Origin of the sequence: Streptomyces sp. NBC_01116, assembly GCF_041435495.1 — a bacterium.
Lineage (GTDB): Bacteria > Actinomycetota > Actinomycetes > Streptomycetales > Streptomycetaceae > Streptomyces.
Genome location: NZ_CP108644.1, coordinates 7,323,434 through 7,552,885, shown reverse-complemented (window position 1 = coordinate 7,552,885; position 229,452 = coordinate 7,323,434). Strand labels below are relative to the sequence as shown.

Genomic DNA, 229,452 nt, shown 5'->3' with positions numbered 1-229,452 from the left:
CTTGGCGCCGTCGGCGAAGACGCAGACGGGCTGCCAGGTGAAGATCGGGGCGAGCGGGTGGTCCGGGGCGACGCTGCCGTCCTGGAGGGCCCGCCAGCGCCGCGAGTCCCGGGAGAACTGGGAGGGCGTACGGGTGACGTGGAGGTTCTCGCTGTGGCCGAGGACGAGCCAGGCGGGCACGTCGCCGTGGAGCAGGATCGGGGCGACGGTGCCGTGTTCGGCGCGGAGTCTGTCGTAGAGGCCCGCCGGGTTGTTCTCCGCCTCGGGGCCGTAGAGCCGGCGCAGTCCGCCGGGGCCGACGTCGAGGTTGTGGGCCGGGCACTGGGGCGGGGGCACGGCGCCGGGTTCGTGGTGGAAGGGGGTTGTCACAGGGTCTCCAGGGATCAGGATTCCAGGGCTGGTGCACAGGCGGGCGGGACGGGGCCGGGGCGGCGAACGCGGACCGGTCCGGGGGCAGGCGCCGCGGGATGGCGCGCGCCCCCGGTCGTGGGATCCGGTCGTGGATCGGCTGGACCGGAGGTGTACCGGCGGAGGTTCGGTGTCAGGCGAGCGGGACGGCCAGGCTGTGCAGATAGCGCATCAGGGTCATCAGCACATCGCGGCTGGAGACCCGCAGCCGGGCGTCGCAGTCGACCATCGGGACCTCGTCCGGCAGGTCGAGGGCTCTGCGCAGGTTCTCGACCGGATGGTGCGGCGCGTCGGGGAAGGTGTTCACGGCCACCACGAACGGCACTCCGCGCTCCTCCAGCCGGCCGATGACGTCGAAGCTGACTTCGAGGCGTCTGGTGTCGATGAGGACGACCGCGCCGAGGGCGCCCTCGAAGAGGCCGTTCCAGAGGAACCAGAAGCGTTCCTGGCCCGGGGTGCCGAACAGGTAGAGGATCAGTTCCTCGCTGAGGCTGATCCGTCCGAAGTCCATGGCGACCGTGGTGGCGGTCTTCGTCTCCACCCCGGCGTTGTCGTCCACGCCGACACCGGCCTGGGTCATGGTCTCTTCGGTCGTCAGCGGCCGGATCTCGCTCACCGAGCCGACCATGGTCGTCTTGCCGACGCCGAACCCGCCGACGATCACGACCTTCACCGCGGCGGTGGCCGTGGTGGGGAGGACGTCCTCGCTGCGAGGTCCGGTGATCGTGTCAGAGCTTCTGAAGTCCATGCATCACCGCTTCGAGAAGGGACCTGTCGGGGAGCGTGGCGCGGACGATCGGCGCACGCGACTCGATGAGTTCGGTCGCGAGGAGATCGCTCAGGAGCGAGGTGACCACGCTGAACGGCAGGCTGAGGTAGGCCGAGATCTCGGCGACGGACAGCGGCGCCTGGCAGAGCCGCAGGATGGCCGCCTGCTCGGGCTGGAAGGTCGGCGAGGGCTCCGCCTGCGCGACGACCATCGTGACCAGGTCGAGCGCGGACCGTTCGCTGTCGTCGAGATCGCCGGTGATCACGTACAGCCGTTCCGGGTCGTGCAGGTCCGGATCGGCCTTGCGGCGTTCTCGTCGAGGACCACTCATCCGGACTGCCCGCCGTGGCGGGGCGGGCTGGTCAGGTGGGCTCCGATCCGCACGACCATGTCCCGCATCCGGGCCCCGACGAGTCCGGCGTCGACGGTCTCGCCGGCCAGGACCGCGAGATAGGCGCCGGTCCCGGCCGCCATCAGGTAGAAGAACCCGCCCGTCACCTCGATCACCACGAGCTTCATGAGGCCGTCGCTGTACGGGATCTCGGTGGCCACGGCGGCGGCCAGGCTCTGCAGTCCGGCGCAGGCCGCCGCGAGCCGGTCGGCGACGTCGGGGTCGCCGCCGTGCATCGCGATGCGCAGGCCGTCCGACGAGAGCACCACGATCTGGTGAATGCTCGGAACGTCCTCGGCCAGCTCCTTGAGCATCCAGTCCATGTTTCCCCGCTGCTGGATCACTTCAGGTCTCCCTTGTCCCACGCGTCATCGGAGTCTTCGCCGTGCTTTCGTTCCTGCGGTACGCCGTTGACGGCCTTGGTGAAGGCCTCCAGCCACAGGCCGGGGGGCTTCTCCTCGCCGCGTCCGTCGTCCGCGCCCTCGTCCGCGCCGGGCCGGAACCCGTTGGCGGGGGCGGGGGGCGGTGGGGGCTGCTGCGGGAGGTTGTGCGAGCCGAGCGGGGCGCGGCCCCGGCTGCGGCGCTGCGGCAGCCCGTTCTCGGTCCACTCGGTGACCACGGGAAGGTCGTCCTCCACGGCTGCCGCGGGAGAGGCCGGGTGCGACGTGGCCGCGGGGGCTCCGGAGGAGGCCGGTGCGGCGACGGACGGCACGGGGCCGGTGGCGGCGGGCTTGGACTTGCGCTTGCCGGGCGGCGGCACCACGTGCTGGAGCTGCGACATGTCCAGGGAGCTGGTGGGCCGCGAGGTGGCGCCGATGCCGTGGGCGATGCCCGGGGCGGGCCCGGTGGTGATCATGTCGCGCGGCACGATGAGGACGGCGCGGACGCCGCCGTACGCCGACTGACGCAGCGACACCTGGAGCTGGTACATCCGGGAGAGCCGGCCGACGACGGCCATGCCGAGGCGCGGGGACTCCCCGAGGTCGTTCATGTTGATGCCCGCCTGCGCCTGGGCGAGCATGTTCTCGGCGCGGGCGCGGGCCTCCTCGCTGAGGCTGACGCCGCCGTCCTCGATCTCGATGGCGATGCCGGTCTGCACCTCGACCGCGGTGACGTGCACCCGGGTCTGGGGCGGCGAGTAGCGGGTCGCGTTGTCGAGGAGTTCGGCGCAGACGTGGATGAGCGGTTCGACCGAGGTGCCGACGATGGCGACCTTGGCGATCGAGTGCAGATCGACGCGCTGGTACTCCAGGATGCGGGACATCGCGCCGCGCAGCACGCTGAACAGCGGTACGGGCTTGGGCCACTGGCGGCTGGGGCGGGCGCCGCCGAGCACGGCGATGGAGTCGGCGAGGCGGCCGATCAGCGCGGTGCCGTGGTCGATGCGCAGCAGGTCGTCGAAGACCTCGGGGTTGCGCCCGTAGTGGTTCTCCATCTCCCGCAGTTCGCTGGCCTGGCGGTTCACGATCGCCTGGACGCGGCGGGCGACGCTGACGAAGGCGCGCTGAGCGGAGTCACGCCGCGCCTCCTCGTTGTCGATGACTTCGAGGACCTGGTAGATCTGCTCGCGCAGCGCCTTGGGCAGATGGCGGTTGGCCACGTCCGCGTCGACGATGTCACGCATCACTTCTTCGGGTGAATTGCCCACGCGCAGCCGCCGGATCGCGGCGGGCATGACTTCCTTGGTGAGCCGGACCGTCTCGGCGTCGTGCGAGAGGATGCGGCGTTCCAGGTAGGCGATGCGCTGTTCGTACTCCGCGCGCTGGACGCGCAGGGCGCGTCCGCGGCGGTGCAGCGCCACGGTGAGTACGGCGACCACGAGTGTGGCGATCGCGCCGCACAGGGCGACTGGTATCCGCGCGGCCGGGGCGACCAGGGCCGAGCCGGCGGCAGTGGCGCCGAGGAGCAGGGCCACGGGCAGCAGGACTACGCGGACGACGGGAATTTCTCTGTCGGTCGGCGGTGGTTCAACACGGACCATCTAAAACCCTCTGGCGGTTGATTCCGGGATGTATGCGCACATGAGCGGAGACCTAGGAACAAGTGCTCGAATTCATCTCAACTCGACTTCACTGCGCGTGAGCTTAGCCAGATCAGAACAGTGCTTCGGCATATTCACCCAACCCTCTGCGGAAGCTCGCCGAGAGGAATACACTCACCAGTTTTTGCACGCTGCGCTGCGAGGCATGCGCAGGGAGTAAGGGTGGCTGAAAATCTCCTCCGTCGAGGCCCCTCGCACCGAAAGAACCGGAGAGATCAACGTCACTTGACGGTCCTACCAGGACAAATCACCCTCGTGCGGACGGACTTCACCCCACGGATCAGGACAACGGCACAGGTGATCGAACCGGATCGAAAGGTGCAGATTCCCGACCGACGGACGAGTGAAGCGCGAAGACGCCGCACTGACACGCCCGTGGGAACCCTCCCCCGGGGCCGCCGGATCAGCGTCGGGCCCCGCCGATCCGCCCTTCCAGCTGTACGAGCAACTCGCCGAGTCTGGCGCCTAGTTCGCCGCGCGCACCCTCGTCCAGACCGGCGAGCACCGCGCGTTCGTAGGCGAGCTGTTCGGGCAGGAGCCGGTCGACCAGGGCCCGGCCCTCGTCGGTGAGCCGGACATGGGCGACCCTCCGGTCGCGGGCGTCGCCCCGGCGCTCGACCAGCGCGCGGTCCTGGAGGGCGCGCAGCCGCTTGGTGACAGCGGCCCCGGAGGAGAAGGTCTCGCGGGCCAGCTCGCCGGGGGTCAGCTCCCGGTCCGTCCTGCGTACGGCGCCGAGGAGGTCGAATTCGGCGCGGGTCAGCCCGGCGGAGCGCAAGGGGGCGTCCTCCGCCTGCTGGAGCAGGGCGGCGCAGCGGTTGATCCGGCCGATGATCTCCATCGGCCCGGTGTCGAGCCCGGGGTTGACGGCCTGCCACTGCCGGACCACCGAGGCAACGATGTCGTCGGTCACTCCGCTCCGATCGAAGGGGCGTGGACCGCGGAAGGCGTATCGCCCCCGGTCCCCCGCCGTTGTGCTGTCGCGGCGAGCGTACGGTGTCCGGCCAGCTCGGCCGCGAGGAGGCGCTGCTCGGGCAGGGCGCGCTGCCACCATTCGCCCGCGGCGGTGTCGCCGGCCTCGCGCAGTTCGACGAGGCTCGCGGTGAGCGTCCGGCGCGCCCGGTCCCGCGCCGCGGGGTCGGCCCCGGGGTCGGCGCCGGTCCGTTCGGCGTCGGCACGGGCCCGGCCGGTGGCGTCGAGCGCCCGCTCCACCCGCCCCGCCGCCCGCCGGTTGGTGACGAGCGTCGCGGCCAGGAACCCGGCGACCGCGCCGAGGACGGTGTCCAGGACCCGGTCGCCGATCAGCTCCCCGGCCGGATGGGTGCCGCCGAACTCCAGGACCAGCAGGGCCATCGGGGTCACCGCGACGGAGCCGAGCCAGTAGTTGCGGGTGATGAGCGCCTCGGCGGCGAAGCTGAAGAGGAGGCAGCAGCAGACGAGGGCCAGCGGGCCGGTCCGGGACACCGGCAGGACGGCGGCGAAGACGAGCACGCCCAGGAGGTTGCCGAGGGTGCGCTGGAGGGCCCGGTTCCACGACAGGGTGATGTTGGCCTGGCAGAGGGAGGCGGCGGTGACGATCGCCCAGTAGGGGCGGCCGACACCGAGCGCGGCGCAGAGGTATCCGGCGAGCGCGCAGCCCGCCAGGGTACGGACGGCGACCGGCAGCAGCGGCGAGCCGGGGCCGAGTCGGCGCAGCAGGGTGCGGCGGGCCGCCCGGCGCCCCTCGGGGGCTCGCACGGCGGCGCGCTCCGCGTCGATCCCGTGGAGCTCGTCGGCGGTGCCGGGGGCCGGCGGCGGTCCCGGCACGGGGCCCCGGGCCCGGGTCAGGGCGGCCCAGGCGCGCAGCCGGTCCGGATCCGCGGCCCCGCCCCCAGGCCCCGGGGCCGCGAAGGCCGCTTCGGCGTGCACCACCAGGCGTTCCAGCGACCGGCGTACGGGGGTGGCGCGGCCGGAGGCGAGCAGGCACTGCCAGGCGGCGTGCACGGCGGCGGCCGCCGCGTTGCGGGTACGCGGGCCGGGGTCGGCGGCGCACTCGGCCGCGGCCTCCAGGGCACGGGCGACGGCCCGGCGTTCGGGGCCCTCGCGGCGGACCAGCGCGGGCGCGAGAACGACCAGCCAGGCGAACGCGCCCGCGCCGAGGGTCAGGGCGAGGTGGCCGGGGATCTGCTCCGGGCGCTGCGGGGCGAAGAGGGCGGCGGAGCTGACGAACGTGAAGATCACATGGCCGGGCGGTCCGATCCGGGTGGCGTCGCACAGGACCTTCTGGGCGGCGGCGAGCAGCGCCCCGACCGCGACGAGCACGGCGGTCGATCCGGTGAGCGACGCGGTGACCAGGGAGACGGCGAGCGAGGCCGTCATGCCGAGCACCACGCCCGCGACGGCGCCGGCCCGTCGGGCGTACGGCAGGCCGTGGCCGTAGAGCGCGCAGAGCGAACCGGCCATGACGTACATCGCGAGGTCCAGCCGGCCGATGGCCAGGAGCGTCAGCTGGGGTACGGCGGAGGCGACGACCACGCTGAGGGCGGGCTTGAACCAGGTGTCCGACGGCCGCGAGAGCCGGAGGGCCGAGGCCAGCGGGAGGCTCCGGACGGAGGGCCGCCCCGAGCGGATAGGTGCATCAGTCACTCATATACGTTAGCAGGTATTACACCTGTAAAATATTTGGACTCTGTTCGAGCGCCGACGACTCGGGCACACTGTCCCGCGGACAGCGCGACCCATATTCTTTGAATCTTCATGCACCCACTACGATGACGGGCGATGACCAGGGTGAGCACGCGGACCGACCGGCAGCGGTACCGCTCCCGCACGCCCCTCGCCCTGGGCTGGGTGTTCTTCCTGCTGGCCATGCTCTTCTGCTGCTCGGTCACCACCTCGGCCGCAGCCGTGCCGGTCGCGGCGGGCCCTGCCGGGGCGAGCGCCGTCCGGGCTTTCACCCCGACGCCCGACGCCGCCTTCGAACCGGTCGTCCTGGCCTCCCCCGCGGACCGCGGGCTCGGGACGTCGTGCCACGGCGGCTCGTCCCACACGGCGGCCGTCGTGCTTCCGGCGTCGTCCGCCCCCGTCGCCGTCCCCTCGCCCGTGACCTCCGTCCCCGCCACCCCGCTCACGGGCGCGGCGGCCATCCGGGGTCCCGCGCACGACGGTGTGCGTTCCGTCGATCAACTACGCCTTCAGGTCCAGCGGATCTAGGGCCGGGTCCGCTCTCCCGCCGCGCCCCGGCGCCGGTTAACCGGGAGCGGCTTCTCGCACGCCCCGCATCCTTTCCCCTTCATGCATCGCCTGTATGCATCGGTTGAACGACGAGGACTCCCCATGGCTTCCGCCAAGAACCCGAACAACCCGGCCTCAGCGCGTCGCGCCAAGCTCGAAGAGGCGCGCCGCAAGGAACGCGCCCGCGAGCGTCGCGTCCGCATCATCACCATCAGCGCGTCGGTGGCCGTGGTCGCCGCCCTGGTCGCCGGAGGCGGCTACCTGATGTCGCAGGCGAACGAGAAGGACGAGAAGGAGCAGCAGGCCAAGACCTCGCCGGTCACCGGCGAGCGCAGCTGGGACGAGCTGGGGCGGGAGCACGTGACGACCAAGGTCGACTACCCGATGAACCCGCCCGTCGGCGGCAACCACAACCAGGTCTGGATGAACTGCAACGCCGACGTCTACACCGATGAGATACCGAAGGAGAACGCCGTGCACTCGCTCGAGCACGGCGCGGTCTGGGTCACGTACAACGACAAGGCCTCGGACGCCGACGTCGAGGCGCTCACCAAGAAGGTCAAGTCGACCCCGTACTCCCTGATGAGCCCGGTCAAGGACCAGAAGGACCCGCTGGTGCTCAGCGCGTGGGGCAAGCAGGTGACGGTCAAGAGCGCCACGGACGACCGGGTCGCGCAGTTCTTCACCAAGTACATACAGGGCCCGCAGACCCCCGAGCCCGGGGCCGCCTGCACCGGCGGGCTGGACAAGTGACCGCCCTGGCGCCTTCCGGCTCCACCCGGCGGATGGTCCTCGCGGGGGCCGCCGTGCTGCTCGTGGCGCTGGGGCTGGTGGCGCTGATGATCGTGCGGCCCTCCGCGGCCTCCCCGTCCGGGGCCTCCTCCGCGGCGCGGTCCGCTCCGGCGGAGGACTCCGTGGACGCGGGCTTCGCCCGGGACATGGCGATCCACCACCAGCAGGCGGTGGAGATGTCGTTCATCGTGCGGGACCGCACCGACGACGAGGACGTGCGGCGTCTCGCGTACGACATCATCAACACCCAGGCCAACCAGCGCGGCATGATGCTGGGCTGGCTGGAGCTGTGGGGGCTGCCGAAGAGCGCGGCCGGACCGCCGATGGAGTGGATGGGGCACACCCTCACGCCGACCGACGACGGTTCGCTGATGCCGGGCATGGCCACCGACGCGGAGCTGGCGGCCCTCACGGCCGCGAAGGGCGAGCAGGCCGAGGTGCTGTACCTGCGGCTGATGACCGTGCACCACCGCGCCGGTGCGGACATGGCGCAGGCGGCCGCCGGTGCGGCGAAGACCGACGCCATCCGGGATCTGTCGGCGGGCATGGTCAGCGGTCAGCAGTCGGAGATCGGCCTGATGGCGGACATACTGGAGGACCGGGGCGCCAAGCCCTGAACCGGGCCCGATCGAAGGGGGCGGTTCCGGCCGGACGGCCTGGACCGCCCCCTTCCGTGACGCTGCACCGCCCCTTCCGCGACGGCTGCCTCTCCGCTTCCGCGATACCGCCCGTGCCCGCACCCCCGTCAGGAGCCTCGCATCACATAGGCTCGGCGACGATATGAAGAGCATCCTCACTCCGCTGGGGCCCAAGGCCGACAAGGACACCGTGCGACGGCACAATCTGAGCCTGGTACTGCGCGCCGTACGGGACGAGGGCGAGCGGGGCGAGGCGACCCGGGCCGGGGTGGCCGCCCGGGTCGGGCTGACCCGGGCCGCGGTGTCCTCGCTCGTCGAGCAGCTGATGGACAGCGGGTTCCTCACCGAGTCGGGCAAGACGTTCAGCGGACAGGCCGGCCGCCCCGGCACCGCGCTCAAGGTGGCCCGGACCGGGCCGGCCGGACTCGGTGTGGAGATCAACATCGATTACGTCTCGGTGTGCGTGGTGGACCTGGCGGGCACCGGCCGGGTCCGGCAGACCGAACACCTCGACAACCGGGGCGCACCCGCCGGTGAGGCCTTGGCCCGGGCGGCCCGGATCGCCGCGCGGACCCTGGAGTCGGCGTACGAGCAGGAGTTGCGCCCGGTGGGCGCGGCACTGGCGCTGCCGGGTCTCGTCTCCGGAGGGTCGGTGCGGCAGGCCCCCAACCTCGGCTGGAACGAGGTCCCGGCGCAGGAGCTGTTCGCCGAGGCGCTGGCCGCCCTGCGTCCGGGCCACCCGGTGCTGCCGGTCGCCTCGGAGAACGAGGCCAATCTCGCGGCGCTGGCCGAGCTGTGGTTCGGCGGCCTGGGGGATGTGCGGAGCTTCCTCTATCTGACCGGGGAGATCGGGGTCGGCGGCGCGCTCGTCCTGGGCGGCGAACTGCTGCGCGGTGCGCACGGTTTCGCCGGGGAGATCGGGCATGTCGTGGTGGACCCGGCGGGGCCGGAGTGCCGGTGCGGTTCACGGGGGTGCCTGGAGCAGTACGCGGGCCAGGCGGCGCTGCTGCGGGCGGCCGGGATCGAGGGCCTCGGCGGCGCCTCGGGGGTGCTGGAGCTGGAGCGGCGCGCGGGTGCCGGGGACCCGCGGGCGGTGGCCGCGGTCGGTGAGGCGGGCCGGATGCTGGGCCGGGTGCTGTCGGGGGCGGTGAACCTGATCGACCCGGACGCGGTGGTGCTCGGCGGGATCTACCGGGGGCTGATGCCGTGGCTGGCACCGCCCGCCGACGAGGAGCTGACCGGCCGGGTGGTGTCGGGGCTCTGGTCCCCGGGCAGCGGCCGTCTCCGGGCGTCGTCGGTGGCGGGCGACGCGGCGCGGGGCGCGGCGGCGCTCGTGGTGCAGGACGTGCTGGACGATCCGGTGGCGTACTCGGAGCCGTCCGGCGGCTGAGCCGGGGCCGGACGGCTCCGGCTCAGCCGGTCGGGTGGGGCCCGACGGGTCGCGGCCGGGCCCGGCTGGTCGGCCCGGTAGGTCAGCGCACGGCGAGGAGGTGGTCCATGGCGAGCTGGTCCAGCGCCTCGAAGGCCATCCCGCGGGCCGCGGCGGCGTCCACGTCGAAGTCCTCGTACGCGCCGCGGTCGGCGAGCAGGCCGGCCAGGCCGTCGCCGGCGGTGGGCCGCGCCAGTTCGTCCAGGCGGGACGCGCGCAGGGCCGCCCGCACCTCGGGGTCGGCGCGGAAGGCCGCGGCCCGCTCCTTGAGGATGAGGTAGTTGCGCATGCAGCCCGCGGCGGAGGCCCAGACACCGTCGTAGTCCTCGGTGCGCGGGGGCTTGAAGTCGAAGTGGCGGGGGCCCTCGTAACCGCTCTCCAGCAGGTCGACGAGCCAGAACGCCTGGCGCAGATCGCCCGCGCCGAAGCGGAGGTCCTGGTCGTACTTGATGCCGGACTGGCCGTTGAGGTCGATGTGGAAGAGCTTGTCCGCCCACATGGCCTGGGCGATGCCGTGCGGGAAGTTGAGCCCGGCCATCTGCTCGTGTCCGGTCTCCGGGTTGACGCCGACCAGTTCGGGGCGCTCCAGGCGCTCGATGAAGGCCAGGGCGTGGCCGATGGTGGGCAGCAGGATGTCGCCACGCGGCTCGTTCGGCTTGGGCTCGATGGCGAAGCGGAGGTCGTAGCCCTGCTCGACGACGTACGCGCCCAGCAGGTCGAAGGCCTCCTTCATCCGGTGGAGGGCGAGGCGGACGTCCTTCGCCCCGCCGGACTCGGCGCCCTCGCGTCCGCCCCACGCCACGAAGGTGCTCGCGCCCAGCTCGACGGCGAGGTCGATGTTGCGCAGGGTCTTGCGGAGCGCGTAGCGGCGTACGGCACGGTCGTTGGCGGTGAATCCGCCGTCCTTGAAGACGGGATGGGTGAAGAGGTTCGTCGTCACCATGGGCACGACGAGTCCGCTGTCGTCGACCGCCGTGCGGAAGCGCTTGACGATCCTCTCGCGCTCGGTCTCCGGCGCCCCGAACGGGATCAGGTCGTCGTCGTGGAAGGTCACGCCCCAGGCGCCCAGTTCCGCGAGCCGCCGCACCGACTCGACGGGGTCGATGGCCGCGCGGGTCGCGTCGCCGAAGGGGTCCCGGCCCTGCCAGCCCACGGTCCACAGGCCGAAGCTGAACTTGTCCTCGGGGGTGGGGGTGAAGCGTTCCGTCATCGTCGTCCGACCGCCTTCGCCTGCCGTCGGGACGCCCGGCCGCCGGCCCGGCACCCCTATTTGTTCAGTGTCATGACTAATCAAGCACACCGCACCCCGGGCACGGAACCCCCTTGCCGCGGGGAGCGCTCGCGGGCCCCTGTGCAGGGAGCCGGGCATCCCGTAATTTGTTCGTGTCGCAGCCGAATGATCAGCACCCGTGCACCAGCACCCGCAGCGCGAAAGAGGCCCCCATGCCGTCACCCGCCGTCGTCATCGGCGTGGACAGCTCGACCCAGTCCACCAAGGCCGCCTTCATCGACGCCGCGACCGGCGAGCAGCTCGCCGTGGGGCGCGCCCCGCACGTGGTCACCGGAGAGGCCGGGGCCCGGGAGAGCGATCCGGAGGTCTGGTGGCGGGCCCTGGGCGAAGCGGTGGCCGCCGGGCTGAAGGAGTCCGGCCTCCCCGCCCGGGCCGTCACCGGCATCGCCGTCGCCGGGCAGCAGCACGGACTCGTCGTCCTGGACGGGGCGGGCCGGCCGCTGCGCCCCGCGATGCTGTGGAACGACACCCGCTCCGCGCCGCAGGCCGCCGCCCTCACCGACGCGCTCGGCGGCCCCGGGGGCTGGACGGAGCGGACCGGGTCCGTGCCGGTCGCCTCGATCACCGCGTCCAAGTGGCAGTGGCTGCGCGAGAACGACTCGGCGAGCGCAGCGCGCACGGCGGCGGTCCGGCTCCCCCACGACTTCCTGACCGAACGCCTCGCGGGCGTCGCCGCCACCGACCCCGGGGACGCCTCGGGCAGCGGCTGGTACTCCACCGCGACCGGCGGATACGACCCCGACCTGCTGGAGCTGCTCGGCCTGGACCCGGCCCTGCTCCCGGAGGTCGCGCCGACCGGGGCGGCCCGGATCGGCTCGCTCACCGAGGCGGCGGCGAAGGCCCTCGGGCTGCCCGCGGGCATCGCGGTGGCGGCCGGCACCGGCGACAACATGAGCGCCGCCGTGGGCCTCGGGCTGGGCGGCGACGGGCTGCTGGACCACCCGGCCCTCAGCCTCGGCACCTCCGGCACGGTGTTCGCCGCCTCCCGCACCCGGCCCGTGTCCACCGCGCTGAACGGGTTCGCCGCCGCCGACGGCACGTACCTTCCCCTGGCCTGCACCCTCAACTGCACGCTCGCCGTGGACAAGGTGGCCGCCCTGCTCGGCCTGGACCGCGAGGACGCGGCGCCCGGCGGCGAGGCCGTCCTGCTCCCCTACCTCGACGGCGAACGGACCCCCGACCTGCCGACCGCCTCCGGGCTCCTGACCGGCCTGCGCCACGACACGACCCGGCAGCAACTGCTGGGCGCCGCCTACGAGGGCGCGGCCGTCACCGTCCTGCGGGCCATGGACGAGCTGCTGTCGGCCTGCGGTCTCGACCCGGACGCGCCCGAGGTCGCCGCCCGCCCGCTGCGCCTGATCGGCGGCGGGGCCCAGGGGCGGATGTGGGTGGAGACGGTCCGCCGGCTCTCCGGCCGCCCGCTCGTCATCCCGGGCACCGGGGAGCTGGTCGCCCTCGGCGCGGCGGCGCTCGCCGCGGCGGCGGCGGGCGGCGACGATCCGGTGGCGCTGGCGACGGCCTGGCAGCGGCCCGGTACGGACCGTCGACTGCCACCGGTCGAACGGGACATGGAGACCTGGGGGCGGGTCTCCTCGGTCCTGGAGCGCGCCTCCGGGCCCCTACTCGCCGGTCCCTGACGCCCGCTGGGACGCCAGCAGGTCCTCGATGAGGCCGACGGCGCGCGGGGTGCCGCCCTCGCTCCGGGCGGCGGTGCGCAACCGCGCGGATCGGCGCGCGGTTTCCGGGTCGGTGACCAGGTCGTTCAGGGCCGCCCGCAGGTTCTCGGCCGTGGCGTCCGGTGTGTCGATGCGGCGGGCGACGCCCAGCTCCACCAGCCGGTCCGCGTTCATGAACTGTTCGGCGGCCTGGGGCACGGCGATCATCGGGACGCCCGCGAGGAGCCCTTCGCCGCAGCCGCCCATGCCGGCGTGGGTGACGAAGGCGTCCGCCTGCTCCAGGACCGCCCGCTGCGGGACCCACGGGCGCACTTCGACGTTGGCCGGGATGTCGCCGAGCTCGCGCGGGTCGGTGTGCCTGCCGATCTGGAGCACGACGTGCCAGCCGGGCTGGTTCCCGTACGCCGCGAGGCACCGGCGGTAGAACTCCGGCCGGTGCGTGTACGCCGAGCCGAGGGAGATCAGCAGAACCTTCTCCGCGTCCTCGGGCCGGGTCCACCCGCCGGTGTCGGCGTGGGCGTCGAAGCAGGGCCCGACGAAGGTCACCGTCGCGCTGTCGACCCGGTCGGCGCTGGGCTGCATGGCCTCGGGGATCAGCGCGAGGGCCCGCGCGGGCGGACCGGAGAAGGCGTCCACGTCGAGGGTGGCCGCCCCGCAGCCGGCGAGCCAGCGCCCGAACCTCTCGCGGTACGCCGGGGCGCCGGGCAGCCCGCGCAGGTGCGCCGCGACCTCCTCCTCGTACCCCTCCCAGGCCACGAACGACGGGGACAGCTGCATGAGGGGCCGTCCCTGTGATTCGGCGAGGGCGCGTGCGGCGTAGGCGCCGATGTCGTACAGGTACAGATCCGCGGGGTCGTGGTCGTAGGCGGCGTGCAGTTGGGGCAGTGCCCGCATCGCCTCGTCGAGGAAGAGCTCCATCGCGGCGACGGGGTCGGCCGGCCAGTCGTTGTCGGCTACCGGCAACACCGAGGTACAGGGGATGAGTTCGGCGCCGGTGGCCTCGATCCGGTCGGCCACGAAAGGGTCGTTGGCGTAACTGACCCGGTGGCCGCGGGCCACCAGCTCACGGACGATGCCGAGGCCGGGCAGGACGTGGCTGACGATCGGGACGCCGATCATCGCGATGTGGGCGCGGCGCGGGGCCAAGGGTGATCACTCGTTTCGGGTAGAGGGTGCGGAGGGGTCGGGCGGAGTCTCAGCCCTTGAGTGCGGGCACTCGGGCAGCCCGCAGCGTCAACCGGGCACCCCGCCAGCGGCTCTTGAGCAGCCGGTCGTGGCTGACGAGGACGACGGTCCCGGCGAAACCGGCCAGTGCGGTCTCCAACTCCTCGGCGAGGGCGGGAGAGAGGTGGTTGGTCGGCTCGTCGAGCAGCAGGACGTCGGCGGGCCGGCTGACCAGCCGCGCCAGGGCGAGCCGCTGCCGCTGGCCGGTGGAGAGCCGCGCGACGGGCACCGAGAGGCGGGCCCGGTCGAACAGCCCGAGGGCCAGCAGCCGTTCGGCGTGCTCGTCGGCTGCTCCGGCGAGCCCTCGGGCGTAGGCGGTGAGCAGGGTCTCGTGCGCGGAGCCGGACGCCGGGTCCTGCGGGAGGAAGCCGATCCGGCCGCGCCTGACGACGTGCCCCCGGTCGGGGGCCAGGTCTCCGGCGAGGAGGCGCAACAGGGTGGTCTTGCCGGAGCCGTTGTCACCCGTGATCAGCAGGTGCTCGCCCGCGCGGACCGTGAGGCCGATCGGGTCGAGCCGGCCCGCGACGGAGACCTCCGCGGCGTCGAGCACGGTGCCGGACAGCTCTCCGGCACGGAGCACGGGCGAGAAGCTCAGCGGCTCCGGCGGGGCCGGGACCGGATCTGCCAGCAGGCGGTTCAGCCGTTCCTCGGCGTTGCGGACACGGCTGGCCAGGGACTGCTGGACCCGGGCCCCGGCCTGGTTGTAGGAGAGCTTGTCACCGTCCTTCATCGGGCGTCCCGGGGCGACCCGGCGGGCGGTGACAGCGGCCGAGGCGCGCGTCCGGTCGACCTCCTCGCGCCACCGGTCGTGGCGCTGGACCCAGCGCTGTCGTGCCGCCGCCTTCTCCGCGAGGTGGCCGGCGTAGCCGTTGCCGTACCGGACGACGCCGTGCCGGTCCCCGTCGACCTCCAAGAGGCTGGTGGCGACCTGTTCGAGGAAGCGCCGGTCGTGGGAGACGACCACGGTGGTGCCCCGGTGGTTGCGCAGGTGCTCCTCCAGCCAGGTCAGGGCGGACGCGTCCAGATGGTTGGTCGGCTCGTCGAGGAGCAGCACCTCGGGGGCGGCCGCCAGCACCGCGGCCAGGCGGAGCCGGGCACGCTCGCCGCCGGAGAGGGCACCCAGGGGCGAGGCGCGGTCCACCTGCCTCAGGCCGAGGCCGTGCAGGGCGCGCTCCAGCCGGGCGTCGGCGTCGTAGCCGCCGCGCAGCTCGAAGGCGGAGACGGCCTCGCCGTACGGGTCGAGCACCGAGGTGTCGCCGTCGGCCATCGCCGCCTCCAGACGGCGCATCCGTGCCTCGATCGCGCGAAGGTCGCCCAGCGCGCGGTCGATGACCTGCTGGGCCGTCATGCCGGCGGGCAGCGCCTCGTCCTGGGCGAGGTAGCCGACGGCACCGTCGGCCCGCAGGACGACGCGCCCCCGGTCGGGGCGGACCAGCCCGGCGAACAGCCGCAGCAGGGTGGTCTTGCCGGAGCCGTTCTCACCGACGATGCCGGTGCGCTCGCCCTGCGCGAGCGAGCAGCTCACCGAATCGAGAACGGTCCTGCCGTCGAAGGCCTTGCTGATGTCGAGCGCGGTGATCTGTGTAGGCATACGGGCGACTCCGAAGCTGTCGTGGACGAGGCGGTGGCGGCGGACCGCGAGGCCGGGGGAAAGCTTCGGAAGAGCATCGGCAACTCCACTAGTGCGACAACTGTTGCTTTAAGATGGTGCCATGACCCACACCGCCGGGCAACCGGATTACCGATGACCGAACCGGCGGGCGGCCCGCCGGAGCCCGCCCGCACCGCCGGCCCCGCCATGCCGCCGGGCCGCAGGCCGGGTGGCCGCACCGCACGCGTCCGCGCCCAGGTGCTCGACGCGGTGCGCGCCGAGCTGGGCGAGCACGGTTACGAGGGGCTCACGATGGAGGGCGTCGCGGCCCGCGCCGGCGTCCACCGGACCACGGTCTACCGGCGCTGGGAGGATGTCGGAGGGCTGCTGGCCGATGTCCTCGACGCGGCGGGCGAGGACGACTGGGCGCCCTCGGACACGGGCTCGCTGCGTGGCGATCTGACGGCTCTCAACGACGAGATCCAGGAGTCGCTGGTCGTGCGGCCGTCGATCCCCCAGGCACTCATGGCCGCCTCGTTCCGCTCCGCGCGGGCCGCCGAGGCCCAGCAGCGGCTGTGGGAGGACCGGTACGCGCGCTGCGAGATCATCGTCGGGCGCGCCGTCGACCGCGGTGAACTCCCTTCGCACACCGACGCGCGGCGCCTGCTGATCGCCTCCACCGCGCCGCTGTACCACCAGTTGGTGCTGCTGCGGACCGCTCCCGATCCGCGGCTGCCCGCCCAGGCCGCGACCACGACGGCCCTGGCCGCCGCCGCCGGCGCGTTCGTCCGCCCGGCGCCGGACGAGTGATCCCGGGCCCCGAGTGACCCGGTTGGGAATACGAACTGATTTTCCATAAGATCCGGCGATGATCACTAGAAAACGGCTGACGACCGGGGTGGGCATAGCGCTCGCCACCCTGGCCGCCGGGCTCGGCACCGCGATCCCCGCCGCCGCCGACGAAGCCCCCGCCGCCCCCTCCCCCAAGGTCGAGCTGGTGCTCGACGTCAGCGGTTCGATGCGGACCCGCGACATCGACGGCCAGTCCCGGATGGCCGCGGCCAAGCAGGCGTTCAACGACGTGCTGGACGCGGCGCCCGAGGAGGTGCACCTCGGCATCCGGACGCTCGGCGCGGACTACCCGGGCGAGGACCGCAAGGTCGGCTGCAAGGACACCCGGCAGCTCTACCCGGTAGGCCCGCTGGACCGCACCGAGGCCAAGGCCGCGGTCGCCACCCTCGCTCCGACCGGCTTCACCCCGATCGGCCCGGCCCTGCTCGGCGCGGCCGACGACCTGGAGGGCGGGGACGGTTCGCGCCGGATCGTGCTCATCACGGACGGCGAGGACACCTGCGGGCCGCTCGACCCGTGCGAGGTGGCCCGGGAGATCGCCGCCCGCGGCACCCACCTGGTCGTGGACACGCTGGGCCTGGTGCCCAACGCCAAGATCCGCCAGCAGCTCACCTGCATCGCCGAGGCCACCGGCGGCACGTACACCGCCGTCCAGCACAAGGAAGAACTCTCGGGCCGGGTCAAGCAGTTGGTGGACCGGGCCGCCGAGCCCGTCGTCACTCCGGTGGCGACCGAGGGGGCCGGTAGCTGTTCCGCCGCGCCCGAGCTGAAGCCGGGTCTCTACACCGACCGCGCGGAGATCGCCCAGCACCGCTGGTACCGCGTCGACGTGCTGCCCGGTCAGGAGCTGCGCGCCTCGGCGAGCGTGGCGGCCGACCGCGCCGTGGACGACGACTACGGCGTGCTGCTGCGCGCGGTGACCGTGCACGGACGGGAGATCGTCCGGGGTTCCGAGGCCGGGACCGGCCGCACCGACGTGATCTCGTCCGGGCTGCGCTATCCGAAGTCCGACGTGGCGGACGGCGACGCCGGCGACGGCAAGCCCGCCGCCGAGACCGTCTGCCTCCAGCTCGCCCACTCCTTCTCCGCGCCCGCCTCGGTGAAGCGGTCGCCCGGTCTGCCGGTCGAGCTGACCGTGGACCTGGTGGACGGCCCGGACGACGCCTCGGACGTCGCTGCCTTCGGGCTCGGCCGCGGCTGGTGGCTGCTCGGCGTGCTCGTCCTGACCGGACTGGTCGCGGGCCTGCTGACCGGCTGGATCTCGCGCTGGCGCGTCGCCGTATGGAGGACCAACTGATGGGCACGACACCTCGCCGCACCCACGGCGCCCGACGCGCCCTGACCGGAGCGCTGCTCGCCGGACTGACCCTGCTCACCTCGGCGGGCGCGGCCGTGGCCGACGACCCGTCGGCGAGCGCGAGCCCCGCCGACGACGGGGCGGGCCCCACCGAGGCCGGGACCACGTTCCGTACGGCCACCGCGCTGGAACAGGGGCAGACCGGCACCGCCCGGGCGTCGGCGGGTGACTACCTGTACTGGGTGTTCCCCGCCGACGCCGGCCGGCGGCCCACCGTCGAGGCCACCGTGAAGCTGCCTTCGAGCGCCCGGAGCTCCACGTCCACCTGGCAGATCGACGTGTACGACGGGCTGCGGCGCCGCCAGGCCTGCATGTACGGGCACCAGACCGGGAAGGCGGCGGCCGACGCCGCCTCCGTCGAGCTGTCCTGCGTGCTGCGGACCGTACGGTCCTGGTCCGAGCCGTGGGGCAACGACCCGTTGCCCGGCAGCTACTACATCCGCCTCACGGTGGTGGACCTGCCCGCCGCCGACCTCGGGCTGCCGGTCGGCGTCGAGGTGAAGGCGGTCTCGAAGGAACAGGGCGGCGCCCACGACGTGGACGGCGCGCTCTCCGAGCCGCTGGTGCCGGGCGTATCGGCCGCCTCGGCGGGCGACGCGGGTTCGGCGGGCGACACGGCTGCCGCGCCGCGGGGGCCGTCCGCCGGTGAGCCGGAGGACGGCTGGGCCTCGGGCTGGTGGACCGACCGCTGGCTGTGGACCGTGGGCGGCGGCGTGCTCGCCGCGCTGGCGGCCGTGTTCGGCTACGCGCTGACGCGGGGCCGGGGCCGGCCGGCCCACGTGCCGCCCGGCGCCTGAGGGGCGCGCCGCCCGCTCACCGAGTGGCGGCCGCCCCCGACCTCGAAGATCCTGGCCCCCGACAGGAACGGATCTTCGAGGTCGGGGAGGCAGGGCCGGTGTGGCAGTTCTTCGCGGACAACCCATGGGTGGCGGTGTTCGCCGTGATCACGCTCGGCGCGCTGCTCGGCATGGTGCGCTTCGGCCCGGTCCGGCTCGGCGCGGCCGGAGTCCTGTTCGTCGGCCTCCTCGTCGGGGCGCTCGACGAGGACATCGCCGCCGCCGTGCCGGCCGGGGTCTCGGCCCTGGGCCTGGCGCTGTACGTGTACACGGTCGGCCTGGAGTCGGGCCCCGCGTTCTTCCGTGAACTGCGCGGCCAGCTCCCGGTGATGGCCGGGGCCGTGGTGGCCCTGGCCCTCACCGCGGCGGTGGTCGGCTTCGTCGGACACGGCTGGTTCGGCATCGACGGGCCGTTCCTCGCGGGCGGGTACGCGGGCATCGGGACCACCACCCCGGGCCTCGCCGCCGCCCAGGACGCCTCCGAGGACCCGACGCAGCCCGCCGTGGGATACGCCATCGGCTACCCGCTCGCCGTCGTCATCACGATCATGTTCGTCTCGGCGATCGCGGCCCGCCGCCACTGGACCGCCCGCCGGGACCCCGACTCGGGCCTGCCGGCCACCCTCGTCACCCGTACGGTCCAGGTGGCCCGGGACCTGCGCTGGGCGGACGTGCCCGGCGTCGCCGCGCACCGGGTGCTGGCCAGCGCGTACCGCCCCGCCGACGGTGCGACCCGGGTCGCCCGGGAACTGGACCGCCTCTCCCCCGGCGACCAGGTCGTGCTGGTCGGCGGCGAGGCCGACGTACGGGCGGCGACGGACGCGCTCGGGTCCCTCGCCCCGCGCCATCTGCTGGACGACCGCGGTGCGGTGGACTACCGGCGGGTCCTGCTCACCAACCCGGACCTGGCCGGGCACACCGTCGGGGAGCTCGGGCTCGGCGAGAAGTACGGGGCGCTCGTCAGCCGGGTGCGGCGCGGCGACTTCGACATGCTCGCCCACGACGGCCTGCTGCTCCAGCTCGACGACCGGGTGCGGGTGGTCATGCCGCGCGAGCGGACGGGCGAGGTCACCACGTACCTGGGCGACACCGAGGCGAAGGTCAGCGAGGTCAGCGCGGTGAGCCTGGGCCTCGGTCTCACCCTGGGATTCCTCGTCGGCATCCCCTCCCTCACCCTGGGCTCCACCACCCTGGCCCTGGGCACCGGGGCCGGACCACTGGTGATGGGGATGGTCCTCGGCTGGCGCCGGCGCACCGGCCCGCTGGTGTGGACCCTGCCGACCCGCGCCAACCTCACCCTGCGCCAGATCGGGCTGCTGCTCTTCCTCGCCGTCGTGGGGCTCACCTCGGGCTACTCGTTCCGGGAGAACGCCTTCTCCCTCTTCGGGCTGAAGCTGGCGGCCGTGCTGGCGATCGGCGCGGTCGTCAGCTACGCCCTGATGGTGCTGGTCGCGAAGGCGCTGGGGCAGAGCCGGGAGCGGACCATGGGGCTGCTGTCGGGCTACGTCGGCAACCCGGCGATCGTGGCGTACGCCAACAGCCGGGCGAGCGACAGCCGGATCAACAACGGCTATTCGACGCTGTTCGCGCTCGCCATCCTGGTCAAGATCGTCTGCATCCAGCTGATCGTCGGCCTCTGACCCGCGCCATGCGGACCGGACCTACGCTGAGCTCTTCACCGGTCTCGGCGGAGGGAAGCGGAATGGGCGGGACGACGACGTACGTACGGTTCCAGAGCACCGAGCGGAGCCCCCGGGGCCACTTCCCCGGGATCTTCGCGCTGGCCAACGGTCTGGCCAGGGAAGGGCGGCTGACCGAGGAGCAGCGCCGGTTCTGGCGGTCGGCGAACGACTGGTACGACGCCGCCTACACCGACCCCTCGCGGGTCGACCCGACGGTGTACGACCCCGGGGTGAACCCTGGGGCGGTGGCCTGGTTCAAGGAGACGGCGACCCATCTGCTGGACCGGATTCCCGGCTATCTCGCCCTGCTGGCCGCGCACGGGGTGCCGTGCGAGCGGCTGGACTCCGCGGATCCCGGCAGGGTCGTGTACGAGGACGAGCACCAGGTCGTCGTGGTGCCCCGCTCTACGGGCACGCACCCGACGGCCACCCTCAACTCACCTGTTCCGCACGGGACCTGACGGATTCAGGCCACGCGTGCCGTCACTCTGGTGGAGCGCCGCCCCCATCCTGTTCGATGGGGATCGAACAGGCGCGCCGGCCGTGGCGCGCCCCAGGGAGCGGAGTTCCTCGATGTCCACGCAGACCGGCCCGGCACGCGACACCCAGCCTCGCGGCCACGCGTTCACGCCGGGGCCCAAGGGGCTGCCGCTCGTGGGGAATCTGCCGCAGTTCGGGAAGGACCCCCTCGCCTTCTTCGAACTCCTGCGCTCGCACGGGAACATGGTGCGCTGGAGGTTCGGACGCAACCGGTGCGTCTTCCTCTCCGATCCCTCCTGCATAGGCGAGTTGCTCACCGAGACCGAGCACACCTTCGACCAGCCGAAGCTCGGTATCGCGTTCCGTACGGTGCTGGGGAACGGGATGCTCGTGGCGCGGGGCCGGGACTGGCGGCGCAAGCGCTCGCTGGTGCAGCCCTCCGTGCGGCCCAAGCAGGTCACGTCGTACGCGACCACGATGGCGGACTGTGCGGTGGAGCTCGCGGACCGGTGGGCGGACGGCCAACGGATCGACGTCAAGCGGGAGATGTCCGCGCTGACCCAGAAGATCGCGGTCCGCACGATCTTCGGGGTGGACACCCCCGCGGACTCCGAGGCGATGGGGCGGGCGATGGACATCGCCCAGATGGAGATCGGCAAGGAGTTCGCCGGGCTGGGCGCACTGCTGCCGGACTGGGTGCCGACACCGGGCCGGGCGCGGATCAGGAAGGCCGCCGCCGTCATCGACGCCGAGGTGCGCCGGGTCGTCGCCCGGCACCGGGACGGCGAGAAGGAACGCCCCGATCTGCTCAGCCGGTTGCTCACCGCCGTGGACGACAGCGGGACGCACCTCAGCGACGAGGAGATCCGGGACGAGGCGGTCACGCTCTACATCGGCGGTCATGAGACGACGAGTACGACGCTGGTGTGGGCGTGGTACCTGCTGGCCCGCAACCCCCGCGTCCGCGACGCGCTCGCCGAGGAGCTGGACCGTGTGCTCGGCGACCGGGAGCCCGGCTTCGAGGACTACGCACGACTGCCCTACGCCCAGGCCGTGGTGAAGGAGACCCTGCGGCTGTTCCCGGCGATCTGGCTGATCACCGGTATCGCGAAGGAGGGGGCGACGATCGGCGGCCTGCCGGTCGAGGAGGGCACCCGGGTGTGGAGCAGCCAGTGGGCCACGCACCGCGACGCGCGCTGGTTCCCCGAGCCGGAGGATTTCCGGCCGGAACGCTGGGACGCCGAGGACGGCGACGAGATCCCGGAGTACGCGTGGTTCCCGTTCGGCGGCGGCCCCCGGGTCTGCATCGGCACGCGCTTCGCGATGGTGGAGTCCGTCCTCCTCCTCGCCGTGCTGGCCCGGCGTTTCACCGTGGACGTGGACCCCGGCGAGATCACGCCGCTGACGGGGCTGACGCTCCAGCCGGACCGGGACGTGCTGGCGACGGTCCGGGCGCGGTAGCGGGCGGGCGGACAGCGGTCGGCGCCCGGCCCCTCGCTGCGAGAGGCCGGGCGCCGGTCGGTGTCAGTCCCGCGGAAGCCACTTCTTCCAGACGTCCGGGTGGCGCTCGATCCAGCGCTCCGCCGCCTCCTGGGGGTCGAGCTTCTGCGAGGCGATCATCTCGGAGACCTCGTTCTGGTCCTTCTCCGACCAGTGGAACTTCTTGAGGAACGCGGCCGCCTCGCCGCCGCGCTCGGCGAAGTCGGCGTTGAGGAACTTCTGCAGCGGTGTCGTCGGGTACGCGCAGTCGATGTCCGCCGGGTCCTTGGCGGCGCACGCGTCGGTGTGCTCGGGGAGCTTCACCTCGACCATCGGCACCTCGTTGAACAGCCACTGCGGTTGGTACCAGTAGCTGAGGAAGGGCTTCTTCTCCTTGGCGAACTGCTGGATCTGGGTGATCTGGGCCGCCTCGGAGCCGGCGAAGACCACCTTGTAGTCCAGGTCCAGGTTCTTCACCAGGGCCACGTCATTGGTGACGTAGGAGGGCGAGCCGTCCATCAACTGGCCCTTGCCGCCGCTCTCGGCGGTCTTCAGCTCATCCGCGTACCTGTCGAGGTTCTTCCAGTCCGTGACGTCGGGGTGCTTGTCGGCCCAGTACTTCGGGACGTACCAGCCGATGTGGCCGGTGACCCCGAGGTCGCCGCCCGGGACGATGGTCTTCTTCTCGTCGACGTACAGCTTCTCCTGGTCCGGGTGGCCCCAGTCCTCCAGGATCGCGTCGACCCGGCCCTGGCTGAGGGCGTCCCAGGCGGGGACCTCGTCGGTCTGGACGAGGTCGACGCGGTAGCCGAGCTTCTCCTTGAGGAGCTGCTCCGCCACGGCGACGTTCGCCTGGGCGCCGACCCAGGACTGGACCGAGAGGGTGACCGTCCTGACCCCGGCGGGGGCCGCGAAGGGGGAGGCCTGCTTGGTCATGTCGGCGGCGCCGCAGCCGGCCGTGGCCAGCAGGGCCCCGGCCGAGGCGAGCGCCACGAGCAGGCGGGTGCGGGAGCGGTTCATCTCAGCTCTCCTGTCGCTGGCGGCGGGCGGTGGGCTGGGTGACCCGGTCGAGCATCAGGCCGAGGCAGACGATCGCCGCTCCGGCGACGAGGCCGGTGGCCAGGTCGCCCTGGGCGAGGCCGAGGACCACCTCGTAGCCGAGGGCGCCCGATCCGACGAGTCCGCCGATGATGACGACGGCGAGGACCAGGACGACCGCCTGGTTGACGGCGAGCAGCAGGGCGGGCCTGGCCAGCGGGATCTGGACCTGGCGCAGTTGCTGGCCCGGGGTCGCGCCGAGCGAGCGGGCGCACTCCATCGCCGCCGGGTCGACACCCCGCAGCCCCTGGGTGGTGATGCGGATGACGGCGGGCAGCGCGTAGATGACCGCGGCAGCGGCGGCGGGGGCGCGGCCGACGCCGAAGAGGGCGACGACGGGGATCAGGTAGACGAACTGCGGCATGGTCTGGAAGACGTCCAGGACCGGTCGCAGCAGCCTTTCCAGGCGCTCGCTGCGGGCCGCGCCGATGGCGACGCCGAAGCCGATGACGAGGGTGACGGCGACGGCGGCGAGCACCTGGCTGAGGGTGTCCATGGACGGTTCCCACACGCCGAGTACGCCGATCGCGGCCATGGCGAGGACGGCGGTGGCGGCGGTGCGCCAGGTGCCGATGGTCCAGGCGAGGGCGGCGACGATCAGCAGCACCGACCACCAGGGCAGGCCGGTGAGCCCGCTGCGCAGCGGGTTGAGGACGCCGCTGGTGAAGTGGGCGGCGAGGTCGGCGGTGCCGCCGACGACGGGCACGCCGGTGTAGAGGTGGTCGACCATCCAGTCCTTGGCGGTGTTGACCGGTCCGGCGATGGCCACGGTCACGTCCTCGGGCCAGACCCGGCCGTCGGTGGCCCGCCCGGCGACGGCGACGGCCGCGGTGAGCACGGCGGCCAGGGACCAGCCGCGCCAACCGCGCAGCAGGGCCGGGCCGGTGGGCTCGGCGCCGATGCGGCGGCCGGCCGCCTCCGTCGTACGGTCCAGCACGACGGCCAGCAGCACGATCGGGATGCCCGCGGCGAGCGCCGCGCCGACGTCCACGGAGGACAGCGCCTGGTAGACGCGGTCGCCGAGGCCGCCCGCGCCGATCACGGAGGCGATGACGGCCATCGACAGGGCCATCATGATGGTCTGGTTCAGGCCGAGGAGGAGTTCCTTGCGGGCCAGCGGGAGCCGGGCGCTCAGCAGCCGCTGCCGTCCGGTCGCGCCGAGCGAGGCGACGGCCTCCATGACGCCGGCGTCCGCGCCGCGCAGTCCGAGCGCGGTGAGCCGCGCCATCGGCGGGGCCGCGTAGACGACGGTGGCGAGGACGGCTCCGGGCACGCCGATGCCGAAGACCAGCACCACCGGGAGCAGATACGCGAAGGCGGGCAGCACCTGCATGGTGTCGAGCACCGGGCGCAGGAGGCGGAACACACGGTCGGACAGACCGGCCGCGAGGCCGAGGAGCAGCCCGAGCACGACGGAGGCGAGGACGGCGACGACCATCAGCGCGAGCGTCTGCATGGTCGGGACCCACATGCCGAGCAGCCCGCAGACCAGGAAGGAGACGGCCGCGGTGAGGGCGAGCCGGATTCCCGCGACGCGCCAGGCCACGGCGGCGGCGAACACGGTGACGCCGGCCCAGCCGAGGGCGAGGAAGACCAGGTAGACGCCGCGTACGGAGAGCACGACGGCGTTGCTGATGTGGCCGAGGAAGTAGAGGAACAGCGGGTGGCTGTCGCGGTTGGAGACGATCCAGTCCGTCACGTCGCCGAGCGGCGCGGAGAGGTCGGCGGTCAGCGCGTCGGGCCAGACGCCGCCTCCCCAGCGGCCGTGCACGAGGGGGACCACGACGACGGCGACGAGGGCGAGCAGCAGCAGCTTGGCCGCTGCCGGGCGGTCGCGGAGTACGGCCACCGGTCCCCGGCGCGCGCCCGCGGTTGCGGGGCGGGCCTGGGTGGCCTGGGCGGTGGCCATCAGAAGGTCACCTCGCGGGACCCGTCCGGCGCGTCGGGGGCGGCGGGGGTGTCCGGGGCGCCGGTCGCGGACACGGTCGCGTGGCCGGGTCCGGTCGTTCCCGCGACGACGTCGAGCAGGCACGCGTGGTCGACGACGCCGACGAGCCGGCCGGCGTCCATCACCCGGGCGGCGGGGTCGCCGGAGCGGGAGACCGCTTCGATGGCCTCGGAGACGGTGGCCTCGGGGCGTACGGCCGGGCCGCGCTCGCTCTCCCCGGCGAGCGCGGGCCGCATGGCCGTGGCGACGGTGAGGACCTGTTCGCGCGGCACGTCGCGGACGAACTCGCGCACGTAGTCGTCCGCGGGCGAGCCCACGATCTCCTCGGGGGTGCCGAGCTGGACGATGCCGCCGTCGCGCATCAGGGCGATCCGGGTGCCCAGGCGCAGAGCCTCGCCGAGGTCGTGGGTGATGAAGACCATGGTGCGGCCCTCCTCGCGGTGCAGCCGGACCACCTCGTCCTGCATCTCACGGCGGATCAGCGGGTCCAGCGCGCTGAACGGCTCGTCGAAGAGGAGGACGGACGGGTCGACGGCGAGCGCGCGGGCGAGCCCGACGCGCTGCTGCTGGCCGCCGGAGAGCTGCGACGGGCGGCGGTCCTCCAGACCGGCGAGGCCCACCTTCGCCACCAACTCCGCCGCCTTGGAACGGCGTTCGGCCTTGCTCAGGCCCTGGATCTCCAGGCCGTAGGCGACGTTGTCCAACACCGTGCGGTGCGGCAGCAGTCCGAAGTGCTGGAAGACCATCGCGGCGCGGTGGCGGCGCAGTTCGCGCAGCCGGGAGCGGTCCATCGCGAGGACGTCCTCGCCGTCGATGGCGACGGTGCCGCTGGTGGGCTCGATCAGCCGGGTCAGACAGCGGACGAGGGTCGACTTGCCGGAGCCCGACAGGCCCATGACGACGAAGACCTCGCCCTTGCGGACGTCGAAGGAGACATCGCGCACGGCGGCGGTGCAGCCGGTGGCGGCACGCAGTTCGGCGGGCGGGAGTGCGGCGTGCTCGCCGCCGGGGATCCGGTCGGCCTTGGGGCCGAAGACCTTCCAGAGGTTGCGTACGGAGAACACGGGGTTCTCGTCGGCGCCGGTGTTCCCGGTGGCCTTGAAAGTCTTGGTTCCGGTCATCGGACATCGCCTCCGGTGCTGGTGCTGGTGACCGGCGCGGTGTCACGCGCCCGGTCCGCGAGGAGTTCGGCGCACTTCTCGCCGACCATGAGGACGCCGATCATCGGGTTGACGGCGGGCATGGTCGGGAAGACGGAGGCGTCGGCGATCCGGATGCCTTCCAGGCCCCGGACGCGCAACTGGGGGTCCACGACGGCCGCCCGGTCGTCGGCCGCGCCCATCCGGCACGTACCGGCCGGGTGGTAGACGGTGTGGGCGGCCTTGCGGGCGTACTCGCTGATGTCCTCGTCCGAGGTGACCTCGGGCCCGGGGCAGACCTCGCGCTTCAGCCAGTGGGCCAGCGGTTCGGTGGCCGCGATCTCCCGGGCGAGCTTGATGCCGTCGACGAGGGTGCGGCCGTCGTGGTCGTCCTCGTCGGTGAAGTAGCGGAAGTCCAGGGCCGGCTTGACCTCGGGGTCGGCGCTCGTGAGGTAGAGGCGGCCCCGGCTGCGCGGCTTGGGGATGTTCGGGGTCATCGACACCCCGTGCTCGGGCTTCTCGTAGCCGAGCCGCTCCGGGTTGTCGGTGAAGGGGATCTGGTAGAAGTGGAACATCAGGTCCGGCCCCCGGGACCCGGGGTCGCGGCGGACGAAGAGTCCCGCGTCGGAGTCCATCGCGGAGTTCTCCGGGATGGGCCCGTCGGTCTCCCAGACGATGACGGACTCGGGGTGGTCGAGCAGGTTCTCGCCGACGCCCGGCAGGTCGTGGCGCACGTCGATGCCGAGTGCGGCCAGGTCCTCGCGCGGACCGATCCCGGAGTGCAGCAGCAGCCGGGGCGTGTCCACCGCGCCCGCGCAGACGATGACCTCGCGGGCGGCGTGCAGCAGGATCTCCTCGCCGTCCTTCGTCCGCACGTGTACGCCGGTGGCGCGGGTGCCCTCGAACTCCAGCCGGTACGCCCAGGTCTCCAGCATGATCCGCAGGTTGGGGCGGTCTCCGGCCTCGATGTGCGGGTGGAGGTAGGCCACCGAGGCCGAGGAGCGCTTGTTGTTCTCGGGGTGGTAGGCGAGGTCGAAGAAGCCGACGCCCTCGTGGAACGGCTTGCTGTTGAAGCTGTCCACGCGCGGGACCCCGGCCGCCTGCTGGGCGGCGTCGACGAAGTCGCGGGCGATGGCGTTGCGGTCCTTCTCGTCGACCGGGACGATGTTGTTGCGCAGCTTGGCGAAGTACGGGTCCATCGCGGCCGCGTCCCAGCCCTCGGCGCCCGCCTCGGCCCACTCGTCCCAGTCGCCGGGCAGCGGCTTGAAGCTGATCAGCGTGTTGTGCGAGGAGCAGCCGCCGAGGACCCGGGCCCGGCTGTGCCGGATGTGGGAGTTGCCGCGCGGCTGCTCGGTGGTGGGGTAGTCGTAGTCGAGGTCGCCGCCGAGCAGGCCGAGCCAGCGGCGCAGGGTGAGCACGTCGTCGCGGTCGATGTCGGTGGGACCGCCCTCGATGACCGTGACGGTGACGTCCGGGTCCTCGGTGAGCCGGGAGGCGATGACCGATCCGGCGGTGCCGCCGCCGACGATCACGTAGTCGGCCGCGGGGCCGTCGGGGACCGCGGTGCCGCGGGGGGTGGAAGGCATCGGTCGCTGCTCCTTCTGCAAGGTTCGTGCGTGTACGTGGTGCTGCGAACAGCCGGGCGGGGCCCCGGGTTCGAGGGTTCCCGGGGCCCCCGCGGGCGTCAGCCGGCGAACCAGCGCTGGGGGCGCGGGTTCAGGTTCTGGTAGATGTGCTTGGACTCGCGGTACTCGGCGAGCCCCGTCGGGCCGAGCTCGCGCCCCGTGCCGGACTTCCCGAAGCCGCCCCACTCGGCCTGCGGCAGGTAGGGGTGGTAGTCGTTGATCCAGACGGTGCCGTGGCGCAGCCGTCCGGCGACCCGGCGGGCCCGGCCCGCGTCCGTCGTCCAGACCGCGCCCGCGAGTCCGTAGTCGGTGTCGTTGGCCAGCGTGATGGCCTCTTCCTCGGTACGGAAGGTCTCGACGGTGAGAATCGGGCCGAAGGTCTCCTCGCGGACCACCCGCATCTCGCGGTGGCAGCCGTCGAGGACGGTCGGCCGGTAGAAGTAGCCGCCCTCGGGCCGTACGTCGCTGGGCTCCGGGCGTTCGCCGCCGGCCCGGACGATGGCGCCCTCCTCGCGGGCGGAGGCGACGTACATCTCGACCTTGGCGAGCTGCTGGGCGGAGACGAGGGGGCCGCACTCGACGCCGTCGAAGGTGCCCCGGCCGAGGCGGATGGCGTCGGCGCGGCGGGCCAGTTCGGTGACGAACCGCTCGCTGACGCTGTCCTGGATGATCAGGCGGGCACCGGCGGAGCACACCTGGCCGCTGTGGAAGAACGCGGCGTTCAGAGCCTGGTCCACGGCGGTGTCGAAGCCCTCGTCGGTGGCGCAGGCGTCGGCGAAGACCACGTTGGGGTTCTTGCCGCCCAGCTCCAGGGCGACCTTCTTCACGGTCGGCGCGGCGGCCCGGGCCACCTTCGTACCGCTGGCGAGGCCGCCGGTGAAGGAGACCAGGTCCACGTCCGGGTGCTCGGAGAGCCGCGCGCCCACCGGGTCGCCCGCGCCGGTGACGAGGTTGGCCGCGCCGTCGGGGAGTCCGGCCTCGGAGAGCAGCCGGATCAGGTGGACGGTGGAGAGCGGGGTGACCTCGCTGGGCTTGAGCACGAAGGTGTTGCCGGCGGCGAGGGCCGGGGCGATCTTCCAGCTGGCCTGGAGGAGGGGGTAGTTCCAGGGGGCGATCAGGGCGCAGACGCCGACGGGCTCGTGGACGACGACGCTGTGGACGTCGGGGTCGCCCGCGTCGACCACCCGGCCGCCGCTCTCGTTCATCACGAGGTCGGCGAAGTAGCGGAAGGCTCCTGTCACGTCGTCGACGTCGACCCGGCCCTCCTCGAGGGTCTTGCCGGTGTCGCGGCTCTCGGTGATCGCGATCTCCTCGCGGTCCCGCTGGAGCAGTTCGGCGACCCGGCGCAGCAGCCCGGCCCGCTCGGCGACCGGCTTGTGCGGCCAGGGGCCGTCGTCGAAGGCGCGCCGCGCCGCCGCGATCGCCGCATCGGCGTCCTCGGCCCCGCCCTCAGCGACGACGGCCAGGACCGTGGCGTCGGCGGGGTCGAGGACCTCGCGCGTCGCGCCTGATCCGGCGGCCCGCCAGGTGCCGTCGATGTGGATGGTGCTGAGCGCCGACATGTCGATTTTCGCCTTCCGTGCCTGAAATGCCCCCTCCGGTTCGGCCCGGGGCGGTGCGCGGTGGACCGGGGTACGGCCGCACCAGCGGCCTGGACCCCTCCCCGGTCCGGCAGAATGTATGCCGAGAATTTCACGCAGAGTGACGCGCCTCACGCGTGCAGGTCTCCCCGGACACTCCCGCAGGCTCCGTCCGGGCGGCCCGGTGCCGGTCAGGCGGGTGGCCGTGGGGCGGCCAGCAGGTGGGCCGCGCGCTCCCACACCTCCGGCCCCTCCCCCGCCACGGCGGCGGCGAACCGCTCCGGTCGGGCGAGCAGCCGCCGGTGGCCGGGGTGGAGCGCGGCAAGCGCCAGCAGCCATCCCGCCAGCGGGTGCGGATCCCCCGGGGCCTCGGACCAGCGCTCCCGGTACGCCTGCCCTGCCGCCGCGGCCTCCCCCCGGACCAGCAGCACATCGGCGCGGACCGGCCGTGGCCTCCGGGCGCGCGCCGCGGGCGACGGCGACCGACGCTGCGGCCACAGCGACGCCCGGCCCGACGCCTGGAACGGTGACGTCCGGCGCACGGTCCGTACGGAGGTAGAGCGCTCCCCGCACGTCCTGCCAGTGCGAGCGTTCCGAGGCCGGGACGAGCAGGGGCCGCCGTACGGGCGGCGGCGGAGTGCCCGTGCGCAGGGCCGCCGCCAGCCCGGCGCGCTCCTCGTCCGGGCACCGCAGATTGCGCAGCCGCCACTCGGCCCGGTGGCCGGCCGCCGCCGCGCGCGCCCGCGCCACGGCCCGCCCCTCCACCGGTTCGCGCAGCCAGCCGTCGACGGTGCGGGTGAGTCCGGCGACCAGCCGGCGGCCGGGCCCGGTGAGCCCGGCGCGGGTCGCCAGGGTCCGCAGGACCGTACGCGTCTGGAGGCGGCGGAGCGCGAACCGGAAGAGCGCGAGGTCCAGGGGATCGGCCGCCCGGTCCCCGATCCGGTCCCGCCAGAATCCGGCGACGCCGACGAAGGCGTACGCCCCGTGGAGCAGCCCCGGCAGATGGCGCGGGTCCGGGCGCCACGGGGCGTAGTGCGCCTCCTCGCGGTCGTCGTCGAGCATCGCGAAGAGGTGCAGCAGCGCGCCGAGTTTGCTGTGCTGGAACTCGTGGACCATCGTCTCCGCGAGCGCCGTACCGTCCGGGGGCCGGGCCACCACCATGGAACCGAACGCGTCGGCGGTGGAGGCGCTGAGCCCGGCGACGGGGCCGTTCGCCAGCCGTCCGGGCCAGGGCACGATGCGCCTGATCTCCTCGGGGCGCAAGGTGCCCGGCCCCGTGCCGGCGGGCGAGCCCGCACTACCGGAACGAGAGCCCGCGCTACCGGCACGCGGACCGGGGGCGGGGCCGAGCAGCGCGACCGCCTCGGCGAAGAGGCCCTGCCAGGCGCCGAGTTCGCCCGGGGTGAGACGACGGGGCGGGATCGGGCGGTCGAGGTCGCGGTACGGGTCGGTGTCGTCGAGGGCGACCTCGGGCCCGCCCGGCCGGACCGGCAGCCGGTGCGTCGGCCACCACAGACCGCTCGGCGGCGCGGTGAGGGGCCGCACGGTCAGCGCCGTCGCCCCGGTGCCGCGCCCGGTCGGAGCGAGGATCAACTCCCCCTCCCCCACGCGTGCGTGGACCGGGTGGAAGCCCAGCAGCGGGACGCCCGTCAGCCGGCGAGGCCGAGCGTCGGCAGGGCCACCGCGCCGTCCCTCGCGGGCACGACGAACTCCGCGGCCGTCCCGGCCCTCAGCGCGGCCACCAGGGCGATCGCGGCCAGGTGGCCGGCGTCCACCCAGATCGGCGAGCCGGGCGAGGCGCCGTGCAAGCGGCGCAGCGTGTGGGCGAGCCAGCTCCCCACCTGCGGACTGAGCAGCAACTCCTCCACGCAGCCGGGCCTTCGGGCCGCGGCCCGTTCGACGGTACGCCAGACGGTGCCCAGGTCCGCGGGGCCGAGGAGGGCGGGCCGCTCCTCCAGCCGGCCCAGCAACTCCTTCAACAGGACGAGGCGTCGGGCCCGTTCACCTTCCACGAGGAAGCCGACGGCCTCCGGCGACCCACCGCCCGCCGCGAGTTCGTCGAACCAGTGGCCGGGCATCCGCATCGGTCCGTGCACCCGCACTCCTCTGTCGTAGTCCCGACGCGGCCTGCGGGAGCCCTCTCCCCGTGATGGCCCCGCACAGCGCTCAGTCGGCGCGGGCGCTGGGAGGGCCACCGCCGGCCAGCGTGCTGATACGCGCTCTTCGGATCTCCTCCAGCAGACGCTGTCCGGGCGCGGGAGCGAGGGCGCGCACGGTGGCGACGCCCACTTCCGCGAGGTCCGCCACATCGGACTCCAGGTAGTCGGCCGGATCACCGGCCGATGCCGTCTGCCGCAAGGCCTTCTCCCCCTTGTCGGTCCGGCGGCACACCATGCCACCCGTCCCTTCCCATCATGACGAATGGGTCGCCTTCCGGAAACCCGTGCGATCACGCCGTACGATCACGGACCCGGCGGACCGGGCCGGTCCTCGGCCAGGAACTCCCCCAGCGCGCACTCCAGTTCGGCGGCCCTGCCGGGATCGTCGTCGAGCAGGGTGACAGCCCGGTAGAGGTCCCAGGGGCCCTGCGGACGCCTCCGCAGCGTCCGCAGGATGCCCAGGACGTCCGTACGGGGCACTGCGTGCCGCGGCATCCGGGCCACCAGCGCCGGGTCCAGCTCGGCCACCATCGTCTGGCGTTCGTCCCGGTCGCTCATCAGCGGATAGGCGAGGAGTGCTTCGACCACCCGGACCAGCCCGCCGCCCGTCCGGTCGGGTCCGGTGCGGCATCCGTTCGCCGCCGGCGGTGTCACCGGACGGCCGGGCAGGTGCTCCGTGTGTCCGGGGCGGTGCAGTTGGAGTGTGGGGAGCTGCGTGCGGCTCCCCTCGGCGCGCAGCCGGTCGAACCGGTTCCGGACGGCCGCGAAGAGCGCCTCCGGGTCGGGAGCCGGACCGCCGGGCAGGGCGGCCGGCTCGCGCAGGAGGACGTCCGAGAAGACGCCCAGGCCGCGTACCGGGTCGTTGGCGGCGCGCTGCCCCCGGTCGGCGGCCAGCAGCACGTTCTGCCGGTCGCGCCGTCAGTCCAGGAGCACCGGGAAGGCGGTCATGTCGTTCTGCGTCATCACCGGGAGCTTGGTGATCCCCTCGTCCGGGACGGCGAGGCGCAGTCCGGGGAACCGCGTGAACAGGGCGGGCAGCGCGATGCCCGCCTCGACGCGCGACAGGGCCGCGCCGGGGCAGATGTGCGGGCCGTGCCCGAAGGTCATGTGGCGGTTCCGCGTGGGCCGGGTGATGTCGAAGTCGTCGGCGTCGGGGCCGTGTTGCTCGATGTCGCGGCCGATGGTCCGGTAGGAGACGACGAGCCCCTCGCCCTTGCGGATCACGTCGTCGCCGACGGTGATGTCCTCGGTGGCGAACCGCATCAGCAGGTGGGTGGTGGGGGTGTCCCAGCGCAGCGTCTCCTCGACCACCGCGTCCCAGCCGACCTCTCCGGCGAGCACCATGCGCAGCTGGTCGGGGTGGGAGAGGAGAGCGCGAACGGCGTTGAGGACGAGGCCGATGGTGGTCTCGTGCCCGGCGGCGACCATGGCCTTGAGATTGCCCACCACCTCCTCCTCGGTGAGCGGCTCGCCGCCCTCCTCGGCCAGGATCAGCGCGCTGGTGAGGTCGTCCGTGGGCCGCGCGGTCTTCTCGCGTACGAGGTCGGTGTAGAAGACGTCCAACTCGGCCAGCAGCGCGAGGCGTTCGTCCTGCGGGGTCAGCATGGAGAAGAACGCCTTGTACTGCCTGGTCAGCATGGCGTGCTGGGACTCGTCCACCCCCATGAGCATGCCCACCACCCGCATCGGCAGCGGCTGCGCGAAGACCGCCTTCAGGTCGACGACCCCGTCGTCCCCCCGCGCGGTGTCGAGGGCGTCCAGCAGCTCCTGGGTGAACTTCTCGATCTCCGGGCGGATCGCCTCCAGGCGGCGGGGAGTGAGCGCCTGCGAGGTCTTGGTGCGCAGCCGCCGGTGTTCGGCCCCGTCGACGGTGAACATCGAGCGCCCGGCGTCGATCATGCCGATCAGCGGCCAGGCGTGGGTGACCGCGCCGCTCTGCCAGAGCCCCCAGGCGTCGATGTTCTTCACCAGCCTCGGGTCGACGAGGAGTTGGCGTGCCTCGGCGTGCCGGGTGACCGTCCAGGCCGGGACGCCGAGCAGGTCGATCCGGGCGAGGACCCCGGCGTCGCGCAGCCGCGCGGTCTCGCCGTCCAGGTCCTGGACCATGGGGTCGATGACGACGGTCCCGGTGCCCCGGTCGGCCTGCGCGGCGGCAGTGTGCGGGCAGTTCACAACGCGTCTCCTGTCGTGCGTACGGGAGTGAAGCGGACGGGCAGCGCGGTGCTCCCGCGCAGGAAGGCGGACGGACGGCGGACCAGTTCGTCGGCGGGGACGGCCAGTTCGAGGTCGGGCAGCCGGTCCAGCAGCACCTCGATGCCGGTACGGGCGATGACCTCGGCGATCTCCTGGGCGGGGAAGGGGCAGCGGTACTCACCGTGGCTGAACGCCAGGTGCGCGCTGTTGCCGCCCTGCCCGGAGCGGACGGCTGATGCGCCGACCTGCTGCCGGATGTGCGGGTCGGCGTTGGCCGCGCCGAGCCCGAGGAGCAGCATGTCGCCGCGGGCGATGTTCCGTCCGCCGAGCCGGGTGTCGCGCGCGGCCCAGCGGCCGGCCAGGATCTGGGTGGGTCCGTCCTCCCAGAGCACCTCGTTCATGGCCTCGGCGACACTGTGCCGGCCGCCGGACAGCGCGTCGGCGAACTGGTCCTCGGTGAGCATCAGCCGGGTGGAGTTGCTGATCCAGTCGGCGGTGGTCAGGTGGCCGGCGGCCGTGATGGCCATCAGGTCGAGCGCGTACTCCTCGTCCGTGAACGGTTCGGGATGGGCGAGCATCCGGGAAGTCACGTCGTCGTCTGGCCTGGCCCGCTTGGCCGCGACCAGGCGCCGCATGTGCTCACCGAAGCGCAGGTGCGCCTGCTGCGCGCCGGGGCCGCCGTCGGCGAGGTCCTTGAGCACCCGCGCGATGTCGGCTCCCTCGTCGTCGGGGAAGCCGACGAGCCGGGCGAGCACGAGGACGGGCAGCGGCTCGGCGAACTCGGCGACGAGGTCGGCGGTGCCCCGGGTGCAGACGGCGTCGATGAGCCGGTCGGCCAACTGCTCGCAGTGCCGCCGGATCTCGAAGGGGTCCGCCCCTTCGAGAGCCGGTACGACCATGGCGACGTGCCGGCGGTGCTCGGCTCCGGCGGTGAAGTAGATGGACGGCATGGGGGTGCCCACCATGGGCAGCAGCGGCCAGTCGGCGGGGACGTTTCCCCACTGGTTCCACAGGGAGACGTCCCGGGGGAACAGCTCCCCTTCGCTGGTGACCTGGTGGAGTTCCCGGTAGCCGATCACCAGCCAGGCGGGAAGGCCGCCGGGCAGCTCGACCGGGACGACGGGCCCGTGGTCGCGCCGCATGGACCGGTAGAGCTCCCGCGGTTCGGTGGGGAAGCCGGGTCCGCCGAGGGCGACGGCGCCCGTACCGGCGCCCACCGGGCAGCCTCCGCCCGGGCCGGCCGTGGACGCGGGCGTGGCGGACGAGGGGTTCGTCATCGTACGGACTCCAGGGGCGGCGGCTTCGCGCGTTGCGACCATACGATCAACGCGGCACCACTATAAGGAGATTGCGTGAAACGTCGAAGCTGTTCTCGCTCATTTTCGACCGGGTTCCGGACGTCTCGCCCTCACCTCCGCCCCTTCTCCTCCGATATCCGCCCACCGCGTGGTGACCGCCCCGGGCTCGCACCGCGATCCCGCCGCTCTACGATCGGGGCGTGTGCGCTGACGTCATAGTTGCCGAGGACGACGAGAAGCAGGCCGAGCTCGTACGCCGCTATCTGGAACGGGAAGGACACGCCGTACGGATCGTGGGCGACGGCCTCGCCGCGCTCGACGCCGTCCGGCACCAGGAACCCGACCTGCTCGTTCTCGATGTGATGATGCCCCGGGCCGACGGTCTGGACGTGGTGCGGGTGCTGCGGTCCGAGAACCGCGAGCTGCCGGTGCTGATGCTGACCGCCCGGTCGACCGAGGACGACCTCCTGCTCGGTCTGGACCTGGGCGCCGACGACTACATGACCAAGCCCTACAGCCCGCGCGAGCTGATGGCCCGTGTCCGTACCCTGTTGCGGCGTGCCCGGCGGACCGCGTCCCCGGAGCCGGTGGCCGAGGACCCGGTGCTCCGGGTCGGCACCCTCGTGGTCGACCCGGAGCGGCACCAGGTGTCCGTGGGCGGTGGGGCGGTGGAGTGCACCCCGGGCGAGTTCCGGATCCTGGCGGCCCTGGCGGCGGGACCCGACCGGGTGTTCAGCCGTCAAAGGCTGCTGGAGGAACTCCACGGGTTCGACCGCTACATCAGCGCCCGGACCGTCGACGTGCACGTCATGAACCTGCGCAAGAAGATCGAGCGGGCCCCGCGGCGGCCGGAGCGGCTGCTCACCGTGTTCGGCGTCGGCTACAAGCTCACCGACCCGGCGAAGGCCGCGGCCCGGCGTGCGTAGGGCGCGCGGCGGGACCGGCGGGACGGACGGCCCCGGGACGCACGGGGACGGCGGGGGCCCCGGCCGGAGCGGGCGGCGCGAGGGCCGGCGGGAGACACCGGGCCGGGCGCGGCTGCCGCTGCGCCGGAGCCTGCTGGGGCGGCTGCTCGCCGTTTCCGCGCTGGTGGCCGCGTGTTCGGTGGCGGCCACCGCCTGGATCGCCGTGCAGACGACCTCCGGCGCGATCAAGCAGGAGCAGGGGCAGAACCTCGCGGCGGACGCCAGGATCTACGACACGCTGCTGGACTACGCCGCCCGCAACCCGACCTGGGACGGGGTCGGTGCGACGGTGCGGGAGCTGGCCCGGGAGTCGGGCCGCCGGGTCGCCCTGACCACGCAGGGCAGGCAGCCGCTGGCGGACTCCGCCACGGCGGCGACCGCCCCGGCGCTCCCGCCGCAGGCGTCCGCCGTGGTCGACCCGTTGTCCGTGGACACCGTTCTGGCGGCGCGCGGGACCGATGGGCAGGGCACGGCGGCCGACCGCATCGACCCACGGGCGGTGGGGCCGTTCCGGCTGTCGGCGGCCGACGGCAAGGCGTTGCGGCGGACCGCCGACGACCAGGTGGAGTGCCTGAACCGGGCGGGCATCGCCTCGGACGTGGTGGTCGGCGCGAGTGGCCGCCCCCGGGTGCAGATCGTGGGAAACGACCCCGAACGCGCGCTGGGCACGCGCTGCGATCTCGCCGCCCTGGACGAGCCCACCCGTTCGGAACAGAAGGCGCTCGACGCGCTCACGGAGCTGGCCGACGCCTGTCTGAAGCGCCAGGGCCGCGAGGGCGTACGGCTGAACAGCGACCTGTCCTGGGGCGATCCGTCGTCCTCGGCCGTGCCGGGCGAGGCCGGACCGCTGGTGCCACGGGTACCGCTGCCGGCGCCGGTGCCGAGCGACGCCCCCGTGGAGGACGCCACGCCGTCCGTCGTCCCGCCCGAGCGCACGGGGGAGAACGACCGGGCCATCGCCTCCTGTGTGAGCGCGGCCCGGAGCGAACAGCTCAGCTCGTACGTGTCCTCTCCCGCCCTCCTCTTCATCGGCGACGAGGGCGGCGCGACGCTGCCCGGGTTCGACCTCTCCCCCGCGAACACCGCCAGGATCGCCGGGGCCGCGGCGCTCGTGCTGGCCCTCACCGTGGGCGCGTCGGTGTTCGCGGGAGCCCGGCTGGTGCGCCCGCTGCACGCGCTGACCGGCGCCGCGCAGCGCATGCGCGACGGGGAGCGGCCGGAGTCGGTGCCCGTCTCGGGGGACGACGAGGTCGGCCGGCTGGCCGCGGCGTTCAACGACATGTCCGCGCACCGGGCGCGCCTGGAGGAGCAGCGCAAGGCCATGGTGAGCGACGTCGCCCATGAGCTGCGCACCCCGCTGAGCAACATCCGGGGCTGGCTGGAGGCGGCCCAGGACGGACTGGCCGACCCCGACCCGGCGTTCGTCTCCTCGCTGCTGGAGGAGGCCGTGCTGCTCCAGCACATCATCGACGACCTCCAGGACCTGGCCGCCGCCGACGCCGGGGTGCTGCGACTGCATCCCGGACCCGTCGAGACCCGGGAGCTGCTGAGCCAGGTCGCCGCCGCCCACCAGGCACGGGCGGAGAACGCGGGCGTCACGCTCGCCGTCACGGCCACCGGCCCGGGGCCGGCCCTGCGCGCCGACCCGGTCAGGCTCCGGCAGGCGGTGGGCAACCTGGTGTCCAACGCCGTACGGCACACGCCGGAGGGCGGGCGGGTGACGCTGCGCGCGTACGCCTCCGAGGAGGGTGACGGGGCGGTGCTGGTCGAGGTGGCGGACACCGGATCGGGGATACCGCCCGAGGACCTTCCCCATGTCTTCGACCGGTTCTGGCGCGCGGAGAAGTCCCGCAGCCGCCGCACGGGCGGCAGCGGCCTCGGCCTCGCCATCGTCCGCAAGCTGGTCGAGGCCCACGGCGGCACGGTGGACGCGGCGAGCGTCGAGGGCGAGGGGTCGACGTTCGTCCTCCGGCTGCCCGGGACCACGCCACCCGGCCCCTGATGGGATGACCACAGCGCTCTGACAGCTTCTTCATATCTCCAGGCCAGCCTGGCGGCACGCCCCGTCCCCGGTGCGAACCCGCGTCCGGGGCCTCACGGGGCCGAGTATGGAATGGAGCCATCCGTATGACCGCTTTCTCCTCTCGCCGCACCCTGCGTGCCGCCGTCCTGGCCGCCGTCGCGGCCGGCGCGGTGCTGGTCCCGTCCGCCGCGGCCTTCGCCGACGCCTCCCCGAAGGCGTCGGAGCCCGCGGTGGTCGACCTGTCCTCGAAGCCCTCCGAGGCCGCGACGGAGACCCCGAAGGCCGCCGCTCCTGCGGTCGCCCCGCGCGGCGGCGTGGCGGCGGGCGAACGTCCGACGCCCGCGCCGAAGGAGGCCGGACCCGCGGAGGCCGCACCCGCGGTGACCCCGCGCGGCGGCGTGGCGTCGGGCGAGCGCCCGGCGCCCGCGCCGAAGGACGCCGGCCCGGCCGTCACCCCGCGCGGCGGTGTCGCCGCAGGTGAACGCCCCGCCGGCAACGGTGACAACAGCACCGCGGTGCTGGTCGGTTCGGTGGCCGGGACCGCGCTGCTCGCGGGGGTGGGCACGATCGTGCTGCGCCGCCGCTCGGCGGCCGGCCTCAACGGCTGACCCGCACCGCTCACCACCGCTGAACGTGGCGCCGCCCCCGCACCGGGGCGGCGCCACGCCCGCGCACCGGCCCGCACCACACAGCGCCGTCCCCGATCCGCCCCGCCCCGATCCCGGAGTTCTCTGTGCCGTCCCGTACGCCCCACCGCTTCCGGCGGACCGCCGCCCTGCTGACCGCCCTGGCGGCCTGCGTCGGACTGGCGGGTTGCTCGTCCGCCGAGCCCACCGCCTCGTCCTCCTCCGTATCAGGCACGCCTTCCGCCCCGGCGCAGGGCGAGACGGCATCCGGAACGACCGGCTCGACCGGATCGACCGAGCCGTCCAGGACGGACGAGCCGGATCGGCCGGCTCCCGCCCACGTCTCCATCCCCTCGATCGGCATACAGAGCAGTCTCATGGAACTGGGGCTCAACCCGGACGGCACGGTCGAGGTCCCGCCCGCAGAGAAGGGCATGACCGCGGGCTGGTACAGCGGCGGTTCCGCGCCCGGCACGCCGGGGCCCGCCGTGCTGATCGGCCACAACGACACCCGCTTCGGCCGCGCCGTCTTCCACGACCTCAAGGACATCCGCGAGGGCGCCGAGGTCCTCGTCCGCGACGGGGCGGGGAAGACCCTGCGCTACACGGTCACCGGCAAGGAGGCGGTCAGCAAGAAGGCGTTCCCCACCGACAAGGTCTACGGCCCGACGAAGGACAGCACACTGCGGCTCATCACCTGCGACGGCGAGTTCGACGCCGAGGGCCATACGGTCGACAACCTCATCGTGTACGGCGCCCTCGCCTGAGAGCCGGCGCACCCCGCCCGCGCGGCACCCGGATGGCAGCCGGCCGGACAGACTCGTGCCACCCGATGTCTACCCGTGGGTAACTCCCGCTGCTTGGATGGGGTCGACCGGTACGCCCCCCCCACTCGACCACAGGAGACCTCGTGCCGAACACCGCGTTCCGCCGCCTGACCGGCGTGGCCCTGTCCGCCGCCCTCGCCACCGCCACCCTCGCCGTGAACGCACCGCAGGCGGCGGCCGCCGAGACCCCGTCGCTGCGGGTGCTCTCGTACAACGCGTTCATCTTCAGCAAGACCCTGTACCCCAACTGGGGCCAGGACCACCGGGCTGCCGAGATCCCGAAGACGTCGTTCTTCCGGGGCAACGACGTCGTGGTGATCCAGGAGGCCTTCGACAACGGGGCCTCCGACGCGCTGCTGCGGAACTCCGCCTCCCAGTACCCGTACCAGACCCCGGTGGTCGGCCGCAGCAAGAGCGGCTGGGACGCGACGGGCGGCTCGTACGCGGCGGCGACGCCGGAGGACGGCGGCGTCACGATCCTGAGCAAGTGGCCGATCGTGCGCAAGGAGCAGTTCGTCTTCAAGGACGCCTGCGGCGGCGACTGGTTCTCGAACAAGGGCTTCGCCTACACGGTGCTGAACGTCAACGGCGCCCGGGTCCACGTCGTCGGCACCCACGCCCAGTCGACCGACCCCGGCTGCTCGGCGGGCCAGGCGGCACAGGTACGCAGCAAGCAGTTCCAGCAGATGGACGCGTTCCTCGACGCGAAGAACATCCCCGCCTCCGAACAGGTCGTCGTGGCGGGCGACTTCAACGTCGACGGGCACTCGGCGGAGTACGCCTCCTTCCTCTCCGACGCCGGCCTGAGCACACCGGAGTCCCGGACGGGCCACGCGTACTCCTTCGACACCCGCGACAACTCCATAGCCTCCGAGCGCTACCCCGACGACCCGCGCGAGGACCTGGACCACGTCCTGCACCGCACGGGCCACGCCAAGCCGGCGGGCTGGAAGAACGACGTGGTCAAGGAGCAGAGCGCCCCCTGGACGGTGTCCAGCTGGGGCAAGAACTACACGTACACGAACCTCTCCGACCACTACCCGGTGATCGGCTCCGGCCAGTAGCCGAACCATGATCCCGCCGTCCCCCTCCGCGCGTCGCCGGAGGGGGACGGCGCGTCGCCGGGCTCCTGACCACCCGCTGCTCGACCGTGCCGGAGCCGTCGGGGATGCTGATGCGGGAGTGAAGGAAACACACCGAAGGAGCACTGGTGAGTGATCAGCAGCCGTTCACGCTCATCCCGGGAGCCGCCGACTCACCGGTCCTCCTCCACGTCCCGCACGGCTCCCGCCGCATCCCGCGGAAGGTGCGCGAAGGGATCACGTTGGACGATGCCGCCCTGGAGCGCGAGCTCGACCACATCACCGACGCCCACACCGCCGAACTGGCGGCCGCGGCGACGGCGATCGCCCCGGCCGCCCCGTGGCGCCTCGTCAACGACCTCTCCCGGCTGGTCGTCGACCCGGAGCGCCTCCCGGACGAGCGGGAGGAGATGCTCGCCGTCGGCATGGGCGCCGTCTACACCCGCACGACCCACCGCGAACGGCTCCGGCCACCGGAGACCGACACGGCCCCTTTGCTGGACGCGTACTTCCACCCGTACGCCGACGCGATGACGAGAGCGGTCGAGGAGCGCATCGCCGCCGCCGGCCGGGCGGTGATCATCGACGTCCACTCGTACCCGACCGCGCCCCTCCCCTACGAACTGCACGGCACCGGCCCCCGCCCTCCCGTCTGTCTGGGCACCGATCCGTTCCACACCCCGCCGGAGCTTCTCGCGGCGGCCGAGGCGGCGTTCGGGAGCCGGGTCGGTCACGACGGTCTCGGACACGACACCCCGTTCGCGGGTACGTACGTCCCCCTCCGGCACTACGGCACGGACCGCCGGGTCACCGCGCTGATGATCGAGATCCGGCGCGACACGTACATGAGCGAACCGGGCGGTCCGGCGGGGCCGGGGCTCCACATGCTGGCCGGGGCGCTGGCCGAACTGGTGGCCGTGCTGAGCCGACCGGCTGCCTCCGGTCGGTGATCCGGGGAGCTGACGCACGCCGTCCGGCTTCCTCCGGTGGACGACTCGCCGACCATGGACGCGCTACTGCCGGAGCTCACCGTCACCGCGGAGCGCGGGCTGCACGCACCCGTGATCAGGAGCCCGGCGGACTGCGGGCTCCGGTGGGGCTGGTCGACCAGCCCGACCAGCAGCGCCGGGCCCCCGTCCCCAGCCCGACCAGCACAGCGGTTCAGGGTTCCCGCAGACGACCGGCACCCGTCTCAGCGCACCGCGCTCATCCCCTGCCACTCGGTCCACGAGACGTTCCACGCGCCGAAGCCGTTCCCGGGGGCGACCACGCCCTTGGTGTCCTTGCCGGTGATCTCGAACGGGTCGCCGGGCCGCACCTGACCGTAGAACCAGGACGCGTCGGCATCGCTCATTCCTATGCACCCGGAACTGCGGTTGGCCCTGCCGAGGTGGCGGGCGTTCCACGGGGCGGCGTGCGCGTACATGCCCGACCAGGTCAAGCGCATCGAGTGGTCGACCATTTTGTCGTAGGCGTCGGCGAGGCCCACGGTCTCGGAGTTCATGTTGATCGTGCCCTCCTTGGCCATGAGCACGGCGGTTCCTCGCCAGGATCGTTTGTCACCGCCGGGCGTGCCGCCGGAGACCGGGATCCGGCGGACCGTTTTCCCGTTCCGTACGAGGGAGAGCCGATGGCGGTCGAGGTCGACCTCGACGATCTGCCGGTCGCCGACGGTGAAGGACGTCGTGTAGTCGCGTACGAACCAGCCGCCGTCCGCGCCCGAGTCGGTGCCGTTCAACTCGGCGTCCAGCCTGACCTCGGTGCCCGGCTTCCAGTACGTCCGGGGCCGCCAGTCCACCCGGTCCCGGCCCGACCAGTCGCGCATCCAGCCCCAGGAGCCCTCGGTGTCGTCCGAGGTGGTGACCCTGAGGTGCTTCTCGACCTCGGCCCGGTTCCCGACCGGGTGGTCGAAGACCAGGGAGATCGGCTGGGCGACGCCGACGGTGGTGCCGGCGCCCGGTCTCCAGTCGACCTTGTTGACCTTGCCCGCCTTCGCCGTGGTGAATCCGGCCCGGGCGCTCCGGGCGGTTCCGCCGGCGCTCCGGGTCGCGGCCGTCACCTCGTACGCCGTACCGGGTACGGACTTGCGGTCGGAGACCCAGGACCGCCCGTCGGCGGCGACCTTTCCGGCGAGCCGGCGGCCCTCGGCGTCGGTCACGGTCACCGCCGTGAGGCTGCCGCCCGAGACCGTGACCCGTACGGGCTCACCGGCCCGGGCCTGCTTGCCCGCGGGCGTGACGGAGACCGTGGCGGGGCGGTCGCCGGGGCTCGCGGTCACCTCGGCGGCCGGGGCGCCGGGAGGGGCGCTCGACGAGCAGGCGGCGAGCGGTGCCAGCAGGGCGGCCGCGACCGCGGCCCGAACGCGGGCACGGATGCGTGCGGGTGTGCGTGACGAGCGGGACAACAGGACCTCCGGGAGAGCCGCGAGAGAGCCGGACGAGTCGGCGATGTTGCGACTGTAGAGCCGGAAAAGACGAGGTCAGACGCTGTGGAGCGATGTGACGGCGACTGGTGAGGAACGGTCATCGTCCGGTCACATTCGCCGGTCGGAGCGGTCACGAAGCGCTGTGAGCATCCTCTGTGTCCCCGCAAAACGTCCGGGGAGCCATCCCCCGCGAAAGGTCCGGGGAGCCGTCCCCGCGACCGGGTCCGGGGAGAAGGAGAGGCCAGACCGTGTCAGCGCTGCTCGTGCCGTCGTCGTCCAGCCCCGTGCCCCGAGCACGGAACCGGGCCGTGGCCCTGGGAACCATCACCCCGAAGACCTACCGCGGCTTTCTCGCGTCCCCCGAAGGCCGGGCCCTCGGCGCCGGCTTCCTCCAGTGCCCGTCCTGGGCAGGCGTCAAGGAGGGATGGGACTCCCGACTGATCGGCTGGGGGCCCGATCCGGAGGCGGGCAGGCTGACAGAGGTGGCCCTGGTGCTGCTGCGTCAGTTCCCCGGTACGCGCAAGTACTTCGCCTACCTGCCCGAAGGGCCCGTCGCCGACTGGAGCGACCCCGACGTCGACGACTGGCTCGATCCACTCCTGGGGCACCTGCGCCGCGCGGGTGCCTTCGCCGTGCGCATCGGCCCGTCGCCCGCCTACCGGCGCTGGGACGCCGCCCTGCTCAAGCCGCTCACCGGCCCGGGCCGACGCCTCGGCGACGTCCTGGCCAGCGAGGTCGACCCCCTCGGCTCCGCCGTCGCCGACCGGCTGCGGGCCAGGGATTGGCGCCGCTGCGGTGGCGACGGGCCCGCGCAGAGCGGGGACGCCCAGCCCCGCCACGTCTTCCGGGTGCCGCTCGCCGGACGCACCACGGACGACGTATGGGCCGGTCTCAACCAGGAGTGGCGACGCAACGTGCGCCGGGCCCGGAAGGAGGGCGTGGAGGTGGTGGTCGGCAGTGCGGCGGACCTCCCCGAGTTCTGCCGCCTGCTCGCGATGACCGAGCGACGCGACGGATTCCGCCTCGGCCGCTCGCTCGCCTACTACGAACGCCAGTACGCCGCGCTCAACACCGAGGAACCGGGGCGGATGAAGCTGTACCTGGCCCGTCACCGGGGCGAGGTCCTGGCGGCCCACACGCTGATCACCGTGGGCCGCCGCGCCTGGTACCAGACCGGCGCATCCGCCGACCACCGCCGCGAGGTCCGCCCCTCCAACGCCCTTCAATGGCGCATGCTGCTGGACGCCCATGCCCTCGGGGCGGACGTCTACGACATGCGCGGGGTAGCCTCCACTCTCGATCCGGAAGAACGTGGTTACGGATTGCTGCGGTGGAAGCTCGGCACCGGTGGGCAGGTCGTCGAGACGTTGGGGGAATGGGAGAGGCCATTGGGGGGCAGCGCCAACCTCGCGCTTCACCGTGCCTTCCAGGCGTACCTGAACCGCCGATGAAGATGAAGATGAAGATGAAGCAGACATCCCCGACGGCGCACACCGCCGCGGACCGTCCGGAAGGCGAGGGCGCGGTCTCCGCTCCGCGCGGCAGTGCTGTCATGGCCGCGGGATCCGTCGTCTCCCGCGCCACCGGTTTCGCCCGGTCCGCCGTGGTCGCGGCGGCTCTGGGCACCATCGGGCCGAGCGCCGACGGCTACGCGGTCGGCAACGCCCTGCCCACCATCGTCTACATGCTGTTGCTGGGCGGCGCGCTGAACGCCGTCTTCGTTCCCGAGCTGGTCCGGGCCGCGAAGGAACACCCCGATGCGGGCGCCGCGTACACCGACCGGCTCGTCACGGTCTGCGTCGTCGCCCTGCTGGTCATCACCGCGACCGCGGTGTGGGCCGCCCCCGCGATCGTCGACGTCTACACCGACTACACCGGCCGGCAGGCGGCCATGACCGTTGCGCTGGCCCGCTACTGCCTGCCCCAGATCTTCTTCCTGGGACTGTTCACGCTGCTCGGACAGATACTCAACGCACGGGGCCGGTTCGGCGCGATGATGTGGGCGCCGGCCCTGAACAACATCGTCGTCATGGCCGTCTTCGGGCTGTACCTGGCCCTGTCCCTGGGCGGCGGGGACACCCTCACACCGACCGGGACCGCCCTGCTCGGCTGGGGCACGACCGCGGGCATCGCCGTCCAGGCGCTCGCGCTCGTCCCGGCCCTGCGCGCTGCCCGCTTCCGCTGGCGGCCCCGCTTCGGCCCACGCGGCAGCGGACTGGGCCGCCCCCTGCGAGCGGCCGGCTGGCTGGTGCTGCTGGTCCTCGCGAACCAGGCCGCCTACTGGGTCACCACCCGGCTCGCCACGGACGCCGGCCTCGGCGGCGGACCCGGATTCGGTGCCTACAACAACGCCTACGCCCTGTGGGTCGTCCCGCACGGCATCATCACCGTGTCCGTGGTGACCGCGCTCCTGCCACGGATGAGTGCGGCGGCGGCCGACGGGAACACCACCGGCCTGCGGCACGACGTCTCCCACGCCCTGCGGGTCTGCGCGGCCGCCGTCGTACCCGCCGCCTGCGCGCTGCTCGCCCTCGCCGATCCGGTGACGTCCCTCGTCTTCGGGTACGGCAGGACCAGCGCCGCCGACACGGCCGCGATGGCCGGAATCCTGATGGCCTTCGCACCGGGACTGATCGCCCTGTCGGGCCAGTACGTCCTGTCCCGCGCCTTCTACGCCCTCTCCGACACCCGCACGCCCTTCCTGCTCAACCTGGTGATCGTCGTCCTCAACGCGGGCCTGTCCCTGGCCGCCGCGCAGCTCCTGCCGGCACGCTGGGCCGTCACGGGCATGGCAGCGGCCTACTCACTGGCCCTGTGCGCGGGCTGGGCACTTACCGGCAGGGTGCTGTGCCGCCGGCTCGACGTCGTACGCCCCCTGCGGCGGTCGTCCTCCGCGGCCGCCCACGCGCGCCTCCTGGTCGCCGCCGTCCCCGCCACCGCGCTCGGCCACCTCACGGCCCTCGGCGCGGCACGGGCGGGAGCCCTGGCCGCCGCCGTCGCCGGCGCGACCACCGTCGTGCTCACCTTCGCCCTGCTCGCTCGTCCGCTGCGGCTCGCCGAACTGAACGCGCTGCTCCTGCGTGTAGACAGGCGGCGGCCCCGGACCCGGACCTGACCACCATCACCACCGAGGGAGACCAACCGATGCCCCGCGTGCTCCTCGTCGAGGACGACCCCTTCGTACGCGAGGGGGTCCAGCTAGGTCTGCGCCGCCGCGGCCACGACGTACGAGCAGCCGAGACCGGCGAGGAGGGCCTCGCCGCCCTGGCCGAGTTCCGCCCCGACCTGCTGCTGCTGGACCTGATGCTGCCCGGAATGACCGGCGTCCAGGTCTGCCGGCACGTCCGCGAGCACAGCCAGCTGCCGATCATCATGCTCACCGCGCGCGGCGACGACTTCGACGTGGTCATCGGCCTGGAGGCCGGCGCCGACGACTACATCGTCAAGCCCGCCCGGCCCGAGGTGATCGACGCCCGGATCCGGGCCGTGCTGCGCCGCATGGACGACGGCTCCACGGGCCGCCCGGCCATCGAGGTCTACGGCGACCTCACCATCGACCGGGTCGGTCTGACCGTGTCCAAAGCGGGCCGGCTCCTGACGCTCGCTCCCTCGGAGCTCAGGTTGCTCCTGCACCTGTCCGCCGCCCCCGAGCAGGTGTTCAGCAGGCAGCAGCTCCTGGAGAACGTCTGGGAGCACACCTTCCACGCCGACGGCCGACTGGTCGACGCCTGTGTCGCCCGGCTGCGCGGCAAGATCGAGCACGAGGTCGGCAGTCCGCGTTACGTCCAGACTCTGCGGGGCTTCGGCTACCGCTTCGGTCCGCTGTGATCACCGCCCCCCGGTCCGACCGCCCGCACAGGGGCGGGAACGAGAGACAGGACGGCGGGAGCGAAGCACAGGACGGCGCGGGTCCGGCCACGAGCACCCGCGGGCGCTCACGGCCCAGGGCGTTCGGCCTGCGTACCCGACTGCTGGCCGCCTACCTGCTGGTCGCCGTGGTCAGCGCCGGCACGACGTCCGCGCTGACCTACCGCGAGGCCCGCAACGCGCTGCTGAAGACCGCCCAGGACACGGCGGTCTCGACGTTCCGCGACCAGGTCCAGCGGACGGGTTGGGGGCTGCCCGTCCAGGAGGAGGGGCTGGAGGAGGTCCTGCGCGACCTCGCCCGCACGGGCAAACCGCGCCCCTGGGTGGTGTTCGCCGAGTACGGCACCCTCCGCGCGTCCTCCGGCGAGAACCCGGTCTCCACCGTCATCACCCCCGAACTGCGGCGGGCCGCGTCGGCCGACCGGTACGGAAGCTTCGAGCGGGTCGTCAAGGACGGCGTCCCGTACCTGACCATCGGCATGCCCACGGTCTTCAGGACCGGCCCGGACAGCGTGCTGCCCACCGGACTCGTCCTGTACGCCGTCATGCGGATGACCGACGAGCAGGTCAACGTCGACGCCCTGCTCGTCGCCGCCCGGAACGGGGCCCTGCCCGGCCTCGCCGTCGCCCTCGTACCCGCCCTGATCGCCGCGCGCAGTGTGCTGCGTCCGGTGCGGGAGTTGCGCCGCGCGGCCAGGAGCATGGGCAGCGGCAGGCTCGACACCCGTATCCAGGTACGCGGCACCGACGAACTGGCGGACCTGGCGGACACGTTCAACGAGTCGGCGGGGCAACTGGAGCGGTCCGTAGGCGAACTGCGCGACGCCGAGGCACGGGCGCGTCGCTTCGCCTCCGACGTCTCGCACGAACTGCGCACCCCCCTGGCCGGGATGCTCGCCGTCACCGAGGTCCTCGACCAGGACGCGGACCGCCTGGACGCCGACACCGCCCAGGCGGTCCGGCTGGTCAGCGCGGAGACCGGAAAGCTCGCCGTGCTCGTCGAGGACCTGATGGAGATATCCCGCTTCGACGCCCGCGCGGCCGAGCTGAACTCCGACGAGATCGACGTCGCCGAGGCCGTCCGCAAGTCCCTCCAGACCCGGCACTGGTCGAACGACGACCGGGTCCGCGCCGAGCTCCCCACCGGCATCAGGGCACGCCTCGACCCGCGCCGCTACGACATCGTGGTCGCCAACCTCGTCGGCAACGCCCTGCGGCACGGGGACGCGCCCGTCACCGTGCGCCTGCGCACCGAGGCGAGCTCCTCCGGCACCCAGGTGCTCATCACCGAGGTCGCGGACAGCGGCCCCGGCATCCCCCCGGCCTCGCTCCCGCACATCTTCGACCGCTTCTACAAGGCCGACGCGGCCCGTAGCCGATCGCCGGGCAGCGGCCTGGGGCTGGCGATCACCCTGGAGAACGTGCGGCTGCACGGTGGGGCGATCCGCGCGGGGAACCTGCCCGGCGGCGGTGCCGTCTTCACCGTCGAGATACCGCTCCGGGTAGAGAAGGACGGCGGATGAGGCGTGCTGGGTGGCGCGGATTCGTGGTGGGCTCCCTCGTCGCGGTCGGCGCGCCCCTGGTCGGCGGCTGCGGGATCCAGGCGTCCGATGCCATCGAGGCGGGGGGACCCGCGACCGTGGACGCCTTCCTCAACCGTGACCACGACATGCTGCTCTTCTTCCACTCCCCCGACGGCGGGTTGAGTCCCGTGATCCGGCCGGTCAGGCCCTCGTCCGGGTTCGGCGACGCGTACGTCGAGCCGGGCTCCGGCGAACGGGACCCCACGGGGCCGGCGGGTCCCGCGCCCACGGAGAAGGTCGTCCTGGCGCTGCTCTCCGGCCCGGGAAGGACGGACCGGGCGGCCGGTCTGACCACCGCGCTTCCCGCTGTCCACGAGGGCGGAACCGTGGCGGTCCGGGTCGCGTCGGACGGCGGGATCGCGGTGCGGCTGCCCTTGGCCGTGCAGGGGCTGGACGCCACGGCGGTACGTCAGTTGACCTGCACGATCGCCTACAACGAGGCCACCGACGGCCGGGGAGTCGTGACGCTGACGGGACAGGACGGGGCGAAGACGTCCCGCACCTGCGGACTCGCCCCCGGCACAGCAGGCTGAGGACGGTTCCCCGGCCGGAAGCCGCCCCGCACCGCCCCGGGTACGACGACGGCCCGGACCCGTACCGTCCTGCTACGGGTCCGGGCCGCGCCCTCGCTCAGAAGAAGACCCCGCACCGCAGCAGCACGTTCGCGTACGGGCGGGCCTCCCCCGTCCGTACGACCAGGCGGGCCGCCGCCGTGAGCGCCTTGAGGTCGTCGTGCGGGACCACCTCCAGCCAGGGGAAGTGACCGTCCAGAAGCGCCGCGGCCTCCGGGTTGGCGTCACGGACCTCCTGGGCGGCCGTCGCGCCCTCCACGACCAGCTCGTCGAGCAGGCCGTCCAGCACCTCCGCGAACGACGGGGTCCCGGCGCGGAAGGCCAGGTCGATCACCCGGGGGCCGGGGGGGATCGGCATGCCGGCGTCACAGACCAGGACGGTGTCGCCGTGGCCGAGTTCGGCGATCGCGCCCGCCAGGTGGCGGTTGAGGATGCCCGACTTCTTCACAGCGCGTCGACCTCCTCCAGTGTCGGGAACGACTCCTGCGCCCCCCGTGCCGTGACCGCCGCCGCGCCCACCCTGACCGCGAAGGCCGCCGCCTCCCGCAGGTCGTCGCCCCGGCCCAGCCGCCAGGCCAGGGCAGCGGTGAACGCGTCCCCGGCGCCGGTCGTGTCGAGCGCCTCGACCTTCGGGCTGACCAGGTGGTCCAGGGATTCCGTACGGCTGTCCGCGACCAGGGCCCCGGCCGCGCCCAGGGTGATGACGACGGAGCGCGGGCCGAGCGCGAGCAGGGCCGGCGCCCAGTCGTGCGGGGACTCCCCCGCCCGGTCGCCGAGGATGTACCGCGCCTCGTGCTCGTTGACCACCAGCGGATCGCAGGCGGCGAGCACCTCCTCCGGGAGCGGGGCGGGCGGGGACGGGTTGAGGACGAGCCGGGTCTCCGGCCCCCGGCCGCGTACCGTCTCGGCCACCGTGTCCAGCGGGATCTCCAGCTGTACGGAGATCACCCGGGCGGCGGCCAGCAGCGGGGCCGCCGCCCGGACGTCCTCGGGGGTGAGACGTCCGTTGGCCCCCGGGGAGACCACGATGCTGTTGTCGCCCGAGGGATCGACGGTGATCAGGGCGACCCCGGTGGGGGCCCCGCCCACCAGGACGCCGTCCGTGTCCACGCCCGCCGCGCGCTGGGTCTCCAGCAGGAGGTGTCCGTGGTCGTCGTCGCCGACCCGGGCGAGCAGGGCCGTCCTGGCGCCGAGGCGGGCGGCGGCCAGCGACTGGTTGGCGCCCTTGCCGCCGAGGTGGACGGCGAGGTCGGAGCCGAGGACCGTCTCGCCGGGCGCGGGGCGGCGCTCGACGCCGATCACCAGGTCGGCGTTGGCGGACCCGACGACCAGCAGGTCGTACCGGTCGTCGGGGACGTTGTCGTGCATGTGCGTGCTTCCTGCTTTCGTCGGTCGAGGGTCGACAGGCCGGTTCACGGGCCGGGTTCAGCAGTCCGGCTCGTGTGCCTGGTTCAACAATCCGGCTCGCTTGCCTGGTTCAACAGGCCGACTCGTGTGCCTGGTTCAACAGGCCGGTTCACGTGCCGGATGGCGGTCAGGAGAAGTCGGCGACATTCTCCCGCGTGACCACCTTGACCGGCACCTTCACCGTGCTCTCGACCTTCTCGTCCTTCTCGTCCTTCGCGGCCTTCACGGCGTTCCGCACCGCGATCTTCCCCAGTTCGGAGGGCTGCTGGGCCACCGACGCGTAGAGCGTGCCGGCCTCGACCGCCTTCAGGCCGTCCGGGGTTCCGTCGAAGCCGACGACCGAGACGGACTTCCCGGCCTTGCTGCCGAGCGCCTTGGCCGCGCCGAGCGCCATCTCGTCGTTCTCGGCGAAGACGCCGGTGACGCCGGGGTGCGACTGGATGAGGTTGGTCATGACGTCCAGGCCCTTGGTGCGGTCGAAGTCCGCGGGCTGCTTGGCGACCACCTTGATGTCCGGGTACGCCTTGAGCCCCTCGGCGAAACCGGCCCCGCGCTCACGGCTGGCGGAGGTGCCCGCCGTGCCCTGGAGGATGACGATGCTGCCCTTGCCTCCGAGCTTGTCGGCCAGCGCGTCGGCGGCGAGCTTGCCGCCCGCCACGTTGTCCGAGGCGACGAGCGTCGCGGTCTCCGCCTTGTTGACACCGCGGTCGGCGGCGATCACGGGGATGTCCGCCTTGTTGGCGCTGCGGACGCCCGGGCCGACGGCATCCGAGTCCACCGGGTTGACGATGATCGAGGAGACGCCGGAACTGGTGAAGTTCTGGAGCTGGTTGGCCTGTTGGGAGGCGTCGTTCTGGGCGTCGGTGACGGTGAGGTCGATGCCCGCCTTCTCCGCCTCCGCCTGCGCCCCTTCCTTCATCTGCACGAAGAAGGGGTTGTTGAGCGTGGAGAGGGACATGCCGACCTTCGTCGTGCCGCCGGACGAGCCGGAGTTGAAGAAGGAGACCGCGCCGACGACGAGGGCGACGCAGAGTGCGGCGCCGGCCAGTTTGAGCGCTCCCCTGCGGCCGGCACCCGGTGCGCCGGGGGCGGTGCCCGCGGCGGAGGCCGCTCCCGAACCGGCCTTGCGGCGCAGCGTGTCCAGCAGGACGGCGAGTGCGATGACGACGCCGATGACGACCTGCTGCCAGAACGCCGACACGGAGAGGAGGTTGAGGCCGTTGCGGAGGACCGCGAGGATGAGCGCGCCGATCAGGGTGCCGGAGGCCTTGCCGACACCGCCGGCCAGGCTCGCCCCGCCGATGACGACCGCGGCGATGGCGTCGAGTTCGTACCCCTGCGCGGCCTGCGGCTGGGCGGAGACGAGGCGCGAGGCCAGGACGATGCCCGCGACGGCGGCGAAGAGGCCGGACAGCGCGTAGATGACGATCTTCTGGCGCTTGACGCGAAGCCCGGAGAGCCGGGCCGCTTCCTCGTTGCCGCCGATCGCGTACATCGAGCGGCCGATGAAGGTGCGGCCGAGGATCAGCGCGGTGACCAGGCCCATCGCGATCATCACGAGGACCGGTACGGGGAGCCACCCGCCGAGGGTGTCGCCGAGCACGGAGACGGAGTCGGGGAAGGCGATCGGGCTGCCCTGCGAGATGACGAGGGAGAGGCCGCGGGCGATCGAGAGCATCGCCAACGTCGCGATGAACGGCGGGAGTTTGCCGTACGAGACGAGGGCGCCGTTCACGAAGCCGCAGGCGATGCCCGTGAGAACCGCGAGCACGACGGCCAGGACGACCGGCACGCCGGCCGAGGTCGCCGACCAGGCGAGGACCGTCGCGGACAGGGCCGCCACCGATCCGACGGACAGGTCGATGCCCGCCGAGACGATGACGAAGGTGACGCCGAACGCGAGGATGGCGGTGACGGCCGCCTGGACGCCGACGTTCAGCAGGTTCTGGGTGGTCAGGAAGTCGCCGGAGAGCAGCGACATCGCCACCACCAGGACGACCAGGGCGCTGAGCGCGCCGTTGTCGAGCAGGACGCGGCGTATCACGGAGACTCCGCCGCCCGTTCCCGCGTCACTCTTGGCTGTCTCAGTGGCCACGGGGGCCCTCCTCTTCCTTCTTCGGTGCGGGGTGTTCGGTGGAAGTGTGGTCCTGCGTCGCGGCCGGGGTGCCGACGGCGAGGGCCATGACGGCGTCCTGGGTCGCCTCGTCGGCGGCGAGTTCCCCGGCGATCCGGCCCTGGGCCATGACGAGCACCCGGTCGCTCATGCTGAGGACCTCCGGCAGATCGCTGGAAATCATCAGGACGGCGTGCCCGGAGGCGGTCAGCTCGTTGATGAGCTGGTAGATCTCGACCTTGGCGCCGACGTCGATGCCCCGGGTGGGTTCGTCGAGGATGAGGACCCGGGTGTCGGCCAGCAGCCACTTGCCGATGACGACCTTCTGCTGGTTGCCGCCGGAGAGGGTGCGCACGTGCTGGCCGAGGCCGGACATGCGGACGCCGAGCTGCTGCGCGATGCGGGCGGCGGCGGTGCGCTGCCCCTTGAGGTCCACGAGCCCGGAGCGGGTCGCGGAACGCAGGGTGACCAGGCCCAGGTTCTCCTGCACGGAGGCGTCCAGGACCAGGCCCTGGCCCTTGCGGTCCTCCGGTACGAGTCCGATCCCGGCGCCCATCGCGGCGGGCACGTCGTGCCGGGCGAGGCGTTCGCCGCGTACGTCGACGGTGCCCGCGTCGTACGGGTCGGCCCCGAAGACGGCGCGCGCCACCTCCGTGCGCCCGGCGCCGACGAGTCCGGCGAGGCCGACGACCTCGCCGGCGTGCACGTCGAAGCTGATGTCGTGGAAGACGCCGTTACGGGTGAGCCCGCGCACCGACAGCAGCGCGTTGCCGGTGTCGGGCCGTTCGCGCGGGTACTGCTGCTCGATGCTGCGGCCCACCATGAGCTGGACGAGTTCGTCCTCCGGTGTCGACGCGGGGACCTGGTCGATGCTGCGGCCGTCGCGGAGGACGGTGACGCGGTCGCCGAGTGCGGCGATCTCCTCCAGGTGGTGGGTGATGAAGACGATCCCGACGCCGTCCTCGCGGAGCTGACGGACGATCGCGAAGAGCTTGTCGACCTCCTCGGAGGTGAGCACGGCGGTCGGCTCGTCCATGATCAGGACGCGCGCCTCCAGGCTGAGCGCCTTGGCGATCTCCACCATCTGGAGCCGGGCGATGCCCAGTTCACGGACCTTGGCGTCGGGTCGCACGTCGACGCCGACCCGGCGCAGCAGCTTCTCCGCGTCCTCGCGCATCCGGCGGTGGTCGACGAGCCCGTAGCGGCGCGGCTGGCGGCCCAGGAAGATGTTCTCGGCGACCGTGAGGTCGGGGACGAGGTTGAACTCCTGGTAGATGGTGGCGATCCCGAGCCGTTCCGCGTCCTGGGCGCCCTCGATGCGGACCTCACGCCCTTCGGCCAGGATGCGGCCGTGGTCGGGGCGGTAGGCGCCGGAGAGCATCTTGATGAGGGTGCTCTTGCCCGCGCCGTTCTCGCCGAGCAGGACGTGCACTTCGCCTCTGCGGAGGTCGAAGTCGACGTTGTCGAGCGCCACCACGCCGGGGAAGGTCTTGCGCAGACCCTCGATGCGCAGCAACTCGTCTGGTGCGGTCACCAGTTGCTTCTCCGGTGCGGTCACCGGTCGCTCCTCTGGTTCGATGCGGCCCCGCCGCACGAGCGGCGTACGACGAGACGGGCGGGCAGGGTGACGGACTGCGGGGTCCGTCCTTCGATCCGGTCGGCCAGCGCGCGCACGGCGGCCCGCGCCAGGTCGGCGGTCGGCTGGGCGATGGCGGTGATCGGCGGGTCCGTGTGGACGAACCACGGGATGTCGTCGAAGGCGGCGAGCGCGATGTCGTCGGGGACCCGCAGGCCCCGGGCCCGGATCGCGTCCAGCGCTCCGAGGGCCATCAGGTTGTCGGCGGCGAACACGACCTCGGGCGGCTCGGCCAGGGCGAGGAAGCGCTCGGTGACCCGGCGGCCGCTGGCCGCCTGGAAGTCGCCCTGGCCGATGTAGGCGTCGGGCAGGGCGAGCCCGAGCTCGCGCATCGCGTCCCGGAAGGCCTCCACCCGCTCGTTGCCGGTGGTGGTGGCGGCGGGCCCGGCGATGATGGCGAGCCGGCGGTGGCCGAGGCCGTGCAGATGCGCGACGAGATCCTTGACCGCGCCCGTACCGTCGGCCCGGACGACGGGGACGTCGATGCCGGGGATCCAGCGGTCGACGAAGACCATCGGGGTGCCGCTCAGGGCGACGTCCCGCATCAGCGGGGAGCCTCCGTCGGCGGGCGAGACGAGGAGCCCGTCGATCCTGCGGTCGACGAGCGTGCGGATGTGGTGGTCCTGGAGCTCGGGCCGCTCGTCGGCGTTGCCGATGATGACGCTGTAGCCGAGCGCGCGGGCCTCCTCCTCGACGAAGCGGGCCAGCTCGGTGAAGTACGGGTTGAGCACATCACTGATGACCAGGCCGAGCGTGCGGGTCTGCGCGGTGCGCAGCGAGCGGGCGACCGCGTTGGGCCGGTAGCCGAGCGCCTCGACGGCGGCGAGGACGCGGACACGCGCCTCTTCGCTGACGGACGGATGGCTGTTCAGCACGCGCGACACCGTGGCGACGGACACACCCGCCTCGGCCGCGACATCTTTGATGCCCGCCATGTCCGGACCACCTCCTTGTGGTTTCCGTACACCTCGAAACCTTGGGGCAGGCCGGCGACAGACCGGTCCACGACGCCGTGGAATCGATTACACGGAAGATTGGAATCGATTACATGGCCAAAAACAAGCCCCCCTCCCGCGTCCGAGACCGGATCGTGACGGGAGGGGGTGAGGTGGGATGCGGAAGGAAGGGCAGCGGCCAGAGTCCCCGCCGGGCAGCCTCTTCAGGTGCCCTCGCCCTGCCCGCTCGCACGATCGGCTCCTCCGCATACCTCCTCGCCTGGCCCTCAATGGCGTGCAGGTCCGCGAGCCTGCCGGGCGCGCGACCCGAAGTCTCCGCCGACCGCGAGCAGTGCACCCCGAGGTCGAAGGGGACTCGATCGAATCGCCGCGCGGCCCGAGTCGTCGTACGTGCAGGGGGTCACCGGCCTGGTACACGCGCCCGTATCGCGGGGCTGATGGCATCTCCGCAGAGGAGAAGGATCGTATCGGTACCCGAGGAGGCCGTGGTTGCCACCAGCACCTCCACCCCGGCCGCCGCGCTGCCCCGACCACGGACCTTCCGCAGTTCGAGAACCCCCGGGAGGGTGGCTCCGAAGGACGCTCGGGCCCCGGGCGCTCCATTCTTCGAGCAGGTGCGGGTCATGGATCGAGGACCACCGCTTCGAGCTCAGTCGCGAAGTCGAGTTCACCTGCTTCGCTCTGCCTACATCGTCGTCGGCGAGATCAAGCGGCTCTTCCACGGCTCCGCCCGGGCCGCCCATGCACCCCGGGCCGATCGAGGAGCTCCGGGACTCCGGCCAGGGCGAGGGCCGCGGTTGCGGCACCCAGCATTCGTGGCATCGCTCCCGGCATCTCGACGTCCTGTCGTCGTTGCGCACCAGGTACCCACCCCAGGAGACGCAAGCATCGGACCTCTGCGCGACTGGCGACTCATCCGGGCGGCGATCCGTGTCGCCGGCTCCGCCCGGTCGCGCGGCGGGTCGGGGATGCCGAGGGCCCGGGCCACGGTCGCCGTGCCGTCGATGTACCCGTCGCACCCGGCGCCGTCCAACGGCCGTGCCCCGTAGCGCTGATGGGCGCGCAGGAAGCTGTCCACCTCGGCGATGTGCACCCAGCACAGCAGGTGCGGGTCGGCCGCGTGGCAGGGCTCGCCGGAGGACGCGATCCCGCGCACCCCCTCGTATCCGCACGCCCGGATTGAACTCGCGCGCTGTCCGCCAATCAGGGCACTTCTGGCATATCCCCGTGTCTTATCTGACTTTTACGACGATTCGTGGCATCTCTTAGGCGATCGGGTGATCAGTATGACAATCATCTCGGCTTGAAGGAGCCTTCATGCGCATCCCCAGTTCCCTCCGCTCCCGCAGCGTCCGCACGGGCACCAAGGTGGCCGTCGCGGTCGCGGTCGCCGGCGCCACCCTGGCCGGAGCTCCCGCCGCCTATGCCCTCCCCGGCGACAGCGGTGACATCGACATCCGCTCGGTCAGCTGGCACTCGCGCGGTGACCGCGACGGGGTCGAGGTCTGCAAGTTCGTGCTGGCGGCGAGCAACTTCGAGTCGTTCCCCTCGGTCCCCTGGACGATCACCGAGCAGCCGCCGACCGTGCCGCCGGGCACCACCCTGCTGGACACCCTTCCGCTCATCAACGGCAGCGCGCGCAGTGAGACGTACCTGCTCCCGGAGGGTACGTACCAGCTGGTGTGGGTCGTCCCGGCAGGCCCGAAGCAGAAGAGCTTCAAAGTCGAGTGCCCCGACCGCGGGCACGGCGGCGGCAAGCCTCACAAGCCGCAGAGGCCCATCGGCTCGGTCCCCGCGGGCGGCGGCGGTGTCCCGGACATGGAGCCCATCAGCTCCGAGAGCGACTCGAACGTCGGAGCCGCCGCCGTGCTGGCCGCCGGGGCCGCGGGAGCCGCGGGCCTGATCATGATGCGCCGGTCCGCACGTCGCCGTGCCCGTGGCGAGGCGTAACGTCCGCTGCCGACGGCGACGACGAGGAGGACCGACGCGCGCATGCCGTCTCAGCATGACGCTGTGCGTGACGTTCTCTCTGGTGGCCGGCATCGTCTGGGTGTCCTCGGACTCCTCCGAGGACACCCAGACCGTCACCGCCGCCCACGGCGGCGACGCCGCGGGCGGCGGACGGGAGCCGTTCCGGCGGGCACCGCACAGACCGGAGAAGCACGTGCCCGCCTCGCACGCTCCACTCGTGCCCTCCCGCCCGCTGAAGGTCGCCATTCCCGCCATCTTCATCGAGGCGCCGGTCACCGGACTCGACCTCGACGCAGAGGGCCGGCTCGAAGCCCCGCCATTGAGCAAGCCCAAGCTGACAGGCTGGTACGAGAAGGGGCCGTCGCCCGGCGAGAACGGCACGGCCCTGCTCGTGGGCCACCGGGACACCAGGACCGGCCCTGCCATCTTCCTCAACCTCAACGCGCTGCGCCGGGGCGACAAGGTCAGCGTGGCGCGCGCAGACCGCAGAACCGCGGTATTCACGGTGGACGCGGTGAAGACCTACACGAAGGACAAGTTCCCCGACGACAAGGTGTACGGGGAGACCGGGCGGCCCGAACTCCGGTTGCTGACCTGCGGCGGGCGATTCGACGAGAAGGCCGGCTACTCAGCGAATGTCGTGGTCTTCGCCCACCTCACGTCACTGAAGAAGCCGGCCTGAGCTCCGCGCTCATGCGGCCGGTACCTCGGGGACCAGGTACCGGCCGCCCTCTCGACCGGAGCGGAGGCCGACGCGCTCGGGCCTCCGCCGCCCAGTCCGGGCCGATCGGGCATCGAGGCGGCGGTGCGACCGCCTCGCCGCTGAACGGCACCGAGGCGGTCGGCCGCAGACCCTGCGAATCAGCCGCCGTGACCTGCGCTCCGGTCGTCTGCGGAGCGGGATGACCGGCCCTGGTTGCCGTTCCCCTTCATCTGATGAGGGGAGAGCCGCTCGCCTTCCGCACCGAAGTCGTCGGCCGCGCGACCGTCTCCCCGCGGGATGGAGGGCGACGTCGTGGGGCGCACCGGCTGCTCTTCCGGACGCGGTGGCCGGCTCCTGCCCCTGCGGCTCCGCCAGATGACCGAGCCGATCAGCAGGGCCACCACGACGAGCCCCACGATGAACGGAACGGTTCCGCCCGCCCACTCCTTGGCAGCGATACTGATTCCGTCAGCGTGTTCATTCCCGAGCCACATCGGCATGGCAGCACCTGCTTCCTTCCTTGCGGGACGACCGGAGGCGGCCCCAGCCACCCGGTTCCCCAACCCGCCGGTCTCAGTCCTCCGCGCGTCGGTGAGAAAGGCCAACATGTGGCCTCGGAGGCCGGCTTCCTGTCGAAACACCCGCCGCGGAGGCTCGGGCGTGATTCCGGCCGTGCCCTTCTCTCCGTGCTTCCTCGTCAGCGAACGATGTCTTCCGGGTAAGTGTGCGGACCGCATCCTCGGTGAAGACGGCCTATGCCTCGTTTCCCGACGTGGTGAGCCGCGTACGGTTCAGGTCGCTCAGGTGGTCACCGAAGCCGCCTCGTGCGCGGGGTGTCGTGCGGGCCGACGTGGTGACGGGCGAGTCGGCGGTGCGCAGGATGCGCGCTCCGGTGCTCGTCAGCGCGTCGACCAGGAGGCGGTCCTCATGGAGCGGGGCCGCCGGGAAGCCGCCTGCCGCTGCGTAGGCCCGACTGCTGACACCGAGATTCGCACCATGCACATGCGGGTGCTGCCACGGGCGGCCTGCCGGGGGGCGGGACATCTCGTAGGCGCGGTGGTGGCGGGCGGCCAGGTCGGTCATGTGAGGTGGCCAGTGGTCCACGGTCACGGTGCCGACGACTGCGTCCCAGCCTTCGGCTGCGCGAGCCGCCTGATGAGCGAGCCAGTCCGGCCGCACGGTGCTGTCGGCGTCGGTGGACGCGATCCACACACCGCCTGGGGTGTCGCCGAGCGTGCTGAGCGCGGCGCGCACGCCTGCGGCTCGGGCCCGGCCGACGTTGCGGTAGCGGACCGGTACGACGAGAGCGCCCGCGGCGCGGGAGACAGCGGCGGTGGCATCCGTGCAGCAGTCGGCCACGACCACCGTGAGCACGCGCAACGACCCGATGGCGGCATGCCCGGCCGCCGCGCCCACCGAATCCAACGCGGCCGGCAGCAGGACTTCCTCGTCGCGGGCCGGGATCACCACGGCGATCGCTCCGATGCCGCGCGGTGCGGTCATACGAGGCCCTCGCGGGCGGCGGGAGAGGGTGCCGCGGTGCCGTCGAGGCTGTCGCGCTCGTACACCTGGAGCACGAAATCGTCCTCACGGTGGTCGGCCGTCAGGGTCAGCCCCGGAACCGAACCGACGGTCCGGGCGAGCGTGCTGCCGGTTCCGCGGTGGTCGGGCACCGGATGGTTCCAGTGCACCGTGACCAGGGTGCCGCCCGGCTCCAGGGCGTCGACGGCGAGGCCCAGGACGCTCTGGAGGGTGGGGGTGTCGAAGTAGTAGAGCAGCTCGGACAGGACGACGAGATCGAAGTGGCCAGGCGGCCATTGGCCGGGGACGGTCAGATGGCGCACGTCCACATGGGGAAGGGCGGACGTGCGCCGGCGTGCGGTGGCGACCGCGGACTCCACCCGGTCGCAGGCCACCACCCGGTCACACCGCTCGGCCAGGCGGACCGTCAGCTCGCCCACGGAACAGGCAGGTTCGAAGGCGCGGCGATAGCGGGGCAGGGGCAGGCTCGCCACGGTGAGGTCGTACTTGCGGCGCTCGTACCAGCGCTCGGCAAGGTGCCAGGGGTCAGGGGCGTCGCGGTACATGCCCTCGAAGTACGCGGCAGGGGTGCCCGCCGTCCCGGAGACGTCCGGTGTGTGCTGTGCGTCGTTCACCGGAACACCACCTCCCGGTCGCGCAGATGATGCGCCAGCTCCTCCGGAGGCAGGACCGCCGCGTCGTCCTTGCCCGGGCCGAGGGGCGCGATCTGGCTGACGAACTGCCTCACCGCGGCCCGCTTCCGGTCCAGGACCTCCGGAGACAGCCGGATAAGAGCCGCGCGCCGCCAGGGCACCCTGGGGTCGTCCGGCGCGGCCCAGTGCCACATCCACACCGGATAGAGCCAGCAGGCGACGCCCGCTGAAGCCGCCGCCCGCACGGCCGCCCGCCCGGCCGCCTCGTGATCGCCGTGCACATCGCCGGTCCACGGCGCGACGACCAGGTCCGCACCGGCCGCCAGGCCCGCGATCCGGGCCGCGACATCGTCCTCGTACGCCTCCACCCGCGTGTCGGGGACTTTCAGCCGTACGACGGTCGCGGCCGTGGCTCCGAGCTCGGCCAGCGCCGCCCGTGTCTCGGCCGTGCGCAGCTCGGCGAGGTCGCGCGCGGTCATCACATCGCTGCCCGGGTGGGAGCCCTCACCATCGGTGACGGCCACCACGGTCACTTCCGTACCGGAGGCCGAGAGCAGCGCGATCGCTCCGCCGAAACCGAGCACCTCGTCGTCCGGATGAGCAGCGACCACCACAACACGGCCGAACGGCCCCGGAGGAGTCTCCGGAAGGCCGGCCCAGCCCGGCCATGCCTGCCATGCCGCCTCCGGGGTGCCGGGCGCCTGGATGGGATCGGCGAAACGGTCGTGCGAGGTGTCTGTCATCGCTCGCCCTCCGGCCTGGCCAGGAACGCGCCGAGCCCGGCCAGATCGCGTTCGGCATGGTGCTGCCGGATGTACACGCTCAGGTCGGCCACGGTGCGGGCGTGCGCGGCGTCATGACACAGTGGCCCCGCTCCGGTCGCCCGGCCCACGTGATCCAGTACCTGCCGGCAGACCGACTCGACGAAGGCCCGCACCCGCATCGCCCGCAGCCGGGCCTCCCCCCGCTCGTCGAGGGGGTCCGCGTCGATCTCCCCGGCCGCCCGCTCCAGGAGCGCCCCGGCCGCGTACAGCTGGACGTCCACCGCCCCCAGATGGGCATCGGTGTGCGGCTCGGTCCTCCCTGCGGCTGCCTCGCGCAGCACCCGGGAAGCCGCCACCGCCCCGCCGTGCCAGCACGCGGCGACCCCGATCCCTCCGTGCCAGAATCCCGGCCTGCGCACATATGCCTCCGGCCCGCCGACCGCGGCTGCCGGGACGTCCGTGAACCGCACGTCCGGGGTGTCGCTGCCCGCCATGCCCACGGCCTGCCAGGTGCCTTCCACCGGCCGGCAGCCGGCTCCGTCCACTCGCGCGGCGAAGAGCCGCCGCGAATCGCCCTCCCGTGCGGTGACCAGGGCGTGGGTGCAGCTGTGCGCGCCGGAGCAGTACTGCTTCAGTCCGTTCAGTACCCAGCCCGCGCCCTTCTGGACGGCGGTGAGACCCTCGCCCGGAGGCTCGGCCGCCCACACACCCCACAGCTGGCCCGGTGACGGCGGTGATGCCTCCAGCTCCGCGAGGATGGCTGTCGCGTCGACATGTCCCTCGACCAGGCGCGCCGTACACAGACCGGACTCGGCGACGCCCCGCAGGGCCTCGAATCGCTCACGGGTGAGCCCGGAGCCAGGAAGGGGGAAACTCAGCTGCCCGTTCTCGATGCGACCGACCGTGTCGGCGAACTCCTCCGCCGTCGTTGCCGCTTCGGCGGTCAGAGCAGGGACTGCTGGCATGATTCGGACTCCTTCACGACTGACGAGCAGGTCCGGCGAGGCCGGTTCTCCCACGATGTCCCGACCCCCGGTCCGCGTAACGTGCCCCGCGGTGGCGGCCCCTCCCTGTGCCCCTCTCACCAGGAACGAAACACCTTCGGTCCCACAGCCACAGGATTGATCGTGGAACAGCGACGGTCGTAGAACCCGGCAACGCCGGTGTGTCCCATCTCTCTGTTCCACGCCGGGGTGAACGGGATACCCGGACCACGCGCACATGGAGGTACGCACAGCGACGCGGGCGGCACATGAGGAGAGACGGCCGCCTCAGTTCGTCAGCCGGAGCGCGAGGTTGAGAGCCGCTGCGTAGCCGACCCACAGGAGGTAGGGCGCCAGCGGCCAGGACGTCCGGCGATCCACCCGCACAGCCAGCAGCACCGTGGCGCCGAGGGCTGCCGGCAGCAGGCAGATGTCGACGAAGGCCAGGCCGTACTTCGGATTCCGGGCAAGGTGTCGTAAGTCGCGCGGAGGTCGGATGCATGTATTTCTGGAGGGGGGTACCCGGTCCACCACGACGAGAGGACGCCGAGATGCCTGACGCGATGCCACGCGTGCTGGGTGCCGCGACTGCGGCCTACAGCGTGGCGATCATGGTCCGCCCAGTCCTGCTGGCCAAACCGTGCGGCCTGACCGACGCCGATGGCACCGTGCCGGTGGGAACTGCTCTGCTCATTCGGGCGATGGGGGCACGCGATGCCGCCATCGGCACAGCCATGCTCCTCGCCCCCGACGCCCGTTCCCTGCGGACCGCGACTGCCTGCCGTGTCACTGCCGACCTGTCCGATGCGGCCCTGTTCGGCACAGCGCTCACCGGATGGTCCAGGCGCCTGAAGGTCGCGGGCGCCGCCGTCGCATGGGGGGCGCTGTGCGCCGCGGCCGCCGCGAGGCAGTGAGAACGCCTCGGCAACACGGGTGGCGTGCGGATTCCACCGCTCGGTGGCGTGCAGGGTTCAGTCGTCCGCGGGCCGGGGCGTCGCTCAGCGTTCGCCCCATGGTCTCGTACAGACGCGGCAGCCGTTGTCGGGCAGGTCGTCCCAGGCCAGCACGTTGGCCTGGCATAGAGAGCGAAGGGAGCGAGCACCTCCGGAGCGGGCCGACTCGGCCTGTTCTCCCTGGTCCGACCTGGGGAATCTCTCGGCTGTTGGTCACGTGGTTGGTCACGCCACAGCCTGAAAAGCAAAAGACCCCTGATCAACAGGGGTCTTAGCTGGTGTCCGAGGGGGGACTTGAACCCCCACGCCCGATAAAGGGCACTAGCACCTCAAGCTAGCGCGTCTGCCATTCCGCCACCCGGACAAGGTGTCTGTCGTTCGCGGTGTGTTCCCCGCGGCGACATGGAAAACAATACCAGGGGTTCGGCGCGCCCTTCACCCGCATATCCGGTGGTCAGTGCGGTGCGGCGTGCCGGTGGGAGCTCGGCCTCCCCGGTCCTCGGAGGTCCCGGGGCTACCTTCGCGTCCATGAGTGATCGCGGCTACCGCCGGCCCCGTCCGCTGTCCCCTCTGCGCGAGCATCTGCGCGACACGTTCTGGTTCGCCCCGACGACGGGGTTCGTCTGCGTGTTCGTGCTGTGGTTGATCGCCACCGAGCTGGACGACGCGATCGTCGCGCTGCTCCAGCGGGAGGAGGCGTACGACGAGCTGGGCGATCTGATGGCGTTCTCCCAGGACGCGAAGACGATCGTCACCACGATCAGCTCGGCGATGATGACCTTCATCGGGGTCGTGTTCAGCATCTCGCTGGTCGCGGTGCAGATGGCGAGTGGCCAGCTGACGCCCCGGGTGGTGCGGATCTTCGTCAGGAGCCGGATCAGCAAGCTCACGCTGACGGTGTTCCTGGCGACGTTCCTCTTCTCGCTGCTGGTGCTCTCCTCGTACGAGAGCGAGAGCGATCCGCGCCGGGTGGTCTCGGTCCCGTTGGTCCAGAGCCTGCTCATCCTGGGGATGCTCGGGCTGAGCCTACTGCTCTTCGTCGTCTACGTGAGCGCGACACTGCGGCTGATGCAGGTGGGTCCCGTCGTGGACAGGATCGCGCGGGACTCGTTCCGGGTGCTGGGCCGGATGCCGAGGGGACAGCGGAGCGAGGAGGAGCCGGGGCCGGAGACCGCGCGGGTGCTGCACGAGGGGCGGGCCGGGGTGCTGCGTGACGTGAACACGGCGCGGCTGGTCCGGGCCGCGCGGCGGCAGGACGTCGTGCTGCGGCTCATCCCCCGTATCGGGGACTTCGTGGTGCCGGGGATGCCGGTGCTCGCCGTCCACGGCGGGGCCGTGCCGCCGCCGCGCCGGCTGCGGTACGCGGTCTCCGTCTCGGTGGAGCGGACCCTGCACCAGGATCTGGCGTTCGGGCTGCGTCAGCTCGCGGACATCGCGCTGCGGGCCCTGTCGACGTCGGTGAACGATCCGACCACCGCCGTGCAGTGCCTGGACCGGATCGTGCAGTTCCTGGCGGCCGTGGCGCACCTGCCGCTCGGCGCCGTCCACCACCGGGACCGGGACGGGCGGGTACGCCTGGTGCAGGACGGTCCGGAGTGGGACGACCTGGTCGATCTCGGCTTCGAGGAGATCCGGTGGTGTGTCGCCGGCAGTCCCCAGGTGTCGCGCCGGCTCATGGCGGGGCTGGACGATCTCCTGCTGCTCGTCCCGGAGGACCGGAAGAAGTCGCTGGTCAGGCACCGCGCGCTGCTCGTCCAGACCGTGGAGCGCACGGTGGCGGTGGCCGCCGACCGGGAGTTCGGCCTGCTCCCGGACCGGCAGGGCATCGGGTAGGGGCCGGACCGCGGTGAGTGGTGCGCCCGGCCCGCCGGAGGGATTCCGGCGGGCCGGGCCTGACCCGTCAGTCGGCGCAGCGGCCCTCGCGCAGCGAGTGCAGGTGCTCGCTCGACTTGCGGGCGAAGGCGAGCGACTCGACCGGGTTGTCGTGCTCCGCCTGCCAGTGGTGGTAGGTCCGGCCGTGGTGGGTGCGCCTGGTGACCTTGGACAGGAACGTCCTGTAGTCGATGTCCCCGTCGCCCACGTCCGACATGCGGTAGCCGTCGCGGGTCGTCTCGTCGCGGACCCCGTCCTTGACGTGGAAGAGCGGATAGCGGTCCGGGTGCTTCAGGACGTACTTCAGCGGGTCGAGCGGGGCCCGGCTGCCGTCCACGCGCTTGCTGAAGCGGAACTGGGCGCAGTAGGCCCAGTAGATGTCCATCTCCAGGTAGACGAGGTCCGGGTCGGTCTCTTCGAGCAGCACGTCGTAGAGGCGCACGCGGGGCTTGTCGGTCGCGAAGGAGAACTCCTCGGCGTGGTTGTGCTGGTAGAACTTCATGCCGCGCCTGCGGGCGGCCGCCCCGTAGATGTTGAACTCCTCCGCGGCCCGCTTCCAGCCGTCGACGGTCGAGCCGTAGCGGAAGGGGCCGGAGGCCGTGCCGATGTGCTTGAGGCCGAGCGCCTGGGCGTCGTCGAGGACCTTCTCCAGGTTCTGGGCGAAGGTGTAGGCGCCGGGGTTGTTGTCGTCGTAGTAGCCGACGTGGCTGCCGATCGGGTTGAGTCCGTGGTCCCGGGCCAGGCGCTTGAGCTGGGCCAGGGTGATGGGACCGGCCGAGCCCTGGGTGTAGCCCGCGAGTTCGATCTCGTCGTAGCCGTACTTCTCCAGTTCGGCGAAGACCGGCGCGAAGCCCAGCGTGGAGATCTGGTCGCGGAGGCTGTAGAGCTGGATGCCGAGGCGGCCGGGCGGCAGGACGGGCTTGCCCTTGCCGTGACCGTGGCCGTGCCCGTGGTCATGGCCGTGTCCGTGGCCGTTGCCGTGTCCCTGGCCTCGGTCGCGGCTGTCGGCCTGGGCGCTCGCCGTGCCGATGATGGTGGCGGCGGTGGCTCCGGCGGCGACACCGAGGATGTTGCGGCGGCTCAGTCTGCGGGCGAGTTCGGTGTCCTTGGAGGTGCGGCTCATGTTCGGGTGTCTCCCTTGGTGGCCTGACGGGGTGAGTGGTGCGGTGCCGGTGCGTGACGGGGAATGTCAGTGCAGTCCGGCAAGCTGGAGGAGCAGGGACTTCACTTCGGTGGCCCTGACCCGGTCGGGGAACGCGTGGGGGGTGGAGCAGAGGATGAGCGGACCTTCGTCGTCGCTCTCGGGGAGGCGGCCGTGGCTGCCGCGAATAGGTGAGGGGTCCAGGGGGACGACCGCCATGCGGTAGCGCAGGCCGAGCTTCTTGCGGGCGACCGCCGAGACGGCCTTGACCCGGACGTAGGGGTCCTGGGGGTCCATGAAGAGCTCGACGGGGTCGTAGCCGGGTTTGCGGTGGATCTCGACGAGCTGGGCGAAGTCGGGGGCGCGGGCGTCGTCGAGCCAGTAGTAGTACGTGAACCACGCGTCCTTCTCCGCGACGGCGACCAGTTCGCCGGAGCGGGGGTGGTCCAGGTGGTGCGCCTTCTTGCCCTCGTCGTCGAGGAGCTGCTCGATGCCGGGCAGGTCCGCGAGGGCCGCGCGGGTCGCTTCGAGGTCCTCGGGGCGGCGTACGTAGATGTGGGCGAGCTGGTGGTCGGCGACGGCGAAGGCCCGGGAGGTCATCGGGTCCAGGTATTCCATGCCGTCCTGGGTGTGGACCTCCAGGAGTCCCGCCCGGCGCAGGGCCCGGTTGATGTCGACGGGGCGGTCGACGCGGGTGATGCCGTATTCGGAGAGCGCGACGACGGTGCGTCCCTCGGCGCGGGCGTCGTCCAGCAGCGGGGCCATGGCCCGGTCCAGGTCGGCGGCGGCCCGGTGCGAGCGGGGGTCGTCGGGGCCGTAGCGCTGGAGGTCGTAGTCGAGGTGCGGCAGGTAGCAGAGGGCGAGGTCGGGTGTGCGGGTGGCGATGACGTGCCGGGTGGCGTCGACGATCCACCGGGAGGAGACGAGGTCGGCGCCGGGGCCCCAGAAGTGGAAGAGCGGGAACGTGCCGAGCTTGTCGGTCAGTTCGTCGTGCAGGGCGGGGGGCCTGGTGTAGCAGTCGGGTTCCTTGCGGCCGTCGGCGTAGTAGACGGGGCGCGGGGTGACCGTCCAGTCGGTGTCGGCGCCCATGGCGTACCACCAGCAGATGTTGGCGACGGTGTAGCCGGGGTGGGCGCGGCGGGCCGCGTCCCAGAGTTTGTCGCCCTCGACGAGCCCGTTGTGCTGGCGCCAGAGCAGGACGTCGCCCAGCTCGCGGAAGTACCAGCCGTTGGCGACGATGCCGTGTTCGGCGGGCATGGTGCCGGTGAGGAAGGTCGACTGGGCGGCGCAGGTGACGGCCGGCAGGACGGTGGAGAGCGGTGCCTTCGCGCCCCGCTCCCCCAGGGCCCGGAGGTTCGGCATGTGGGCCAGGAGCTGCGGGGTGAGGCCGACGACGTCGAGGACCAGGAGGGGGATGGGGCCGCCGGTCCCGCGTGCGGTTTCCGTGCCGGGTTCGGGAGCGCTCATGGCAGTTCCTTGAGGCCGAGGTCGACCAGGAGGTCGCGGGCGAGGGTGAGTTCGGCGGCGATGCCGTCGGCGAGCTGGGTGCGGGTGCGGGGGCGCAGTTCGGCCGGCAGCGCCTGCCAGGTGTACGTCTCCACCTCCAGGTGCCGGGTCAGGGGCACGGGCCCGCCGACGAGCCGGACGAGCGTGTCGCGGAGCACGGGCAGCGTCGAGGTCAGCGGGGGCGCCGGGGGTGCGTGGAGCGGTACGTGGAAGTGGGCGCGCCAGGGGGTGGAGTCGGGGAGTGCCCGGCCGGTGACGGCTTCGTCCAGGTCGTCGGTGCCGCGCAGTCCGGCGGCGGTGCGCGTGCGGGTCTGGTGCAGGAACCGGGGTTCGGCGAACGCGGCGAGCGCGGTGCGGACCTCGGGCAGGTGGGGGTGGTCGGCGTGCAGGGCCGCGGAGAGCTGGGACTTGACGACGCGGATGCCGGCGGCGGCCAGGGCGTCGAGTGCGGTTGCGGGATCCTCGAAGGAGGTGGCGAGGTGGCAGGTGTCGACGCAGATCCCGATCCGGTCGTGGGCGACGTCGGTGAGCGGGGCGATGGCGTCGGCGGTGGTCTCGACCGTGCAGCCCGGTTCCGGTTCGAGGCCGACGCGGATGGACTTGCCGGTCAGTTCGGCCAGGGCGTCGAGGCGCTGGGCGAGTGTGGTGAGGGCGGCGCGTGCGGCGCGCGCCGCCCCGGGGTCGCCGTCGTAGGGGGTGCGCCAGGCGAGCGGCAGGGTGGAGATGGTGCCTTCGGTGGTGTCGTCCGGGAGGAGGGCGGCCAGGAGGCGGGCGAGGTCGGTGGTGTGGGCGAGGCGGTCGGGTTCGGTCCAGTCCGGCCGGTAGACCCGGTACTTGACCTCGTCGGCGCCGAATCCCTCGTAGGGGAAGCCGTTGAGGGTGACCACTTCGAGGCCGCGGCTGTCGAGTTCGGCGCGCAGTGCGCGGAGTTCGGCGGGGTCGTTGATCAGGGCGCGGGCCGCGTCCCGGGCGAGCCAGAGGCCGATGCCGAGCCGGTCCCGGCCGAGTCGGCGGCGGACGGGTTCGCAGTGGTCGCGGAGCTGGGCGCGGACGCCGTCCAGGGTTTCGGCGGGGTGGACGTTGGTGCAGTAGGCGAGGTGGACCGTCGAGCCGTCCGGGTGGCGGAAGCGCATGGCTGCCTCACTCCCCGCCGCGCAGGATGGAGTTGCCCTCGTGGAGTGGATCGGGGGCCGGGACGTCCAACTGGAGGCGGCCGCTCCGGCCGTAGAAGGCGACGGGGTTGCGCCACAGGACCTGGTCGACGTCGTCCTCGGTGAAGCCGGCCCTCAGCATCGCGTCGGCGACCTTGCGGGTCTTGAGGGGGTCGCTCCTCCCCCAGTCGGCGGCCGAGTTGACGATCATCTTCTCGGTGCCGTGGTTCCGGAGGATGGCGACCATCCGGTCCTCGTCCATCTTGGTGTCCGGGTAGATGGAGAATCCGGCCCAGCAGCCGCTGTCGGTGGCGGCCTGCACCGTGGTCTCGTTGAGGTGGTCGAGGAGGACGTGCTCCGGGGGGAGGTTCGATTCGCGGATGACGTCGATGGTGCGGTGCAGACCGGCGAGCTTGTCGCGGTGCGGGGTGTGGACGAGGGCGGGCAGCCCGTGGTCGGCGGCGAGCTGGAGCTGGGCGGCCAGGGCGTGGTCCTCGGCCGGGGTCATGGAGTCGTAGCCGATCTCGCCGACGGCGACGACCCCGTCCTTTTCGAGGTAGCGGGGCAGCGCGTCCAGGACGGGGGTGCAGCGGGGGTCGTTCGCCTCCTTGGGGTTGAGGGCGAGCGTGCAGTGGTGCGCGATGCCGTACTGCGAGGCGCGGAAGGGCTCCCAGCCGAGGAGCGCGTCGAAGTAGTCGAAGAAGCTGGCGGGCGAGGTGCGGGGCTGGCCGAGCCAGAAGGACGGTTCGACGAGCGCGCGGACGCCCGCGTCGTACATCGCCTGATAGTCGTCGGTGGTGCGGGAGGTCATGTGGATGTGGGGGTCGAAGATGCGCATCAGGACTCCTCCGTGGGGGCGGGGGCTGCGGGAACCGCGGTCGGCGGGGCCCGGTGGGCGCCTTCGTCGGCCGGGGCGGTGAGGTCGAGGACCGTGCGCAGGTCTTCGGGGATGATGCGACCGGCGGCGGTGCGCTCGGCGGCGAAGTCTCCGAGCATGCGGGCGAGTTCGGCGTCTCCCCGGGCCCGGTCGGCGAGCCGGGCGACGGCCGCGACGGGCACCTCGGTGAACAGGCACTTCAGTACGGCGTGCCGCCAGGCGTGCGTGTCCAGGTGGTCGCCACCGTAGGGGCCGACGGCCGCGGCGACCAGCCGGGTGTCGTTGGCGCGCAGGGCGTCCTCGACGAGCGGGAGCGCGGTGTCGCCCAGGTCGAGGCGGTGCAGGGTGAGCAGGACGGCGCGGCGTTCGGCGGCGGTGCCCTGTTCGTAGAGCCGGGTGACGGAGGGCAGGGTGGCCTGGGCCTCGACGAGCAGGAGCGAGCGTACGGAGTCGGCGTGCTCCAGTCCGCAGTGGCGGCCGGCGGCGGCGTAGCGCAGTTCCCACGGCGGGGAGGTGTACGGGCCGGTCGCCTCCCGGCCGGGTGCGTCGGGCGTGGCGGCGTCGTGGGCGGCCTCGGCCAGGGCTACGTCGAGCCAGGCGCGGGCGGCTCCGGCGAGTCCGGCGTCGAGTTCCTCGCGGGATTTCAGCACGGGGCGGCTCCCTGCGCTGCGGTACCGCGCCTCATGGCGTCGCGCAGGAAGTCGATCGAGGTGCGGGCCAGTTCGGGGCCCGCGTGGGAGTGGCGGGGCAGTTCGACGACGGTGAGGCCCCGGTAGTCCGAGGCGGCCAGGGCGGCGAGCACGGGTGGGAAGTCGATCTCCCCTTCGCCGAACGGGAGGTGTTCGTGGACTCCGCGCCTCATGTCCTCGATCTGGACGTGCCGGAGCCAGGGGGCGGACTGTCTGACGCACTCCAGGGGTGTCTCCTCCTCCAGGCACTGGCAGTGACCGATGTCGAGGGTGAGGCCGAGCGGGCCCGGGTCGCCGAGCAGGCCGCGCAGGTGGTGGAAGTCGGCGAGGGTGGCGAGGAGGTGGCCGGGTTCGGGCTCGATGGCGAGGGGGATGCCGGACCGGTCGGCGGCTTCGAGTACGGGCGCGATCGCCTCGGTGAGCCGTTTCCACGCGGTGTCCGGCGAGGTGCCGGGCGGGGTGGTGCCGCTGAAGCAGTGGACGGCGTGCGCGCCGAGCTCGGCGGCCACGTCGACGGCGCGGACCAGCAGCGCGGTGCGGGCGGCCCGGGCGTCGGGGTCCGGGTCGAGGAGGGAGGGGCCGTGTTTGCGGCGCGGGTCGAGGACGTAGCGGGCGCCGGTCTCCACGGTGACCCGGAGCCCGAGGGAGGTGAGCCGGCGCCGGACCTGGCGGGTGCGCTCGGAGAGGTCCGGGGCCATGGGGTCCAGGTGCATGTGGTCGAGGGTCAGGCCGACGCCCTCGTAGCCGAGGTCGGCGAGGAGGCCGAGGGCGTCGGCCAGGCGCAGGTCGGTGAGCCCGTTGGTGCCGTATCCGAGGTGGAGGGTCATGTGGGGCTCACCTTCCGGGAGAGGCTGCGGGCGAGAGGGACCAGGCCCATGACGGCGAGAGCGGTGACGGGCGCCCCGGCGCGGGCGGCGAGCGCGGCCTGGAGCGGGATCATGGCCCGGATGCCTCCGCCGACCGCGCGCTGGGTCAGGGGCGGGGACGGGTTGAGCGCGGCGTGCAGGAGGGGCGGCCCGGCGGTACGGAGGTAGGCGCCGGTGAGCGCGATGGTCAGGAGCCGGAGGGGGTAGGTGACCTTTCCGAGCGGGCTCGCGTCGAGACGTCGCGTGAATGCCTCGGCGCCGGTGATGCCCTCGGCGTCGGCCCTCGTCGCACCGGGCCGGTCGGGCGTCCGTCCCCGGGGCTCCCGGGGCTCCCTCAGCACCGCTGCCGCGAGTGCCGTCGTCGTGGCCAGCACCGCGAGCGGGGTGCCGGTGGAGCCGCCCTGTGCCTCGTGGCGCGACACGGCGGTGACGCCGTAGGTGTGGGCCCCGAGCGCCAGGGCGGCGGGCAGCGCGGGCAGGCAGGCGGCCGGTCCGCCGCGCGGCCCTGCCGGGGCCGCCCCTCCGGCAACGTTGTCGGGTCGCCTTCCCCCACGCGGCGTGCCGGACCCCGTCACCGGAACAGTGGCCGTGGCGGTGGCCGTCGCGCCCAGCAGCAGGTCCAGCGAGCGGGCCGCCGCCATGGCCGCCGAGCCCGCCTTCGTGTGCTTCAGGTGCAGGTCGTAGGCCCAGACCGTGGCGGCCAGGCCCGTGGCGACACACAGCGCGGGCCGGCCGGCGCGGGCCGCCAGGGCGAGGCCCGCCGCGGTCAGCACCCCGGCCGCGCCCAGGGCCGCCGCAGGGCTGATCCGGCCCGAGGGGATCGGGCGGTGCGGGCGGTCCACGGCGTCCTCGTCGCGGTCGGCCCAGTCGTTGAGGGCCATCCCGGCCTCGTACAGGCACAGCGACGCGCCCATCGCCAGGGCGGTGCCCCGGCCGGGCCCGCGGCCCACCGCCGCAGCGCCCGCCAGGGCGTCCCCGGGCACGGAGAACAGGGCGGAGACCCGCAGCAGTTCCGCCCAGGCCCGCAGCCGTTCCCGGGGCGCGGGCCGGCCGGATCCCGCGTCCGCCCGGCCCGGGGTGTCCGCGCTCCGCCGCCCGTTCCGGCCCGTGGGGGCCGGGCCCGCGGGGGTCGGTCCGGGCCTGTCCGGTGCGGGTGCAGTCCCACCCGCACCGGACAGACGATCATCGGTCACGGCGGTCGTCCCCGCGCCGTGTGCGACACCGTTCCGCCGCCCGGCCGGGAGTACCGACAGGGCGGAGACGAGAACGGCCGGGAGGGCGTTCCGAAGCCGCCTCATGCCTGGTCCCGCAGCCGCTCGGCGAAGGTGAGCAAGGTGGCGTACTGCTCGGCGAGTGCCGCCGAGGTGCCGCCGTCCGGGTCCTTGAAGTAGAAGCCGAGCTCCGGCAGGGGGCCGCTGATCCCCTTCTCGTGGGCGCGGGCGAGCAGCCGGGCCAGGTCCAGGACCAGCGGGGCCGCGAGGGCCGAGTCGCAGCCCTGCCAGATGGTCTGGAGGATCATGCGGGAGCCGAGGAAGCCGTCGAAGGCGATGTGGTCCCAGGCGGTCTTCCAGTCCCCCATCGCGGGCACGTCGTCGATGTGCACCTCGCCCTCGGGGGCGGTGCCGAAGGTGTCGGCGAGGACGCGTTCCTTGCCCGCGTTCTTGGCCGCCGCGGCCGCCGGATCGGCCAGCGCCGCTCCGTCGCCGCCGCCCAGCAGGTTCGACCCGGACCACGCCCGTACGGCGAGGGCGCGCTGGAGGAACATCGGGGCGAGCACGGAACGGAGCAGCGTCTGGCCGGTCTTGCCGTCGCGTCCGGCGTGGGGAAGTCCGCCGGCGGCGACGGTGTCGGTGAGCGCGGGGGTGCGCAGGCCGGTGGACGGGGTGAAGTTGGCGTAGGAGCAGCCGGCCCGCAGGGCGGCGGCCGCGTAGAGGGAGCTGGCGGGCAGCCGGGTGTCGCCGGGGCCCGGCGCGGGTTCGGTGGAGGCGACGTTGACGACGACGGTGCGGGCCAGGTCGTGGCGGTGGGAGAAGTCGGTGAGGTCGGCGGCGAACGCGGCGATGAGTTCGTGGTCGGTGCGGGTGTCGCCGGGGAGCGGTCCGCCGGGGCGGATCTCCGCGTCGGCTGCGTCGAGTTCGGCGCGTACGGCGGAGGGCAGTCCGTGCGGCAGTACGCCGCCGTCGGCCAGGGCCTCGGCCCGCTTGGCGAGCGGGCAGTCGAGGGTGTCGTGGCCGCCGAAGACCAGGCCGGCCAGGGCGGGCAGGCCGCTGTCGGCGAAGGGAGGCGTCTCGGTGACCATGCCCGTCGGTGGGTGCAGGCCCGCGGCGATGGCGGCGCAGCCCGCGGTGGCGGTGGTCGCCACGGAGCCGCGTGCTCCGATGAACCAGACGCCGGTGCGGCCCGCGGCTCCGGCGGGGCCGGTGGCCTCCGAGGGGCTCGGGGCGTTGCTGCGGCCTGGGGCGTCGGTTCGGCCTTCACGATCGGCGCGTGCGGTCACGGGCTGCCTCCCTGGGGGGATGTCGGGGGTGGAGGACGGCGGGCGGGGGAAGGTGTGCGCTTCCCCCGCCCGTCGTCGGCAGAGGCGGCCGCCCTACTTCGAGGGCAGCTCCTTCAGTTGGATGTCGCGGAAGGACACCTGGTCGTCGGCTCCGTGGTTCTGGAGGCCGATGTAGCCGTCCTTCAGACTGCGGGCGGGGTCGGTGTTGGTGAAGTCGTTGATCTTCGCTCCGTTGAGGAAGATCTGCAGACGTTCGCCCTGGACCTTGATCTCGTAGCTGTTCCACTGTCCCGGCGGCCGCAGGACGCGGTCACGGGCCTTGATGTTGGCGGATTTGAAGGTGTAGACGGCGCCGGTGGTGCGGTCGGCGGCGTCGGTGGCGTCGATCTGGATCTCATACCCGTTGTTGACCGCCGACCACGGGTCGTCGGACTCCGGGAAGCCGACGAAGATTCCGGAGTTGTCGTCGCCGGTCATCTTCCAGTCGAGCTTCAGCGAGTACGACTTCAGCTCCTTGGCCTGGTAGGTGAGCAGGCCCATGCCGCCCTCGGAGTGCAGGGCGCCGTCGCTGACGGAGAACTTCCCCGGGCCCGCCTGCTTCCAGCCCTCCAGCGTCTTGCCGTTGAAGATGGGCCGGTAGTCCTTGTCCGGCTTGCAGTCGGCCTTGACCTGGCCGGTGGCGTAGCGCAGGCCGCCCAGCACGTGGCCGCGGAAGGCCGGCTCGGCGTAGGACTCCTTGGTGTGGCCGAGGCCGGTGTAGAAGGAGCGGCCGCCCTCGTAGGTCTGGCACCAGGAGATCGGGTGATCGCCCTTCATGGTGCCGCCGGTGTAGGTGGTCTCGTCGAGTGTGGCGAGGACCTTGGCCTTGTCCCGGGGGTTGGTGCCGTAGTTGTACCACTCGTCGGTGCGCTGCCACTCCTCGTCCAGGTGGGCGGTGGCGGGGTGGTCGTGGTCCTCCACTCGGACGGTGGCGGGCTGGATCTGCGGGTGGGAGTCGAAGTAGGCGCCGACGAGGCCGCCGTAGAACTCCCAGTCGTACTCGGTGTCGGCGGCGGCGTGGATGCCGACGTAGCCGCCGCCGGTGGCGACGTAGTTCTCGAACGCCTTCTGCTGTTCGGCGTTGAGGACGTCACCGGTGGTGGAGAGGAACGCGACGGCGTCGTAGCGGGCCAGGTTGCTGGTGGTGAACTGGGCGGCGGACTCGGTGGAGTCGACCGTGATGTTGGTGTCCTTGCCGATCTCCTTCAGCGCCGCGATGCCCGTGGGGATCGAGTCGTGGCGGAAGCCGGCGGTCTTGGAGAAGACCAGGACGCGCTTGGCGGTCCTGTCGACCGGGGTGTTGGACAGTTCGAAGTCGTCGACGTCGTAGAGCGCTCCGTCGCCGCCCTTGAAGACGAGGAAGAGTTCGGTCTGCTTCTTGGGCACACCGCGCAGCGGGATGTCGATGTCCTGGAAGGTGTCCCAGCTGCCGGTCACGGGCACGGGTCCCGAGCCGAGGATCTTGCCGGTGGGCGATCCGGCGCGCACTTCGAGGAAGCCGCCGGAGCCGGCCGACGAGACGCGGGCGGTGAGCTTGGTGGTGGAGCCCAGGACGTACGTCTTGAACGAGATCCAGTCGTCGTTGTGGATGTCGCCGACGGTCTTGCCGCCGTGCGCGCTGGACTTGTTCGGGGTGGTGACGCCGGAGGAGGCGTCGAAGTGCTCGGCCTGGCGGTGCTTGGGCTGGAGCCGGGAGGTGTCCTTGCCGGTGAGCTTGGCCTGGCCGCCGCCGCCGTTGTCGGTGTAGGAGGCCGAGATGCCGCCGTAGATGTTGGCGTTGGGGTCGTGTCCGCCTTCCATGGCGGTCTTGATGGTGCCTTCACAGCCGTGTTCGGTGGTGATGTCGTGGCCGTGGCTGTCGTGGCCCAGGGTGAACTTGACCTCGACCTTGGTGCAGTCGATGGTCCCGTCCTCCGGGTCGCCGACGTTCACCTTGAACGGCACGGAGTCACCGAACTCGAAGAGCTGCCCGTCCTCGGGGAGCACCAGTTCCACGGTCGGGGCGGTGTTGCCGACGGTCACGTGGACGCTGGCGGAGCCGGTGCGGCCGGTGGGGTCCTCGGCGGTGAGGGTGGCGGTGTAGGTGCCGTTCTTCTTGTACGTGTACGTCGGGTTGGCGGCGGTGGACGTGCCGCCGTCCCCGAAGTCCCAGGCGTAGGTCAGCGGGTCGTCGTCGCCGTCGGCCGTGCCGGCCGAGGAGAACCTCACCTTCAGGGGTGCGGTGCCCGAGGTCTTGTGGGCCGCGGCCTCGGCGATGGGCGAGCGGCCTCCGGTGGCGTTCTCGATGCGGTAGAGCGCGGAGTTCTCGTCGCCGCCGAACCAGGCGAGGCCGTAGTCGAGGACGTACAGGGCGCCGTCCGGGCCGAAGGCCATGTCCATGATCTGCGTGCCGGACCACGGCACGTCGTTGATGGACTGGACCTTGCCGTCGGCGTCCTGCTCGATGCGCTTGATCCACTGGCGGCCGAACTCACCGGCGAAGAAGTCGCCGTCGTATGCCTCGGGGAACTTCACCGGGGAGTCCAGGTCCGCGTCGAAGCGGTAGACGGGCCCGCCCATCGGGGACTCGGAGCCGGAGCCGAACTCGGGCACGGAGCCGCCGTCGTACGGGATCCACGCGGCCTCGGCCGGCGGCAGGTCGACGAGCCCGGTGTTGTGCGGCGACTCGTTCTTCGGGGCGGCGCAGTCGAAGGCGGCGCCCGATGCCTTGGTGCCGAAGTCGTAGTCGATGTACGGCTCGTTGTCGCCGACGCAGAAGGGCCAGCCGAAGTTGGCGGCCTTCGTCACCTTGGCGAACTCGACCTTGCCTGACGGTCCGCGCTTGGGGTCGGCCGCTCCGGCGTCGGGGCCGTAGTCGCCGACGTACACGGTGCCGGTGGCCTGGTCGACGGAGAAGCGGAAGGGGTTGCGGAAGCCCATCGCGTAGATCTCGGGCCGCGTCCTGTCCGTCCCGGGCGCGAAGAGGTTCCCGTCCGGGACCGTGTACGAGCCGTCCTCGGCGACCTTGATGCGCAGGATCTTGCCGCGCAGGTCGTTGGTGCTGCCCGAGGTGCGGCGGGCGTCGAACGCCGGGTTGCGGTCGGGGCGTTCGTCGATCGGGGTGAAGCCGTCGGAGGCGAAGGGGTTGGTGTCGTCGCCGGTCGAGAGGTAGAGGTTGCCCTCGGCGTCGAAGTCGATGTCGCCGCCGACGTGGCAGCAGATGCCGCGCGAGGTGGGGACGTCCAGGACCTTCTTCTCGCTGGCGGTGTCGAGGGTGCCGTCCTCGTTGAGGACGAACCGGGAGAGCCGGTTGACGCCGTCGAACTTCGCGAAGTCGGCGGCGGTGCCGGTCTCCGGGGCGTCGCCCGCGGGGGTGTCCATCGGCGGTGCGTAGAAGAGGTAGATCGCCCGGTTCTCGGCGAAGTCGGGGTCGACGCCGACGCCCTGGAGGCCTTCCTCGTCGTGCGTGTACACGGGGAGGGTGCCGGAGACCCGGGTGTTGCCGGCGCTGTCGGTGATCCGCAGCTCGCCGCTGCGCGAGGTGTGCAACACGCTGCGGTCCGGGAGGACGGCGAGCGACATGGGCTCGCCGGTCTCCTCGGCGCCCTTGGCCAGGGTGACCTGCTGGAAGTCCTCCGCCACGGGCTCGTCGTGCCCGGGGTGGCCCGGGTGGGCGGTGGCTCCGGGGGCGGAGCCGAGGGTCAGGGTGGCGGCGGCGAGCAGGCCGCCGGTGAACAGCGCGAGCGTTTTACGGACGCGGGTCCGGGCCAGGAGCCGCTTTCTGGTTCTGTGCACGTAGGTCCTCCGGAGAGTGCCGGTTGTACGGGCGGGTGTAGCCGTGCCGTGCCGCGCGGGGACTGCCGCGCATGCGTCACCGGGGACGGGAGCGACCCCGGTGACGCGAGTCATGTCGTGTACACGAAATGGACGGTAGACCTGTTCGTCCTCGACGGAAAGCCCTTGTGCGACAGGTAGGTCGAACTTCTGCTTCCGCCAGGACAAAGGAGTCTCCGGGCAGCGCGAGGCAGCCCCGGGGGCGGGGAGCCGTGGACCGGATCATGCCCCCGGGGCTGGGACGTCCGCGCTACTCGCCGCCGCCGAAGGCCGCGTCGAAGGAGGCCGACGGCGGGTCGAAGTCGAACCTCTTGAGGCTGGCGAGCGCTTCCGGGGCGCCGGTCAGCCGGTCCATGCCGGCGTCCTCCCACTCGACCGAGACCGGGCCCTCGTAGCCGATGGACCGGAGCATCCGGAAGACGTCCTCCCAGGGCACGTCACCGTGACCGGCGGAGACGAAGTCCCAGCCGCGCCGGGGATCGCCCCACGGCAGGTGCGAGCCGAGGCGGCCGTTGCGGCCGTCGAGGCGCTTGCGGGCCTCCTTGCAGTCCACGTGGTAGATCCGGTCGCGGAAGTCGTAGAGGAAGCCCACCGGGTCCAGGTCCTGCCAGACGAAGTGGCTCGGGTCGAAGTTCAGCCCGAACGCGGGCCGGTGGTCCACCGCTTCGAGCGCGCGCTTGGTGGTCCAGTAGTCGTACGCGATCTCGCTCGGGTGCACCTCGTGGGCGAAGCGGACCCCCTCGGCGTCGAAGACGTCCAGGATCGGGTTCCAGCGCTCGGCGAAGTCCTCGTAACCCCGCTCGATCATGTGCGGCGGGACGGGCGGGAACATCGCGACGAGGTGCCAGATCGAGGAGCCGGTGAACCCGATGACCGTGTCCACCCCGAAGGCGGCGGCCGCCCGGGCGGTGTCCGCGATCTCGGCGGCGGCCCGCTGCCGTACGCCTTCGGGCTCGCCGTCGCCCCAGATGCGGCCGGGCAGGATGCCCTGGTGGCGTTCGTCGATCGGGTGGTCGCAGACGCCCTGGCCGACCAGGTGGTTGGAGATCGCGAAGCACTTCAGCCCGTACCTGTCGAGCAGCTGGTGCCTGCTGTCCAGGTATCCGGGGTCGGACAGCGCCTTGTCGACCTCGAAGTGGTCTCCCCAGCAGGCGAGTTCGAGACCGTCGTAGCCGAAGTCCCGGGCGTGCTTGCAGACCTCCTCCAGCGGGAGGTCGGCCCACTGGCCGGTGAACAGGGTGAAGGGGCGGGGCATGGGCGGCTACCTCCTGGGTTACGAGGACGGGACCGGGGTGTGCACGGAGTTCTTGGCGGCGCTCTCCTCCACGGCGGCGAGCACCCGCTGCACCTGGAGCCCGTCCGCGAACGACGGTACGGGTGCGGTGCCGTCGGCGATCGTGTGGACCACGTCGCGGGCCTGGTGGACGAAGGTGTGTTCGTAGCCGAGGCCGTGGCCCGGCGGCCACCAGGCCTCCAGGTAGGGGTGCTCGGGTTCGGTGACGAGGATGCGGCGGAAGCCCGCGGTGGCCGCGGGTTCGGTGTGGTCGTGGAAGGACAGCTCGTTGAGGCGTTCCAGGTCGAAGGCGAGGGAGCCCAGCTCCCCGTTGATCTCCAGGCGCAGGGCGTTCTTGCGCCCGGCGGCCATCCGGGTCGCCTCGAAGGAGGCCAGTGCGCCGGAGGCGAGGCGGCCGGTGAAGATCGCCGCGTCGTCGACGGTCACCTCGCCCCGCTCCACCGTGTCGGCGCTGCCGGAGAGCCCGGCCGACGCCCCGGCGAGCAGGGGCCTCTCGCGTACGAAGGTCTCGGCCACCGCCGACACTCCGGTGAGCAGTTCGCCCGCAAGGTACTGGGCGAGGTCGACGATGTGGGCGCCGAGGTCCCCGAGCGCGCCGGACCCGGCGTGCTCGCGCTTGAGCCGCCAGGTGAGCGGGGAGGCCGGGTCCACCAGCCAGTCCTGGAGGTAGGTGGCCCGCACGTGGCGCAGCCGGCCGAGCCGGCCCTCCGCGATGAGCTGCCGGGCGTAGGAGATCGCGGGCACCTTGCGGTAGTTGAAGCCCACGATCGCCACCTGCCCGCGGGCGGCGGCCGCCTCGGCGGCGCGGACCATCGCCTCCGCCTCGGCGACGGTGTTGGCGAGCGGCTTCTCGCACAGGACGTGCTTGCCCGCCTCCAGGGCGGCGATGGCGATCTCCGCATGGCTGTCGCCGGGGGTGCAGATGTCGATCAGCTGGACGTCGTCCCGGGCGATCAGCGCCCGCCAGTCGGTCTCCGCGGCGGCCCAGCCGTGCCGGGCCGCCGCGGCGTCGACCGCCGCACGGTCGCGCCCGCAGATCGCGGCGAGAGCGGGCCGCAGGGGCAGGTCGAAGACGTGTCCCGCGGTGCGCCAGCCCTGCGAGTGGGCGGCGCCCATGAACGCGTACCCGACCATGCCGACCCCGAGCGTTCCCTGCGCCTCCTGCGGCGACGGTGCCGGGCCGTGCGTTTCCGTCTCTTGACTACGGGCCATGCGGACTTCCTCCTCGTCGATGTGCGGTAACGGGCCGGGGGATGCGCTCCGAGCACCCCCCGGAGTCCCGGTCAGTTGAAGCCCGTCGGCAGGTACTGGTCGATGTTGTCCTTCGTCACGACCGCGGAGTACAGGGTCAGGGAGGTCGGGATCTCCATCTCGGAGAGGCCGCCGACACCCTTGCCCTGGCCCAGCGCCCGGGCCAGGTCGATCGCGGACGCGGCCATCGTCGGCGGGTAGAGGACGGTCGCCTTGATCACCGAGTCGCCGGCCTTGATGGCGTCCATCGCGGACTTGGCTCCGGCGCCGCCGACCATGATGAACTCGTCGCGGCCCGCCTGCTCGATGGCGCGGAGCGCGCCGACGCCCTGGTCGTCGTCGTGGTTCCAGAGGGCGTCGAACTGCTTCTGCGCCTGGAGGAGTTGCGCCATCTTGGCCTGGCCGGACTCGACGGTGAAGTCGGCCGCCTGACGGGCCACCAGCTTGATGTTGGAGTAGTTCTTGAGGGCGTCGGCGAAGCCCTGGCTGCGCTGCTTGGTCAGCTCCAGGTTGTCGATCCCCGCGAGCTCGACGACCTTGGCGTTCGCCTTGTCCTTGAGCTGCTCGCCGATGTAGTGCCCGGCGTTGAGACCCATGCCGTAGTTGTCGCCGCCGACCCAGCAGCGGTACGCCTGCGGGGAGGCGAAGATGCGGTCCAGGTTGACGACGGGGATACCCGCCCTCATGGCCTCCAGGCCGACCTGGGTGAGGGCCTTACCGTCGGCGGGGAGGACGACGAGGACGTCGACCTTCTTGTTGATGAGGGTCTTGACCTGGCCGATCTGGGCGGCCGTGTCGTTGGAGCCCTCGGTGATCTCCAGGGTGACGTCGGAGTACGTCTCCGCCCGGGACTTGGCGTTGACGTTGATCGCGTTGAGCCAGCCGTGGTCGGCCTGCGGTCCGGCGAAGCCGATGGTGACGGCCTTGCCGGGCTTGTCGTCGGCGGGGGCGCTGTTGGCCGCCGACTCGGTCTTCTTGGGCTCGTTGCTGGTACAGGCGGTGAGGAGCGCGCCCGCGGAGACGGCGGCGGTTCCGAACAGCAGCCCTCTGCGGCTGGTTTCTGGCATGACGGTCTGACCCTTCATCCGGTGGGTGCGTACGAGGTGCGGGTGCGGGAGGTGTTCAGGGGCGGGGTGTCCGGGGTGGCCGGGGCCGCTCAGGTCTCCCTGCCGCGCATGGTGCGGCGCTGGACGAGGACGGCGGCGACGATGATGGCGCCCTTGGCGATCTGCTGGACGTCGCTCTGGAGGTTGTTGAGAGCGAAGATGTTGGTGATCGTGGTGAAGATCAGGACGCCGAGGACGGAGCCGACGATGGTGCCCCGGCCGCCGCTGAGCAGGGTCCCGCCGATGATGGCGGCGGCGATGGCGTCGAGCTCGTACAGGTTGCCGTTGGTGTTCTGGCCGGAGCCGGCGAGCACGATGAGCATGAAGGCGGCGATGCCGCAGCACAGTCCGGACAGCAGGTAGAGGTAGAGGCGCTGGCGGCGGACGTCGATCCCGGCGAGGCGGGCGGCCTCCGCGTTGCCGCCGACGGCGACGGTGCGGCGGCCGAAGGTCGTCCGGTTCAGGATCAGCCAGCCGACGACGGTGACCACGGCGAACATGATGACCAGCGGCGGGATGCCCAGGATGTAGGAGTCGGGCAGGCCGAGGTCCAGGACGGAGTCCACGGTGACGATCTGGGTCTTGCCGTCGGTGATCTGGAGGGCGAGACCGCGGGCCGAGGCGAGCATGGCCAGCGTCGCGATGAACGGGACCATGCCGCCGTACGCGATGAGGACGCCGTTCACGAGTCCGGCGGCGAGGCCGACGACGACCGCGGTGAACGCGATGCCCGCGAAGCCGTACTCCTGGGTGGCCAGGGTCGTCGCCCACACCGAGGCGAGGGCGACCATGGCGCCGACGGAGAGGTCGATGCCGCCGCTGATGATGACGAAGGTCATGCCGACGGTGACGACGCCGATGACGGACGCCTGGGTCAGGATCAGCTGGAGGTTCCCGGTGTCCAGGAAGGCGTCCGGTTCGGTGATGCCGCCGACCAGGATCAGGGCGGCGAGGACGCCGAGCAGGGACAGGATCCGGACGTCGAGCCGCAGACCGAGGGCCGGCATGCCGCCGCCCGACTTCCGGGGCGGCGTGTCGGAGGGGCCGGCGAGGGTCCCCTTGTCCGGCCCGTTGTGCTGCGCCGACGGGGCGGGCTGTGTCATGGCGTCGGGCTCCCTTCCATCACGAGGTCGAGTACGCGGTGCTCGTCGAGCTCCTGGGCGGGGGCCGTGTGGACGACCTGGCCCTCGCGGAGCACCAGCACCCGGTCGGCGAGGCCGAGGACTTCGGGCACTTCGCTGGAGACGAGCAGTACGGCGAGGCCTTCGTCGGCCAGCCGGCGGATCACGGCGTAGAGCTCGGCGCGCGCGCCGACGTCGACGCCACGGGTGGGTTCGTCCAGCAGCAGGACCCGGCAGCCGCGCAGCAGCCAGCGGGCGAGGACGGCTTTCTGCTGGTTGCCGCCGGAGAGAGTGCGGACGGCGGCGTCCGGGTTGTCGGGCCGCATCTGGAGCTCACGGGTGGCGCTCCGCGCGGCCTTCCGCTCCCCGCCCCGGTCGATCCAGCCGATCCGGGCGAAGCGGGAGAGGGAGGAGACCGAGACGTTACGGGTGACGGACTCGGTCATCAGCAGGGCCTGCGCCTTGCGTTCCTCGGGCGCGAGGCCGATGCCCGCGGCGACGGCGGCGCGGACGCTGCCGGTGCGGAGCTGCCTTCCGGCGACGGTGACGGTCCCGGTGGACGCCTTGCGGGCCCCGTAGATGGTCTCCAGGATCTCGGAGCGCCCCGAGCCGACGAGTCCGGCGAGGCCGACGATCTCGCCGGGCCGCAGCTCCAGGTCGACGGGCGCGAACTCGCCCTTGCGGGAGAGCCCTTGGACCCGGAGCACGGGTTCGGTGGTGGCGGCCGGCTCCTCGGGGCGCGGCGGGAAGACATAGGCGACGTCCCGGCCGGTCATCATGGCAACGATGTCGCGGGTGGGTGTGTCGGCGGCGGGCAGCCCGACGGCCACGGTCCTGCCGTCCTTGATGACGGTGACCCGGTCGCCGATGCGGCGGATCTCCTCCAGCCGGTGCGAGATGTAGACGACGGCCACCCCGTCGGCGGTGAGGCCGTCGACGATCCGGAAGAGGTTGTCGACCTCGTCGGGGTCGAGGGCGGCGGAGGGCTCGTCCATCACGATGAGCCGGACGTCGTGGGAGAGGGCCCGCGCCATGGAGACGATCTGCTGCTGGGCGGCGGAGAGGTCCCCGACCTGCCGGGCGGGGTCGATCTCCGGGTGTCCGAGGCGGGCCAGGAGCGCCTTCGCGGCGGAACGGCCCTCCCCCGTACGGACGATGAAGCCGGCGCTGGTCGGCTCGTGGCCGAGGAAGACGTTCTCGGCGACCGACAGGCCCTCGACCAGGTCGAGTTCCTGGTAGATGGTCGCGATGCCCAGGCGCATGGCGGCGATCGGCGACTTGAGCTGGACGGTTTCGCCGCGCCAGGTGATCTCGCCGTCGTTGGGCTGGTGGGCTCCGGCGAGCACCTTGATGAGGGTGGACTTGCCCGCGCCGTTCTGGCCGAGGAGGCAGTGGACCTCGCCGGCCTGGACCTCCAGGTCGACGCCGTCCAGGGCGCGGACGCCCGGGAAGAGCTTGGTGATGCCGGACATGGTGAGCAGGGGTGGTTCTGGTGCCATGACGAATCCCCTCGGCGAATGGGGTCTCCCCTGCTCGGGCGGTGCCGAGGGGCCGGGGAGGGCCGGTGAGCGGACAGGGCGCAGGGCTGGAGGTGCCGTGGAGCCGGCGGCACCGCGAACGGCTGCTGAGGAGTACCTGGGAGCGATTACCTGAGGAGCGTGTACCTGAGGAGCGTTTGCCTGAGGAGTGATTGCTTGACGAGTACCTGGCAAGTGCCTGATGAGTGACTGGCTAGTGCCTGACTAGTACCTGGCTCACGCCGGGTACCTGACCAATGCGGTGGTGCGTACGGCCCTGTGGTCAGGCCGGCGAGAAGAGGTGGTCGCTGATGAGCCGGGCCCCGCCGATCACTCCGGCGGTGGGCCCCAACTCGCCCAGCACGATGGGGAGGTTGCCGGTGGCCAGGGGCAGGGACTGCTTGTAGACCTGGGTGCGGACACTGGCGAGGAGGTTGTGACCGAGGCCGGTGACCCCGCCGCCGATCACCACCAGACCGGGATTGAAGAAGCTGACCAGACTGGCGATCACCTGGCCGAGCCGGTTGCCGCCTTCGCGGATCAGGTCGAGCGCGGCGGCGTCACCGGCAGCGGCGGCGGCCGCCACGTCTGCGGCGGTGAGACGCCCCGCCGCCTCCAGCCGGACGGCCAGCTCGGGCGAGCGGCCCTCCCGGGCGGCGCCCTCCGCGTCCCGGGCGAGGGCGGCACCGCTGAAGTGGGCCTCCAGGCAGCCCTTGTTGCCGCAGGCGCAGGCCCGGCCGTCCGGGTCGACCTGGATGTGCCCGATGTCCCCGGCGCTGCCGGTCGTACCGCGGTAGACCTCACCGCCGACGACGATGCCGCAGCCGATGCCGGTGCCGATCTTGACGCAGAGGAAGTCGCCCACGGAGCGGGCCACGCCCGCGTGCTGCTCCCCCATCGCCATGAGGTTCACGTCGTTGTCGACCATGACGGGGCAGCCCAGCTCCTGGCTGAGCGCCTCGCGGACCGGGAAGCCGTCCCAGCCGGGCATGATCGGCGGCGCGACCGGCACGCCCTCGGGGAAGCGGACGGGGCCGGGGACCCCGATGCCCGCGCCGTCGAAGCCCTCGGCGAGCCCGGAGGCCCGGAGTTTCGCGGCCAGCGACAGGACCTGCTCGAAGACGGCGACGGGGCCCTCGCGCACGTCCATCGGGTGGTTGAGGTGTCCCAGGACCTCCAGCTCCGCGTTGGTGACGGCCACATCGATCGAGGTGGCGCCGATGTCGACCCCGAGGAAGCGCAGTTCGGGAGCGAGCCGGATGTTGTGCGAGCGGCGCCCGCCGCGCGATGCGGCGAGTCCGTCGGCCACCACCAGGCCGGTCTCCAGCAGCCGGTCCACCTCGACGGCGAGCTTCGAGCGCGACAGCTCGACCTGATCACCCAGTTGCGCACGGGAGTTGGGGCCCCCGTCGCGCAGCAGCCGGAGCAGCCGCGCCTGATGCGCGTTCGCGGGTCGTGCCGTCATGCGTCTCACGCGTCCCTCCCCGCCACATCGGCCAGTCCGTCGGGCTTTCGAGGGGAACGTAGCAGCGCTTTCCCGGAGTGGGAAGAAGTTGCGCAGGAATCCGCTCCAACTTTCTCCACACTCAGGACAAAGGTGCTCGGCCGGAGGTCGCCCGGGACGCTCGGGAAGCGGTCAGGGGCAGCGGATGACCTGACCCGCGTAGGAGAGGTTTCCGCCGAACCCGAAGAGCAGGACGGGCGCGCCGGAGGCGACCTCGCCGCGCTCGACCAGCTTGGACAGGGCCATCGGGATGGAGGCCGCCGAGGTGTTGCCGGAGTCCACCACGTCCCGGGCGATGACGGCGTTGACCGCGCCGATCTTGCGGGCGACCGGCTCGATGATCCGCAGGTTGGCCTGGTGCAGGACGACGGCGGCCAGGTCCTCCGGGGCGATGCCCGCCTTCTCGCAGACCCGGCGGGCGATCGGGGGGAGCTGAGTGGTGGCCCAGCGGTAGACGGACTGGCCCTCCTGCGCGAAGCGCGGCGGTGTCCCCTCGATCCGGACCGCGTTGCCCATCTCCGGCACGGAGCCCCACAGCACCGGTCCGATGCCGGGTCCCTCCGGGGTGTCGGGGGCCGCCGGGTCGGCCGTGACGACCGCCGCGCCCGCGCCGTCGCCGAGCAGGACGCAGGTGGAGCGGTCGGTCCAGTCCGCGATGTCGGCCATCTTGTCGGCCCCGATGACCAGGGCCCGGGTCGCCGCACCGGCCCGGATCGCATGGTCGGCGGTGGCCAGCGCGTGCGTGAAACCGGAGCACACCACGTTGATGTCCATCACGGCGGGCGAGCCCATGCCCAGGCGTGCCGCGACCCGCGCCGCCATGCTCGGGGACCGGTCGATCGCGGTGGAGGTGGCGACGAGCACCAGATCGATGTCCGCGGGCACCAGCCCTGCCGTGGCCAGCGCCTTGGCTCCCGCGTGCGCGGCCATCTCGTCCACCGGCTCGTCCGGGCCACCCACATGGCGGGTCTTGATACCGACCCGGCTGGTGATCCACTCGTCGCTCGTGTCGACCATGGCCGCCAGATCGTCGTTGGTGAGCACCTTGGCGGGCTGGTAGTGGCCGAGCGCCACGACACGTGAGCCGGTCATACGGGTTCCCATCGTCGGGTAGGGCAGGAAACATCCAGTCTTGGTCGCTACCGCCGGGTACGGGGGCACGTGATCCCACAGGAATCCGGCCCACACGTTGGAGCATTGACAACTGCCTGGTCAGCGTGCAGGGGCCGCGGCTGCGACACGCCGGGGCGGGTGCCGGACAATGGCGGGGTCAGGTTCCGGCTTCCGCCCGCAGGGACGGAAACCATCGGCCATCGCACACGGAGAGATCGGGGTTCACATCCATGGGACGGGCCACCGAACGCCGCCGCACCCTCCGCATCCGGGACGGTGCCGTCTCCTCCCGCGCGGACACCCTGGTGGCGGAGGAACCCCTGGAGATCCGCCTGAACGGCAGGCCGCTGGCCATCACGATGCGTACGCCGGGCGACGATTTCGCGCTGGCCGCGGGCTTCCTCGTCAGCGAGGGGGTGATCGCCGAGGGGGACGAGGTGCAGTCGATCGTCTACTGCGCCGGGGCTACGGCCGACGGTGTGAACAGCTACAACGTGGTGGACGTGAAGCTGGCGCCCGGGGTCCGGGTCCCCGACATCACGCTGGAGCGGAACGTCTACACCACCTCCTCGTGCGGCCTGTGCGGGAAGGCCAGCCTGGACGCGGTACGCACCACGACCCGGCACCCCGTGGCCGACGCTCCCCCGGTGCGGGTCACCCCGGAGCTGCTGTCCGCCCTCCCGGACCGGTTGCGGGCCGCGCAGCGGGTGTTCGACCGGACGGGCGGCCTGCACGGCGCCGCGCTGTTCTCGGAGGAGGGCGAGTTGCTGGACGTCCGCGAGGACGTCGGCCGGCACAACGCGGTCGACAAGCTGGTGGGCCGGGCGCTGACGGACCACCGGCTGCCCCTGTCGCGGGCCGTCCTGCTGGTGTCGGGGCGGGCCTCGTTCGAGCTGGCGCAGAAGGCCGTCATGGCGGGGATCCCGGTGCTCGCGGCGGTCTCCGCGCCCTCGTCGCTGGCCGTGGACCTGGCGGCGGAGAGCGGACTGACGCTGGTCGGCTTCCTGCGCGGCCCGTCGATGAACGTGTACGCCGGTGAGCACCGGATCGCGCTGGAGGCGACGGCCCGCCGGGGCTGAGGCGCGGCGGCGCGGAGGGGTGGAGCCCCGTGCGGGGAGGCCCGGAGCGTACGGGCCTCACTCCCCCGCGAAGGCCAGCCCCTCGGCGGCCAGCGCTTCGCGCAGGACCCTGACCGCCTTCGGGCCGACCCCGTGCAGCGCGAGCACCTCCGCCGCGGTCACGGTCGTGAGCTGGGAGAGGCGGGTGTAGCCCGCCGCCCGCAGGGCGCCGCGGGCGGGATGGCCCGCCCCGTGCGGAAAGTCGTCGGCGGGCGTACCGGGCTCGTCACTCATGGCGCTTCCTCGCTGTCGGCTACCGGCTACCGGCTACCGGCTCACCGTAACCGGCGGGTCCGACAACGCCCCGGAAGCGGAGTCCGCATCCGCCGGGCCCCGGGTCGGCTCGGCGTCGCGGGAGCGGCGTTTGGCGATCACCGCGCAGACCATCAGCTGCATCTGGTGGAAGAGCATCAGCGGCAGCACCGCCAGGCTCGCGTGCGCGCCGAAGATCACGCTCGCCATCGGCAGCCCGGCCGCCAGGCTCTTCTTCGACCCGGCGAACTGGATGGCGATCCGGTCCGCCCGGTCGAACCCGAGCCGCCGTGCCCCGTACCAGCTCAGGGTGAGCATCAGCGCCAGCAGGACCGCCTCGGCGGCGAGCAGCGCGCCGAGCCGGGCCGGGGTGACCTGGTGCCAGACGCCGGCGACCATCCCCTCGCTGAACGCGGTGTAGACGACGAGCAGGATCGACCCCCGGTCGACCAGTCCGAGCACCTTCCTGTGCCGGGTGAGGAGACCGCCGACCCAGCGGCGCAGCAGTTGCCCGGCGAGGAACGGGACGAGCAGTTGGAGCACGATCCTCATCAGGGAGTCCGCCGAGAACCCGCCCCCGGTCGAACCGAGGAGCAGGGCGGCGAGCACCGGGGTCACGAAGATCCCGGCGAGGCTGGAGAAGGACCCGGCGCAGATCGCGGCGGGCACGTTGCCCCGGGCGATCGAGGTGAACGCGATGGACGACTGGATCGTCGAGGGGACCAGGCAGAGGAAGAGGAAGCCTGCCTGGAGCTCGGGCGTCAGCACGTACGGCACCAGCCCGCCGCTCGCCAGTCCCAGCAGCGGGAAGAGGACGAAGGTGCAGGCCAGGACGGTGAGGTGGAGACGCCAGTGCTTGAGCCCGTCGAGCGCCTCGGCCGTGGAGAGCCGCGCCCCGTAGAGGAAGAACAACAGCGAGACCGCTCCCGTCGAGGCCCCGCCCGCCACATCGGCGGCGGTTCCCCGGGCGGGCAGCAGCGCCGCGAGGGCCACGGTCGCGGCCAGCGCCAGGACGTAGGCGTCGACCGGCAGCCAGGACGACGGTCTCGGGATGCGGCGGGTCATGTGCTCGGGGGTCTCTCTCCAGGGGTCGGTCCGCCGCGCCGGGCGGGCGGCTGTGCGTGCCGCTTTCAGCGGGCGGCTCCTGCGCGGGGGCGGTGTCGGCGTCCATCCTGCTCCCGCTCCGCCCCATCGGGAATCACGCATACCGCTCTGACTGTCATCACGCATCCCGATAGCGTGGGCCCATGGACGCTACGTACGACCCCGCCCAGCTGCGTACCTTCCTCGCCGTGGCCCAGACGCTGAGCTTCACCCAGGCCGCGCGCAGGCTCGGGATCCGCCAGTCCACGGTCAGCCAGCACGTGCGTCGGCTGGAGGGCGCGGCCGGGCGGCAGCTGTTCACCCGGGACACCCATCGCGTCGACCTCACCGAGGACGGCGAGGCGATGCTCGGCTTCGCCCGGACGATCCTGTCGGCGCACGAGCGGGCCGCCGCGTTCTTCGCGGGCACCCGGTTGCGCGGCCGGCTGCGGTTCGGAGCCTCCGAGGACTTCGTGCTGACCCGGCTGCCCGAGATCCTGGAGTCCTTCCGCCGCGACCATCCGGAGGTCGAGCTCCAGCTCACCGTGGAGCTGTCCGGGACGCTGCACCGGCAGCTCGCGGCGGGCCGGCTGGATCTGGTGCTGGCCAAGCGGCGGGCCGGCGACACCCACGGCGAGCTGATGTGGCAGGACGCGCTGGACTGGATCGGTGCGCCGCAGCTGCGCGTGGATCCGGAGAGCCCGGTGCCGCTGGTCGTCTTCCCGCCACCGGCCATCACCCGGGCCCGCGCCCTGGAGGTGCTGGAGGAGCACGGGCGGGCCTGGCGGATCGCCTGTACGAGTACGAGCCTGAGCGGTCTGGTCGCGGCGGCGCGGGCCGGCCTGGGCGTGATGGCGCACTCCCGGGGGATGGTTCCGCCGGGGCTGACGCCGGTTCCGGCCAGGGCGGGGCTGCCGGAGCTGGGCGGCGTCGACTTCGTCCTGCTGCACGGGAGCCGCCGGGGCGCGGCCCAGGAGGCGGCCGACGCGCTGGCCTCCGCGATCCTGGCGGGCGGCGACCGGCTGCACCGCGGGACCGGCGGCGGGGAAGGGGCGTAGCCGCTCCACGGACCGGCAGCGGTCACGGTCGCCGAGGTCACGGTGGTCGCCGAGGTCACGGAGGTCAGGACAGTCGGTGGTCACTACGGTCGCGGTGGTGGTCAGGACAGTCGGTGGTCGCCGTGGTCACGGCGGTCGGATTCGGTGGAGATTCCGGCGCGAGCCGCTTACCCCTCCGGCAGAACTGAACCGGCCGGACGCCCGAGCCTTGCCCATCTGGCCGGATTTCGACGGTTGACCTGGGCGGACGACAGGAGGTGCGGCCGGGCCCGGCCCCTCCCGCCGGGCCCCCGCTTGGGGTAGCGTCGCGGCGCTGTGCGGAGCGCCACGAGGAGCATGTCATTGCGCGATTTCACTGTCCCACCCATGCCGGCGGCACCTCAGGTCGGCGGTCTGGCCGATGTGGTCTTCGACTACGCGGAGGACGATCCGCACTACGTCGCGCTCGGCCGCAAGGATGCCGGTGGCCAGTGGCGTGATGTGACCTCCGGGGAGTTCCGCGATCAGGTGCTGGCCCTCGCCAAAGGGCTGATCGCGCACGGGGTGCGGTTCGGTGACCGGGTCGCGCTGATGTCCCGTACGCGCTACGAGTGGACGCTCTTCGACTTCGCGCTCTGGTCCGTCGGGGCCCAGTCGGTGCCGATCTACCCGACCTCCTCCGCCGAGCAGGTCCTGTGGATGCTGCACGACGCCGAGGTGGTGGCGGTGATGGTCGAGCACGAGGACCACGCGATGACCGTCGGCTCGGTGATCGACCGGCTGCCGCGTCTGAAGCGGCTGTGGCAGCTGGACGCCGGAGCGGTGGACGAGCTGTTCGGGGCGGGCGCGGACATCGACGAGGAAGTGGTGCAGCGGCACCGGCGCGCGGTGACGCCCGACTCCGTCGCGACCGTCATCTACACCTCGGGGACGACGGGCCGCCCCAAGGGGTGCGTGATCACCCACGCGAGCTTCATGTTCGAGAGCGACACGATGGTCACGCGCTGGGAGCCGGTGTTCCACTCCAAGCCCGGCGACGAGGCGGCCACCCTGCTCTTCCTGCCGCTGGCCCATGTCTTCGGGCGGATGGTCGAGATCGCCGCGGTCCGCGGCCGGGTCCGGCTCGGGCATCAGCCGGAGCTGTCCGCGAACGCGCTGATGCCGGACCTGGTGACGTTCCGGCCGACGTTCATCCTGGCGGTGCCCTACATCTTCGAGAAGGTGTTCAACGGGGCCCGGCGCAAGGCGGAGGCCGAGGGCCGGGCCGGGCCGTTCGACAAGGCCGTCGACATCGCGGTGAAGTACGCCGAGGCCCTGGAGCAGAAGGCGTTCGGGAAGGGTCCGGGTCCTTCGGCCGGGCTGCGGATGCAGCACCAGTTCTTCGACAAGGTCGTCTACAGGAAGGTCCGCGACGCGATGGGCGGCCGGGTGCGGCACGCGATGTCGGGCGGCTCGGGCATGGACCGCCGGCTCGGGCTGTTCTTCGCGGGAGCCGGGGTGGCGGTCTTCGAGGGGTACGGGCTGACCGAGTCGACCGCGGCGGCGACGGCGAACCCTCCCGAGCGCACCCGCTACGGGACGGTCGGACAGCCGATTCCGGGGACGTCGGTGCACATCGCGGACGACGGCGAGGTGTGGGTGCACGGGCCGAACGTGTTCTCCGGCTACCTGGGCAACCCGGTGGCCACCCGGACGGTGCTGCAGGACGGCTGGCTCGCCACCGGGGACCTCGGTGCGCTGGACGAGGACGGCTATCTGACGATCACCGGGCGGAAGAAGGAGATCCTGGTGACGTCCGGCGGCAAGAGCGTCTCCCCGGCCGGTCTGGAGGAACGCGTACGGGCGCATCCGCTGGTCGCGCAGTGCATCGTCGTCGGCAACGACCGCCCGTACATCGCGGCGCTCGTCACCGTCGACCAGGAGTCCGTGGAGCACTGGCTGTCGATGCAGGGCCGCACTCCGCTCGGCCCGGCCGACCTGGTGCGGGACCCGGACCTGGAGATGGAGGTCCGCCGGGCGGTGGTGGCCGCCAACACGGCGGTGTCCCAGGCCGAGTCGATCCGTACGTTCCGCATCCTGGCCCATCCGTTCACCGAGGAGACGGGGCTGCTGACGCCCTCGCTGAAGCTGAAGCGCAAGGCGATCGAGACGGCGTACGCGGTCGAGGTCGACGCGCTGTACCACTGACCCGGCGGTGCGGGACCGCCGACCCGGCGGCGACCCGGCGGCGCGATTCCACGGACTCGGCGGCGCGATCGAGGCTGCTGGACGTGGGTGGGAATGCTGGGACCCGCCCGGTCGTTGTCGTGGGGAGTCACCCACCGACGACGTTAGGATCGACCGCTCGTGAGCAAGGTCCCCTCCATCACCCTCAACAACGGCCTCGACATGCCGCAGCTCGGTTTCGGTGTCTGGCAGGTGCCGGACGACGAGGCGGAGAAGGCGGTCGCCACGGCCATCGAGACCGGGTACCGGAGCATCGACACCGCCGCGATCTACGAGAACGAGACGGGCACCGGCAAGGCCATCGCCGCCTCCGGCGTCGCCCGCGACGAGCTCTTCGTCACCACGAAGCTGTGGAACAGCGAGCAGGGCCACGACAGCACCCTGCGCGCCTTCGACGCCTCGCTGGACAAGCTCGGCCTGGACTACGTCGACCTGTACCTGATCCACTGGCCGGTCCCGGCGAAGGACGCGTACACGGACACGTACAAGGCGTTCGAGGAGATCCTCGCCGAGGGCCGCGCGAAGGCCATCGGCGTGTCGAACTTCCATCCCGAGCACCTGAAGCGGCTGCTCGCCGAGACCTCCGTGGTCCCGGCCGTCAACCAGATCGAGCTGCACCCGCAGCTCCAGCAGGCCGGGCTCCGCGCCTTCCACGCCGACCACGGCATCGCCACCGAGGCGTGGTCGCCGCTCGGCCAGGGCAAGGGCCTGCTGGAGGTGCCGACGGTCGTCGCCATCGCCCAGAAGCACGGCCGGACGCCCGCCCAGGCGGTGCTGCGCTGGCATCTGCAGACCGGCAACATCGTGATCCCGAAGTCCGTGACCCCGTCGCGGATCAAGGAGAACCTCGACGTGTTCGGCTTCGAGCTGGACGACGACGACCTCGCCGCCTTCGCGGCCCTGGACGAGGGCAAGCGGCTCGGCCCCGACCCGGCGGAGTTCAACGCCGGCGCCTGAGCGTCCGGCCGACGGCGCCCCCACCGACATCACGGTGGGGGCGCCGTCGTCAGCCGGTGCGCCGGCGGCAGTACGGCAGTACCCACGTCGAACCGGGGAGACAGGAAACATGAGCGGCGAACTCGCGCCCGTCGTCGAGGCGGGTCCGTACCGCCTGCGCAACGTCGGCAGCAAGCTGGTGCTGGAGGTGTACGGCGCCGCCAAGGGCAGTGGGGCCCGGGTCCAGCAGGGCGAGGACGACGGGACGGCCGCGCAGGTGTGGCGGCTGGCCCCGGTGCACGAGGGCGCGGCCCTCTTCCACCTGGTCAACGAGCACAGCGGGAAGCGGCTGGACGTGGCAGGAGCCGACACGCAGAACGGCACCCGGATCCAGCAGTGGAAGGCCAACAACTTCGGCGCCCAGGAGTGGCTGATCGAGCAGCACCCGGAGGCGCCCGGGACGGTGACGCTGGTGAGTTTCATCAGCGGTCTCGTCATGGAGGTCGCCGACCGGTCCACCGGGGCCGGGGGCACGGTTCAGCAGTGGGAGGACACCGACTCGCCCTTCCAGTGGTGGCAGTTGGAGCCGGTGACGCGGTCGGAGCCGGTGGCGTAGGGCGGGTCAGGGCAGGGCAGCGGGAGCCCGGGACGGCGTCGCCGGTATCAGCCGCGGCGGCCCAGATGCACCGTGCGCGCCGTGAGCAGGTGGACGTCGGGGCGGTGGTGGAGGCCCTCGGGATCCTCGGGGTCCAGCAGCCGGTCCAGTACGGCGCTGTCCTCGGCCGTCAGCAGCCCGCCGAGCACCTCCCGCTCGCGGGTGATGCTCGCGACGACATGGTCGCGGGCGGGGCGGGAGAGCGGGGCGGGCAGGTCCAGGAGGAAGCTCCGGGTGCCCTGCGGGACGAGGCCGACCGCGGTGAAGAGCGCACTCCAGTCCTCCGTCTCCCGCTTCGCGCCCGGGAGTTCGGACCGCATGTGCTCGAAGCGGGTCGCGGCGGCAGCGCCCATCCGTGCCTCCAGGCCGGGCTGCCCGATGCCGATGTCGCGGGGCAGCCGGCGGGTGGGTAGCCCGCCCTCCACCAGCGCGACCGTGCCACCGGGCCGCAGGAGCCCGGCGAAACCGGCCAGAGCGGCGCGCTGGTCGCCCAGATGGTGCAGGGAGTTGCCCGCCCAGATCAGATCGGCCTCCCCCAAGCGGCCGAAGTCTCCTGGCAGTTCCGCCTCCAGCGTCTGGAAGCGGTCGATCACGCCGAGGCGTCGCGCACGGTTCTTCGCGCGGTCCAGGAGGGCGGGTGTGGCGTCCACCGCCACCACATCGGCCTCCGGGAAGACCTCGGCCAGCAGGCAGGAGACGACGCCGGGGCCGCTGCCGATGTCCAGGACCCGGCGGACGGCCGGCGCGGTGGGCAGGGCGGCGATCCAGCGGGCCGCCTCCTCGTACTGCGCGCCGCCCAGTTCGGCCTCCTGCTCCAGCAGGGGCCCGAGGACGTCCCAGTCGATCTCCGTCGCAGGATCGCCGACCGATCCGTGCGCATGGGCATGAGCGTGGGCAGGGGCGTGGGCGTGTACGGGCGTGGCGGGTGCGTGCGCGTCGTGGTGGCCGTGACCGGCGTGGCTGCTCATGGGATCAGCCTCTCCGAAGGACGGCCGCCCGGCAATCTTCTTTGCCGTTCCGGCAAATCGAGCCGGTCCCCCGGCGGACCGCCGCGGTACTCCTGCGGGCTGACGCCCCTGACCCTCTTGAACGCCGCGCTGAAGGCGAAGGGGGTGCTGTAGCCGACCTTCCGGGCCACGGCCTCCACCGTGGCGTCGCTCTCGCGCAGCAGGTCGGCCGCGAGAGCGAGCCGCCGACCGGTCAGGTACGCCATCGGCGGCTCCCCGACCAGCTCGGTGAACCGCCGGGCGAGACCGGCCCGGGACACCCCGGCCCGGGAGGCCAGCGAGGCGACGGTCCAGGGGTAGCCCGGGTCGTGCTGCAGCAGCCGCAGCGCCGCGCCCACGACCGGGTCGCCCATCGCGCGGTACCAGGCGGGAGCGTCGGCCCCGGGCCGGGCGAACCAGGCGCGGAGCACGGCGATGAGCAGCAGGTCCAGCAGACGGTCCAGGACCACGCGCTGGCCCGGTTCCTCCTGGGAGATCTCCGCGTCGAGCAGGTCCAGCAGCGGCCGGGTACGCGCGTCGGCCGGGACCGTGAGCAGCGGGGGCACGGCGTCCAGCAGACGGCGGCTGATCTCGCCGTCCAGCAGATAGGTGCCGACGAGGACCGACGTGGCGCCGTCGGCCGCGTTTCCCCAGGTCCGTACGGACAGCACCATGTCCTGGGAGAGCGGCCGGCCGTGCAGCGTGGTGCAGACGCCGCCGGGGCCGATGAGCGCGTGGGGCGTCGTCCCGGGCGCGTCGGCGACGGTGTACGGATCGGGGCCGCGGAGCACCGCGATGTCCCCGGGGCCGAGGCGGGCCGGTTCGCCTCCGCCGGACGGGACGATGGAGGCCGTGCCGCGCCGGACCGACATGAGGCAGATCGGGGCCCGGTCCTCGACCCGTACCGCCCAGGGCGGCTCCATCACCATGCGGAGCAGGAACGCACCCCGGGCGCGCGGTCCGTCCAGGAGTCCGGCGAGAGGGTCCATGGCCGCAGCCTAGACGCGTTGCCGCGTGGGCGCGTTGCCGCGTGGGCGCGGGCACAGCTTCGTGGACGCGCTGCTTCGTGGACGCGCCGCCTCGTGGACGGAGAAGTAGGCGCCTGAGTCTTTGGAGCATGTCCGGTCGGTCGCGGGCCCGGGAGTCTGGAGCCATGACGGAGAACGCGTTCGCACGACGAGACGACGGCAACGGCACGAGCGACGACGAGAGCGGTGGACGGGGCGTGGGACAGGTGGCGGAGCGGGGAGCGGGAGCGGGAGCGGCGGAGGGAACGGTTGCGGGAACGGCGGCGGGGACGGTTCTGGTGACGAGCGGCACGGGGAAGACGGGCCGTCGGGTGGTGGAGCGGCTGACCGCCCTCGGGGTGCCGGTCCGCTCGGGTTCACGCACGGGCGAAGTGCCGTTCGACTGGCAGGACGCGTCGGGTTGGGCGGCGGCACTGCGCGGCGTCCGGGCCGCCTATGTGGCGTACTACCCGGACCTGGCGGTGCCCGGGGCCGTGGAGGCCATGGCCGCCTTCGGGCGGACCGCCGCGGCGTGCGGGGTGCGCCGGGTGGTGCTGCTGTCGGGTCGCGGCGAACCGCAGGCGGCCCTCGCCGAGGAGGCGCTGCGCGGGGCCGCCGGGACTGCGGAGGTCACGGTCGTCCGCTCGGCGTTCTTCGCCCAGAACTTCAGCGAGGGGCCGCTGGTGGACGGCGTGCTCGGCGGCGAGGTGGTGTTCCCCGCGGGCACGTCGGCGGAACCGTTCCTGGACCTCGACGACCTGGCCGACGTGGTGGTGGCCGCGCTGACCGGGGACGGGCACGCGGGGGCGGTGTACGAGCTGACGGGCCCCCGGAGCCTGACGTTCGCGGAGGCGGCCGAGGAGCTGGGCCGGGCGACGGGCCGGCCGGTGCGGTACGTGCCGGTGACGGGAACCGCGTACGCGTCGCTGCTGGAGGAGTTCGGGGTGTTCGGTCCGGAGGCGGAATTCCTGGCCGGGCTGTTCGCGACGCTGCTGGACGGCCACAACACGGCGACGACGGACGACGTGGAGCGGGTCCTGGGCCGGGAGCCGAAGGCCTTCTCCGTCTTCGTCCGCGAGGCCGCCGGGGACGGCGCCTGGCACGGCTGAACCGGAAGGTCCCGCCCCGCCCCCGGCGGACCGCAGGGGGACGACCGGGCCCACGGCACGTGTACACCGACCGAACGGTAGGCGGAGCGCACATATTGCCGGGGTACTCCCGGGCCCATAACTTGCCCTTATGGAGCTTGAGTTGCGCCATCTGCGAACGGTCCGTGCCATTGCCGACACGGGCAGCCTCACCAAGGCCGCCGCCACGCTGGGGCTTGCCCAGCCTGCGCTCAGCGCTCAACTGCGGCGGATCGAGAAGGCCCTGGGCGGCACTCTCTTCGACCGCGACCACACCGGAGCGCGTGCCACCCCGCTCGGCGAACTGGTGCTGGAGCGGGCGCGGGTGGTGCTGCCCGCGGTCAGTGAACTCCAGGCGGAGGCGGTGCGGTTCGCCAACGCCACGGGGTCGCTGGACCGGTTCCGGCTGGGCGGCACGCACGGTCCGCTGCTCGGCGGTCTGGTGGACCGGATGGCCGCCGCACACCCGTCGGCACCGGTGTCGACGTACACCTCGTGGTCGGTGGCGGAGATCGCCTCGTTGATCATCGACGGCAGGCTGGACTTCGCGCTGATCGGGACGTGCGGCGAGAGTCCGCCGCCGCTGGCGGACCGGCTGGTCTGGGAGGTCGTCGGGGTGGACCCGGTCTTCGTGATGCTGCCGGAGGGCCACGCCCTGGCCGGTGAGGCGGAGCTGGACCTGGCGGCGCTGGCGGACGAGTGCTGGGCGGACGTGCCCGGCGACGGCTGCTTCGCCGACTGCTTCACCGCGGCCTGCGCGCGGTCGGGCTTCACCCCGGTGTCGGTGTACGAGACGGACACCTCCTCCGTCGTCCATCTGGTGCAGGTGGGGCGGGCGATAGGGCTGTGCCGGGCGACGTTCCCGCCGGCGCCCGGCCTGGTGACCAGACCGCTGGCCGGCGCGCCGCTCAGCTGGCGTCACCTGTTGGGCTGGCACCCCCATTCCTCCGCGGCGGACGCCGTGGCGGGGACGGTGGCCGGAGCGACCCGCGCGGCCTACGCGGAGGCGGTGTCGCGCAGCCCGAGCTACGCGCAGTGGCTCGGCGCGCACCCCCGGTTCGGCACGGTGGCCTGAGCCCGGGGCGGGTCCGGGCCGGGCTCGGGCCGGACGGTCCGCATCCGGGCCGGGGAGCCGGGCGGTCCGCATCCGGGCCGCGGGACGGCCGCCCGCCGTGGCAGGCACGGCTCGGACCGGTGGGCTGTCGGCCGCGGCTCCGCCGGACTATTCGGCTCCGTGGGCCGGGGCCGCGGAAGCCACCCGGGCGGCGAGCGCGAGGTCCTTCTCGGTGACCGCGCCTCCCGCGTCGTGCGTGTGGACGGAGAGGGCCACCGTGTTGTATCCGAGCGTCAGGTCGGAGTGGTGGTTCAACTCGTCCTGGATCCGCGCGATGTGGACCGTCAGCGCGGCGGCGGCGAAGTGGGAGGGCAGCCGGAAGGTCCGGGTGATCCGGCCACCCTCCAGCGCCCAGCCGGGCAGGCTCTCCAGCCGGCGGTCGGTCTCGGTCGGCGACAGCGGTTCTGCGCTCATGGAACGGCTCCCGTGGGTCTCGGTGGATCGGCGCATGCGTCACAGCGGGCCGGGGGCGGCCCGTACCGGCCCCGGCCCGCCGGTGACGTTACGGTCTTGGCATGACGACTGTCTTGCCCGACACGGGAGTAGGGCCGCTGCTGCGGGACTGGCGGGAACAGCGGCGCATCAGCCAGTTGGAGCTGGCCCTGCGCGCCGACTCCTCGGCCCGCCACATCTCGTTCATCGAGACGGGCCGCTCCCGGCCCAGCGAGGACATGATCCTGCGCCTTGCCGAACAGCTGGACGTCCCGGTCCGCGAACGCAACGCCCTCCTCGTGGTCGCCGGTTACGCGCCCCGCTACGCGCAGACGCCGCTCGACGACCCCGCGATGGCCTCCCTCCGCGAGGGCCTCGACCGGCTGCTCGCGGCGTACGAGCCGTATCCGGCGCTCGTGGTGGACGGCACCTACGGGGTGGTGGCGGCCAATCGGGGGATCGCCCTGCTGCTGGAGGGGGTGCCGGAGAAGCTGCTGGCCCCGCCGGTGAACGCCATGCGGCTGACCCTCCACCCCGAGGGGCTCGCCCCGCGCATCGTGAACCTCCCGGAGTGGCGGGCGGACCTGCTGGCCCAGATGGACCGTCAGATCGCCCTCGTACGCTCGCCGGAGCTGCGGGCGCTGTACGACGAGGTGGCCGCCTACCCGGTCCCCGCACGGGCGGCCGACGCCGACCGCGCCGACGGGGCGGGCGGTACCGTGCGGCGGAGCGACGGGGCAGGCGGGAGGGGGCGGGAGCGGTCCGCCGCGTTCGCGCTGCCGATGCTGCTCGAACACGGCGGCCGGGTCCTGTCGTTCGTGTCGTCGATCGCGACGTTCAACACGCCGATGGACGTGACGGTGGCCGAGCTGGCCATCGAGACGTTCCTCCCCGCGGACCGGGAGACGGCCGCCTATCTGCACGCCCACGTCCCGTCCTGACCCCCGGCCCCTGCCCCCCGGCGCCACGTCCGGTCCCGCCCCCGGTGCCACGACCCGCCGGGGGCGGCCGGTCGTGGCGCCGGAGCGCGGGACCACCTCAGACGCGCGCCCCGTTGTCGAGCGGGTCGCGCCGGGCCGCACCCGGGCGCCCGCTCGCCGGGCCCTTCCCCTTCCGCTTCCCGGGGACGGGCGGCGGGGTCTTGGCGTTCCGCTCCAGGAGGATGGCCCCGGGTACGGCGGTGAACACCGAGGACCAGGTGCCGACGCAGATGCCGATGAGCAGGGCGAGCGCGAAGTCGGCGAGCGAGTCGCCGCCCAGCACGGCGAGGGCGGCCAGGATGAACAGGGCCCCCATCCCGGTGTTCACCGTGCGGGGAACGGTCTGGAGGACCGCCCGGCGGGCGATGGTGTCCAGCGGCGTCCGCCGGTTCGCCCCCCACAGCTCCCGTACCCGGTCGAAGACGACCACCGAGTCGTTGACCGAGTAGCCGATGACGGTGAGCAGGGCGGCCAGGAAGATGCCGTCCACCGGCCGCCCCAGCCAGGCGAAGGCCCCCACCACGAGGATCACGTCGTGCACCATGGCTCCGACGGAGGCCACGGCGAACGTCCAGCGGAACCGGACCGCCAGGTAGGCCAGCTGCACCGCCACCGCGACCGCCAGGGCGATCAGGGCGTTGCGCCGCAGTTCGTCGCCGAGACTCGGGCCGATCAGCTCGTCCCGTACCTTCGACGTCTCGCCGCCCTCCTCGGCGAGGGCGGTCCGCATGGCGTGTTCGCCGTCGTTGTCGAGCTTCCCGGTGCGGACGGACAGATCGCCGTCCCCGGCCGTGGTGACCTCGGCGTCGCCGAACCCCGCGGCGGCGAGCGTGTCCCGGGCGGTTTCGACGTCGACCGGGCGGCTGGTGGAGTACTCCACCAGGCGGCCCCCGGTGAACTCGACGCCCAGGTCGATCCCGCGCACCACGATCCCGGCCAGAGCGACGGCGACCAGGGCCACGGAGACGACGAGCCAGCGGACCGGCTTGCGGAAGAGCTGCGGGTCCTTGCGGACCAGCCAGGTCCGTACGGCGCCGGGGCGCGCGATGCCGTTGACGTTCCGGTAGTCGCTGACGAAGCGGGAGTTCGCGGCGATCTCGGTGAGGGCGCGGGCGATGACCAGCGCGGAGAACATCGAAGCGACGACCCCGATGGCGAGGGTGACCCCGAAGCCCTTGACCGGTCCCGAGCCCAGGAAGAAGAGCAGTCCGGCCGCGATCAGCGTGGTCGCGTTGGAGTCGGCGACCGCGCTCCACGCCTTCGTGAATCCGGTGGTCAGGGCGGAGCGCAGGGAGCGTTTCGGCCGGTCCGCGCACTCCTCCCTGGCCCGTTCGAAGACCAGGACGTTCGCGTCGACCGCCATCCCGATCGCGAGGACGAAACCGGCGAGCCCGGGAAGCGTCAGCGTGACGCCGAGGGCGACGAGCGCGGCGTAGGAGATCACCCCGTACGCGCCCAGCGCCACGGCGGCCAGCGCGCCGAAGAGGCGGTAGACGAGGGTGATGAAGAGTGCGGTGGCGGCTGCGCCGATGAGGGCCGCCCGGGCGCTCGCGTCGATGGCCGCAGCACCGAGCGTCGGGCCGACGGTCCGCTGCTCGACGATCTCGACGGGCACGGGCAGGGCCCCGCCCTTGATGAGCAGCGCCAGGTCGCGCGCCTCGTCCGCGCTGAACGAGCCGGTGATCTGGGTGGCCCCGGACGGCAGTCCGGCCCGGCAGCCGACCGAGGGGTCGACCTGTGGCGAGGAGATGACCTTCTCGTCGAGGACGATGGCGACCCTGCGACGGTCGTCACCGGCGGGATGACAGGCCGCCTCGCCGGTCAGCTTCTTCCAGTCCTGACCGGCGTCCTTGCGGAATTCGAGCGAGACGCTCCAGCCCGCTCCCCCCTGCGCGTCGAAGCCCGCGGTGGCGTCCTCGACGCCCGCGCCGGAGAGCCGGGAGGGACCGAGGGCGAGGTTACGGCCCTGCTCGTCGGGAAGGGCCAGCCGGTCGGGGTCGGAGCCCGAGGACTTCTCGTCCGGCTCCTCGGCCGCCGGGCCCTCGACCGCGTGGAAGGTGAGCTGGGCCGTCCGGCCGATCACTTCGGCGGCCTGGCGCGGGTCCTGGACGTCGGGCAGTTCGACGATGATCCGGTCCTCGCCGGACCGGGTCAGGGTCGGCTCGGAGACGCCCAGCGAGTCGATGCGCTGTCGCAGCACCTCCAGGGTGCGGTCGGTGGTCTCCCGGTCCGCCTCGACGGTGGCGGTGTCCCGGGCCTGGAGCACGATACGGGTGCCGCCCTGGAGATCGAGGCCGAGTCTGGGCGACATGGTCAGGCTGATGTAGACGGAGACGAGCAGGACGGCGACAGCCAGAACCGCTCGCACCGCGGTGGCGCGAGTCATGGGAATCCTCCGGTGGGGCGTCGAGCGCCCTCACCTCAGTGAGGACGCGGCGCCGGTTCGGCAGAACAGGACGGATGACCGGTCGTGGGACCGGTGGTCCTGCCCGGAGGCCCCCGTACGCCGGGGAGCCCGCCCCTGCGGCTGCACGGTGCGTCGAAGGAGTCCGCGGCGGCGTGCCGGACGCCTGCGCGCGGCTCTGCCGGCCCCGGTACAGCGGGCGTCAGCGCGTCGTGCGGGGGCGGTGGCGCGTTAAGGAGGAGGTACGCCCGGCCGGAGCCCGCCCGGGGAGCCTGCGCCGGATCGGCCGCCGCCCTGGGCTGCTCGTGCCCGGCCTGCGCCACCGCACCCGTGCCCGACACGGCCGCGGCCCCGCTCGCGTGGCCCGGTCCGCCGAGGTCGGACCCGCTGGTCCGCCCGGACCCGTACCGGGTGTCGTGCCCGGCTCCCTGCCCGGTGGCGTGCCCGGCGTGGCGCCGGAAGTCGTGCCCGGCCCGGTGCCGGAAGTCGTGCTCGGTGTGGTGCGCGACGCCGTGGGTCCGCGGTGCGGCGGGAGCCGGGGCGGCGGCCGTGACGGCGGCTGCAAGGCTCCGGGAGGTCGGGGCGGGCGCGGCGCCCGTCGCCGAGGCGGCGGCACCGACCACGGTGAGGACGGTCAGGACGGTGAGAACGGCGAGGAGCAGCGTGGCCGGCGCGCATCGCGCCCTGGGCGCGTTCGGCCGGGCCGGTGCCGGGGACGGCGTCACCTCGGTCGGCCGGGATGGTCGGGTGACGCCGTCCGGTGCCGGAGCACGGAGCTGAGGATCTGTCCGGCGCCGCGGACGACCGTGGTCGACGGGTCGTCGGCCAGGCGCACCCGGGTGCCGAGGCGGTGGGCGATGCGATCGGTGACGTCGGCTCGCAGCGCGCCGCCGCCCGCGAGCACCGGCCCCTTGCGCAGGGCTCCGCGGATCGCGCCGTGCCGGTCGTGCCGCCACATGGACGTGATCATGTCGAGCACGGTACGGACGAGGACCTCCGGCAGCTTCGCCGGGTCGAGGTCGTCGAGTCCGCTCTCGGCCTGCCGGGCGTCGGCGACCAGTCCGTTGACGAGGAGCGTGACCTCGGTCAGCTCGGCTCCCATGTCGACGACGAGGAGAGGTCCCGCGTCCCTCGGCCCGGCGTACGCGGCGGCGGCGCGGGCGCTGCTGAGGACCAGGACGCGCGTCGTCCCGAGCCCGGCGAGCAGAGCGCGCGCGGCGGTGCGGTGTTCGGCCCCGGCGAGCACCGGGTGGCTGAGCACGATCACGCTGTCGCTGCGGTCGGGGCCCAGGGCCGCGTCCGCGATACGGCCGAGCAGCCGGCCGCAGGATTCGGGGTCGACGATGCGCCCTCGCCGGACCGGCCGCTCCTCGCCCGCGTGCAGACCGGCCCCGGGGAACGGATCGAGGACCAGCCCCCGGCCGGGCACCCACGCCCGGGTGCGGGAGCTGCCCAGGTCCAGGGCCAGCCCCCGGGCGGCCGGAGGGACGCCCGGTGCGCCCTGGGCGCCCGGCGCGCTCAGCCGCTGGTGGCGCGTCCGGAGAACCGGGTGGGAACGCCCCGCCCCGAACGCCCCGGCACCGCTTCCGTCACGAAGCGGTCCGGGGCCCTTCCCCCATGGGCCCGCACCCGGGCGGAGCGGCCCTCGCCACTCGCCGGGCGCGGAAGTGAGCGGGACGCGCACGGCCGGGACCGCGGTGGCCGGCGAAACGGAGGCCGGAGCCGGGACGGCCGGAGTGAGGGCCGCCCGGGCGGGGGTGAAGCGGGTGGGATCGGTCGAGGGGGTCGCCGCGGGAACGGCGCGGCCCGGCCGCTGTCCGTCGTGCACAGAACGCATCGTCCCTCACCCCCGGCCGCCCGTCGCAGCCGCCCACGCACCCGTCGGCCCCACTGATAGCGAGGCACGACCGAGCCCTCACTATGCAATACGGGGTGGTGGAACGCCACTTCCTCCCTGATTCACAGGCGCACCATCGCGGCGCGCCCGGGGACCGACCGGCTCAGGCACTCTCCCCCGCCGCCAGGAAGGAGCCGACCAGCTCCGCGAACTCCTCCGGCACCGCGATCCGGACCCCCAGGTCCTCCGCCTTGGTGCGCTTGGATCCGGCCTTCTCCCCGGCCACCAGCAGACTCGTGCGCTTGGAGACGCTGGAGGACGACTTGCCGCCCGCCCGCTCGATCAGCTCGTTCATCTGGTTGCGCGACAGCTTCTCCAGCGCTCCGGACATCGCGCCCGTGACCACCACGGTCATTCCCGCCAGGGGCAGCGTGGAGCCGGCGTCGCCACCGGCCTCCGGGCCCGCGCCCGCCGTCGCGGCCGTCTCCTCCTCCGCCCCGGGCTCCGGGGGCGGGGTGGCTCCCGGCTCCGTCATGGACACCCCGGCCGCGACGAGCTTGCCGATCAGCGGTGCCAGCTCCACCAGCTCGGCGACCACCGCGGCCGCCTTCTCCTTGCCGATGCCGTCGACCCGCTGGAGCGTCTCCGAGTCAGCGGCGACGATCCGGTCCATCGTCGCGAAGTACCGTGCGATGCGACGCGACATGGAGCGCCCCGTGCCCCGTACGCCCAAGGCGCAGAAGACCCGGGACAGCGGCCGGGTCCGGGCGGTCTCGATGGCCGCCAGGAGGTTGTCCGTGGAGGTCTCGCCCATCCGGTCGAGAGCCAGCAACTGCTCCCGCTCCAGCGTGAACAGGTCCGCGAAGTCCGCGACGAGGCCCGCGTCGACGAGCTGGACGACCCGTGTGGAGCCGAGGCCCTCGATGTCGAGCTGGTCGCGCCCCGCCGCATACGAGACGGAGGCGACCAGACGGCAGTCACGGCCCCGGGTGCAGCGCCAGCGCTGCTCGCTCGTGTCGATGCCCGAGCCGCACTGCGGGCAGTTCTCGGGGAAGTTGATGGGCGTCTCGTCGCCGGTGCGCAGGTGCACCACCGGGGCCTCGATGCGCGGGATGATGTCGCCGGCCTTGTAGACCATGACCTGGTCCCCCAGCCGCAGGTCGCGGCGGGTGATGTCGGCCGGGTTGTGGAGGGTGGCGTAACCGACGGTGGAGCCGTCGATCTCCACGGGTTCCAGGACGGCGCGCGGCGCGATGATGCCCGTGCGCCCGACGTTCCACTCGACGGCCAGCAGGCGGGTGATCTTCTCCACGGCGGGCAGCTTGTAGGCGATGGCCCAGCGGGGCGCGCGGGTGCCGGAGCCGGCCTCACGCTGGTCGGCCGCCAGATCGGCCTTGATCACGATCCCGTCGATGCCGAACGGCAGCGAGGCGCGCAGGGTGCCTATCCCGTCGACCCGCGCCTGGACCTCCTCGGCCGTGCTGGCCCGGAGCGGCGCGACGTCGGTGCCCGCGGCCGTGTGCACGCCGAGGCCGGCGACGTACGCCAGGACCTCGCTGTGGGGCAGTTCGGCTAGGGTCGCGGCGAGCTCTCCGGAATCGGGCAGCGGCAGCGCGCCGTAGGCGAAGAAGGTCGTCTCCACCCGGTAGGCGCGGTCCTTGGCGCGCAGGGTGCCCGCCGCCCCGTTGCGCGGGTTGGCGAAGGGGGCGCCGCCGTGTTCCGTACGGATCGCGTTGGCCTGTTCGAACTGCTCGTTCGTCATGAGGATCTCGCCGCGCACCTCGATGGTGACCGGGGCGGCCAGCCGCTCCGGGAGGCCGACGACGGCGCCCGCCGCGTGCGAGACGTCCTCGCCCGCCGTGCCGTCGCCCCGCGTTATGAGGCGCTCGAACCGGCCGTCCCGATAGCGCGCCGCGACCGCCAGGCCGTCGAGCTTCGGCTCCACGCTCCACGCGGTCACCGGCCTGCCGAGCCGTCGCTCCAGGGACGCGGTCCAGGTCACGAACTGCTCCGCCGAGAACACGTTGTCCAACGAGAGCATGGGCACCGTGTGCGGCACGTCCCCGACGGCGGCCCCGCCCGCGACCTTGCCCGTCGGCGAGTCGGCGAGCACCTCCTCCGGGTGGTCCGCCTCGTACGCGGCTATGCCGCGGGCCAGCCGGTCGTAGGCGTCGTCGTCCAGCGCGCTCTCGCCCGAGGCGTAGTACGCGGCGGCGGCGAGGGAGGCCTCTTCCACCGCGGCGGCATAGGCGGCGGCATCGGCGAGCACAGCAGCTGAGTTCGTCATGGCCACCATTCTTCCGCCCACCACTGACAACGCCCCCGATCCCTCTTCCTCATCGATCAAGGGAGAGCGCTCTCACACGCAATCGAACTCAACTCGCCGCTGACCAGGCTTGTTTGTCCGTACCGCGCAGTCCCTTGACATGCACACGAGGCGATCCTACGTTCCTCCGAGAGAGCGCTCTCTCTCATGATCAAGGAATCCCCACTTCCCCGGACAGGAGTGCCGTGCTCTTCCGCCATCGACGCGACCCCGACCACCGCCGCCAACGATCCCTGCCGCCCTGGCGGTACCGCATCGCCGGACTCGCCGCGGCTGCCCTCGCCCTCTCCCTCCTCCAGGCCAACGCGGGCAACGCGGCGGCCGAGTGGGCCGCCCCCGAAGCCGCGCCGAAGGCCGCCGCCGACGTGGTGCGGGTGGCCGAGTTCCTCGCGGAATGCCCGTACACCCATCGGGCCCCCGACGACCCGATCGTCTTCCCCGGGCTGCCGGGCGCCTCCCACATGCACAGCTTCTTCGGCAACGACACCACGCACGCCGGTTCCGATCTGGCCTCACTGGAGCGGGGCCGTACGTCGTGCGCCCCCGAGACCGACCTGTCGTCCTACTGGGTGCCCACCCTCTACGACGGCGACAAGGAGGTGGAGCCCACCGGGACCACGTTCTACTACCTGGGCGAAGGCGTGAGCGACGACGTCATCCGTCGGATCGAGCCCTTCCCCAAGGGCCTGCGCGTCGTGGCGGGCAACGCGAAGGCGACCGGCCCGCAGGACAACACGATCGCCCGCTGGTCGTGCCTGCACGCCGGTGAGGTGAATCCCTCGCAGAACTTCGTGAACTGTCCGCCCGGCACCATGATGGAGTCCTACCTGGACTTCCCGCAGTGCTGGAACGGCACGGACCTCGACTCGGCCGACCACAAGAGCCACATGGCCTACCCGGTGGCCGGAGGCTGCCCGTCCACCCACCCGGTGCCGGTGCCCAAGCTCCGGCAGGTACTGCGTTATCCGGTGAACGGCGACCCCGCCCGCTTCCGGCTGGCGTCCGGCCCCGGCTACACGATGCACGGCGACTTCTTCAACGTCTGGCCGGAGGAGGAGATGGCGCAGCGCGTCCGCGACTGCATCAACGCGATCGTGAAGTGCGGTTTCGACGCCCGACCCTGATCCTTCGTCATCTCCGTGCACTGCTCCACATCCGCCCCGGGGCCCGGCTCCGGGGCGGACTCCTCCCCTCCACTCCCGTACGAGGACACCTCAGGAGCCCCATGAACTACCCGCCGCTCCACCGGGCGTCCGCCCTCGGCCTGTTGGCCGCGCTGGGTCTCGGCGGAGCGGCAGGCTGCTCGTCGGCGGCGGGTCCCGCGCCCCGTACCGCGGAGGTACGGGAGTCCGCTCCGGGCCTCTCCCCCACGCCCTCCGGCACCGCGTCCGCCACCCCGACCGACGCCGGCTGGGTCCAGCTGATGGCCCCCATGAACCAGCAGGCGGTGAAGCTCCTGACGCTCGCCGCCGAGCGGGCCGCCGAACCGCGGGTGCGCGCCTTCGCGGTGCGACTGCGCACCGGACACGAGACCGAACTCGGCCGACTGCGAACCCTGTTGGGCCGCATGGGGCTGCCGCTCACCGATGTGCACGCGGGGCACGACATGCCCGGCATGGTGACCGGACAGGACCTGGAGACCGCCCGCGCAGCCGAAGGAACCGCGTTCGACCGGTTCGTCCTCGCGCGGATCGGGGACCACCTGCGCCAGTCCGCACAGGTCTCGCGTTCCGAGATCACCGCGGGCGGCCGGGCGGACGCCCGCCGACTGGCCCGCGCCCTCGTGACGGCGCGCGAGGCCTTCCTCGCCGAGCTGGAACGGCTGCCGGGCGCGGTGCGGGCCCTCGGCTGAACGGGGCGGCCGGCCTGCGGGTATAAAGGGCTGCATGACAGCCGAAGTGCCGCAGCCCGTACGCCCCGCGACCTTGGAGGACGTGGCGGCCGTGGCCGGTGTGTCACGGGCGACGGTGTCCCGGGTGATCAACGGGGCGACCACCGTGGACCCCGCCCTGCGCACCGTGGTCGAGGAGGCGGTGGCGACCACCGGCTACGTGCCCAACCGGGCCGCCCGCTCGCTGGTGACGCGGCGCACCGACTCGGTGGCCCTGGTGGTCTCGGAGCGGGAACGGCGGCCGATGTCCGAGCCGTTCGTCGGCCGGATGTTCTCGGACCCGTACTTCGGGCGGGTCGTCAGCGGACTGCTGGAGGTGCTGCGTCCCGCGGGCATCCAGATGGTCGTGATGCTGGCCGACGACGAGGCGTCCCGGGGCCAGTTGCTCTCGTATCTGCGTCACGGCCATGTCGACGGGGTCGTCCTGATCACCACGCATGCCGACGACCCGCTCCCCGGGCAGCTCCAGGACACCAGGATGCCCGCCGTCCTCGCGGGCCGCCCCCACCGTCCGTCCCCGCTGGCCTACGTGGAGGTGGACCAGCACGCCGGGGCGCGGCTGGCGGCCGATCACCTGGCGGCGCTGGGGCGACGGCGCATCGCCACCATCTCGGGGCCCCAGGACATGCCCGCGGGGCAGGTGCGGCTGACCGGTTTCCTGGAGGCCGTCGCCGCCCACGGCATCGACGACGTGACCTGCGCCGAGGGGGACTTCACGCATCTGGGCGGGGCGGCGGCGATGCGGCGGCTGCTGGCGGACCGACCCGACCTCGACGGAGTGTTCATCGCCTCCGACCTGATGGCCCTGGGCGCGCTCCCGGTCCTGCTCCGGGCCGGGCGCGATGTGCCGTCCGACGTGGCGGTGGTCGGCTTCGACGACAGCAGCGCCGCGGCCGCCTGCGACCCGCCCCTGACCACGGTCCGGCAGCCGGTCGAGGAGATGGCGGCGGAGATGGCCCGGCTGCTGCTGAAGCAGATCGGCGAGCCGGGCGGCCCCTCCCCCTCCGTGCTCTTCCCGCCGACGCTGGTACGACGGCAGTCGGCCTGATCCGGACGCGCGACGGGCCGCCGGAGGAACGTCCGCCGGTCAGGCCGTCGTACCGGGCGCTTCCCGCACCGGGGCACCGTCCGGAAACGGCTCGTCCGCCAGGCCGGCCCCGCCGAAGCCCTCGCTCCGGACCGGTACCTGCGGGCCGGAGGACTCCTGGAGCCAGCGGGTCAGCACCCGGTGCACCGCTTCGGCGCCCACCAGCCCGCCGCCCGGCGGCACGGGTGCGCCCTCCGCGGTCTCGGCGGCCACGATGTCGAGCGGGTCCGTCAGCCCGCGCGGCCAGAGCAGGAACGGCCGGGACTGCTCGCCGCCGAGGCCGCCGTGCGAGCCGACCTGCTCCTCGAAGGCGTGCACGGTCCCGGTGGCGGGGTCGTACATGGAGTTGACCATGATGTCGGCGACGTGCGGAAAGGTGTCGGTGCGCTGGACGGCCGCTGCCGCCCCGACGCCGAAGCCGGCGAGCGGTCCCTCGTCGTCCGTCAGGTCGGCGACGGGCGTCTTCGCCCCGCCGGGCCCGAGCACCACGGAGCCGTGCTCACCGCAGCGGACGAGGAGGAAGCCGACTCCCGGGTGGTTGGCGAGCGTGGAGAGCAGCGCCGGGTGGCGGCGCTCGATCTGTTCGCGCGAGGCGCGGCCCCCGATGTCGGGGAAGGAGATCAGCCCGAGGTTGCCGGAGGCCAGCACGATCGGGTCGGAGAGCTTGGCCGGGTGCTCGGCCTCCTGGCCCTCGACGGGGCGGTGCAGCGCGATCCGCACCGCGTCACGGGCCTCGGAGGCGCTGCGGGTGCGCTGGGCCCGGCGGGGCACGGGCAGCCCGCAGCCCGCCCGGACGAGGTCCTTGAGCGTGAGCCCGTACTTTCCCGCGAACGTCTCCCCGGGGCTCTGTCCGTGGTCGGACAGGAGCACGATCCGGTACGCGCGCGGGGTGTGGTCGGCGATCTTGGCGATCAGGGCGAGGGAGCGGTCGAGGCGTACGAGGACCTTCTCCGCGTCGCGGCTGTGGGGCCCCGAGTGGTGGGCGACCTCGTCGTAGGCGACGAGGTCGGCGTAGACGGCGGTGCGTCCGGCGAACATGTCGCCGAGAACGGCGGCGGCGACCACGTCGCGCTCCACGACGGTGGCGAAGGCGCGGATGAAGGGGTAGAGCCCGCCGCGCTTGATCCGCGGTGTGACCTTCCGGGCGCGGGCCCGGGTCGACTGGCCGATCTCGCGGAGGACCTCGGCGACGAAGGAGAGGGCCGTACGGGTGGCGTTGGCCGGGTCGGAGAAGTAGGCGAAGTATCCGGCGCGGGAGCGGCGGCCCTTGCCGCGACGGGCGGCCATGGAGAGCACCAGGGCCAGCTGTCCGGCTCCTCCGCTGAACAGGTTGCCCCGGCTCGCGCCGTCGATGGTCAGCAGACCGCCGTCGCGGGTGCGCGCGATGGCGCGGCGCTGCATTTCGAGGGCGCTCGCGGGACGGCTGGAGACCATGACGGTGCGGGTCTCCTTCTCGTACCAGCGGAACGCGGGCACGTCGTGGTTGCTGCCGTGCAGGATGCCGAGCTGGCTGGCGCCGGTCTGGCTGGACCAGTCGGTGCGCCAGGGGGTGAGCCGGTGTCCTGAGGAGTCGGCGAGCCAGCCGGCGACGGTGGGCATGAGCCCGTCGGCCGCGGCCTTCACCAGGACGTCGTGGCCGACTCCGTCGAGCTGGAGGAAGACGGTGCCGGGCGGACCGTCGCGGCCCGGTTCCGGCGGTCCCGGGGGGCGGCCGCGTCGGCGGCGCCGGTCGGCGAGCCGGGACAGCCGGCGGCGGTAGGCCTCGTCGTCGCGGACGGCGAGGGCGGTGGAGGTGGCGGAGGCCACGGCGGACATCACGGCGGCGACGACGACCGCCGTCTCCGGGTTGGCGTCGCCGCGCCCGTCCGGGATGAGGCGCAGCGCTATCAGCAGCAGCGAGCCGTTGAGGAAGAAGACCAGGGCGCCCAGGACGAGCGCGGGCACGATGAGCAGGGCCCGCACGAGGACGGGCCAGACCAGGGCCGACAGGAGGCCGAAGGCGCCCGCGCCCCAGGCGGCGGTGAAGGCCGTCTTGGTGATGGTGTCGCCGTCGTCGGCCTCCAGCTGGAAGTCGGGCAGGGCTCCGGCCAGGGCGAGCATGGTGAGGGTGGACACCGCCCAGACCGCGGTCACCCGCAGCAGGGCTCTGCCCGCCGTACGCCATTTCCCGTCACCCACGCCGGTCCACCTCACGCCCTTCCGCCCCCGGGTCCCGGTCCTCCGGGCCCGCCCTTCAGCTTTTCACAGGCCCGGCGCCGGTCACCGGCTCCGGCGGGAGCGGCCCGGGCCCGGCGGAACGGCACGGGGGGCGCATAGGCTCGTACCGGTGGCGCGCAACCGGATGCGGGCCGCGCGCGCCGCGGTTCTCGGGTCCAGGGGCCCTTGGGATCGAGGCCGGGATCAGGGACTGCGGACTGCGGACTGCGGACTGCGGACTGCGGACTGCGGACTGCGGACTGCGGAAACGAACGACGAGGGTCGAGCGAGGAGGCCGAGGCGCCGGTGGAGATCACCTGGTGGGGTCATGCCACCTGCACGATCGAGGACTCGGGGGTGCGGGTGTTGACCGACCCCCTGTTCGTACGGCGCTTCGCGCATCTGCGCCGCCGCCGGGGCGAGGTGCCGCCGCCGCAGGCCGCGGTCGCCGAGGTGGTGCTGGTCTCCCACCTGCACTCCGACCACCTGCATCTGCCGTCGCTGGCCCGGCTGGCGCCCGGCAGCCGGCTGGTCGTGCCCAGCGGCGCGCAGGCCGCGGTGCCGGGTCTGCGGGCGCTGCGGCGGATGCGGCAGCTGCACGTCACCGAGGTGGAACCGGGCGACACGGTGCGGGTCGGCGAGGTGCGGGTGCGAGCGGTGCCCGCCCTGCACGACGGGCGGCGGCTGCCGGTCGGGCCGCACCGCGCGCCGGCGCTCGGCTATGTGGTCGAGGGCGAGGCCCGGACGTACTTCGCCGGGGACACCGGTCTCTTCGACGGGATGTCCGACGCGGTGGGACCGGTGGACGTGGCCCTGCTGCCGGTGGGCGGCTGGGGCCCCTACCTGGGGCACGGCCATCTGGACGCGGCCCGCGCCGCCGAGGCGCTGACCCGCCTCGCGCCGAGGTCCGCGGTGCCGGTGCACTACGGCACCTACTGGCCGATCGGCCTGGACGGGGTGCGCCCGCACGAGTTCCATGCGCCGGGCGACGAGTTCGTGCGGCACGCGGCGAAGCGGGCGCCCGAGGTGACCGTACATCTGCTGGGGCACGGCGACCGCGTCAGACCGGAGGCCGGCCCGTGATCCAGGAGATCCAGCAGGTGGTGCGGGAGCTGCCCACCGAGTCGACCCAGCAGGCGGTCGGCTATCCGACGCTCTTCGCCCTGGTGGCGCTGGGGTCCCTGGTGCCCGTGGTGCCGACGGGCGCGCTGGTGAGTTCGGCGGCGGTGGTGGCCTTCCACCAGACGTCGCCGCTCACCCTTCTCTTCGTGTTCCTGACGGCGTCGGCCGCCGCGTTCCTCGGGGACGTCTGCCTGTACTGGCTGGGACAGCGCGGGGTCCGGTCGAAGAACGGCTCGAAGTGGCTGGAGGCGATCACCCGCCGGGCCGCGCCGGAGCGGCTGGCCCAGGCGCAGGAGAAGCTGGCCGAGCACGGCGGGACGGTGCTGGTGCTGTCCCGTCTGGTGCCGGCCGGGCGGATCCCGGTGATGCTGGCGTGTCTGCTGGGCAGAATGCCCTTGCGGCAGTTCGCCCGGGGCGATGTTCCGGCCTGCCTCGCCTGGGCGGCGACCTACCAGCTGATCGGCATCCTGGGCGGTTCGCTGTTCCCGGAGCCGTGGCAGGGCGTGGTCGCGGCGGTCGCCCTGACGCTGCTGATCAGCGGGGCTCCGGCGGTGTGGCGCAGGCTGCGGTCGCGGTTCGGCCACGGAACCGGCGACGCGACGGGCTGAACGTTCCGCCACCGCCGGGGGCGGCCGGGACCCGACGTCCACGCACCGTGCCGGGCGTCCCGGGCGGCCTCTCCGTGACCGCCCCTCGGCGCAGCGCGCCTTCGGCGCAGCGCAGCCCCTCAGCGCAGCGCGCCGAACACCGCGGCGAAACCGTCCAGCGCCCGCGCCACGTGGGCGAGCTCCAGGGGCCTCGCGGCGGTGAGGGACTCCGTCTGCTGCTGCGGGGTGGCCCCCAGCAGTGGTCCGGTGCCCAGGCGTACGCGCAGGGCGCCCAGCTCGTCCCCGAAGCGGTGCCCGCCCGGGGCCGGTGCGCCGAGCCGGTCGGTGAGGTACTCCTCCAGCTCCATGGAGTCCGTCACGCCCAGGTCCGCCAGCCGGGAGCGCAGCGGGCCCAGGTCGGCGTAGAGGTGTCGGCCCGCCTGCGGGGGGCGGGCCAGCGCGCCGGAGCCCAGGACCGCACGGTGGGCGGCGGCGGCGACCTCGGCCTGGAGCGCCGCGGCCCGCCGGATCCGGTCGCGTACGGGCTCCGGCTCCCTCAGCGCGTGGGCGGCCGCGTGGGCGACCGGAGCCGCGACGAGGGCGCCGAGCGCGGTGAGGATGTCCAGGGTGCGGGCGTGCCGGACGGCGGCCCGCGCGGTGTCCGGGAAGCGGGCGACGGCGACCGGCCAGGCGGCCGGTACGAGGGCTCCGGACAGGTCGGCGATGACCGTGACGTCGTCCGGGCACATCTCGGCGGGGCTGAGCAGGACGGTGTCGCGGGTGCGGTGCACGGTGTCGCGCCAGGTCTCGTCGCTGATGATGTGCAGCCCTTCGCCGACCGCCGCCTCGCACGCCTCGTGGACCAGTTCGGGCGGGGCGACGGTGGCCGTGGGGTCGTCCACGACGGACAGCAGCAGCAGTTTCGGCCGGCCGCCCTCCGCCCGGACCCGGCGGACGGTCTCCAGCAGGGCGTACGGGTCGGGCACGCCGCCGCATTCGGCCGGGGTCGGCACGTGGTAGGCGGGACGCCCCAGCAGGCGGGCCTGCGGCATCCAGGAGGCCGGGCAGGGGCGCGGCATGAGGACGTCCCCGCCGTGTGCGCCGATCAGGGCCAGGAGGAGCGGCTGGGCGCCGGGGGCGGCGGCGATGCCGCCCGCCGTGCCGTGCAGCCCGCGCCGGTCCCAGTAGCCGCGGGCCGCCTCGCGCAGGGCGGGCCCTCCGCCGGGGGGTTCCGGGCGGGTCCGGGCGGAGGCGGCGGCGAGGACGGCGGCCAGTTCGGGCAGGACCGGGAGGCCGGGGTCGGGGGCGGGCGGCCCGTAGCGGACGGGGCCGTGGTCCTCGTGCGCGGGTGCGTGGCCCTCGGTCCCGTGCATCCGGCCCTCCTCCGCCACTCTCCGCTCCGCAGCCGGGGCGTCCCGCCGACGGCCTCCGGCTCCGGCCGACGGCCTCTGGCTTCTTTATACGGAGGATCCGGGCGACCCGCCCGCCCAGTCACCCACGGCCGGTCACCCGCGGCCGGTCACCGCGCGCCCAGTCGCCCGCCGCCCGGTCACCGCCCGCCCAGAGCCCGCGCCGGGGCGCTCGCCGCAGGGGTGCTCCCGCCGGTCGGTGGCGAATGCGTGGCCGGGGTCTCAGCGCGCCTGCTGGTTCAGCGCGGCCCGGCCGGGTATTCGCTGATCCATGTCCACACCGAGAACCTCACCCGCCACCGCTCCCGCCACCGCCCGGTTGCGCGGCTGGCTCCAGGCGCGGGACCTGTCAGTCTTCCGGAGCGTCGCGGACCGGCACTGGCCGGGCGCCGATCCACTGCTGCCCAAGCTGAGCCGGAGCGCCAACCACGGGCTGCTCTGGTTCGGGGCGGCGGCCGGGATCGCGGCCCTCGGCAGCAGTGCGCGCTCGCGCCGGGCCGCGCTGCGCGGGGTGGCGTCCCTCGCCGTGGCGTCGGCGACGATCAACACGGTCGGGAAGGGCGCGGTGCGCCGCGAGCGGCCGATAGTGGACCTGGTGCCGGTGGTGCGGCAGCTCAAGCGGCAGCCGGTCACCACCTCCTTCCCCTCGGGCCACGCGGCGTCGGCGGCGGCCTTCGCCACCGGGGTGGCTCTGGAGTCCAGGGGCTGGGGCGCGGTCGTGGCCCCGGTCGCGGTGGCGGTGGCCGCCTCCCGCGTCTACACCGGGGTCCACTATCCGAGCGATGTGCTGGCGGGTGCGGCGCTCGGCGTCGGCGCGGCGTTCGCCCTGCGCGGGGTCGTGCCGACCCGGGGCCAGCTGCCCGCTCCCGGCCGCCCGCCGGGAGCGGCCCCGGCGCTGCCCGCGGGGAAGGACCTCGTCGTGGTGGTGAACCAGGAGTCGGGCACGGCCACCGCGACCGCGTCGCTGGTGCGCGGGGCGCTGCCCGCGGCGGAGGTGGTGGAGGTGCCCCCGAAGGAGCTGCCGGCGGCGATGGAGAGGGCGGCGGGCCGCGGCCGGGCGCTGGGCGTCTGCGGAGGCGACGGCACGGTGAATCTGGCGGCCTCCGTGGCGGCGACGCACGGGATGCCGCTGGCGGTCTTCCCCGGCGGCACGCTCAACCACTTCGCCTACGACCTGGGCATCGAGACCGTCCACGACACGGCCGCCGCCCTCACCGCGGGCGATGCCATCAAGGTGGACCTCGGCCGCTTCCGGCCGGGCCCCGGGGGTGCGGACGGGGCGGACGGGTATTTCCTCAACGCCTTCTCGCTGGGCGTCTATCCGGAGCTGGTGCGCACCCGGGAACACTGGTCGCCACGGATCGGCGGCTGGCCGGCGGGTGTGCTCGCGGCCTTCCACGTACTGCGCGGCCGGCAGCCGCTGGAAGCCGAACTCCAGGGGCGCAGGCGTCCGTTGTGGCTGCTGTTCGTCGGCAACGGACTCTTCCAGCGGGTGGGCCCCGCGCCGGGGCGCCGCCACAACCTGGCGGACGGGCTGCTGGACGTCCGGGTGGTGCACGGCGGCCGGACCCCGGCCTTGCGTCTGATGGCGGCGGCGGTGGCGGGACCCCTGACCCGCTCCCCCGCCCATGCCGCGGTGCGGCGGCGCCGGGTGCGGATCGGCGGCCTCGCGCCGGGGACTCCGTACGCGTACGACGGTGAAGTGGCCCACTCCGGAACGGAACTGATCATCGACAAGCTGCCGGAGGCGCTGACCGTCTACTGCCCGATGCCGACCTGACCCGGACCGGCCGGTGGTCCACATCCCAAGACGCCCATCTCACCATCCGACATCCCGGCGTACGGTGGGTCCTGTCGCCGCGCCCGTCGGCGCGAGGTTTTCGGGAGAGGACGCAACGCCATGCCGAAGGAGACCGCCGTGTACACGCACGGCCACCACGAGTCGGTCCTGCGCTCGCACCGCTGGCGGACCGCCGCCAACTCGGCGGCGTACCTCCTCGACGAACTCCGCCCCGGCCTGGCCGTGCTGGACGTCGGCTGCGGCCCCGGGACCATCACCGCCGACCTGGCGGCGCTGGTCGCGCCGGGCCGGGTCACCGCGGTGGACGCCGCGGCCGACATTCTCCACCAGGCCGCCGCGGTGGCCGCCGAACGGGGCCTGGAGAACGTCGAGTTCGCGGTGGCCGACGTCCACGCCCTGGACTTCCCCGACGACTCGTTCGACGTGGTCCACGCCCATCAGGTGCTCCAGCACGTGGGCGATCCGGTCCAGGCGCTGCGCGAGATGCGGCGCGTCTGCCGCCCGGGCGGGGTCGTCGCGGCGCGGGACAGCGACTACGCGGCGATGACCTGGTACCCGGAGGCCCCCGGGCTCGGCACATGGCTGGAGGTGTACGGCCGGGTGGCCCGCGCCAACGGCGGCGAGCCCGACGCCGGCCGCAGGCTCCTCTCCTGGGCGCGGCGGGCCGGGTTCACCGACATCACCCCCACCGCGGCCGCCTGGTGCTTCGGCACCCCGGAGAGCCGCGCCTGGTGGAGCGGCCTGTGGGCGGACCGGACGACGGACTCGGTCTACGCCGAGCTGGCGGAGCGGGGCGGGCACGCGAGCGCCGAGCAGCTCACGGCCATCGCCGGGGCGTGGCGCTCCTGGGGCGAGGAGGGCGACGGCTGGTTCATGGTCCCGCACGGCGAGGTGCTCTGCAGGGTGTGAGGTGAGGGCGGACGCGGCGCGGGGCGAAGAGACGTTCGGCCCGCCCGGAATCGATCACACCGGTGGCGGCCGCCAACTACCCTCGTAGGCATGGAGATCCTCGGAACCACGCTGCGTATCTGCGTCGACGACCTGGAGGCCTCGGTGGCCTTCTACGAGGGGCTGACGGGCACGTCGGCCCTGCGCTTCGAGCGCGGTGGGGTGTCGGTGGCCGCGATCGGCTGCTTCCTGTTGATGAGCGGGCCGGAGTCGGAGCTGGAGGTGCTGCGCAAGGTCGGCGCGACCATCGCCGTCAAGGACGTCGACGAGGCGAACGCGGCGCTGACCCGGGCCGGCGCGCGCGTCATCGCGGGACCGGTGCCGACCCCTGCGGGCCGCAACCTCATCGCGCTGCACCCGGACGGCTCGGTCTTCGAGTACGTGGACCGCAACGTCACCGTCTGACCGGCCGCCCGGGGCGCGTTGATCACTCCTGGGGCGGGCGCATACGGAAGTCGTAGGCGTCCGGCAGCGGTTCGTCGCTGACGGACGCCCACAGTTCACCGAGGATTCCGGCCCCTTCGCGCAGGTCGGCGACCTCGAATCCGGCGTCGAAGATCGCCCGGGCCGCCCCGGTGTCGCCCTCGGCGACCAGGGCCCGGGCGAAAAGCAGCCGGAAGCGTCCGCGCTCACGGATCACGGCGGGGAGCCCGGCCAGCAGGGCCCGGGCCGCCCCGGGCCGGTCGGCGGACAGGTGTGCCTCGACGGTCTCGCGGGCCAGGGCGGCGAGGAGAGCCGTGCCCTCCTGAGACGCCGCGAGGTCCCCCGCTCCCGGCCCGCCGAGGTCCGCGAAGGCCTCGGCGTACAGGTCGGCGGCGTGGTCCGCCCTGCCGCTCTCCTCGGCCGCGACGGCGAGGCAGCGCAGCAGCGGCCAGCGTGGCGCGGGGCCGCACTCCAGGCCGCGCTCCCAGCTGCGGACGGCCTGGGCCCGGTCGTCGGCGTGCCACTGCGCGATGCCGAGGTGGTATTCGGTGTGCGGGTCGGCGTCGGCGGTCTCCAGCATGTCGCGCCAGGGCGGCGAGACCGGTGTCGGGCCGGGGATGCCGTCCGGGTCCGGCTTCGGCAGGGTGCCGTGCTCCAGCAACTCCCGCCAGGGGGCCTGCTGGTCGCCGATGGCGGCGGTGGCGAACGGAGTGCCGGGCAGCCGGTGGCCGCCCCGCAGCACCTCCAGCGCACCCCAGCCGGAGCCCGCGGCGAGCACCTCGCCCGGTTCGGTGTCGGCGTGCGGCAGCCAGGCCGCGTACGCCTCCTCCACGACGCCGCGCGGGAGGGCCTCCTCCAGCCGTGCGGCGGCCTCCTCGGTGGCCGCGGCCCAGTCCCGGCCGTGCACGGCCGCCGGGTCGGCGGAGAGCGGACCGTAGGACTCCAGCCAGCTGAACGCGGCGCCCGCCTCCAGTGGGACGTGCTCCAGCTGGGTGCGGGCGAGGCCCGCCTGGATCTCCGCGTAGCCGCCGTCTCCGGGCCCGTTCAGCCATTCCTGCCAGCGGCGGCCGCCCCGCCCGTGACCCCAGCGGAACAGTTTGCGGCCGCGCAGCAGGTCGGTGGAGGTCTGGGCGAGTCCGTGGCCGTCCGCGTCGAGCGCGGCGATCCAGCGCCGGGCGTCGTCGGGCAGCTCGTAGAAGTGGTCGGCGGGGTACTCGGAGCGCAGCGGGTAGGTGTGGTCGAGGCCGCCCGCCTCCGGGACGCCGACCCGGGTGAGGGCCTGGTCGTAGCCGAAGTGCCAGGCCTCGTCGGCCGGGACCAGTACGCGGGTGTCCGGAGTCTCCGGGACGGCGATGTTGGACCACCAGTAGACCGGTGCGCTCTGTTCGTGCGGGTTGCGTATCCGTACGCCGACGTGCAGGAAGTCGGAATCGTCGGGGAGCCAGAGGTCCACCTGGAAGGGCAGGTCGCGCAGGCGCTCCCATTCCCAGAGCCGGACCATCGTGGAGCCGTCGGGACCGGGCACGAGCGCCGCGTGCAGCGGTGCGCAGGACAGGGTCGTGTGGCCGGTGGCGCCGATGTTCCACTCGATCCCGCCGGAGAACCAGGCCCCGTTGAGGGCGAAGGCCGCGGGCTGGAGGACCGGGTTGCGGTGGAGCAGTTCGCGGCCGGTGGGTTTGTGGTGCAGGGAGTGGATCCGGCCGCCGAGTCCGGGCAGCACGGTGACGCGCAGCCGGGCGTTCTCGATGACGACGGCGTCGATGGCGGTGGGGGTGCGCTCGCGTCCGTAGCCGTCGAGCAGCCGGGTGGGCAGGACGGTGCGCAGCGGTCGGTGGCCCAGTTGCCGGGCCATGTCGCGGGGCAGGTCCGCCCGGTCGCGGTGGTCGAGCACGGGTGGCGCGGCGGGTGTCCGCAGCGGCGGGAGCGGGTTCTCCGGCCCGAGCGGCGCTGCGGGCAGATTCACTACGGCTCGTCGTACGGTCGTGGCCAAGGCACCCTCGTTCCCTCGCGGCGGGCCGCCGCAGGTCCGGGCGCCCCCGGTGACCATGGAACACGCAGGTGGCCGCGGGGAACAGAGTCCCGTCGGTCACACTTCCGCGCGCCCGCGGAGCGCCGCCGCGGTCCGGGGCCCACGGGAGCGGCCCGGGGCGCGGGTGGATGCGCGCGATCGTCCGCGGCCGGGGCCCGGGGCGCTGGTCACCTGCCCTTCCGGCGGAAGAGGTAGCCGCCGCAGCCGAGGCCGATCAGGAACATGGCCAGCAGGGCGAACCAGAGGGGCATCGTCACCTCGGGGATCAGCATCCTGATGGTGACCTCGTTCGTGTTCACGCAGATGAACACGATGACGAGCACGATCACCACGGCGACCACGATGCGCCCCGGAGTGAGCCATCCCGTGCCGCGCCCGCTGCCGCTCGATACGTCCTTGGGGCTCATGGTCCGGCCCTTCCGCTCGCTTCTCGCCGTCCGGCCCGCCCGTCGTGCACGCGGCCGCCCCCCGGGGTCCCAGCATGTCCGGCTGCCGGGTCCGGGGGGCGGTGCTGTACGGCCGTTCGGGTGAACGGGGTGGTGGGCGTCAGCCGGCCGGGACCACCGGGAGTTCCAGTACGCCGGTGTCCTCGGGGGCGTGGACGAGGGTGACGGGCTTCACGCCCCGGTTGCCGAAGTAGGCGGTGTCACTGGCGGCGATCACGAACTCCAGGCGGTGCCCCTTCTCGTACCGGTGGACGATGCCGGGCAGCTCCACCGTGAAGGGCCGGGTGACGTCGGGGACCCGGACCGGGGAGACGAGTCGGTTCACCAGCGTACGGCTGCCGTCGGGCGCGACGTCGTAGACCTTGGCGAACAGGACGAGCCTGTCGGAGGCGTCGCCGCTGTTCTGGACCCGTTCCGCCTTCGGCGAGACGACCTTCAGGGTGGCCTTCGGTGCGCCGACGACGTCGAGGTGCTCGGCGAGGGGTTCGCTGCGCCAGCCGAGGTAGGTGCCCCTGGTGTCGTACGGCTTGGGGTCGGGCAGTCCGATCAGCGGGGCGATGGAGCTCTCGGAGTGGCTGGTGGGCACGAGCCAGTTGGTGTACTGGCGGCTGCCGCGCGCCACCTTGGAGCGGTTGTCGACGAGCTTGCCGTCGCCGGAGAGGTACAGGGACCGGGAGAGGGCGGGGACCTCGGCGGCGGAGCCGTAGCCGCTCTGCCAGTCGCGGTAGTAGGAGAAGGCGGGTCCGGTGTCGGTGCCCGTCTTCTGGTGGAGGTAGCGGTCGAACCAGGCCAGTACCCGCTGTCCGACGTGGCTGGTCTCCAGATTGCCCTGGCTCAGGTCGAGTTCGCCGGGGACCTGGCCGCCGCTGTGCCCCCAGGACTGCCAGATCATCTTCGCCTCGGTGCCCTGCGCCTTGAGCGTCCGGTAGGTGGCGGTGGCCTCGTTGAGGTTGAACAGGCTGTCGGCCTGGCCCTGGACGATGAGCGTGGGCGCCTTGACCCGGTCGAGGTAGGAGACGGGCGAGACGCTGCGCGCGTAGGCGAGCATCTCCTCGGTGCGGTCGGCGGGGTAGCGGCCGGAGTTGAGCAGCCGGATGGTCTCGCAGGCGCGGGTGGCGAAGTGCAGGCAGTCCAGGCTGTTGATGCGGGAGGGGTCCAGGCTCGGGTTGAGGAGTGGCTGGCCCTCGCCGATCAGGTAGAAGCCGTTGGTCCACTGCCACTTGAAGACGCCGGGGGTGTCGGAGGTGACGCCGGTGCGCGCCCCGGTGTTGTTGGGGGCCAGTGCGTAGGCGAGGTCGTTCCAGGTGATCAGCGGGACGAGGGCGTCGACCCGGGGGTCGACGGCGGCGGTCGCCAGTTGGATCGCGCCGCCGTAGGAGCCGCCGATCATGCCGACCCGGGGGTCGCCCTCGGCGTCCCGGGTGACGAAGTCGGCCCTGGTCCCGTCGTCGGCCGCGCGGACTCCCCCGAGGAAGTCCAGGAGTTCGCCCGCGGCCCTGCCGTCGATGGCGGGGTCGTCGAGGGTGATCAGGCAGCCGGACGCGCCGAAGCCGAGGCCCGAGTAGACGAGCCCGACGTAGCCGCGCTCGGCGAAGGCCCTGCCGATGGCGTCGGTGGAGCCGTCGGACTTGCTGCCGCCGAAGCCGTTGGTGGCCAGGACGGCGGGGGCGGGGCTGTCCGCGTCGGCCCCGGCGGGCCGGTAGAGGTCGGCGTCCACCGTGCAGGTGCGGTCGCCCGCCTCGACGGTGAACGTCAGCGGGGTGACGGTGTACGGATCGGCCGCCGCGCGGGCCGGGCCGGCGAGGACGAGGGGGGCGACGAGGGCCGCCCCGGCGACCGCCACGAGCGGGCCGCGCACTCTGGAAACAGCACCTGACACGAAGACCTCCACACCGAGGACACCTTACCGACCGGTAAGTATTGGGCCGCGCTCATGCTGTGACACAGCTCATAGCCGTGTCAACGTATCGGCCAGGGGTTCTTGACGGATGTTCACGTCCCCTGCGCGAAAACACACATCCGTGCGGCTGTGCGACCGACGGACAGCGGCGCGGACGCGCGGACCACGGCACGGACGCGCGTCACAGGACGCCGATACCGGGTGGGGCGGCCGAGGAGGCGGGCGGGTCAGCGCAGGGCCGGGGTCTCGACGGTCAGCGTGCAACGCCCGCCGTCCGCCGGCGCGTCGAGCACCGCGGGCACGCCCAGGGGAATCGTCAGCGCGGTCGGACCATGGCCAAAGCCCAGCTCCTCGACCACGGGTATGCCCAGCGGGCCGAGCCGGTCGGCGAGCACGGCACGGATCTTCTCGTACGGGCCGCACTCCTGCCACGAGCCGCAGGCCACCCCGGCGACTCCGTCCAGGGCTCCGGACCGCAGGAGCCGGGTGAGGATGCCGTCCAGCCGGTAGGGCTCCTCGCCGGTGTCCTCGATCACCAGCAGTCCGCCCCGGGCGTGGGTCCGGCCGCCCGGGGCGCCGGTTCCGGCGGCGAGCAGGCTGACGCAACCGCCGTACAGGACGCCCCGCGCCCGGCCGGGGACCAGGGCCCCGGCCGACTCCAGGCCGAGGGTGCGCACGGTCTCCGGGGCGAAGAGCGTGGCCCGCAGATGCTCACGGGTCGCCGCGTCCCTGAGAAACACCTCGGTGGCGGCCATCGGCCCGTGCAGGGTCGCGAACCCGGCGCGCACGGCGAACGCCTCGTGCAGCACCGTGATGTCGCTGTAGCCGACGAACACCTTGGGCCCGGCGGCCCGGACCGCCGGCCAGTCGACCAGGTCGACCATCCGGTGGGCGCCGTAGCCGCCTCGGGCGCACATGACGGCCTCCACGGTCGGGTCGCACCACGCCCGTTCGAGGTCCTCCGCACGGCCCGCGTCCGATCCCGCGAGGTAGTCCAGCTCAGGGTGCCCGGTGAGGACATGGGCGCCGACGACGGGGTCGAGCCCCCAGCCGCGCAGGACGGCGAGACCCTCCTCCAGCCGGTCGGCGGGGACGGGCCCGCTGGGCGCGACGACGGCGACCCGGGAGCCGGCGCGCAGCCGGGGCGGCCGGGCGAGGGGCAGCGCCGGGCCCGTGTCCTCGCGGGTCACGTGGTCAGCTCCAGGAGCGGCACGTCGGGGCGTTCGAATCCGAACGTCTGCGCGTAGAGGGAGAGTTCGGCCTCCAGTGCGCGGACCAGGGTCTCCACGCGCCGGAAGCCGTGGCTCTCCCCCTCGAAGGCGATGTAGGCGTGGGCGACGCCCCGTCCGGCGAGGGCGGCGAGGAACCGCTCGCACTGGGCGGGCGGGCAGATCACGTCGTCCAGGCCCTGGAGCAGCAGGAAGGGGGTGTCCAGCCGGTCGGTGCGGTGGAGCGGCGAGCGTTCCCGGTAGCGCTCGGGCACCTCGGCGAACGGGCCGACGAGGGATTCCAGGTACCGCGACTCCAGGTCGTGGGTCTCGCCCGTGGCCCACCGTTCGAGATCCAGGATCGGGTAGAGAACCGTCCCGCAGGCGTAGACGTCCGTGCTGGTCAGTGATGCGGCGGTGGTCGTGCCGCCCGCACTGCCGCCCCGGATCGCGAGCTTGTCCGGGTGGGCCGCGCCCTCCTCGGCGAGGGCCGAGGCGACGGCCGCGCAGTCGGCCACGTCGACCACGCCCCAGTTGCCGCGCAGCAGTTCGCGGTAGCCGCGGCCGTAGCCGGTGGAGCCGCCGTAGTTGACCTCGGCCACGCCGATGCCGCGCGAGGTGAAGTAGGCGATCTCCAGGTCCAGGACGAGCGGGGCGTGGCCGGTGGGCCCGCCGTGCGCCCAGATGACGTACGGGGGCTTCTCGCCCTCGGGGCCGGTGCGGTCGGGGCTGTGCGGCGGGTAGACGTGGGCGTGGATCTCGCGGCCGTCGGGGCCGGTGAAGGTGCGGTCCTCGGGCGCCGGGTAGTACGCGGGGTCGACCGCGTCGTGGTGGGGTGCGCCGATGACGCGGGTGTGCCCGGTCGCCGTGTCCAGCTCGACGACCTCGGGGGCGCTGTGGGGGCTCGCCGCGACGCCGACGACCCGGCTGCCGTGGACGGCGAGCGTGTCGGACCAGGAGGTCCAGGGGCCCGGCACGTCGGCGAGTTCGCCGGTCTCGGGGTCGAGGATGCCGAGCCGCATGCCGCCCCTGCCGTGCAGGACGGCGACCAGCCCGTTGTCCAGCGGATGGAACCAGCGCAGCCCGATCTTCCAGAGTGGTCCGCCGAACTCCTCGCCCCGGGGCGGCAGGAGGCGGCTGCTGGGGACCGCGCCGCCGGGAGCCGCGTCGGGGCGGATGCGCTGGAGCTCCCACCAGCCGGCGAGGTCGGAGACGAACAGGAGGCTGCCGTCGCGGTCCCACTCCACCTGGCAGACCGATTCGTCGAGGTCGCCGACGAGCGGCCGTACGCGGGTGAACTCCCCCGTGTCGCCGATGTCCGCCAGCATGACCACCGTGCCGTCCCACGGCATCCGTGGATGGTCCCAGGCGATCCAGGCCGCCCGCCGCCCGTCGCGGGAGACCTTGGGGCCGGTGACGAACCGGTGCCGGTCGTCGGAGAGTTCACGGACCGCCGCCCGGTCGTCGGCCGCCGAGCCGTCGAGCGGCACGGCGGCGACGACGCGCCGTACGTCGGTGGGCGCGGGTCCGGTGAACTCCTCCAGCACGCACCAGACCTCGCCCGCCGCCCCGTGTTCCGGGCGGATCCGGGGGTCCACCCAGCGCAGCCCGCCGGCGACGTCCGGGACGGGAGTGAGCGGCCACGGCGCGCCGGGACCGTCCGGGGCGTAGGCGTACAGCCGCTGGTCGGTGAAGTGGACGAAGACCACGAGGAGTTCGCCGTCCTCGCGCACGGTGCCCGCCCAGGGCTGTCCGCCGTACTCGACCACCCGGCTGCGGGTGTTCCAGGGGGCGGGCAGGGCGGGTGCGGTGGAGCCGTCGGCGCGGCGGCGCATCAGGGCGCGCCGGCCGCCCTCGGCGGGGCGGGGCTCGGTCCACCACACCTCGTCCCCGATGGTGCCGAGGTGGTCGGGGCGTCCGTCGTGCGAGGCGGCGAGTGCCGCGTCGACCGGCGACGGCCAGGTTCCGTACGGGGCTGCTGGCACGGTGTTCACGTAGTTCGGTCCCCCCGGGGCGCTGATCGGGTCGGCAGACTGTCAGGCGGTGCGCAGGTAGTGGTCGAGGACGCGGACGCCGAAGTGGAGGGCATCGACGGGGACACGCTCGTCGACGCCGTGGAAGAGCCGCTGGTAGTCGAAGCCGACGGGCAGCTTCAGCGGGGTGAAGCCGTAGCCGGTGATGCCGAGGCGGGAGAACTGCTTGGCGTCGGTGCCGCCCGACATGCAGTACGGGACGGTGTGCGCGTCCGGGTCGAACCGCTCGACGGCGGCGCGCAGCTTGGCGTACGTCGGTGAGTCGACCGGGGCCGTCAGGGCTTGCTCACGGTGGTGGAACTCCCAGGAGACCGAGGGTCCGGTCAGCCGGTCCAGGGTCGCGTGGAACTCGTCGTCGCCGCCGGGGACCATGCGCCCGTCGATGAAGGCGGTGGCGTGGCCGGGGATGACGTTGACCTTGTAGCCGGCGTCCAGCATGGTCGGGTTGCTGCTGTTGCGGACGGTGTTCTCGACCAGGGACGCGGCCGGGCCGAGCTTGCCGAGGAGTTGGGGGACGTCGAAGCCGGGGTCGTCCAGATCGGCGGTGATGCCGTGCAGGGCGGCGATCTCGGTGATCGCGGCGCGGACGGTCGGGGTGAGGCGGATGGGCCACTCGTGTTCGCCGATCCGGGCGACGGCGGCGGCCAGGGCGCTGACCGCGTTCTCCCGGTTGACCTTGGAGCCGTGGCCGGCCCGGCCCTCGGCGGTCAGCTTCAGCCAGCCGGTACCGCGCTCGCCCGCCGCGATCGGGTACAGCGAGAGACCGTCGCCTGCGTGGAAGGTGAAGGCCCCCGACTCGCTGATGCCCTCGGTGCAGCCCTCGAACAGCTCCGGGTGCTGATCGGTGAGGAAGCCGGAGCCGTCGGCGGCGCTGTCCTCCTCGTCGGCGGTGTACGCGATGACGATGTCACGCCGGGGGCGGAAGCCCTCGCGGGCCCAGCCGCGTACGACGGAGAGGACCATCGCGTCCATGTTCTTCATGTCGACGGCGCCCCTGCCCCACACGACTCCGTCGCTCACCTCGCCGGAGAAGGGGTGCACGCTCCAGTCGGCGGGCTCGGCGGGCACCACGTCGAGGTGGCCGTGGACGAGCAGCGCGTCGGCCGACGGGTCGGTGCCGGGGATCCGGGCGACCACGTTCGTCCGGCCGGGGGTCCGCTCCAGCAGCGTCGGCTCGATTCCGGCGTCGGAGAGCCGCTGGGCGACGTACTCGGCGGCCGGGCGTTCCCGGCAGTCGCCGCCGCCCCGGTTGGTCGTGTCGATGCGGATGAGTTCGGAGGTGAACGTCACCACCTCGTCGAGTGCCTGCCGGTCGACGGGTCCGAGCAGGTCGGGGGCCTCAGCCATACTGTTCCTCCACGGCGGCCGACACGATCGTCGTCACCGCCTTGAACGTGCGAATTCCTTCGTACATCGTCGCGCTGGTGTACGCGACGCGCCTCTCCCCGCTCGCCGCCACACCGGGCACTACGGTCGCGGCGGCTGCCAGATGTTCGGCGTCGAACTCCAGCTCGACGGTGAACGTCTTCCCGGTGACGGGGTCCCGACGCCCCGCGAGCGCGGTGGCCGTCTTCGCCGCCGCCCGGATGTCGGCGGCGGTACGGGCGGGGGTGCGGCACACCGCGGCGTAGCGGGAGACGTAGTCCTTGACGGCGACCTTCCGGGCGTCCGGGGCGTATCCCTCGGCGTCCACGCAGGTCAGGTCGTCGCCGGTGACGAGGACGACGGGCACGCCGTACTCGGCGGCGACGTGCGCGTTGAGCAGCCCCTCGCTGGCGCGGACCCCGTCGAGCCAGACGCCGGTGATGGAGTTGGCGAGGTAGGTGTGGGCGAGGACGCCCTCCGTGCCGGCTCCGGTGTGGTAGCCGACGAAGGCCACCGCGTCCACGTCGCCGTGCTGGATGCCCTCGACCATGGACAGCGACTTGTGCTTGCCGGTGAGCATCTGGACGCGTTCGTCCAGGTGCTCCAGCAGCAGGTTGCGCATCGACCAGTGGGCCTCGTTGACCAGGACCTCGTCGGCGCCGCCGTCGTAGAAGCCGAGGGCCGCCGCGTTCACGTCGGAGGTGAACATCGACCGGCAGCGCTCCCACTGCGGCGTCCCCGGCAGCACGTCGGCCGGCCAGGTCACTCCGGTGGCGCCTTCCATGTCCGCGCTGATGAGGATCTTCATGCCGCCACACCGTACGCGCCGTGAGCGGCGCGGGCCAGGGAGGGGCGGCCCGTCAGAGGTCCAGTCCGCCGAAGGTCCCTCCCGTGGCCCCGCCGGTGCGCGCGCCGACGCTCACGTCGCTGCTCACGCCGGTTGCCCCGCCTTCGCTCCCGGCGGTGGCCCTCGTCGGGCGCCCGGGGCCCGGCCCGGCTCCACCGAGGGCCTTGAGCGCCGGTCGTCCGGGGGCCGTGCGGGACCTCGGCGGCCCGCATGCCCGGAGCCCCCGCGTGCTGAAGACTGGGAGGGACCGACGGCTCACGTCCCCGGCGTTACGTGCGAGAAGGGCCAGGAACCAGTATGTGCGCGAAGCAGGATGACGCGGGTGCCACGCCTCACCGCGGGTCCGGCACGGAACGGGACACGGACGGCTCGGATCACTTCGAGGTCGACGAGGAGGTTCAGCGCGCCCTGGACCGGCTCACGCTGCTCATCAACGCGGCAGAGGCCCTTTCCAGCACGCTCGAAGTGGACCAGGGGCTCCGCCGACTCTGCCGCACGCTCGTCCCCGGCCTCGCCGACTGGTGCGCGGTCGACCTGCTGGACGACCACGGACGGCTGCGCAGGACCGTCGTCGAGCACCGGGACGCCGATGTGACATCCCCGGGCCTGGACGAGGGGCTGCTGCCTCCGGCCGAAGGGTCTTCGGCCCCGGTCGCCCGGGCGCTGCTCGGTGTGGGCCCCGTACTTCTCACGGACTTTCCCCCGCCGAAGGACGAGGACGACCCCCTGTGCCTCCGGGAGAGGCAACTTTTCGAGCGGCTCGCGGCCGACACGGCGGTCGTCGCCCCGCTGAGAGCCCGGCGGCAGGTACTCGGCGTGCTGACCCTGGTCCGTACCCGCAGGGAAGTCCGGCTCACCGAGGACACCCTCTCCCTCGTCGAGGACCTCGCCCACCGCGTGGCGCTGGCCGTCGACAACGCGCGCCTGCACGCCGAGGCCCAGCACACTGCCGAGCGGTTGCAGCGCTCCCTGCTGCCCGAGCTGCCCACGGACGGGCCGCTCGAAGTGGCCGCCCGGTACCGGCCCGCGAGCACCACCGCGCGCGTCGGCGGCGACTGGTACGACGCCTTCGTGCTGCCGGACGGAGCGATGACACTGATCATCGGTGACATCGCGGGGCACGACCTGCGGGCCGCCGTCATGATGAGCCAGACCCGCAACATGCTGCGCGGCATCGCCTGCGACCGCAAGGAGCCGCCCGGCAAGATCCTCGCCCGGCTGGACGCGGCCCATCACATCCTCTATCCCCATCAGACGCTGACCTGTATCTACGCGCTGGTCGAACGGCTGAGCGCGGACGAGCCGTGGCTGCTGCACTACGCGGTCGCGGGCCATCCCGCCCCCCTGCTCGTGACGCACGACGGGGAGACCCGCTTCCTCACCGGCGGCCGCGGCGTCATGCTCGGGGTGGAGCCCGAAGTCCACCGCCCCGCCACGACCGACACTCTGCCGCCCAACTCGACCGTGCTGCTCTACACGGACGGCCTCGTCGAGCGGCGCGAGGAGGACCTGGACCGAGGTCTGGCGCGCCTGAGGCAGCACGCGGCGGCCCTGGCCCGCGAGCCGCTCACGACGTTCTGCGACGAGATCCTGGAAGGCCTGGCCGGAGACGGCTCGGACGACGTCGCCCTGATCGCGGTCAGAACGGCGCCCCCGCAGGCCGGGCCCGCCGTGGCCACCGCCTGAGCGGCCGGGACTCCCGCTCCCTCCGCACGACCGAAAGCCCGGTCCTCGGCCGGGCAACGCCGTCCGCACCGCAGCAGGCCGGCTGGATCCGTCCACGAGCAGGCCGCGTGCGTGATGCCCGCAGAGCACGCGTCGCTCGCACGTGAACGCATGGCTCCGGCGCTTCCTGACGCACCGTCGGCACCCCGTGAGCGTGCCGAAACTCCCCCGTCACACCGGCCGTACGCGAGGGAAACGGCGGCTGCCTACCGTCGCCCGCCATGGACACCCGCACTCAGTTCGCCGAACCGGCCCCACCGGACCCCGCACCGCCCGCCGCACCGGACACCGCTCAGGCGGTGCGGGAGACCCTGGAGGACTACACCCTCCGCTTCGCGCCGCGCAGTTACCGCCGCTGGACCCCGATGGTCGTGGCGACCGCCGCGCTGGGCGGCATCGCGTACATGGCCGACTTCTCCATCGGCGCCGGCATCGCCATGGCCCACGGCACCGGCAACGCGCTGGTGGCGATCACCGTCGCGGCGGCGCTCATCTTCGTCACCGGCTTCCCGCTCGCCTACTACGCCGCCCGCTACAACATCGACCTGGACCTGATCACCCGGGGCTCCGGCTTCGGCTACTACGGATCGGTCCTCACCGGCGTCATCTTCGCCAGCTTCACCGTCATCTTCTTCGCCCTCGAAGGCGCGATCATGGCCCAGGGCCTCAAGCTCGGCTTCGGGCTGCCGCTGTGGCTGGGCTACGCCGTCTCCACGCTCATGGTCATCCCCCTCGTCGTCCACGGCATGAAGGCGCTCAGCAGGCTCCAGGTGTGGACCACCCCGATCTGGCTGCTGCTGATGATCGGACCGCTGGTCTATCTGGTCGCCACCGACCCGGGCACCGTCGACAGCTTCCTCGCCTACGCGGGCACCGACGGCGAGGGCGGCCTCGACACCGCGTCCGTGCTCCTCGGCGCGGGCGTCTGCCTCTCCCTCATCGCGCAGATCGGTGAGCAGATCGACTACCTGCGCTTCATGCCGCCGAAGACCGCCGCGAACAGGCGCAGTTGGTGGACGGCGGTGGTCATGGCCGGTCCCGGCTGGGTGGTGCTCGGCGCGCTCAAGCAGGCCATCGGGGTCTTCCTCGCGGTCTACATCCTCTCCGAGGTGGGACCCGCCGCGGCGACCGAGCCGATCCAGCAGTTCCGCGGGGCGTTCGACGCGATGATGCCGTCCTGGCTGGTGGTCCCGCTGGCCGTGGTGCTGGTGGTGATCAGCCAGATCAAGATCAACGTCACGAACGCGTACTCCGGCTCGCTGGCGTGGACGAACTCCTTCACCCGCGTCACCGGGCACTACCCGGGCCGCATGGTCTTCGTCCTGGTCAACCTGGCGTTCGCGCTGATCCTGATGGAGGCCGACATGTTCAGCTTCCTCAACAGCATCCTGGGCTTCTACGCGAACTGCGCCATCGCCTGGGTGGTCACCGTCGCCACCGACATCGGGGTCAACAAGTACCTGCTGAAGCTGTCCCCGCACGCGCCGGAATTCCGCCGGGGCATGCTCTACGCGGTCAACCCGGTCGGCGTGACCGCGTTCACCGCCGCCTCCGGGCTGTCCATCGCGATGTACTTCCACGCCTTCGGGGACACGCTCCAGCCGTACTCCCCGGTCGCCGCCGTCGTGATCGCCTTCGTCCTCACCCCGCTCATGGCGGTCGTCACCCGGGGCAGGTACTACCTGCGCCGGAGCGACGACGGCATCCCGGCGCCGCTGCTGGACGCCGAGGGCAACCCGAGCGCGGTCACCTACGACTGCCACGTCTGCCGCCAGTCGTACGAACGCCCCGACCTGGCGGCCTGCCCGGCGCACGAGGCCATGGTCTGCTCGCTGTGCCTGAGCACGGACAAGGGCGGCGAGCACGTCCTGCCGGCCGCGCCGCCCGCCCGCTCCGTCACCTGACCCGAGTCAGGCGCTCTTCGCGTCCCGCAGCAGCTCCTCGATCCGGGACAGCTCGTCCCCGGTGAAGTCCAGGTTCCGGGCGGCCTCGACGCTGTTCTCCAGCTGGGCGACGCTGCTCGCGCCGACGACGGCGGAGGTGAGCCGGCCGCCGCGCAGCACCCACGCCAGGGCCAGCTGCGCGAGCGACTGGCCGCGCTCCTTCGCCAGGGCGTCCAGCGCGCGCAGCCGCTCCACCAGCTGCGGAGTGACGGCGTCGGCGCTCAGGAAGGGGCTGGCGCCGGCCGCCCGGGACCCGGCCGGAATGCCGTTCAGATAGCGGTCGGTCAGAATCCCCTGCTCCAGCGGCGAGTAGGCGATGGAGCCTGCGCCCAGCTCGTCGAGGACGTCCGGCAGTCCGTCGTCCTCGATCCGGCGGTCGAGCATCGAGTAACGGGGCTGGTGGATGAGGAGCGGGGTGCCGAGGTCGTTCAGGATCGCGGCGGCCTCACGGGTCTGCGCGGCCGAGTAGTTGGACAGTCCCACGTACAGCGCCTTGCCCTGCCGTACGGCGGTGTCGAGCGCGCCCATGGTCTCTTCGAGCGGGGTCTCGGGGTCGGGCCGGTGGGAGTAGAAGATGTCGACGTACTCGACGCCGAGGCGCCCCAGGCTCTGGTCGAGCGAGGAGCGCAGGTACTTCCGCGAGCCCCACTCCCCGTACGGCCCGTCCCACATGTGGTAGCCGGCCTTGGTGGAGATGACGAGCTCGTCGCGCAGGTGGGCGAAGTCGGTCGCCAGGGCCCGGCCCAGGGTGAGTTCGGCGGAGCCGGGCGGCGGGCCGTAGTTGTTGGCGAGGTCGAAGTGGGTGATGCCGAGGTCGAAGGCGCGGCGCAGGATGGCGGCCTGCGTCTCGGGCGTCCTGTCGCCTCCGAAGTTGTGCCAGAGGCCGAGGGAGAGCACGGGCAGCTTCAGACCGCTGCGGCCGGTGCGCCGGTAGGGCATGGCGGAGTAGCGGTCGGCGGACGGAAGGTACATACGGGGCTCCGCGGGAGGGGTACGGGGGCGGCGTGCCGGGACCGGCGCGCACCCGGTCCAGGCTTCCGCAGATGGATCCATCAGTCCAACAGGAGATTCCGCTCGGATTCATCGCCTAGATTGCTCAATCATGGAATTGCGTCAACTGGAGCACTTCGTCGCCGTCGCCGAGGAGCAGCACTTCACCCGCGCCGCCGAGCGCCTGGCCGTGTCGCAGTCCGGGCTCTCCGCCTCCGTACGGGCGCTGGAGCAGGAGCTGCGGACCCCGTTGTTCAGCCGGACCACGCGCACGGTCCGGCTCACCGAGGCCGGGCGGGCGCTGCTGGTGGAGGCGGAGCGCACGCTGGCGGGCGCGCGGGCGGCGCGGGACGCGGTCGATGCCGTACGGGGGCTGCTGCGCGGGACGCTGACGGTGGGGGTCGAGCAGTGCGTGGCGGGGGTGAGCCCGGCGCGGCTGCTGGCGGCGTTCCACCGGGAGCATCCGCAGCTGGAGCTGAGGCTGCGGCAGGAGGGCACCAGCAGCCTGCTGGACGGGGTGGCGGGCGGGCGCCTCGACCTGGCGTTCGCCGCGACGGTCAGTCCGGCGGAGTGGCGCGGGGAGCTGGTGCCGCTGGCCCGGGAGCCGATGGTGCTGCTGTGCGCGGCGGGCCATGAGTTCGCCGGGCGGCCGGAGGTGGGCTGGGAGGAGCTGCCGGGGGCGTCGTTCATCGACTTCCATCCGGACTGGGGTCCCCGCCGGGCCGCCGACGAGGCGTTCGCGGCGGCGGGGGTGCGCCGGACGGTGGGCCTGGAGGTCAACGATGTGCACAGCCTGCTGGAGCTGGTGCAGGAGGGGCTGGGGATCGCGGTGGTGCCGCACCACTTCTCCCGTAAGCCGGAGGCGGCCCGGCTGGTCGCCGTGGAGCTGACGGGGGCCCGCCGGCCGGTGTACGAGAGCGTGGTGGTGCTTCCGGCGGCCCGGAGCCTGAGCCCCGGGGCCCGGGCGTTGATGCGGCTGGTGCGGCAGGACCCGCTGCGGGAGCCGGTGCGGGAGCCGGTGCGGGCTCTGTCCTGAAGAACCCCGCCGGCCCCGGCACCCGTACGTCTCAGTCCTCGTGGCCGAGCTGGAGGTCGCGTTCGGTGCGGCCGCCGCCCGCGACCTGGAGGACGGTGGCGACCGGCGGGTATCCGGCGGCGATCACGGTGTACTCGCCGGACGACAGGTCGACGAACCGGAACGATCCGTCCGGGCCGGTGGTGAGGGTGTCCACCACGTTGCCCGCCGCGTCGAGCAGAGTGACCCGGGCGTCCTCGACGGGGCGTCCGCCGGTGGCCCGGACGACGCCGCGCAGGACGGCCCCGCCCGCCAGCTCGATGTCCTGCCGGGTCTCCCGGGCGGCCTGCACGCTGACCGGGAGGGCGGCCGGGCGGAAGGCGGGGGCGCTGGCGGCGAGCGTGTACTCGCCGGCGACCAGTTCACCGATGACGTAACCGCCCTCATGGCCGGTGCGGGTGGAGGCGACGACCTCGCCGCGTACGTCGGTCAGGGTGACGGCGGCGTCGCGCACGGGGGCACCGTCGGGGGTGAGGACGGATCCGGCGAGGCGTCCGGCGCCGCCGAGCACCACGTCCAGCTCGACGGGACGCTCGCCCACGGTGACGCTGACGGCCTGCGGCTGGTGTCCGCCCGCGGCGGCGATCAGGACGTAGGACCCGGCGCCGGGGACGCTCAGGGCGTACCGCCCGTCCTCGCCGCTGGCCCCGCGCCCGATCTGCCGCCCCTGGACGTCGATGAGGGTGAGGGCGGCACGGGTGACGGTGGTGCCGTCGGGGTGCTGGACGCTCCCGTGGACCGGGACGCCGGAGAGGTAGCCGGAAGCGGGCCGGCCGGAGTCGGCGCGGGCGGCGGGGATCGGGGAGGCCATGGCCTCGGCGGCGGCTTCGGGGCTGTGGTGGGACACCAGCGGTTTCTCCTTGAGGAAGAAGGCGAGGATCAGGCCGAGCACGAGCACCGGCACGAGGAAGAGGAAGATGCGCGGCATCGCGTCGACGTACGCCTGGATGTAGGCGTCCCGCAGCGCGGGCTCCATCGCGTGGACGATCTGCGGGGTGATCGACTCGGGATCGGGCAGCTCCGCACCGGAGGGCAGGCGCACCCCGAGGGCGTCGGAGAGCCGCCCGGCGAACAGCGTGCCGAAGATCGCCGCGCCGACACTGCCGCCGATCTGCCGGAAGTAGTTGTTGGCGCTGGTCGCGGTGCCGAGGTCCGAGGGGCGCACGGAGTTCTGCACGGCGAGCACGAGGACGGACATGACCAGTCCGATGCCGGTGCCGAGGACGGCCTGGTAGAAGCTGTACGCGAGAGCGGAGGTGTCCGCCTCCAGCAGGGACAGCAGCCCCATGCCGACCACCGAGACGGCGCTGCCGATGATCGGGTAGATCCGGTAGCGGCCGGTGCGGGTGATCAGCTGGCCGGAGACGATGGAGCCGCCGACGATGCCCATCATCATCGGGAGCATCAGCAGCCCGGACTCGGTGGCGCTGACCCCGTCGACCATCTGGAGGTAGGTGGGGAGGTAGCTGGCCGCCCCGAAGAGCGCGATGCCGACGACCGCGCCGACGAGACCGGTGATGTTGAAGACGGAGTCGCGGAAGAGCCGCAGCGGAATGATCGGTTCTGCGGCCCGGTGTTCGGCGGCGACGAAGAGCACCGTCGTGACGACGGCGCCCGCCGCGAGCCCCAGGATGGTGCGCGAGCCCCAGGCGTACTCGGTGCCGCCCCAGCTGGTGACCAGCACCAGACAGGTGGAGGCCACGGCCAGGAGCACCGCGCCCAGGACGTCGAGCCGGGGCCGGACGGCGGGCTTGGGCAGTTTGAGGACGACGGCGATGACGGCCAGGGTGACCAGGCCGAAGGGGACGTTGATGTAGAAGCACCACCGCCAGGAGACGTGGTCGGTGAAGAATCCGCCGAGCAGCGGGCCGGCGACCGAGGCGAGGCCGAAGACCGCGCCGATGAGGCCCATGTAGCGGCCGCGTTCCCGGGCCGGGACGATGTCCGCGATGATCGCCTGGACGCCGATCATGAGACCGCCGCCGCCGATGCCCTGGAGGGCGCGGAAGGCGATCAGTTCGTCCATCGTGCGCGACCAGCCCGCGAGGGCGGAGCCGATGATGAAGACGACGATGGCGAACTGGAAGACGCCCTTGCGGCCGAAGAGGTCGCCGAGCTTGCCGTAGAGCGGCAGGACGATGGTGGAGGCGAGGAGGTAGGCGGTGACCGCCCAGGACATCTTCTCCAGGCCGTGCAGCTCCCCGACGATCTTCGGCAGGGCGGTGGCGACGATCATCTGGTCGAGCGCCGCGAGCAGCAGGGTGAGCATCAGCCCGAGGAAGACCATGCGGACCTTGCGGGGGCTGATCTCCGCCGCGTCCGGGCCTGGCCCGGGTCCCGCCGGAGGGGCCGGCGGGGTCGGTGCGGCGGAGAGTTCGACCGTCGTCGCCGTACCGTCCGGCGCCGGGCCGTCCGGTCCCGGGCCGTCCGGCTCGTCCTTCACCAGCGTGATACCACCCACCACGTAACGCTCCCCTCGTCGCACCTGCGCCGCCCATTTCTCGCATCGCGCGGCGAGGCGGGGCAAACGTGATGAGGGGCGTACGCGGCGCGCACAGAGGGCTTATGTGCCGGTGGGAGGTGCTACGGCGCACAACCGGCCGTTCCGGAAAACCACCCGTTCCGGTGAGGCCGTTCGTCCCGCAGAGGCCGGACCTGTCCGGCCTCCGGTGCGGGGAGGGGGAGTCGGAACGCCCCCGTGGCCGTTCGGTCCTACTTCTCCACCTCGGTGGCGAGGTTCTGGAGCAGCTCGTCGTAGATCCGGCCGAGACCCTTGGGCGCGAAGGTGCGCTCGAAGAACCCGCCGATGCCGCCCGCACCGTCCCAGACCGTGGTCACGACGGCCTTGGACTTCCCCTCGCCGGCCGGGGTGACGGTCCAGGTGGTGACCATGGAGGAGTTGCGGTCCTTCTCGACGAGCTGCCCGTCGGTCGGCTCGCTGACGTCCAGCAGGCAGTCGCGGACGCGCTTGCTGGTCGCCTGGAGCTTCCAGTGCACGAGGCTGCCCTCGCCGTCGCCGCCCTCCCGGACCTCGTACTCGCTGAAGTGCGCGGTGAGCACCTTGCCGCGGACGTCCTTGTAGTCGGCCAGCGCGTCGAACACCGCCTCCGCGTCCGCCGCGATGATCCGCTCCGTCGTGGCCTCGACCTGCGCCATGGCTGTTCCTCCAGCACTCGGTTGTTCGGTGGGTGAGCTGAGCCAACCACCTCGGGCGCAGCCGCTCAAAATCACGACCGGTCGTGACCGGTTCCGGTACCTGTGGTCACAGGGACGTGAACCATGCGGCGAGCGCGCTGCCCACTGCTGTGGCGAGGGCCGTCACCAGCCGTCCGGGGATGCGCTGGACGGTCAAGTGGACTTCGCCTATGCGTAGTTCGAACGCGGGACGGATGGGTGTGGACGGCATGACGCTCTCCCTGCTCGACGAGATGCAGCGACGTACTCGGATGGTGCCCACGTGGTGTCACGCATCATAACGACCTGTTACCTGCGCATGGATGAGCACGGCAGCACGAGGGGCGCACGGGCCTGAGCAGGCAAGCTGTCGACCTGCGGCGATCCGCGACCCTGTCACCACGCCTCGCACCCGGGCGGTCGGCCCGGCGCGCGCACCACCATAGGCGGGCAGGTCGCGAGGTCGGTTCCGGTGCAGTGACGCCCTATCGGTCTGTTCTGGATCAGCGGTGGCGAACGCCGGAGCGGTGGCGGGCGCGGCGGTTGATCCACTCCAACGCCGCCAGGACGGCCATCGGGAATGTCGGTCCGGACCGGGGTCGTCAGCGGCGTCCCGGTCCTGCCCCCGTGCACCACCGTTCAAAGATCGGCTCGACGCTCACGGGCGGCGGCCCCCGAGGACGCAGAACTCGTTGCCCTCCGGGTCGGTGAGCACGACCCAGCTCGCGTCGCCCTGGCCGACGTCGGCGCGGCGGGCGCCCAGGGCGATCAGCCGGCGGACCTCGTCGCCCTGTTCCCGGTCGCTGGGGCTGACGTCGATGTGGAGCCGGTTCTTGGCGCTCTTGCCCTCGGGCACCCGCGCGAAGGTCAGCACCGGCGGCACCGGGCCGGGGCGGTCCGTTCCCTGACGCGCCACGGGCGGGCCGATGGTGACGACGCCTTCCTCCTCGCCCTCGTCCCGCACCTCGTAGTCGAGGACCGCGCACCAGAACCGGGCGAGGCCGACGGGATCCGCGCAGTCGATCGCGAGCTCCGTGAACCTACTGGCCATCGTCGGGACCTCCCGGCCGGATACAGCGGACCTGTCAGGGGCCACACGCTAGTCGCAGGGCGCCACGGGACCGCGCCTCGCACGATCATGGGAACAATTGTTCTATTCTGCGGGGAGTGCTACCGAGGAGGCGTCCATGCGCTGGGACAATCTGGTCGAGAAGAACTCGACGGCCGGGAACAGCGCGCTCTTCGCCGCGGACGCGGTGACCACGCGCACGTTCGACACCCCGGAATTCCGGGGCATCACCTTCCACGAGATCCGGGCCCGTTCGATCCTGAACCGGGTCCCCGGCGCCTCGCGGATGCCGTTCGAATGGACGGTGAACCCGTACCGGGGCTGCACGCACGCCTGCGTGTACTGCTTCGCCCGCAAGACCCACAGCTATCTGGACCTGGACACCGGCATCGGCTTCGACTCCCAGATCGTCGTCAAGGTCAACGCCGCCGAGCTGCTCCAGCGGGAGCTGGCCTCCCGGCACTGGCGCGGCGAGCACGTCGCCATGGGCACGAACGTCGACTGCTACCAGAGGGCGGAAGGGCGATACCAGCTCATGCCGGGCATCATCACCGCCCTGCGCGACCGGGCGAACCCCTTCTCGATCCTCACCAAGGGCACGCTGATCCTGCGGGACCTGGAGCTGCTGCGGCAGGCCGCCGAGGTCGCCGAGATCGGCGTCTCGGTCTCCGTCGGTTTCACCGACCCGGAGCTGTGGCGGACCGTGGAGCCGGGCACCCCCTCCCCCGGACGCCGGCTGGACGTGGTGCGCGCGCTCACCGACGCGGGGATCGGCTGTTCCGTCCTGATGGCCCCGGTCATCCCCTTCCTCGGCGACCGCCCGGAGCAGCTGCGCGCCACCGTCGCCGCCATCGCGGACGCGGGGGCGGCCTCGGTGACCCCCCTGGTGCTGCATCTGCGCCCGGGCGCGCGCGAGTGGTACCTGCGGTGGCTGGGGCAGCACCATCCGCGGCTGGTGGAGCGCTACGAGCGGATGTACGCGGACGGGGCGTACGCCCCCACCTGGTACCAGCGGCGGATCACGCGTCAGGTGCACGAACTGGCGGACGAGTTCGGGATCGGTCCGGCGCGCCGGGGCGAGCCCCGGCGGATCGGTCCGGCTCCGGCCGCCCCACCGGAGCCGGGCCCCACCCAGCTGACCCTGCTGTGAGGGTGCGGGCGGAGTCCGGGCGACCGCCCGCAGGGCCGATGGCGTGACCGTACGGGTCGGCTCCGCGCGGAGCAGGGCCTTCCGCGGGGGTGTTCGGGGAACATGCGGCGGGGACCGGTGAACCGGCGCCGCGTCCCGTCACCCCGGGAGGCCCCATGACGAAACGTGCAGGAATTCTGGTCGCCGTCGGTGCGACCGTCGCCGGTCTGCTGAGCGCCGCACCCGCGCCGGCCGCCGGCACCGCGGCGAGCGCGCCGCCCGCCCCGAAGCCGAAGTGGACCGACTGCCCGACCGACAGCTACCCGACGCTCCAGTGCGCGAAGGTCGGAGCCCCGCTGGACCACCGCCACCCCTCGGGCCGTCAGATCACGCTCGCCCTGTCCCGCGTCCCGCACACCGCGAAGACCTTCCAGGGCCCGCTGCTGGTCAACCCGGGCGGCCCCGGCGGCAGCGGCCTGTCGATGGCCGGGTTCGTGGCGTCCTCGCTGCCGAAGAAGGTCGCGGCCCAGTACGACGTGATCGGCTTCGACCCGCGCGGGGTCGGCAGGAGCACCCCGGCCCTGAACTGCCTGCCCGGACACTTCGATCCGGTGCGCCCGGACTCGGTGCCGGACTCCGCCCGTTCGGAGCGGATCAACCGCGACCGGGCGCGGTCGTTCGCCGAGGCCTGCGGGGAGAAGCACGGCGACGTGCTGCCGTACATGGACACGGTCAGCGCCGCCAAGGACCTCGACGTGATCCGTCGGGCGCTGGGCTCCCGGCAGATCAACTACTTCGGCTACTCCTACGGCACCTACCTCGGCGCGGTCTACGCCAAGCTGTACCCGGAACGCGTGCGCCGCCTCGTCCTGGACTCGGTCGTCGACCCGGACGACGTCTGGTACGAGGGCAACCTCGGCCAGGACCACGCGTTCGACGACCGCCACAAGGCGTTCGCCGCCTGGGTCGCGAAGAACGACGCCGCGTACGGCCTGGGCAGCGACCCGGCCGAGGTCGAGGCGGCCTGGTACCGGATGCGGGCGGACGTGGCGCGGGAGCCGGCGGGCGGCACGGTCGGCGCGAGCGAGCTGGAGGACACCTTCGTCCCCGGCGGGTACTACAACGGCTACTGGCCCTACCTCGCCGAGGCGTTCGCCGCGTACGTCGAGAACGGGGACGCCGAGGCGCTGGTCGAGGTGTACGAGAACTTCGGCGCGGTCGACGCGAGCGGCGAGAACGGCTACTCGGTCTACGCGGCCGTCCAGTGCCGCGACGCCGGCTGGCCCGAGCACTGGAGCACCTGGCGCAACGACAGCCGCCGGATCCACGAGAAGGCGCCGTTCATGACCTGGAACAACACCTGGTACAACGCACCGTGCGCGAACTGGCCGGTGGCGCCGCTGCACCCGGCCCCGGTGAACAACCGTCAGCTGCCCCCGGCGCTGATCCTCCAGGCCACGGACGACGCGGCCACCCCGTACGGCGGCGCGGTCAGCATGCACCGCAAGCTCACGGGCTCCAGCCTGGTCGTGGAGGAGGGCGGCGGCAACCACGGCATCACGCTGAGCGGCAACGACTGCCTGGACAAGCACCTGGCGGCGTATCTGACCGACGGCACGGTCCCGCGCGGCCGGGGCGAGGTGGACGCGGTCTGCGCCGCCCTCCCGGACCCGGAGCCGCTGCCCGCCGAGAAGGCGGCGGCCCAGTCCGTGGACAACAGCGAGGGCAGCCGCCTGCACGGCCTGCTCGGCTTCCGCCGCTGAGCGGCACGGGCCCGCCCGCTCACTCCCCCGGCAGCCTCCTGAGCGCCTCCGCCGCGGCCGTGCCGAGGCGCGGGTGCGGCAGGGCCGCCGTGAGGACCGGGCGGGCCTCTTCGTCGGCGAGGCGGCCGAGGCCCTCGACGCAGGCGAGGGCGACGCGCCAGTGCGGATCACCGGGGGCCAGCAGGCGCTGGAGGGTGGCGACCAGGGCGGGGACCGACTCGGGGGCCCGCAGGTCGGCGAGCAGGCGCACCGGGTGCAGGGCGTAGGCGGTGCGCAGGGTGTTGGTGGCGAGGGCGGCGGCCGCCCTCGGGGTGCGGGGGTCGCCCAGCCGGGCCAGGGCGTGGGCGGCGGAGACGCAGCGTTCGGGGTCGCGGTGGTTGAGCAGCAGCACCAGCGCCTCGAAGGCGCGACGGTCGCCCGCGCAGCCGAGCCGGAAGGCGGCCATCTCGCGGGCCCAGAGCGGGCGGTGCGGTTCGACCAGGACCCGGGCCAGCTCCTCGGGGTCCTCGGCGGCGACGAGCAGGGCGTACTGCGGCGACCCGGCCGCCTCGGGTTCCAGCCGGTCCATGAGTGAACGGAACTCCTCATCCATGACGCTCAGCGTATCGACGGACACGTTCCGTACGGGGCGGCATCGAGGAGTTCCTGTGGTCCAGGGCACAAGGGCCCAGGGGTGGCGCGCTCGTTACTCGCCGGTTACTCTCATCTGAGCGGGGCACACTCCCCGCAGGCTCCGGTGGCCTGGTGACGCAGCCATCCGGAGTGCTTGTCGGTTCGGCTTTTCCGTGCGACGTGACTTCGGGACAGAGTCCGTCACCCCCACGGCCGGGCGCGCTCCTCGCGCGCCGGCCCCGTGCACCACGACACGCACCTCCCGTACGCCACGCGCCGCTCCCTCATCGCCGCGCGTTCCGTGCTCCCACAGTCGTCACTCACCCTGGAGTCCCCTGATGGACACCTCTCTCTCCACCATCGCCGTCGTCGGCCTCGGCACCATGGGCACCGGCATCGCCGAGGTCCTGGCCCTGGCGGGCCGCGAGGTCATCGGCATCGACATCAGCGAGGCGGCCGCCCTGGGGGCCGTCGCCTCCCTCGAAGCGTCCATCGCGCGGGCCGTGAGCCGTGGACGGATCACCGAGCAGGAGCGGACCGACGCGCTGGCCCGGTTCCGTACGTCCGACGATCTGCGCGCCGCCGCCGGGGCCGAGCTGGTCATCGAGGTGGTGCCCGAGACGTACGAGATCAAGCAGCAGGTGTTCCGCGAGCTCGACGCGATCGTCTCCCCCACCGCCATCCTGGCCACCGGCACCAACGCCCTGTCGGTGACCCGGCTGGCCGCCGAGTCCCAGCACCCCGAGCGCGTCCTCGGCCTGCACTTCTTCAACCCGGCGCCCGCGATGAAGCTGGTCGAGGTGGTGTCCTCGGTGCTGACCGCGCCGCCCGCCGTCGAGACCGTCACCGCGCTGGCCCGGGAGCTGGGCAAGGAGCCCGTCGCGGTCGGCGACCGGCCCGGGTTCGTCGCGGACGGGCTGCTCTTCGGCTATCTCAACCAGGCCGCCGCGATGTACGAGGCGAACTACGCCTCCCGCGAGGACATCGACGCCGCGATGAAGCTGGGCTGCGGGCTGCCGATGGGGCCCCTCGCCCTGCTGGACCTGATCGGCGTCGACACCGCCCGCAGCGTCCTGGAGGCCATGTACGCCGAGTCCCACGACCGGCTGCACGCCCCGGCCCCCGTCCTCGGCCAGCTCAGCAGCGCCGGTCTGACCGGCCGCAAGGCCGGGCGCGGCTTCTACACCTACGACGCCCCGGGCGGCCAGACCGTGGTGCCCGACGCGCTGACCCCGGCGGCGGACGCCGTCTCCGGAGCCGGGCGCGAGGTGGCGTCCGTCGGCGTCGCGGGCTCCGGGACGATGGCCTCCGGGATCGCGGAGGTCTTCGCGAAGGCCGGCTACGACGTGGTGCTGGCCGCCAGGTCCCAGGAGAAGGCCGACGTCGCCAGGGGCCGGATCGCGAAGTCGCTGGAGCGTTCGGTGGCCAAGGGGCGGCTCACCGCCGAGGCCCGGGACGAGACGCTGGCGCGGATCACGGCGGCGGGTTCGCTGGACGCGTTCGCCGAGGTCGACCTCGCCGTCGAGGCCGTCGCCGAGGACCTGGAGATCAAGCGGCAGCTGTTCGCCACGCTGGACAAGGTCTGCCGGCCGGGTGCGGTGCTCGCCACCACCACCTCCTCGCTGCCGGTCGTCGCGATCGCCCGCGCGACCGCGCGCCCCGAGGACGTGGTCGGGATGCACTTCTTCAACCCCGCGCCCGCGATGAAGCTGGTCGAGGTGGTCCGCACCGTCCTGACCGGCGACGACGTGCACGCCACGGTCCGCGCGGTGTGCGCGAGGATCCGCAAGCACCCGGTGGACTGCGGGGACCGGGCCGGGTTCATCGTGAACGCGCTGCTGTTCCCGTACCTCAACAACGCGATCAAGATGGTCGAGCAGCACTACGCCTCGCTGGACGACATCGACGCGGCGATGAAGCTGGGCGGCGGCTATCCCATGGGCCCGTTCGAACTGCTCGACGTGGTCGGCCTGGACGTCTCGCTGGCCATCGAGAAGGTGCTCCACAAGGAGTTCCGCGATCCGGGTCTGGCCCCCGCGCCTCTGCTGGAGCACCTGGTCGCCGCGGGGTGCCTCGGCCGCAAGACGGGGCGCGGCTTCCGCGAATATGCCCGACGCTGACCCGGGAGCCGGGTGGGGCGGACTGCTGGGACCCTCCGGCGGTCCGCCCCCGCAGGCGCGCTCTCCTGCACCGATGCGTTACGTTCATGCCATGTCCCAGCCCGCCAAGTCACCCCGTGCCACCGCCGCGACCGACGCCCCGGAGACCACCACCGCGGGGACGCGCGCCGCCGCCCAACGGCTCAAGATGCGCCGCGAACTGGCCGCCGCCGCGATGGAGCTCTTCGCGACGAAGGGCTACGAGGCGACCACAGTCGACGAGATCGCGGGGGCCGCGGGCGTCGCCCGGCGGACGTTTTTCCGCCACTTCCGCTCCAAGGAAGAGGCCATCTTCCCGGACCACGACGACACCCTCGTCAGGGCCGAGGCCGTCCTCAACGCCGCACCCGCGCACGAGCACCCGCTCGACACCGTCTGCCGCGGCATCAAAGAGGTCATGAAGATGTACGCGGCCAAGCCCGCCGTCTCCGTGGCCCGCTACAAACTGACCCGTGAGGTACCGACCCTCAGGGAGGCCGAGATCGCGTCGGTGGCCCGCTACGAGCGGCTGTTCACCCGCTATCTCCTGGGCCACTTCGACGAGCGCGACCACCATGTGGGCAACGATGACCCGCTGCTCGCGGAGGTCGCCGCGTCCGCCGTCGTCACCGCGCACAACCATGTGCTGCGCCGCTGGCTGCGGGCGGGCGGGCAGGGTGACGTGGAGGCCCAGCTCGACCGTGCCTTCGCCATCGTGCGCGACACCTTCGGCACGGGCATCGGAGCGGGGCGGACCGCCGGGGCCGAGCCCGAGCGCGCCCCGGCCGCGACGGTGGCCGCGGACGGCGAGGTGCTCGTCGCGGTGGCGCGCACCGACGCCCCCCTCGACGAGGTCATGCGGACGATCCAGCAGGCGCTCAAGGTCCGCTGAGTCCGGCGGCGGGCTCCCCGGCGTCGACCGCGACCGCCGCCTCCCAGGGCGGCGGCGCGGCGCCCTCGCTCCAGGCGGCCAGCTCTTCGGGGCCGTAGCAGAGGATGGCGCACTGCTCCGCGTAGTCGAGCGCGGGCTCGGTGAAGCCTCCGGTGGACACGACGAGCGCGACATCCGCCTCGTGGACCGCGTAACAGGTGCCGCCGAAGCGCTGGAGGTCCTGGGAGCCGGCCCGGTTGTCCGGCCCGTAGCGCTTGCACTGCACGACCAGGCGGCGGCCGTCCGGGGTGGTGGCCAGGACGTCGGCGCCGAGGTCGCCCGCGCCGCCCACCACCTCGGCGTCGGCGCAGCCGTCGCGGCGGCAGAGGTCGGCCACGGCCTCCTCGAAGGCGTAGGGGTCCAGTTGGGCGTAGTCGACGGGGTGGGCGGGCTCCGGGAGCTCCGGGACGGCCCGCGCCCGGGCCTCCGCGCGGGCCGCCTCGGCGGCGTCCAGCTCCGCGAGGCCCGCGTCGACGATCCCGTACGCCGCTTCCGTCACGGTCTCGGCGACCCACCGGGCCCGTCGCCGGCGGCGCAGTACCAGCACGGCCACGACGAACCCCAGAAGGACCAGGACCACGGCGGCGGCCGGAGGGAGCCCGGTGCCGCGCCAGGCGGCCCGCAGCCCCATCCCGCCGCCCGCGACGATCAGCGCGATCAGCGCGAAACCGAACGTGGTGCGCCGGAGGTCGAAGGGAGTGCGCCGCTCGAGGACGGTCCGTCTGCGGATCGGTATCGCCATCGGTGCCCCACCCCTGCTTCTGCGGCCAGTTCAAGATCACTTGCCTGGACCACCTGCCCCGATCCGGGCTTCCGACGCGTCGGCCCCGAGTCGTTCTTCGCGGCAGGCGGCCGAAATCCACTGGTCCGCCGGTCGCCGCCGTGCTGAGGTGCGCGGATGCGAACCGACGAAGTACGCGACCTGTACGACCGCACGATGCGCGAGCACGCCCGCCCCGAGGGCCCCGGGGTCGAGGTCGAGCGGGCCGGGCCCGTGGTGCGCCAGGTCGGCGGCCCCGACGACTGGAACGGGATCGTCTGGTCGGCCCCGGAGCTGGACGCCGCGGGGGCCGACGCGGCGATCATGGCCCAGATCGGGCACTACACCGCGCTCGGCCACGGGGAGTTCGAGTGGAAGCTCTACTCCCATGACCGGCCGGCCGACCTGGGCGACCGGCTGCGCGCGGCCGGTTTCGTACCGGATCCGCCGGAGAGCCTGCTGGTCGCCCCGGTCGAGGCGCCGGCCTCCCCGCCCGGGGCCGGGCTGCCCGGCGGCGTCACCCTGTGCCCGGTGACCGACGCGGCCGGGGCGGAGCTGATGGCCCTGGCCCACGAGCGGGCGTTCGGCACGGACGCGGGCCGGCTGCGCCGCCAGGTGCTGACGCGGCTGGAGCGGGCTCCGGACGACTTCGTGGCCCTGGTGGCGATGGCCGGCGGGGAGCCGGTCGGCTCGGCCCGCATGGAGCTCTACCCCGGCACGGGCTTCGCCGGGCTCTGGGGCGGCGGAACGGTCTCCGAGTGGCGCGGCAGGGGCCTGTACCGGGCCCTGGTCGCCCACCGGGCCGCCGTGGCGGCCGAGCGCGGCTACCGCTACCTCCAGGTCGACGCGACCGACATGTCGGCGCCGATCCTGGGCCGGCTCGGCTTCACGGCCCTCGGCACGACGACGCCGTATGTGTACCGCCCGGCCCGATAGCCGCCCGCCAGCAGGACAGAACGCCCCATAACACCCATCGTGTTGCTCATGCGTGCCCACGGGATGGCAAGTGAGGGAAATTTTTGGCACTCGGTGCCTTGTCAGGTGTCACGGAGTGCCATACGTTGAAGGTGTCCGGGCGGCCGGCGTGCTGAGACCTCACACGCACGCCGGCTGTCCCCGCAACCACCGTGCTGCGCGCCCGGACGCCTGCGTCACAGGCACCCTTCTGCTCCACCCAGCAGAGCCGAGCTCCACCCGCCGAACCGACGGCACCACCTCCACACCGCTCCCCCCTGCCAGCAGGGCCCCTCAAGCGTTCCCTCGACGCCGCACCACCGGAGGCAACACCGTGAAGGAAATCCTGGACGCGATCCAATCCGAGGACAGCACCGCCGCGGACTTCGCGGCCCTGTCCCTCCCCGAGTCCTACCGCGCGATCACCGTGCACAAGGACGAGGCGGAGATGTTCGCGGGGCTCGAGACCCGCGACAAGGACCCGCGCAAGTCGATCCACCTGGACGACGTCCCGGTCCCCGAACTCGGCCCCGGCGAGGCCCTCGTCGCCGTGATGGCCAGTTCGGTGAACTACAACTCCGTCTGGACCTCGATCTTCGAGCCGGTGTCGACCTTCAGCTTCCTGGAGCGCTACGGCAAGCTCAGCGAACTGACCAAGCGCCACGACCTGCCGTACCACGTCATCGGCTCCGACCTGGCGGGCGTCGTCCTGCGCACCGGGCCCGGCGTGAACGCCTGGAACCCGGGCGACGAGGTCGTCGCGCACTGCCTGTCGGTCGAGCTGGAGTCCTCCGACGGGCACAACGACACGATGCTCGACCCGGAGCAGCGGATCTGGGGCTTCGAGACGAACTTCGGCGGCCTCGCCGAGATCGCCCTCGTCAAGTCCAACCAGCTGATGCCCAAGCCCCAGCACCTCAGCTGGGAGGAGGCCGCCTCCCCCGGCCTGGTCAACTCCACCGCGTACCGCCAGCTCGTCTCGCGCAACGGCGCGGGCATGAAGCAGGGCGACAACGTGCTGATCTGGGGCGCCAGCGGCGGACTCGGCTCCTACGCGACCCAGTTCGCCCTGGCCGGCGGCGCCAACCCGATCTGTGTCGTCTCCAGCCCGGAGAAGGCCGACATCTGCCGCGCCATGGGCGCCGAGGCGGTCATCGACCGCAACGCCGAGGGCTACAGGTTCTGGAAGGACGAGCACACGCAGGACCCCAAGGAGTGGAAGCGCTTCGGCAAGCGCATCCGCGAGTTCACCGGCGGCGAGGACATCGACATCGTCTTCGAGCACCCCGGCCGCGAGACCTTCGGCGCCTCGGTCTACGTCACCCGCAAGGGCGGCACCATCACCACCTGCGCCTCCACCTCGGGATACATGCACGAGTACGACAACCGCTACCTGTGGATGTCGCTCAAGCGCATCATCGGCTCCCACTTCGCCAACTACCGCGAGGCGTGGGAGGCCAACCGGCTGATCGCGAAGGGCAGGATCCACCCGACGCTCTCCAAGGTCTACTCCCTCCAGGACACCGGTCAGGCCGCCTACGACGTCCACCGCAATCTGCACCAGGGCAAGGTCGGCGTCCTGGCGCTGGCGCCCGGCGAGGGCCTCGGCGTGCGCGACCAGGACATGCGCGAACAGCACATCGACGCCATCAACCGCTTCCGCAACGTCTGAGGTTCCGCGATGAACGAACGTCAGAAGGACCGGCCCTGGCTCATGCGGACGTACGCCGGTCACTCGACCGCCGAGGCGTCCAACGAGCTGTACCGCCGCAACCTCGCCAAGGGCCAGACGGGTCTCTCGGTCGCCTTCGATCTGCCCACGCAGACCGGATACGACCCGGACCACATCCTCGCCCGCGGCGAGGCGGGCCGTGTCGGTGTTCCCGTCTCGCACCTCGGTGACATGCGGCGGCTGTTCCAGGACATCCCCCTGGAGCAGATGAACACCTCGATGACGATCAACGCGACCGCCATGTGGCTGCTGGCGCTCTACCAGGTGGTCGCGGAGGAGCAGGGGGCCGACCCCGACAAGCTCCAGGGGACCACGCAGAACGACATCGTGAAGGAGTACCTCTCGCGCGGGACGCACGTCTTCCCGCCGGTGCCCTCGCTGCGGCTGACCACGGACATGATCACGTACACGGTCAACCGCATCCCCAAGTGGAATCCCATCAACATCTGCAGCTACCACCTCCAGGAGGCGGGGGCCACCCCGGTCCAGGAGATCGCGTACGCCATGTCGACCGCCATCGCGGTGCTCGACGCGGTCCGCGACTCGGGCCAGGTGCCCGAGGAGAAGTTCGGTGACGTGGTCGCCCGCATCTCGTTCTTCGTGAACGCGGGCGTCCGCTTCATCGAGGAGATGTGCAAGATGCGCGCCTTCGGCCGCATCTGGGACCGCGTCACCCGCGAGCGCTACGGCATCACGAACGCGAAGCAGCGCCGCTTCCGCTACGGCGTCCAGGTCAACTCCCTCGGGCTGACCGAGGCGCAGCCGGAGAACAACGTCCAGCGCATCGTCCTGGAGATGCTGGCCGTCACCCTCTCCAAGGACGCCCGCGCCCGCGCCGTGCAGCTGCCGGCCTGGAACGAGGCGCTGGGACTGCCCCGGCCCTGGGACCAGCAGTGGTCGCTGCGGATCCAGCAGGTGCTGGCGCACGAGAGCGATCTGCTGGAGTACGAGGACATCTTCGCCGGTTCGCACGTCATCGAGGCCAAGGTGGACTCGCTGGTGGAGGAGTCGCTGGCGGAGATCGACCGGATCCAGCAGATGGGCGGCGCGATGGCGGCCGTCGAGTCCGGCTACCTCAAGTCGGAGCTGGTCTCCTCGCACGCGAGACGGCGGGCCCGGATCGAGGGCGGCGAGGAGAAGATCGTCGGCGTCAACATCTACGAGACGACCGAACCCAACCCGCTCACCGCCGACCTCGACGGCGCGATCATGACGGTCGACCCCGAGAACGAGGCCCGGGTCGTGGCCGCCCTGCACGAGTGGCGGGACAACCGCGACGAGTCGCGCGCCTCCGAGGCGCTGGCCGCGCTGAAGAAGGCCGCCGCGGGCACCGAGAACATGATGGAGGCCACCGTCGAGTGCGCCCGCGCGGGCGTCACCACCGGCGAGTGGTCCTGGGCGCTGCGGGACGTCTTCGGCGAGTTCCGCGCGCCCACCGGGGTCTCCTCGGCCCCGGTGGCGGTCACCGCCGAGCCGGGCAGCACGCTGGCCCTGGTCCGCGGGAAGGTCAGCCGCACCTCCGCCGACCTGGGCGTGGGGCGGCTGCGGCTGCTGGTCGGCAAGCCGGGCCTGGACGGGCACTCCAACGGGGCCGAGCAGATCGCCGTACGGGCCAGGGACGCCGGGTTCGAGGTCGTCTACCAGGGCATCCGGCTGACCCCCGAGCAGATCACCGACGCGGCGATCGCCGAGGACGTGCACTGCGTGGGCCTGTCGATCCTGTCCGGCTCGCACGCCGAGCTGGTCCCCGACGTCCTGCACCGGCTGCGCGAGGCCGGGGCCCCGGACATCCCGGTGATCGCGGGCGGCATCATCCCGCCGGCCGACGCCGCCGCGCTCCTCGAAGCCGGTGTGGCCGCCGTCTTCACCCCGAAGGACTTCGGCATCACCGAGATCATCGGCCGTATCGTCGACGAGATCCGGAAAGCGAACAAGCTCGACCCTCTGGAGGTCCCCGCATGACCACGCCCACCGCCCCCGTGAACCGGCTGCGCCCCCGCCGTTCGTGCCTGGCCGTGCCGGGCTCGAACCCGCGCTTCCTGGAGAAGGCCCAGGGCCTCCCGGCCGACCAGGTGTTCCTGGACCTGGAGGACGCCTGCGCGCCGCTCGCCAAGGAGGGCGCCCGCCACACCATCGTGGACGCGCTGAACAACGGTGACTGGAGCGGCAAGACCCGGGTCGTGCGGGTCAACGACTGGACGACGCACTGGACGTACCGGGACGTCATCACGGTCGTCGAGGGCGCGGGGCCGAACCTCGACTGCATCATGCTGCCGAAGGTCCAGGACGCCCAGCAGGTCGTGGCGCTGGACCTGCTGCTGACCCAGATCGAGAAGACGATGGGCTTCGAGGTCGGGAGGATCGGCATCGAGGCGCAGATCGAGAACGCCAAGGGCCTGGTGAACATCGACGACATCGCCGCCGCCTCGCCCCGTCTGGAGACGCTGATCTTCGGTCCGGCCGACTTCATGGCCTCGATCAACATGAAGACCCTGGTCGTCGGCCAGCAGCCGCCCGGCTACCCGGCGGACGCCTACCACTACATCCTGATGCGCATCCTCATGGCGGCCCGCACGCACGACCTCCAGGCGATCGACGGCCCGTTCCTCCAGATCCGGGACGTGGACGCCTACCGTGAGGTGGCCGGCCGCGCCGCCGCTCTCGGCTTCGACGGCAAGTGGGTGCTGCACCCGGGTCAGGTCGACGCGGCGAACGAGGTGTTCTCGCCCTCGCAGGAGGACTACGACCACGCCGAGCTGATCCTCGACGCCTACGACTGGTGCACCTCCGAGGAGGGCGGCAAGAAGGGCTCCGCGATGCTCGGCGACGAGATGATCGACGAGGCCAGCCGCAAGATGGCGCTCGTCATCGCGGGCAAGGGCCGGGCCGCCGGAATGCAGCGCACCTCGAAGTTCGAAGCCCCGGAGGCCTGATCATGCAGTTCGGACGCACCTTTGAGGAGTTCGATGTCGGTGCTGTCTACAAGCACTGGCCCGGAAAGACGGTCACGGAATACGACGACCACCTCTTCTGTCTGCTGACCATGAATCACCACCCGCTGCACATGGACAGCAACTACGCGGAGAGCACGACCGACTTCGGAAAGAACGTCGTCGTCGGCAACTACGTCTACTCACTGCTGCTCGGCATGTCGGTGCCGGACGTCTCCGGAAAGGCCATCGCCAACCTGGAGGTCGAATCGCTGAAGCACATCGCGCCGACCTTCCACGGCGACACGATCTACGGCGAGACGACCGTGCTGGACAAGACGCCGTCGAAGTCCAGGAACGACCGCGGCATCGTGTACGTGGAGACCAGGGGCTACAAGCAGGACGGCACCGTCGTCTGCGTGTTCCGCCGCAAGGTGATGGTCCCGACCGAGACGTACATCAAGGAGCGCGGCGGAGAGCAGCCCGGCCGCCCGACGCCCGCCAAGTAACCGTGTGCAGCCTTAAGGCCATCCGCGTGAAGCCACAGGAGAAGCAGCCATGACGCGACTCGCCCAGACCGCCGGTCTGAACGACATCCAGCGGGAAATCCTCTCCACGGTCCGGGATTTCGTCGACAAGGAGATCATTCCGGTCGCGACCCGGCTGGAGCACCGCGACGAGTACCCCACGGACATCGTCGAGGGGCTCAAGGAACTCGGCCTGTTCGGGCTGATGATCCCCGAGGAGTACGGGGGTCTGGGTGAGTCGCTGCTCACCTACGCGCTGTGCGTGGAGGAGATCGCGCGCGGCTGGATGAGCGTCTCGGGCATCATCAACACGCATTTCATCGTGGCCTACATGCTCAAGCAGCACGGCACCCAGGAACAGAAGGACACCTTCCTGCCCCGGATGGCGCTGGGCGAGGTGCGCGGGGCTTTCTCGATGTCGGAGCCGGCGCTCGGCTCGGACGTCTCGGCGATCTCGTCGAAGGGCGTGAAGGACGGCGAGGAGTACGTTCTCAACGGCCAGAAGATGTGGCTGACGAACGGCGGAACGTCGACTCTGGTGGCCGTACTCTGCCGAAGTGACGAAGGCCACCCGGAAGGCACCGCGCCGCACAAGTCGATGACGACCTTCCTCGTCGAGAAGGAGCCCGGCTTCGGAGAGGTCCGGCCGGGCCTGACCATCCCCGGGAAGATCGACAAGATGGGCTACAAGGGCGTCGACACGACCGAACTCATCATGGACGACCTGCGCATTCCGGCCAATCGTGTGCTCGGGGGTACGACCGGCCGAGGGTTTTACCAAATGATGGACGGCGTCGAGGTCGGGCGGGTGAATGTCGCCGCGCGTGGTTGCGGTGTCGCACAACGTGCATTCGAGCTGGGCGTTTCGTACGCGCAGCAGCGCCACACCTTCGGCAAACCGATCGCCCAGCACCAGGCGATCCAGTTCAAACTGGCCGAAATGGCCACCAAGGTCGAGGCCGCTCATGCGATGATGGTGAATGCAGCACGCAAAAAGGACTCCGGGGAACGAAACGACCTGGAGGCAGGGATGGCGAAGTACCTCGCCTCCGAGTACTGCAAGGAAGTCGTCGAGGACGCCTTCCGTATCCACGGCGGCTACGGCTTCTCCAAGGAGTACGAGATCGAGCGCCTCTACCGTGAGGCTCCGATGCTGCTGATCGGTGAAGGTACCGCCGAGATCCAGAAAATGATCATTGGCCGGCGCCTCCTGGAGGAGTACCGATTCCAGGGCTGATTGTCCCTTTCGAGGTGATTTGGTGGCGAAGAACATCACACCGGGTCACCCTCGGCGGGTGCCTTTCCGCCGTCCGACTCGGCTGCTGGCTTGCCCAGTTGCGCCCGGCAACCGATAGCATCGCCGGAAAGCCGCCGTCCCCCGTTGCCAGCGCGGCATCATCCGCTACGAAGGTCATTCATGCCCGACAGCACTTCCTCCGCATCCCGCGGCGGGGTCCGCATCGCCCGCGGAGCATCGCCGTGGCTCCTGCCGACCGTCGCCACCGCAGCCCTCAGCCTGGCCCGCGCCCGCAAGTCGGGGCGCTGGGCGGCAGCGGCCGTGCCCACCACCGCGCTCGCGGCGGGCATGCTGTGGTTCTTCCGTGACCCCGAGCGCGAGATCACTGACGGCCGGGTCATCTCCCCGGCCGACGGTGTGGTGCAGAGCATCATGCCGTGGAAGGACGGGCGCACCCGCGTCGCGATCTTCATGAGCCCGCTCAACGTCCACGTGAACCGCGCTCCGCTGGCGGGCACCGTGACGTCGGTCGAGCACATCCCGGGCGGCTTCGTTCCGGCGTTCAACAAGGAGAGCGAGAACAACGAGCGCGTTGTCTGGCACTTCGACACCGAGCTCGGCGACATCGAGATGGTGCAGATCGCGGGAGCGGTCGCCCGTCGGATCGTGCCGTACCTCCCCCAGGGCACGAAGGTGGAACAGGGCGAGCGCATCGGCCTGATCCGCTTCGGCTCGCGCGTGGACATCTACCTCCCGGAGGGGATCGATGTCGCGGTCGAGGTCGGTCAGACCACCACCGCGGGGGTGACTCGAATTGACCGTGATTGATCCTGATACCAAGGCCGGCTGGGTGCCGGAGGCCGACGACGAGAGCGACGTCGACGGCGCTGAGGAGATGCCGCTCTCGATGCGGCTGTCGATAGCGGACACACTCACGCTCGGTAACGCGACGTGCGGGTTCATGGCGGTGTACTTCACCACCACGGGCATTCTGATCCCGCACCTCACGGGCAGCGACGAGACGGGCATGGCCCGGCACTCGGCCGCCACCGCCGTGATCCTCATGCTGATGGCCGCGATCTTCGACCTGTTCGACGGTCTCGTGGCGCGCAAGCTGCGCTCCTCGCCGATGGGCGCCGAGCTGGACAACCTCTCGGACCTGATCAGCTTCGGGCTCGCACCGGCCTACTTCGTGCTCGTGTACGGCATGGTCGCCGACGACGCCCATCAGCGGGTGTCGGCGCTGGCGGCGATCGTCGTGCTGCTGGCGGTGGTGCTCAGGCTGGCCAGATTCTCCTGCGTGACGCTGAAGGACGGCATGTTCCAGGGCATGCCGAGCCCCTTCGGCGCGCTGACGGTCGTCTCGATCGTGCTCCTGGAGCTGCCGTTCATCCCGACGCTCCTCGCGATCGTCGGTGTGGCGTGGCTGATGGTGAGCCGCGTGGAGTACCCCAAGCCGCGGGGCGTCCTCGCGGTGGCGATGCTCGGCTGGATCGTGGCCGCGATGGGGCTGCTCGCCGCGTGGGCGTTCGACGCGCCCGGCGGTCAGCTGCTCCTCCAGACCGGCTGCGCGCTCCAGGTGGTGCTCGGCGCGGTGATCCCACTGTTCGCCACGGCGCGACGGGTGAACACGTTCCGTGACAACCGGCGCGAGGCGCGGGCGGCACAGCTGCCGTAGCGGCGGATACGCGAAGACAGGGCGAGGGCCCCGGATGCTCCCCGGCATCCGGGGCCCTCGTGCGTTCCCGGGTGCTCGTGAGGCACCGGGTCCTCGTGCGTTCCCTGCGTCGGGCCTCAGCCGTCGTCGCGGGGCTCCGGGCTCCAGATCAGCTCGGCGCGCAGGGGACCCGTCCGGGACAGGACGGCGCCGTGGACGGGGGCGAGCGCGGCGAGCTGGGAGGCATGGCACAGGACCGCCTCGCGCTTGGCCGCCCACTGCTCGTCGGAGAGCACCAGCTCGTGGCGGACGGTGAGCCGGCGGGTGCGGCTCAGCGCCTGGTAGGCGGGCCCCCAGTCCTCGCTCCCGGCCAGCGCCTCGCCCGCCCCGGGGGTGCCCCATTCCGGGAGGTGTCCGGTGTAGGGCAGGTCGGCGTAGACCCAGGGCTCGGGCGCGCCGGCGGCGGCGAGGACCCGCTGGGTGCGCAGCCGGACGGCCTCGTGGTCGGGCTGGTTGGTGCCGAGCGGTACGAGGACCCGGGTGCCGGGGGCCAGCGAGCGCAGCAGGGGGTCGAGGCCGGAGGGCTCGTCGCCCTCGCCGACGTACGGACCGTCGGGGTGGTCGACGAGGACCTGCTCGGCCCCGAGGAGCGCGCAGGAGCGGGCGTCCTCGGCCCGGCGCGCCCGGTACGCCTCGACGGCGGAGCTGAACCCGCAGAAGGCGTCCCAGTCCGAGACCGGGAGGCCGGGGGCCGGGGAGCCGCCGTGGACGGTGACCACCGCGAGGGGGCCGGGCAGGGTGGGCAGCAGTCCCGCGAGGGAGAGCGCGGCGTCGTCGAAGTGCGGCGAGATGACGACGGTGCGCCAGGGCGGGGGTACGGCGATGGGCACGGTTCCTCCGGAGGGGTTGCGGGTGGCTCGGCGGGTTCCTCAGGGCCCCGGGGTGCGGCGGGGGATGTCCAGCGGGGCCAGGGCGGCGTCCCACGCGGCGTCGTCGCCCTCCCAGCGGCCCGGGCTGAGGGCGGCTGTGCCCCACAGGACGCCGGGCGGGAGGGCGGCGGTGTCCGCCGGGGGCGTACGGCGCAGCCACAGCAGGTCGAAGTCGTGGTCCGGGTAGCGGGTGCGCAGCAGCCGGTGCAGGCCGGCCAGTTCCGGGGCGCCGCTCTCGTCGAACGCGTCCTGGTGGACGTACAGGACTCGGGACCGGGAGGCGGTCAGGGCCCGCCAGCGGTCGGCGAGGTGGGCGAACTTGGCCCGGACCGCCGGATGCTGTTCGGCGATGAGGTCCGGGGTCAGCGGGGCGCCCTCCGGGGCGTGGAACTCGTGGAAGAAGCGGATGTTGGAGCCCCGGTCCCGTACGCAGGCGCCGTCGCTGAACGGTTCGCCGAGGCCGGGGCGGAGGACGTTGGCGAAGTCGGCCTCGATGGTCTCCTTCACGGCGACGAGATCGAGGTCGAGCCAGTCGAAGAAGTGGGCCCGCTCGACGCCGGTGATCCGGCGGAGCTGGTAGGTCGACTCGCAGTGGTAGCCGAGCCCGACGCAGAGGTCGTACATCGCGGACTCCGTCAGACGCCGGTGCGCCGCAGCAGGACTCCGATGCTGCCGCGCTTGCTCAGATAGGCGCGGCCTCCGCAGACGGCCTCCAGCGCCGGGGCGACGAGCGGCGTCTCGTCGGCCTTCTCCCAGTGCGGGGTGTGCTCCAGCCAGGGCGTCAGCCGGGCGGCGAGCGTCTCCGGTGCCAGGGCGACGAAGACCAGGTCGGCGGGGAGGCGGTCGAGCAGGGCGAGATCCTGGCCGTAGTACAGCATCTCGATCAGGAGGTAGGCCGCGCCCGGGAGTTCCGGGCGGGCTGCCAGGTCCTCCAGGGACTCCGCGTGGATGTGCGCGCCGTCCCCGGCGTGGGCGGCCAGCCGGTGGCGGAAGACCGGGTTGGGCTCGGTCGCGTGGACGGTGAAGCCCTTGTCGACGAGCCGGGTGGTGAGGGCCCCTTCGCAGGCTCCGGCCTCGACGAGGGGCCCGCTGCCGGGCGGGCAGTGCCCGGCGATCCACGCGACGGTGGTGTCCAGCCGCTCCGCCTCGTAGGCGGACGTGGCGAATTCCCAGGGGTCGGGCACCGAGGCGGCGTCCTCGTCGAGGCTGGCCAGGAGCGCGAACAGCCGCTCGCGTTCGTCGGGTCCGGCCGCGAAGAAGCGTTCGGTGGCGTGGACCCGCCCGGTCCGGACGACGTGCTCCTCCGAGGCGGTGCGCAGCAGGTGCCCGCAGTGCCGGTTGACGAAGCCGAGCTTGGCGGCGACCGCGGCCCGGTCCAGGGGGCGGTCCAGGTCGCTGATGAACTGGAGGTAGGGCGAGTGGCCGACGGCGTGCAGGACGGGCCGTTCCCCTGCGGCGTCGGCGGTGTCCCGGCCGAGACGGCCGCGGCTGCGCCGGGTGTCGGCGGGCGAGTGGGTCCAGAGGCGGGCCGGGCCGCCCTGGGCCGAGGCCTCGACGAGGGCGGCCAGCGCCTCGGGTCCGGGCGAGGCGGCGTGCTCGTCGACCGGGCCGACCAGCGGGGCCAGGGCGTGGAGCCGTTCGGCGAGCGGCCGGCCGGCCTGGAGCACCAGGCGCTCGCCGGTGTCGCCGCACAGGACGTGGACCTCGGTCTCCTGGCCGCTGAGCACGGAAAGGAAGTCCAGGGCCGCGTCCTCGGCCCTGAGTACCGCCACGATGTCGATCACGGATGGATCCCCTCAGCAGGACTCGACAGGGCATGGTCAAAGTGGGGCGGACCCGGCCCGAAGGCGCGGAGTCCGGAATGAGCTAATCACCGGCATTCCATGTGGTCCAGACCAATTTTCCGCCGATCATGAAGCCCGGAAGAGCGGCAGCCAGAAGCCGGAGCCCCGCTGACGCCGCGCCGGAACCGGCTTCTCGCCCACGTACGACAGTTGAGATCCGGCCATCCGCGGTCGTCCTTCATGTCCGGCGCCTACCATCCCGCGCGCCTGGCCGCCAGAGGCGGAACCCCGGTGTCGGCTGAGCCGTTCCACCGACCGGATGAGTAGCGGCTTCCCGTCACCGCGGCGCGATCCGCTTCTAGGATCGCCTCGCTGCCGACGCCCGGACCGTTCGGCCAGGGCGCGGCGCACAGGGGACCAGGGGGGCCGATGATGAAGCTGATGCCGGTGGGGACACGCGTGGCGGCGGTCGCGGCGGCGGGGATGCTGCTGGCCGGGTGCGGCGGGTCGGCGTCGAGGGGCGGGGACGGGCCGGACCCGGAGCCGAGCGGATCGGTGAAGCAGGGCGGCCGGGCGGCGGACGGCGGGAAGACGGGGGCGACGGGGAAGCCGGACGCGAAGGAGTCCACGCTGCCGGGGGCGCTGCCCAGCGCCTACACGTTCACGCCGGACCCGGCGCGGGTCCCGAAGAGCGCGGCCCAGGCACGGAAGCTGACGCGCGGCGCCGCGCTCGGGGAGGCCGACTGGACGGCGGGGATGGTCCGGCACACTCCGTACGAGAGCGGCGGCACCTGGCCCGTGCTGGCGGACTCCTGCGTCTGGAGCCGCTCCGCGCTGCCGTCCGGCGTCCTGGACCGCTTCACGCGGCGGCTCGACATCCCGGCGCGGGAGGGCAGGGGCCGCGTGCAGGGGGCGGTGACCGTGACCGTGCACCGGAGCGCGGCGGGCGCGGACCAGGAGATCAAGGACACCGTCCAGGAGAGCTTCCGCTGCCCCCAGCAGGAGTTGGGCGGCGGCCGGCGCCTGAGCGGTCTGATGTCGCTCCAGTTCGATCAGAAGGACGTGCGCAACGCGGACGCCTCACTGTTCGAGGCGGGGAAGTACACCGGCCCGGAGTCGGGCGGGATCCAGGACTACGTCTGGACCAAGTCCCGGATCGGTCCGGTGACGACGGCCGTGTCGGTCAAGGGCGCGAAGGGCTACAGCAACAGCGACCTGCTGCGTATCGCCGCCGAGGGCGGCGCCAAGGTGCTCTACCGCGTCGAGCTGGAGCTGAAGTGACCGCAAGCCCGGACGAGAGGCACTGACCCCTGATGGAACCGCTCCGTTCCACCGACCCGGCACGGATCGCCGGGTACCGCGTCCTCGGCCGGCTCGGCGCCGGAGGCATGGGCGTGGTGCTGCTGGGCCGGTCGCCCGGCGGCGCGCTGGTGGCGATCAAGCTGATCCGCGCGGAGTACGCCGACGACGACGCCTTCCGCGCCCGCTTCCGGCGGGAGGTGGCCATCGCCCGGCAGGTGCGCAACCGGTGGGCGGTGCCCGTGGTCGACGCCGACACCGAGGCCCCGGCTCCGTGGCTGGCCACCGAGTTCGTGCCGGGGCCCGCCCTGGGCGAGGCGGTCGGCAGCGGGGGGCCGCTGCCGGAGCGCGGGGTGCGGGCGCTGGGCTCGATGCTCGCGGAGGCGCTGGAGGCGGTCCACACGGCGGGGCTCGTGCACCGGGACGTGAAGCCGGGCAACGTGCTGCTGGGCCTGGACGGGCCCCGGCTGATCGACTTCGGGATCGCGCGGGCCCTGGACGACACCGTCCTCACGGCGACGGACGTGATCGTCGGCTCCCCCGGCTTCCTCTCGCCCGAGCAGGCGCAGGGGCGGCGGATCGGACCGGCGAGCGACGTCTTCTCGCTGGGCTGCGTCCTGGTGTACGCGGCGACCGGCGGGCGGCCGTTCGGCAGCGGCCCGGTGGAGGCGATGCTGTTCCGCACGGTGCACGACACGGCGGACCTGGGCGCGCTGCCGCCCGGGCTGCTCCCGGTCGTCGAGGCGTGCCTGGCCAAGGACCCCGGGGACCGTCCCGCGGCGGCGGACATCCGCCGGGCGTTCGCCGAGGACGTGTCGGGCGGCAGCTGGCTGCCCGGCCCGGTCACCCATCTGATCGCCGAGCGCTCGGCGCGGATGCTCGCCCTGCCCGACATCGACGCGACGAGCCTGGACGCCGGCGCGACGGACGGCCCGGCGCCAGGCGCGGAGACGGGCACGAGGACGGGCACGGCTGACACGGCGGGCACGGGGGCCGGAACCGGCGGCCGGGACGCGGCCACCGTCCCGGCCTCCCCCGCCCGTCGCCGCCTCCTCGCGTACGTCGTCGGCGGCGCGGCGCTCGCGGCGACGGGCGGCACCGCCGCGTGGCTGGCCTCCTCCGGCGACGGCGACGCCTCGGGCGGCAGGGGCGGCAGGGGCGAGGGGGACGGCGGGAAGGCGGCCCGCCCGGAGCTGCACATCGGGCTCCAGGCCGACCTCAGCGGCCCGTCGGCGGCCCTCGGCACGGGACAGGACCGGGCGGCGCGGCTCGCGGTCGCGGAGCACAACGCTCAGGGGGACACGCCGTTCACGCTGCGGCTGACCACGGTCGACGACGGGGGCGACGAGGAACGGGCCAGGGCGGCGGTGCGCCGGTTCGCCGAGGACCCGCTGCTGGTGGCCGCCCTGGGCGCGACCGGCACGGACGCGGCGCGGGAGGCGCTGGTCGCGTACGACGAGGCGGCGCTGCCGCTGCTCAGCGTGGTCGACGGGGACATCCGGCACCTGAACCGGATCTTCCTGTGCGCCCGGCCGCGCAACGACCTGCAGATGCTGCCGGTGGCCCAGTTCCTCGGGGCGTACGAGATCGACCGGATCGCGCTGGTCGACGACGGCACCGAGTACGGCCGGCAGACCACCCGCTTCCTCGACGCGGGGCTGCGCGGCAACGGCCGCACGGTGCTCGCCGAGACCGTACGGGAGGGCACGCGCGACCTGGACGCGGAGGCTGAGCGGATCGCCGCGAAGCGGCCTGGGGCGGTGGTGTACGGGGGCGGGTGGCGGGACGCCGGACGGTTCGCCAAGTCGCTGACCGGGGCCGGGTTCCTCGGGCCGAAGATCGGCACCCAGGCCGTGCACGACCCGCGGTTCCTGGCGGAGGCCGGCGAGGACGCGGCGGGCTGGCTGGTCGTCTCGACGGCCGCAGACCCGGCTTCCGTGCCCTCGGTGCACCCGTTCGCCGCCGCCTACCGCAAGCGGTTCGACAGCGCGCCGCCGCTGTTCGCGGCGGAGGCGTACGACGCGGTCGGGCTGATCGCCGCCTGTGCCCGGGGGCTGGGCCGGGAGCGGATCAGCCGCCAGGACCTGCTGCCCGCGCTGCGGACGACCTCGTACAAGGGCGTGTCGAAGAGCTACGCCTTCGAGCCCGCCAACGGGACGTACACCGGGACCGGGGTCTTCGTCTACCGCGTGGAGCGCGGGCGCTTCCGCTACATCGGGATGGACGGCCGGGAGGTGTAGGCGCCACACCCGTCGAACGGGCCGATCCTCCGGACGGCCCGGGTGGCTCGACTCCCGCCCGCCCCGTCCGTCAGCCGAAGTCGTCCGGGACGATGCTGAGCTTCTCGGCGATGCGCGTGAGCGCCTTCTGGTCGGTCGCGTTGAGCGCGTCGAGGACGACGGCGCGAACGGCGCGCAGGTGTGTGGGTGCTGCCAGGCGCACGATGTCGAAGCCCGCGTCGGTGAGTTCGGCGAGGGTGTACCGGCCGTCGGCCGGGTCGGGGGTCCGTACGACCCAGCCTCGGTGTTCACAGCGTTTGACGACGTTGGACAGCCGGGAGAGCGACCCGCTGGCGAGGAAGGCGAGCTCTCCCATCCGCAGCCTGCGCCCCGGGGCCTCGGAGAGATGGCTGAGCACGAGGTACTCGAACAGGGTGAGGCCGTGCTCCTGGCGCAGCGGCGACTCCAGCTTGCCGGGCAGCAGCAGGACCAGGGAGATCAGCCCCGTCCAGGCCGCCTTCTCCTGCTCGTCGAGCCAGCGGAGTTCCTCGTCGTCCTCGTGCTCTCCCGTACCGCTCATGGACTCTTCCGTACCGCTCATGGACCCTTCCGTGCTGCTCATGGATCTACCCGCTCCTTCGGCGACATCCGCCATCACTTTGCGCTTGAAGTCATCGCTCGCTACTATCACTTTACGCGTGAACTCATACGAGAGAAAACGCGCACCCGAGCGCGACTCCGTCACGCACCCCGGGAAGCACCTCCCCGGGACAGGAAGAGGGAGCATCATGAGCACCGTCACCTTCGGCGTCACTCCGGGCTTCGGCGAGAAGCTGCACGCGGCCCTCGGATACAGCGGGGCCGTCCGCGTCGACGACCGGGTCGAGATCTCCGGCCAGGCCGGGGTGGACGACGACCTGGCCATCCCGGACTCACTGGAGGACGAGATCGTCCAGGCGTTCGACAACGTCGAACGCACGCTCGCCACGGTCGGAGCGACTTGGAAGGACGTCATCCACGTGAACTCGTACCACAAGGTCGCACCGGGGGACGACGCCATCGGCGACGACCACAACAGGGTCATGGCCGAGCAGTTCCGCCGCCGCCTCGACGGCCGGGCGCCGATCTGGACCGAGACCGGCGTCACGGTCCTCGGCCTGGCCGCCATGCGCGTGGAGATCCGCGTCACCGCCATCGTCGGCTCCGGGAACTGAACGGCCGCTCCGCAAGCGTGCCGGTGATCTCGGAGCGATCTCATCGAGGGTGCGACGAACGGGCTGAGCCCAAGGAACGTCGAGGTCGACGGGGCGGGCGCCTCCGCCCTGCGGATCCGGACCGGGCCGGGCGACGCTCACCGACGTCGTCCGGTCCACCGCCGATCCACGACGGTGTCGGCGGGGGCTTCCAGATCGGCCGGGCGCCGGCGACTCCGGCTGGTACGGAGACCCGCCCGCCCGCGAGGGCGTCCGGCCGGACCGCCGCCGGCCGGCCGAGAAGCCCGTGCCGAGCGCGCCGGGAGGCGTACGGGCCAGGTGCGCCCGTACGCCTCCCGGGGCCGGAGATCCGGTCAGGAACCGGCGGTGAAGGACTCCGCCGCCGCTGCTACCTCGGCCGGCCGGACCACCTTCAGCCCGCCGGCGGCGCCCGCGTCCGGCTTCATGATGACGCTCTCCCGGGTGGACGGGGCCTTCGGGTCCGAGAAGTCGTGCGACACCCCGAACTCGCTCCCGTACCCCTTGATCGTGAGCAGCGCCTTGTCGATGCCCTCACGGGTGAGGTCCTTGTCGTCGCAGGCCTTCGACAGGGCCTCGCCGAACAGGGAGGCCGCCGTGTAACCGGCGACGACGCCGTTGTCGAGCACGTCCTTCGGGTACTGGGCGGCGTACTCCTTCGCGAGCTTGGCGGGGCCGTCGCCCGGGTCCCCGATGGGCAGCGTGGAGGCGGCCACGTAGTAGTCCTTGAGCAGCGCGGGGCCCGCCTGGGTCTTCAACAGCTGCGGGGCGAAGGCCGAGTTGTTGCCGACGACCGGGACGTCGAAGCCGGTGGCCGCCGCGACGCCGACGAGCGAGGCAGCCTGGCGCGGGCCAGCGCTGACGATCACGGCCTTGACCCCGGCCTGCTTGAGGGCGGCGACCTGGGCCGTCATGTCGTTGTCGGTCGGCTTGATCTTCTGCTCGACGACGGTGAGACCGGCCTCCTTCGCCGCGTGCTCCGAGCCGACGAGCGCGTTCTCGCCGTAGTCGCCCTCGAAGTACACATGGCCGATCTTGTCGCCCTTGGCGATGCGCTTCTCGGCGAGGAGATAGTCGATGAGGTTGATCGTCTCGACGTCGTAGGTGGCGCCGATGACCCGGACGTACGGGGAGCCCAGCAGATTCGCCGACCACGCCTGCGGCAGCACGAGGCCCTTGTCCTGGCCGTCGATGCGCTGCTCGACGGCGGCGACGAACGGGGAGCCGATGAACTGGGCGAAGCCCACCACCTCCGGCTCCAGTTCGGTGTACGCGGCGATGGCCTTCTGCGGGTCGTAGCCGTGGTCGCGGACCGTCAGTTCGATCTTCCGGTCGCAGATGCCGCCCTCGTCGTTCGTCTGCTTGACCCACAGCTGCTGCGCCTGGGTGACGCTCTTGCCCAGCGAGGCGTAGACGCCGGTCATGTCGGTCAGCACGCCGAGGGAGATCGTCGAGGAGGAGACCCCGGGGCCCGTCTTGATCCCGCCCTCGCCCTCCTCGGCCGCCTTGCCGTCGGTCGCCTTGCCGCTGCACCCGACGAGGGTGACGGCGAGGGTCGCGACCACGGCCGTGAGCACTCTGAGTTTCATGACTTCTCCCCTGGATTCTTCGGAGCCGCGGGCTTCTTCGCGCGTGCGAGGCCCAGGCGGGCGAGGCCGCCGGGCAGGAACAGGACCACCGCGACCACCGCGGCGCCGTACAGATAGCGGGACGCCTCACCGGGCGCCAGCCCGCCCGTGCCGGGGGCGGAGACCAGCGGCAGGGAGTCGCTGTAGTGCGTGAACACCTGCGGGAGCAGGGTGACGAAGGCGGCGCCGATCACGGCTCCGCCGACGCTGCCGAGCCCGCCGATGACGATCATGGCGAGGTATTCGAGGGACAGGATCATGCCGAAGTACTCGGGCACGGTCCGCTGGAAGACCAGGGCGAGCAGGACGCCGGCGAGGCCCGCGTACATCGAGGACAGGACGAAGACCCCGGCCCGGTAGCGGGCCACGGGCACGCCCATCACCCCGGCAGCGATCCGGTGGTCGCGGATGGCGTTCATGGCCCGGCCGGGCCGGCCGCGCAGCACGCCCCGGGCGAACAGCGCGCTCAGCAGGAGCGCGAGCAGTCCCGCGTACCAGAGCTTCTCCGAGGAGCCGAACGGGACGGCGGCGACGACGAGTTCGGTGTCGTCGAACGTGAACCCGAAGACGGACAGCGGTGGTACGGCCCGGCCGTTGTAACCGCCGGTCAGGGAGTCCGCGTTGAACAGGACGTGCTGCCCGATGAAGATCAGCGCGAGGGTCGCGATGCCGAGGTACGCGCCGCGCAGCCGGCCGGCGATGGGGCTGAAGAGCCCGCCCGCCGCTCCGGCGAGCAGCACGGCGAGGATCGCGGCCAGCCAGGTGGGCAGCCCGAGTCCGGTCAGCGTGTGCCCGTTCTCCGTGCTGCTCCCACCGGCCAGGACGCAGTAGCCGTACGCGCCGACGGCGAGGAAGAACGCGTGGCCCATGGAGAGCTGCCCGGTGGCGCCGGTGAGCATGTTGAGCCCGATGGCGCCGATCGCCGCCGCCATCGCGAACAGCCCGGCCTGGAGCCAGAAGCGGTCCACGTAGAAGGGGAGGACGAGGAGCAGGAGGGAGCCGATGAGGACGGCGTACGTACGGGGCCTGCGCAGCCGTTCGGTGAGGCCCTGGGCGCGGGTGGGCGCGGGGGCCGGTGCGGCTGGGGCCTCGGCGGCGGGGGCGGCTTCGGCGGTGGTGTCAGACACGGGCCAGCTCCTTCGTGCCGAAGAGGCCCGCGGGCCGGATGAGCAGGACCGCCACCATCACCAGGTAGGGCGCCAGGTCTCCGATGCCCCGGCCGAGGAAGGCCAGGTCGCTCTGGTAGCCGGTGGCGAGCGACTCGGTGACCCCGACGATGAGCCCCCCGGCGAGCGCCCCGGTGGTGGAGTCGAGTCCGCCGAGGATCGCCGCGGGGAACGCCTTGAGCGCGGCGAGCGAGGTGGCGCGTTCCAGGCCCGGGGTCGGGAACACGGTGAGGAAGAGGGCGGCGACGGCGGCGAGTGCGCCGGCGACCGCCCAGGCGGCGAGCGAGACCCGCCCCAGCTTGATGCCCATGAGCGCCGCCGTCTGCGGGTTCTCGGCGGCGGCCCGCATCGACACGCCCCACGAGGTGTAGCGGAAGGCGAGCAGGAACACCGTGATCAGCAGCCCGGCGGCGAGGAACGCCGCGATACGGGTCTGGGCGAGGGTGACGCCGCCGATCGTGACGACCTCGTTGCCCCAGGGGTCTCCGAGGGCGAGCACGTCCGTGCCCATCCGCCGGGTGAGTTCGGTGATCAGGAGGATGTCGACGCCGATGGTGACGATCGCCAGGACGCTGTGATCGCTGCCCCGGTAGCGGCGCATCACGAAGAACTCGATGCCCGCCCCGACGGCCGCCGCCCCCGCGATCCCGACGAGCAGCGCGGGCCAGAACCCGATGTCGTCGTGGAGCACGGCGGTGACGTAGCCGCCCGCCAGCAGCAGGGACGCGTGGGCGAAGTTGACGACCTCGGTGGCCTTGAAGATGACGACGAACCCGAGCGCGATGAGTGCGTAGACCGAGCCGATCGACAAGCCGCCGAGGAGGAGTTCGAGGAACGTGGTCACTGAGGTGCTCCCAAGTAGGCCTGGACGACGGCCGGGTCGTTCTGCACCTCGGCGGGGGTGCCCCCGGCGATGCGTCGTCCGAAGTCGAGTACGGTCACCGCGTCCGCGAGCCGCATCACCACCCCCATGTCGTGCTCGACCAGCACGATGGAGATGCCGAGGCTGTCGCGCACGTCGGCCACGACGGCCGCGGTGCGGCGGCGCTCGTCCGCGGTCATCCCGGCGATCGGTTCGTCCAGGAGCAGGACCTTCGGCTCCATGCACAGGGCGCGGCCCAGCTCGACGAGCTTCTGCTGCCCGTACGGCAGTGATCCCGCCGGGCGCTCCAACTCCTCTGCGAGGCCGATGAATTCGGCGATCTCCCGGACCCGGTCACGGTGGCGCCGTTCCTCCCGGGCGGCGGAGGGGAGCCGCAGGCCGGTGGCGACGAACCCGGAGCGGGTCAGCCGGTGGCGGCCGAGCAGGAGGCTGTCGGCGACGGTCGCGTGCGGCGGCAGCGCCAGGTTCTGGAAGGTGCGCGCGACCCCGAGGTCCGCGATGGAGTGCGGCGGGAGTCCGGTCAGTTCGGTGTCGCCGAGGCGGACGTGCCCGGAGGTGGCGCGGTAGACGCCCGAGAGGACGTTGAAGCAGGTGGACTTGCCCGCGCCGTTGGGCCCGATGACGGCGTGCACACTGCCGGGTTCGACGGTGAAGGAGACGCCGTCCAGGGCGGTGAGCCCGGAGAAGCGGACGGTGACGTCCTCGACGGCGAGCGCGGCCGTGGTGCTGTGCGCGGAGGCCGTGGCGGTGGTGGTGGTCACGCGGACCACCTGCTCAGGGTGCGGCGGTTCCGGGCGGCCGGGTCGGCGTCCGCCGCCGCGTCCTCGTCGACGACGCCGAGGTAGCGGCGGCGGACCTCGTCGGACGCGGCGAGTTCGTCGGCGGGCCCGGACAGGGCGACCTCGCCGACGTCGAGGACGTACGCCGTGGAGGCGAGCCGCAGCGCGATGGCCGCGTTCTGCTCGACGAGCATGACGGAGGTGCCGCTCGCGTTGATCTCCTGCACGGTCTCGGCGATCCTGGCGGCCATCAGCGGGGCGAGGCCGAGCGAGGGCTCGTCCAGCAGGAGCAGCCGGGGCCCCGCCATCAGGGCGCGGCCCATCGCCAGCATCTGCTGCTCGCCGCCGGACAGCAGCCCGGCCCGCTGGTGCGCGCGGTCGGCGAGCACCGGGAACAGCTCGTGCACCCGGGCCAACGCGGTGCTCGCCCCCTTGCGCCCGCCGCGTGCCCCGAGGGCTCCCGCCCGCAGGTTGTCGGCCACCGTCATCCGGGCGAAGACCTGCCGGCCCTCCGGCACCTGGACCACTCCGGCGGCCACCACCTGGGCGGGCCGCAGCCCCTCCAGGGGGCGGCCGTCGAACCGGATGGTTCCGGTGCCCGTCCCGCGGTGGAAGCCGAGGGTCCGCGAAACGGCCCGCAGCAGCGTGGTCTTGCCCGCGCCGTTGCCGCCGAGTACGGCGGTGATCCCGGCGTCCGGCACATCTACGGAGATGTCGCGCAGCGCCCGGACCGGGCCGTAGCCGACGGACAGCCCGCGGATCTCTAGCGTTGCCATGCGTCCTCCTCCTTCCGCCTTGTCGTGTCGCGTCGTGTTCACCTGTCGTGCTCATCGGTGAAGGCGTGGCGTCGTGTGTGGTGCCACAGACCAGCACCGGGCGGGACGTGCGTCCACGGCGCGGGACCGACTCGATGCGGGCGACCAGCGAACGAAGAGCCTCGTTGTGCACGCGCACAGACGCGGTGACGGGCGGGCGCCCGCCCGTCCGGCCGCTGGCATCCTCATCGGTCATCAGGAACGCCCGGACCCGGGGGACGGAGCGGCGGATGCGGTGTGGGACGCGGTACGGGGCGCTGCTCGGCCCGCTGCTGGCGGGCGGGGCGCCGCCGGACCTGGTGGAGCGTGCGGCGCGCGGCCTCGGGCTGCCGGAACGGGGGCGTTACGCGGTGGTGGTGCTGGGCGGGCCCGTGCCGGAGGCCGCGGTGGCGGAGGGCGCGGACGCGGACGGGGCGCGCTGGTGGTGGTGCGGCGCGGGGGACGGGGACGTCGCGGTGGTGCTGCTGGGTGCGGCGGGTCCGGCCGGGGCGGTGGCGCGACTCGGTGAGCACGGTGCGGGGCCGGGAGGCATGAGTCCGGTGGTGGGCTCACCGTCGCAGCTGGGCGCGGCACGGCGGCTGGCGGGTACGGCGCTGCTGACGTGTGCGCCCGGCAGCCGGGAGGTCGTACGGCTCGACGAGCGGCTGCCGACGGCGCTGCTGGTGAGCGGCCCGGAGCTGTCGGCCCGGCTCCTCGCGGAGGTGTTCGGTCCACTGCTGGCGGTGGTTCCGGCGGAGCGCGCGGTGCTGGTGGGGACGCTGGAGGCGTGGCTGGAGTGCGGGGGTTCGGTGGGGCGGGCCGCGGTACGGCTGCGGTGCCATCGCAACACCGTGTTCAACCGGCTGCGGCGGCTGGAGCGGTTGACCGCGCGCTCGCTGTCCCGGCCACGTGAGCTGGTCGATCTGGTGCTGGCGCTGGACGTGCTGAGGCTGTCGTCGTCGGTGCCGCCGTGAGGTGGGTCGGGGCGGGGACGCGGGGCACGCGAACGCGGGAGAGCCCGGCGTACGGAAAGGGGCCCGGCGTCTGTCCCCGGGCCCCTCCCTGTGCTCCTCCTGTACGCGTGCTTCGCGGACGTGTGCTTCGCGGACGTGTGCTTCGCGTACACCTGCTTCGCGGACGCCGGATCCGCCGACGACCGCTCCGCGTCAGCGCAGCAGGAAGTCCCGCGCGATCGACTCCGCCGCCCGCTCCAGCAGCGGCCCGGCCTGGGCCATGGACACGGCCGGGTCCGGTTCCAGCTCGGCCAGGGCGTAGGCGCGGCGGATGCCCGCCTTCTCCAGGACCTCCGGGGGCAGGGCGAGCCGGCCGCAGACCGCGACGACCTCGATCCCGGCCGCGCGGGCGGCGGCGGCGACCCCGGCCGGGGCCTTGCCGTGCAGCGTCTGCTCGTCGAGCGAGCCCTCGCCCGTGATGACCAGCGTGGCGCGGGCGAGCGCCGGGGCGAAGCCGAGCACGTCGAGCATCACCTCGATGCCGGGGCGGAAGCGGGCGCCGAGGGCGACGAGCGCCCCGTAGCCGATGCCGCCGGCCGCGCCCGCGCCGGGCAGGGCCGCCGTGTCCGGGCCCAGGATCGAGGCGTAGTGCGCCAGGGCCGCGTCGAGGACCGCGATGTCCTCCTCGCTCGCGCCCTTCTGGCGGCCGTACACCTCGGGCGCGCCCTTGGGTCCCGTCAGCGGGTTGTCCACGTCGCTGGCCAGGACCAGGTCGATGTCCGCCAGCCGATGGTCGAGCCCCGTGAGATCGGCCTCGGCCAGCTCCGCGAGAGGGCCGCCGCCGGGGCCCACGGGCTTGCCGTCCGCGTCCAGGAAGCGGGCTCCGAGCGCGGCGAGCATGCCCGCGCCGCCGTCCGTGGTGGCGCTGCCGCCGACCCCGAACACGATCGTCGTCGCCCCCGCCTCCAGGGCGGCCAGCAGCAGCTCGCCCGAGCCGTACGTGGTGGCCGTGAGCGGGGCGAACACCCCGTCGGGCAGGTGCTGGAGGCCCGAGGCCTCGGCCATCTCCACCACGGCGGTGGACCCGCGCAGCGCGTACGCCGCCGTCACCGGGTCCCCGAGAGGGCCGGTCACCCGGGCCTCGCGGCGCTCGAATCCGGCGGCCACCGCCGCCGCGACCGTGCCGTCGCCGCCGTCCGCGACCGGCAGGGTCTCGACCGGCACGTCGGGGACGACGCGCCGCAGCCCGGCCGTCACCCGCTCCGCGACCTGCACGGCCGTGAGCGAGCCCTTGAACTTGTCCGCCGCCACGAGCACGCGGGCGGTCTCCATTTCTGCTCCGTCCGTCACCTTGCATCCCTTGCTTTCGAACAGGCAGTCGCGCCGCCCCGACCTTATCCGCACGCCCCCTGATCTGCCCATGGCCGTCCACGGTCGCGCGATCGGCACCCCGGGGCCGGGCCGCCGCCACTACGCTGGCGGCCGTGACGACTCCCGATGCCGACTACGCCGCGTACATCGCCGGGCTCCCCCGCGTCCTGTCCGCCGCCGCCTCGCTCTTCCGTGACGCGGAGGGACGGCTCCTCCTCGTCGAACCGAACTACCGCGAGGGCTGGGCGCTGCCCGGCGGGACCGTCGAGTCGGAGGCGGGCGAGGGGCCCCGGCAGGCCGCGCGGCGCGAGACGGCGGAGGAGATCGGCCTCGACGTGGCGCCGGGGCGGCTGCTCGCCGTGGACTGGGCGCGGGGCCCCGGCCGCCCGCCGATCGTGGCGTATCTGTACGACGGCGGGGTGCTCACGGCGGACCAGCTGGCGGCGATCCGGCTCCAGGAGGAGGAACTGCTGTCCTGGCGGCTGGTGGCGCCCGCCGATCTGGACGGCTTTCTGCTCGGCACGCTCGGGGGCAGGGTCCGGGCGGCGCTGGAGGTCCTGACGTCCGGCGACGGGACCGTGGAACTGGAGAACGGCGAACCGGTCGGGTAGGACCGGCCGCGCGGGAGCGAGGAGCGATCGGCCGTGCCGGGCGTGGCCCCGTACGGGGCGATCGGCCGTGCCGGGCGTGGCCCCGTACGGGGCGATCGGCCGTGCGCGGCCCGGTCCCCGACCCGGCGATCAGCCCTGCTGCGCCTCGGGCTTGATCTCCACGTCGCGCACCGCACCCTCGCGGTCGGCGACCAGGGCCTCGGTGCGATGGCCGCGCGCGATGTAGTCGCGCACGACGAGTTCGACGGCGTCCTGGGGGCTGCCGACCCCGGCGAGCACCATCACTTCGACGACGAGTTCGGCATCCAGACTGACGGTCACCTTGGCCATGCGCGGACCCTACCCGGCGTGCTCCGCACGCGGGCCGGATTCCCCGAAGAGCATCGCGCCGGACCGTCGCGACCACCATGCTTCCCGGCCCCGCTATGGGGTCGGCCGCCATCGCCGCGCGCCGCACCCTGAAGCTGCCCGCGGGAGCCGGGCCCGCCGAACTGCTCGGCCGCTGCCCGCTGGACGGGTAGCCGCTCCCCCGCACAGGGTGGCGATGACCGACATGCTCCGCCCGCTCGCTGTGGAGATCCGCACCATGGGATGTCCGGTCGGGTGTGTCTAGCGTTTCCGGCCATGACGAGCCAATCTCACGCAGCTTCCGGTTCCTCCGCGCCGGGCGCCGGGGCCGTGGACCTCAGGGGGCGTACCGCCCTGGTCACCGGCGGCGGCAGCGGCATCGGGCGGGCCACCGCCGAGGCCCTCGCCGACGCCGGCGCCCTCGTTCACGTGGTCGACCGCGAGGCCGGGAGCGCCAAGTCCGTCGCCACCGCGATCGGCGGCGTGGCCCACGTCGTGGACCTGGCCGAACCCGAGGCGATCGGGACGCTGCCGACCGGGGTGGACATTCTGGTCAACAACGCCGGGCTGCAACACGTGGCCGCCATCGAGGACTTCCCGCCGGACCGCTTCGAGCTGATCCAGAAAGTGATGGTGACCGCCCCCTTCCTGCTGATGCGGCACTGCCTCCCGCACATGTACGCCGAGGGGTGGGGCCGGATCGTCAACGTCTCCAGCATGCACGGGCTGCGGGCCAGCGCCTTCAAGTCCGCCTACGTCGCGGCCAAGCACGGCCTGGAGGGGCTGAGCAAGGTGGCCGCGCTGGAGGGCGCCCCGCACGGGGTGACCAGCAACTGCGTCAACCCCGGTTATGTACGCACGCCGCTGGTGGAGGGCCAGATCGCCGGCCAGGCCGCCGCGCACGGGATCCCGCCGGAGGAGGTCGTCACCGACGTCCTCCTGGACCGGTCCGCGATCAAGCGGCTGATCGAGCCCGAAGAGGTCGCCGCGGTCTGCCGCTGGCTCTGCGGCCCCCACACCGGCTACATCACCGGCGTCTCGCTCCCCGTCGACGGGGGCTGGGGCGCCCACTGACCCCCATCCGCCACGGTCCCCCACCGTCGGCGCCGGCTCCACCCGCTCGCACCGCTCCACCCGCTCGTACCTCTGCACCGCTCGCACCTCTGCCACCGCTCGCGACTCCCGCCCCGACCCGCACCCCCGTCCCTGACAGCCCTGCCAATGAAACGCGGTGACTCCACCATGGGTTCCACCAGTTCCGTCCAGCCCTCCCAGGGCAAGATCGGCCGCATCGTGGCGGCCAGTCTCGTCGGCACCACCATCGAGTGGTACGACTTCTTCCTCTACGGCTCGGCTGCCGCGCTCGTGTTCAACACCCTCTTCTTCCCCAGCAGCGACCCGCTGGTCGGCACGCTGCTGGCCTTCCTGACGTACGCGGTCGGCTTCGCCGCCCGTCCGCTCGGCGGCGTCGTCTTCGGCCACTACGGCGACAAGATCGGGCGCAAGAAGCTCCTCGTGCTCAGCCTGCTCATGATGGGCGGCGCGACCTTCGCCATGGGTCTGCTCCCCACCCACGCCAGCATCGGCGTCTGGGCGCCGATCCTGCTCACCGTCCTGCGCCTGGTCCAGGGCTTCGCCCTCGGCGGGGAGTGGGGCGGAGCGGTGCTGCTCGTCTCCGAGCACGGCGGCGACGAACGGCGCGGCTTCTGGGCCTCCTGGCCGCAGTCCGGTGCGCCCGGCGGCAATCTGCTGGCGACCGGCGTCCTGGCGCTGCTGGCCGCCGTCCAGTCCGACGAGGCGTTCCTCGCCTGGGGCTGGCGCATACCGTTCCTGCTGTCCGGTGTGCTCGTCATGATCGGTCTGTGGATCCGGATCTCGGTCGAGGAGTCCCCGGTCTTCCTGGAGGCGCAGCGGAAGTCTGCCGCCGCGGCCGAGCAGGGCGTCAAGGAACAGCCCCCGGTCGTCCAGGTGTTCCGCAAGAGCTGGCGCGAGGTGCTCCTCGCGATCGGCACGCGCTTCGGCGAGAACATCTCGTACTACATCCTCACCGCCTTCCTGCTGGTCTACGTGACCGTGCACCTGGAGATGTCCAAGAGCGACGCACTCAACGCCGTCCTGATCGGTTCCGCGGTGCACTTCGTCACCATCCCGCTGTGGGGTGCGCTCTCGGACCGGCTGGGCCGCCGCCCGGTCACGCTGATCGGCGCGGTCGGCATGGCGTTCTGGGCGTTCGGCTTCTTCGCACTCCTGGACACCAAGTCCTTCCCCGTCATCGTTCTCGCCGTCACCCTCGGCCTGCTGCTGCACGGTGCGATGTACGGTCCGCAGGCGGCCTTCATCTCGGAGATGTTCGACACGAAGGTCCGTTACTCGGGTGCCTCGATGGGCTCCCAGCTCGCCTCGATCATCGGCGGGGCCCTCGCTCCGCTCATCGCGGTGGAGCTGCTCCAGGACTACGGGTCCTCCGTCCCGATCTCCGTCTATCTCTGCTTCGCCTCCCTGGTCACCGCGGTGACGGTCTGGGTGGCCAAGGAGACCCGCGGCCGCGACCTCACCAAGGACGGCCCCGACGACTCCGTCCCGGCGGCGCCGGCCGCGGCCGTCAAGGACTCGGTCCCCCTCGGCCACTGATCCCACGCCCTCCCGCGCACCGCTCCGCGCGGTGCGCGGGAGGGCTGTCCCCCGTTGCCCGCTCGGCCCCTCCCGGGAGGCGATCACCGTATGCTCACCGGCGTGACACCACCGGCCGCCCAGCACTCCGCTCCGGCCCTGCGCCGGCTGCTCGACCTGCTGGCCCGGGGTGCGGCGGCCGAGGAGTTCGACCGGCCGGCCGCCGCCGCCCGGCAGGCGGGAGCGACCGCGGCCGAACTGGCCGAGATCGCCGAGGCCGCCGCCGTGGCCCTGCGCATCCGCCGCACGCTCGGCCAGCACCGGGTGCGCGAGGCGCAGCTCACCGCTCTGTTCGACACGGCCAGCGACCTGGCGGCCCTGCGCGACCTGGACGCCGTCCTGCGGGCCATCGTCCACCGGGCGAAACTGCTGCTCGGCACCGACGTCACCTACCTCTCGCTCAACGACGACGCCGCGGGCGACACCTACATGCGGGTCACCGACGGGTCGGTGGCCGAGGCCTTCCAGCGGGTGCGGCTCGGCATGGGCGAGGGCCTGGGCGGACTGGTCGCCCAGACCGCCCGCCCGTACGCCACCGGGGACTACCAGGCCGACACCCGGTTCCACCACACCACCACCATCGACAGCGCCGTCCTGGACGAGGGCCTGCGGGCGATCCTCGGGGTGCCGCTGCGCCTCGGCGCCCGCGTCATCGGGGTGCTGTACGCGGCCGACCGGGCGCCCCGCGAGTTCACCGCCACCGAGGTGGCGCTGCTCTCGTCCCTGGCCGACCACGCCGCCATCGCCATCGACGGGGCACGGCTGCTGGAGGAGACCCGGGCCGCGCTGGTCGACCTCAACGCCGCGTCGGAGACCATCCGGACGCACAGCGAGGCGATGCGCCGCGCCGAGGAGGCCCACGACCAGCTCACCGACCTCGTCCTCCAGGGCCGCGGCGCCGACGACGTGGCGGCGGCCCTCGCCGACATCCTGGACGGCGGGATCCTCATCCATGACGCGGACGGCGCCGAACTGGCCCGCGCCCGCACCGAGCCGCTGCCGCAGCCGATCCCCGCGGTGTCGGCGTCCCGGGCCAGGGGCCGGGCCGTACCGCTGGGCGGCACCTGGGTCTGCGCCGTCCTCGCGGGGCCCGAACTCCTCGGCTCCATCGCGCTGACCGGCCGGGCGGGGCTCGCGGACGCCGACCGGCTGCTGTTCGAGCGCGCCGGCGTCGTCACCGCGCTGCTCATGCTGTTGCGCCGGTCGGTCGCCGAGACGGAGGACCGGGTACGGGGAGAGCTGCTGGGCGATCTGCTCGCGCGCACCGGCGACCCGGGCACCCTGACGGCCCGCGCCCGCCGGCTGGGCGTCGACCTGGGCGGGCGGCACAGCGTGTTCGTCGCGCACAGCGAGGTGGCCCCCCGCCACCGGCTGCTGGCCGCGGCCGCCCGGAGCGCGCAGGCCCGCAACGGTCTGGCCGGGCTGCACCACGACCACATCGTCCTGGTGGCGCCGTCCGACGCACCGGGGCCCGCCGCCCGGGCGCTCGCCGCCGAACTGGGCCAGGCGGTCGGCTTCCCCGTCACGGTCGGCTCGGCGGGCCCCGCCACCGGTCCGGCCGAGCTGCCGCACGCGCACCGCGAGGCAGACCGCTGCCTGGCCGCACTGCGCGCCCTCGGGCACACCGGGAGCGGCGGGGCCGTCGGGGACCTCGGGTTCATCGGCGTGCTGCTGGGCGACCAGGCGGACCTCGGCGGGTACGTGCACCGGACGCTGGGGCCCGTACTCGACTACGACAGCCGGCGCGGCACCGACCTCGTCACCACCCTGGACGCCTATTTCGCCCAGGGGGCGAGTCTCACCCGTACCAAGGACCTGCTCCACGTCCATGTGAACACGGTGGTGCAGCGGCTGGAGCGCATCGGCCGGCTCCTCGGCCAGGACTGGAACACGCCGGCCCGCACCCTGGAGATCCAGCTGGCCCTGCGGCTGCACCGCCTGGCGAAGGGCCTGTGACGGGAAGGGGGACGCGCCCGGCCGGACGGGCTCAGCCGTCCAGACCGGCCCGGACCCGGCGCGAGGGCTGGAAGACGTAGAGGTCGAGGATGTCCGGGGCGTCCGCGAGCCCCGGGCCGCCCGCCGCCGCCCAGGTCACGATGTCCTGCTCGGCGTGCTCGTCGTTGACCAGGCCCAGCCAGACCGGCCGGCCCCCGGCGCGGCGGCCCTCGGACGAGGGCTGCACCACGATGACGTTGCCCTGCTCGCAGGCGTCCAGGCACTCGACCGCCCGTACGGTGGCGGCGCCCTCCAGGCCGGTGCGCAGCCGGGTCAGCTGGGCCGCGTGGTCGACGCCCGGGATCTTCTCCGTGCCGCAGCAGCAGCCGCGGCAGACGCTGACGGTGGGCCGGGGGGCGCCCTGGGCGGGCACGTCCTTGCGGGGGCGGCGGCTCATGGGGGCACTTCCCGTCGCGGTGGGGTGGAGTCGGATGCGGCGGACCACCACCGGTCGGGTGATCATCACGATGCTACCGAGGTGCTCACGGTTCGAACACCAGGCCTCAGGTCCGGCCGGGTGGGGTAGTGTTGACGGCTGCGAAGGGGAGTAGCCCCGCAAACCGGTCGTCGACATACTGGAGCCTTCGGGTTCCCGGTGGCCGGGCTCGTGTGTCCTGCAAGGGATTCTCACGGGCGGGCGAGACCTTCGGTCCTGTATGACACGTCCACGTCCCGTGGGCGGAGCCGTCATGCCGGGCCGAGTGGTCCTCCGGAAAAGCCCGATCGGGCGCTTCGCGAAGATCCGGGGCCCGGCTCGAACAGAAAGCCACCCGGAATGCACCTCGACCCTCTGGCGATCATCACCGCCTTCGGGCTGATCTTCCTCGCGGAGCTCCCCGACAAGACGATGTTCGCTTCGCTGGCCATGGGCACGCGGATGCGGCCGCTCTACGTGTGGTTCGGCACCTCGTCGGCGTTCGTCGTGCACGTCGCCATCGCCGTCGGCGCGGGCAGCCTCATCGGGCTGCTGCCCGACTGGACCGTCAAGCTCGTCTCGGCCTCGCTCTTCGCGTTCGGCGCGTTCATGCTGCTGCGCGGCAGCGGCGGGGACGACGACGAGGACGCCGAGGTGAAGACCGTGACCGGGTTCTGGCCGGTCTACACGACCGCGTTCATGGCGGTCTTCATCAGCGAGTGGGGCGATCTGACGCAGATCACCACCGCCAACCTGGCGGCGAGCAACGGCACCTGGTCCACGGCGATCGGTGCGGCCGCCGCCCTGATGTCGGTCTCGGCGCTGGCGCTGCTCGCGGGGAAGTTCATCGCGAAGCGCGTACCGCTGAAGACCGTGCAGCGCGTCGGCGGGATCTGCATGCTGGGCCTCGCCGTCTGGACGACCGTGGAGATCTTCACCGGCTGAGGAACGCGGGAGGGGGCGGGGGCGTGCCGGCTTCGGCACGCCCCCGCCCCGCTCTCAGAACAGGGCCCGCACCCCGTCGTCCGTCGCCCCGCTCTCGAAGGCGAGCAGCCGCTGCTTGCGGTCCAGGCCGCCGCCGTAGCCGGTGAGGCTCCCGGAGGCTCCGACGACCCGGTGGCACGGCACGATGATCCCGACGGGATTCTTGCCGTTGGCCAGTCCGACCGCCCGCGAGGCGCCCGGCTTTCCGAGCTCCTCGGCCAGCTCGCCGTACGTACGGGTCTCGCCGTACGGGATCTTCAGCAGCTCCTCCCACACGCTCCGCTGGAACGGCGTGCCCGCCAGGCTCAGCGGGAGGTCGAAGGCGGTGCGGTCCCCGGCGAAGTATTCGGTGAGCTGCTGGACCGTGTCGCCGAAGGGCTCCGGATCCGGTACGCCGAAGGCCTCCTGGGGCGGGCGGTGGCGCTGGTCGGTCATGTAGAGGGCGGAGAGGACTCCGTCGGTGGCGACGAGCGTGAGCGGGCCGTAGGGACTGTCGACGACCGTGTGCTGCTTGGTCGCCGGTGAGGTGGGGGTGGTGCCGGTCGTGGTCATGGAAGCCGTGTCCTTGTCAGCGTCGGGCGTCAGGCGTCAGGCGTCAGGCGGGCAGGTGGTTGACGGGGTGGTCGTCCACCGTCCAGAGGTACTGCACCGCGTACGCCCGCCAGGGGCGCCAGCCGGCAGCGCGTGCGGTGAGGGCGGCGGGGGTGGCCGGCAGGCCCAGCCGCTCGGCCGCCCGGCGGATGCCGAGGTCGGTCGGGAGGAAGGCGTCGGGGTCGCCGAGGGCCCGCATGGCGATGGACTCGACCGTCCAGGGGCCGAAGCCGGGCAGGGCGGCCAGTTCGGCGCGGGCCCGCTCCCAGTCGGTGTCGGTGTCGAGCCGCAGCCGGTCCTCCGCGAGGGCGGCGACGAGGGTGGTGAGGGTCGTCCTGCGGGTGCGCGGCAGGGCCAGGGCCTCCGGGTCGAGCCCCGCCAGCGCCTCCGGGGTCGGGAAGAGGTGCGTCAGCCCGCCCTCGGGGTCCTCGACCGGGACGCCGTGGGCGGTGACCAGCCGGGCGGCGTGGGTGCGGGCGGCGGCGGTGGAGACCTGCTGGCCGAGCACCGCGCGCACGGCGAACTCCGCCCCGTCGACGGTGCGGGGCACCCGGCGGCCGGGGCCCGCGTCGACCAGCGGGGCGAGCAGCGGGTCGGTGCGCAGTTGCGCGTCGACGGCGACCGGGTCCGCGTCCAGGTCGAGGAGCCAGCGGCAGCGGCTGATGGCCCGGGTGAGGTCGCGGGGGTCGGTGAGGGAGAGCCGGCAGGCGATGTGGTCGGGCTTCGGGGCCAGGGCGACGGTTCCGTGGCCGTACGGGAGGGTGAGGGTGCGCCGGTACGCGCCGTCCCGCCACTCCTCGACGCCGGGGACGGCGGTCGCGGCGAGGTGGCCGAAGAGGTTGCTGGGATTGAGCGGGGTCCGGTACGGGAGACGGAGCGCGATGACGCCCGGCACGGTGGCGGGCCGGGGGCCGCGGGCGGCCCGGGTGCGCAGTTCGCCGGGGGCCAGGCCGAAGACCTCGCGGACCGTCTCGTTGAAGGTGCGGATCGAGGAGAAGCCGGCGGCGAACGCGACTTCGGCCATGGGCAGCGCGGTCGTCTCGATGAGGAGGCGGGCGGTCTGCGCCCGCTGGGCGCGGGCCAGGGCCAGCGGGCCCGCGCCCAGCTCGGCCAGCAGCTGCCGTTCGATCTGCCGTGCGGAGTAGCCGAGCCGGGAGGCGAGCCCGGGTACGCCCTCGCGGTCGACGACCCCGTCCCGGATCAGGCGCATGGCGCGGGCGACGGAGTCGGCGCGGGCGTTCCACTCGGGGGATCCGGGGCTGGTGTCGGGGCGGCACCGCTTGCAGGCCCGGAATCCCGCCTGCTGGCACGCGGCGGCGCTCGGATAGAAGGTCATGTTGCGGACCTTGGGCGGCACGACGGGGCAGCTGGGGCGGCAGTAGATCCGGGTGGTGAGGACCGCGGTGAAGAACCAGCCGTCGAAGCGGGCGTCCTTGGACTGGACGGCCCGCACGCAGCGCTCGGTGTCGGTGTGCATGGTTCCAGGATGGTGCACCGGTCAGCGGCTTGGCTGGCGGAAATCCGACAGGGTCCTCACGCGGGAATCCGACAGCCGTCCGCATCCTTCCGGTGGCCGCGCGGCACGGAGCCTTCGGGGCGGGGGCAGGCTCAGCGCATCGCGAGGACTTCCTCGAACTCCACGTACGCGTGGGCGTCGAAGAGCACGAAGCGCACCTCCTCGACCGGCTCCACGGTCTCCGCCAGGACCGTGCGCACGGCGATCTTGGCCCCGTCGTCCATCGGCCAGCCGTAGATGCCCGTGGAGATCGCCGGGAACGCGATGGACCTGGCACCCAACTCGGCTGCCAGGCGCAGGGATTCGCGGTAGCACGAGGCGAGCAGGGCGGAGCGGTCCTGGGCGCCGGAGAAGACCGGGCCGACGGTGTGCACGATCCATCGGGCGTCGAGGCGCCCGGCGGTGGTGGCGACGGCCTGCCCGGTGGGCAGCCCCTTTCCGTACCGCGAGGCGCGCAGCTCCCGGCAGGCGGCGAGGATGTCGGGTCCGCCGCGCCGGTGGATGGCGCCGTCGACTCCTCCGCCGCCGAGCAGGGAGGAGTTCGCCGCGTTGACGATGACGTCGACGGACTGGTCGGTGATGTCGCCGCGGACCAGACGTACGGCGGGGGAGACAGAGGTGCTCATGCGGACATCATGCCGCGCGCCGGGGGCCTTCGCCGCCCGGTCCGGTCAGGAGGCCCGCAGCCTTCGCCATACGGCCCTGGCGGCGTGGTGGCCGGACATGCCGTGGACCCCGGGTCCGGGCGGGGTGGCCGAGGAGCAGAGGAAGACGGCGGGGTGCGCGGTGGCGTAGGGGACGCGGGCGAGCTTGGGGCGGATCAGCGTCTGGAGGCCGGCGAAGGCTCCGCACGCGATGTCGCCGCCGACGTAGTTGGCGTTGCGCGCGGCGAGCTGGGGCGGGCCCGAGAGCGCGCGGGCGAGCACGAGGTCGCGGAACCCGGGGGCGAAGCGCTCCAGTTGGCGTTCGATGACGTCGGTGGCGTCGCCCTCCCAGCCCGCCGGCACGTGCCCGTACACCCAGAAGACCTGGCGTCCCTCGGGGGCCCGGGAGGGGTCGGTCAGGCTGGGCTGCGCGGTGATGAGGAAGGGGACGCTCGGGTCGCGGCCGTCGACGGCCGCCTTCAGCGCGGTGTCGATGGTCCCGGCGTCGGGGCCGATGTGGACGGTGCCCGCGCGGCGGGCCGCGGACGCGGTCCAGGGGACGGGGCCCGACAGCGCGTAGTCGATCTTGAAGGCGGAGGCGCCGTAGCGGTAGCGGTGGTACGCGGAGCCGAGGCCCGCGATCCGGGCGAGCGCGGAGGGCGAGGTGTCGAAGATGTAGGCGCGGGCGGGCGGGAGTTCGTCCAGGCGCTTGACCTCGCTGCCGGTGCGGATCGTGCCGCCGTGTTCGCGCAGGAGGGAGGCGAGGGCGTCGGAGATGGCCTGGGAGCCGCCGCGCGGCACCGGCCAGCCGTTCTCGTGGGCGGCGAGGGCGAAGACGAGGGCGATGGCCGAGGTGGCGAAGCCGCTGGTGGGAGCTATGGCGTGGGCGGCGAGCCCGGCGAAGAGGCCGCGGGCCTTCTCACCGGCGAAGCGGCGGGAGACCCAGGTGGCGGGCTGGAGGCCGAGCAGTCCGAAGCGGGCCAGCCGGTAGGGGTCGCGGGGCAGGCCGTCCCAGGGGGTGCGCAGGAAGTCGGCGGCCAGGGTGTCCCAGCGGCCGAGGAAGGGGGCCATGAGGCGGCGGTAGGCCCCGGCGTCGGCGGCCCCGAGGGACATCGCGCTCTCGCCCACCGAGCGGGTGAGCGTGGCCGCGGTGCCGTCCGGGAAGGGGTGCGCGAGGTCGACCTCGGGGTGCAGCCACTCAAGGCCGTGCCGGTCCAGGGGCATGCTCCGGAAGGCGGGCGAGCCGATCCCGAGGGGGTGCACGGCGGAACAGGGGTCGTGCCGGAACCCCGGGAGGGTCAGCTCCTCGGTGCGGGCTCCCCCGCCGACGGTGTCGTGCGCCTCGTGGACCTCCACCGCGAAGCCCCGGCGGGCCAGTTCGGCTGCGGCGGTCAGTCCGTTGGGCCCCGCGCCCACCACGACCGCATCGAGCATCGACGGCACCTTGGGACTCCTTCGTCGGCCGGCAGGCGGACCTCCAGGGTATGCGTCGCCACCGACCGTGCGTACGCGGGTACCCCGGGTTCGGCCGGTACCGGTCAGCCGTCCGTGCGCAGGGCGGCCAGGACGCGCCGGGCGGTGGCCTCGTCGCGGGCGGCCGTGAACGGCAGGTCGTTGCCGCCCGCGATACGGAACGGGGCGCCGGACAGGGTCGACTGGGTGCCGCCCGCCTCGGTGACCAGGAGGAGGCCCGCGGCGTGGTCCCAGGCGTACTCCCAGTTGAAGGCGGTGGCGTCCAGGTCGCCGCGGGCCACGGCGAGGTATTCGAGCCCCGCCGAGCCGCAGGGGCGGGCCGCGATGCCTTCGGTGCGCAGACCGAGCAGGGCCCGCTTCTGGGCCTCGGTGGTGTAGTCGGGGTGCGACATCGCCACGTTCAGCACGGCGCCGGGCGCGGGCGCCCCGGAGCGTATCGGCACCCCGTTGAGCGTGGCGCCCCGGCCGCGTACGGCGACGGCCATCTCGCCCCGGACCGGTGCGTACGTCCAGGAGGCGTGCACCTCGCCGTGGAGGGCGAGGGCCACCAGGGTGCAGAAGCCGGCCTCGCCCCGGACGAACTGGCGGGTCCCGTCGACCGGGTCGACGATCCAGACCGGGGCGTCGCCGCCGAGGGCGTCGTAGACCGCCGGGTCGGCGTGCACGGACTCCTCGCCGACGACGACCGAGCCGGGCAGCAGCTTGGTGAGGGCGGCGGTGAGGTGCTCCTCGGCCAGCCGGTCGGCGGCGGTGACCAGGTCGTGCGGGCCGCTCTTCTCGATGATCTCGTGGGCGGCGAGCTTCCGGTGCCGCGGCATGATCTCGGCCGCGGCGGCGGCGCGCACGGCGGCCTCGACCTCGGCCGGCGGTCCGGTGCGCCCGGCGGTCCCGTACAGGAAGTCATCGATCATGGCCCCAGCTAAGCACGCCCGTGCGAGCGCTCACCCTCCGGGTGAATGCGGACATCCGCGACCCGGACCGGGTCCGGATTCCGGACGGGGCCCGCACGGTACGACCCGGGGCGGGTGGCCCGGACCGGCGACGTCCGACCGGGCCGCCGGGAGTCCTCCGTGCGAACGGGCCGATGCGGACCGTCCTGACCGGGATGATTCGGACCGTGCGCCGGGGGCAGGCGATCCGCCGGACGGCCGATCACCGCCGCCCCGTCGGAAGCCTCTTTCCGGCACGCGTGGGCAGGAGGCGGATCCAGGCCCGGCCGGGCCTACCGTCGGCCTGGTCAGCCACCCCGAACAACGGAGATGTACGACATGGCAAAGATCCTTTTCGTGGTGTCCGGAGCGGACCACTGGACCCTGGCGGACGGCACGGCCCACCCCACGGGCTTCTGGGCGGAGGAGGCCGTGGCTCCGTACCGGGCGTTCACCGCTGCCGGTCACGAGGTCGTCGTCGCCACCCCCGGCGGCGTCGTCCCGACCGTGGACCGCGGCAGCCTGGCGCCCGACGTCAACGGCGGCCAGGAGGGCGCCGACGCGGTGGCGGCCGGACTTGAGGCGTTCGAGGAGCTGCGGCGGCCGGTCGCGCTGGAGGACGTGGACCCGGACGCGTACGACGCCGTCTTCTACCCCGGCGGCCACGGCCCGATGGAGGACCTCGCGGTCGACCCCGTCTCCGGGCGGCTGCTCGCCCGGGTGCTGGCTTCGGGCAAGCCGCTCGGCGTGGTCTGCCACGGCCCGGCGGCCCTGCTGGCCGCGACCGGCCCCGACGGCCGGTCCGCGTTCGCCGGGTATCGGCTGACCGGCTTCACCAACACCGAGGAGACGCAGGCGGGCTTCGCGGACAAGGCGAAGTGGCTGCTCCAGGACCGGCTGGTGGCGCTGGGCGCGGACTTCCAGGAGGGTGAGCCCTGGGCACCCTTCGTCATCACCGACCGGAATCTGATCACCGGTCAGAATCCGGCCTCTTCCGTCCCGTTGGCCGCCGAAATGCTCAACCGGCTCGGCTGACCGGCCGATCGGCGGTTCGCCGCCCGGCCGGCCGGGCCGTTCAGACCCAGTCGCGCCGCGCGGGAGGCTCGCAGAGTTCCAGGACCACCTCGCCCGTCTCCGGCTCGTCCCCGGAGACGGGCCGGACGCGCGCGCCGACCGTCACCAGGTGCGGAGCCGCCCCCACGATCCGGCAGCGGAAGACGAACCCTTCGGAGAACCGCACGAGGGACTCGTTGCGCGCCGCCTCGGTGTAGCGGTGGACCACGGCGGTCCGGACGACCACCCCGTGGCCGGTGGTGCGTTCGGGCTCCAGTTCGCTCGACGCGCACACCGGGCACAGCAGCCGCCGGAACGAGGCGGTACCGCACCAGCGGCAGCGGTTGTAGGAGAGGCCGCACTCCTCGTGCGCCTTCTGGACGGTGCCCATTACGGTGCCCATGACTCTCTGGGACACGGCTCGACCCCCTGCGCTCGTCTCGGACGCGCCGCACCTGCACTGCGGGCGCGTCCGCACCATATGGCACTCAGTGCCGGACAGTAAAGGCACTGAGTGCCCATTGATACTCAGTTCTCGCCGACGGCCGACTCGATCTGCTGCACGACGCGCCACATCGGGGTGCCCTTCCGCGCGACCATCACGATCACCTCTCCGTCGCCGGAGACGGGGAGCGCGGAGACGGGAAGGCCGGAGAGAGGAAGGCCGGAGACGGGAGAGCCGGCGGGAAGGGCCGGCACGGGAAGCGTCGCGTCCGGGCCGGACACGGATCCGTCCGGGAGCCCGCCCTCCCCCTCCGGCGACAGCGCGCCCGCCACTCCCGCGGACCGCCCCCACACCTCGCGCACCAGGGCGAGCGCATGGTCGACGGCCACCTCGGGGTCACCCTCTCCGCCCGAACGCAGCCACAGCCGAAGCCCGTTGTTGTGCGCGGCGACCACCGAGGCGGCGATCACCTCGGCCCTCAACTCCCCGTCCCCCTCCCCGTCCCCGCCCTCACCGAACCGGCCGCGCAGATGCCCGGCGAGGGTCTGCTCGTAACGGCGCACCACCGAGAGTTCGTACGTCCGCAGCCCCGGCACCTCCCGCGTGAGGCGGTAGCGCTGTACGGAGAACTCCGGGTTGGCCGCGTACATCCGCAGCACGATGCGGGCGGCGTCGCACACCGCGCCGACCGGGTCGCTGTCGTCGACGGCGGCCAGGAACTCGGTCATCTCGGCGAGGCAGCGCTCATGGTCCGGGAAGACCGCGTCCTCCTTGGACGGGAAGTAGCGGAAGAACGAGCGCCGGCCCACTCCGGCCCGCGCCACGATGTCGTCCACGGTCGTCCGCTCGAAGCCCCGCTCCAGGAAGAGCTGGAAGGCCGCCTGCGCGAGCACCTCCCGCATGGGTGCCTTCTTCTCGGGTCCTCGTGCCTCGCTCATGCGGCGAAACGTAGCACCGGACGGAGCGTTTTGGCACTGCGTACCTTTACAGAGGGTACTGAGTGCCATAATCTGTCCATCAGAACGAATGACACCCAGGTGGGACCACACCCAGGTAGGCAGGAGAGCCGGCGTGAGCTTGAGGATCGTTGTCTGTGTGAAGTACGTGCCCGACGCGACCGGTGACCGGCGTTTCGCCGATGACCTGACGCTGGACCGTGAGGATGTCGACGGTCTGTTGTCGGAGCTGGACGAGTACGCGGTCGAGCAGGCGTTGCAGATCGCCGACGGGGCGGACGATGCGGAGATCACCGTGGTGACGGTGGGTCCGGAGGATGCCAAGGACGCGTTGCGCAAGGCGTTGTCGATGGGTGCGGACAGGGCGGTTCACGTCGAGGACGACGATCTGCACGGCAGTGATGTGATGGGGACGTCGCTGGTGCTGGCGAAGGCTGTGGAGAAGACGGGTTACGACCTGGTGATCTGCGGGATGGCGTCGACGGACGGGGTCATGGGTGTGCTGCCGGCGCTCCTGGCGGAGCGGCTGGGAGTGCCGCAGGTGACGCTGTTGTCGGAGGTCGCGGTGGCGGGTGGTGTGGTGACGGGCCGGCGTGACGGTGACACCGCGTCCGAGCAGGTCGAGGCGTCGCTCCCGGCGGTGGTGTCGGTGACCGACCAGTCGGGTGAGGCTCGTTACCCGTCGTTCAAGGGGATCATGGCGGCGAAGAAGAAGCCGGTGGAGTCGCTGGACCTGGACGATCTGGGGCTGGACGCGGACGAGGTGGGTCTGGCGGGTGCGTGGACGGCGGTCGATTCGGCGACGGAGCGTCCGGCGCGGACGGCGGGCACGATCGTGAAGGACGAGGGTGAGGGCGGCAGGCAGCTCGCCGAGTTCCTCGTGGGCCAGAAGTTCATCTAGCCCCCTTCCCGTCTTCCCCTCCCCTCCTCTTCCTTCCTTCTCTCTTCCTGGAGTGCGTTGTCATGGCTGAAGTTCTTGTTCTGGTCGATCACGTGGACGGTGCGGTCCGCAAGCCCACGCTGGAGCTGCTGACGCTGGCGCGCCGGATCGGTGACCCGGTCGCGGTGGCGCTGGGTGCGGGTGCGGGGGCGACGGCCGGGGTGCTGGGTGAGCACGGTGCGGTGCGGGTGCTGACCGCGGATGCGCCGGAGTTCGCGGAGTATCTGGTGGTGCCGAAGGTGGACGCGCTGCAGGCGGCGTTCGAGGCGGTGTCGCCGGTGGCGGTGCTGGTGGTGTCGTCCGCGGAGGGCAAGGAGGTCGCCGCGCGTCTCGCTCTGCGGGTCGGTTCCGGTGTCATCACCGACGCCACGGACGTGGAGGCCGGTGAGCAGGGTCCGGTCGCGACGCAGGCCGCGTTCGCCGCTTCGTACACGACGAGGTCCCGGGTCTCCCGGGGTGTTCCGGTGATCACGGTGAAGCCGAACTCCGCCCCGGTCGAGCCGGCGGCCGCCGCGGGTGCGGTCGAGAGCCTGTCGGTGTCGTTCGGTGCGGCGGCGACGGGTACGAAGGTCACCTCGCGTACGCCGCGCGAGTCGACGGGGCGTCCGGAGCTGACCGAGGCAGCGATCGTCGTCTCCGGTGGCCGCGGGGTCAACGGTGCGGAGAACTTCCCTCTCATCGAGGCGCTCGCGGACAGTCTGGGTGCGGCGGTGGGCGCGTCGCGTGCCGCGGTCGACGCGGGCTGGTATCCGCACACCTCCCAGGTCGGACAGACCGGCAAGTCCGTCTCGCCGCAGCTGTACATCGCGTCCGGTATCTCCGGCGCGATCCAGCACCGGGCGGGGATGCAGACCTCGAAGACGATCGTCGCGATCAACAAGGACGCCGAGGCCCCGATCTTCGAACTCGTCGACTACGGCGTCGTCGGCGACCTCTTCGCCGTCGTGCCCCAGCTCACCGAAGAGATCAACACCCGCAAGGGCTGACCCCTCCCGCGAACACCACACCCCGGGCCGCACGGTGCACACCACCGCGCGGCCCGAGGCCGTTCCGCACCGCTGTCACCGTCGCGGTTCGGCCCGGCGCGACGCGGCATCCCGGTCGTCGCTGTCCTGCGCGCCGAGACCGAACGTGGTGAAGGCCGTGCGCTCCGGCAACGGGTAGAACTCCTTGCCCGTCAGCGCGTTGACGATCACGGCGGAACGCCAGGCGGCCAGACCCAGGTCCGGTGCGCCGACGCCGTGCGTATGCCGTTCGGCGTTCTGCACGAAGACGGAACCGGCTATCTCCGGTGCGAGAACGAGGCGTTGGGCCGCGTCGACCTGCGGACGCCCGGCCTCGTCGCGGACGATGTACGGGTCGAGAGCGGCGAGCAGCGTGTCGACGGGGCGCTCCCGGTATCCGGTGGCGAGGACGACGGCGTCCGTGACGAGTCGGCCCCGCGCCTCCTGCTGGCCGTGCTCGATGCCCAGTTCGATGCGCCCCGCCCCGGTGACGGTGGCATCGGTGACCTCGATGCCGGGGGTGAGGGTCACCTCGGGCCAGCTTCCGCCGAGGCTGCGCCGGTACAGCTCGTCGTGGATGTCCCCGAGCGTCTCCCCGCTGACGCCCTTGTACAGCTGCCACTGGCGGGGCAGGAGGCGGTCCCGGGTGGCCTGCGGAAGTCCGTGGAAGTAGCGGGTGTAATCGGGGGTGAACTGCTCCAGGCCGATCTTGCTGTACTCCATCGGCGCGAACGCGGGCGTACGGGCCAGCCAGGTCAGCCCCTCCGCCCCCTCGGGCCGGGACCGCAGCAGGTCCAGCAGGACCTCGGCGCCCGACTGGCCCGAGCCGACGACGGTGACGTGGCGGGCGGCCAGCAGCCGGTCCCGCTGCGAGAGATAGTCGGCGGAGTGCAGCGCGACGGCGGCCGGGTCCTGGACCAGCTCCCGCAGGGGTTCCGGGACGTGAGGGGCCGTGCCGACGCCGAGGGCGAGGTTGCGGGCGTGGGCGAGCCCGGTCGTGGGCGCCTCGCCGTCGGCGCCCAGCCGGGTGAACTCCACGGCGAACGCGTCCTGTCCTGGGTCCCAGGCCACCGTGTCGACCCGGTGGCCGAAGCGGGTGGCGGGGAGTTCGGTGCTCACCCAGCGCAGGTAGCTGTCGAACTCGGAGCGGTGGATGTGGAGCTGCTCGGCGAAGTAGAACGGGAAGAGCCTGCGGCGGATCTTGAGGTAATTGAGGTACGACCAGGGGCTGGTGGGTTCGACAAGGCTCACCAGGTCCGCCAGGAAGGGCACTTGAAGCGTCGCCCCCTCGATGAGCAGCCCGGGGTGCCAGTGGAAGGCCGCTCGCTGCTCGTGGAAGACGGTGCGCAGCCCCGGGACGCCGTCGGCGAGTGCGGCAAGGGAGAGGTTGAAGGGGCCTGCCCCCACCCCCAGCAGATCGAGGGGCGGCGTGCGCGGTCCTGGCGTCATCGGGTTCCTCCGGCGGGGATCGCTGGGGCGGCGGGGCGTCCGGGGCGTCGTTCCGGACGCGTCGTGCACGTCGTCAGCGTCATGGCGACAGCCTTTCCGCCACGGGGGCTTCGGTGTCCTCGGCCGCCGCGGCTTGGGGAGCGGCTCGATCCGCCGCCGTTTCGGTCGCGGCACGGTCCGCCGCCGCCGCGACGAGGTCGAGCAGCGGCAGCAGGTCGGCGGCAGCGGCGTCCGGGTGCAGCAGTGTGGCCTTCAGCCACAGGCGGCGCCGTCCGTCGCCGTCCTCCGCCACCGCGCGGCCGAGGACGGCGCGCCCCTCGGCGAGCAGGGTGCGGCGGACGGCGGCGACCACCGCGTCGCCCGCCTCGTCCGGCAGCGCGTCGGCCACCACGGGGCGGAACAGCACGGTGCTGATCCCGATGTCGCCGGGGCGGCGACGCAGTGCGGGGCGGGCGTCGACGGCCCCGCCGAACTCGTGGGCCGTACGCACGCAGTGCTCCACCAGCTCGCCGAGACCCCGGCGTCCGAGCGCTCGGAAGGTGACCGCCATCTTCAGGGCGTCGGGGCGCCGGGTGGTGCGGATCGAGCGGCCCAGCAGGTCCGGGAGCCCTGCCTCGGTGTCGTCGTCGGCGTTGAGGTAGTCGGCGCGCAGGGACAGCGGGGCGAGCATCTCCGCGTCCGCGACGGCCAGCACTCCGGCGGCGACCGGCTGCCAGCCGAGTTTGTGCAGGTCGAACGTGACGGACGCGGCGTGTTCCAGGCCCGCGAGCAGCGGGGCCAGGCGCTCGCTGAACATCAGCGGACCGCCGTAGGCGGCATCGACGTGGAGCCTGGCCGCGTGCCGCTCGGCGACGCGCCCGATCTCCGGGAGCGGGTCGATGCGCCCCTCGTCGGTGGTACCGGCGGTGGCGACGACCAGGAGCGGTGCTCCCGCCAGGGCGGTCAGGGCGTCGTCGAGGGCTGCCGGGTCGATCCGCCCGTCGTGGCAGGCGACGGTCACGGGGGCGGGCAGGCCGAGCATCCATGCGGCGCGGTGGACGCTGTGGTGGGCGTTGGCGCCGGTCACCACCCGGAGGGTGCCGGGGGCTGCCCGCTCCCGGGCGAGGAGCAGGGCGACCAGGTTGGACTCGGTGCCGCCGCTGGTGATGAGGGCGTCGGGGGCCGGGGCCGCCGGGTGGATCAGCCGGGCCAGTGCGGCCGTGGTCAGCTCTTCGATCACCCCGGCGGCGGGCGCCTGGTCCCAGGAGTCCATGGAGGGGTTGAGGGCCGCCCCGGCCAGGTCCGCCGCGACGGCCACGGCGAGCGGCGGGCAGTGCAGATGGGCGACGCAGGCGGGGTCGGCCGGATCGGCGGCGCCTTCCGCGACCGCGCGGACCAGGTCCCCGAGCGCGGCCTCGGGCCCGACGCCCTCCTCCGGCAGGACCGGGGCGCAGAGGGCGAGCGTGCTCAGGGCCACGGCCTCGGGTCCTCCGGCGGGCAGCGGTCCGCCCCGGGCGGGGGCGGCGCTCTCCAGCGCGTCCAGGACGATCGCGGTGAGGGCCCGTAGCCGGCCGGGCCCGTGCGCACCGCCCGCGACGAGGCCTTCCCGCGGACCCGACGGGCCGGGGGCCGGCGACGTACCGTCGCTCACACCCCACGCTCCACGGGGAGTTCGCGGGGCGGCAGGCCCTGAGCACGCAACATGGCGGAGTCCTTCGGTCGGAGTGCGCGGCGGGTCGTGCGGGTGTGCCGCCCCGCGCACGGGGCGGCACCGGTCACGGAAAGATCCACAACCGGGCATTCGTTGGTTAGGCTAACCTAACTCCGACCCTGCGGAAGAATGCGCTCCCGCCGTACGGGACGACACGCCGGTGCCCGAACTGCCGTTCCCCCGAGCGTAGTCGGGACGGAGCCGACGGCCCAAGCCGGCACCGGTCCGGCGGCGCGGACGGGTCCCGGTGCGGGGGCGGTCGTGGCCGCTCCCGCACCGGGCCCGGCTCACACCGCTTCGGTGGGAAGCTCCGCGCGGATCTCCCGCGCGGCGGCGACCAGGTTCTCCAGGGAGACCCGGGTCTCGGGCCAGCCACGGGTCTTCAGGCCGCAGTCCGGGTTCACCCACAGACGTGTCGCCGGGATGGCTTCAAGTCCCTTGCGCAGCAGGGCCGCAGCCTCCTCGGTGCTGGGGATGCGCGGGGAGTGGATGTCGTAGACGCCCGGGCCCGCCTCGCGGGGATAGCCGTGGGCGGCCAGTTCGCCGGCGACCTGCATGTGGGAGCGGGCCGCCTCCAGGCTGATGACGTCGGCGTCGAGATCGTCGATGGCCTGGACGATGTCGCCGAACTCCGCGTAGCACATGTGGGTGTGGATCTGGGTGTCCGGCCGCACCCCGGAAGTGGCGAGCCGGAAGGACTCCGTCGCCCACTCCAGGTACGCGGCGTGCTCGGCCGCCCGCAGCGGAAGCGTCTCGCGGAGCGCGGGCTCGTCGACCTGGATCACCGAAGTGCCGCTCTCCTCCAGGTCATTCACCTCGTCCCGCAGGGCGAGGGCCACCTGGCGCGCGGTGTCGCCTAGCGGCTGGTCGTCGCGGACGAAGGACCAGGCGAGCATGGTGACGGGGCCGGTGAGCATGCCCTTGACGGGGCGTGCGGTCAGCGACTGCGCGTACGTGGTCCAGCGCACCGTCATCGGCTCGGGGCGCGAGATGTCGCCCGCGAGGACCGGCGGCCGGACGTACCGGGTGCCGTAGGACTGCACCCAGCCGTGCTGGGTGGCGAGGTATCCGGTGAGCTGCTCGGCGAAGTACTGGACCATGTCGTTGCGTTCGGGTTCGCCGTGCACCAGGACGTCGATCCCGGCCTTCTCCTGGAAGGAGAGGACCTCGCGGATCTCGTCCTTGATGCGCTCCTCGTACCCGGCCTCGTCGATCCGCCCCGCACGCAGGTCGGCGCGCGCGGTGCGCAGTTCGGTGGTCTGCGGGAACGAGCCGATCGTGGTCGTCGGGAGCAGCGGCAGCCCGAGGTGGGCGCGCTGGGCGGCGGAGCGCTCGGTGTACGGCTGCGAGCGGCGGCCGTCGGCGTCGGTGATGGCCGCCGTGCGGGCGCGGACGGCCGGGTCGCGGGTGAGCGCGGCGTCGGCGCGGGAGGCCAGGTCGGCGCGGTTGGCGGCGAGTTCGGCCGCGATGGTGTCCGTGCCGGCGCCCAGGCCGCGGGCCAGGACGACGATCTCCTCGGTCTTCTGCCGGGCGAAGGCGAGCCAGCGGGCGATCCCCGGGTCGATGCCCTGCTCGGCGTCCGCGTCCAGCGGGACGTGCAGCAGGGAGCAGGAGGCGGAGACGTCGACCCGGTCGGCGAGGCCGAGGAGGGTGCCGAGGGTGGCGAGCGACTTCTCGTAGTCGTTGATCCAGATGTTGCGGCCGTTCACGACACCGGCGACCAGGCGCTTGCCGGGCAGTCCGCCGGCCGCCGCGAGGTCGTCGAGGTTCCCCGCGCCGGACTCGGTGAAGTCGAGGGCCAGCCCGTCGACGGGGGACTTGGCCAGGACCGTCAGCGCCTCGCCGAGTCGTCCGAAGTAGGAGGCGACCAGCAGTCGGGGCCGGTCGGTGAGTCCGCCGAGCTCACGGTAGGCGCGGGCGGCGGCGTTCAGCTCGGCCGGGGTGCGGTCCTGGACGAGGGCGGGCTCGTCGAGCTGCACCCATGCGGCGCCCGCCGCGCGCAGATCGGCGAGGACCTCGGCGTACACGGGGAGCAGCCGGTCCAGCAGGGTCAGCGGCTCGAAGTCCGCGGCGACGCCGGGGGCCGGCTTGGCGAGCAGGAGGTAGGTGACGGGGCCGACGAGCACCGGCCGGGGCGTCAGGCCGAGGGCCAGCGCCTCCTGGTATTCCGCGACCTGCTTGGCGGAGTCGGTGGTGAACACCGTGTCCGGCCCCAACTCGGGCACCAGATAGTGGTAGTTGGTGTCGAACCACTTCGTCATCTCCAGCGGGGCGACGTCCTGCGTGCCGCGGGCCATGGCGAAGTAGCCGTCGAGGGCGTCGGTGTCGACCGCTTCGCGGTGCCGCCCGGGGATGGCGCCGACCATGACGCTGGTGTCCAGGACGTGGTCGTAGTACGAGAAGTCGCCGGTCGGCACCTCGTGGACGCCGGCCTCGGCGAGCTGCCGCCAGGTCCCCCGGCGCAGTTCGGCGGCGGTCTCCCGGAGGGCGTCGGCGTCGACGCGGCCCTTCCAGTAGCCCTCGACGGCCTTCTTCAGTTCGCGGTTGGGGCCCTGGCGGGGGTAGCCGTACACGGTGGCTCGTGCTGCCGCGGCTGCGGGCTTCGCTGTCACGTGACTCTCCTTCGCGAGCGTGTCTGCGGGACGGACCCCGGGACCGGACGCGGACGCGAAGGGATGACGCATCGGGCGGAGACCGGGACACGTCGCATCCGTGTCCGTCCGCCCGATGGTTACGCCGACCCGCCCACGAGGTCACCGAGATCTCCGCACGCGAACGGTCGCGTGCGGGCAACGGGCAGGTCTTCGGACTCGCGGGCACGTCTGCCGGGGCAGACACCTACTGGCCGTCGCTTCCCAGACCCGGCCGGGCCCAGTGCGTATGACGGCGGTCGTTCCCACTCACCGCTGCGGGGCAGTCCCGGATTCCCACCGGGTTCCCTCTTGCGACACCCTGTCTGGCGGACAGGGTGAACCAGCTGCACCGATCACCCTAAGGGGACGCCCGGCCCGCGCACACCGTTGTTCACACTTCGGACGGTGACGTGGGACACGGGCCGGCGCACTCCCCGGCTCCGGGCCGGACTCCGTCGCGGCGGGTCACAGCGTCGAGCTACGCGCGTTCTCCGCTCGTTCGGCTGTTCGTCAGCGCCGTGCTGACCGCCAGTCAGGTCGGGCGCGTCCACTGGACGCGACAGTGACACAGATGTAACCGAATGGCGTAGGGACTGCGGAACCACCGAGCGTCACAAGCCGTTCTTCTTCCCACTACACGGCCGCCGACCCGCGGCGAGGCCGACCGAGGAAACGGAAAACGCCAGATGAAGAAGACAGTCGGGTGGGCCCAGGACGGCGACGACTGGACGATCACCGTGAACGGCACGCTGTATCGCGCGATCGAACGACCCGCGGACGGCCGGGTGCACGACTACCTGGTGCGGGGCGACGACCTCACCGCCGAATGCCCGAGCCTGGGGCACGGGCTCGGCGTGATCAGGGCGCACGAGACCGGGCGCTGACGCCTCCTGACACCTCGGCCGGTCCGACGACGAGGTGCGGAGGCCCTCGCCGCCCGCGCCTCGGCGCGGACCCGTGAGCCGGCGGCCGTCAGTCGCCGTCGGCGCCCGGCGCCCGGCTCAGCAGGTAGGTGTCCATGATCCAGCCATGCCGTTCGCGGGCCTCCGCGCGCAGCCCGCTGATCCGGCCGGCCACCTCGTCGAGCGGGCCGGAGACCAGGATCTCTTCCGGGGTCCCGATGTAGGCGCCCCAGTGGATCCACCACCCGACGCCCGCCAGATGCGTGAAGCTCTCGTGGCCGTCGAGCATCACGACGAGGTCGCAGTCCTCGGGGAATCCCCGGGCGAGACGCCGTCCCGGGGTGATGTGGACGGGGCGGCCGACCTGATTCAGGGTGACGCGGTGCCGGGCGGCGAGGGCGGAGACGCTGCTGATGCCGGGGATCACCTCGTGGCCGAATTCCACCGTCCCGCGGCCTCGGATGTCGTCGAGGATGGCGAGGGTGCTGTCGTACAGGGACGGGTCGCCCCACACCAGGAAGGCTCCGCACTGCCCCGGTGCGAGCTCCTCCACGATCAGGCGTTCGCAGATGTCGGCGCGGCGGTGGCGCCAGTCGTGCACCGCCGAGGCGTAGCGCCCGGCGTCCTGCTGGGTGCGGTCCCGCCAGGGGTCCTCGGCCTCGACGACGCGGTAGGGGCCGGTCAGGTGTTCGTCGAGGATGTCCCGCCGCAGCCGGGTCAGCGCGTCCTTCTCCTTGCCCTTTCCCAGCACGAAGAAGACGTCGGCCCGGCGCATGGCCTTCACCGCGGCGAGCGTCAGGTGGTCGGGGTCGCCGGCGCCCATGCCGATGACGAGGATGTGACGGGGTGCGTCGTTCATGTCAGCCGTTCCTCCTGGTGGTACCTGCGATGCGCTGCGCCTCGTGCCCGCTGACGGGCTCCCCCGCCCGGACCCCGTGCAGCACGTGCGCCAGCACCTCGGCGCCCCGGACCACCCGGGGGCCGGGGCGGTTGTGGTGGGCCGGGCCGTCGAGGACCCAGACCTCCCCGGCGCGTACGGCGGGCAAGTCGTCCCAGCCGGGCAGCGAGGTCAGCAGGTCCAGCTCGCGTACGGTGCGCCCGGGCGGGAATCCGCAGGGCAGCAGCAGGACGACGTCCGGCCGGGCGTCCCGTACGGCGTCCCAGTCCATGGGCTTCGTGTGCTCGCCGGGCGCGGCGAGCAGCGGCGTACCGCCCGCGGCCGTGATCTGTTCCGGGACCCAGTGACCGGCCGGCCAGAGCGGATCCAGCCATTCGATCGCCACCACGCGCGGCCGCCGGAGCCCCTCGGTCAGGCGGCGCACGGCAGCCAGCCGGGCGGTCAGCTCCGCCCGTCGTAGTGCGGCCCGTTCCGGCACGCCGAGCGCGTCGCCGAGGCTGGTCAGACAGTCGAGTACGTCGTCGAGGGTGCGGGGTTCCAGGCTGAGGACGCGGGGCCCGCCGTCCAGCTCCCGTACCGCCCGTGAGACGCCGGCGTAGGAGAGAGCGCACACGTCGCAGAGGTCCTGGGTGAGGACCACATCGGGGGCGAGCGCGGCCAGGGCCTCGGTGTCCAGGGTGTAGAGCGAGGAGCCGGAGTGGGCCGCGCCGCCCACCGCGTCGGAGATCTCACGGCTCGTGAGGGTGTCCGGGGAGAACTCGGCGGCGGTGACGACGGGGATGGAGTCGACCGTTCCGGGCGGCCAGTCGCACTCGTGCGTCCGGCCCACCAGGGCGTCGGCCAGCCCCAGGACGGCCACCAGATCGGTGGCGGCGGGGAGGAGCGAGACGATGCGCATGCCCTCGACCCTAAAGCCTGGCTCCCGGGGGGCGGCGCGGGCGGGCGTCCGGGTGCGGATCGGGTCCGGAGCGAGGCGGGGTGGACTTACTAGGACGTCCAACTATATCGTCGGGGCAGCGGGGTGGCCGGTGCGCAGCCGGACGCCCTCAAGGCCCGTGGTGTCAGGGAAGCCGGTGCGAGTCCGGCGCGGTCCCGCCACTGTGACCGGGGAGTTCGTCCTCGCAGGACACGCCACTGACGGCGAAGCAGCCGTCGGGAAGGCATGAGGGCGAGCGCTGATCCGGGAGTCAGGATACCGGCCGCGGGATGTTCCGTGTTTCCACGAGGATGGAGCAGACACGCATGGCACCGGTCCGTTTTCCCGGCCCCGCAGGCACGTCACGGCGAGCGGTTCTTCCCGCCCCCTGACGGCCCCGCCCTCCGCGTCCACATCGGTCGGCCCCTCCGCGCCCGCGCACCGGATCACCGGCGCGCCGTGCGCCGGTGGCCGCCGCGCGCCATCCCCGGATCTCACCTGACCATCTCACCGACGAGAGCAGGCTTCCATGGTCCGCGAACTCACCCATGTCATCGGCGGCAAGCACACACCCGGCACCTCGGGCACCTACGGCGATGTCTTCGACCCCAACACCGGCCGGGTCCAGGCCCGCGTGCCGCTGGCCGACCGCTCCGAGACCGAGGCGGCCATCGCCGACGCCGAGCAGGCCCAGCGCGCGTGGGGCGAGTGGAATCCGCAGCGCCGCGCCCGCGTGCTGCTGCGCTTCCTCCAACTCGTCGAGAAGGAGAAGGGCTCCCTGGCCCGGCTGCTCTCCTCCGAGCACGGCAAGACCGTGGCCGACGCGCACGGCGACATCGCGCGCGGGCTGGACGTCGTGGAGTTCGCCGCCGGCGTCCCGCATCTGCTGAAGGGCGAGTTCAGCGACAACGCGGGCGCCGGGATCGACGTCCACTCGCTGCGCCGGCCGCTCGGGGTGGTCGCGGGCATCACCCCGTTCAACTTCCCCGCGATGATCCCACTGTGGAAGGCCGCGCCAGCCCTGGCCTGCGGAAACGCCTTCATCCTCAAGCCCTCGGAGCGGGACCCGTCGGTGCCGCTGCGGCTGGCGGAGCTGTTCCTGGAGGCGGGCCTGCCGCCCGGGGTTCTCAACGTCGTCAACGGCGGCAAGGAGGCCGTGGACACCCTCCTGGAGGATCCGCGCGTCAAGGCGCTCGGCTTCGTCGGCTCGACGCCCGTCGCCGCGCACCTCTACGCCACCGCCGCCGCCCACGGCAAGCGCGCGCAGTGTTTCGGCGGGGCGAAGAACCACATGATCGTGATGCCGGACGCCGACCTGGACCAGGCGGTGGACGCGCTGATCGGCGCCGGTTACGGCTCGGCGGGCGAGCGGTGCATGGCGATCTCGGTGGCCGTGCCGGTGGGCGAGGCCACCGCGGACGCGCTGGTCGCCAGGCTCACCGAGCGGATCGCCGGGCTGCGGATCGGCCGCTCGGACGACCCGGACGCCGACTTCGGGCCGCTGGTGGGCCGCGACGCGGTGGACCGGGTGCGCGGCTACGTCGACCTCGGCGTCCAGGAGGGCGCCGAACTGGTCGTCGACGGCCGGGACTTCACGCTGGAAGGGCACGAGGACGGCTTCTTCGCGGGCGCGTCGCTCTTCGACCGGGTCACTCCCGACATGCGGATCTACCAGGAGGAGATCTTCGGCCCCGTGGTGTCCGTGGTCCGCGCGGCGGACTACGAGGAGGCGCTGCGGCTGCCCTCGGAGCACCCGTACGGCAACGGCGTCGCGCTCTTCACCCGCGACGGCGACACCGCCCGCGACTTCACGCGCCGCGTCGACACCGGCATGGTCGGCGTCAACGTGCCGATCCCGGTGCCGGTGGCCTACCACACGTTCGGCGGCTGGAAGCGGTCCGGCTTCGGCGACCTGAACCAGCACGGGCCGGACGCCATCCGCTTCTACACCCGTACCAAGACCGTCACTTCGCGCTGGCCCGCCTCGGGGATCCGGGACGGGGCCAGCTTCACGATTCCGACCATGGGATGAGTGCCGTGACCACGCTCCTCACCGACGACCAGCTCGCGGTCGTCGAGACGACCCTGGACTTCGCCCAGGAACACCTGTCCCCGCACGCCGTGACCTGGGACCAGGACAAGCACTTCCCCGTCGACGTGCTGCGCAAGGCGGCGGGGCTCGGCCTCGGCGGCGTGTACGTGCGGGAGGACAGGGGCGGCTCCGAGCTGTCCCGCTCCGACGGCGTCCTGGTCTTCGAGGCCCTGGCCACCGGCTGCCCGTCCATCGCGGGCTATCTCTCCATCCACAACATGGTCGGCTGGATGGTCGACCGGTACGGCACCGAGGACCAGCGGGCCCGCCATCTGCCGGAGCTCTGCACCATGGAACGGCTCGGCAGCTACTGCCTGACCGAGCCGGGCGCCGGGTCCGACGCCGCCGCGCTGCGCACCCGCGCGGTGCGCGACGGCGACCACTACGTGCTGACGGGGACGAAGCAGTTCATCTCCGGGGCGGGCGCCTCGCACCTCTATGTCGTACTGGCCCGCACCGGCGACGACGGGGCCCGGGGAATCTCCGCGTTCCTCGTCGAACGGGACGACCCCGGGCTCACGTTCGGGCCCAACGAGAAGAAGATGGGGTGGAACGCCCAGCCGACCCGGCAGGTCCTGCTGGACGAGGTGCGGATCCCGGCCGACCGGCTGCTCGGCGAGGAGGGCGGCGGCTTCCGCATCGCGATGAACGGGCTCAACGGCGGCCGCCTCGGCATCGCCGCCTGCTCGCTGGGCGGGGCGCAGAGCGCTCTGGACCGCAGCCTCGCGCATCTCGCGGACCGGGAGGCGTTCGGCGTCCGGCTGCTGGACGCGCAGGCGCTGCAGTTCCGGCTGGCCGACATGGCCACCGAACTGGCCGCCGCCCGGGCGCTGGTGCGGCATGCGGCCGAGGCGCTCGACCGGAACGTGGCCGCCGCCCCGCAGTTGTGCGCGATGGCCAAGCACTTCGCGACGGACACCGGCTACTCGGTGGCCGACCGGGCGCTCCAACTGCACGGCGGCTACGGCTATCTGGCCGAGTACGGCATCGAGAAGATCGTCCGGGACCTGCGGGTCCACCAGATCCTGGAAGGGACCAACGAGATCATGCGCGTCATGGTGGCCCGGAGCCTGACGGGAGCCCTGCGATGACCGAGGAGCTCGTCCTCGCCCGCGTCGAGGGACGTACGGGGGTGCTGACCCTGAACCGGCCGGGGGCGCTCAACGCGCTCACCCACGCGATGGTGAAGACGGTCACGGCCGCCCTGGACCGGTGGGAGCACGACCCGGTGGTGGCCGCCGTCGTCCTCACCGGGGCCGGGGAGCGCGGCCTGTGCGCGGGCGGCGACATCCGGTCGATCTACGAGGACGCCCGCGCGGACGGCGGGGCGACGGCCGCGTTCTGGCGCGACGAGTACCGGCTCAACGCCCGCATCGCCCGCTACCCGAAGCCGTACGTGGCGGTCATGGACGGCATCGTGATGGGCGGCGGGGTCGGGGTCTCGGCGCACGGCAGCGTCCGGATCGTCACCGAGCGGTCCAGGGTCGCCATGCCGGAGACCGGGATCGGCTTCGTACCGGACGTCGGAGGGACCTATCTGCTGGCCCTCGCACCCGGTGAGCTGGGCACCCATCTCGCTCTGACCGGTGCGGTGGCGGGGGCCGGGGACGCCCTGCTGTGCGGGCTCGCGGACCACTTCGTACCGGGGGCGGAGCTGCCCGCGTTCCTCGCCGCGCTGGCGGGCGAGGCCCCGGCGGCGGCGCTCCCTCGCCACGTCCGGGACGTGCCGCCCGGGGTTCTGGAGCACAACCGCTCCTGGATCGACCGCTGTTACGCCGCCGACACGGTCGAGGAGATCGTGGAGCGGCTGCTCGCCTCCGACGTCCCGGCGGCGGGCGAGGCGGCCGCCACGATCCTCGGCCGTTCGCCGACCGCGCTGAAGGTCACCCTCGCCGCACTGCGCCGGAGCCGCGGACTCGGCCCGCTGGAGCGGGTGCTGGAGCAGGAGTACCGCGTCTCCTGCGCGGCTCTCTCCTCCCCCGACCTGGTGGAGGGCATCCGCGCCCAGGTGATCGACAAGGACCGCGCGCCCCGGTGGTCGCCGGGCACGCTCGTCGAGGTCACGGACGCGGACGTGGCCCGGTACTTCGCACCGACCGGCGACGAGGGACTCTCCCTCGCCGCATCCGACTCACCGCAGGAGGTGCCCTGGTGACCACGACCGTCGCCTTCATCGGACTGGGCCACATGGGCGGCCCGATGGCGGCCAACCTCGTCCGGGCCGGACACCGGGTGCTCGGCCACGATCTGGTCGAAGCCTGTCTGGCGGCCGCCGCTATGAGCGGGGTCGAGCGGGCCGAGTCCGCCGCCGACGCCGCATCGGCGGCCGACGTGGTGATCACGATGCTGCCCGCGGGCCGCCATGTGCTCTCCCTGTACGGTCCGGAGGGCCTGCTCGCCGCCGCCCGCCCCGGCACCCTGTTCGTCGACTGCTCGACCATCGACGTGGCCGACTCCCGGGCCGCCCACGCGGCGGCACAGGCGGCAGGCCACCGCTCCCTGGACGCCCCGGTCTCCGGCGGGGTGGTGGGCGCAGAGGCGGGCACGCTCACCTTCATGGCCGGGGGCTCGCAGGCCGCGTTCGCGGCGGCCGAGCCGCTGCTGTCGGTGATGGGGAAGAAGGCGGTGCACTGCGGGGCGGCGGGCGCCGGGCAGGCGGCGAAGATCTGCAACAACATGATCCTCGGCGTCTCGATGATCGCCGTCAGCGAGGCGTTCGTGCTGGCCGAGAGCCTCGGCCTCTCCGACCAGGCGCTGTACGACGTGGCGTCGGCGGCCTCCGGCCAGTGCTGGGCCCTCACCGTCAACTGCCCCGTCCCCGGCCCGGTCCCGGCCAGCCCGGCCAACCGCGACTACCGCCCCGGCTTCGCCGCCCCGCTGATGGCCAAGGACCTCTCCCTGGCGGCCAACGCGGTCCGCGCGGGCGGAGTCGACGCAGAACTGGGCCTGCGCGCAGCCGAGTTGTACGCACGGTTCGCCGAGGGCGCGGGAGCGGACCAGGACTTCTCCGGGATCGTCCGCGCCATCCGGGCGGCCTCGACGCACACCACCGACACGCAGAAGGGCGCCACCGCATGAGCGAGCACAGCGAAAGCACGTCCGGCCCGGGGCCGTACGGGACCATCCTGGTCGAACGCCGGGGCCGTACCGCCCTGCTCACCCTGAACCGGCCGGAGGCGCTCAACGCGCTGAGCCTGGACGTCATGCGGGAGACCGTCGAGGCCACGGAGGCGCTCGACCGCGACCCGGACGTCGGCTGCATCGTCATCACCGGCAGCGGGGTGAAGGCGTTCGCCGCCGGGGCGGACATCAAGGAGATGCAGCCGCGGAGCTACATGGACATGTACCTCAGCGACTGGTTCACCGCCTGGGACCGGCTCGGCCGGCTGCGCACCCCGACGATCGCGGCCGTACGGGGATACGCGCTCGGCGGCGGCTGCGAGTTGGCGATGCTGTGCGACCTGGTCATCGCGTCGGACACGGCCGTCTTCGGGCAGCCGGAGATCCGGCTCGGCGTGATCCCCGGCATCGGCGGCTCGCAGCGGCTCACCCGGGCGGTCGGCAAGGCCAAGGCGATGGACCTCTGCCTCACCGGGCGGACCATGGACGCCGAGGAGGCGGAGCGGGCCGGTCTCGTCTCCCGGATCGTGCCGGACGCGGACCTGCTGGAGAAGGCGCTCGCGGTCGCGGGGACGGTCTCCGGCATGTCGGCGCCCGTCGCGATGATGGCGAAGGAGGCGGTGAACCGGGCCTTCGAGACGACGCTCGCCGAGGGGGTGCGCTTCGAGCGCCGCCTGTTCCACGCGGTGTTCGCGACGGACGACCAGAAGGAGGGCATGAAGGCGTTCTCCGAGAAGCGACCCGCGGAGTTCACCCACCGCTGACGCCCCGGCGCACTCCGGCGGACGGTGTCCCGGGCCGGGGATGATCGGCACTCCCGCGCGCGTTATAGGTGGGTGTGTCCGGCTCGTCGCCGAGCCGGCCCCGCACAACGGACATCGGAAACTGGAGGCGGCGCTGTGCACGGTGAGTACAAGGTTCCCGGCGGCAAGCTGGTCGTGGTGGACCTGGATGTGGAGGGCGGGGCGTTGCGGAACGTCCGCGTCGCCGGGGACTTCTTCCTCGAACCCGACGAGGCGATCCTCGCGATCGACGCGGCACTGGAGGGCGCCCCGGCCAACACCGACACGGCCGGGCTCGCGGCCCGGATCGAGGCGGCGCTGCCCGACTCCACGGTGATGCTCGGACTCAGCGCGGAGGGCGTCGCCGTCACCGTGCGCCGGGCGCTCGCGCAGGCCACGGAGTGGAGCGACTACGACTGGCAGCTGATCCACGAGGCCCCGCAGTCGCCCGCCCTGCACATGGCGCTGGACGAGGTGATCACCGCCGAGGTCGCGGCGGGGGTCCGGCCGCCCACGCTGCGGGTCTGGGAGTGGGACTCCCCCGCCGTGATCATCGGCAGCTTCCAGTCGCTGCGCAACGAGGTGGACCCGGCGGGCGTCGAGCGGCACGGCGTGAACGTGGTGCGCCGGATCTCCGGCGGCGGCGCGATGTTCGCCGAGCCCAGCTCCACCATCACCTACTCGCTGGCCGTCCCGCAGTCCCTGGTCTCCGGACTGTCGTTCGCCGACAGTTACGCCTATCTGGACGACTGGGTCCTCGAAGCCCTCGCCGACATGGGCATCAAGGCCTGGTACCAGCCGCTCAACGACATCGCCACCGAGGTCGGCAAGATCGCCGGGGCGGCGCAGAAGCGGATGGTCGGACCGGACGGCGGGCCGGGCGCCGTGCTGCACCACGTGACCATGGCGTACGACATCGACGCCGACAAGATGCTGGAGGTACTGCGCATCGGGAAGGAGAAGATGTCCGACAAGGGCACCCGCTCCGCGAAGAAGCGCGTCGATCCGCTCCGCCGGCAGACGGGGCTTCCCCGCCAGACCGTCATCGAACGCATGATCGAGTCGTTCCGCAAGCGCCACGGTCTCACCACGGGCAGCGTGACGGACGACGAACTGGCGCGCGCCGAGGAACTCGTACGCACCAAGTTCGGTACGCCGGAGTGGACGGCCCGGGTGCCCTAGCGAAGCCCGGACCCGTCGGACGTCCGCCCGGCATACTGGGACCCATGAACAGGGTGACGCCGGGCGCCGGGGTGCGGGAACGGATCGGCAGGGGCTTGTTCTCCCGGGTCGCGGGCCCCTCCGGCCCGGAGAACCGGGCCCGGATCCATGGCACCCCGGGCCCCCGCTGGTTCGGCCCGGACCGGCCGGTGCGCCGGGTGCACGGTGACGCGTCCATGTTCATCGGCGGGCTGCGGGCCCTGCTCCTCCAGTCGCTGCACCCCCTCGCCATGGCCGCCGTCGCGGGCCACTCCGGGTTCCGGGGCGATCCGTGGGGGCGGCTCCAGCGGACCAGCACGTTCCTGGCGGTGACCACGTTCGGTACGGCGGAGCACGCCCAGGAGGCGGTCGACCGCGTCCGGTCCGTGCACGAGGGGGTGCGCGGAATCTCGTCCTCCGGCGAGCCCTACCACGCGGCCGACCCGCACCTGTTGTGCTGGGTGCACATCGCCGAGGTGGACAGCTTCCTGCGCGCCCACCAGCGGTACGGGGCACGGCCGTTGGACGGCGCCGGGTGCGACGGGTACATCGACGACATGGCGACCGTGGCCCGGGCCCTCGGCATCCCCGACCCGCCGCGCGACCGGGCGGAGCTGGCGGCACGCATCGCCGCCTACCGCCCCGAGCTGCGCGCCACCCAGGAGGCGCTGGACGCGGCCCGCTTCATTCTCCGGCATCCGCCGCTGCCCTGGCCGGCCCGTCCCCCGTACGCCGTGCTCGCCGCCAACGCCGCGGCAGCCCTGCCGCCGTGGGCCGGGGAACAGCTGCGGCTGCCCCGGCTGCCGATGGTCGAGAGGATCTGCGTACGGCCCGCCGGGAGGGCCCTGACGGGGACGATCCGGTGGGCGATGACTCCGCCGCCCCCACCCGCTCGGGCGTGAGGCTCCCCGGGTGCCGGAGACCGCCGATGGCAGGACGATGGAGGAAACCGTACCCAGGGGGGCCCACGGCGGGAGGCCCCGGTGGCACGCAGCGAATCGACCGACGTACTCGTGGCGGGCGCGGGCCCGGTCGGGCTGATGCTCGCCGCCGAGCTGCGGCGATCGGGGGTCTCCTGCCGGATCGTGGACCGGCTCCCGGCGCGGCTGCCGTTCGCGAAGGCGGTGGGCGTCCAGCCGCGGACCCTGGAGCTCTTCGACCGGATGGGCCTGGTGCGGGACATGCTCGATGCCGCCGTCCCGATGCGCGGACAGCTGACGTACGTGAACGGGGTCGCGCAGGAACGGATCGAGCTGGTCCTGCCGCCCGAGGTGCCGTACGGCTTCGCGGCGCTGCCGCAGTACGAGACCGAGCGCGTCCTGGAGGAGTTCCTCGGGCGTTTCGGCACCCTGATCGAGCGTGCCACCGAACTGGTGGCGTTCGCCCAGGACGCCGACGGGGTGACGAGCCGGCTGACCACGTCGGCCGGTGGTGAGGAGGAGGTCCGCTCCCGGTTCCTCGTGGGGTGCGACGGGGCGCACAGCCTGGTCCGCAAGGGGCTCGGGCTGTCCTTCGAGGGCGGCGCGTTCCCGGAGGAGTACATGCTCGCCGATGTGGAGGTGGACTGGGGTCTGCCGCCCGGGTACGGGGTGCGCTCCATGCACCGGGGCGAGGACGGCGCGATCGACGACCTGCTGGTCTGCATCCCGCTGCCGGGGACGGGCCGCTACCGGATGTCGATGCTGGTGCCGCCGGAGCTGTCCGCCGCACGGCAGGCGGAGGCGTCCGGGACCGCGGGCGGCGACGGGGTGGCCCACGGTCTGGAGGGCGGCACCGCGCCCGCCCTCGCCGACATCCAGAAGGTCCTGGTCCGGCTGGCCCCGGAACCGGTCACGGCGTCCGCGCTCCGCTGGTCGTCGGTGTTCCGGATCAGCCACCGGCTGGTGGACCGGTACGGGCGGGGCCGGGTGTTCGTCGCCGGGGACGCGGCGCACATCCATCCGCCGACCGGCGCCCAGGGCATGAACACCGGGATCCAGGACGCCTGCGGCCTGGCGTGGAAGCTGGCACTGGCGGTCGGGGACGCGGCGGGTCCGAACGTCCTCACCGCTTACGACGCCGAGCGCCGTCCGGTCGGCGAGGAGGTCGTCGGGCGGACCGTCCGGCACGCGGCCGAGGGCGTCCAGGCCGATCCGGCGGACCCCGGCACGCTGCTGCTGCGCGAGGCCCAGCTGCTCATCGACCACCGGGACAGCCCGCTGGTGACGCCCCTCGGCCCGGACGACGGGAGCGTACCGCGCCCCGGGGACCGGGCGCCGGACTGCGGCGGCCTCACGGGCGACATCGCCGCGTATCCGATGCGGCTGTTCGACGTCCTGCGCGGGAGCGGGCACGTCCTGCTGGTCTACGGGACCCACCCGGCCGGCGACACGCCGGCCGATCTCGCCGCCGCGGCACGGGAGTCGTCCCATGGCCTGATGGAGACCCGCTGGATCCTGCCCGCAGACGCGACCGCCCCCGCCGGGGCGCCGGTCCCCTTCCACCGGGACTCTCTCGGCGAGTTCGCGCGTCAGTACGGGGCCGGGGAGGGGACGGCTTTCGTGGTGCGGCCGGACGGCTATCTCGGCGCCCGGCTGTGTCCGCCGACGGTCCGGGGGCTGTCGTCGGCGAACGGCAGGGTCTTCGCCCCGTGAGGCGGCGCGAACGCCCTGCCACGGGCAACACTTGACGATGCGTCAGCCCACGGTCACCACGACGAGGGATCGTCAGTCCACCGTCACCACGACGGAGTGCCAGCCGCTCGCGCCGTCGGGAACGGTCTTGGTGCGCTCCTCGGTCTGGAGCTCGCCGGTGCCGTCGGTGGCGCGGACGGTCAGGGTGTGACCACCGGGGGTCGCCTTCCACGGATAGGACCACTGGCGCCAGGTGTCGACCGTGCCCTGTTCGGCGAGTTGCGCCGGCCGCCAGGGACCGTCGTCCACCCGGATCTCGACCTTCTCGATGCCGCGGTGCTGGGCCCAGGCCACCCCGGCCACCATCACCGTGCCGGCCTCCGGGCGTCCGAAGGGCTTGGGGGTGTCGATCCGGGACTGGGTCTTGATCGGGGCCTTCCGCGCCCACTTGCGCTTCACCCAGTAGGCGTCGTAGTCGTCGAACGTGGTGAGCTCGATGTCCTCGATCCACTTGCAGGCGGACACGTACCCGTACAGGCCGGGGACGAGCATCCGGACGGGGAACCCGTTGACGAAGGGCAGCGGTTCGCCGTTCATGCCGACGGCGAGCATCGCGTCCCGGCCGTCCATGACGTCCTCGACGGGGGTGCCGAGCGTCATGCCGTCCACCGAGCGGGCGATGATCTGGTCGGCCTCGCCGCCTCGGGACGGCGGCTTGACGCCCGCCTCCTTGAGCAGGTCGGCCAGGCGCACGCCGATCCACCTGGCGTGACCGATGTAGGGTCCGCCGACCTCGTTGGAGACGCAGCAGAGGGTGATCTCGCGTTCGATCAAGGGCCGTTGCAGCAGGTCCTGGTAGGTGAACTCCAGGTCCCGGCGCACGCCCTTGCCGTGGACGCGCAGCCGCCAGGAGTTGGCGTCGACCTTGGGGACCACGAGGGCGGTGTCCACCCGGTAGAAGGAGCCGTTCGGGGTGGTGAAGGGGCTGAGGCCGCGGACCCTCAGCTGTGCGCCCGCCGGGATCGGCTTCGCGGGCGAGGCCGGCTTCGGCAGGGTCACGGCCTCGCGGGAGGCGACGGCGTTCTGGCTGCTGCGGCTGTTCAGCGCACGGCCGACGGCGCCGGCCGCCGTGGACGCGGCGGCCGCGGCGGTGGCGGCGATCACGAAGCCCCGCCGGTCCCAACCGGCCTCGTGCTGGGGCTCGTCGGCCCGTTCGCCGTCCGGCTCGTCCCCGGTGTCGCGGTGCGGGCCGGTGAGCCGGCCGATCAGGACGTACAGCAGTACGGCCCCGACGACCGCCCCCACCAGGGACGGCAGACCGTCCACGAGGCCCGTGGAGTCCGGCCTGCTGACGGCGGCCGCGGTGCCGACCACACCGAAGACCAGGACGGCGGCGGAGCCGGCCCGCCGGTGCCGCAGCGCCAACAGGCCCACGACCAGGGCGAAGAGGGCGAGCGTGACGACGATGCCGAGTTGCAGGACGAGCTTGTCGTCCTCGCCGAAGTTCCGGATCGCCCAGTCCTTCACCGCGGCGGGCGTCCGGTCGATGGCCGCACCGCCGACCGCCGTCACGGGACTCGCCTCGGGCCTGACGGCCGCCGACACCAGCTCGGCGACGGCCAGCGAGGCGAATCCCGCGAGCAGTCCGCTCAGTGCGGCGAGCGCGCCGCGGGTCAGGGCTTTCCGGGTGATACTCACGGTCGTCATTCGGAGCCCCGGACCCGGCGGATTGGTCCGTCCCCCGTACGGGCTCCGAACGCGCACCGCCCCGGCGGGCGCGGGGCCTGCCGGGGCGGTGCGGTGAGGTGGACGGGTCCGCCTCTCTTCAGGTCAGGCGAGCGACGCGATGGCCTGGTTGAACGTGGCGGACGGGCGCATGACCGCCTCGGCCTTGGCCGGGTCGGGCTGGAAGTAGCCGCCGATCTCGGCCGGGGAGCCCTGCACCGCGATCAGCTCGGCGACGATGGTCTCCTCCTGCTCGGCCAGCGTCTTGGCGAGCGGCGCGAACGCCTCGGCGAGCTTGGCGTCGTCGGTCTGCCGCGCCAGCTCCTGGGCCCAGTACAGGGCCAGGTAGAAGTGGCTGCCGCGGTTGTCGATGCCGCCGAGGCGACGGCTCGGGGACTTGTCCTCGTTGAGGAAGGTGCCCGTCGCCCGGTCCAGGGTGTCGGCGAGGACCTGGGCCCGCGCGTTGTCCGTGGTGGTCGCCAGGTGCTCGAAGCTGACCGCGAGGGCCAGGAACTCGCCCAGGCTGTCCCAGCGGAGGTAGTTCTCCTTGACGAGCTGCTGGACGTGCTTGGGGGCCGAGCCGCCCGCACCGGTCTCGAAGAGGCCGCCGCCGTTCATCAGCGGGACGACGGAGAGCATCTTCGCGCTGGTGCCGAGCTCCAGGATCGGGAAGAGGTCGGTGAGGTAGTCGCGGAGCACGTTGCCGGTGACGGAGATGGTGTCCTCGCCGCGGCGGATGCGCTCCAGGGAGAAGGCGGTGGCCTCGACCGGGGACTTGATCGAGAGGTCCAGGCCGTCCGTGTCGTGGTCGGCGAGGTACGTCTTCACCTTGGCGATCAGGTTGGCGTCGTGCGCGCGGGTCTCGTCCAGCCAGAACACGGCCGGGTTGCCGGTGGCGCGGGCGCGGGTGACGGCGAGCTTGACCCAGTCCTGGATGGGCAGGTCCTTGGTCTGGCACATCCGGAAGATGTCGCCGGCGCCGACGGCCTGCTCCAGCACGACCGCGCCGCTCGCGTCGACGACGCGCACGGTGCCGGTGGCGGGGATCTCGAAGGTCTTGTCGTGGCTGCCGTACTCCTCGGCCTTCTGCGCCATCAGACCGACGTTGGGCACGGAGCCCATGGTCGACGGGTCGAAGGCGCCGTTGGCGCGGCAGTCGTCGATGACGACCTGGTAGACGCCGGCGTAGCTGCTGTCCGGGAGGACGGCGATGGTGTCGGCCTCGTTGCCGTCCGGGCCCCACATGTGACCCGAGGTGCGGATCATGGCGGGCATGGAGGCGTCGACGATGACGTCGCTGGGGACGTGCAGGTTGGTGATGCCCTTGTCGGAGTCGACCATCGCGAGGGCGGGGCCCTCGGCGAGCTCGGCCTCGAAGGACGCCTGGATCTCGGCGCCGACGCCCGGCAGGGAGTCCAGGCCCTTGAGGATGCCGCCCAGGCCGTCGTTCGGGGTGAGGCCCGCCGCGGCGAGCTGCTCGCCGTACTTGGCGAAGGTGTCGGGGAAGAAGGCGCGGACCGCGTGGCCGAAGATGATCGGGTCGGAGACCTTCATCATGGTGGCCTTGAGGTGCACGGAGAACAGCACGCCCTCGGCCTTGGCGCGGGCGACCTGCGCGGTGAAGAACTCGCGCAGCGCGGCGACGCGCATGACGGCCGCGTCGACGACCTCGCCCTTGAGGACGGGTACGGACGCGCGGAGCACGGTGGTGGTGCCGTCGTCGCCGTGGAGCTCGATGCGGAGCGAGCCGTCCTCGGCGATGACCGCGGACTTCTCGGTGGAGCGGAAGTCGTCGACGCCCATGGTCGCGACGTTCGTCTTCGAGTCGGCCGTCCAGGCGCCCATGCGGTGCGGGTGGGCCTTGGCGTAGTTCTTGACGGAGGCGGGGGCGCGGCGGTCGGAGTTGCCCTCGCGCAGCACCGGGTTCACGGCGCTGCCCTTGACCTTGTCGTACCGGGCGCGGACGTCCTTGGCCTCGTCGGTCTGCGGGTCGTCCGGGTAGTCCGGAAGGGCGTAGCCCTGCTCCTGGAGCTCGGCGACGGCGGCCTTGAGCTGCGGGATCGACGCCGAGATGTTCGGCAGCTTGATGATGTTCGCGCCGGGCGTCCTGGCCAGCTCGCCGAGCTCGGCGAGAGCGTCATCGATACGCTGCTCGGCCTTGAGGTGCTCCGGGAAACTGGCGATGATCCGGCCCGCGAGGGAGATGTCACGGCGCTCGACCGTGACGCCTGCGGTCGAGGCGTAGGCCTCGACCACGGGCAGGAACGAGTAGGTCGCCAGGGCAGGGGCCTCGTCGGTGTGCGTATAGATGATGGTCGAGTCAGTCACCGGGTGCTCCGCTCCACGTCTGCAACATTGCTTGACATCAAGATATCTCTTCACCGTGCCGGGCTCCACAAGGCCCCCGCACGGGTTCACGCACCGTGGGCGCGTCCGCGTCCCGGGGCCGGGCCCTCGTCGGTCCGCGACCGGGGCTCGACCAGCCCGGACGCGTAGGCGAAGACCACGAGCCGGGCCCGGTCGCGGGCGCCGAGCTTGATCATCGCGCGGCTCACATGGGTCTTGGCGGTGAAGGGGCTGACCACCATGTGGACAGCGATCTCGTCGTTGCTGAGGCCGCGGGCGGCGAGCGCGGTGACCTCCCGCTCACGTCGGGTGAGGGAATCCGGTCCGGGAGCGGAGAAGCGGTCCGGAGGGCGGGCGACGAACTCGCCGATCAGCCGGCGGGTGATCGCGGGCGGGAGGAGGGCGTCACCGGCGGCGGCGACCCTGATCACCCGGAGCAGATCGGCGGGCTCGGTGTCCTTCAGGAGGAAGCCCGCGGCTCCGGCGCGCGGCGCCTCGAAGACATCGGGTGCCGCCGTTCACCGATCACTGCCTGGTCCACCTGGTCGCGTTCGGCGCGATGCCGGCCGTGGAACGGGTGGAGGCGGAGCTGACCGCCCCGGGGGACGCCCGAGCGTACGCCCGCGGATGAGCCCCGGCCGTCAGACCGGCGGGCGGTGCTCGTACCAGCGCAGGTCGTCCTCCAGTTGGGCGGCGAGCGCGATCAGCCGCTCCTCGCTCCGGGAGGGGCCGAGCAGTTGGGCGCCGACCGGGAGCCCGGACCGGGTGAAGCCGGCCGGGACGTTCACGCCGGGCCAGCCGAGGACGTTCCACGGCCAGGCGTAGGGACAGGCGGCCGCCATCGTGAGGTCGGTGCGCCAGGCGCTGAGGCGGTCGAAGGCGCCGATCCGGGGCGGTGGCGCGGCCGTGGTCGGGGTGAGCAGCACGTCGAAGCCGGAGGCGTCGAAGAGGGCGCCGATCCTGCGGTGCTGGCGCACTTCACGGGCGCGGGCGGCCCGCACCACGCGTCCGCCCAGCCGCGTCCCGGTCCGCAGGGCGCTGCGGGTGCGCGGGTCGAGCAGGGCGGGTTCGGGGTGGCGGGCGGCGAATTCGGCGATGCCCGCGGTGGCGCGCGGCACGAAGGCGAGGCCGATCAGCCCGTACCGGGGGCGGGCCTCCTCGACGTGGTGGCCGAGCCGGGCGAGGGTCTCGGCGAGCGCGGTGACGGCCCGGCGCACCTCCGGGTCCGGTCCGGCGCCGGTGAGCGTGAGCGGGGGACGCCAGGCGAGGGCGATGCGCAGGCGGCCCGGGTCGCGGCGGGCGGCGTCGGCGGCGCGCACGGCGGGCGGGCGGTGGAGGTCCTCCGGGTGCGCTCCGGCGACGGCGTCCAGGAGCAGCGCCGCGTCGGCGACCGTACGGGTGAGGGTGCCGTTCACGGTGAGCCCCTGGAAGGCGTCGCTGTGCGGGTGGACCGAGATGCGCCCGCGCTGCGGTTTGATGCCGACGAGGTGCGTCCACGCGGCGGGGATGCGCACGGATCCGGCGCCGTCCGAGCCGAGGGCGGCGGGGACGAGTCCGGCGGCGACGGCCGCCGCCGATCCGCCGGAGGAGCCGCCCGGGGTGTGTTCGGTGTTCCAGGGGTTGCGGGTGGCCCCGAAGGCGGGACCTTCGGTGAAGGGCCACTGGCCCAGCTCGCAGGAGTTGGTCTTGCCGACAACGACGGCTCCGGCGGCGCGCAGCCGGCGGACCGCCTCGCTGTCGGAGGCCGCCGGGGGCCGCTCTCCGTCGCAGCCGAAGTGGGTGGGCAGGCCCGCCACATCGGTGTCGTCCTTGACGGCGACCGGCACGCCGAGGAGCGGCAGCCGCTCCCCCGCCGCGAGCCTCCGGTCGGCCTCCGCGGCCTCGGCGAGGGCCGCTTCGGCCCGCAGGTGGCGGAAGGCGTTGAGGGTGGGCTGCGCGGCCTCGATGCGGGTGAGGGCGTCGGTCACGAGCGCGGTGGAGGTGGTGGCGGAGTCGGCGAGCCGACGGGCGCTCTCCGCGAGCCCGGGCCCCGGACCCGGCGGCGGAACGGGGGCGGTGGGGCGGGGGCCGCGTCCGGTCTCCCGTACGACCGGGCCGGTCTGCCCGGTGGGCTCCGCTTCGGTGGGCTCCGCTGAGGACATGGGCGTGCCGCCTCCCTCGTGGTGCGGGCCGGCCGGTCGTCCCGGCTGCGCCCCCACGTACTTACTGGAGGGTAACGAGAGGAGGCGGCACGCTCAACCGTTCCGGCCGGAGCGGGGGCCGGGACAGGCATCAGGTCACGGGCGGACGTGGATCTCGCCGATGCCGGTGCCGAGGCCCGCGCAGTGGGCGGTGGACTGGCCCGACTCTCCGGGCCTGAGGGTGACGTGTTCGCCGTCGACGTCCGGGGACCAGCCGCAGACGAGGTGGACCCAGAAGGTCTGCGTCTGGCTGCCGTTGTTGCGGCAGAGCGCGAAGCCCGTGTAGTCGTCGATGGCGTGCTTGCCGGTGTCGCAGGAGAGGCCGGGCGGGATCGCGGCCGGGGCGGCGGTCGCGGTCGCCGCGGTGACCGGGACCGCCAGCGCTGCCGCCATGGAGGCCGCGGCGACGGCCCGCCGGGCCGACCGGGAGCGGTCGCTCCCCGTGAACGGCCTGTTCCCCGTGAACAGCTTCATGGTTCTCCCTACGTGCTGCGTGCCCAGTGTGATCCCGGGCGGGATCACCGCAGCTCTGCCCACCCTCCGTAACGAGAAACGCGGCCACTTCTCACGCTCTGTGAGTGCGCCGGGCGGCTCCCCCGCTCGCGGCGTAGGCTCGAATGTGCCGGTTCTCATGGAACGCACCCCCTGACCGGGGCGTTTTCGAGGAGACGATGTGAACGCACACCGTTGGGCCGCACGTGCGGCGGCAGGGGCCGCGACCGTTGTCCTCACCCTGACGAGTGGTGTGGTCGCGCAGGCTGACGACGACATCGACTCGCTCCCCGCCGAGGAGATTGCCGACCGCTCGCGCGACGCCCTGCTCGACGTGGACTCCCTGCACCTGAGCGCGCGCGGGAGTCTCGACGGGAGCGGCCCGGACATGAGCCTCGACCTCACCCTGGACCGCGAGGGGAACTGTACGGGCGGGGTCGACATGGGCGAGGACGGCTCGGTGGAGATCGTGAAACTCGGCGACGACGTCTGGCTGAAGCCGGACGCCGCCTTCTGGAACAAGCATGTGCCGATCGGCGGCTCCACCTTCGACGCGATCCTCGACGGCCGCTACCTGAAGGCCGAGGCGGACGACCCGCGACTGCTGAGCGTGACCACGGTCTGCGATCTCGACACCTTCCGCGAGCTGATCACGGACAACGCCGACACCGCCGACCGGTCCACCCTGACCAAGGGCGGGAGGACCGAGGTGAACGGTGCGCCCGTCGTTCCGGTGACCCGGGCCGAGGGCGACGAGCGCCTGACGGCCTACGTGTCCGCCGAGGGCACGCCGTACCCGGTGCGGCTCACCGTGCGCAACGCCGACGAGACGGGGACCGTGGACTTCTCCGGATTCGACCGGCCCGTGCCCACGGCCACTCCCCCGGCGGACGAGACGGTGGATGTCACGGCCCTGCTGGGGCGCAGCATCACACCCGTATGAGGCCCCTGCGCCCCCGCCCGGAGCAGCAGGGGGCAAGGGAGGCCGAGTCCGGTCAGCGACGACCGGGTGGGACCAGGCCGGCCTCGTACGCGGAGACGGCCGCCTCCACGCGGTTGCGGGCGCCCAGCTTCGTGAGTACGGCGCTGACGTGTGCTTTCACCGTGCCCTCCACAAGGTGCAGACGGCCGGCGATCTCCGCGTTGGACAGGCCCGCCCCGAGTCCGGCCAGTACGGCGCGTTCCCGTTTGGTGAGCCGCTCCAGTGAACGGTGAGGGTGGGCCGCCCGGTGTGCGCGCATCCCGGCGATGACCCGGCCGGCGACCCGCGGGGACAGGTAGGCCCCGCCGGCCCCCACCGCCCGCACCCCGTTGAGGAGTTCTCTCGGGTCGTCCGCTTTCAGCAGGAAGCCGTCGGCGCCCTCCTCCAGCGCTCGGGTGACGTACTCGTCCTGGCCGAAGGTCGTCAGCATGATCACGCCCACCGCCTCCGACGCGCGGTGGAGCCGTGCCGCCGCCGTCAGCCCGTCCAGGCCGGGCATCCGGATGTCCAGCAGGACCACGTCCGGCCGGTGCCGGAGGGTGAGCGCGATGGCCTCGTGCCCGTCGCCCGCCTCGGCGACCACCTCGACGTGCGGGTCCCGGGCGAGGATGGCCCGTACCCCCGCCCGGATCATCGCTTCGTCGTCGGCGATCAGCACCCGGACCGGACGGCTGCCCGGTGTCGTCTCTTCCACGCGGCGAGCCTACGGCTGACTCAGCGCCGTGACCAAGGGTGGCCTCCACGGATCAGCCCCCGGGCGGAGCGCACCCCTGACGAACGGCAGGACGCCGCTGCCGTTCGACCGGTGGGCGCCGGGGCTGCGGACTTCTAGCGTCGTTCTCGTACAGGAATCGCCGCGGCGGCCCCGCTCCGGAGCCGGGCACCATGTGCCGGCCGGTGGGCGCCGCCGGCCTTCGCGTTCCACGACCGTGCACCGAGGAGCTCCGTGATCACCCTTCGGGAACTGACCAAGCGTTACGGCGAGACCGTCGCCGTGGACGGTCTGACACTGGACGTCAGAGGCGGTCTGGTGACCGGCTTCCTCGGGCCCAACGGCGCCGGGAAGTCGACCACGATGCGCATGATCCTCGGCCTGGACCATCCCTCCGGGGGCGAAGCGCTCGTCGGAGGACGGCCGTACTCCTCGTTGCGCCACCCGATCCGCGAGGTCGGCGCGCTCCTGGACGCCAAGGCGCTGCACCCGGCTCGCTCCGCACGCGGCCACCTGGTGGCGCAGGCGCGCAGCAACGGCATACCGGTGGGCCGGGTGGACGAGGTGCTGGAGCAGGTCGGTCTGGCGAAGGCGGCGAGACGCTCCGCCGGGGCGTTCTCCCTCGGCATGTACCAGCGGTTGGGCGTGGCGGGCGCGCTGCTCGGCGACCCGCAGGTGCTCATCTTCGACGAGCCGGTCAACGGCCTCGACCCCGACGGCGTCCGCTGGGTGCGCGAGCTCGTGCGGTCCCTGGCCGCAGAGGGCCGGACGGTCTTCCTGTCCAGCCACCTGATGAGCGAAATGCAGCTGACCGCCGACCGACTGGTCATCATCGGACGGGGGAAGCTCCTGGCCGACACGCCGATGGCCGATCTGTTGGCCGGCAGCTCGCTGTCGTCGGTCCGGGTGCGGACCCCTGGCATCGCGGACCTGCGCACGCTGACCGCCCGGCTCGTGAAGGAGGGCGGTGTGAACGTGGAGTCGCCCGCGGCCGGCGAACTCGTGGTGAAGGGCCGCACCGCCGAACAGGTGGGCGACCTGGCCCACGGGCTGGGACTGCGGCTGCACGAACTGCGGACCGTCTCGGCTTCGCTGGAACAGGTCTACATGGAACTCACCGCACAGAGCGTGGAGTACGAGACGAGCGGCGCGGTGCTCGGCGGCACGGATACCGGGCAGACGCAGGGAGCGGGAGCGTGAGCGTGGGAACCGTATCGACCGACGTGAGCGACGGCCCCCGTGGCCGTACGGATCCCGGCCCCACCGGTGGCGGATTCGTCGGCGCGTTCGCCTCCGAGTGGACCAAGCTGTGGACGATCCGCACGCCCTACGTCTGCCTGCTGGTCGGCCTCGTCGTGACCGCGGTCTTCACCTTCTACTACGGGTCGATCGCCCGGATCAACGACAAGCCGGTACAGCCGGTCGGCAACGCCTCGGTGTCCTCGGTCATCCTCACCCAGTTCGCCCTGGTGATTCTGGCGATGACGATGGTGACGAGCGAATACTCCACGAGCAGCGTGCGGACCTCGCTGCTGTGGGTGCCGCTCAGGGCCCGCGTGCAGCTGGCCAAGTCGTCGCTGAGTGCCCTGGTGGGCTTCGTGACCGCGGGAGTGTGGGCGGTGCTGGGCATCGCCCTGGCCTGGGGCCCCTTCCAGGGGCACGCCGGCTTCGAGCTGCCGGAGGTGGCGTACCAGACCGCGGCCATGGGCGTGTACTCCGCGCTGATCTGCGTGCTGACGGTAGGAGTGTCGTTCGCCCTGCGGACGGCGGCCGGCGCCGTGGCCGTGGTCTTCTTCGTGGTGTCCGCCCTGCCCGGCATGCTGGTCGGACTGGGAGGTCCGGTGCTCCTGGCCATCAACGCGTACCTGCCGCAGACCGTGGGCGGTTATCTCATGTCGAGTGACGGGAAGGCCCCGTTCCCGGACGCCGTGAGTCTGCTGATCCTGCTGGGGTGGGCCGTTGCCGCCCAGATCGCCGGTCTTCTCGTGCTGCGACGACGGGACGCCTGAACCGCGGCGGAAACGCCCCCTGACGCCTGTACCGAGCACATCCCCTGGCCGGGGCGGCCGGGCGCGTCCCACAGAATCGTCCCTGACAGTGAGGACAACCAGCGGAAGGGCGGCCCACGCACCATGCCGCGAACGCGTACAACCCCGGCCAGGTCCGCGCGCGTCGGCGACGTGGCGCTGTGGGCCGCGCTCGCCGCCACCACGGGCTACGGGTTCCGGGAAGCGGCCACGGCTTCGTGGACGATGGACCCGTTCCTGCCTCTGGCCGTCCTGGGCGTGGCCGTGCCGTGGTCTCGCCGCCGCCCGGCAGCCGCCGTCGTGCTCGTCAACGGCCTGTGCGTCATGGGCCTGGCCGACAGTGCGACACCAGGCAACGCCCACGTGCTGTCGCTGGCGGTCCTCAGCTGTCTGCTCGGCGCCCGCGTAGCCTCGGCACGGCGCCCGCTCCTGGTGCTCGCCGGGTGTGCTGCCGTCGATCTCGCGACCTGCGCGGTGCTGCGGGCACCGCCGGTGTGGTGGTTCTACGCGCTATCCGTCCTGCCGGCAGCTCTGCTGCTGCCCTGGCTCGCGGGACGCCACCGGCGCGGTCGGCGCCAACTCGTGCGGGAGGGCTGGCGGCTGGCCCGCGGCCTGGAAGAGCGGCAGCATCTGGTCGCAGAACGGGCGCGCCTGACCGAACGCGCGGAGATCGCCACCGACATGCACGACTCCCTCGGGCACGCCCTGAGCCTGGTCGCCCTGCGCGCCGGAGCTCTGGAACTCTCGCCCGACCTCACCGACCGCGACCGCTCCGACCTCGCCGATCTCCGCGGGACCATCGCGGACGCGGTTGAGCAGCTGCGGGCGACCGTCGCAGTCCTGCAGGACCCGCCCGGCAGGGACGGGAGTGCGGGCCTGCCGGTCAACGACACCGTCGAGGACCTCCTCTCACGGGCGGTCGCCTCCGGGGTACCGGTGCGCTGGGAGCGGCGCGAGGCGTCGCCTCCGCTGTCCTCCCTGGTCGAGCGCGGGATGTACCGGGTGGTGCAGGAGGCCCTCACCAACGCGACGAAGCACGCGCCGGACTGTCCCATCAGCGTCCGGATCGTCCACGAGTCCGACCGTACCCGCGTGAGCGTCGTGAACGCCGTCCCGCCGGCCGGCCTCCCGGCGCGCACGAGCGTCGGCCCGGAACGCGGCGCCGGCCGGGGACTCATAGGCCTTCACGAGCGTGTGACCGTCCTCGGCGGCTCCCTGCGAACCGGTCCCGACCATGGCCGTTTCCATGTCACCGCCGTCCTCCCGCACCGGGCGACCGCCCGCACCGGGATGTCGGCACCGGCACCAGGGCCGGCGCCCGGGCGGCCGGTCGGGGCCCGACTGCCCGCGGTGCCGTCGGAGACCGCCGCCCACCCGGCCGCGGAGACGGCCCCAGGCACGGTCACGGCCCCGGGCACGGATCTGCCGGAGTCCGCCGAGCGGCTCGCCCGCGTACGGAGCGACGCCCGCCGCCGTTCCGTCGTCGCCCTCGTAGCACCTGTCGTCGCAGCCGTGTTCTTCGTTCCCTCCGCCGTCTACCTGGCCTGGCAACTGACGACGAGCGTGCTGCCGCCCTCCCGCTTCGACGAGCTGAACGTCGGCCGGCCGCGCGCCGAACTCGCCCCTCTGCTGCCGGACCGCACCTATCCCTACCCGTCCGACCACGCCCGTTCCGCCTCCTGGCCGCCCGGTGCCCGTTGCGAGTTCTACCGTTCCGGCCGCGATCTGTTCGACGAAGTCGACCTCTACCGGCTCTGCTGGTCCGGCAGCACCCTGCTGACCAAGGACACCGTGCCCGCAAGGCGCCTCTGACCTCTGAACAGCGTGAGGAGCATGCGGTACGTCGTACGCCGGCGCATCTGCGCCGGTGCCCGGACCGGGCGACTGCGTCAGCGGAGGGCGGGGATGACGCCGGAGCCGTAGGCGTCGATGGTGCCCTCACGGTTGTCGTGCATGTCGTAGACGGCGAACTGGTCGACGCCCAGGGACTTCAGCCGGCGCAGCTTCTCCACGTGGGCCTCCACGGGGCCGAGGAGGCAGAAGCGGTCGATGATCTCGTCGGGGACGAAGGCGGTGTCGGGGTTGTCGGCGCGGCCGTGGTGGGAGTAGTCGTAGCCCTGCCGGTCCTTGATGTACGCCGTCAGCTCCTCGGGGACCATCGCGGAGTGTTCGCCGTACCTGGTGACCAGGTCGGCGACGTGGTTGCCGACCATCCCGCCGAACCAGCGGCACTGGTCCCGGGCGTGGGCCAGGGCCTCGGGCGAGTCGTCGGCCGTGACGTACGCGGGGGCGGCGACACAGATGGTGAGGGCGTCGGGGTCGCGGCCCGCTTCGGTTGCGGCCTGCCGGACCGCCTTGACCATCCACTCGGTGAGGAACGGGTCGGCGAGCTGGAGGATGAACCCGTCGGCCTTCTGCCCGGCCAGGGCGAGGGCCTTGGGCCCGTACGCCGCCATCCACACCGGCAGCTTCCCGTCCTTCACCCAGGGGATCCGGAGCGGCTGCCCGTCGACCGCCGTTTCCCGGCCCTCCGCGAGGTCCCGGATGACGTCGATGGCCTCGCCGAGCCGGGCCATGGTGTTGGGTGCGCGGCCGGCGACGCGCATCGCGGAGTCGCCGCGCCCGATGCCGCAGACGGTGCGGTTGCCGTACATGTCGTTGAGGGTGGCGAAGGTGGAGGCGGTGACCTCCCAGGTGCGGGTGCCCGGGTTGGTGACCATCGGGCCCACGGTCAGCTTCTCCGTGTGCTCCAGGATGCGGCTGTAGATGACGAACGGCTCCTGCCAGAGCACCGCCGAGTCGAAGGTCCAGCCGTAGCGGAAGCCGTTGCGTTCGGCGCGCCGCATCAGGCCGACGACGGCGGAGGCGGGCGGGTCCGTCTGGAGGACGAGTCCGAAGTCCATGGCGGGATCTCCTAGTCCAGGTACTGGCAGGTGGCGCGGGGGGTGTACATGCCGTGCCCGGCGCGGCCGGTGAACTTCCGTCCTTCGAGGACGAGTTCGCCGCGCGAGAGCACGGTCTCGACCTGGCCGGTGATGCGCTTGCCCTCGTACGCCGAGTAGTCGACGTTCATGTGGTGGGTGTCGGCGGAGAGGGTCTGCTCGGCGGCCGGGTCATAGATGACGATGTCGGCGTCGGCACCCGGGGCGATGGTGCCCTTCTTCGGGTAGAGGCCGAACATCCGGGCCGGGGAGGCGCAGGCGATCTCGATCCAGCGGCGGCGGGTGACGTGCCCGTCGACGACGGCCTGGTGCAGCAGGTCCATGCGGTGCTCGACGCCCGGCATGCCGTTGGGGATCCTGGAGAAGTCGCCGCGGCCCATCTCCTTCTGCCCCGAGAAGCAGAAGGGGCAGTGGTCGGTGGAGACGACCTGGAGCTCGTTGTTGCGCAGGCCCCGCCACAGGGCCTCCTGGTGCTCCTTGGGGCGCAGCGGGGTGGAGCAGACGTACTTGGCGCCCTCGAAGTCGGGCTCGGCGAGGTTGTCGGTGGAGAGGAACAGATACTGCGGGCAGGTCTCGCCGAAGACGGGGAGGCCCTTGTGGCGGGCGGCGGCGATCTCGGCGACGGCCTCGTCGGCGGAGACGTGGACGACGTAGAGGGGCGATCCGGCGACCCGGGCGAGCTGGACGGCGCGGTGGGTGGCCTCGGCCTCCAGGGCGACCTTGCGGACGTCCCCGTGGTAGCGGGGGTCGGTGCGGCCGGCGGCGAGGGCCTGCTCGACGAGGACGTCGATGGCGATGCCGTTCTCGGCGTGCATCATGATCAGTCCGCCGTTGCCGGCGGCCCGTTGCATGGCGCGCAGGATCTGTCCGTCGTCGCTGTAGAAGACGCCGGGGTAGGCCATGAACAGCTTGAAGGAGGTGACCCCTTCGGAGACGAGGAGGTCCATCTCCTTGAGCGAGGAGGGGTTCACGTCCGCGAGGATCATGTGGAAGGCGTAGTCGATGGCGCAGTTGCCGTCGGCCTTGGCGTACCAGGCGTCGAGCCCTTCGCGCAGGGAGCGGCCCACGCTCTGGATCGCGAAGTCGACGATGGTGGTGGTACCGCCCCAGGCGGCGGCCCGGGTGCCGGTCTCGAAGGTGTCGGCGGCGTACGTTCCGCCGAACGGCATCTCCATGTGGGTGTGCCCGTCGACGCCGCCCGGGATGACGTACTTGCCCGTCGCGTCGATCCGCCGGTCGGCGCTCCAGCCCGCGGCGGCGTCGGTTCCGTGGGCGGCGAGGGCGGCGATCCGGCCGCCCTCGACGAGCACGTCGGCGTGGATCTCGTCGGACGCGGTGATGACGAGGCCACCGTGGATGACGGTGCGGCTCATGGGTGTCTCCTTAACTCGGGGCGGCCCCCGCCGGCCCTCTGGGCGTACGGCCGGGGCCGCCCCGCGCGGTTCGTCTACGTACGGGCAACGCCCGGTCGGGGGTCAGCCCGCCGCGTGCAGGGCGTCCGCGAGGATCGCCGCGCCTTCCTCGGCCTCGGCGACGGTCAGGGTCAGCGGCGGGGCGATCCTGAGGACGCTGGTGCTGTGGCCGCCGCCCTTGCCGATGAGCAGTCCGCCCGCGCGGGCCGCTTCGAGGACGGCAGTCGCGGCCTCCGGGGCTGCCTCGTCGGTGCCGGGCCTCACCAGCTCGACACCGATCATCAGGCCCCGGCCGCGCACCTCGCGCACGGCGGGCGATGCGGCGGCGATGCCCCGCAGCCGTTCGATGAGGAGCCCGCCGACGCGCCGCGCGTTGCCCTGGAGGTCGTGCTCCAGGAGGTACGAGAGGTTGGCGAGCGAGGCGGCCATGGTGATCGGCGAACCGCCGAAGGTGGAGATGGAGTTGGCGTCGAGGCAGTTCATCACCTCGGCGCGGGCCACCACTCCCCCGACCGACATGCCGTTGCCGACGCCCTTGGCGAAGGTGAGGATGTCCGGCGGCCCGTGCTCGGCGTGCGCCTGCCAGCCCCAGAAGTGGTCACCGGTCCGGCCCCACCCGGTCTGCACCTCGTCCGAGATCCACAGCACCCCGTGCCGGTCCAGGACCTCCCGGAACGCGGCGAACAGGCCGTCGGGCGGGGAGGTGAAGCCGCCGACGCCCTGGATGGGTTCGGCGATCAGGGCCGCCGGATTGCGGGTGTGCCCGAGGAGGTCCTCCAGGTCGGCCACGCACGCCTGGATGAACCGCTCGTCGCTCAGCTCGGCGTACGGGCCGCGGGTGCGGACGCCGCCGTGGACGTACAGGGTCTGGAGCGGGGACAGACTCGTGGGCGACCAGGCCTGGTTGCCGGTGATGGAGACCGCGGAGAACGAGCGGCCGTGGTAGCTGTTGCGCATCGCCAGGATCTGGTTGGAGCGGCGGTACGCGGTGGCGAGCAGCAGGGCGGTGTCGTTGGCCTCGGTGCCGGAGGTGGTGAAGAAGACCCGGGCGTCGGGGATGCCGGAGAGGGCGGCGATCCGCTCGGCCATCTCCACCATGGGGCGGTTGAGGTAGAGGGTGGAGGAGTGGATGATCCGCCCGGCCTGCTCGGCGACCGCCTTGGTCACCTCGGGCAGGGCGTGGGCGGTCATCGTGGTGAGGATGCCGCCGAAGAAGTCCAGGTAGCGGTTCCCGTCCGCGTCCCAGACGTGGCGGCCCTCGCCGTGGGTGAGTTCCAGGGGGTGGCGGTAGTAGAGGGCCAGCCACTCGGGGCTGACGGCGAGGTGGCGCTCGTGCAGTCCGGTCACGGCTCCACCAGCCCGTCGTAGGCGTCGGGCCTTCGGTCGCGGTAGAAGGCCCACTGCTGCCGGACTTCCTCGATCAGGTCGAAGTCCAGGTCGCGTACGAGGAGTTCCTCTTCCTTGTCGCTGGCCACGTCCCCGACGAACTGGCCGCGCGGGTCGACGAAGTAGCTGGTGCCGTAGAAGTCGTTGTCGCCGTACTCCTCCTGGCCGACCCGGTTGATCGCGGCGACGAAGTACTCGTTGGCCACGGCGGAGGCCGGCTGCTCCAACTGCCAGAGATGGCTGGAGAGTCCGCGCGAGGTGGCCGACGGGTTGTACACCAACTGGGCTCCGCCGAGTCCGAGTTGACGCCAACCCTCGGGGAAGTGCCGGTCGTAGCAGATGTAGACGCCCACCTTGCCGACGGCGGTGTCGAAGACCGGCCAGCCGGCGTTGCCGGGCTTGAAGTAGTACTTCTCCCAGAATCCCTTGACCTGCGGGATGTGGTGCTTGCGGTACTTGCCGAGATACGAGCCGTCGGCGTCGATCACGGCCGCGGTGTTGTAGTAGAAGCCGGACTGCTCGATCTCGAAGACCGGGACGACGACGACCATGCCGGTCTCGCGGGCCAGATCCTGCATGCGCCGGACGGTCGGCCCGTCCGGGACCGGCTCGGCCCAGCGGTAGTGCTCGGGCTCCTGGACCTGGCAGAAGTAGGGGGCGTTGAACACCTCCTGGAAGCCGATGATCTTCGCGCCCTGCCGGGCGGCCTCGCGCGCGTGTTCCTCGTGCTTGGCGATCATGGATTCGGTGTCGCCGGTCCAGGTCGCCTGGACGAGTGCGGCGCGTACGACGTGGGACATGAGCTGCTCCTTCGACGCGGCGTCAGAGAGCCTCTACGTTCTCTACGCACGTAGATCGGTGCATGGATGGAGAACGTAAGCCCCTCCGTCCGGCGGGGCAAGACCATCGCCGTGAACCGGCGGAGTCGATCATGTTTCGCACCCGACCGGTCCACAACGGACACGGTCCCGGTCTCCGGCGGTGTGCACGACGCCTCCGCGGGCCTCGGAGCACGGCCGAGGACCTCAGACGCCCGTCACTCCCGCCACCCGCAGCGCGTGCACCAGGTCCCACTCCCGCTCCGCCGACACCTCGCGGGCCGCCGCCAGGAGGAGGGGCAGCAGCCGGGTCCCGCCGGCCCCGGCCAGCTCGGCGGCCTCCCGCGGAGTGCGTACGCGGACGAAGGCGCCGAGCAGGTCCCGAGCCTCCCGCTCCCGGCCGGCGCCGTCCAGGGCGTCCGCCGCCTCGGCCACCTCGGCGGCGGGCCGGGCGACACCCTGGCGCAGCAGGAGCCCGCAGTCCGCCTCGCGCCCGGCGGCGGCCAGGGCGTCCGCGGCCGCGGCGAATCCGGCGGGCGGCAGCGAGGACGCCTCCCAGAGCAGGGTCGTCCAGTCGGCGGCGAGCCCGGCGCGGTACAGGGCGACCGCGAGCACCGGCAGCCGGGGCGCGGGCCAGGCCGCGACCTCGCAGAGCACCCCGTGCGCCTCACCGCTGCGGCCCTCGGCGCGCAGCCGGACCAGTCGGGCGACGGCCCCGGCGACGGCCTGCCCGGCAGCCGGGTCCGGCAGGGCCTCCGCCGCGCGGTCCCGCCCGGCCGTGCCCCGGCCCTCGCGGTTCCCCTCCCCCGCGCCGCCGCCGAAGCGTGCGCCGCGCGGGGCGGACGCGCCCGAGCGCGAGGGCGCGGGCGGACCGGGCAGCGGCGAGGGGGCGTGATCGGCGGCCCCCTCCGCATCGACCTCCAGACCCGCGAACCGGGCACCCCGCGGCTTCCCGCGCCGGGGCGCGGGAGCGCTGGGGGCCGAGGCGTCGCGGGCCGAGGCGTCGCGGGGCGGGGCGTCGGGCGAAGCGGGGGCCGGGGCGTCTGGCCGGACCCCCTCGAAGCCCCCGGCAGGCGGCCCGTAGGCGTCCTCGCCCTCATCCCTCGGCCGGACCTCGGGAACCGTCACGGCGGCCAGCCGCTCCCGCAGCTCGGCGCAGCGGGCCGTGGCCCGTTGGTGGTCGTCGCGGGCCCAGGCGAGCGCTTCCGGTTCTGCCGGGTGCGGGCCGCCCGGCCCCGCGTCGCGTAGGCGTTCGGCCGTCCGCCGCTGCTCGCGGATCATCAACTCCAGCCGGTGGACGAGCTCCTGGCGTCCACCGGGCCGGCGGTCGTGGGTGGCGGCGGACGCGGCGTGGAGCGCGGCGGCCCGGCCCGAGAGCCGCTCGGCGAACCGGGGGCCGTGCAGGGCGGCCAGGTCCGCGAGCAGCGACTCCACCACATCCCAGGGCGGGATCTCCGCCCCGTCCAGGCAGGAGCGCATACCGACCGGGTCACGCCGGGCGAAGACCCCGTACCAGCCCCGCCCGGGGTCCAGTCGTGCCACCAGTTCCCGCAGGTAGCGCGCGAACGCGCCTGTTTCGTAAGCCTGCTGATGCACCGTCATCGTCGCCCTCGCCGACCGCCGACGGGAGCCTTCCCGTCCGGAGGCATTCGACCGCAGGCGTGTTACGGGACGGCTACGCGCGGCTTTCGGGGACGATGCGGCGGGAGCGCACCGGTCGGCCGCGCACCCCTTCGCGCTCCGGCGGCGGCCGGGCTCAGAAGGTGATGGCGATCCCGGTGTGCGGGCGCTTGCCGAGCCGGGCGACCGTCGCGGGCCAGTCGACGAGCCAGAACTTCCAGGTGTACTTGCGCGCCAGCAGCTTGCGCGCCGCGCGGGTGCCGTCCTCGTCGAGGAGCTTCGCCGCGCCCTCCGCACTCGGGGCCCCTTCGGCGATCCTGCCGCGTACGTCGCAGACGGTGACGAGGACCTTGCCGTTGTTGCGCAGCCGCTTGACCTTCCACGAGTCGGAGCGGGTCCAGACGTACAGCACATCGCCCTCGGCGGCGGCCCAGACGGGCGTGGCGACGGGGGTGCCGTTCTTCCGGTACGTGGTCAGGCTGACGTATTCGCTGCGCGCGAAGTCCTGGAGAGTCACGGCGCGACCCTACCCGCCCCGCGTCACGCGATCAGCGGGGTGGCTGCCGGTTCGGGCGCGCACCGGCCGAGGATCTCGTCCATGGAGAGGCCCAGCGCGCCCGCGAGGGCGGCCACGGTGAAGAAGGCGGGCGTGGGTGCGCGGCCGGTCTCGATCTTCCGGAGGGTCTCCGCGGAGATTCCGGCGCTCGCGGCGACGGCGGCCATGCTGCGCTCCCCGCGCGCCGCGCGGAGCAGTGCGCCGAGCCGTTCGCCGCGCAGGCGCTCTTCGGGTGTCAGAGGGGTACGGACCATGGACCCACCCTACTACGGAATGCCATTTCTATACCGTCATTACTATACCGCTTCTACCGGTATAGTAATGGGCATGGTGCACATCAAGACAGACACACACATCGCAGCGATGCGCGAGGCCGGACGAGTCGTCGCGCAGATCCTGACCCGGGCGCGGGAGGCGGCGGCGGTCGGCGTGAGCCCCCGCGACCTGGACGAGGCGGCCCGCGAGGTGCTGAGCGGGGCCGGGGCCTCCTCGCCGTTCCTGAACTACAGGCCGCACTTCGCGCCCACCCCGTTCCCGGCCGTCATCTGCGTCTCGGTCAACGACGCGATCGTCCACGGCATCCCCTCGGCCGATCCGCTGCGCGACGGGGACCTGGTCAGCGTGGACGCGGGAGCCCTCCTGGGCGGCTGGGCCGGCGACTCGGCGATCAGCTTCACCGTGGGCGAGGCCCGCCCCGCCGACACCCGGCTCATCGACACCGCGAACGAGGCCCTGGCGGCCGGGATCGGCGCGGCCGTGGTCGGCAACCGCATCGGCGACATCGCCCACGCGATCGGCACGGTCTGCCGGAAGGCGGGCTACGGCATCCTGGACGGCTACGGCGGCCACGGCATCGGCCGGTCCATGCACGAGGACCCGTCCGTGCCGAACGAGGGACGGCCGGGGCGCGGCATGGCGCTGCGGCACGGCATGGTCCTGGCGATCGAGCCCATGCTGATCGGCGGTGGCGGCGACGATTTCCGCCACGACGAGGACGGCTGGACGCTGCGGACGACGGACGGCAGCCGGGCCTCGCACGCCGAGCACACGGTGGCGATCACGAACGACGGCCCGCGCGTCCTCACCGCGCTCTGAGCGGGCCGTCCGTCACAGGAGGCCGGCGCCCCGGGCGTTCCGTTCGGAACGGACGAGTCCGGGGAGTCGCCCGGACCGGTTGCGTCCCCTTCGGCCGTTGTCGCCCCGGAACGGGGAGCCGGCCTCGTCGTGGACGAGGGTGGCGTCGTCGGTGGCGGATCATGCCGTCGTGGTGCGGGGCCACGCCCGCGGAGGATCCGGCCCGGCGCCGTCAGCGCCCGACGAACTCCCGGGCCAGTTCCGCTCCCCGGCTCCGCGCCCGTGCGCGGCTCTCGATCGGGGAGACGCGGGAGTCCTTGAACGCGATGTAGGTGACGCCGGACCCGGCTCCGCCGGTCGACGGGTCGGGATCGATGCCGAGGGTCTTCGCCATGGCGTACGACGCCTCCCCGATGATGCCCGTTGGGCCGGTGTCGCCGATCACCCCGTACCGCACCCGGTCCCGGTACACGACCGCCACGACGCTGCCGCCGGTGAGCCCCGGCTTCCGGTAGTCCCACACCCTGCTCGGGCCCGGTACGACCACATGGGGGAGGGCGGCCGAGTCCAGGGGTTCGCCGCGGGAGCTCTGGAAGGCGGTCTCCGGGAGGAAGTACGGATCGGTCTTCCGGTTGCATGCCTTCGTCCTCCTGCCGTCGCAGTCGATGTCCATGTCCGCCTTCCAGAAGACGGCGTCCTCGGTTCCGCAGACGGGCACCGTCGCCTTGGGGCTGCCACTGTCGGTGCGGTAGGCGCCTTTCGAGATACGGGCGCAGGCGCGGACCTCGGCCAGCAGTTCGGCGGCGGTCGCGTCCCTTCCGGCGGCACCCACTCCGGCCGTTCCCCGCTCCTGGCCGGCCCCGGGGCCGGTCCCCGGGCCATTGGCGGACGCGGGCAGCGCCGCCGCTTGGAGCAGTGCCGCGCCGCAGGCGGCTGATGTCAGGGCGAGCATGCGAGTGCGCATCGTACGGGAGGACCCTTCCGGTGGACGGGGGACCGGTACCGGTCCCCTGGAGCGACGCCCCTCCCCCGGCCCGCCCGGCTCGGCCGGGCGGGTGCGCCAAGGCCGCGGGACCGGCACCGCGCGCTGTGTCGCGCGATACCGGCCCCGGGGCCCTGCTTCGTCCGGCCGGCTCAGTGACCGCCGCCCGGATGCACCACCATGGCCGAGCCGCCGCCCCGGCGCACCTTTTCCGCCGCCGCCAGCCAGCGTCCGTCGGGAAGCCGCTGCACCCCGGTGGCGGCCCCGATCTCCGGATTCTGCTTGAAGGCGTGGCCGAGCTTCTCCAGCTCCGCGCGGACCGGGCTGTTCCACAGCTCCGGCTCGATCTCCGTCGTCGGCGCGTTGCGCTGGCTGGCGCGCGGCGCGGCGATCGCGTCGACCAGCGGGAGCCCCCGGTCCAGGTGTCCGGTGAGCGACTGGAGCACGGTCGTGATGATCGTGGCCCCGCCCGGCGAGCCGAGGGCGAGCACAGGCTTGCCGTGCTTCAGCACGATGGTCGGCGAGATCGACGAGCGCGGCCGCTTGCCCGGTCCCGGGAGGTTCGGGTCGTGCACGGCCGGGTTGGCGGGCGCGAAGGAGAAGTCGGTCAGTTCGTTGTTGAGCAGGAAGCCCCGGCCGGGCACGGTGATGGCGCTGCCCCCGGTGGTCTCGATGGTCAGGGTGTAGGCGACGACGTTGCCCCACTTGTCGGCCGTCGTCAGGTGTGTGGTGTTCTCGCCCTCGAACGTGGTGGGCGCGGCCGTGCCGCCGCTGCGGCACCGCTCGGGGTCGCGCGGGTCACCCGGCGCCAGGGGGCTGGTCAGCGCCTTGTCGTCCCGGATCAGGCACTCCCGCGCGTCGGCGAACCGCTGGCTCAGCAGTTCCTTCGTGGGGACGTCCTCGAACGCTGGGTCGCCGACCCAGCGTCCCCGGTCGGCGAACGCGATCCGGCTGGCCTCGATCAGGCGGTGGAGGTACTGCACCCGGTCGGCGCGCGAAAGGTCGGTGGACTCCAGGATGTTGAGGGCCTCGCCGACGCTGGTGCCGCCGGACGAGGAGGGGGCCATGCCGTAGACGTCCAGGCCCCGGTAGCTCACCTTCGTCGGGTCCTTGCGCAGGGTCCGGTAGTCGGCGAGGTCCTCGCGGGTGAGATCGCCGGGCCGCACCACCCGGGTGGCGTCCGGGTCGACGGGCGGCTTGCGCACGGTCCGGACGATGTCGTCGGCCACGTCGCCCCGGTAGAGCTCCTCGACGCCCTCGCGGCCGAGCTTCGCATACGTACGGGCCAGGTCGGGGTTCTTGAACACACTTCCGACGACCGGGAGTTCACCGCCCGGCAGGAACAGTTCGGCGGAGGCCGGGAAGTCGGCGAACCGGGCCTGGTTGGAGGCCGTCTGCGAGCGGAAGGTGCCGTCCACGACGAAGCCGTCCCGGGCCAGTCGCTCGGCCGGCTTCAGCAGTGTGCGCAGGGACTTGCTGCCCCACGCGTCCAGGGCCCGCTCCCAGGTGGCCGGGGTGCCGGGCGTGCCGACGCCGAGGCCGCTGGTCACGCCCTCTTCGAAGGGGATCGGCTTGCCGTTCTCCAGGAAGAGAGAGGCGTCCGCGCTGCGCGGTGCGGTCTCGCGGCCGTCGATCGTCCGCACGGTGCGCTTCTTCGCGTCGTAGTGGACGAAGTAGCCACCGCCGCCGATGCCAGCCGAGTACGGCTCGGTCACGCCGAGCGCGGCGGCCGTGGCCACGGCCGCGTCCACCGCGTTGCCGCCCTTGCGCAGCACCTCGATCCCGGCGGCCGACGCGTCCGGGTCGACGCTCGCCACCGCTCCCCCGTGGCCCACCGCCACCGGGGACTTGGGCGGCGCGGGACGTGGGGCGGCGGACGGTGCCGAGGCCACCGGGGCGGCGGCTCCCAGCGACGCGACCACGGCGAGGACGGCCAACAGCGACGTGTTCCGGGCGACGGAACGGCGCATACGTACCTCCAGTCAACGGATCTCCCGCCGCAGGGTAGCCCCGGGGAAGCCGGATCGTCAGGACCGCCTCGAACGGTGACCCGCATGACCGATGCCCCGCGCGGCCACGACCGATGGCCCGTGCGCGTGGAGGCACGCGCCCGGCCGTGAGCCACCCGCCGACGGCAGCATCCGCCGGCTGACCGAGCCCTCCGCGGCCCGCCGACGCCTGCGGCACGGATGTGCCGGGCCCGGGTGCCGGGCGGGCGCCTCGGGCGGGACGACAGCGACCGCGTACCCGCTTGGCCGAAATCAGCATCTTGTGGCAGCGGCCGTCAGCTCTCGACAATCACATCACCTTGACGGGTGCATGACTATGCCACGGCTTCCCGTCCGGGTTCCCACCGCGCCCCCCACGAAAGAAGGCACTCCGTGAATCAACTCCTGCGCGCGCTGAAGAGATGTTCCGTCGTCATAGCCACCGTCGCCATCGCGGTCGTCGGCCTCCAGCCCGTCACCGCCTCGGCCGCACCCAACCCCGTAGTCGGCGGAACCCGCGCCGCCCAGGGCGAGTTCCCCTTCATGGTCCGCCTCTCCATGGGCTGCGGCGGCGCTCTCTACGCTCAGGACATCGTCCTCACCGCCGCCCACTGCGTGAGCGGATCGGGCAACAACAGCTCGATCACCGCCACCGGCGGCGTCGTCGACCTGCAGTCGCCCAACGCGATCAAGGTCCGCTCCACCAAGGTCCTCCAGGCCCCCGGCTACAACGGCACCGGCAAGGACTGGGCGCTCATCAAGCTCGCCCAGCCCATCAACCAGCCCACCCTGAAGATCGCCACCACCACCGCCTACAACCAGGGCACGTTCACCGTCGCCGGCTGGGGCGCCAACCGCGAAGGCGGCAGCCAGCAGCGTTACCTGCTCAAGGCCGGCGTCCCGTTCGTCTCCGATGCCGCCTGCCGCTCCGCCTACGGCAACGAACTGGTGGCCAACGAGGAGATCTGCGCCGGATACCCCGACACCGGCGGCGTCGACACCTGCCAGGGCGACTCCGGCGGCCCGATGTTCCGCAAGGACGACACCGGTGAGTGGATCCAGGTCGGCATCGTCAGCTGGGGCTACGGCTGCGCCCGGCCCGGCTACCCGGGCGTCTACACCGAGGTCTCGACCTTCGCGTCCGCCATCGCCTCGGCAGCCCGCACGCTCTGACGCCGCACACCGCCCTGCCACTCCCGGGTGAACACGGCTGAACCACCCCGGGGGCGCCCCTCCGTACAGGCGCCCCCGGGGTCCGGCTCCGGTCGACGACGGCCGAGCGGACGAAGCCGGTGGCGCGCGGGACGACGGAGAGGCTTCTCCGGAGAAAGGAAGGAACCCGACATGAGGGAAATGCCTCTCCCCTGGTGAGCACACCTGCCCTGGAGGTTTTTCCGTTGAGTTCCGCACGTCCGCGCATCCGTCTCTCCGCCCCGTCCGGCCGGAGGGCCCGGCTCGCCCTGACCGCCCCCGCGGCCCTGCTCGCCGCCGCGCTCACCGCGTGCGCGGGCGGCCCCTCGGGCTCCGCCGAGGTGGGCGGGGACGAGAAGGCGCCCGACACCAGCGTCTCGGTGAACCTCAAGGGCAGGACGGCGGCCCCGGGCGGACCGGTGAAGGTGACGCTGGCTCACGGGAAGCTGCGGACGGTCTCGGTGACGGCGGGCAAGGACGGCGTGCTGGCCGGGAAGATATCCGCCGACGGCCGGACCTGGACGTCCGATCGGGTCGCCGCGCCGGGCACCGCGTACACCGTCGAGGCCGAGGACACGGACGGCGGCAGCGACCGGGCCGCGTTCGCCACCGCCGAGGCCGAGAAGGTCAACAAGCTTCTCCTCGCGCCGGGCAAGAACACGACCGTGGGCATCGCGCAGCCGCTGTCCGTCGTCTTCGACCACCCCGTGAAGAACAAGGCGGCCGTCGAGAAGGCCCTGAAGGTGTCCACGTCCAACGACACCGAGGGCTCCTGGGGCTGGCTCCAGGACTACTCGGGCAAGGACCGCGTCGACTGGCGGCCCGAGGAGTACTGGAAGCCCGGCACGAAGGTCACCCTGGACGCCCGACTGAACGGGGTCGACACGGGTGCGGACGGCGGCTGGCTCGTCCGCGACTACACGACGACGTTCACGATCGGCGCGGCCCAGGTGGTCAAGGTCGACCTGGACCGGTCCCGGCTCGCGCTGCACCGGGACGGGAAGCAGGTCCTGGACATCCCCATGTCGGCGGGTACCCCGGGCGGCGAGAAGGCCTCCTGGCGGGGCACGGCGGTGCTGATGTCGAAGGAGGGCACGATCAACATGCGCTCCGAGACGGTGGGCCTCGGTGACGCCTACGACAAGATGGTCGACTACTCGATGCGGCTGACGTGGTCCGGGATGTACGTGCACGCGGCCCCGTGGAACGCGGGCTACTTCGGTCAGGCCAACCGGAGTTCGGGCTGCGTCGGGATGAGCGACGCGGACGCCGCGGCCCTGTACGGACAGGTGCGGGTGGGCGACCCGTTCGAGATGACCGGCACACAGGCCAAGGGCACGGTCGCCGAGGGCAACGGGTACGGCGCGTGGAACCTCTCGTGGGAGGACTGGGCGGCGAAGAGCGCCCTGAGGTGACCCGGTAGCGCCCGTTCGGGCCCGGAGCACGTCAGCAGTGCCGCGGGCCCCGAGCGCTACTTGCCGCGCTCCGGGCCCGCGGCACTACTGACGCCACGTCCAACAATCGTTATCCTCACGCAACGCACCCGGTAGTTACCAGAGGTAAACAACCAGGGTTACCGTCGGGTCACTTTGCACCGACACGCGTGAGGAGTGACCCGTGGCACGCCCGAAACCGGCACTGCGCACCACCGCTTCGATCACCACCGCCGCCGCCCTGCTCGCCGGGGCCGCGCTCGTCGCCGCCCCGGCCGCGACGGCGGCCCCCGGCACCGTGCCCGCGGGCACGACCGCCCAGAGCCTGACGTTCCACGACATCCCCGGCT

197 protein-coding genes, 1 tRNA gene, 2 pseudogenes and 2 riboswitches (2 of these 202 only partly in view) are annotated in these 229,452 nt (G+C 72.9%); of the genes and pseudogenes, 87 read left to right on the top strand and 113 right to left on the bottom strand.

What is annotated here, in order from left to right:
* The 7 genes from OG245_RS33115 to OG245_RS33085 form a co-directional block, all read right to left on the bottom strand.
* Positions 1-369 carry the 5' end (the start) of a cytochrome P450 gene (locus OG245_RS33115; protein ID WP_371627016.1) on the bottom strand. Its footprint begins 1,227 nt before the window's first position, so the window shows 369 of its 1,596 coding nt (coding positions 1-369); its start codon is at positions 367-369; its stop codon lies beyond the left edge, outside the window.
* A 172-nt stretch (positions 370-541) separates the two neighbouring features.
* On the bottom strand, positions 542-1,156 hold the full coding sequence (locus OG245_RS33110) for an ATP/GTP-binding protein (RefSeq protein ID WP_371627015.1): 615 nt from the start codon (positions 1,154-1,156) through the stop codon (positions 542-544).
* On the bottom strand, positions 1,137-1,508 hold the full coding sequence (locus tag OG245_RS33105; protein WP_003964953.1) for a DUF742 domain-containing protein: 372 nt from the start codon (positions 1,506-1,508) through the stop codon (positions 1,137-1,139). Before OG245_RS33105 ends, OG245_RS33110 begins: the two co-directional genes overlap by 20 nt.
* Positions 1,505-1,912, bottom strand: a complete 408-nt coding sequence (locus OG245_RS33100) for a roadblock/LC7 domain-containing protein (protein ID WP_003964954.1) — start codon at positions 1,910-1,912, stop codon at positions 1,505-1,507. The genes OG245_RS33105 and OG245_RS33100 overlap by 4 nt, the downstream gene beginning before the upstream one ends.
* The gene (locus OG245_RS33095) at positions 1,909-3,549 is read right to left on the bottom strand and encodes a sensor histidine kinase (RefSeq protein WP_371627014.1); all 1,641 of its coding nucleotides are present in this window, start codon (positions 3,547-3,549) and stop codon (positions 1,909-1,911) included. The genes OG245_RS33100 and OG245_RS33095 overlap by 4 nt, the downstream gene beginning before the upstream one ends.
* Positions 3,550-4,012: 463 nt before the next feature.
* A complete protein-coding gene (locus OG245_RS33090; protein ID WP_371627013.1) occupies positions 4,013-4,519 on the bottom strand; it encodes a MarR family winged helix-turn-helix transcriptional regulator in 507 nt (168 codons plus the stop codon).
* Positions 4,516-6,231, bottom strand: coding sequence for an FUSC family protein (locus OG245_RS33085; protein ID WP_371627012.1), 1,716 nt, complete (start codon positions 6,229-6,231; stop codon positions 4,516-4,518). Before OG245_RS33085 ends, OG245_RS33090 begins: the two co-directional genes overlap by 4 nt.
* A gap of 135 nt (positions 6,232-6,366) precedes the next feature.
* Here OG245_RS33085 and OG245_RS33080 point away from each other — a divergent pair, with 135 nt between their 5' ends.
* From OG245_RS33080 to OG245_RS33065, 4 genes are all read left to right on the top strand, one after another.
* Positions 6,367-6,798: a hypothetical protein gene (locus OG245_RS33080; RefSeq protein ID WP_371627011.1), complete on the top strand. Its 432-nt coding sequence runs from the start codon at positions 6,367-6,369 to the stop codon at positions 6,796-6,798.
* Between the two features lie 123 nt (positions 6,799-6,921).
* Positions 6,922-7,572, top strand: a complete 651-nt coding sequence (locus OG245_RS33075; RefSeq protein ID WP_371627010.1) for a DUF3105 domain-containing protein — start codon at positions 6,922-6,924, stop codon at positions 7,570-7,572.
* Entirely contained in the window at positions 7,569-8,228 is a 660-nt protein-coding gene (locus OG245_RS33070) for a DUF305 domain-containing protein (RefSeq protein WP_371627009.1), read from the top strand. Before OG245_RS33075 ends, OG245_RS33070 begins: the two co-directional genes overlap by 4 nt.
* A gap of 163 nt (positions 8,229-8,391) precedes the next feature.
* Positions 8,392-9,639 (top strand): ROK family protein, encoded by a 1,248-nt coding sequence (locus OG245_RS33065; protein WP_371627008.1) that lies wholly within the window; start codon positions 8,392-8,394, stop codon positions 9,637-9,639.
* Between the two features lie 82 nt (positions 9,640-9,721).
* Here OG245_RS33065 and xylA read toward each other — a convergent pair whose 3' ends face one another.
* The gene (xylA, locus tag OG245_RS33060) at positions 9,722-10,888 is read right to left on the bottom strand and encodes a xylose isomerase (protein ID WP_371627007.1); all 1,167 of its coding nucleotides are present in this window, start codon (positions 10,886-10,888) and stop codon (positions 9,722-9,724) included.
* A gap of 233 nt (positions 10,889-11,121) precedes the next feature.
* On the opposite strand from xylA, the gene xylB reads away from it, so the two are divergent.
* The gene (xylB, locus tag OG245_RS33055) at positions 11,122-12,606 is read left to right on the top strand and encodes a xylulokinase (protein ID WP_371627006.1); all 1,485 of its coding nucleotides are present in this window, start codon (positions 11,122-11,124) and stop codon (positions 12,604-12,606) included.
* Here the strand turns inward: xylB and OG245_RS33050 are convergent.
* Together OG245_RS33050 and abc-f are read right to left on the bottom strand one after the other, a co-directional pair.
* The gene (locus OG245_RS33050) at positions 12,589-13,764 is read right to left on the bottom strand and encodes a macrolide family glycosyltransferase (protein ID WP_371628055.1); all 1,176 of its coding nucleotides are present in this window, start codon (positions 13,762-13,764) and stop codon (positions 12,589-12,591) included. The genes xylB and OG245_RS33050 overlap by 18 nt on opposite strands.
* 76 nt (positions 13,765-13,840) lie before the next feature.
* Positions 13,841-15,460 (bottom strand): ribosomal protection-like ABC-F family protein, encoded by a 1,620-nt coding sequence (abc-f, locus tag OG245_RS33045; RefSeq protein ID WP_371627005.1) that lies wholly within the window; start codon positions 15,458-15,460, stop codon positions 13,841-13,843.
* Between the two features lie 153 nt (positions 15,461-15,613).
* Here abc-f and OG245_RS33040 point away from each other — a divergent pair, with 153 nt between their 5' ends.
* From OG245_RS33040 to OG245_RS33015, 6 genes are all read left to right on the top strand, one after another.
* Positions 15,614-16,270, top strand: coding sequence for a TetR/AcrR family transcriptional regulator (locus OG245_RS33040; RefSeq protein ID WP_371627004.1), 657 nt, complete (start codon positions 15,614-15,616; stop codon positions 16,268-16,270).
* A 58-nt stretch (positions 16,271-16,328) separates the two neighbouring features.
* Positions 16,329-17,609, top strand: a complete 1,281-nt coding sequence (locus OG245_RS33035; RefSeq protein ID WP_371627003.1) for a VWA domain-containing protein — start codon at positions 16,329-16,331, stop codon at positions 17,607-17,609.
* Positions 17,609-18,466, top strand: a complete 858-nt coding sequence (locus OG245_RS33030) for a hypothetical protein (RefSeq protein ID WP_371627002.1) — start codon at positions 17,609-17,611, stop codon at positions 18,464-18,466. Before OG245_RS33035 ends, OG245_RS33030 begins: the two co-directional genes overlap by 1 nt.
* Before the next feature lie 98 nt (positions 18,467-18,564).
* Positions 18,565-20,145: an aspartate:alanine exchanger family transporter gene (locus OG245_RS33025; protein ID WP_371628054.1), complete on the top strand. Its 1,581-nt coding sequence runs from the start codon at positions 18,565-18,567 to the stop codon at positions 20,143-20,145.
* A 62-nt stretch (positions 20,146-20,207) separates the two neighbouring features.
* The gene (locus OG245_RS33020) at positions 20,208-20,648 is read left to right on the top strand and encodes a hypothetical protein (RefSeq protein ID WP_371627001.1); all 441 of its coding nucleotides are present in this window, start codon (positions 20,208-20,210) and stop codon (positions 20,646-20,648) included.
* Positions 20,649-20,760: 112 nt separating this feature from the next.
* Positions 20,761-22,128, top strand: a complete 1,368-nt coding sequence (locus OG245_RS33015; protein ID WP_371627000.1) for a cytochrome P450 — start codon at positions 20,761-20,763, stop codon at positions 22,126-22,128.
* Between the two features lie 63 nt (positions 22,129-22,191).
* Here OG245_RS33015 and OG245_RS33010 read toward each other — a convergent pair whose 3' ends face one another.
* The 10 genes from OG245_RS33010 to OG245_RS32965 form a co-directional block, all read right to left on the bottom strand.
* Entirely contained in the window at positions 22,192-23,166 is a 975-nt protein-coding gene (locus OG245_RS33010; RefSeq protein ID WP_371626999.1) for an ABC transporter substrate-binding protein, read from the bottom strand.
* Between the two features lies 1 nt (position 23,167).
* Entirely contained in the window at positions 23,168-25,153 is a 1,986-nt protein-coding gene (locus OG245_RS33005; RefSeq protein WP_371626998.1) for an ABC transporter permease, read from the bottom strand.
* A complete protein-coding gene (locus OG245_RS33000) occupies positions 25,153-26,313 on the bottom strand; it encodes a glycine betaine/L-proline ABC transporter ATP-binding protein (protein WP_371626997.1) in 1,161 nt (386 codons plus the stop codon). Before OG245_RS33000 ends, OG245_RS33005 begins: the two co-directional genes overlap by 1 nt.
* On the bottom strand, positions 26,310-27,917 hold the full coding sequence (locus tag OG245_RS32995) for a GMC family oxidoreductase (protein ID WP_371626996.1): 1,608 nt from the start codon (positions 27,915-27,917) through the stop codon (positions 26,310-26,312). The genes OG245_RS33000 and OG245_RS32995 overlap by 4 nt, the downstream gene beginning before the upstream one ends.
* 98 nt (positions 27,918-28,015) lie before the next feature.
* Positions 28,016-31,129 (bottom strand): aldehyde dehydrogenase family protein, encoded by a 3,114-nt coding sequence (locus OG245_RS32990; protein WP_371626995.1) that lies wholly within the window; start codon positions 31,127-31,129, stop codon positions 28,016-28,018.
* A 56-nt stretch (positions 31,130-31,185) separates the two neighbouring features.
* On the bottom strand, positions 31,186-31,632 hold the full coding sequence (locus tag OG245_RS32985) for a hypothetical protein (protein ID WP_371626994.1): 447 nt from the start codon (positions 31,630-31,632) through the stop codon (positions 31,186-31,188).
* A 70-nt stretch (positions 31,633-31,702) separates the two neighbouring features.
* Positions 31,703-31,894 (bottom strand): hypothetical protein, encoded by a 192-nt coding sequence (locus OG245_RS32980; protein ID WP_371626993.1) that lies wholly within the window; start codon positions 31,892-31,894, stop codon positions 31,703-31,705.
* Positions 31,895-31,998: 104 nt separating this feature from the next.
* Positions 31,999-32,595, bottom strand: coding sequence for a hypothetical protein (locus tag OG245_RS32975; protein WP_371626992.1), 597 nt, complete (start codon positions 32,593-32,595; stop codon positions 31,999-32,001).
* 18 nt (positions 32,596-32,613) lie between these two features.
* Entirely contained in the window at positions 32,614-33,867 is a 1,254-nt protein-coding gene (locus OG245_RS32970) for a cytochrome P450 (protein ID WP_371626991.1), read from the bottom strand.
* A complete protein-coding gene (locus OG245_RS32965; RefSeq protein WP_371626990.1) occupies positions 33,864-35,165 on the bottom strand; it encodes a cytochrome P450 in 1,302 nt (433 codons plus the stop codon). The genes OG245_RS32970 and OG245_RS32965 overlap by 4 nt, the downstream gene beginning before the upstream one ends.
* 221 nt (positions 35,166-35,386) lie before the next feature.
* Between OG245_RS32965 and OG245_RS32960 the strand changes: the two genes are divergently transcribed.
* From OG245_RS32960 to OG245_RS32935, 6 genes are all read left to right on the top strand, one after another.
* Complete coding sequence (locus OG245_RS32960) at positions 35,387-36,112, top strand: response regulator transcription factor (RefSeq protein ID WP_371626989.1); 726 nt, start codon at positions 35,387-35,389, stop codon at positions 36,110-36,112.
* A gap of 118 nt (positions 36,113-36,230) precedes the next feature.
* Positions 36,231-38,153 carry a sensor histidine kinase gene (locus OG245_RS32955; RefSeq protein ID WP_371628053.1) on the top strand — a complete coding sequence of 641 codons (1,923 nt, stop codon included), beginning with the start codon at positions 36,231-36,233 and terminating at the stop codon, positions 38,151-38,153.
* Between the two features lie 125 nt (positions 38,154-38,278).
* The gene (locus tag OG245_RS32950; protein WP_371626988.1) at positions 38,279-38,782 is read left to right on the top strand and encodes a hypothetical protein; all 504 of its coding nucleotides are present in this window, start codon (positions 38,279-38,281) and stop codon (positions 38,780-38,782) included.
* A 125-nt stretch (positions 38,783-38,907) separates the two neighbouring features.
* Positions 38,908-39,567 carry a class F sortase gene (locus tag OG245_RS32945; protein ID WP_371626987.1) on the top strand — a complete coding sequence of 220 codons (660 nt, stop codon included), beginning with the start codon at positions 38,908-38,910 and terminating at the stop codon, positions 39,565-39,567.
* 143 nt (positions 39,568-39,710) lie between these two features.
* Positions 39,711-40,691: a sphingomyelin phosphodiesterase gene (gene sph, locus OG245_RS32940; protein ID WP_371626986.1), complete on the top strand. Its 981-nt coding sequence runs from the start codon at positions 39,711-39,713 to the stop codon at positions 40,689-40,691.
* A 146-nt stretch (positions 40,692-40,837) separates the two neighbouring features.
* Entirely contained in the window at positions 40,838-41,659 is an 822-nt protein-coding gene (locus tag OG245_RS32935) for an N-formylglutamate amidohydrolase (RefSeq protein WP_371626985.1), read from the top strand.
* Between the two features lie 242 nt (positions 41,660-41,901).
* Here OG245_RS32935 and OG245_RS32930 read toward each other — a convergent pair whose 3' ends face one another.
* The gene (locus tag OG245_RS32930; protein WP_371626984.1) at positions 41,902-43,113 is read right to left on the bottom strand and encodes an Ig-like domain-containing protein; all 1,212 of its coding nucleotides are present in this window, start codon (positions 43,111-43,113) and stop codon (positions 41,902-41,904) included.
* Between the two features lie 269 nt (positions 43,114-43,382).
* On the opposite strand from OG245_RS32930, the gene OG245_RS32925 reads away from it, so the two are divergent.
* Genes OG245_RS32925 through OG245_RS32905 form a run of 5 tightly spaced genes read left to right on the top strand, consistent with a single transcriptional unit; the run spans position 43,383 to position 49,117 of the window.
* Positions 43,383-44,585, top strand: a complete 1,203-nt coding sequence (locus OG245_RS32925; protein ID WP_371626983.1) for a lipid II:glycine glycyltransferase FemX — start codon at positions 43,383-43,385, stop codon at positions 44,583-44,585.
* Positions 44,586-44,599: 14 nt separating this feature from the next.
* On the top strand, positions 44,600-46,249 hold the full coding sequence (murJ, locus tag OG245_RS32920; RefSeq protein ID WP_371626982.1) for a murein biosynthesis integral membrane protein MurJ: 1,650 nt from the start codon (positions 44,600-44,602) through the stop codon (positions 46,247-46,249).
* A gap of 29 nt (positions 46,250-46,278) precedes the next feature.
* Entirely contained in the window at positions 46,279-46,962 is a 684-nt protein-coding gene (locus tag OG245_RS32915) for a response regulator (RefSeq protein WP_371626981.1), read from the top strand.
* On the top strand, positions 46,959-48,524 hold the full coding sequence (locus tag OG245_RS32910; protein ID WP_371626980.1) for an ATP-binding protein: 1,566 nt from the start codon (positions 46,959-46,961) through the stop codon (positions 48,522-48,524). The genes OG245_RS32915 and OG245_RS32910 overlap by 4 nt, the downstream gene beginning before the upstream one ends.
* Positions 48,521-49,117: a hypothetical protein gene (locus OG245_RS32905; RefSeq protein ID WP_371626979.1), complete on the top strand. Its 597-nt coding sequence runs from the start codon at positions 48,521-48,523 to the stop codon at positions 49,115-49,117. Before OG245_RS32910 ends, OG245_RS32905 begins: the two co-directional genes overlap by 4 nt.
* Before the next feature lie 97 nt (positions 49,118-49,214).
* Here OG245_RS32905 and rbsD read toward each other — a convergent pair whose 3' ends face one another.
* The 6 genes and pseudogenes from rbsD to OG245_RS32875 form a co-directional block, all read right to left on the bottom strand.
* Positions 49,215-49,604, bottom strand: a complete 390-nt coding sequence (gene rbsD / locus OG245_RS32900; protein WP_371626978.1) for a D-ribose pyranase — start codon at positions 49,602-49,604, stop codon at positions 49,215-49,217.
* A complete protein-coding gene (locus OG245_RS32895; protein ID WP_371626977.1) occupies positions 49,601-50,524 on the bottom strand; it encodes a ribokinase in 924 nt (307 codons plus the stop codon). Before OG245_RS32895 ends, rbsD begins: the two co-directional genes overlap by 4 nt.
* Positions 50,525-50,690: 166 nt before the next feature.
* Positions 50,691-52,658: a substrate-binding domain-containing protein gene (locus OG245_RS32890; RefSeq protein WP_371626976.1), complete on the bottom strand. Its 1,968-nt coding sequence runs from the start codon at positions 52,656-52,658 to the stop codon at positions 50,691-50,693.
* Positions 52,648-54,234 carry a sugar ABC transporter ATP-binding protein gene (locus OG245_RS32885; RefSeq protein WP_371626975.1) on the bottom strand — a complete coding sequence of 529 codons (1,587 nt, stop codon included), beginning with the start codon at positions 54,232-54,234 and terminating at the stop codon, positions 52,648-52,650. The genes OG245_RS32890 and OG245_RS32885 overlap by 11 nt, the downstream gene beginning before the upstream one ends.
* On the bottom strand, positions 54,231-55,247 hold the full coding sequence (locus OG245_RS32880) for a LacI family DNA-binding transcriptional regulator (protein ID WP_371626974.1): 1,017 nt from the start codon (positions 55,245-55,247) through the stop codon (positions 54,231-54,233). Before OG245_RS32880 ends, OG245_RS32885 begins: the two co-directional genes overlap by 4 nt.
* Positions 55,248-56,187: 940 nt before the next feature.
* Positions 56,188-56,499 (bottom strand): annotated as a pseudogene (locus OG245_RS32875) (oxygenase MpaB family protein); the annotation flags it as partial.
* An 86-nt stretch (positions 56,500-56,585) separates the two neighbouring features.
* Here OG245_RS32875 and OG245_RS32870 point away from each other — a divergent pair.
* The gene (locus OG245_RS32870) at positions 56,586-57,218 is read left to right on the top strand and encodes a hypothetical protein (protein WP_371626973.1); all 633 of its coding nucleotides are present in this window, start codon (positions 56,586-56,588) and stop codon (positions 57,216-57,218) included.
* A gap of 55 nt (positions 57,219-57,273) precedes the next feature.
* Positions 57,274-57,921: a class F sortase gene (locus OG245_RS32865; protein ID WP_371626972.1), complete on the top strand. Its 648-nt coding sequence runs from the start codon at positions 57,274-57,276 to the stop codon at positions 57,919-57,921.
* 179 nt (positions 57,922-58,100) lie between these two features.
* On the opposite strand, the gene OG245_RS32860 is transcribed toward OG245_RS32865, so the two are convergent.
* The 6 genes from OG245_RS32860 to OG245_RS32835 form a co-directional block, all read right to left on the bottom strand.
* Positions 58,101-58,436, bottom strand: coding sequence for a DUF6479 family protein (locus OG245_RS32860; RefSeq protein WP_371628052.1), 336 nt, complete (start codon positions 58,434-58,436; stop codon positions 58,101-58,103).
* Positions 58,437-58,695: 259 nt separating this feature from the next.
* Positions 58,696-59,445, bottom strand: a complete 750-nt coding sequence (locus OG245_RS32855) for a glycosyltransferase (RefSeq protein ID WP_371626971.1) — start codon at positions 59,443-59,445, stop codon at positions 58,696-58,698.
* Positions 59,442-60,029 (bottom strand): class I SAM-dependent methyltransferase, encoded by a 588-nt coding sequence (locus tag OG245_RS32850; protein WP_371628051.1) that lies wholly within the window; start codon positions 60,027-60,029, stop codon positions 59,442-59,444. Before OG245_RS32850 ends, OG245_RS32855 begins: the two co-directional genes overlap by 4 nt.
* Positions 60,030-60,094: 65 nt before the next feature.
* Positions 60,095-60,859 carry a PIG-L deacetylase family protein gene (locus OG245_RS32845; protein ID WP_371626970.1) on the bottom strand — a complete coding sequence of 255 codons (765 nt, stop codon included), beginning with the start codon at positions 60,857-60,859 and terminating at the stop codon, positions 60,095-60,097.
* The gene (locus tag OG245_RS32840) at positions 60,856-61,845 is read right to left on the bottom strand and encodes an acyl-CoA dehydrogenase (protein WP_371626969.1); all 990 of its coding nucleotides are present in this window, start codon (positions 61,843-61,845) and stop codon (positions 60,856-60,858) included. The genes OG245_RS32845 and OG245_RS32840 overlap by 4 nt, the downstream gene beginning before the upstream one ends.
* Positions 61,846-62,151: 306 nt before the next feature.
* Complete coding sequence (locus OG245_RS32835; RefSeq protein ID WP_371626968.1) at positions 62,152-62,394, bottom strand: tryptophan-rich sensory protein; 243 nt, start codon at positions 62,392-62,394, stop codon at positions 62,152-62,154.
* Between the two features lie 20 nt (positions 62,395-62,414).
* On the opposite strand from OG245_RS32835, the gene OG245_RS32830 reads away from it, so the two are divergent.
* Entirely contained in the window at positions 62,415-62,777 is a 363-nt protein-coding gene (locus OG245_RS32830) for a hypothetical protein (protein ID WP_371626967.1), read from the top strand.
* A gap of 315 nt (positions 62,778-63,092) precedes the next feature.
* Here OG245_RS32830 and OG245_RS32825 read toward each other — a convergent pair.
* Positions 63,093-63,180: transfer RNA gene (locus OG245_RS32825), tRNA-Leu, on the bottom strand.
* Positions 63,181-63,344: 164 nt separating this feature from the next.
* Between OG245_RS32825 and OG245_RS32820 the strand changes: the two genes are divergently transcribed.
* The gene (locus tag OG245_RS32820) at positions 63,345-64,649 is read left to right on the top strand and encodes a DUF2254 domain-containing protein (protein WP_371626966.1); all 1,305 of its coding nucleotides are present in this window, start codon (positions 63,345-63,347) and stop codon (positions 64,647-64,649) included.
* A gap of 67 nt (positions 64,650-64,716) precedes the next feature.
* Here the strand turns inward: OG245_RS32820 and OG245_RS32815 are convergent, their stop codons facing one another.
* The 16 genes from OG245_RS32815 to OG245_RS32740 form a co-directional block, all read right to left on the bottom strand.
* Positions 64,717-65,811, bottom strand: a complete 1,095-nt coding sequence (locus OG245_RS32815) for a sugar phosphate isomerase/epimerase family protein (protein ID WP_371626965.1) — start codon at positions 65,809-65,811, stop codon at positions 64,717-64,719.
* Positions 65,812-65,877: 66 nt separating this feature from the next.
* Positions 65,878-67,296: an alkaline phosphatase family protein gene (locus OG245_RS32810; RefSeq protein WP_371626964.1), complete on the bottom strand. Its 1,419-nt coding sequence runs from the start codon at positions 67,294-67,296 to the stop codon at positions 65,878-65,880.
* Positions 67,293-68,468, bottom strand: a complete 1,176-nt coding sequence (eboE, locus tag OG245_RS32805; RefSeq protein WP_371626963.1) for a metabolite traffic protein EboE — start codon at positions 68,466-68,468, stop codon at positions 67,293-67,295. Before eboE ends, OG245_RS32810 begins: the two co-directional genes overlap by 4 nt.
* Positions 68,469-68,475: 7 nt before the next feature.
* The gene (locus tag OG245_RS32800; RefSeq protein ID WP_371626962.1) at positions 68,476-69,324 is read right to left on the bottom strand and encodes a TatD family hydrolase; all 849 of its coding nucleotides are present in this window, start codon (positions 69,322-69,324) and stop codon (positions 68,476-68,478) included.
* Entirely contained in the window at positions 69,324-70,013 is a 690-nt protein-coding gene (locus OG245_RS32795) for an EboA domain-containing protein (RefSeq protein WP_371626961.1), read from the bottom strand. Before OG245_RS32795 ends, OG245_RS32800 begins: the two co-directional genes overlap by 1 nt.
* On the bottom strand, positions 70,007-70,879 hold the full coding sequence (locus tag OG245_RS32790) for a sugar phosphate isomerase/epimerase family protein (protein ID WP_371626960.1): 873 nt from the start codon (positions 70,877-70,879) through the stop codon (positions 70,007-70,009). The genes OG245_RS32795 and OG245_RS32790 overlap by 7 nt, the downstream gene beginning before the upstream one ends.
* On the bottom strand, positions 70,876-72,216 hold the full coding sequence (locus OG245_RS32785) for an SCO3242 family prenyltransferase (RefSeq protein ID WP_371626959.1): 1,341 nt from the start codon (positions 72,214-72,216) through the stop codon (positions 70,876-70,878). The genes OG245_RS32790 and OG245_RS32785 overlap by 4 nt, the downstream gene beginning before the upstream one ends.
* Entirely contained in the window at positions 72,213-73,415 is a 1,203-nt protein-coding gene (locus tag OG245_RS32780; protein WP_371626958.1) for an inositol-3-phosphate synthase, read from the bottom strand. Before OG245_RS32780 ends, OG245_RS32785 begins: the two co-directional genes overlap by 4 nt.
* Before the next feature lie 93 nt (positions 73,416-73,508).
* Positions 73,509-77,228: a ThuA domain-containing protein gene (locus tag OG245_RS32775; protein WP_371626957.1), complete on the bottom strand. Its 3,720-nt coding sequence runs from the start codon at positions 77,226-77,228 to the stop codon at positions 73,509-73,511.
* Positions 77,229-77,517: 289 nt separating this feature from the next.
* Positions 77,518-78,522 (bottom strand): sugar phosphate isomerase/epimerase family protein, encoded by a 1,005-nt coding sequence (locus tag OG245_RS32770; RefSeq protein ID WP_371626956.1) that lies wholly within the window; start codon positions 78,520-78,522, stop codon positions 77,518-77,520.
* Between the two features lie 18 nt (positions 78,523-78,540).
* A complete protein-coding gene (locus OG245_RS32765; RefSeq protein WP_371628050.1) occupies positions 78,541-79,695 on the bottom strand; it encodes a Gfo/Idh/MocA family protein in 1,155 nt (384 codons plus the stop codon).
* Between the two features lie 149 nt (positions 79,696-79,844).
* Positions 79,845-80,879, bottom strand: a complete 1,035-nt coding sequence (locus OG245_RS32760; RefSeq protein ID WP_371626955.1) for a substrate-binding domain-containing protein — start codon at positions 80,877-80,879, stop codon at positions 79,845-79,847.
* A gap of 89 nt (positions 80,880-80,968) precedes the next feature.
* Entirely contained in the window at positions 80,969-82,021 is a 1,053-nt protein-coding gene (locus tag OG245_RS32755) for an ABC transporter permease (RefSeq protein ID WP_371626954.1), read from the bottom strand.
* Positions 82,018-83,538, bottom strand: coding sequence for a sugar ABC transporter ATP-binding protein (locus tag OG245_RS32750; RefSeq protein WP_371626953.1), 1,521 nt, complete (start codon positions 83,536-83,538; stop codon positions 82,018-82,020). Before OG245_RS32750 ends, OG245_RS32755 begins: the two co-directional genes overlap by 4 nt.
* Positions 83,539-83,839: 301 nt before the next feature.
* Positions 83,840-85,021, bottom strand: a complete 1,182-nt coding sequence (locus OG245_RS32745) for an ROK family protein (RefSeq protein WP_371626952.1) — start codon at positions 85,019-85,021, stop codon at positions 83,840-83,842.
* A 171-nt stretch (positions 85,022-85,192) separates the two neighbouring features.
* Positions 85,193-86,152: a beta-ketoacyl-ACP synthase III gene (locus tag OG245_RS32740; protein ID WP_371626951.1), complete on the bottom strand. Its 960-nt coding sequence runs from the start codon at positions 86,150-86,152 to the stop codon at positions 85,193-85,195.
* Between the two features lie 251 nt (positions 86,153-86,403).
* Here OG245_RS32740 and fdhD point away from each other — a divergent pair, with 251 nt between their 5' ends.
* On the top strand, positions 86,404-87,252 hold the full coding sequence (fdhD, locus tag OG245_RS32735) for a formate dehydrogenase accessory sulfurtransferase FdhD (protein WP_371626950.1): 849 nt from the start codon (positions 86,404-86,406) through the stop codon (positions 87,250-87,252).
* A 57-nt stretch (positions 87,253-87,309) separates the two neighbouring features.
* On the opposite strand, the gene OG245_RS32730 is transcribed toward fdhD, so the two are convergent.
* Positions 87,310-87,525: a DNA-binding protein gene (locus OG245_RS32730; RefSeq protein WP_371626949.1), complete on the bottom strand. Its 216-nt coding sequence runs from the start codon at positions 87,523-87,525 to the stop codon at positions 87,310-87,312.
* Between the two features lie 33 nt (positions 87,526-87,558).
* Positions 87,559-88,608, bottom strand: a complete 1,050-nt coding sequence (locus tag OG245_RS32725; RefSeq protein WP_371626948.1) for a bile acid:sodium symporter family protein — start codon at positions 88,606-88,608, stop codon at positions 87,559-87,561.
* Between the two features lie 182 nt (positions 88,609-88,790).
* Between OG245_RS32725 and OG245_RS32720 the strand changes: the two genes are divergently transcribed.
* From OG245_RS32720 to OG245_RS32705, 4 genes are all read left to right on the top strand, one after another.
* Entirely contained in the window at positions 88,791-89,684 is an 894-nt protein-coding gene (locus OG245_RS32720) for a LysR family transcriptional regulator (protein ID WP_371626947.1), read from the top strand.
* Positions 89,685-90,050: 366 nt separating this feature from the next.
* The gene (locus OG245_RS32715) at positions 90,051-91,850 is read left to right on the top strand and encodes a long-chain fatty acid--CoA ligase (RefSeq protein WP_371626946.1); all 1,800 of its coding nucleotides are present in this window, start codon (positions 90,051-90,053) and stop codon (positions 91,848-91,850) included.
* A gap of 159 nt (positions 91,851-92,009) precedes the next feature.
* The gene (locus tag OG245_RS32710) at positions 92,010-92,846 is read left to right on the top strand and encodes an aldo/keto reductase (RefSeq protein WP_371626945.1); all 837 of its coding nucleotides are present in this window, start codon (positions 92,010-92,012) and stop codon (positions 92,844-92,846) included.
* Positions 92,847-92,955: 109 nt separating this feature from the next.
* On the top strand, positions 92,956-93,441 hold the full coding sequence (locus OG245_RS32705; RefSeq protein WP_371626944.1) for an RICIN domain-containing protein: 486 nt from the start codon (positions 92,956-92,958) through the stop codon (positions 93,439-93,441).
* Positions 93,442-93,488: 47 nt separating this feature from the next.
* On the opposite strand, the gene OG245_RS32700 is transcribed toward OG245_RS32705, so the two are convergent.
* Both OG245_RS32700 and OG245_RS32695 read right to left on the bottom strand, forming a co-directional pair.
* Complete coding sequence (locus OG245_RS32700) at positions 93,489-94,448, bottom strand: trans-aconitate 2-methyltransferase (RefSeq protein WP_371626943.1); 960 nt, start codon at positions 94,446-94,448, stop codon at positions 93,489-93,491.
* Positions 94,445-95,455, bottom strand: coding sequence for an AraC family transcriptional regulator (locus OG245_RS32695; RefSeq protein WP_371626942.1), 1,011 nt, complete (start codon positions 95,453-95,455; stop codon positions 94,445-94,447). The genes OG245_RS32700 and OG245_RS32695 overlap by 4 nt, the downstream gene beginning before the upstream one ends.
* A gap of 164 nt (positions 95,456-95,619) precedes the next feature.
* On the opposite strand from OG245_RS32695, the gene OG245_RS32690 reads away from it, so the two are divergent.
* Together OG245_RS32690 and OG245_RS32685 are read left to right on the top strand one after the other, a co-directional pair.
* Positions 95,620-96,582, top strand: coding sequence for an NmrA family transcriptional regulator (locus OG245_RS32690; protein WP_371626941.1), 963 nt, complete (start codon positions 95,620-95,622; stop codon positions 96,580-96,582).
* Positions 96,583-96,712: 130 nt separating this feature from the next.
* Complete coding sequence (locus OG245_RS32685) at positions 96,713-97,675, top strand: LysR family transcriptional regulator (RefSeq protein WP_371626940.1); 963 nt, start codon at positions 96,713-96,715, stop codon at positions 97,673-97,675.
* Between the two features lie 147 nt (positions 97,676-97,822).
* Here the strand turns inward: OG245_RS32685 and OG245_RS32680 are convergent, their stop codons facing one another.
* Positions 97,823-98,128 (bottom strand): 4a-hydroxytetrahydrobiopterin dehydratase, encoded by a 306-nt coding sequence (locus OG245_RS32680; RefSeq protein ID WP_371626939.1) that lies wholly within the window; start codon positions 98,126-98,128, stop codon positions 97,823-97,825.
* 101 nt (positions 98,129-98,229) lie between these two features.
* Here OG245_RS32680 and OG245_RS32675 point away from each other — a divergent pair, with 101 nt between their 5' ends.
* Positions 98,230-99,087, top strand: a complete 858-nt coding sequence (locus OG245_RS32675; RefSeq protein WP_371626938.1) for a helix-turn-helix domain-containing protein — start codon at positions 98,230-98,232, stop codon at positions 99,085-99,087.
* A gap of 97 nt (positions 99,088-99,184) precedes the next feature.
* Here the strand turns inward: OG245_RS32675 and secD are convergent, their stop codons facing one another.
* From secD to ligA, 3 genes are all read right to left on the bottom strand, one after another.
* Positions 99,185-101,512 carry a protein translocase subunit SecD gene (gene secD / locus OG245_RS32670; RefSeq protein ID WP_371626937.1) on the bottom strand — a complete coding sequence of 776 codons (2,328 nt, stop codon included), beginning with the start codon at positions 101,510-101,512 and terminating at the stop codon, positions 99,185-99,187.
* Between the two features lie 739 nt (positions 101,513-102,251).
* Positions 102,252-102,959 (bottom strand): rod shape-determining protein, encoded by a 708-nt coding sequence (locus OG245_RS32665; RefSeq protein ID WP_371628049.1) that lies wholly within the window; start codon positions 102,957-102,959, stop codon positions 102,252-102,254.
* A 571-nt stretch (positions 102,960-103,530) separates the two neighbouring features.
* The gene (gene ligA, locus OG245_RS32660; protein WP_371626936.1) at positions 103,531-105,663 is read right to left on the bottom strand and encodes an NAD-dependent DNA ligase LigA; all 2,133 of its coding nucleotides are present in this window, start codon (positions 105,661-105,663) and stop codon (positions 103,531-103,533) included.
* Between the two features lie 215 nt (positions 105,664-105,878).
* Here ligA and OG245_RS32655 point away from each other — a divergent pair, with 215 nt between their 5' ends.
* The 3 genes from OG245_RS32655 (at position 105,879) to OG245_RS32645 (ending at position 108,632) form a co-directional block, all read left to right on the top strand.
* On the top strand, positions 105,879-106,817 hold the full coding sequence (locus OG245_RS32655) for a DUF1996 domain-containing protein (protein ID WP_371626935.1): 939 nt from the start codon (positions 105,879-105,881) through the stop codon (positions 106,815-106,817).
* 101 nt (positions 106,818-106,918) lie between these two features.
* Positions 106,919-107,545, top strand: coding sequence for a DUF305 domain-containing protein (locus OG245_RS32650; RefSeq protein WP_371626934.1), 627 nt, complete (start codon positions 106,919-106,921; stop codon positions 107,543-107,545).
* Positions 107,546-107,579: 34 nt separating this feature from the next.
* On the top strand, positions 107,580-108,632 hold the full coding sequence (locus OG245_RS32645) for a LacI family DNA-binding transcriptional regulator (protein ID WP_371626933.1): 1,053 nt from the start codon (positions 107,580-107,582) through the stop codon (positions 108,630-108,632).
* Positions 108,633-108,671: 39 nt separating this feature from the next.
* Here OG245_RS32645 and OG245_RS32640 read toward each other — a convergent pair whose 3' ends face one another.
* Positions 108,672-110,849, bottom strand: coding sequence for an alkaline phosphatase family protein (locus OG245_RS32640; protein WP_371626932.1), 2,178 nt, complete (start codon positions 110,847-110,849; stop codon positions 108,672-108,674).
* Positions 110,850-111,173: 324 nt separating this feature from the next.
* On the opposite strand from OG245_RS32640, the gene OG245_RS32635 reads away from it, so the two are divergent.
* Positions 111,174-111,950, top strand: a complete 777-nt coding sequence (locus OG245_RS32635) for an MBL fold metallo-hydrolase (RefSeq protein WP_371626931.1) — start codon at positions 111,174-111,176, stop codon at positions 111,948-111,950.
* A complete protein-coding gene (locus tag OG245_RS32630) occupies positions 111,947-112,597 on the top strand; it encodes a DedA family protein (RefSeq protein ID WP_073742820.1) in 651 nt (216 codons plus the stop codon). Before OG245_RS32635 ends, OG245_RS32630 begins: the two co-directional genes overlap by 4 nt.
* Positions 112,598-112,716: 119 nt before the next feature.
* Here the strand turns inward: OG245_RS32630 and OG245_RS32625 are convergent, their stop codons facing one another.
* Positions 112,717-113,949: an aminotransferase class I/II-fold pyridoxal phosphate-dependent enzyme gene (locus tag OG245_RS32625; RefSeq protein WP_371626930.1), complete on the bottom strand. Its 1,233-nt coding sequence runs from the start codon at positions 113,947-113,949 to the stop codon at positions 112,717-112,719.
* 307 nt (positions 113,950-114,256) lie between these two features.
* Here OG245_RS32625 and OG245_RS32620 point away from each other — a divergent pair, with 307 nt between their 5' ends.
* The 3 genes from OG245_RS32620 (at position 114,257) to OG245_RS32610 (ending at position 117,139) form a co-directional block, all read left to right on the top strand.
* Positions 114,257-115,765 (top strand): bifunctional phosphatase PAP2/diacylglycerol kinase family protein, encoded by a 1,509-nt coding sequence (locus tag OG245_RS32620; protein ID WP_371626929.1) that lies wholly within the window; start codon positions 114,257-114,259, stop codon positions 115,763-115,765.
* A gap of 120 nt (positions 115,766-115,885) precedes the next feature.
* Entirely contained in the window at positions 115,886-116,695 is an 810-nt protein-coding gene (locus OG245_RS32615) for a class I SAM-dependent methyltransferase (protein WP_371626928.1), read from the top strand.
* Positions 116,696-116,785: 90 nt separating this feature from the next.
* Positions 116,786-117,139 (top strand): VOC family protein, encoded by a 354-nt coding sequence (locus tag OG245_RS32610; protein WP_030588922.1) that lies wholly within the window; start codon positions 116,786-116,788, stop codon positions 117,137-117,139.
* 22 nt (positions 117,140-117,161) lie between these two features.
* On the opposite strand, the gene OG245_RS32605 is transcribed toward OG245_RS32610, so the two are convergent.
* The 7 genes from OG245_RS32605 to OG245_RS32575 all read right to left on the bottom strand — a co-directional run bounded on the left by OG245_RS32605 (position 117,162) and on the right by OG245_RS32575 (position 126,946).
* A complete protein-coding gene (locus OG245_RS32605; RefSeq protein ID WP_371626927.1) occupies positions 117,162-119,147 on the bottom strand; it encodes a DUF5107 domain-containing protein in 1,986 nt (661 codons plus the stop codon).
* 206 nt (positions 119,148-119,353) lie between these two features.
* Entirely contained in the window at positions 119,354-119,593 is a 240-nt protein-coding gene (locus OG245_RS32600) for a LapA family protein (protein WP_371626926.1), read from the bottom strand.
* 139 nt (positions 119,594-119,732) lie between these two features.
* Positions 119,733-121,490: a CocE/NonD family hydrolase gene (locus OG245_RS32595; RefSeq protein WP_371628048.1), complete on the bottom strand. Its 1,758-nt coding sequence runs from the start codon at positions 121,488-121,490 to the stop codon at positions 119,733-119,735.
* Positions 121,491-121,759: 269 nt separating this feature from the next.
* Positions 121,760-122,722 carry an LD-carboxypeptidase gene (locus tag OG245_RS32590; protein WP_371626925.1) on the bottom strand — a complete coding sequence of 321 codons (963 nt, stop codon included), beginning with the start codon at positions 122,720-122,722 and terminating at the stop codon, positions 121,760-121,762.
* Complete coding sequence (locus OG245_RS32585; protein ID WP_371626924.1) at positions 122,719-124,734, bottom strand: prolyl oligopeptidase family serine peptidase; 2,016 nt, start codon at positions 124,732-124,734, stop codon at positions 122,719-122,721. The genes OG245_RS32590 and OG245_RS32585 overlap by 4 nt, the downstream gene beginning before the upstream one ends.
* A 42-nt stretch (positions 124,735-124,776) precedes the next feature.
* Positions 124,777-126,120 carry a M20/M25/M40 family metallo-hydrolase gene (locus OG245_RS32580; RefSeq protein ID WP_371626923.1) on the bottom strand — a complete coding sequence of 448 codons (1,344 nt, stop codon included), beginning with the start codon at positions 126,118-126,120 and terminating at the stop codon, positions 124,777-124,779.
* Complete coding sequence (locus tag OG245_RS32575) at positions 126,113-126,946, bottom strand: M55 family metallopeptidase (RefSeq protein WP_371626922.1); 834 nt, start codon at positions 126,944-126,946, stop codon at positions 126,113-126,115. Before OG245_RS32575 ends, OG245_RS32580 begins: the two co-directional genes overlap by 8 nt.
* Before the next feature lie 336 nt (positions 126,947-127,282).
* On the opposite strand from OG245_RS32575, the gene OG245_RS32570 reads away from it, so the two are divergent.
* A complete protein-coding gene (locus OG245_RS32570) occupies positions 127,283-128,671 on the top strand; it encodes a PP2C family protein-serine/threonine phosphatase (protein WP_371626921.1) in 1,389 nt (462 codons plus the stop codon).
* A gap of 260 nt (positions 128,672-128,931) precedes the next feature.
* The gene (locus OG245_RS32565; RefSeq protein ID WP_371626920.1) at positions 128,932-130,614 is read left to right on the top strand and encodes a cytosine permease; all 1,683 of its coding nucleotides are present in this window, start codon (positions 128,932-128,934) and stop codon (positions 130,612-130,614) included.
* A gap of 6 nt (positions 130,615-130,620) precedes the next feature.
* Here the strand turns inward: OG245_RS32565 and OG245_RS32560 are convergent, their stop codons facing one another.
* Positions 130,621-131,625 (bottom strand): aldo/keto reductase, encoded by a 1,005-nt coding sequence (locus OG245_RS32560; RefSeq protein WP_371626919.1) that lies wholly within the window; start codon positions 131,623-131,625, stop codon positions 130,621-130,623.
* Between the two features lie 130 nt (positions 131,626-131,755).
* Here OG245_RS32560 and OG245_RS32555 point away from each other — a divergent pair, with 130 nt between their 5' ends.
* A complete protein-coding gene (locus OG245_RS32555; protein ID WP_371626918.1) occupies positions 131,756-132,679 on the top strand; it encodes a LysR family transcriptional regulator in 924 nt (307 codons plus the stop codon).
* 31 nt (positions 132,680-132,710) lie between these two features.
* Here OG245_RS32555 and OG245_RS32550 read toward each other — a convergent pair whose 3' ends face one another.
* The 4 genes from OG245_RS32550 to OG245_RS32535 form a co-directional block, all read right to left on the bottom strand.
* Positions 132,711-135,182 carry an MFS transporter gene (locus OG245_RS32550; protein WP_371626917.1) on the bottom strand — a complete coding sequence of 824 codons (2,472 nt, stop codon included), beginning with the start codon at positions 135,180-135,182 and terminating at the stop codon, positions 132,711-132,713.
* A gap of 248 nt (positions 135,183-135,430) precedes the next feature.
* The gene (locus tag OG245_RS32545) at positions 135,431-135,874 is read right to left on the bottom strand and encodes an SRPBCC family protein (RefSeq protein ID WP_371626916.1); all 444 of its coding nucleotides are present in this window, start codon (positions 135,872-135,874) and stop codon (positions 135,431-135,433) included.
* Positions 135,875-135,980: 106 nt separating this feature from the next.
* Entirely contained in the window at positions 135,981-136,124 is a 144-nt protein-coding gene (locus OG245_RS32540) for a hypothetical protein (RefSeq protein ID WP_371626915.1), read from the bottom strand.
* 426 nt (positions 136,125-136,550) lie between these two features.
* Positions 136,551-136,943, bottom strand: coding sequence for a VOC family protein (locus OG245_RS32535; RefSeq protein ID WP_371626914.1), 393 nt, complete (start codon positions 136,941-136,943; stop codon positions 136,551-136,553).
* A 136-nt stretch (positions 136,944-137,079) separates the two neighbouring features.
* Here OG245_RS32535 and OG245_RS32530 point away from each other — a divergent pair, with 136 nt between their 5' ends.
* Both OG245_RS32530 and OG245_RS32525 read left to right on the top strand, forming a co-directional pair.
* On the top strand, positions 137,080-138,111 hold the full coding sequence (locus OG245_RS32530; protein ID WP_371626913.1) for an Rv2578c family radical SAM protein: 1,032 nt from the start codon (positions 137,080-137,082) through the stop codon (positions 138,109-138,111).
* Between the two features lie 155 nt (positions 138,112-138,266).
* Entirely contained in the window at positions 138,267-139,853 is a 1,587-nt protein-coding gene (locus OG245_RS32525) for an alpha/beta hydrolase (protein ID WP_371626912.1), read from the top strand.
* A gap of 19 nt (positions 139,854-139,872) precedes the next feature.
* Here the strand turns inward: OG245_RS32525 and OG245_RS32520 are convergent, their stop codons facing one another.
* Positions 139,873-140,445 carry an adenylosuccinate lyase gene (locus OG245_RS32520; protein ID WP_371626911.1) on the bottom strand — a complete coding sequence of 191 codons (573 nt, stop codon included), beginning with the start codon at positions 140,443-140,445 and terminating at the stop codon, positions 139,873-139,875.
* A 358-nt stretch (positions 140,446-140,803) separates the two neighbouring features.
* Here OG245_RS32520 and OG245_RS32515 point away from each other — a divergent pair, with 358 nt between their 5' ends.
* Together OG245_RS32515 and OG245_RS32510 are read left to right on the top strand one after the other, a co-directional pair.
* Positions 140,804-142,585: a 3-hydroxyacyl-CoA dehydrogenase family protein gene (locus OG245_RS32515; protein ID WP_371626910.1), complete on the top strand. Its 1,782-nt coding sequence runs from the start codon at positions 140,804-140,806 to the stop codon at positions 142,583-142,585.
* A 91-nt stretch (positions 142,586-142,676) separates the two neighbouring features.
* Complete coding sequence (locus tag OG245_RS32510; RefSeq protein WP_371626909.1) at positions 142,677-143,495, top strand: TetR family transcriptional regulator; 819 nt, start codon at positions 142,677-142,679, stop codon at positions 143,493-143,495.
* Here OG245_RS32510 and OG245_RS32505 read toward each other — a convergent pair.
* Positions 143,482-144,276 carry a restriction endonuclease gene (locus OG245_RS32505; RefSeq protein WP_371626908.1) on the bottom strand — a complete coding sequence of 265 codons (795 nt, stop codon included), beginning with the start codon at positions 144,274-144,276 and terminating at the stop codon, positions 143,482-143,484. The two genes, OG245_RS32510 and OG245_RS32505, sit on opposite strands and share 14 nt — an antisense overlap.
* Positions 144,277-144,432: 156 nt before the next feature.
* Between OG245_RS32505 and OG245_RS32500 the strand changes: the two genes are divergently transcribed.
* From OG245_RS32500 to pssA, 8 genes are all read left to right on the top strand, one after another.
* Complete coding sequence (locus OG245_RS32500) at positions 144,433-145,230, top strand: GNAT family N-acetyltransferase (protein WP_371626907.1); 798 nt, start codon at positions 144,433-144,435, stop codon at positions 145,228-145,230.
* 352 nt (positions 145,231-145,582) lie between these two features.
* The gene (gene ccrA, locus OG245_RS32495; RefSeq protein ID WP_371626906.1) at positions 145,583-146,920 is read left to right on the top strand and encodes a crotonyl-CoA carboxylase/reductase; all 1,338 of its coding nucleotides are present in this window, start codon (positions 145,583-145,585) and stop codon (positions 146,918-146,920) included.
* A gap of 9 nt (positions 146,921-146,929) precedes the next feature.
* Positions 146,930-148,942, top strand: a complete 2,013-nt coding sequence (locus tag OG245_RS32490; protein ID WP_371626905.1) for a protein meaA — start codon at positions 146,930-146,932, stop codon at positions 148,940-148,942.
* Positions 148,939-149,913, top strand: a complete 975-nt coding sequence (locus OG245_RS32485; RefSeq protein ID WP_210933267.1) for a CoA ester lyase — start codon at positions 148,939-148,941, stop codon at positions 149,911-149,913. The genes OG245_RS32490 and OG245_RS32485 overlap by 4 nt, the downstream gene beginning before the upstream one ends.
* Before the next feature lie 2 nt (positions 149,914-149,915).
* Positions 149,916-150,419, top strand: coding sequence for a MaoC family dehydratase (locus tag OG245_RS32480; RefSeq protein WP_371626904.1), 504 nt, complete (start codon positions 149,916-149,918; stop codon positions 150,417-150,419).
* A gap of 49 nt (positions 150,420-150,468) precedes the next feature.
* Entirely contained in the window at positions 150,469-151,674 is a 1,206-nt protein-coding gene (locus OG245_RS32475) for an acyl-CoA dehydrogenase family protein (protein ID WP_371626903.1), read from the top strand.
* Between the two features lie 180 nt (positions 151,675-151,854).
* Complete coding sequence (locus OG245_RS32470) at positions 151,855-152,502, top strand: phosphatidylserine decarboxylase (RefSeq protein ID WP_371626902.1); 648 nt, start codon at positions 151,855-151,857, stop codon at positions 152,500-152,502.
* A gap of 22 nt (positions 152,503-152,524) precedes the next feature.
* A complete protein-coding gene (pssA, locus tag OG245_RS32465; RefSeq protein WP_371628047.1) occupies positions 152,525-153,352 on the top strand; it encodes a CDP-diacylglycerol--serine O-phosphatidyltransferase in 828 nt (275 codons plus the stop codon).
* 116 nt (positions 153,353-153,468) lie between these two features.
* Here the strand turns inward: pssA and OG245_RS32460 are convergent, their stop codons facing one another.
* Genes OG245_RS32460 through OG245_RS32450 form a run of 3 tightly spaced genes read right to left on the bottom strand, consistent with a single transcriptional unit; the run spans position 153,469 to position 156,044 of the window.
* A complete protein-coding gene (locus tag OG245_RS32460) occupies positions 153,469-154,221 on the bottom strand; it encodes a PIG-L deacetylase family protein (protein ID WP_371626901.1) in 753 nt (250 codons plus the stop codon).
* 39 nt (positions 154,222-154,260) lie between these two features.
* Positions 154,261-154,884, bottom strand: a complete 624-nt coding sequence (locus OG245_RS32455; RefSeq protein WP_371626900.1) for a papain-like cysteine peptidase — start codon at positions 154,882-154,884, stop codon at positions 154,261-154,263.
* Positions 154,885-154,895: 11 nt separating this feature from the next.
* Positions 154,896-156,044, bottom strand: coding sequence for a hypothetical protein (locus OG245_RS32450; protein WP_371626899.1), 1,149 nt, complete (start codon positions 156,042-156,044; stop codon positions 154,896-154,898).
* A gap of 432 nt (positions 156,045-156,476) precedes the next feature.
* Here OG245_RS32450 and OG245_RS32445 point away from each other — a divergent pair, with 432 nt between their 5' ends.
* A complete protein-coding gene (locus tag OG245_RS32445) occupies positions 156,477-157,325 on the top strand; it encodes a hypothetical protein (protein ID WP_371628046.1) in 849 nt (282 codons plus the stop codon).
* Between the two features lie 32 nt (positions 157,326-157,357).
* Entirely contained in the window at positions 157,358-159,583 is a 2,226-nt protein-coding gene (locus OG245_RS32440; protein ID WP_371626898.1) for a bifunctional serine/threonine-protein kinase/ABC transporter substrate-binding protein, read from the top strand.
* A 70-nt stretch (positions 159,584-159,653) separates the two neighbouring features.
* Here OG245_RS32440 and OG245_RS32435 read toward each other — a convergent pair whose 3' ends face one another.
* Positions 159,654-160,163, bottom strand: a complete 510-nt coding sequence (locus OG245_RS32435; RefSeq protein ID WP_371628045.1) for a MarR family winged helix-turn-helix transcriptional regulator — start codon at positions 160,161-160,163, stop codon at positions 159,654-159,656.
* A 187-nt stretch (positions 160,164-160,350) separates the two neighbouring features.
* Between OG245_RS32435 and OG245_RS32430 the strand changes: the two genes are divergently transcribed.
* Positions 160,351-160,776, top strand: coding sequence for a Rid family hydrolase (locus OG245_RS32430; RefSeq protein WP_371626897.1), 426 nt, complete (start codon positions 160,351-160,353; stop codon positions 160,774-160,776).
* Positions 160,777-161,129: 353 nt separating this feature from the next.
* On the opposite strand, the gene OG245_RS32425 is transcribed toward OG245_RS32430, so the two are convergent.
* The 5 genes from OG245_RS32425 to OG245_RS32405 are packed head-to-tail and all read right to left on the bottom strand — an operon-like array spanning position 161,130 to position 166,026.
* Positions 161,130-162,383, bottom strand: coding sequence for an ABC transporter substrate-binding protein (locus tag OG245_RS32425; protein WP_371626896.1), 1,254 nt, complete (start codon positions 162,381-162,383; stop codon positions 161,130-161,132).
* Positions 162,380-163,549: a branched-chain amino acid ABC transporter permease gene (locus tag OG245_RS32420; protein WP_371626895.1), complete on the bottom strand. Its 1,170-nt coding sequence runs from the start codon at positions 163,547-163,549 to the stop codon at positions 162,380-162,382. Before OG245_RS32420 ends, OG245_RS32425 begins: the two co-directional genes overlap by 4 nt.
* Positions 163,542-164,432, bottom strand: a complete 891-nt coding sequence (locus OG245_RS32415; RefSeq protein ID WP_371626894.1) for a branched-chain amino acid ABC transporter permease — start codon at positions 164,430-164,432, stop codon at positions 163,542-163,544. Before OG245_RS32415 ends, OG245_RS32420 begins: the two co-directional genes overlap by 8 nt.
* Positions 164,429-165,241 carry an ABC transporter ATP-binding protein gene (locus tag OG245_RS32410; protein ID WP_371626893.1) on the bottom strand — a complete coding sequence of 271 codons (813 nt, stop codon included), beginning with the start codon at positions 165,239-165,241 and terminating at the stop codon, positions 164,429-164,431. Before OG245_RS32410 ends, OG245_RS32415 begins: the two co-directional genes overlap by 4 nt.
* Entirely contained in the window at positions 165,229-166,026 is a 798-nt protein-coding gene (locus tag OG245_RS32405; protein ID WP_371626892.1) for an ABC transporter ATP-binding protein, read from the bottom strand. The genes OG245_RS32410 and OG245_RS32405 overlap by 13 nt, the downstream gene beginning before the upstream one ends.
* 269 nt (positions 166,027-166,295) lie before the next feature.
* Between OG245_RS32405 and OG245_RS32400 the strand changes: the two genes are divergently transcribed.
* Entirely contained in the window at positions 166,296-167,018 is a 723-nt protein-coding gene (locus tag OG245_RS32400) for a PucR family transcriptional regulator (protein WP_371626891.1), read from the top strand.
* Between the two features lie 192 nt (positions 167,019-167,210).
* Here the strand turns inward: OG245_RS32400 and OG245_RS32395 are convergent, their stop codons facing one another.
* Entirely contained in the window at positions 167,211-168,329 is a 1,119-nt protein-coding gene (locus OG245_RS32395; protein ID WP_371626890.1) for a glycerate kinase, read from the bottom strand.
* A 152-nt stretch (positions 168,330-168,481) separates the two neighbouring features.
* Between OG245_RS32395 and OG245_RS32390 the strand changes: the two genes are divergently transcribed.
* On the top strand, positions 168,482-168,979 hold the full coding sequence (locus OG245_RS32390; RefSeq protein WP_371626889.1) for an NUDIX domain-containing protein: 498 nt from the start codon (positions 168,482-168,484) through the stop codon (positions 168,977-168,979).
* Between the two features lie 129 nt (positions 168,980-169,108).
* Here the strand turns inward: OG245_RS32390 and OG245_RS32385 are convergent, their stop codons facing one another.
* Positions 169,109-169,309: a type II toxin-antitoxin system VapB family antitoxin gene (locus OG245_RS32385; RefSeq protein ID WP_371626888.1), complete on the bottom strand. Its 201-nt coding sequence runs from the start codon at positions 169,307-169,309 to the stop codon at positions 169,109-169,111.
* A gap of 294 nt (positions 169,310-169,603) precedes the next feature.
* Between OG245_RS32385 and OG245_RS32380 the strand changes: the two genes are divergently transcribed.
* The 3 genes from OG245_RS32380 to OG245_RS32370 all read left to right on the top strand — a co-directional run bounded on the left by OG245_RS32380 (position 169,604) and on the right by OG245_RS32370 (position 173,953).
* Complete coding sequence (locus OG245_RS32380; RefSeq protein WP_371626887.1) at positions 169,604-170,401, top strand: 3-hydroxybutyrate dehydrogenase; 798 nt, start codon at positions 169,604-169,606, stop codon at positions 170,399-170,401.
* 168 nt (positions 170,402-170,569) lie between these two features.
* Positions 170,570-171,958, top strand: a complete 1,389-nt coding sequence (locus OG245_RS32375; protein WP_371626886.1) for an MFS transporter — start codon at positions 170,570-170,572, stop codon at positions 171,956-171,958.
* Positions 171,959-172,048: 90 nt separating this feature from the next.
* The gene (locus OG245_RS32370) at positions 172,049-173,953 is read left to right on the top strand and encodes a helix-turn-helix domain-containing protein (RefSeq protein ID WP_371626885.1); all 1,905 of its coding nucleotides are present in this window, start codon (positions 172,049-172,051) and stop codon (positions 173,951-173,953) included.
* Between the two features lie 31 nt (positions 173,954-173,984).
* On the opposite strand, the gene OG245_RS32365 is transcribed toward OG245_RS32370, so the two are convergent.
* Entirely contained in the window at positions 173,985-174,389 is a 405-nt protein-coding gene (locus tag OG245_RS32365; RefSeq protein ID WP_371626884.1) for a (2Fe-2S) ferredoxin domain-containing protein, read from the bottom strand.
* A gap of 378 nt (positions 174,390-174,767) precedes the next feature.
* Between OG245_RS32365 and OG245_RS32360 the strand changes: the two genes are divergently transcribed.
* Positions 174,768-175,352, top strand: coding sequence for a TMEM165/GDT1 family protein (locus tag OG245_RS32360; protein WP_371626883.1), 585 nt, complete (start codon positions 174,768-174,770; stop codon positions 175,350-175,352).
* Between the two features lie 54 nt (positions 175,353-175,406).
* Here OG245_RS32360 and OG245_RS32355 read toward each other — a convergent pair whose 3' ends face one another.
* From OG245_RS32355 to OG245_RS32335, 5 genes are all read right to left on the bottom strand, one after another.
* Positions 175,407-175,943, bottom strand: coding sequence for a methylated-DNA--[protein]-cysteine S-methyltransferase (locus tag OG245_RS32355; protein WP_371626882.1), 537 nt, complete (start codon positions 175,941-175,943; stop codon positions 175,407-175,409).
* Positions 175,944-175,986: 43 nt separating this feature from the next.
* Complete coding sequence (locus OG245_RS32350; protein WP_371626881.1) at positions 175,987-177,459, bottom strand: AlkA N-terminal domain-containing protein; 1,473 nt, start codon at positions 177,457-177,459, stop codon at positions 175,987-175,989.
* Between the two features lie 131 nt (positions 177,460-177,590).
* Complete coding sequence (locus tag OG245_RS32345) at positions 177,591-178,124, bottom strand: O-acetyl-ADP-ribose deacetylase (RefSeq protein ID WP_371626880.1); 534 nt, start codon at positions 178,122-178,124, stop codon at positions 177,591-177,593.
* 45 nt (positions 178,125-178,169) lie between these two features.
* Complete coding sequence (locus OG245_RS32340; protein ID WP_371626879.1) at positions 178,170-179,585, bottom strand: phytoene desaturase family protein; 1,416 nt, start codon at positions 179,583-179,585, stop codon at positions 178,170-178,172.
* Positions 179,586-179,680: 95 nt separating this feature from the next.
* A complete protein-coding gene (locus OG245_RS32335) occupies positions 179,681-180,526 on the bottom strand; it encodes an inositol monophosphatase family protein (RefSeq protein ID WP_371626878.1) in 846 nt (281 codons plus the stop codon).
* A gap of 357 nt (positions 180,527-180,883) precedes the next feature.
* On the opposite strand from OG245_RS32335, the gene OG245_RS32330 reads away from it, so the two are divergent.
* Positions 180,884-181,579 carry a type 1 glutamine amidotransferase domain-containing protein gene (locus OG245_RS32330; RefSeq protein WP_371626877.1) on the top strand — a complete coding sequence of 232 codons (696 nt, stop codon included), beginning with the start codon at positions 180,884-180,886 and terminating at the stop codon, positions 181,577-181,579.
* A gap of 40 nt (positions 181,580-181,619) precedes the next feature.
* Here the strand turns inward: OG245_RS32330 and OG245_RS32325 are convergent, their stop codons facing one another.
* Together OG245_RS32325 and OG245_RS32320 are read right to left on the bottom strand one after the other, a co-directional pair.
* The gene (locus OG245_RS32325) at positions 181,620-181,988 is read right to left on the bottom strand and encodes a Zn-ribbon domain-containing OB-fold protein (protein WP_215110957.1); all 369 of its coding nucleotides are present in this window, start codon (positions 181,986-181,988) and stop codon (positions 181,620-181,622) included.
* A 137-nt stretch (positions 181,989-182,125) separates the two neighbouring features.
* On the bottom strand, positions 182,126-182,944 hold the full coding sequence (locus tag OG245_RS32320) for a TetR family transcriptional regulator (protein ID WP_371628044.1): 819 nt from the start codon (positions 182,942-182,944) through the stop codon (positions 182,126-182,128).
* 169 nt (positions 182,945-183,113) lie between these two features.
* On the opposite strand from OG245_RS32320, the gene OG245_RS32315 reads away from it, so the two are divergent.
* Positions 183,114-183,899 (top strand): electron transfer flavoprotein subunit beta, encoded by a 786-nt coding sequence (locus OG245_RS32315; protein WP_371622015.1) that lies wholly within the window; start codon positions 183,114-183,116, stop codon positions 183,897-183,899.
* Between the two features lie 62 nt (positions 183,900-183,961).
* Positions 183,962-184,924 carry an electron transfer flavoprotein subunit alpha/FixB family protein gene (locus tag OG245_RS32310; RefSeq protein WP_371626876.1) on the top strand — a complete coding sequence of 321 codons (963 nt, stop codon included), beginning with the start codon at positions 183,962-183,964 and terminating at the stop codon, positions 184,922-184,924.
* Between the two features lie 75 nt (positions 184,925-184,999).
* Here OG245_RS32310 and OG245_RS32305 read toward each other — a convergent pair whose 3' ends face one another.
* From OG245_RS32305 to metE, 3 genes are all read right to left on the bottom strand, one after another.
* Entirely contained in the window at positions 185,000-186,391 is a 1,392-nt protein-coding gene (locus OG245_RS32305; RefSeq protein ID WP_371626875.1) for a lysine N(6)-hydroxylase/L-ornithine N(5)-oxygenase family protein, read from the bottom strand.
* Between the two features lie 79 nt (positions 186,392-186,470).
* The gene (locus OG245_RS32300; protein ID WP_371626874.1) at positions 186,471-188,021 is read right to left on the bottom strand and encodes an aspartate aminotransferase family protein; all 1,551 of its coding nucleotides are present in this window, start codon (positions 188,019-188,021) and stop codon (positions 186,471-186,473) included.
* Positions 188,022-188,368: 347 nt separating this feature from the next.
* Positions 188,369-190,693 (bottom strand): 5-methyltetrahydropteroyltriglutamate--homocysteine S-methyltransferase, encoded by a 2,325-nt coding sequence (metE, locus tag OG245_RS32295; protein ID WP_371626873.1) that lies wholly within the window; start codon positions 190,691-190,693, stop codon positions 188,369-188,371.
* 165 nt (positions 190,694-190,858) lie between these two features.
* Positions 190,859-191,074: riboswitch (cobalamin riboswitch) on the bottom strand.
* A 326-nt stretch (positions 191,075-191,400) separates the two neighbouring features.
* Between metE and OG245_RS32290 the strand changes: the two genes are divergently transcribed.
* Positions 191,401-191,598, top strand: a complete 198-nt coding sequence (locus OG245_RS32290; protein ID WP_371626872.1) for a hypothetical protein — start codon at positions 191,401-191,403, stop codon at positions 191,596-191,598.
* Between the two features lie 88 nt (positions 191,599-191,686).
* Here OG245_RS32290 and cobF read toward each other — a convergent pair whose 3' ends face one another.
* Together cobF and OG245_RS32280 are read right to left on the bottom strand one after the other, a co-directional pair.
* The gene (gene cobF / locus OG245_RS32285) at positions 191,687-192,475 is read right to left on the bottom strand and encodes a precorrin-6A synthase (deacetylating) (RefSeq protein WP_371626871.1); all 789 of its coding nucleotides are present in this window, start codon (positions 192,473-192,475) and stop codon (positions 191,687-191,689) included.
* A 1-nt stretch (position 192,476) separates the two neighbouring features.
* A complete protein-coding gene (locus OG245_RS32280; RefSeq protein ID WP_371626870.1) occupies positions 192,477-193,412 on the bottom strand; it encodes a cobalamin-binding protein in 936 nt (311 codons plus the stop codon).
* A 141-nt stretch (positions 193,413-193,553) separates the two neighbouring features.
* Positions 193,554-193,733, top strand: a riboswitch (cobalamin riboswitch).
* Between the two features lie 226 nt (positions 193,734-193,959).
* Between OG245_RS32280 and OG245_RS32275 the strand changes: the two genes are divergently transcribed.
* The 8 genes from OG245_RS32275 (at position 193,960) to OG245_RS32240 (ending at position 203,257) form a co-directional block, all read left to right on the top strand.
* Positions 193,960-195,462, top strand: a complete 1,503-nt coding sequence (locus tag OG245_RS32275) for a CoA-acylating methylmalonate-semialdehyde dehydrogenase (RefSeq protein WP_371626869.1) — start codon at positions 193,960-193,962, stop codon at positions 195,460-195,462.
* A complete protein-coding gene (locus OG245_RS32270; protein ID WP_371626868.1) occupies positions 195,459-196,613 on the top strand; it encodes an acyl-CoA dehydrogenase family protein in 1,155 nt (384 codons plus the stop codon). Before OG245_RS32275 ends, OG245_RS32270 begins: the two co-directional genes overlap by 4 nt.
* Complete coding sequence (locus OG245_RS32265) at positions 196,610-197,677, top strand: enoyl-CoA hydratase/isomerase family protein (protein ID WP_371626867.1); 1,068 nt, start codon at positions 196,610-196,612, stop codon at positions 197,675-197,677. Before OG245_RS32270 ends, OG245_RS32265 begins: the two co-directional genes overlap by 4 nt.
* Entirely contained in the window at positions 197,674-198,600 is a 927-nt protein-coding gene (mmsB, locus tag OG245_RS32260) for a 3-hydroxyisobutyrate dehydrogenase (RefSeq protein WP_371626866.1), read from the top strand. Before OG245_RS32265 ends, mmsB begins: the two co-directional genes overlap by 4 nt.
* Entirely contained in the window at positions 198,597-199,406 is an 810-nt protein-coding gene (locus OG245_RS32255; RefSeq protein WP_371626865.1) for an enoyl-CoA hydratase, read from the top strand. The genes mmsB and OG245_RS32255 overlap by 4 nt, the downstream gene beginning before the upstream one ends.
* 135 nt (positions 199,407-199,541) lie before the next feature.
* Positions 199,542-200,606 carry a biotin/lipoate A/B protein ligase family protein gene (locus OG245_RS32250; RefSeq protein WP_371626864.1) on the top strand — a complete coding sequence of 355 codons (1,065 nt, stop codon included), beginning with the start codon at positions 199,542-199,544 and terminating at the stop codon, positions 200,604-200,606.
* 44 nt (positions 200,607-200,650) lie between these two features.
* Positions 200,651-201,526, top strand: a complete 876-nt coding sequence (locus OG245_RS32245) for an oxygenase MpaB family protein (protein WP_371626863.1) — start codon at positions 200,651-200,653, stop codon at positions 201,524-201,526.
* Between the two features lie 81 nt (positions 201,527-201,607).
* Positions 201,608-203,257, top strand: a complete 1,650-nt coding sequence (locus tag OG245_RS32240; protein ID WP_371626862.1) for an FAD-dependent monooxygenase — start codon at positions 201,608-201,610, stop codon at positions 203,255-203,257.
* Positions 203,258-203,329: 72 nt separating this feature from the next.
* Here OG245_RS32240 and OG245_RS32235 read toward each other — a convergent pair whose 3' ends face one another.
* From OG245_RS32235 to OG245_RS32225, 3 genes and pseudogenes are all read right to left on the bottom strand, one after another.
* Complete coding sequence (locus OG245_RS32235; RefSeq protein ID WP_371626861.1) at positions 203,330-204,943, bottom strand: molybdopterin-dependent oxidoreductase; 1,614 nt, start codon at positions 204,941-204,943, stop codon at positions 203,330-203,332.
* A 123-nt stretch (positions 204,944-205,066) separates the two neighbouring features.
* On the bottom strand, positions 205,067-207,289 hold the full coding sequence (locus OG245_RS32230; RefSeq protein WP_371626860.1) for an NADP-dependent isocitrate dehydrogenase: 2,223 nt from the start codon (positions 207,287-207,289) through the stop codon (positions 205,067-205,069).
* Between the two features lie 86 nt (positions 207,290-207,375).
* Positions 207,376-207,810: pseudogene (locus OG245_RS32225) on the bottom strand (LuxR C-terminal-related transcriptional regulator); the annotation flags it as partial.
* A 5-nt stretch (positions 207,811-207,815) separates the two neighbouring features.
* Here OG245_RS32225 and OG245_RS32220 point away from each other — a divergent pair.
* On the top strand, positions 207,816-207,938 hold the full coding sequence (locus OG245_RS32220; protein ID WP_371626859.1) for a hypothetical protein: 123 nt from the start codon (positions 207,816-207,818) through the stop codon (positions 207,936-207,938).
* Positions 207,939-207,948: 10 nt separating this feature from the next.
* On the opposite strand, the gene OG245_RS32215 is transcribed toward OG245_RS32220, so the two are convergent.
* Both OG245_RS32215 and OG245_RS32210 read right to left on the bottom strand, forming a co-directional pair.
* On the bottom strand, positions 207,949-209,448 hold the full coding sequence (locus OG245_RS32215) for an amidase (RefSeq protein WP_371626858.1): 1,500 nt from the start codon (positions 209,446-209,448) through the stop codon (positions 207,949-207,951).
* Between the two features lie 135 nt (positions 209,449-209,583).
* The gene (locus OG245_RS32210) at positions 209,584-209,961 is read right to left on the bottom strand and encodes a hypothetical protein (RefSeq protein WP_371626857.1); all 378 of its coding nucleotides are present in this window, start codon (positions 209,959-209,961) and stop codon (positions 209,584-209,586) included.
* A 199-nt stretch (positions 209,962-210,160) separates the two neighbouring features.
* Between OG245_RS32210 and OG245_RS32205 the strand changes: the two genes are divergently transcribed.
* Positions 210,161-210,922: a hypothetical protein gene (locus OG245_RS32205; protein WP_371626856.1), complete on the top strand. Its 762-nt coding sequence runs from the start codon at positions 210,161-210,163 to the stop codon at positions 210,920-210,922.
* A gap of 52 nt (positions 210,923-210,974) precedes the next feature.
* Here OG245_RS32205 and OG245_RS32200 read toward each other — a convergent pair whose 3' ends face one another.
* A complete protein-coding gene (locus OG245_RS32200) occupies positions 210,975-211,619 on the bottom strand; it encodes a response regulator (RefSeq protein ID WP_371628043.1) in 645 nt (214 codons plus the stop codon).
* Positions 211,620-211,907: 288 nt separating this feature from the next.
* Here OG245_RS32200 and OG245_RS32195 point away from each other — a divergent pair, with 288 nt between their 5' ends.
* The 3 genes from OG245_RS32195 to OG245_RS32185 all read left to right on the top strand — a co-directional run bounded on the left by OG245_RS32195 (position 211,908) and on the right by OG245_RS32185 (position 215,512).
* Positions 211,908-212,873 carry an ATP-binding cassette domain-containing protein gene (locus OG245_RS32195; protein WP_371626855.1) on the top strand — a complete coding sequence of 322 codons (966 nt, stop codon included), beginning with the start codon at positions 211,908-211,910 and terminating at the stop codon, positions 212,871-212,873.
* Between the two features lie 2 nt (positions 212,874-212,875).
* The gene (locus OG245_RS32190; protein ID WP_371628042.1) at positions 212,876-213,682 is read left to right on the top strand and encodes an ABC transporter permease; all 807 of its coding nucleotides are present in this window, start codon (positions 212,876-212,878) and stop codon (positions 213,680-213,682) included.
* 123 nt (positions 213,683-213,805) lie between these two features.
* Positions 213,806-215,512 (top strand): sensor histidine kinase, encoded by a 1,707-nt coding sequence (locus OG245_RS32185; protein WP_371626854.1) that lies wholly within the window; start codon positions 213,806-213,808, stop codon positions 215,510-215,512.
* Positions 215,513-215,589: 77 nt separating this feature from the next.
* On the opposite strand, the gene OG245_RS32180 is transcribed toward OG245_RS32185, so the two are convergent.
* From OG245_RS32180 to OG245_RS32150, 7 genes are all read right to left on the bottom strand, one after another.
* Entirely contained in the window at positions 215,590-216,603 is a 1,014-nt protein-coding gene (locus OG245_RS32180; RefSeq protein WP_371626853.1) for a TIGR03842 family LLM class F420-dependent oxidoreductase, read from the bottom strand.
* Positions 216,604-216,614: 11 nt separating this feature from the next.
* Entirely contained in the window at positions 216,615-218,015 is a 1,401-nt protein-coding gene (hydA, locus tag OG245_RS32175) for a dihydropyrimidinase (protein ID WP_371626852.1), read from the bottom strand.
* Between the two features lie 102 nt (positions 218,016-218,117).
* Positions 218,118-219,401 carry an aspartate aminotransferase family protein gene (locus OG245_RS32170; protein ID WP_371626851.1) on the bottom strand — a complete coding sequence of 428 codons (1,284 nt, stop codon included), beginning with the start codon at positions 219,399-219,401 and terminating at the stop codon, positions 218,118-218,120.
* Complete coding sequence (locus OG245_RS32165; protein WP_069757635.1) at positions 219,398-220,240, bottom strand: nitrilase-related carbon-nitrogen hydrolase; 843 nt, start codon at positions 220,238-220,240, stop codon at positions 219,398-219,400. The genes OG245_RS32170 and OG245_RS32165 overlap by 4 nt, the downstream gene beginning before the upstream one ends.
* A gap of 225 nt (positions 220,241-220,465) precedes the next feature.
* Positions 220,466-221,860: a hypothetical protein gene (locus OG245_RS32160; RefSeq protein WP_371626850.1), complete on the bottom strand. Its 1,395-nt coding sequence runs from the start codon at positions 221,858-221,860 to the stop codon at positions 220,466-220,468.
* Between the two features lie 154 nt (positions 221,861-222,014).
* Positions 222,015-222,395 carry a PPOX class F420-dependent oxidoreductase gene (locus OG245_RS32155; RefSeq protein ID WP_371626849.1) on the bottom strand — a complete coding sequence of 127 codons (381 nt, stop codon included), beginning with the start codon at positions 222,393-222,395 and terminating at the stop codon, positions 222,015-222,017.
* A 23-nt stretch (positions 222,396-222,418) separates the two neighbouring features.
* Complete coding sequence (locus OG245_RS32150; protein WP_371626848.1) at positions 222,419-222,688, bottom strand: helix-turn-helix domain-containing protein; 270 nt, start codon at positions 222,686-222,688, stop codon at positions 222,419-222,421.
* Positions 222,689-222,761: 73 nt separating this feature from the next.
* Here OG245_RS32150 and map point away from each other — a divergent pair, with 73 nt between their 5' ends.
* Positions 222,762-223,529: a type I methionyl aminopeptidase gene (map, locus tag OG245_RS32145; RefSeq protein ID WP_371626847.1), complete on the top strand. Its 768-nt coding sequence runs from the start codon at positions 222,762-222,764 to the stop codon at positions 223,527-223,529.
* A 211-nt stretch (positions 223,530-223,740) separates the two neighbouring features.
* On the opposite strand, the gene OG245_RS32140 is transcribed toward map, so the two are convergent.
* Both OG245_RS32140 and ggt read right to left on the bottom strand, forming a co-directional pair.
* Positions 223,741-224,472 (bottom strand): glycoside hydrolase family 75 protein, encoded by a 732-nt coding sequence (locus OG245_RS32140; RefSeq protein WP_371626846.1) that lies wholly within the window; start codon positions 224,470-224,472, stop codon positions 223,741-223,743.
* A gap of 170 nt (positions 224,473-224,642) precedes the next feature.
* Complete coding sequence (gene ggt / locus OG245_RS32135) at positions 224,643-226,460, bottom strand: gamma-glutamyltransferase (RefSeq protein WP_371626845.1); 1,818 nt, start codon at positions 226,458-226,460, stop codon at positions 224,643-224,645.
* A gap of 411 nt (positions 226,461-226,871) precedes the next feature.
* On the opposite strand from ggt, the gene OG245_RS32130 reads away from it, so the two are divergent.
* The 3 genes from OG245_RS32130 to OG245_RS32120 form a co-directional block, all read left to right on the top strand.
* On the top strand, positions 226,872-227,651 hold the full coding sequence (locus OG245_RS32130; protein ID WP_371626844.1) for a trypsin-like serine protease: 780 nt from the start codon (positions 226,872-226,874) through the stop codon (positions 227,649-227,651).
* Positions 227,652-227,875: 224 nt separating this feature from the next.
* On the top strand, positions 227,876-229,084 hold the full coding sequence (locus tag OG245_RS32125) for an Ig-like domain-containing protein (protein ID WP_371626843.1): 1,209 nt from the start codon (positions 227,876-227,878) through the stop codon (positions 229,082-229,084).
* Between the two features lie 202 nt (positions 229,085-229,286).
* Positions 229,287-229,452 carry the 5' end (the start) of a CocE/NonD family hydrolase gene (locus tag OG245_RS32120; protein WP_371626842.1) on the top strand. Its footprint extends 1,430 nt past the window's final position, so 166 of the gene's 1,596 nt are visible here — the first part of the coding sequence; the start codon lies at positions 229,287-229,289; its stop codon lies off the right edge, out of view.

Excerpts from the sequence above, each read along its gene's own strand:
- OG245_RS33110 (WP_371627015.1), bottom strand. The coding sequence starts at position 1,156 with ATGGACTTCAGAAGCTCTGACACGATCACCGGACCTCGCAGCGAGGAC.
- OG245_RS33105 (WP_003964953.1), bottom strand. The coding sequence starts at position 1,508 with ATGAGTGGTCCTCGACGAGAACGCCGCAAGGCCGATCCGGACCTGCAC.
- OG245_RS33095 (WP_371627014.1), bottom strand. The coding sequence starts at position 3,549 with ATGGTCCGTGTTGAACCACCGCCGACCGACAGAGAAATTCCCGTCGTC.
- OG245_RS33080 (WP_371627011.1), top strand. The coding sequence starts at position 6,367 with ATGACCAGGGTGAGCACGCGGACCGACCGGCAGCGGTACCGCTCCCGC.
- OG245_RS33075 (WP_371627010.1), top strand. The coding sequence starts at position 6,922 with ATGGCTTCCGCCAAGAACCCGAACAACCCGGCCTCAGCGCGTCGCGCC.
- OG245_RS33065 (WP_371627008.1), top strand. The coding sequence starts at position 8,392 with ATGAAGAGCATCCTCACTCCGCTGGGGCCCAAGGCCGACAAGGACACC.
- xylA (WP_371627007.1), bottom strand. The coding sequence starts at position 10,888 with ATGACGGAACGCTTCACCCCCACCCCCGAGGACAAGTTCAGCTTCGGC.
- xylB (WP_371627006.1), top strand. The coding sequence starts at position 11,122 with ATGCCGTCACCCGCCGTCGTCATCGGCGTGGACAGCTCGACCCAGTCC.
- OG245_RS33050 (WP_371628055.1), bottom strand. The coding sequence starts at position 13,764 with ATGATCGGCGTCCCGATCGTCAGCCACGTCCTGCCCGGCCTCGGCATC.
- abc-f (WP_371627005.1), bottom strand. The coding sequence starts at position 15,460 with ATGCCTACACAGATCACCGCGCTCGACATCAGCAAGGCCTTCGACGGC.
- OG245_RS33040 (WP_371627004.1), top strand. The coding sequence starts at position 15,614 with ATGACCGAACCGGCGGGCGGCCCGCCGGAGCCCGCCCGCACCGCCGGC.
- OG245_RS33035 (WP_371627003.1), top strand. The coding sequence starts at position 16,329 with ATGATCACTAGAAAACGGCTGACGACCGGGGTGGGCATAGCGCTCGCC.
- OG245_RS33030 (WP_371627002.1), top strand. The coding sequence starts at position 17,609 with ATGGGCACGACACCTCGCCGCACCCACGGCGCCCGACGCGCCCTGACC.
- OG245_RS33020 (WP_371627001.1), top strand. The coding sequence starts at position 20,208 with ATGGGCGGGACGACGACGTACGTACGGTTCCAGAGCACCGAGCGGAGC.
- OG245_RS33015 (WP_371627000.1), top strand. The coding sequence starts at position 20,761 with ATGTCCACGCAGACCGGCCCGGCACGCGACACCCAGCCTCGCGGCCAC.
- OG245_RS33010 (WP_371626999.1), bottom strand. The coding sequence starts at position 23,166 with ATGAACCGCTCCCGCACCCGCCTGCTCGTGGCGCTCGCCTCGGCCGGG.
- OG245_RS33005 (WP_371626998.1), bottom strand. The coding sequence starts at position 25,153 with ATGGCCACCGCCCAGGCCACCCAGGCCCGCCCCGCAACCGCGGGCGCG.
- OG245_RS33000 (WP_371626997.1), bottom strand. The coding sequence starts at position 26,313 with ATGACCGGAACCAAGACTTTCAAGGCCACCGGGAACACCGGCGCCGAC.
- OG245_RS32995 (WP_371626996.1), bottom strand. The coding sequence starts at position 27,917 with ATGCCTTCCACCCCCCGCGGCACCGCGGTCCCCGACGGCCCCGCGGCC.
- OG245_RS32965 (WP_371626990.1), bottom strand. The coding sequence starts at position 35,165 with ATGACGAACCCCTCGTCCGCCACGCCCGCGTCCACGGCCGGCCCGGGC.
- OG245_RS32950 (WP_371626988.1), top strand. The coding sequence starts at position 38,279 with ATGACCGCTTTCTCCTCTCGCCGCACCCTGCGTGCCGCCGTCCTGGCC.
- murJ (WP_371626982.1), top strand. The coding sequence starts at position 44,600 with ATGAAGCAGACATCCCCGACGGCGCACACCGCCGCGGACCGTCCGGAA.
- OG245_RS32915 (WP_371626981.1), top strand. The coding sequence starts at position 46,279 with ATGCCCCGCGTGCTCCTCGTCGAGGACGACCCCTTCGTACGCGAGGGG.
- OG245_RS32905 (WP_371626979.1), top strand. The coding sequence starts at position 48,521 with ATGAGGCGTGCTGGGTGGCGCGGATTCGTGGTGGGCTCCCTCGTCGCG.
- OG245_RS32895 (WP_371626977.1), bottom strand. The coding sequence starts at position 50,524 with ATGCACGACAACGTCCCCGACGACCGGTACGACCTGCTGGTCGTCGGG.
- OG245_RS32880 (WP_371626974.1), bottom strand. The coding sequence starts at position 55,247 with ATGGCGGGCATCAAAGATGTCGCGGCCGAGGCGGGTGTGTCCGTCGCC.
- OG245_RS32870 (WP_371626973.1), top strand. The coding sequence starts at position 56,586 with ATGCGCATCCCCAGTTCCCTCCGCTCCCGCAGCGTCCGCACGGGCACC.
- OG245_RS32865 (WP_371626972.1), top strand. The coding sequence starts at position 57,274 with ATGACGCTGTGCGTGACGTTCTCTCTGGTGGCCGGCATCGTCTGGGTG.
- OG245_RS32860 (WP_371628052.1), bottom strand. The coding sequence starts at position 58,436 with ATGTGGCTCGGGAATGAACACGCTGACGGAATCAGTATCGCTGCCAAG.
- OG245_RS32855 (WP_371626971.1), bottom strand. The coding sequence starts at position 59,445 with ATGACCGCACCGCGCGGCATCGGAGCGATCGCCGTGGTGATCCCGGCC.
- OG245_RS32850 (WP_371628051.1), bottom strand. The coding sequence starts at position 60,029 with ATGTACCGCGACGCCCCTGACCCCTGGCACCTTGCCGAGCGCTGGTAC.
- OG245_RS32845 (WP_371626970.1), bottom strand. The coding sequence starts at position 60,859 with ATGACAGACACCTCGCACGACCGTTTCGCCGATCCCATCCAGGCGCCC.
- OG245_RS32840 (WP_371626969.1), bottom strand. The coding sequence starts at position 61,845 with ATGCCAGCAGTCCCTGCTCTGACCGCCGAAGCGGCAACGACGGCGGAG.
- OG245_RS32830 (WP_371626967.1), top strand. The coding sequence starts at position 62,415 with ATGCCTGACGCGATGCCACGCGTGCTGGGTGCCGCGACTGCGGCCTAC.
- OG245_RS32820 (WP_371626966.1), top strand. The coding sequence starts at position 63,345 with ATGAGTGATCGCGGCTACCGCCGGCCCCGTCCGCTGTCCCCTCTGCGC.
- OG245_RS32815 (WP_371626965.1), bottom strand. The coding sequence starts at position 65,811 with ATGAGCCGCACCTCCAAGGACACCGAACTCGCCCGCAGACTGAGCCGC.
- OG245_RS32810 (WP_371626964.1), bottom strand. The coding sequence starts at position 67,296 with ATGAGCGCTCCCGAACCCGGCACGGAAACCGCACGCGGGACCGGCGGC.
- eboE (WP_371626963.1), bottom strand. The coding sequence starts at position 68,468 with ATGCGCTTCCGCCACCCGGACGGCTCGACGGTCCACCTCGCCTACTGC.
- OG245_RS32800 (WP_371626962.1), bottom strand. The coding sequence starts at position 69,324 with ATGCGCATCTTCGACCCCCACATCCACATGACCTCCCGCACCACCGAC.
- OG245_RS32790 (WP_371626960.1), bottom strand. The coding sequence starts at position 70,879 with ATGACCCTCCACCTCGGATACGGCACCAACGGGCTCACCGACCTGCGC.
- OG245_RS32785 (WP_371626959.1), bottom strand. The coding sequence starts at position 72,216 with ATGAGGCGGCTTCGGAACGCCCTCCCGGCCGTTCTCGTCTCCGCCCTG.
- OG245_RS32770 (WP_371626956.1), bottom strand. The coding sequence starts at position 78,522 with ATGCCCCGCCCCTTCACCCTGTTCACCGGCCAGTGGGCCGACCTCCCG.
- OG245_RS32765 (WP_371628050.1), bottom strand. The coding sequence starts at position 79,695 with ATGGTCGGGTACGCGTTCATGGGCGCCGCCCACTCGCAGGGCTGGCGC.
- OG245_RS32760 (WP_371626955.1), bottom strand. The coding sequence starts at position 80,879 with ATGCCAGAAACCAGCCGCAGAGGGCTGCTGTTCGGAACCGCCGCCGTC.
- OG245_RS32755 (WP_371626954.1), bottom strand. The coding sequence starts at position 82,021 with ATGACACAGCCCGCCCCGTCGGCGCAGCACAACGGGCCGGACAAGGGG.
- OG245_RS32750 (WP_371626953.1), bottom strand. The coding sequence starts at position 83,538 with ATGGCACCAGAACCACCCCTGCTCACCATGTCCGGCATCACCAAGCTC.
- OG245_RS32745 (WP_371626952.1), bottom strand. The coding sequence starts at position 85,021 with ATGACGGCACGACCCGCGAACGCGCATCAGGCGCGGCTGCTCCGGCTG.
- OG245_RS32740 (WP_371626951.1), bottom strand. The coding sequence starts at position 86,152 with ATGACCGGCTCACGTGTCGTGGCGCTCGGCCACTACCAGCCCGCCAAG.
- fdhD (WP_371626950.1), top strand. The coding sequence starts at position 86,404 with ATGGGACGGGCCACCGAACGCCGCCGCACCCTCCGCATCCGGGACGGT.
- OG245_RS32730 (WP_371626949.1), bottom strand. The coding sequence starts at position 87,525 with ATGAGTGACGAGCCCGGTACGCCCGCCGACGACTTTCCGCACGGGGCG.
- OG245_RS32725 (WP_371626948.1), bottom strand. The coding sequence starts at position 88,608 with ATGACCCGCCGCATCCCGAGACCGTCGTCCTGGCTGCCGGTCGACGCC.
- OG245_RS32720 (WP_371626947.1), top strand. The coding sequence starts at position 88,791 with ATGGACGCTACGTACGACCCCGCCCAGCTGCGTACCTTCCTCGCCGTG.
- OG245_RS32715 (WP_371626946.1), top strand. The coding sequence starts at position 90,051 with ATGCCGGCGGCACCTCAGGTCGGCGGTCTGGCCGATGTGGTCTTCGAC.
- OG245_RS32705 (WP_371626944.1), top strand. The coding sequence starts at position 92,956 with ATGAGCGGCGAACTCGCGCCCGTCGTCGAGGCGGGTCCGTACCGCCTG.
- OG245_RS32700 (WP_371626943.1), bottom strand. The coding sequence starts at position 94,448 with ATGAGCAGCCACGCCGGTCACGGCCACCACGACGCGCACGCACCCGCC.
- OG245_RS32695 (WP_371626942.1), bottom strand. The coding sequence starts at position 95,455 with ATGGACCCTCTCGCCGGACTCCTGGACGGACCGCGCGCCCGGGGTGCG.
- OG245_RS32690 (WP_371626941.1), top strand. The coding sequence starts at position 95,620 with ATGACGGAGAACGCGTTCGCACGACGAGACGACGGCAACGGCACGAGC.
- OG245_RS32685 (WP_371626940.1), top strand. The coding sequence starts at position 96,713 with ATGGAGCTTGAGTTGCGCCATCTGCGAACGGTCCGTGCCATTGCCGAC.
- OG245_RS32680 (WP_371626939.1), bottom strand. The coding sequence starts at position 98,128 with ATGAGCGCAGAACCGCTGTCGCCGACCGAGACCGACCGCCGGCTGGAG.
- OG245_RS32675 (WP_371626938.1), top strand. The coding sequence starts at position 98,230 with ATGACGACTGTCTTGCCCGACACGGGAGTAGGGCCGCTGCTGCGGGAC.
- secD (WP_371626937.1), bottom strand. The coding sequence starts at position 101,512 with ATGACTCGCGCCACCGCGGTGCGAGCGGTTCTGGCTGTCGCCGTCCTG.
- ligA (WP_371626936.1), bottom strand. The coding sequence starts at position 105,663 with ATGGTGGCCATGACGAACTCAGCTGCTGTGCTCGCCGATGCCGCCGCC.
- OG245_RS32650 (WP_371626934.1), top strand. The coding sequence starts at position 106,919 with ATGAACTACCCGCCGCTCCACCGGGCGTCCGCCCTCGGCCTGTTGGCC.
- OG245_RS32645 (WP_371626933.1), top strand. The coding sequence starts at position 107,580 with ATGACAGCCGAAGTGCCGCAGCCCGTACGCCCCGCGACCTTGGAGGAC.
- OG245_RS32625 (WP_371626930.1), bottom strand. The coding sequence starts at position 113,949 with ATGCACGGGACCGAGGGCCACGCACCCGCGCACGAGGACCACGGCCCC.
- OG245_RS32620 (WP_371626929.1), top strand. The coding sequence starts at position 114,257 with ATGTCCACACCGAGAACCTCACCCGCCACCGCTCCCGCCACCGCCCGG.
- OG245_RS32615 (WP_371626928.1), top strand. The coding sequence starts at position 115,886 with ATGCCGAAGGAGACCGCCGTGTACACGCACGGCCACCACGAGTCGGTC.
- OG245_RS32610 (WP_030588922.1), top strand. The coding sequence starts at position 116,786 with ATGGAGATCCTCGGAACCACGCTGCGTATCTGCGTCGACGACCTGGAG.
- OG245_RS32600 (WP_371626926.1), bottom strand. The coding sequence starts at position 119,593 with ATGAGCCCCAAGGACGTATCGAGCGGCAGCGGGCGCGGCACGGGATGG.
- OG245_RS32580 (WP_371626923.1), bottom strand. The coding sequence starts at position 126,120 with ATGGCTGAGGCCCCCGACCTGCTCGGACCCGTCGACCGGCAGGCACTC.
- OG245_RS32575 (WP_371626922.1), bottom strand. The coding sequence starts at position 126,946 with ATGAAGATCCTCATCAGCGCGGACATGGAAGGCGCCACCGGAGTGACC.
- OG245_RS32570 (WP_371626921.1), top strand. The coding sequence starts at position 127,283 with ATGTGCGCGAAGCAGGATGACGCGGGTGCCACGCCTCACCGCGGGTCC.
- OG245_RS32565 (WP_371626920.1), top strand. The coding sequence starts at position 128,932 with ATGGACACCCGCACTCAGTTCGCCGAACCGGCCCCACCGGACCCCGCA.
- OG245_RS32560 (WP_371626919.1), bottom strand. The coding sequence starts at position 131,625 with ATGTACCTTCCGTCCGCCGACCGCTACTCCGCCATGCCCTACCGGCGC.
- OG245_RS32555 (WP_371626918.1), top strand. The coding sequence starts at position 131,756 with ATGGAATTGCGTCAACTGGAGCACTTCGTCGCCGTCGCCGAGGAGCAG.
- OG245_RS32545 (WP_371626916.1), bottom strand. The coding sequence starts at position 135,874 with ATGGCGCAGGTCGAGGCCACGACGGAGCGGATCATCGCGGCGGACGCG.
- OG245_RS32540 (WP_371626915.1), bottom strand. The coding sequence starts at position 136,124 with ATGCCGTCCACACCCATCCGTCCCGCGTTCGAACTACGCATAGGCGAA.
- OG245_RS32535 (WP_371626914.1), bottom strand. The coding sequence starts at position 136,943 with ATGGCCAGTAGGTTCACGGAGCTCGCGATCGACTGCGCGGATCCCGTC.
- OG245_RS32530 (WP_371626913.1), top strand. The coding sequence starts at position 137,080 with ATGCGCTGGGACAATCTGGTCGAGAAGAACTCGACGGCCGGGAACAGC.
- OG245_RS32525 (WP_371626912.1), top strand. The coding sequence starts at position 138,267 with ATGACGAAACGTGCAGGAATTCTGGTCGCCGTCGGTGCGACCGTCGCC.
- OG245_RS32520 (WP_371626911.1), bottom strand. The coding sequence starts at position 140,445 with ATGGATGAGGAGTTCCGTTCACTCATGGACCGGCTGGAACCCGAGGCG.
- OG245_RS32515 (WP_371626910.1), top strand. The coding sequence starts at position 140,804 with ATGGACACCTCTCTCTCCACCATCGCCGTCGTCGGCCTCGGCACCATG.
- OG245_RS32510 (WP_371626909.1), top strand. The coding sequence starts at position 142,677 with ATGTCCCAGCCCGCCAAGTCACCCCGTGCCACCGCCGCGACCGACGCC.
- OG245_RS32505 (WP_371626908.1), bottom strand. The coding sequence starts at position 144,276 with ATGGCGATACCGATCCGCAGACGGACCGTCCTCGAGCGGCGCACTCCC.
- OG245_RS32500 (WP_371626907.1), top strand. The coding sequence starts at position 144,433 with ATGCGAACCGACGAAGTACGCGACCTGTACGACCGCACGATGCGCGAG.
- OG245_RS32490 (WP_371626905.1), top strand. The coding sequence starts at position 146,930 with ATGAACGAACGTCAGAAGGACCGGCCCTGGCTCATGCGGACGTACGCC.
- OG245_RS32485 (WP_210933267.1), top strand. The coding sequence starts at position 148,939 with ATGACCACGCCCACCGCCCCCGTGAACCGGCTGCGCCCCCGCCGTTCG.
- OG245_RS32480 (WP_371626904.1), top strand. The coding sequence starts at position 149,916 with ATGCAGTTCGGACGCACCTTTGAGGAGTTCGATGTCGGTGCTGTCTAC.
- OG245_RS32475 (WP_371626903.1), top strand. The coding sequence starts at position 150,469 with ATGACGCGACTCGCCCAGACCGCCGGTCTGAACGACATCCAGCGGGAA.
- OG245_RS32470 (WP_371626902.1), top strand. The coding sequence starts at position 151,855 with ATGCCCGACAGCACTTCCTCCGCATCCCGCGGCGGGGTCCGCATCGCC.
- OG245_RS32455 (WP_371626900.1), bottom strand. The coding sequence starts at position 154,884 with ATGTACGACCTCTGCGTCGGGCTCGGCTACCACTGCGAGTCGACCTAC.
- OG245_RS32445 (WP_371628046.1), top strand. The coding sequence starts at position 156,477 with ATGAAGCTGATGCCGGTGGGGACACGCGTGGCGGCGGTCGCGGCGGCG.
- OG245_RS32440 (WP_371626898.1), top strand. The coding sequence starts at position 157,358 with ATGGAACCGCTCCGTTCCACCGACCCGGCACGGATCGCCGGGTACCGC.
- OG245_RS32435 (WP_371628045.1), bottom strand. The coding sequence starts at position 160,163 with ATGAGCGGTACGGAAGAGTCCATGAGCGGTACGGGAGAGCACGAGGAC.
- OG245_RS32430 (WP_371626897.1), top strand. The coding sequence starts at position 160,351 with ATGAGCACCGTCACCTTCGGCGTCACTCCGGGCTTCGGCGAGAAGCTG.
- OG245_RS32425 (WP_371626896.1), bottom strand. The coding sequence starts at position 162,383 with ATGAAACTCAGAGTGCTCACGGCCGTGGTCGCGACCCTCGCCGTCACC.
- OG245_RS32405 (WP_371626892.1), bottom strand. The coding sequence starts at position 166,026 with ATGGCAACGCTAGAGATCCGCGGGCTGTCCGTCGGCTACGGCCCGGTC.
- OG245_RS32400 (WP_371626891.1), top strand. The coding sequence starts at position 166,296 with ATGCGGTGTGGGACGCGGTACGGGGCGCTGCTCGGCCCGCTGCTGGCG.
- OG245_RS32395 (WP_371626890.1), bottom strand. The coding sequence starts at position 168,329 with ATGGAGACCGCCCGCGTGCTCGTGGCGGCGGACAAGTTCAAGGGCTCG.
- OG245_RS32385 (WP_371626888.1), bottom strand. The coding sequence starts at position 169,309 with ATGGCCAAGGTGACCGTCAGTCTGGATGCCGAACTCGTCGTCGAAGTG.
- OG245_RS32380 (WP_371626887.1), top strand. The coding sequence starts at position 169,604 with ATGACGAGCCAATCTCACGCAGCTTCCGGTTCCTCCGCGCCGGGCGCC.
- OG245_RS32375 (WP_371626886.1), top strand. The coding sequence starts at position 170,570 with ATGGGTTCCACCAGTTCCGTCCAGCCCTCCCAGGGCAAGATCGGCCGC.
- OG245_RS32370 (WP_371626885.1), top strand. The coding sequence starts at position 172,049 with ATGCTCACCGGCGTGACACCACCGGCCGCCCAGCACTCCGCTCCGGCC.
- OG245_RS32365 (WP_371626884.1), bottom strand. The coding sequence starts at position 174,389 with ATGAGCCGCCGCCCCCGCAAGGACGTGCCCGCCCAGGGCGCCCCCCGG.
- OG245_RS32360 (WP_371626883.1), top strand. The coding sequence starts at position 174,768 with ATGCACCTCGACCCTCTGGCGATCATCACCGCCTTCGGGCTGATCTTC.
- OG245_RS32355 (WP_371626882.1), bottom strand. The coding sequence starts at position 175,943 with ATGACCACGACCGGCACCACCCCCACCTCACCGGCGACCAAGCAGCAC.
- OG245_RS32350 (WP_371626881.1), bottom strand. The coding sequence starts at position 177,459 with ATGCACACCGACACCGAGCGCTGCGTGCGGGCCGTCCAGTCCAAGGAC.
- OG245_RS32345 (WP_371626880.1), bottom strand. The coding sequence starts at position 178,124 with ATGAGCACCTCTGTCTCCCCCGCCGTACGTCTGGTCCGCGGCGACATC.
- OG245_RS32335 (WP_371626878.1), bottom strand. The coding sequence starts at position 180,526 with ATGATCGATGACTTCCTGTACGGGACCGCCGGGCGCACCGGACCGCCG.
- OG245_RS32330 (WP_371626877.1), top strand. The coding sequence starts at position 180,884 with ATGGCAAAGATCCTTTTCGTGGTGTCCGGAGCGGACCACTGGACCCTG.
- OG245_RS32325 (WP_215110957.1), bottom strand. The coding sequence starts at position 181,988 with ATGGGCACCGTCCAGAAGGCGCACGAGGAGTGCGGCCTCTCCTACAAC.
- OG245_RS32320 (WP_371628044.1), bottom strand. The coding sequence starts at position 182,944 with ATGCGGGAGGTGCTCGCGCAGGCGGCCTTCCAGCTCTTCCTGGAGCGG.
- OG245_RS32310 (WP_371626876.1), top strand. The coding sequence starts at position 183,962 with ATGGCTGAAGTTCTTGTTCTGGTCGATCACGTGGACGGTGCGGTCCGC.
- OG245_RS32305 (WP_371626875.1), bottom strand. The coding sequence starts at position 186,391 with ATGACGCCAGGACCGCGCACGCCGCCCCTCGATCTGCTGGGGGTGGGG.
- OG245_RS32290 (WP_371626872.1), top strand. The coding sequence starts at position 191,401 with ATGAAGAAGACAGTCGGGTGGGCCCAGGACGGCGACGACTGGACGATC.
- cobF (WP_371626871.1), bottom strand. The coding sequence starts at position 192,475 with ATGAACGACGCACCCCGTCACATCCTCGTCATCGGCATGGGCGCCGGC.
- OG245_RS32280 (WP_371626870.1), bottom strand. The coding sequence starts at position 193,412 with ATGCGCATCGTCTCGCTCCTCCCCGCCGCCACCGATCTGGTGGCCGTC.
- OG245_RS32275 (WP_371626869.1), top strand. The coding sequence starts at position 193,960 with ATGGTCCGCGAACTCACCCATGTCATCGGCGGCAAGCACACACCCGGC.
- OG245_RS32270 (WP_371626868.1), top strand. The coding sequence starts at position 195,459 with ATGAGTGCCGTGACCACGCTCCTCACCGACGACCAGCTCGCGGTCGTC.
- OG245_RS32265 (WP_371626867.1), top strand. The coding sequence starts at position 196,610 with ATGACCGAGGAGCTCGTCCTCGCCCGCGTCGAGGGACGTACGGGGGTG.
- OG245_RS32255 (WP_371626865.1), top strand. The coding sequence starts at position 198,597 with ATGAGCGAGCACAGCGAAAGCACGTCCGGCCCGGGGCCGTACGGGACC.
- OG245_RS32245 (WP_371626863.1), top strand. The coding sequence starts at position 200,651 with ATGAACAGGGTGACGCCGGGCGCCGGGGTGCGGGAACGGATCGGCAGG.
- OG245_RS32235 (WP_371626861.1), bottom strand. The coding sequence starts at position 204,943 with ATGACGACCGTGAGTATCACCCGGAAAGCCCTGACCCGCGGCGCGCTC.
- OG245_RS32215 (WP_371626858.1), bottom strand. The coding sequence starts at position 209,448 with ATGTCCTCAGCGGAGCCCACCGAAGCGGAGCCCACCGGGCAGACCGGC.
- OG245_RS32210 (WP_371626857.1), bottom strand. The coding sequence starts at position 209,961 with ATGAAGCTGTTCACGGGGAACAGGCCGTTCACGGGGAGCGACCGCTCC.
- OG245_RS32185 (WP_371626854.1), top strand. The coding sequence starts at position 213,806 with ATGCCGCGAACGCGTACAACCCCGGCCAGGTCCGCGCGCGTCGGCGAC.
- OG245_RS32180 (WP_371626853.1), bottom strand. The coding sequence starts at position 216,603 with ATGGACTTCGGACTCGTCCTCCAGACGGACCCGCCCGCCTCCGCCGTC.
- hydA (WP_371626852.1), bottom strand. The coding sequence starts at position 218,015 with ATGAGCCGCACCGTCATCCACGGTGGCCTCGTCATCACCGCGTCCGAC.
- OG245_RS32165 (WP_069757635.1), bottom strand. The coding sequence starts at position 220,240 with ATGTCCCACGTCGTACGCGCCGCACTCGTCCAGGCGACCTGGACCGGC.
- OG245_RS32160 (WP_371626850.1), bottom strand. The coding sequence starts at position 221,860 with ATGACGGTGCATCAGCAGGCTTACGAAACAGGCGCGTTCGCGCGCTAC.
- OG245_RS32150 (WP_371626848.1), bottom strand. The coding sequence starts at position 222,688 with ATGGTCCGTACCCCTCTGACACCCGAAGAGCGCCTGCGCGGCGAACGG.
- map (WP_371626847.1), top strand. The coding sequence starts at position 222,762 with ATGGTGCACATCAAGACAGACACACACATCGCAGCGATGCGCGAGGCC.
- OG245_RS32140 (WP_371626846.1), bottom strand. The coding sequence starts at position 224,472 with ATGCGCACTCGCATGCTCGCCCTGACATCAGCCGCCTGCGGCGCGGCA.
- ggt (WP_371626845.1), bottom strand. The coding sequence starts at position 226,460 with ATGCGCCGTTCCGTCGCCCGGAACACGTCGCTGTTGGCCGTCCTCGCC.